The organism is Kitasatospora sp. NBC_00070, assembly GCF_045041205.1.
GTDB lineage: Bacteria > Actinomycetota > Actinomycetes > Streptomycetales > Streptomycetaceae > Kitasatospora.
Map to the genome: position 1 here is coordinate 6,091,370 of NZ_CP108247.1, position 224,980 is coordinate 6,316,349.

212 protein-coding genes, 2 pseudogenes and 1 riboswitch (1 of these 215 only partly in view) are annotated in these 224,980 nt (G+C 73.2%); of the genes and pseudogenes, 121 read left to right on the forward strand and 93 right to left on the reverse strand.

What is annotated here, in order from left to right; genetic code table 11:
- The 3 genes in view from paaC to paaE are tightly spaced (each overlapping or abutting the next) and all read left to right on the forward strand, a layout consistent with a single transcriptional unit that may run on beyond the window.
- Window positions 1-387 carry the 3' portion of a 1,2-phenylacetyl-CoA epoxidase subunit PaaC gene (gene paaC / locus OHV05_RS27700; protein ID WP_405020075.1) on the forward strand. 495 nt of this gene lie to the left of the window's left edge, so 387 of the gene's 882 nt are visible here — the last part of the coding sequence; its start codon lies off the left edge, out of view; its stop codon occupies window positions 385-387.
- Window positions 381-863, forward strand: coding sequence for a 1,2-phenylacetyl-CoA epoxidase subunit PaaD (gene paaD, locus OHV05_RS27705; RefSeq protein WP_405020076.1), 483 nt, complete (start codon window positions 381-383; stop codon window positions 861-863). The genes paaC and paaD overlap by 7 nt, the downstream gene beginning before the upstream one ends.
- Window positions 863-1,933 (forward strand): 1,2-phenylacetyl-CoA epoxidase subunit PaaE, encoded by a 1,071-nt coding sequence (gene paaE / locus OHV05_RS27710; RefSeq protein WP_405020077.1) that lies wholly within the window; start codon window positions 863-865, stop codon window positions 1,931-1,933. The genes paaD and paaE overlap by 1 nt, the downstream gene beginning before the upstream one ends.
- Here the strand turns inward: paaE and OHV05_RS27715 are convergent.
- Together OHV05_RS27715 and OHV05_RS27720 are read right to left on the reverse strand one after the other, a co-directional pair.
- Window positions 1,930-3,000: an FAD-dependent oxidoreductase gene (locus OHV05_RS27715; protein ID WP_405020078.1), complete on the reverse strand. Its 1,071-nt coding sequence runs from the start codon at window positions 2,998-3,000 to the stop codon at window positions 1,930-1,932. The two genes, paaE and OHV05_RS27715, sit on opposite strands and share 4 nt — an antisense overlap.
- Before the next feature lie 34 nt (window positions 3,001-3,034).
- Window positions 3,035-3,406 carry a YbjQ family protein gene (locus tag OHV05_RS27720; protein ID WP_405020079.1) on the reverse strand — a complete coding sequence of 124 codons (372 nt, stop codon included), beginning with the start codon at window positions 3,404-3,406 and terminating at the stop codon, window positions 3,035-3,037.
- Window positions 3,407-3,478: 72 nt separating this feature from the next.
- Here OHV05_RS27720 and OHV05_RS27725 point away from each other — a divergent pair, with 72 nt between their 5' ends.
- Both OHV05_RS27725 and OHV05_RS27730 read left to right on the forward strand, forming a co-directional pair.
- Entirely contained in the window at window positions 3,479-4,420 is a 942-nt protein-coding gene (locus tag OHV05_RS27725) for a hypothetical protein (protein ID WP_405020080.1), read from the forward strand.
- Between the two features lie 42 nt (window positions 4,421-4,462).
- Window positions 4,463-5,176, forward strand: coding sequence for an aminoacyl-tRNA hydrolase (locus OHV05_RS27730; RefSeq protein ID WP_405020081.1), 714 nt, complete (start codon window positions 4,463-4,465; stop codon window positions 5,174-5,176).
- Window positions 5,177-5,180: 4 nt separating this feature from the next.
- Here the strand turns inward: OHV05_RS27730 and OHV05_RS27735 are convergent, their stop codons facing one another.
- Window positions 5,181-6,299 carry a fatty acid desaturase family protein gene (locus OHV05_RS27735; RefSeq protein WP_405020082.1) on the reverse strand — a complete coding sequence of 373 codons (1,119 nt, stop codon included), beginning with the start codon at window positions 6,297-6,299 and terminating at the stop codon, window positions 5,181-5,183.
- Between the two features lie 7 nt (window positions 6,300-6,306).
- Complete coding sequence (locus tag OHV05_RS27740; RefSeq protein WP_405020083.1) at window positions 6,307-7,362, reverse strand: ferredoxin reductase; 1,056 nt, start codon at window positions 7,360-7,362, stop codon at window positions 6,307-6,309.
- Window positions 7,363-7,449: 87 nt separating this feature from the next.
- Between OHV05_RS27740 and OHV05_RS27745 the strand changes: the two genes are divergently transcribed.
- Window positions 7,450-8,589: a PucR family transcriptional regulator gene (locus OHV05_RS27745; protein ID WP_405020084.1), complete on the forward strand. Its 1,140-nt coding sequence runs from the start codon at window positions 7,450-7,452 to the stop codon at window positions 8,587-8,589.
- A gap of 25 nt (window positions 8,590-8,614) precedes the next feature.
- Here OHV05_RS27745 and OHV05_RS27750 read toward each other — a convergent pair whose 3' ends face one another.
- Window positions 8,615-9,349, reverse strand: coding sequence for an ABC transporter permease (locus OHV05_RS27750; protein ID WP_405020085.1), 735 nt, complete (start codon window positions 9,347-9,349; stop codon window positions 8,615-8,617).
- Complete coding sequence (locus tag OHV05_RS27755; RefSeq protein ID WP_405020086.1) at window positions 9,346-10,254, reverse strand: ABC transporter ATP-binding protein; 909 nt, start codon at window positions 10,252-10,254, stop codon at window positions 9,346-9,348. Before OHV05_RS27755 ends, OHV05_RS27750 begins: the two co-directional genes overlap by 4 nt.
- A 134-nt stretch (window positions 10,255-10,388) precedes the next feature.
- Between OHV05_RS27755 and OHV05_RS27760 the strand changes: the two genes are divergently transcribed.
- The 3 genes from OHV05_RS27760 to OHV05_RS27770 are packed head-to-tail and all read left to right on the forward strand — an operon-like array spanning window position 10,389 to window position 13,336.
- A complete protein-coding gene (locus OHV05_RS27760) occupies window positions 10,389-11,597 on the forward strand; it encodes a sensor histidine kinase (protein ID WP_405020087.1) in 1,209 nt (402 codons plus the stop codon).
- Window positions 11,594-12,238 (forward strand): response regulator, encoded by a 645-nt coding sequence (locus OHV05_RS27765; RefSeq protein WP_405020088.1) that lies wholly within the window; start codon window positions 11,594-11,596, stop codon window positions 12,236-12,238. The genes OHV05_RS27760 and OHV05_RS27765 overlap by 4 nt, the downstream gene beginning before the upstream one ends.
- A 51-nt stretch (window positions 12,239-12,289) precedes the next feature.
- Window positions 12,290-13,336, forward strand: a complete 1,047-nt coding sequence (locus tag OHV05_RS27770) for a hypothetical protein (protein ID WP_405020089.1) — start codon at window positions 12,290-12,292, stop codon at window positions 13,334-13,336.
- Window positions 13,337-13,343: 7 nt separating this feature from the next.
- On the opposite strand, the gene OHV05_RS27775 is transcribed toward OHV05_RS27770, so the two are convergent.
- The 3 genes from OHV05_RS27775 to modA form a co-directional block, all read right to left on the reverse strand.
- A complete protein-coding gene (locus tag OHV05_RS27775; protein WP_405020090.1) occupies window positions 13,344-14,423 on the reverse strand; it encodes an ABC transporter ATP-binding protein in 1,080 nt (359 codons plus the stop codon).
- Window positions 14,424-14,490: 67 nt separating this feature from the next.
- Complete coding sequence (locus tag OHV05_RS27780) at window positions 14,491-15,291, reverse strand: ABC transporter permease (RefSeq protein ID WP_405020091.1); 801 nt, start codon at window positions 15,289-15,291, stop codon at window positions 14,491-14,493.
- A complete protein-coding gene (gene modA / locus OHV05_RS27785) occupies window positions 15,288-16,088 on the reverse strand; it encodes a molybdate ABC transporter substrate-binding protein (RefSeq protein WP_405020092.1) in 801 nt (266 codons plus the stop codon). The genes OHV05_RS27780 and modA overlap by 4 nt, the downstream gene beginning before the upstream one ends.
- A 373-nt stretch (window positions 16,089-16,461) precedes the next feature.
- Here modA and OHV05_RS27790 point away from each other — a divergent pair, with 373 nt between their 5' ends.
- The 7 genes from OHV05_RS27790 to OHV05_RS27820 all read left to right on the forward strand — a co-directional run bounded on the left by OHV05_RS27790 (window position 16,462) and on the right by OHV05_RS27820 (window position 23,821).
- Window positions 16,462-17,817: a cytochrome P450 gene (locus tag OHV05_RS27790; protein WP_405020093.1), complete on the forward strand. Its 1,356-nt coding sequence runs from the start codon at window positions 16,462-16,464 to the stop codon at window positions 17,815-17,817.
- Between the two features lie 242 nt (window positions 17,818-18,059).
- Window positions 18,060-18,842 carry an MHYT domain-containing protein gene (locus OHV05_RS27795; protein WP_403032647.1) on the forward strand — a complete coding sequence of 261 codons (783 nt, stop codon included), beginning with the start codon at window positions 18,060-18,062 and terminating at the stop codon, window positions 18,840-18,842.
- A gap of 56 nt (window positions 18,843-18,898) precedes the next feature.
- Window positions 18,899-21,349, forward strand: coding sequence for a nitrate- and nitrite sensing domain-containing protein (locus OHV05_RS27800; protein WP_405020094.1), 2,451 nt, complete (start codon window positions 18,899-18,901; stop codon window positions 21,347-21,349).
- On the forward strand, window positions 21,346-21,756 hold the full coding sequence (locus OHV05_RS27805) for a roadblock/LC7 domain-containing protein (RefSeq protein WP_403032642.1): 411 nt from the start codon (window positions 21,346-21,348) through the stop codon (window positions 21,754-21,756). Before OHV05_RS27800 ends, OHV05_RS27805 begins: the two co-directional genes overlap by 4 nt.
- A gap of 5 nt (window positions 21,757-21,761) precedes the next feature.
- Entirely contained in the window at window positions 21,762-22,190 is a 429-nt protein-coding gene (locus OHV05_RS27810) for a DUF742 domain-containing protein (protein ID WP_403032639.1), read from the forward strand.
- Window positions 22,171-22,776, forward strand: coding sequence for a GTP-binding protein (locus tag OHV05_RS27815; protein ID WP_403032636.1), 606 nt, complete (start codon window positions 22,171-22,173; stop codon window positions 22,774-22,776). Before OHV05_RS27810 ends, OHV05_RS27815 begins: the two co-directional genes overlap by 20 nt.
- A 76-nt stretch (window positions 22,777-22,852) precedes the next feature.
- A complete protein-coding gene (locus OHV05_RS27820) occupies window positions 22,853-23,821 on the forward strand; it encodes a hypothetical protein (protein WP_405020095.1) in 969 nt (322 codons plus the stop codon).
- Between the two features lie 83 nt (window positions 23,822-23,904).
- On the opposite strand, the gene OHV05_RS27825 is transcribed toward OHV05_RS27820, so the two are convergent.
- A complete protein-coding gene (locus tag OHV05_RS27825; RefSeq protein ID WP_405020096.1) occupies window positions 23,905-25,263 on the reverse strand; it encodes a cation:dicarboxylate symporter family transporter in 1,359 nt (452 codons plus the stop codon).
- Window positions 25,264-25,435: 172 nt separating this feature from the next.
- Here OHV05_RS27825 and OHV05_RS27830 point away from each other — a divergent pair, with 172 nt between their 5' ends.
- Complete coding sequence (locus OHV05_RS27830; RefSeq protein WP_403032627.1) at window positions 25,436-27,049, forward strand: ATP-binding protein; 1,614 nt, start codon at window positions 25,436-25,438, stop codon at window positions 27,047-27,049.
- Complete coding sequence (locus OHV05_RS27835; RefSeq protein WP_405020097.1) at window positions 27,046-27,741, forward strand: response regulator; 696 nt, start codon at window positions 27,046-27,048, stop codon at window positions 27,739-27,741. Before OHV05_RS27830 ends, OHV05_RS27835 begins: the two co-directional genes overlap by 4 nt.
- A 3-nt stretch (window positions 27,742-27,744) precedes the next feature.
- Here OHV05_RS27835 and OHV05_RS27840 read toward each other — a convergent pair whose 3' ends face one another.
- The 3 genes from OHV05_RS27840 to OHV05_RS27850 are packed head-to-tail and all read right to left on the reverse strand — an operon-like array spanning window position 27,745 to window position 29,056.
- Complete coding sequence (locus tag OHV05_RS27840; RefSeq protein WP_405020098.1) at window positions 27,745-28,122, reverse strand: DNA-binding protein; 378 nt, start codon at window positions 28,120-28,122, stop codon at window positions 27,745-27,747.
- Window positions 28,123-28,136: 14 nt separating this feature from the next.
- Complete coding sequence (locus OHV05_RS27845; RefSeq protein ID WP_405020099.1) at window positions 28,137-28,424, reverse strand: hypothetical protein; 288 nt, start codon at window positions 28,422-28,424, stop codon at window positions 28,137-28,139.
- Between the two features lie 32 nt (window positions 28,425-28,456).
- A complete protein-coding gene (locus tag OHV05_RS27850; RefSeq protein ID WP_405020100.1) occupies window positions 28,457-29,056 on the reverse strand; it encodes a class I SAM-dependent methyltransferase in 600 nt (199 codons plus the stop codon).
- A 183-nt stretch (window positions 29,057-29,239) separates the two neighbouring features.
- Here OHV05_RS27850 and OHV05_RS27855 point away from each other — a divergent pair, with 183 nt between their 5' ends.
- The 5 genes from OHV05_RS27855 to OHV05_RS27875 all read left to right on the forward strand — a co-directional run bounded on the left by OHV05_RS27855 (window position 29,240) and on the right by OHV05_RS27875 (window position 34,926).
- Window positions 29,240-30,583, forward strand: coding sequence for a diaminobutyrate--2-oxoglutarate transaminase family protein (locus OHV05_RS27855; protein ID WP_403032618.1), 1,344 nt, complete (start codon window positions 29,240-29,242; stop codon window positions 30,581-30,583).
- A complete protein-coding gene (locus OHV05_RS27860; protein ID WP_405020101.1) occupies window positions 30,580-32,064 on the forward strand; it encodes a pyridoxal phosphate-dependent decarboxylase family protein in 1,485 nt (494 codons plus the stop codon). Before OHV05_RS27855 ends, OHV05_RS27860 begins: the two co-directional genes overlap by 4 nt.
- Before the next feature lie 50 nt (window positions 32,065-32,114).
- Complete coding sequence (locus tag OHV05_RS27865) at window positions 32,115-32,573, forward strand: peptidylprolyl isomerase (protein ID WP_405020102.1); 459 nt, start codon at window positions 32,115-32,117, stop codon at window positions 32,571-32,573.
- Between the two features lie 394 nt (window positions 32,574-32,967).
- On the forward strand, window positions 32,968-33,699 hold the full coding sequence (locus OHV05_RS27870; protein WP_405020103.1) for a tRNA-dependent cyclodipeptide synthase: 732 nt from the start codon (window positions 32,968-32,970) through the stop codon (window positions 33,697-33,699).
- Window positions 33,700-33,729: 30 nt separating this feature from the next.
- Window positions 33,730-34,926 carry a cytochrome P450 gene (locus tag OHV05_RS27875; RefSeq protein ID WP_405020104.1) on the forward strand — a complete coding sequence of 399 codons (1,197 nt, stop codon included), beginning with the start codon at window positions 33,730-33,732 and terminating at the stop codon, window positions 34,924-34,926.
- Between the two features lie 19 nt (window positions 34,927-34,945).
- Here OHV05_RS27875 and OHV05_RS27880 read toward each other — a convergent pair whose 3' ends face one another.
- The 10 genes from OHV05_RS27880 to OHV05_RS27925 all read right to left on the reverse strand — a co-directional run bounded on the left by OHV05_RS27880 (window position 34,946) and on the right by OHV05_RS27925 (window position 46,877).
- Window positions 34,946-35,743, reverse strand: coding sequence for an inositol monophosphatase family protein (locus OHV05_RS27880; RefSeq protein WP_405021561.1), 798 nt, complete (start codon window positions 35,741-35,743; stop codon window positions 34,946-34,948).
- A 119-nt stretch (window positions 35,744-35,862) separates the two neighbouring features.
- A complete protein-coding gene (locus OHV05_RS27885; RefSeq protein ID WP_405020105.1) occupies window positions 35,863-37,035 on the reverse strand; it encodes a type III PLP-dependent enzyme in 1,173 nt (390 codons plus the stop codon).
- Complete coding sequence (locus tag OHV05_RS27890) at window positions 37,035-38,744, reverse strand: IucA/IucC family protein (RefSeq protein WP_405020106.1); 1,710 nt, start codon at window positions 38,742-38,744, stop codon at window positions 37,035-37,037. The genes OHV05_RS27885 and OHV05_RS27890 overlap by 1 nt, the downstream gene beginning before the upstream one ends.
- Window positions 38,744-39,934, reverse strand: coding sequence for an MFS transporter (locus OHV05_RS27895; RefSeq protein ID WP_405020107.1), 1,191 nt, complete (start codon window positions 39,932-39,934; stop codon window positions 38,744-38,746). The genes OHV05_RS27890 and OHV05_RS27895 overlap by 1 nt, the downstream gene beginning before the upstream one ends.
- The gene (locus OHV05_RS27900) at window positions 39,934-41,622 is read right to left on the reverse strand and encodes an IucA/IucC family protein (protein ID WP_405020108.1); all 1,689 of its coding nucleotides are present in this window, start codon (window positions 41,620-41,622) and stop codon (window positions 39,934-39,936) included. The genes OHV05_RS27895 and OHV05_RS27900 overlap by 1 nt, the downstream gene beginning before the upstream one ends.
- The gene (locus OHV05_RS27905; RefSeq protein WP_405020109.1) at window positions 41,619-42,815 is read right to left on the reverse strand and encodes an acetyl-CoA carboxylase biotin carboxylase subunit family protein; all 1,197 of its coding nucleotides are present in this window, start codon (window positions 42,813-42,815) and stop codon (window positions 41,619-41,621) included. Before OHV05_RS27905 ends, OHV05_RS27900 begins: the two co-directional genes overlap by 4 nt.
- A 70-nt stretch (window positions 42,816-42,885) precedes the next feature.
- Complete coding sequence (locus tag OHV05_RS27910; RefSeq protein ID WP_405020110.1) at window positions 42,886-43,890, reverse strand: ABC transporter substrate-binding protein; 1,005 nt, start codon at window positions 43,888-43,890, stop codon at window positions 42,886-42,888.
- 133 nt (window positions 43,891-44,023) lie between these two features.
- Window positions 44,024-44,863, reverse strand: a complete 840-nt coding sequence (locus OHV05_RS27915) for an ABC transporter ATP-binding protein (protein WP_405020111.1) — start codon at window positions 44,861-44,863, stop codon at window positions 44,024-44,026.
- Window positions 44,860-45,915, reverse strand: coding sequence for a FecCD family ABC transporter permease (locus tag OHV05_RS27920; RefSeq protein WP_405020112.1), 1,056 nt, complete (start codon window positions 45,913-45,915; stop codon window positions 44,860-44,862). The genes OHV05_RS27915 and OHV05_RS27920 overlap by 4 nt, the downstream gene beginning before the upstream one ends.
- Window positions 45,912-46,877 carry a FecCD family ABC transporter permease gene (locus OHV05_RS27925; protein ID WP_405021562.1) on the reverse strand — a complete coding sequence of 322 codons (966 nt, stop codon included), beginning with the start codon at window positions 46,875-46,877 and terminating at the stop codon, window positions 45,912-45,914. Before OHV05_RS27925 ends, OHV05_RS27920 begins: the two co-directional genes overlap by 4 nt.
- A gap of 188 nt (window positions 46,878-47,065) precedes the next feature.
- On the opposite strand from OHV05_RS27925, the gene OHV05_RS27930 reads away from it, so the two are divergent.
- On the forward strand, window positions 47,066-47,824 hold the full coding sequence (locus OHV05_RS27930) for a (2Fe-2S)-binding protein (protein WP_405020113.1): 759 nt from the start codon (window positions 47,066-47,068) through the stop codon (window positions 47,822-47,824).
- A gap of 7 nt (window positions 47,825-47,831) precedes the next feature.
- On the opposite strand, the gene OHV05_RS27935 is transcribed toward OHV05_RS27930, so the two are convergent.
- Window positions 47,832-49,058, reverse strand: coding sequence for an MFS transporter (locus OHV05_RS27935; RefSeq protein WP_405020114.1), 1,227 nt, complete (start codon window positions 49,056-49,058; stop codon window positions 47,832-47,834).
- A 298-nt stretch (window positions 49,059-49,356) separates the two neighbouring features.
- Window positions 49,357-50,097 carry a MerR family transcriptional regulator gene (locus OHV05_RS27940; protein ID WP_405020115.1) on the reverse strand — a complete coding sequence of 247 codons (741 nt, stop codon included), beginning with the start codon at window positions 50,095-50,097 and terminating at the stop codon, window positions 49,357-49,359.
- Between the two features lie 158 nt (window positions 50,098-50,255).
- Between OHV05_RS27940 and OHV05_RS27945 the strand changes: the two genes are divergently transcribed.
- Genes OHV05_RS27945 through OHV05_RS27955 form a run of 3 tightly spaced genes read left to right on the forward strand, consistent with a single transcriptional unit; the run spans window position 50,256 to window position 53,589 of the window.
- A complete protein-coding gene (locus tag OHV05_RS27945) occupies window positions 50,256-51,788 on the forward strand; it encodes a flavin-containing monooxygenase (protein WP_405020116.1) in 1,533 nt (510 codons plus the stop codon).
- Window positions 51,785-52,708, forward strand: coding sequence for an alpha/beta fold hydrolase (locus tag OHV05_RS27950; RefSeq protein WP_405020117.1), 924 nt, complete (start codon window positions 51,785-51,787; stop codon window positions 52,706-52,708). The genes OHV05_RS27945 and OHV05_RS27950 overlap by 4 nt, the downstream gene beginning before the upstream one ends.
- A complete protein-coding gene (locus OHV05_RS27955; RefSeq protein ID WP_405020118.1) occupies window positions 52,705-53,589 on the forward strand; it encodes an SDR family oxidoreductase in 885 nt (294 codons plus the stop codon). Before OHV05_RS27950 ends, OHV05_RS27955 begins: the two co-directional genes overlap by 4 nt.
- A gap of 81 nt (window positions 53,590-53,670) precedes the next feature.
- Here OHV05_RS27955 and OHV05_RS27960 read toward each other — a convergent pair whose 3' ends face one another.
- The 6 genes from OHV05_RS27960 to OHV05_RS27985 form a co-directional block, all read right to left on the reverse strand.
- Window positions 53,671-55,890: an NADP-dependent isocitrate dehydrogenase gene (locus tag OHV05_RS27960; protein ID WP_405020119.1), complete on the reverse strand. Its 2,220-nt coding sequence runs from the start codon at window positions 55,888-55,890 to the stop codon at window positions 53,671-53,673.
- 35 nt (window positions 55,891-55,925) lie between these two features.
- Entirely contained in the window at window positions 55,926-56,876 is a 951-nt protein-coding gene (locus tag OHV05_RS27965; RefSeq protein WP_405020120.1) for a serine hydrolase domain-containing protein, read from the reverse strand.
- Window positions 56,873-57,805 carry a DUF6895 family protein gene (locus OHV05_RS27970; protein ID WP_405020121.1) on the reverse strand — a complete coding sequence of 311 codons (933 nt, stop codon included), beginning with the start codon at window positions 57,803-57,805 and terminating at the stop codon, window positions 56,873-56,875. Before OHV05_RS27970 ends, OHV05_RS27965 begins: the two co-directional genes overlap by 4 nt.
- Complete coding sequence (locus tag OHV05_RS27975; RefSeq protein ID WP_405020122.1) at window positions 57,802-58,473, reverse strand: hypothetical protein; 672 nt, start codon at window positions 58,471-58,473, stop codon at window positions 57,802-57,804. Before OHV05_RS27975 ends, OHV05_RS27970 begins: the two co-directional genes overlap by 4 nt.
- An 87-nt stretch (window positions 58,474-58,560) precedes the next feature.
- Window positions 58,561-58,749: a hypothetical protein gene (locus tag OHV05_RS27980; protein WP_405020123.1), complete on the reverse strand. Its 189-nt coding sequence runs from the start codon at window positions 58,747-58,749 to the stop codon at window positions 58,561-58,563.
- Window positions 58,750-58,763: 14 nt separating this feature from the next.
- Window positions 58,764-58,949, reverse strand: a complete 186-nt coding sequence (locus OHV05_RS27985) for a hypothetical protein (RefSeq protein ID WP_405020124.1) — start codon at window positions 58,947-58,949, stop codon at window positions 58,764-58,766.
- Between the two features lie 159 nt (window positions 58,950-59,108).
- On the opposite strand from OHV05_RS27985, the gene OHV05_RS27990 reads away from it, so the two are divergent.
- Both OHV05_RS27990 and OHV05_RS27995 read left to right on the forward strand, forming a co-directional pair.
- Window positions 59,109-59,876 (forward strand): SDR family NAD(P)-dependent oxidoreductase, encoded by a 768-nt coding sequence (locus OHV05_RS27990; protein ID WP_405020125.1) that lies wholly within the window; start codon window positions 59,109-59,111, stop codon window positions 59,874-59,876.
- A 120-nt stretch (window positions 59,877-59,996) separates the two neighbouring features.
- Window positions 59,997-61,853 (forward strand): ABC transporter ATP-binding protein, encoded by a 1,857-nt coding sequence (locus OHV05_RS27995; protein ID WP_405020126.1) that lies wholly within the window; start codon window positions 59,997-59,999, stop codon window positions 61,851-61,853.
- Here OHV05_RS27995 and OHV05_RS28000 read toward each other — a convergent pair.
- Window positions 61,826-62,494 (reverse strand): lysophospholipid acyltransferase family protein, encoded by a 669-nt coding sequence (locus OHV05_RS28000; protein WP_405020127.1) that lies wholly within the window; start codon window positions 62,492-62,494, stop codon window positions 61,826-61,828. The genes OHV05_RS27995 and OHV05_RS28000 overlap by 28 nt on opposite strands.
- A 443-nt stretch (window positions 62,495-62,937) precedes the next feature.
- Window positions 62,938-65,112, reverse strand: coding sequence for a CDP-glycerol glycerophosphotransferase family protein (locus tag OHV05_RS28005; RefSeq protein ID WP_405020128.1), 2,175 nt, complete (start codon window positions 65,110-65,112; stop codon window positions 62,938-62,940).
- A gap of 629 nt (window positions 65,113-65,741) precedes the next feature.
- Here OHV05_RS28005 and OHV05_RS28010 point away from each other — a divergent pair.
- The 3 genes from OHV05_RS28010 to OHV05_RS28020 all read left to right on the forward strand — a co-directional run bounded on the left by OHV05_RS28010 (window position 65,742) and on the right by OHV05_RS28020 (window position 66,775).
- Window positions 65,742-66,008 carry a hypothetical protein gene (locus OHV05_RS28010; protein ID WP_403032535.1) on the forward strand — a complete coding sequence of 89 codons (267 nt, stop codon included), beginning with the start codon at window positions 65,742-65,744 and terminating at the stop codon, window positions 66,006-66,008.
- Between the two features lie 103 nt (window positions 66,009-66,111).
- Entirely contained in the window at window positions 66,112-66,537 is a 426-nt protein-coding gene (locus OHV05_RS28015) for a YjbQ family protein (protein WP_403032532.1), read from the forward strand.
- A gap of 37 nt (window positions 66,538-66,574) precedes the next feature.
- On the forward strand, window positions 66,575-66,775 hold the full coding sequence (locus OHV05_RS28020; protein ID WP_405020129.1) for a hypothetical protein: 201 nt from the start codon (window positions 66,575-66,577) through the stop codon (window positions 66,773-66,775).
- 9 nt (window positions 66,776-66,784) lie between these two features.
- Here OHV05_RS28020 and OHV05_RS28025 read toward each other — a convergent pair whose 3' ends face one another.
- Together OHV05_RS28025 and OHV05_RS28030 are read right to left on the reverse strand one after the other, a co-directional pair.
- A complete protein-coding gene (locus OHV05_RS28025; protein ID WP_405020130.1) occupies window positions 66,785-69,796 on the reverse strand; it encodes an AAA family ATPase in 3,012 nt (1,003 codons plus the stop codon).
- Window positions 69,793-70,962: an exonuclease SbcCD subunit D gene (locus OHV05_RS28030; protein WP_405020131.1), complete on the reverse strand. Its 1,170-nt coding sequence runs from the start codon at window positions 70,960-70,962 to the stop codon at window positions 69,793-69,795. The genes OHV05_RS28025 and OHV05_RS28030 overlap by 4 nt, the downstream gene beginning before the upstream one ends.
- Before the next feature lie 172 nt (window positions 70,963-71,134).
- On the opposite strand from OHV05_RS28030, the gene OHV05_RS28035 reads away from it, so the two are divergent.
- From OHV05_RS28035 to OHV05_RS28045, 3 genes are all read left to right on the forward strand, one after another.
- Window positions 71,135-72,001: a hypothetical protein gene (locus OHV05_RS28035; protein WP_405020132.1), complete on the forward strand. Its 867-nt coding sequence runs from the start codon at window positions 71,135-71,137 to the stop codon at window positions 71,999-72,001.
- A gap of 172 nt (window positions 72,002-72,173) precedes the next feature.
- Complete coding sequence (locus OHV05_RS28040) at window positions 72,174-72,770, forward strand: hypothetical protein (protein WP_405020133.1); 597 nt, start codon at window positions 72,174-72,176, stop codon at window positions 72,768-72,770.
- A gap of 164 nt (window positions 72,771-72,934) precedes the next feature.
- Window positions 72,935-73,732, forward strand: a complete 798-nt coding sequence (locus OHV05_RS28045) for an SGNH/GDSL hydrolase family protein (RefSeq protein WP_405020134.1) — start codon at window positions 72,935-72,937, stop codon at window positions 73,730-73,732.
- Window positions 73,733-73,789: 57 nt separating this feature from the next.
- Here the strand turns inward: OHV05_RS28045 and OHV05_RS28050 are convergent, their stop codons facing one another.
- Together OHV05_RS28050 and OHV05_RS28055 are read right to left on the reverse strand one after the other, a co-directional pair.
- A complete protein-coding gene (locus tag OHV05_RS28050; RefSeq protein WP_405020135.1) occupies window positions 73,790-74,899 on the reverse strand; it encodes a polysaccharide deacetylase family protein in 1,110 nt (369 codons plus the stop codon).
- A 184-nt stretch (window positions 74,900-75,083) separates the two neighbouring features.
- Entirely contained in the window at window positions 75,084-76,895 is a 1,812-nt protein-coding gene (locus OHV05_RS28055) for an AMP-dependent synthetase/ligase (RefSeq protein WP_405020136.1), read from the reverse strand.
- A gap of 305 nt (window positions 76,896-77,200) precedes the next feature.
- Here OHV05_RS28055 and OHV05_RS28060 point away from each other — a divergent pair, with 305 nt between their 5' ends.
- From OHV05_RS28060 to OHV05_RS28085, 6 genes are all read left to right on the forward strand, one after another.
- Window positions 77,201-79,909 carry a nitrate- and nitrite sensing domain-containing protein gene (locus OHV05_RS28060; RefSeq protein WP_405020137.1) on the forward strand — a complete coding sequence of 903 codons (2,709 nt, stop codon included), beginning with the start codon at window positions 77,201-77,203 and terminating at the stop codon, window positions 79,907-79,909.
- A complete protein-coding gene (locus OHV05_RS28065) occupies window positions 79,906-80,325 on the forward strand; it encodes a roadblock/LC7 domain-containing protein (protein WP_403032505.1) in 420 nt (139 codons plus the stop codon). The genes OHV05_RS28060 and OHV05_RS28065 overlap by 4 nt, the downstream gene beginning before the upstream one ends.
- A 7-nt stretch (window positions 80,326-80,332) precedes the next feature.
- A complete protein-coding gene (locus OHV05_RS28070) occupies window positions 80,333-80,782 on the forward strand; it encodes a DUF742 domain-containing protein (RefSeq protein WP_405020138.1) in 450 nt (149 codons plus the stop codon).
- Window positions 80,763-81,362 carry a GTP-binding protein gene (locus tag OHV05_RS28075; RefSeq protein WP_405020139.1) on the forward strand — a complete coding sequence of 200 codons (600 nt, stop codon included), beginning with the start codon at window positions 80,763-80,765 and terminating at the stop codon, window positions 81,360-81,362. The genes OHV05_RS28070 and OHV05_RS28075 overlap by 20 nt, the downstream gene beginning before the upstream one ends.
- Before the next feature lie 114 nt (window positions 81,363-81,476).
- Window positions 81,477-81,599 carry a hypothetical protein gene (locus OHV05_RS28080; RefSeq protein ID WP_405020140.1) on the forward strand — a complete coding sequence of 41 codons (123 nt, stop codon included), beginning with the start codon at window positions 81,477-81,479 and terminating at the stop codon, window positions 81,597-81,599.
- Window positions 81,600-81,858: 259 nt separating this feature from the next.
- A complete protein-coding gene (locus OHV05_RS28085) occupies window positions 81,859-82,518 on the forward strand; it encodes a winged helix-turn-helix domain-containing protein (protein WP_405020141.1) in 660 nt (219 codons plus the stop codon).
- A 260-nt stretch (window positions 82,519-82,778) separates the two neighbouring features.
- Here OHV05_RS28085 and OHV05_RS28090 read toward each other — a convergent pair whose 3' ends face one another.
- Entirely contained in the window at window positions 82,779-83,768 is a 990-nt protein-coding gene (locus OHV05_RS28090) for an aldo/keto reductase (protein WP_405020142.1), read from the reverse strand.
- A 103-nt stretch (window positions 83,769-83,871) separates the two neighbouring features.
- On the opposite strand from OHV05_RS28090, the gene OHV05_RS28095 reads away from it, so the two are divergent.
- The 3 genes from OHV05_RS28095 (at window position 83,872) to OHV05_RS28105 (ending at window position 89,016) form a co-directional block, all read left to right on the forward strand.
- Window positions 83,872-84,303, forward strand: coding sequence for a group III truncated hemoglobin (locus tag OHV05_RS28095; protein ID WP_405020143.1), 432 nt, complete (start codon window positions 83,872-83,874; stop codon window positions 84,301-84,303).
- Window positions 84,304-84,428: 125 nt separating this feature from the next.
- Window positions 84,429-85,565 (forward strand): serine hydrolase domain-containing protein, encoded by a 1,137-nt coding sequence (locus OHV05_RS28100; protein WP_405021563.1) that lies wholly within the window; start codon window positions 84,429-84,431, stop codon window positions 85,563-85,565.
- 109 nt (window positions 85,566-85,674) lie between these two features.
- The gene (locus tag OHV05_RS28105; RefSeq protein WP_405020144.1) at window positions 85,675-89,016 is read left to right on the forward strand and encodes an AAA family ATPase; all 3,342 of its coding nucleotides are present in this window, start codon (window positions 85,675-85,677) and stop codon (window positions 89,014-89,016) included.
- A 162-nt stretch (window positions 89,017-89,178) separates the two neighbouring features.
- On the opposite strand, the gene OHV05_RS28110 is transcribed toward OHV05_RS28105, so the two are convergent.
- Together OHV05_RS28110 and OHV05_RS28115 are read right to left on the reverse strand one after the other, a co-directional pair.
- The gene (locus tag OHV05_RS28110; RefSeq protein WP_405020145.1) at window positions 89,179-89,802 is read right to left on the reverse strand and encodes a hypothetical protein; all 624 of its coding nucleotides are present in this window, start codon (window positions 89,800-89,802) and stop codon (window positions 89,179-89,181) included.
- 345 nt (window positions 89,803-90,147) lie between these two features.
- Window positions 90,148-90,930, reverse strand: a complete 783-nt coding sequence (locus tag OHV05_RS28115) for an IclR family transcriptional regulator (RefSeq protein ID WP_405020146.1) — start codon at window positions 90,928-90,930, stop codon at window positions 90,148-90,150.
- A gap of 319 nt (window positions 90,931-91,249) precedes the next feature.
- On the opposite strand from OHV05_RS28115, the gene OHV05_RS28120 reads away from it, so the two are divergent.
- The 10 genes from OHV05_RS28120 to OHV05_RS28165 all read left to right on the forward strand — a co-directional run bounded on the left by OHV05_RS28120 (window position 91,250) and on the right by OHV05_RS28165 (window position 103,783).
- Entirely contained in the window at window positions 91,250-92,239 is a 990-nt protein-coding gene (locus tag OHV05_RS28120; RefSeq protein ID WP_405020147.1) for an ABC transporter substrate-binding protein, read from the forward strand.
- 24 nt (window positions 92,240-92,263) lie between these two features.
- The gene (locus tag OHV05_RS28125; protein ID WP_405020148.1) at window positions 92,264-93,283 is read left to right on the forward strand and encodes an NrtA/SsuA/CpmA family ABC transporter substrate-binding protein; all 1,020 of its coding nucleotides are present in this window, start codon (window positions 92,264-92,266) and stop codon (window positions 93,281-93,283) included.
- Window positions 93,280-94,095, forward strand: a complete 816-nt coding sequence (locus OHV05_RS28130; protein ID WP_405020149.1) for an ABC transporter permease — start codon at window positions 93,280-93,282, stop codon at window positions 94,093-94,095. The genes OHV05_RS28125 and OHV05_RS28130 overlap by 4 nt, the downstream gene beginning before the upstream one ends.
- A complete protein-coding gene (locus tag OHV05_RS28135; RefSeq protein WP_405020150.1) occupies window positions 94,092-94,829 on the forward strand; it encodes an ABC transporter ATP-binding protein in 738 nt (245 codons plus the stop codon). Before OHV05_RS28130 ends, OHV05_RS28135 begins: the two co-directional genes overlap by 4 nt.
- Window positions 94,830-95,690: an ABC transporter substrate-binding protein gene (locus OHV05_RS28140; protein WP_405020151.1), complete on the forward strand. Its 861-nt coding sequence runs from the start codon at window positions 94,830-94,832 to the stop codon at window positions 95,688-95,690.
- Window positions 95,690-96,760: an LLM class flavin-dependent oxidoreductase gene (locus OHV05_RS28145; RefSeq protein WP_405020152.1), complete on the forward strand. Its 1,071-nt coding sequence runs from the start codon at window positions 95,690-95,692 to the stop codon at window positions 96,758-96,760. Before OHV05_RS28140 ends, OHV05_RS28145 begins: the two co-directional genes overlap by 1 nt.
- A 297-nt stretch (window positions 96,761-97,057) precedes the next feature.
- Window positions 97,058-99,184 (forward strand): MMPL family transporter, encoded by a 2,127-nt coding sequence (locus OHV05_RS28150; RefSeq protein ID WP_405020153.1) that lies wholly within the window; start codon window positions 97,058-97,060, stop codon window positions 99,182-99,184.
- Between the two features lie 275 nt (window positions 99,185-99,459).
- Complete coding sequence (gene aspT / locus OHV05_RS28155) at window positions 99,460-101,160, forward strand: aspartate-alanine antiporter (RefSeq protein ID WP_405020154.1); 1,701 nt, start codon at window positions 99,460-99,462, stop codon at window positions 101,158-101,160.
- 20 nt (window positions 101,161-101,180) lie between these two features.
- Window positions 101,181-102,830 (forward strand): bifunctional aspartate transaminase/aspartate 4-decarboxylase, encoded by a 1,650-nt coding sequence (locus tag OHV05_RS28160; protein ID WP_405020155.1) that lies wholly within the window; start codon window positions 101,181-101,183, stop codon window positions 102,828-102,830.
- 89 nt (window positions 102,831-102,919) lie between these two features.
- Window positions 102,920-103,783, forward strand: a complete 864-nt coding sequence (locus tag OHV05_RS28165) for a universal stress protein (protein ID WP_405020156.1) — start codon at window positions 102,920-102,922, stop codon at window positions 103,781-103,783.
- A gap of 18 nt (window positions 103,784-103,801) precedes the next feature.
- Here the strand turns inward: OHV05_RS28165 and OHV05_RS28170 are convergent, their stop codons facing one another.
- Window positions 103,802-104,419: a TetR family transcriptional regulator gene (locus OHV05_RS28170; protein WP_405020157.1), complete on the reverse strand. Its 618-nt coding sequence runs from the start codon at window positions 104,417-104,419 to the stop codon at window positions 103,802-103,804.
- A 105-nt stretch (window positions 104,420-104,524) separates the two neighbouring features.
- On the opposite strand from OHV05_RS28170, the gene OHV05_RS28175 reads away from it, so the two are divergent.
- The 4 genes from OHV05_RS28175 (at window position 104,525) to OHV05_RS28190 (ending at window position 108,549) form a co-directional block, all read left to right on the forward strand.
- Window positions 104,525-105,328 (forward strand): SDR family NAD(P)-dependent oxidoreductase, encoded by an 804-nt coding sequence (locus OHV05_RS28175; protein ID WP_405020158.1) that lies wholly within the window; start codon window positions 104,525-104,527, stop codon window positions 105,326-105,328.
- A 92-nt stretch (window positions 105,329-105,420) separates the two neighbouring features.
- Window positions 105,421-106,044, forward strand: coding sequence for a Pr6Pr family membrane protein (locus OHV05_RS28180; protein ID WP_405020159.1), 624 nt, complete (start codon window positions 105,421-105,423; stop codon window positions 106,042-106,044).
- Window positions 106,045-106,187: 143 nt separating this feature from the next.
- Window positions 106,188-107,822, forward strand: a complete 1,635-nt coding sequence (locus OHV05_RS28185; RefSeq protein ID WP_405020160.1) for an alpha/beta hydrolase — start codon at window positions 106,188-106,190, stop codon at window positions 107,820-107,822.
- 118 nt (window positions 107,823-107,940) lie between these two features.
- Window positions 107,941-108,549: a hypothetical protein gene (locus OHV05_RS28190; RefSeq protein WP_405020161.1), complete on the forward strand. Its 609-nt coding sequence runs from the start codon at window positions 107,941-107,943 to the stop codon at window positions 108,547-108,549.
- Here the strand turns inward: OHV05_RS28190 and OHV05_RS28195 are convergent.
- Window positions 108,530-109,636, reverse strand: a complete 1,107-nt coding sequence (locus tag OHV05_RS28195; RefSeq protein WP_405020162.1) for a PP2C family protein-serine/threonine phosphatase — start codon at window positions 109,634-109,636, stop codon at window positions 108,530-108,532. The genes OHV05_RS28190 and OHV05_RS28195 overlap by 20 nt on opposite strands.
- A 161-nt stretch (window positions 109,637-109,797) precedes the next feature.
- Here OHV05_RS28195 and OHV05_RS28200 point away from each other — a divergent pair, with 161 nt between their 5' ends.
- Window positions 109,798-110,922: a chemotaxis protein gene (locus tag OHV05_RS28200; protein WP_405020163.1), complete on the forward strand. Its 1,125-nt coding sequence runs from the start codon at window positions 109,798-109,800 to the stop codon at window positions 110,920-110,922.
- Window positions 110,923-111,054: 132 nt separating this feature from the next.
- On the forward strand, window positions 111,055-112,233 hold the full coding sequence (locus OHV05_RS28205; RefSeq protein ID WP_405020164.1) for an alpha/beta hydrolase: 1,179 nt from the start codon (window positions 111,055-111,057) through the stop codon (window positions 112,231-112,233).
- A gap of 57 nt (window positions 112,234-112,290) precedes the next feature.
- Here OHV05_RS28205 and OHV05_RS28210 read toward each other — a convergent pair whose 3' ends face one another.
- Genes OHV05_RS28210 through OHV05_RS28225 form a run of 4 tightly spaced genes read right to left on the reverse strand, consistent with a single transcriptional unit; the run spans window position 112,291 to window position 117,500 of the window.
- Window positions 112,291-114,399 (reverse strand): right-handed parallel beta-helix repeat-containing protein, encoded by a 2,109-nt coding sequence (locus OHV05_RS28210; RefSeq protein WP_405020165.1) that lies wholly within the window; start codon window positions 114,397-114,399, stop codon window positions 112,291-112,293.
- Between the two features lie 49 nt (window positions 114,400-114,448).
- Window positions 114,449-115,201, reverse strand: a complete 753-nt coding sequence (locus OHV05_RS28215; protein WP_405020166.1) for an SDR family NAD(P)-dependent oxidoreductase — start codon at window positions 115,199-115,201, stop codon at window positions 114,449-114,451.
- A complete protein-coding gene (locus tag OHV05_RS28220; RefSeq protein WP_405020167.1) occupies window positions 115,198-116,301 on the reverse strand; it encodes an enolase C-terminal domain-like protein in 1,104 nt (367 codons plus the stop codon). The genes OHV05_RS28215 and OHV05_RS28220 overlap by 4 nt, the downstream gene beginning before the upstream one ends.
- On the reverse strand, window positions 116,298-117,500 hold the full coding sequence (locus OHV05_RS28225; RefSeq protein WP_405020168.1) for an ROK family protein: 1,203 nt from the start codon (window positions 117,498-117,500) through the stop codon (window positions 116,298-116,300). The genes OHV05_RS28220 and OHV05_RS28225 overlap by 4 nt, the downstream gene beginning before the upstream one ends.
- Window positions 117,501-117,917: 417 nt before the next feature.
- Between OHV05_RS28225 and OHV05_RS28230 the strand changes: the two genes are divergently transcribed.
- Genes OHV05_RS28230 through OHV05_RS28250 form a run of 5 tightly spaced genes read left to right on the forward strand, consistent with a single transcriptional unit; the run spans window position 117,918 to window position 125,161 of the window.
- Window positions 117,918-119,477 (forward strand): ABC transporter substrate-binding protein, encoded by a 1,560-nt coding sequence (locus OHV05_RS28230; protein ID WP_405020169.1) that lies wholly within the window; start codon window positions 117,918-117,920, stop codon window positions 119,475-119,477.
- 3 nt (window positions 119,478-119,480) lie between these two features.
- Entirely contained in the window at window positions 119,481-120,425 is a 945-nt protein-coding gene (locus OHV05_RS28235; protein ID WP_405020170.1) for an ABC transporter permease, read from the forward strand.
- A 4-nt stretch (window positions 120,426-120,429) separates the two neighbouring features.
- The gene (locus OHV05_RS28240; protein ID WP_405020171.1) at window positions 120,430-121,269 is read left to right on the forward strand and encodes an ABC transporter permease; all 840 of its coding nucleotides are present in this window, start codon (window positions 120,430-120,432) and stop codon (window positions 121,267-121,269) included.
- On the forward strand, window positions 121,266-122,843 hold the full coding sequence (locus OHV05_RS28245; protein WP_405020172.1) for a dipeptide ABC transporter ATP-binding protein: 1,578 nt from the start codon (window positions 121,266-121,268) through the stop codon (window positions 122,841-122,843). Before OHV05_RS28240 ends, OHV05_RS28245 begins: the two co-directional genes overlap by 4 nt.
- Window positions 122,840-125,161: an arylsulfatase gene (locus tag OHV05_RS28250; protein ID WP_405020173.1), complete on the forward strand. Its 2,322-nt coding sequence runs from the start codon at window positions 122,840-122,842 to the stop codon at window positions 125,159-125,161. Before OHV05_RS28245 ends, OHV05_RS28250 begins: the two co-directional genes overlap by 4 nt.
- A 60-nt stretch (window positions 125,162-125,221) precedes the next feature.
- Here the strand turns inward: OHV05_RS28250 and OHV05_RS28255 are convergent, their stop codons facing one another.
- From OHV05_RS28255 to OHV05_RS28265, 3 genes are all read right to left on the reverse strand, one after another.
- The gene (locus tag OHV05_RS28255; RefSeq protein WP_405020174.1) at window positions 125,222-125,551 is read right to left on the reverse strand and encodes a MoaF-related domain-containing protein; all 330 of its coding nucleotides are present in this window, start codon (window positions 125,549-125,551) and stop codon (window positions 125,222-125,224) included.
- A 177-nt stretch (window positions 125,552-125,728) separates the two neighbouring features.
- Complete coding sequence (locus tag OHV05_RS28260; protein WP_405020175.1) at window positions 125,729-125,953, reverse strand: DUF397 domain-containing protein; 225 nt, start codon at window positions 125,951-125,953, stop codon at window positions 125,729-125,731.
- Window positions 125,950-126,783 (reverse strand): Scr1 family TA system antitoxin-like transcriptional regulator, encoded by an 834-nt coding sequence (locus tag OHV05_RS28265; protein WP_405020176.1) that lies wholly within the window; start codon window positions 126,781-126,783, stop codon window positions 125,950-125,952. The genes OHV05_RS28260 and OHV05_RS28265 overlap by 4 nt, the downstream gene beginning before the upstream one ends.
- Window positions 126,784-127,145: 362 nt before the next feature.
- Here OHV05_RS28265 and OHV05_RS28270 point away from each other — a divergent pair, with 362 nt between their 5' ends.
- Both OHV05_RS28270 and OHV05_RS28275 read left to right on the forward strand, forming a co-directional pair.
- The gene (locus tag OHV05_RS28270; RefSeq protein WP_405020177.1) at window positions 127,146-127,310 is read left to right on the forward strand and encodes a hypothetical protein; all 165 of its coding nucleotides are present in this window, start codon (window positions 127,146-127,148) and stop codon (window positions 127,308-127,310) included.
- A 290-nt stretch (window positions 127,311-127,600) separates the two neighbouring features.
- On the forward strand, window positions 127,601-128,785 hold the full coding sequence (locus OHV05_RS28275) for a methyltransferase domain-containing protein (RefSeq protein ID WP_405020178.1): 1,185 nt from the start codon (window positions 127,601-127,603) through the stop codon (window positions 128,783-128,785).
- 171 nt (window positions 128,786-128,956) lie between these two features.
- Here OHV05_RS28275 and OHV05_RS28280 read toward each other — a convergent pair whose 3' ends face one another.
- Window positions 128,957-129,304 carry a ribonuclease domain-containing protein gene (locus OHV05_RS28280; protein WP_405021564.1) on the reverse strand — a complete coding sequence of 116 codons (348 nt, stop codon included), beginning with the start codon at window positions 129,302-129,304 and terminating at the stop codon, window positions 128,957-128,959.
- 380 nt (window positions 129,305-129,684) lie between these two features.
- Window positions 129,685-129,852: riboswitch (cyclic di-AMP (ydaO/yuaA leader) on the forward strand.
- Window positions 129,853-129,854: 2 nt separating this feature from the next.
- Between OHV05_RS28280 and OHV05_RS28285 the strand changes: the two genes are divergently transcribed.
- Window positions 129,855-131,030: a hypothetical protein gene (locus OHV05_RS28285; protein ID WP_405020179.1), complete on the forward strand. Its 1,176-nt coding sequence runs from the start codon at window positions 129,855-129,857 to the stop codon at window positions 131,028-131,030.
- An 18-nt stretch (window positions 131,031-131,048) separates the two neighbouring features.
- Here the strand turns inward: OHV05_RS28285 and OHV05_RS28290 are convergent, their stop codons facing one another.
- Together OHV05_RS28290 and OHV05_RS28295 are read right to left on the reverse strand one after the other, a co-directional pair.
- Window positions 131,049-131,507, reverse strand: a complete 459-nt coding sequence (locus tag OHV05_RS28290) for a hypothetical protein (protein WP_405020180.1) — start codon at window positions 131,505-131,507, stop codon at window positions 131,049-131,051.
- 138 nt (window positions 131,508-131,645) lie between these two features.
- Complete coding sequence (locus OHV05_RS28295) at window positions 131,646-132,440, reverse strand: IclR family transcriptional regulator (protein ID WP_405020181.1); 795 nt, start codon at window positions 132,438-132,440, stop codon at window positions 131,646-131,648.
- A 188-nt stretch (window positions 132,441-132,628) separates the two neighbouring features.
- Here OHV05_RS28295 and aceB point away from each other — a divergent pair, with 188 nt between their 5' ends.
- Together aceB and OHV05_RS28305 are read left to right on the forward strand one after the other, a co-directional pair.
- The gene (aceB, locus tag OHV05_RS28300; RefSeq protein ID WP_405020182.1) at window positions 132,629-134,281 is read left to right on the forward strand and encodes a malate synthase A; all 1,653 of its coding nucleotides are present in this window, start codon (window positions 132,629-132,631) and stop codon (window positions 134,279-134,281) included.
- Between the two features lie 125 nt (window positions 134,282-134,406).
- A complete protein-coding gene (locus OHV05_RS28305; protein ID WP_405020183.1) occupies window positions 134,407-134,793 on the forward strand; it encodes a gamma-glutamylcyclotransferase in 387 nt (128 codons plus the stop codon).
- A 599-nt stretch (window positions 134,794-135,392) separates the two neighbouring features.
- Here the strand turns inward: OHV05_RS28305 and OHV05_RS28310 are convergent.
- Window positions 135,393-136,025, reverse strand: coding sequence for a methylglyoxal synthase (locus tag OHV05_RS28310; protein ID WP_405020184.1), 633 nt, complete (start codon window positions 136,023-136,025; stop codon window positions 135,393-135,395).
- A gap of 10 nt (window positions 136,026-136,035) precedes the next feature.
- On the opposite strand from OHV05_RS28310, the gene OHV05_RS28315 reads away from it, so the two are divergent.
- Window positions 136,036-136,239 carry a hypothetical protein gene (locus tag OHV05_RS28315; RefSeq protein WP_405020185.1) on the forward strand — a complete coding sequence of 68 codons (204 nt, stop codon included), beginning with the start codon at window positions 136,036-136,038 and terminating at the stop codon, window positions 136,237-136,239.
- On the opposite strand, the pseudogene OHV05_RS28320 reads toward OHV05_RS28315, so the two are convergent.
- The 8 genes and pseudogenes from OHV05_RS28320 to OHV05_RS28355 all read right to left on the reverse strand — a co-directional run.
- A pseudogene (locus OHV05_RS28320) lies at window positions 136,143-136,367 on the reverse strand (EF-hand domain-containing protein); the annotation flags it as partial. The gene OHV05_RS28315 and the pseudogene OHV05_RS28320 sit on opposite strands and share 97 nt — an antisense overlap.
- A gap of 214 nt (window positions 136,368-136,581) precedes the next feature.
- Window positions 136,582-137,964 carry an 8-oxoguanine deaminase gene (locus tag OHV05_RS28325; RefSeq protein ID WP_405020186.1) on the reverse strand — a complete coding sequence of 461 codons (1,383 nt, stop codon included), beginning with the start codon at window positions 137,962-137,964 and terminating at the stop codon, window positions 136,582-136,584.
- A gap of 62 nt (window positions 137,965-138,026) precedes the next feature.
- Window positions 138,027-139,490 carry a nucleobase:cation symporter-2 family protein gene (locus OHV05_RS28330; RefSeq protein WP_405020187.1) on the reverse strand — a complete coding sequence of 488 codons (1,464 nt, stop codon included), beginning with the start codon at window positions 139,488-139,490 and terminating at the stop codon, window positions 138,027-138,029.
- 251 nt (window positions 139,491-139,741) lie between these two features.
- Entirely contained in the window at window positions 139,742-140,656 is a 915-nt protein-coding gene (pucL, locus tag OHV05_RS28335; RefSeq protein ID WP_405020188.1) for a factor-independent urate hydroxylase, read from the reverse strand.
- 30 nt (window positions 140,657-140,686) lie between these two features.
- Window positions 140,687-141,022, reverse strand: coding sequence for a hydroxyisourate hydrolase (gene uraH / locus OHV05_RS28340; RefSeq protein ID WP_405020189.1), 336 nt, complete (start codon window positions 141,020-141,022; stop codon window positions 140,687-140,689).
- 48 nt (window positions 141,023-141,070) lie between these two features.
- On the reverse strand, window positions 141,071-141,574 hold the full coding sequence (gene uraD, locus OHV05_RS28345; RefSeq protein WP_405020190.1) for a 2-oxo-4-hydroxy-4-carboxy-5-ureidoimidazoline decarboxylase: 504 nt from the start codon (window positions 141,572-141,574) through the stop codon (window positions 141,071-141,073).
- Window positions 141,575-141,790: 216 nt separating this feature from the next.
- Window positions 141,791-142,171, reverse strand: coding sequence for a helix-turn-helix domain-containing protein (locus OHV05_RS28350; protein ID WP_403032361.1), 381 nt, complete (start codon window positions 142,169-142,171; stop codon window positions 141,791-141,793).
- Window positions 142,168-142,449: a thiamine-binding protein gene (locus OHV05_RS28355; protein WP_405020191.1), complete on the reverse strand. Its 282-nt coding sequence runs from the start codon at window positions 142,447-142,449 to the stop codon at window positions 142,168-142,170. The genes OHV05_RS28350 and OHV05_RS28355 overlap by 4 nt, the downstream gene beginning before the upstream one ends.
- A 159-nt stretch (window positions 142,450-142,608) precedes the next feature.
- On the opposite strand from OHV05_RS28355, the gene OHV05_RS28360 reads away from it, so the two are divergent.
- The 15 genes from OHV05_RS28360 to OHV05_RS28430 all read left to right on the forward strand — a co-directional run bounded on the left by OHV05_RS28360 (window position 142,609) and on the right by OHV05_RS28430 (window position 159,484).
- Entirely contained in the window at window positions 142,609-143,463 is an 855-nt protein-coding gene (locus OHV05_RS28360) for a TIM barrel protein (protein WP_405020192.1), read from the forward strand.
- Window positions 143,464-143,509: 46 nt separating this feature from the next.
- Window positions 143,510-144,403 carry a 2-hydroxy-3-oxopropionate reductase gene (locus tag OHV05_RS28365; RefSeq protein ID WP_405020193.1) on the forward strand — a complete coding sequence of 298 codons (894 nt, stop codon included), beginning with the start codon at window positions 143,510-143,512 and terminating at the stop codon, window positions 144,401-144,403.
- Window positions 144,404-144,928: 525 nt separating this feature from the next.
- Window positions 144,929-146,053 (forward strand): glycerate kinase, encoded by a 1,125-nt coding sequence (locus OHV05_RS28370; protein WP_405020194.1) that lies wholly within the window; start codon window positions 144,929-144,931, stop codon window positions 146,051-146,053.
- Window positions 146,054-146,197: 144 nt separating this feature from the next.
- The gene (gene allB / locus OHV05_RS28375; RefSeq protein ID WP_405020195.1) at window positions 146,198-147,562 is read left to right on the forward strand and encodes an allantoinase AllB; all 1,365 of its coding nucleotides are present in this window, start codon (window positions 146,198-146,200) and stop codon (window positions 147,560-147,562) included.
- Window positions 147,563-147,572: 10 nt separating this feature from the next.
- Window positions 147,573-148,838: an allantoicase gene (gene alc, locus OHV05_RS28380; RefSeq protein ID WP_405020196.1), complete on the forward strand. Its 1,266-nt coding sequence runs from the start codon at window positions 147,573-147,575 to the stop codon at window positions 148,836-148,838.
- A gap of 34 nt (window positions 148,839-148,872) precedes the next feature.
- Entirely contained in the window at window positions 148,873-150,333 is a 1,461-nt protein-coding gene (locus OHV05_RS28385) for a catalase (protein ID WP_403032341.1), read from the forward strand.
- Between the two features lie 194 nt (window positions 150,334-150,527).
- Window positions 150,528-151,292 (forward strand): IclR family transcriptional regulator, encoded by a 765-nt coding sequence (locus tag OHV05_RS28390; protein WP_405020197.1) that lies wholly within the window; start codon window positions 150,528-150,530, stop codon window positions 151,290-151,292.
- Between the two features lie 121 nt (window positions 151,293-151,413).
- Window positions 151,414-152,310, forward strand: coding sequence for a metal-dependent hydrolase (locus tag OHV05_RS28395; RefSeq protein ID WP_405020198.1), 897 nt, complete (start codon window positions 151,414-151,416; stop codon window positions 152,308-152,310).
- A gap of 165 nt (window positions 152,311-152,475) precedes the next feature.
- The gene (locus tag OHV05_RS28400; RefSeq protein WP_405020199.1) at window positions 152,476-153,549 is read left to right on the forward strand and encodes a PDR/VanB family oxidoreductase; all 1,074 of its coding nucleotides are present in this window, start codon (window positions 152,476-152,478) and stop codon (window positions 153,547-153,549) included.
- A 3-nt stretch (window positions 153,550-153,552) separates the two neighbouring features.
- A complete protein-coding gene (locus OHV05_RS28405) occupies window positions 153,553-154,386 on the forward strand; it encodes a M24 family metallopeptidase (RefSeq protein WP_405020200.1) in 834 nt (277 codons plus the stop codon).
- Window positions 154,383-156,092, forward strand: a complete 1,710-nt coding sequence (locus OHV05_RS28410) for an SDR family oxidoreductase (RefSeq protein WP_405020201.1) — start codon at window positions 154,383-154,385, stop codon at window positions 156,090-156,092. Before OHV05_RS28405 ends, OHV05_RS28410 begins: the two co-directional genes overlap by 4 nt.
- Window positions 156,093-156,174: 82 nt before the next feature.
- The gene (locus OHV05_RS28415) at window positions 156,175-156,384 is read left to right on the forward strand and encodes a cold-shock protein (RefSeq protein WP_405020202.1); all 210 of its coding nucleotides are present in this window, start codon (window positions 156,175-156,177) and stop codon (window positions 156,382-156,384) included.
- Window positions 156,385-156,390: 6 nt separating this feature from the next.
- On the forward strand, window positions 156,391-157,008 hold the full coding sequence (locus OHV05_RS28420; RefSeq protein ID WP_405020203.1) for a LysE family translocator: 618 nt from the start codon (window positions 156,391-156,393) through the stop codon (window positions 157,006-157,008).
- 56 nt (window positions 157,009-157,064) lie between these two features.
- A complete protein-coding gene (locus OHV05_RS28425) occupies window positions 157,065-157,538 on the forward strand; it encodes a DUF1203 domain-containing protein (RefSeq protein ID WP_405020204.1) in 474 nt (157 codons plus the stop codon).
- A 362-nt stretch (window positions 157,539-157,900) separates the two neighbouring features.
- The gene (locus OHV05_RS28430; RefSeq protein WP_405020205.1) at window positions 157,901-159,484 is read left to right on the forward strand and encodes a glycosyltransferase family 39 protein; all 1,584 of its coding nucleotides are present in this window, start codon (window positions 157,901-157,903) and stop codon (window positions 159,482-159,484) included.
- 87 nt (window positions 159,485-159,571) lie between these two features.
- On the opposite strand, the gene OHV05_RS28435 is transcribed toward OHV05_RS28430, so the two are convergent.
- The 6 genes from OHV05_RS28435 to OHV05_RS28460 all read right to left on the reverse strand — a co-directional run bounded on the left by OHV05_RS28435 (window position 159,572) and on the right by OHV05_RS28460 (window position 166,693).
- A complete protein-coding gene (locus OHV05_RS28435; RefSeq protein ID WP_405020206.1) occupies window positions 159,572-159,865 on the reverse strand; it encodes a hypothetical protein in 294 nt (97 codons plus the stop codon).
- Between the two features lie 110 nt (window positions 159,866-159,975).
- Window positions 159,976-161,148 (reverse strand): XdhC family protein, encoded by a 1,173-nt coding sequence (locus OHV05_RS28440; protein WP_405020207.1) that lies wholly within the window; start codon window positions 161,146-161,148, stop codon window positions 159,976-159,978.
- Window positions 161,149-161,232: 84 nt separating this feature from the next.
- Window positions 161,233-162,714, reverse strand: coding sequence for an NCS2 family permease (locus OHV05_RS28445; protein WP_405020208.1), 1,482 nt, complete (start codon window positions 162,712-162,714; stop codon window positions 161,233-161,235).
- A gap of 252 nt (window positions 162,715-162,966) precedes the next feature.
- The gene (gene pucD, locus OHV05_RS28450) at window positions 162,967-165,327 is read right to left on the reverse strand and encodes a xanthine dehydrogenase subunit D (RefSeq protein WP_405020209.1); all 2,361 of its coding nucleotides are present in this window, start codon (window positions 165,325-165,327) and stop codon (window positions 162,967-162,969) included.
- The gene (locus tag OHV05_RS28455) at window positions 165,324-165,809 is read right to left on the reverse strand and encodes a (2Fe-2S)-binding protein (protein WP_405020210.1); all 486 of its coding nucleotides are present in this window, start codon (window positions 165,807-165,809) and stop codon (window positions 165,324-165,326) included. Before OHV05_RS28455 ends, pucD begins: the two co-directional genes overlap by 4 nt.
- Window positions 165,806-166,693, reverse strand: a complete 888-nt coding sequence (locus OHV05_RS28460) for an FAD binding domain-containing protein (RefSeq protein WP_403032303.1) — start codon at window positions 166,691-166,693, stop codon at window positions 165,806-165,808. Before OHV05_RS28460 ends, OHV05_RS28455 begins: the two co-directional genes overlap by 4 nt.
- A gap of 400 nt (window positions 166,694-167,093) precedes the next feature.
- On the opposite strand from OHV05_RS28460, the gene OHV05_RS28465 reads away from it, so the two are divergent.
- Window positions 167,094-168,686, forward strand: coding sequence for a PucR family transcriptional regulator (locus OHV05_RS28465; protein ID WP_405020211.1), 1,593 nt, complete (start codon window positions 167,094-167,096; stop codon window positions 168,684-168,686).
- A gap of 89 nt (window positions 168,687-168,775) precedes the next feature.
- On the opposite strand, the gene OHV05_RS28470 is transcribed toward OHV05_RS28465, so the two are convergent.
- Window positions 168,776-169,852 (reverse strand): alpha/beta hydrolase, encoded by a 1,077-nt coding sequence (locus tag OHV05_RS28470; RefSeq protein WP_405020212.1) that lies wholly within the window; start codon window positions 169,850-169,852, stop codon window positions 168,776-168,778.
- Window positions 169,853-170,157: 305 nt separating this feature from the next.
- Between OHV05_RS28470 and OHV05_RS28475 the strand changes: the two genes are divergently transcribed.
- The 5 genes from OHV05_RS28475 to OHV05_RS28495 all read left to right on the forward strand — a co-directional run bounded on the left by OHV05_RS28475 (window position 170,158) and on the right by OHV05_RS28495 (window position 174,630).
- The gene (locus tag OHV05_RS28475; protein ID WP_405020213.1) at window positions 170,158-171,168 is read left to right on the forward strand and encodes a substrate-binding domain-containing protein; all 1,011 of its coding nucleotides are present in this window, start codon (window positions 170,158-170,160) and stop codon (window positions 171,166-171,168) included.
- Complete coding sequence (locus tag OHV05_RS28480) at window positions 171,165-172,184, forward strand: ABC transporter permease (RefSeq protein WP_405020214.1); 1,020 nt, start codon at window positions 171,165-171,167, stop codon at window positions 172,182-172,184. The genes OHV05_RS28475 and OHV05_RS28480 overlap by 4 nt, the downstream gene beginning before the upstream one ends.
- Window positions 172,151-172,987 carry an ATP-binding cassette domain-containing protein gene (locus OHV05_RS28485; RefSeq protein ID WP_405021565.1) on the forward strand — a complete coding sequence of 279 codons (837 nt, stop codon included), beginning with the start codon at window positions 172,151-172,153 and terminating at the stop codon, window positions 172,985-172,987. Before OHV05_RS28480 ends, OHV05_RS28485 begins: the two co-directional genes overlap by 34 nt.
- A gap of 37 nt (window positions 172,988-173,024) precedes the next feature.
- Window positions 173,025-174,125 carry an ROK family glucokinase gene (locus tag OHV05_RS28490; RefSeq protein ID WP_403032291.1) on the forward strand — a complete coding sequence of 367 codons (1,101 nt, stop codon included), beginning with the start codon at window positions 173,025-173,027 and terminating at the stop codon, window positions 174,123-174,125.
- A gap of 76 nt (window positions 174,126-174,201) precedes the next feature.
- The gene (locus OHV05_RS28495) at window positions 174,202-174,630 is read left to right on the forward strand and encodes a hypothetical protein (RefSeq protein WP_405020215.1); all 429 of its coding nucleotides are present in this window, start codon (window positions 174,202-174,204) and stop codon (window positions 174,628-174,630) included.
- 7 nt (window positions 174,631-174,637) lie between these two features.
- Here the strand turns inward: OHV05_RS28495 and OHV05_RS28500 are convergent, their stop codons facing one another.
- Together OHV05_RS28500 and OHV05_RS28505 are read right to left on the reverse strand one after the other, a co-directional pair.
- Window positions 174,638-174,916 (reverse strand): DUF2087 domain-containing protein, encoded by a 279-nt coding sequence (locus tag OHV05_RS28500; protein ID WP_405020216.1) that lies wholly within the window; start codon window positions 174,914-174,916, stop codon window positions 174,638-174,640.
- Window positions 174,917-175,013: 97 nt separating this feature from the next.
- Complete coding sequence (locus OHV05_RS28505; protein WP_405020217.1) at window positions 175,014-175,403, reverse strand: winged helix-turn-helix transcriptional regulator; 390 nt, start codon at window positions 175,401-175,403, stop codon at window positions 175,014-175,016.
- 24 nt (window positions 175,404-175,427) lie between these two features.
- Here OHV05_RS28505 and OHV05_RS28510 point away from each other — a divergent pair, with 24 nt between their 5' ends.
- The 4 genes from OHV05_RS28510 (at window position 175,428) to OHV05_RS28525 (ending at window position 179,323) form a co-directional block, all read left to right on the forward strand.
- Window positions 175,428-175,835 (forward strand): YybH family protein, encoded by a 408-nt coding sequence (locus OHV05_RS28510; RefSeq protein ID WP_405020218.1) that lies wholly within the window; start codon window positions 175,428-175,430, stop codon window positions 175,833-175,835.
- Between the two features lie 137 nt (window positions 175,836-175,972).
- Window positions 175,973-177,757 carry a gamma-glutamyltransferase gene (gene ggt / locus OHV05_RS28515; RefSeq protein ID WP_405020219.1) on the forward strand — a complete coding sequence of 595 codons (1,785 nt, stop codon included), beginning with the start codon at window positions 175,973-175,975 and terminating at the stop codon, window positions 177,755-177,757.
- Between the two features lie 96 nt (window positions 177,758-177,853).
- Window positions 177,854-178,657, forward strand: a complete 804-nt coding sequence (locus OHV05_RS28520) for an exodeoxyribonuclease III (protein ID WP_405020220.1) — start codon at window positions 177,854-177,856, stop codon at window positions 178,655-178,657.
- 135 nt (window positions 178,658-178,792) lie between these two features.
- Window positions 178,793-179,323, forward strand: a complete 531-nt coding sequence (locus OHV05_RS28525; RefSeq protein WP_405020221.1) for a hypothetical protein — start codon at window positions 178,793-178,795, stop codon at window positions 179,321-179,323.
- 24 nt (window positions 179,324-179,347) lie between these two features.
- On the opposite strand, the gene OHV05_RS28530 is transcribed toward OHV05_RS28525, so the two are convergent.
- Window positions 179,348-180,040 carry a lysoplasmalogenase gene (locus OHV05_RS28530; protein WP_405020222.1) on the reverse strand — a complete coding sequence of 231 codons (693 nt, stop codon included), beginning with the start codon at window positions 180,038-180,040 and terminating at the stop codon, window positions 179,348-179,350.
- Window positions 180,037-180,897: a sterol desaturase family protein gene (locus tag OHV05_RS28535; RefSeq protein WP_405020223.1), complete on the reverse strand. Its 861-nt coding sequence runs from the start codon at window positions 180,895-180,897 to the stop codon at window positions 180,037-180,039. Before OHV05_RS28535 ends, OHV05_RS28530 begins: the two co-directional genes overlap by 4 nt.
- Window positions 180,898-181,036: 139 nt before the next feature.
- Here OHV05_RS28535 and OHV05_RS28540 point away from each other — a divergent pair, with 139 nt between their 5' ends.
- Window positions 181,037-182,455 carry a DUF2398 family protein gene (locus OHV05_RS28540; protein WP_405020224.1) on the forward strand — a complete coding sequence of 473 codons (1,419 nt, stop codon included), beginning with the start codon at window positions 181,037-181,039 and terminating at the stop codon, window positions 182,453-182,455.
- 9 nt (window positions 182,456-182,464) lie between these two features.
- On the opposite strand, the gene OHV05_RS28545 is transcribed toward OHV05_RS28540, so the two are convergent.
- Together OHV05_RS28545 and OHV05_RS28550 are read right to left on the reverse strand one after the other, a co-directional pair.
- The gene (locus OHV05_RS28545) at window positions 182,465-182,818 is read right to left on the reverse strand and encodes a hypothetical protein (protein ID WP_405020225.1); all 354 of its coding nucleotides are present in this window, start codon (window positions 182,816-182,818) and stop codon (window positions 182,465-182,467) included.
- Entirely contained in the window at window positions 182,818-183,333 is a 516-nt protein-coding gene (locus tag OHV05_RS28550) for a TetR/AcrR family transcriptional regulator (RefSeq protein ID WP_405020226.1), read from the reverse strand. The genes OHV05_RS28545 and OHV05_RS28550 overlap by 1 nt, the downstream gene beginning before the upstream one ends.
- A gap of 91 nt (window positions 183,334-183,424) precedes the next feature.
- Here OHV05_RS28550 and OHV05_RS28555 point away from each other — a divergent pair, with 91 nt between their 5' ends.
- The 4 genes from OHV05_RS28555 to OHV05_RS28570 all read left to right on the forward strand — a co-directional run bounded on the left by OHV05_RS28555 (window position 183,425) and on the right by OHV05_RS28570 (window position 187,086).
- The gene (locus OHV05_RS28555) at window positions 183,425-184,321 is read left to right on the forward strand and encodes an acyl-CoA thioesterase (protein ID WP_405021566.1); all 897 of its coding nucleotides are present in this window, start codon (window positions 183,425-183,427) and stop codon (window positions 184,319-184,321) included.
- A gap of 65 nt (window positions 184,322-184,386) precedes the next feature.
- Window positions 184,387-185,004, forward strand: coding sequence for a TetR/AcrR family transcriptional regulator (locus tag OHV05_RS28560; protein WP_403032263.1), 618 nt, complete (start codon window positions 184,387-184,389; stop codon window positions 185,002-185,004).
- Between the two features lie 114 nt (window positions 185,005-185,118).
- Window positions 185,119-186,747, forward strand: a complete 1,629-nt coding sequence (locus tag OHV05_RS28565; protein ID WP_405020227.1) for a BCCT family transporter — start codon at window positions 185,119-185,121, stop codon at window positions 186,745-186,747.
- 156 nt (window positions 186,748-186,903) lie between these two features.
- A complete protein-coding gene (locus OHV05_RS28570; RefSeq protein ID WP_405020228.1) occupies window positions 186,904-187,086 on the forward strand; it encodes a hypothetical protein in 183 nt (60 codons plus the stop codon).
- A gap of 56 nt (window positions 187,087-187,142) precedes the next feature.
- Here the strand turns inward: OHV05_RS28570 and OHV05_RS28575 are convergent, their stop codons facing one another.
- From OHV05_RS28575 to OHV05_RS28585, 3 genes are all read right to left on the reverse strand, one after another.
- Window positions 187,143-188,297 carry an MBL fold metallo-hydrolase gene (locus OHV05_RS28575; RefSeq protein WP_405021567.1) on the reverse strand — a complete coding sequence of 385 codons (1,155 nt, stop codon included), beginning with the start codon at window positions 188,295-188,297 and terminating at the stop codon, window positions 187,143-187,145.
- A 178-nt stretch (window positions 188,298-188,475) separates the two neighbouring features.
- Entirely contained in the window at window positions 188,476-188,931 is a 456-nt protein-coding gene (locus tag OHV05_RS28580) for a MaoC family dehydratase (RefSeq protein WP_184912158.1), read from the reverse strand.
- A 90-nt stretch (window positions 188,932-189,021) separates the two neighbouring features.
- Window positions 189,022-189,456, reverse strand: coding sequence for a pyridoxamine 5'-phosphate oxidase family protein (locus OHV05_RS28585; RefSeq protein ID WP_403032252.1), 435 nt, complete (start codon window positions 189,454-189,456; stop codon window positions 189,022-189,024).
- 150 nt (window positions 189,457-189,606) lie between these two features.
- Here OHV05_RS28585 and OHV05_RS28590 point away from each other — a divergent pair, with 150 nt between their 5' ends.
- The 13 genes from OHV05_RS28590 (at window position 189,607) to OHV05_RS28650 (ending at window position 202,756) form a co-directional block, all read left to right on the forward strand.
- Window positions 189,607-190,449: a hypothetical protein gene (locus OHV05_RS28590; protein WP_405020229.1), complete on the forward strand. Its 843-nt coding sequence runs from the start codon at window positions 189,607-189,609 to the stop codon at window positions 190,447-190,449.
- Between the two features lie 136 nt (window positions 190,450-190,585).
- Window positions 190,586-191,200 (forward strand): hypothetical protein, encoded by a 615-nt coding sequence (locus OHV05_RS28595; RefSeq protein ID WP_405020230.1) that lies wholly within the window; start codon window positions 190,586-190,588, stop codon window positions 191,198-191,200.
- Window positions 191,201-191,235: 35 nt separating this feature from the next.
- Window positions 191,236-192,117 carry a hypothetical protein gene (locus OHV05_RS28600; RefSeq protein WP_405020231.1) on the forward strand — a complete coding sequence of 294 codons (882 nt, stop codon included), beginning with the start codon at window positions 191,236-191,238 and terminating at the stop codon, window positions 192,115-192,117.
- A gap of 114 nt (window positions 192,118-192,231) precedes the next feature.
- On the forward strand, window positions 192,232-193,008 hold the full coding sequence (locus OHV05_RS28605) for an SAF domain-containing protein (protein ID WP_405020232.1): 777 nt from the start codon (window positions 192,232-192,234) through the stop codon (window positions 193,006-193,008).
- Complete coding sequence (locus OHV05_RS28610) at window positions 193,008-194,156, forward strand: hypothetical protein (protein WP_405020233.1); 1,149 nt, start codon at window positions 193,008-193,010, stop codon at window positions 194,154-194,156. The genes OHV05_RS28605 and OHV05_RS28610 overlap by 1 nt, the downstream gene beginning before the upstream one ends.
- Window positions 194,146-195,717, forward strand: coding sequence for a CpaF family protein (locus OHV05_RS28615; protein WP_405020234.1), 1,572 nt, complete (start codon window positions 194,146-194,148; stop codon window positions 195,715-195,717). The genes OHV05_RS28610 and OHV05_RS28615 overlap by 11 nt, the downstream gene beginning before the upstream one ends.
- Window positions 195,717-196,661, forward strand: a complete 945-nt coding sequence (locus OHV05_RS28620) for a type II secretion system F family protein (protein WP_405020235.1) — start codon at window positions 195,717-195,719, stop codon at window positions 196,659-196,661. The genes OHV05_RS28615 and OHV05_RS28620 overlap by 1 nt, the downstream gene beginning before the upstream one ends.
- Window positions 196,658-197,542: a hypothetical protein gene (locus OHV05_RS28625; RefSeq protein ID WP_405020236.1), complete on the forward strand. Its 885-nt coding sequence runs from the start codon at window positions 196,658-196,660 to the stop codon at window positions 197,540-197,542. The genes OHV05_RS28620 and OHV05_RS28625 overlap by 4 nt, the downstream gene beginning before the upstream one ends.
- Before the next feature lie 37 nt (window positions 197,543-197,579).
- Window positions 197,580-197,834 (forward strand): hypothetical protein, encoded by a 255-nt coding sequence (locus tag OHV05_RS28630; RefSeq protein ID WP_403032228.1) that lies wholly within the window; start codon window positions 197,580-197,582, stop codon window positions 197,832-197,834.
- Window positions 197,831-198,244: a TadE/TadG family type IV pilus assembly protein gene (locus tag OHV05_RS28635; protein WP_405020237.1), complete on the forward strand. Its 414-nt coding sequence runs from the start codon at window positions 197,831-197,833 to the stop codon at window positions 198,242-198,244. Before OHV05_RS28630 ends, OHV05_RS28635 begins: the two co-directional genes overlap by 4 nt.
- The gene (locus OHV05_RS28640; RefSeq protein WP_405020238.1) at window positions 198,241-198,711 is read left to right on the forward strand and encodes a TadE/TadG family type IV pilus assembly protein; all 471 of its coding nucleotides are present in this window, start codon (window positions 198,241-198,243) and stop codon (window positions 198,709-198,711) included. The genes OHV05_RS28635 and OHV05_RS28640 overlap by 4 nt, the downstream gene beginning before the upstream one ends.
- A complete protein-coding gene (locus OHV05_RS28645; RefSeq protein WP_405020239.1) occupies window positions 198,708-199,148 on the forward strand; it encodes a hypothetical protein in 441 nt (146 codons plus the stop codon). Before OHV05_RS28640 ends, OHV05_RS28645 begins: the two co-directional genes overlap by 4 nt.
- A gap of 83 nt (window positions 199,149-199,231) precedes the next feature.
- Window positions 199,232-202,756, forward strand: coding sequence for a LysM peptidoglycan-binding domain-containing protein (locus tag OHV05_RS28650; RefSeq protein WP_405020240.1), 3,525 nt, complete (start codon window positions 199,232-199,234; stop codon window positions 202,754-202,756).
- Between the two features lie 26 nt (window positions 202,757-202,782).
- Here the strand turns inward: OHV05_RS28650 and OHV05_RS28655 are convergent, their stop codons facing one another.
- Window positions 202,783-203,475: an aspartate/glutamate racemase family protein gene (locus OHV05_RS28655; protein WP_405020241.1), complete on the reverse strand. Its 693-nt coding sequence runs from the start codon at window positions 203,473-203,475 to the stop codon at window positions 202,783-202,785.
- Between the two features lie 82 nt (window positions 203,476-203,557).
- On the opposite strand from OHV05_RS28655, the gene OHV05_RS28660 reads away from it, so the two are divergent.
- The 3 genes from OHV05_RS28660 to OHV05_RS28670 all read left to right on the forward strand — a co-directional run bounded on the left by OHV05_RS28660 (window position 203,558) and on the right by OHV05_RS28670 (window position 206,754).
- Window positions 203,558-204,091, forward strand: coding sequence for a GNAT family N-acetyltransferase (locus OHV05_RS28660; RefSeq protein WP_405020242.1), 534 nt, complete (start codon window positions 203,558-203,560; stop codon window positions 204,089-204,091).
- A 3-nt stretch (window positions 204,092-204,094) separates the two neighbouring features.
- Window positions 204,095-204,883, forward strand: coding sequence for an MBL fold metallo-hydrolase (locus OHV05_RS28665; protein ID WP_405020243.1), 789 nt, complete (start codon window positions 204,095-204,097; stop codon window positions 204,881-204,883).
- Window positions 204,884-205,173: 290 nt separating this feature from the next.
- A complete protein-coding gene (locus OHV05_RS28670; protein WP_405020244.1) occupies window positions 205,174-206,754 on the forward strand; it encodes a hypothetical protein in 1,581 nt (526 codons plus the stop codon).
- A 14-nt stretch (window positions 206,755-206,768) separates the two neighbouring features.
- On the opposite strand, the gene fabG is transcribed toward OHV05_RS28670, so the two are convergent.
- From fabG to OHV05_RS28685, 3 genes are read right to left on the reverse strand one after another with little or no spacing between them, the layout of a single operon-like run.
- On the reverse strand, window positions 206,769-207,527 hold the full coding sequence (fabG, locus tag OHV05_RS28675; protein ID WP_405020245.1) for a 3-oxoacyl-ACP reductase FabG: 759 nt from the start codon (window positions 207,525-207,527) through the stop codon (window positions 206,769-206,771).
- Window positions 207,528-207,536: 9 nt separating this feature from the next.
- Window positions 207,537-208,724 (reverse strand): thiolase family protein, encoded by a 1,188-nt coding sequence (locus OHV05_RS28680; protein ID WP_405020246.1) that lies wholly within the window; start codon window positions 208,722-208,724, stop codon window positions 207,537-207,539.
- 28 nt (window positions 208,725-208,752) lie between these two features.
- Entirely contained in the window at window positions 208,753-209,916 is a 1,164-nt protein-coding gene (locus tag OHV05_RS28685; protein WP_405020247.1) for an acyl-CoA dehydrogenase family protein, read from the reverse strand.
- 136 nt (window positions 209,917-210,052) lie between these two features.
- Here OHV05_RS28685 and OHV05_RS28690 point away from each other — a divergent pair, with 136 nt between their 5' ends.
- Complete coding sequence (locus OHV05_RS28690) at window positions 210,053-210,706, forward strand: TetR/AcrR family transcriptional regulator (RefSeq protein ID WP_405020248.1); 654 nt, start codon at window positions 210,053-210,055, stop codon at window positions 210,704-210,706.
- Window positions 210,703-210,972 carry a glutaredoxin domain-containing protein gene (locus tag OHV05_RS28695; RefSeq protein ID WP_405020249.1) on the forward strand — a complete coding sequence of 90 codons (270 nt, stop codon included), beginning with the start codon at window positions 210,703-210,705 and terminating at the stop codon, window positions 210,970-210,972. The genes OHV05_RS28690 and OHV05_RS28695 overlap by 4 nt, the downstream gene beginning before the upstream one ends.
- A 5-nt stretch (window positions 210,973-210,977) precedes the next feature.
- Here OHV05_RS28695 and OHV05_RS28700 read toward each other — a convergent pair whose 3' ends face one another.
- The 10 genes from OHV05_RS28700 to egtA form a co-directional block, all read right to left on the reverse strand.
- Window positions 210,978-212,135 carry a phosphotransferase gene (locus tag OHV05_RS28700; RefSeq protein ID WP_405020250.1) on the reverse strand — a complete coding sequence of 386 codons (1,158 nt, stop codon included), beginning with the start codon at window positions 212,133-212,135 and terminating at the stop codon, window positions 210,978-210,980.
- Window positions 212,136-212,187: 52 nt separating this feature from the next.
- Complete coding sequence (locus OHV05_RS28705) at window positions 212,188-213,255, reverse strand: RNA ligase (ATP) (RefSeq protein WP_405020251.1); 1,068 nt, start codon at window positions 213,253-213,255, stop codon at window positions 212,188-212,190.
- A 116-nt stretch (window positions 213,256-213,371) separates the two neighbouring features.
- A complete protein-coding gene (locus tag OHV05_RS28710; protein ID WP_405020252.1) occupies window positions 213,372-214,712 on the reverse strand; it encodes a sugar ABC transporter permease in 1,341 nt (446 codons plus the stop codon).
- Window positions 214,709-215,488, reverse strand: coding sequence for an ATP-binding cassette domain-containing protein (locus OHV05_RS28715; RefSeq protein WP_403032180.1), 780 nt, complete (start codon window positions 215,486-215,488; stop codon window positions 214,709-214,711). Before OHV05_RS28715 ends, OHV05_RS28710 begins: the two co-directional genes overlap by 4 nt.
- Window positions 215,489-215,540: 52 nt before the next feature.
- The gene (locus OHV05_RS28720; protein WP_403032177.1) at window positions 215,541-216,644 is read right to left on the reverse strand and encodes a sugar ABC transporter substrate-binding protein; all 1,104 of its coding nucleotides are present in this window, start codon (window positions 216,642-216,644) and stop codon (window positions 215,541-215,543) included.
- A gap of 147 nt (window positions 216,645-216,791) precedes the next feature.
- On the reverse strand, window positions 216,792-217,979 hold the full coding sequence (locus OHV05_RS28725) for a nitric oxide synthase oxygenase (protein ID WP_405021568.1): 1,188 nt from the start codon (window positions 217,977-217,979) through the stop codon (window positions 216,792-216,794).
- A 146-nt stretch (window positions 217,980-218,125) separates the two neighbouring features.
- The gene (gene egtD / locus OHV05_RS28730; protein ID WP_403032174.1) at window positions 218,126-219,094 is read right to left on the reverse strand and encodes an L-histidine N(alpha)-methyltransferase; all 969 of its coding nucleotides are present in this window, start codon (window positions 219,092-219,094) and stop codon (window positions 218,126-218,128) included.
- Between the two features lie 24 nt (window positions 219,095-219,118).
- On the reverse strand, window positions 219,119-219,856 hold the full coding sequence (gene egtC, locus OHV05_RS28735; RefSeq protein WP_405020253.1) for an ergothioneine biosynthesis protein EgtC: 738 nt from the start codon (window positions 219,854-219,856) through the stop codon (window positions 219,119-219,121).
- Complete coding sequence (egtB, locus tag OHV05_RS28740) at window positions 219,856-221,178, reverse strand: ergothioneine biosynthesis protein EgtB (RefSeq protein ID WP_405020254.1); 1,323 nt, start codon at window positions 221,176-221,178, stop codon at window positions 219,856-219,858. The genes egtC and egtB overlap by 1 nt, the downstream gene beginning before the upstream one ends.
- Complete coding sequence (gene egtA / locus OHV05_RS28745) at window positions 221,172-222,551, reverse strand: ergothioneine biosynthesis glutamate--cysteine ligase EgtA (RefSeq protein WP_405020255.1); 1,380 nt, start codon at window positions 222,549-222,551, stop codon at window positions 221,172-221,174. Before egtA ends, egtB begins: the two co-directional genes overlap by 7 nt.
- 316 nt (window positions 222,552-222,867) lie before the next feature.
- On the opposite strand from egtA, the gene OHV05_RS28750 reads away from it, so the two are divergent.
- Entirely contained in the window at window positions 222,868-223,425 is a 558-nt protein-coding gene (locus tag OHV05_RS28750) for an antibiotic biosynthesis monooxygenase (RefSeq protein WP_405020256.1), read from the forward strand.
- 110 nt (window positions 223,426-223,535) lie between these two features.
- A complete protein-coding gene (locus OHV05_RS28755) occupies window positions 223,536-224,006 on the forward strand; it encodes a hypothetical protein (protein WP_405020257.1) in 471 nt (156 codons plus the stop codon).
- Window positions 224,007-224,033: 27 nt separating this feature from the next.
- Here the strand turns inward: OHV05_RS28755 and OHV05_RS28760 are convergent, their stop codons facing one another.
- A complete protein-coding gene (locus OHV05_RS28760; RefSeq protein WP_405021569.1) occupies window positions 224,034-224,474 on the reverse strand; it encodes a GNAT family N-acetyltransferase in 441 nt (146 codons plus the stop codon).
- Between the two features lie 51 nt (window positions 224,475-224,525).
- Window positions 224,526-224,933: pseudogene (locus OHV05_RS28765) on the reverse strand (GNAT family N-acetyltransferase); the annotation flags it as partial.
- Window positions 224,934-224,980 lie beyond the last annotated feature (47 nt).

Here is a 224,980-nt window from a genome sequence, read left to right on the forward strand (position 1 = left end):
GCGGCGGTCGCGGCCCGGGGCGTCAAGGAGCTGGCCTACCACCGCGAGTACGCCGCCGCCTGGACACTGCGGCTCGGTGACGGCACGGCGTACTCCGCCGGGCGGATGCAGGCCGGGCTCGACGCGGTCTGGCCGCTGCTGGACGAGCTGTTCACGGCCGATCCGGTCGAGCTGCGGCTCGGCGTCGACCCGGCTGGGCTGCGCGAACCGGTGCTGGCCGAGCTGGCCGAGGTGGTCACCGGGGCCGGGCTGACGGTGCCGACCGCGGCCCCGATGGCCCGGGTCGGCGGCCGGGCCGGCCGGCAAGGCGTGCACACCGAGGCGCTCGGCCTGCTGCTGGCCGAGCTCCAGGTGGTGGCCAGGGCGCACCCGGGGGCGTCGTGGTGACCACCGCGCCGTCCGCCTGGGAGGTGGCCGCGGCCGTCCCCGACCCCGAGCTGCCGATGCTCACGCTGGCCGAGCTCGGGGTGCTGGCCGAGGTGGCGGAGGACGGCCCGGCCGTCACCGCCTGGCTCACCCCGACCTACTCCGGCTGCCCGGCGGTGGCCGAGATGGCCGCCGACGTGGCGGGCCGGCTGCGGGCGGCCGGCTGGGCCCAGGTGGAGATCCGGCTCCGGCTGGACCCGCCGTGGAGCACCGACCTGATCACCGAGACGGGCCGGGCCAAGCTGGCGGCGGCGGGGATCGCCCCGCCGGTGCACACCGGCCTGCTGACGCTGGGTCGGACGCGGCTCGCGGTGCCCTGCCCGCAGTGCGGCAGCCAGGACACCGAGGAGCTGTCCCGGTTCGGCTCCACCTCCTGCAAGGCGCTCTGGCGCTGCCGCGACTGCCGGGAGCCCTTCGAACGGATCAAGGAGATCTAGTGACCACCACGACCTCCCGTCGGCTCTCCTTCCAGGAGCTGCGGATCGCCGCGCTGGAGCCGCTCTGCGAGGACGCCGTCGCGGTCACCTTCGAGGTGCCGGCCGAGCACGCCGACGCGTACGGCTTCCGGCCCGGGCAGACCCTGACGCTGCGTCGGATCGTCGACGGCGTGGACGAGCGCCGCTCGTACTCGATCTGCGCGCCGGCCGGCGGGCCGCTCCGGATCGCGGTCCGGGAGGTGCCGGGCGGGCTGTTCTCCCGGTGGCTGGTCCGGGAGGCCCGGGTCGGCGACACCATGGAGGTCATGCCGCCGGTCGGGCTGTTCACCCCGGATCTGACGGTGCCCGGCACGCACGTGCTGCTGGCGGCCGGGTCCGGGATCACGCCGATGCTCTCGATCGCCGCCTCGGTGCTGGCCGACGGCGAGTCGGAGGTGGTGCTGGTGTACGGGAACCGGAGCAGCGACACGGTGATGTTCGCCGACGAGCTGGCCGACCTGAAGGACACCCACCTCGACCGCTTCCAGCTGTTGCACGTGCTCTCCCGGGAGAGCAGGGACGCCGAGCTGCTCAGCGGCCGGCTGGACGCCGACCGGGTGCGCGCGCTGTTCGGCGCGCTGCTGGACGTGCCCGAGGTGGACCACTGGTGGCTGTGCGGCCCGTACGGCATGGTGCTCGGGGCCAAGGAGCTGCTGGCCGAGCTGGGCGTGCCCGCCGACCGGGTGCACCAGGAGCTGTTCCACGCCGAGGACGAGCCGGTGGCCGAGCGCGCGCCCGAGCAGGTGGACGGCGAGCGCTCCGAGGTCACGGTGGTGCTGGACGGCCGCTCCGGCACCCTCGCCCTGCCGCGCGACCGGTCGATCCTGGACGGCGCCCAGCGCGCCCGCCCCGACCTGCCGTTCGCCTGCAAGGGCGGGGTCTGCGGCACCTGCCGGGCGCTGGTCACCGAGGGCGAGGTGAGCATGCGGCGGAACTTCGCCCTGGAGGAGAAGGAGCTCGCCGCGGGCTATGTGCTGACCTGTCAGGCGCGGCCGGTCTCGGACCAGGTCACCGTCGACTACGACCGTTAGACCGGCACCGGGGCGCCGAGCAGCTTGACGATCCCGTTGGCGGCGGAGCGCCCCGCCCGGTTGGCGCCGATGGTGGAGGCGGACGGGCCGTAGCCGACCAGGTGGACGCGCGGGTCGTCGACGGCGCGGGTGCCGTCGAGGCGGATGCCGCCGCCGTTGGTACGCAGGCCGAGCGGGGCCAGGTGGCCGACCTCGGGGCGGAAGCCGGTGGCCCAGACGATCGCGTCCACCGCCAGCTCGGTGTCGCCCCAGGCGACGCCGTGCTCCGTCAGCCGGTCGAACATCGGCCGGCGGTGCAGCGCGCCGAGCTGCTCGGCCCGGCGGTAGGCGACCGAGGGGCCGAGGCCGGTGACGCTGACCACGCTGCGCACCGGCAGCCCCTCGCGGACCCGCTGCTCGACCATGGCGACCGCCGCCCGGCCGGACTCCTCGGTGAACGGACCGTCCCGGTAGACGGGTTCACGCCGGGTCACCCAGACCGTCTCGGCCACCGCCGCGACCTCGGACAGCACCTGGATCGCCGAGGCGCCGCCGCCGACCACCAGCACCCGCTGCCCGGCGAACTCCGCCGGCCCCCGGTAGTCCGCGTAGTGCAGCTGACGGCCCGTGAACCGGCCCGGGTAGTACGGCAGGAACGGCCTGGTCCAGGTGCCGGTCGCGTTGACCAGCGCCCGGGCCGACCAGTCGCCCGCGTCGGTGGCGACCAGCAGCCGCCCGTCGGGGCGGGAGCTGACGGACCGTACCCGGACCGGCCGGACCACGGGCAGCGCGTGCTTCGCCTCGTACGCGGCGAAGTACCCGGGCACCACCTCGCGGGCCGGGGCGGCCGGGTCGGGCGGCGGGAGCTCGAAGTCGGGCAGGTCGTGGAAGCCGTGCACGGTGGCCATCCGGAGCGAGGGCGAGCGGTGCGCCCAGGCCCCGCCGGGGGCGTCGTCGGCGTCCAGCACCACGAAGCCGGTGTACGGCGCGAGACCGCGTCGCCGCAGGTGGTAGGCGGCGGACAGACCCGCCTGTCCGGCGCCGATCACCACGACGTCCACGTCGGTCGTTGCATCGTAAACAGTCACGCCGATGAAACATCGGCCGTGACGGCCGTGTTCCCTACGAGGTGGGGGAGATCACCACGGCCGTGCCGTAGGCGCAGATCTCGGTGCCCAGGTCCGCCGCCTCGGTCACGTCGAAGCGCATCATCAGCACCGCGTTGCCGCCGCGCGCCTTGGTCTGCTCGACCAGCCGCTCCATCGCCTGGTTCCGCGACTCGACCAGGGTCTTGGTGAGCCCCTTGAGCTCACCGCCCAGCATCGACTTGAAGGAGGCGCCGATCTGGGTGCCCAGGTGGCGGCTGCGCACGGTGAGTCCGAAGACCTCGCCGATCACCCGGTCCACCCGGTACCCGGGCACGTCGTTGGTGGTGACCACCAGCACATCGGCACTCGGGCCCTGCCCGCCGCCGTACTCGTCAAGGTTGCTCATGCGTTCATCCTGCCGCTCGAAGGCTTGCCAAGCCGGTGGACTCGCTCGCGAACAGTCTGTAAACCTTGACGCATGGGCGAGCGAAGCGATCATCCACAGGGGCCGGGCGCGGCGGCGGAATCCGGTGACACCGGCGCGCAGGAGATCGAGGCGACGGTGGTGCTCGGTATCCGGATCACGGACTGGGACGCGTTGCGGGCCGCCGCGCGCGCCGCGGTGGCGGAGCTGGACTTCGCCGGGGTGGACCCGGCCGGGCAGCGTGAGGCGCTGCTGCGCGAGGTGTCCGAGGACCCGAACGCGGCGCTCGGCGCACTGCTGCACCCGGACCGGCTGGTGGCCGCGATCCCCGGGGTGGAGGCACTCGGCGGCACGTTGGAGATCGCGCTGACCGACGACTTCGCCCCGGACTTCGCCGAGCTGTTCCCGCTCGACCTGGACGAGGAGGAGGGCGGCGGCACCGGGGACTGGACCCTGACGCCGCGCACCGCCTGCCTGCTGCACACCCAGCTGATCACGCTGGCCGACGCGGCGTACGACGACCTGGACGAGCACGAGGGCGACCCGGTCACCGACGAGGAGGAGGCGGACTGGGCCGTGCTGGCCCGGCTGCCCCGCCGGACCTGGAACCTGCACCGGAGCTGGCGCCGCTCGATCGCCCGCACCTTCGACGACCTGGCCGACGACCTGGCGCTCGGCGAGTGGCCGCTGCCGCGCTGCCTGGCCGAGGAACTGGCGCTCCGGCTGGCCCTGGTGGACGCCCGGGAGCTGCTCGGGGCCCAGCCGCAGGCGGTCGCCGACATGATGGGCGACCTGCCGGTCGACCTGTACGACTACGACTGGGACGGCTGCGCCGACGAGCTGTTCGGCGTCTACGGTCCGGAGGAGCAGGGCGACCCCGAGCTGGACACGGCCGACCGGACCGACCAACTGCTGGCCGCCACCCACCCGGAGGGCTGGTTCCTCACCTACGAGGACGCCGAGGAACGCGAGGCGGGCCGGGGCTACCGTCGCTGACCTGCGCGGAGGGCGCGGCCGGGCGGCTGGCATGCTGGTGGGGTGACGACGTCTCCTTTCACCGCTCCCAGCACCCCGGCCGCCTCCGACCCGCGGGACGACCAGCCGCAGTACGTGCTGCCGCTGGTGGTCCGGCTGGAGAAGGCCGAACCTCCGGCCCGTACCGACGCGCTGGAGACCTCGGCGCGGGCGGTGCTGACGTTTCTCGCCGACTCCCGGGTCACCGCCGAGGACGGCGAGTGGGCCGAGCGGGCGCACGCGTGGGAGGACGCCCGGATCCGTAAGGTGGTCCGGCGGGCCAGGGGCGGGGAGTGGCGGAAGGCGACCGAGCTGCCCGGGATCACGGTGACCGGCGAGGCCGCCGAGGTGCGGGTGTACCCGCCGGTGCCGCTGGACGGGTGGCCGAAGGAGCTGGCCAAGCTCCAGGTCTCCGGCACCGACCTGGACGACCCCGCCGAGCCGGGCCCGGTCGAGCCCGGGGTGCCGGTGCTCTGGCTCAATCCCGAGCTGGAGATGAGCGCGGGCAAGACCATGGCGCAGACCGGCCACGCCGCCCAGCTCGCCTGGTGGCGGCTGGACGACGCGCAGCGCAAGGAGTGGGCCGAAGCCGGCTTCCGGCTCGCGGTCCGGACCGCCGCCAAGGAGGACTGGGCCGAACTGACGGCGGGTCACCTGCCGGTGGTCCGCGACGCGGGCTTCACCGAGATCGCCCCCGGCAGCTGCACCGTCGTCGCGGACCACCCGGCGCTGCACTGAGCCCTCAGGCCGCGACGAGCTCCTGCTCGCGGGCCGGTGTCCTGCTCTTGGGCTTCCGGTTCGGCAGGGAGAGCCGGAAGACCTTGTGCCACGCGGAGAACACCTGCTTGGGCAGCGGCCCGGTGACGTACTCCAGCTCGTACTTCTCGAACAGCGCGCGCACCTTCACCGCGACTTCGGCGTACCGGTTGCTCGGCAGGTCCGGGAACAGGTGGTGCTCGATCTGGTGGGACAGGTTGCCCGTCATGAAGTGCATGGCCCTGCTGCCGCTGATGTTCGCCGAGCCCATCATCTGGCGCAGGTACCACTGGCCGCGCGTCTCGCCCCGGACCGACCGGCGCTCGAAGACCTGTACGCCCTCGGGGAAGTGCCCGCACATGATCACCGAGTGGGTCCAGATGTTGCGGACCAGGTTCGCGGTGAACGTGGCGGCGAGGGTGGTGAGGAACGACGGGCCCGACAGCAGCGGGTGGATCACGTAGTCCTTGAGCACCTGCTTGCGGATCTTGCGGCCCACGGCCTTGGCCCGGGCGCGGAACTCCGGGCTCCTGCGGCGGTGCTTCTGCAGGTTCTTGCCGAGCTCCAGGTCGTACGCCGCGATGCCGTACTCGAAGAAGCAGGCGTTGAGGAAGTTCCACAGCGGCTGGCCGAGGTGGAACGGGTGCCACCTCTGGTCCTCGTCGACGCGCATGATGCCGTAGCCGAGGTCGTTGTCCTTGCCGATCACGTTGGTGTACGTGTGGTGCAGCTCGTTGTGCGAGTGCTTCCACTGCTCGGCCGGCGAGACGTGGTCCCACTCCCAGGTGGTGGAGTGGATCTTCGGGTCCCGCATCCAGTCCCACTGGCCGTGCAGGACGTTGTGGCCGATCTCCATGTTGTCCATGATCTTCGCCACGGACAGGCCGGCGGTGCCGAGCAGCCACGCGGGCGGGAAGATCGAGAACAGCAGCACGCCCCTGCTGGCCAGCTCGAGCTTGCGCTGCGCCGAGATGACCTTGCGGATGTAGGCGGCGTCCTGCTCGCCGCGGTCGGCGATCACCTCGTCGCGGATCGCGTCCAGCTCGCGGCCGAGCTCCTCGATCTGCTCTGCGGTCAGGTGGGCGGTGGGGTCGATGGCGGTCAAGGTACCTCTACCGTTCGATGTCACAGGGGCCCGCCGCGGCGGACACGCAGGTCTGGATGAGGACGCCCGGCTCGGCCTCGGTGATCTCGCCGGTGCGCAGGTCGCGGACGGCGCCCGCCTTGAGCGGCGTGACGCAGCCGAAGCAGATGCCCATGCGGCACCCGGAGGGCATGAGCACGCCGGCCTCCTCGCCGATGTCCAGCAACGGCGTGGCGCCGTCCGCGTCGACGGTCCTGCCGGTGGCGCTGAAGGTGACCTCGCCGCCGTCGCCGGTGACGACGACGCGGGGGCGGAACCGTTCGGTGTGCAGGCGCTCCCGGACGCCGTGCTCGGTCCAGTGCCGCTCCGCGGCGTCGAGCAGGCCCTCGGGCCCGCAGGCCCAGGTCTCGCGTTCGGCCCAGTCGGGCACGAGTTCGCCGAGACGGGCGATGTCGAGCCTGCCGTCCGTGGTGGTGTGCACCTCGGTGAGGCGCAGCTTCTCGTCCGCGACCAGGCCGTGCAGTTCCCTGCGGAAGATCACGTCCTGCGGCTGCGGCGCGCAGTGGACCATGACCACGTCGTCGAGCCCGGTGTCGCGCAGCATGCCCATCACGGGCGTGATGCCGCTGCCGGCCGTCAGGTAGAGCACCTTGGCGGGCTTGGCCGGCGGCAGCACGAAGTCACCGGCCGACTGGTCGAGTCGGACCAGTGTGCCCGGTGTCGTCCGGTGGACGAGGTGGTTGCTGACCTTGCCGTCCGGGATCGCCTTCACGGTGATCGTGATGCGGCCGTCCTGACGGTCCGTCGGTGAGGTGAGGGAGTAGGAACGCCACAGCCGCCTGCCGTCGACGTCGACCCCGATCCGCACGTACTGACCGGCCGTGTGGCCGCGCCAGCCCCGTCCCGGCCTGATCACCACGGTCGCGGCGTCACCCGTCTCGGGGTGCACGGCCTCGATGCGCCCACGCAGGTCGGCGCCCGCACGCAGCGGGCTGACCAGGTCGAGGTAGTCCGACGGCAGCAGCGGCGTCGTGACCATCTCCAGCAGTTTCCACGCCCTGCTGCGGAGGGCTGCACTCGTCATGACTCCAGCTTGCTGCGCCTCGGGGCGTAAAGTCCTGACCACAGGACGTGAATCTGATCGGCAGAATTGTTCGTAGGGAACAAGAACGTGAGCAATGCAGTCCGGAGGGCCGGCGAACCGGTCCTGGACGAGACGACGGTCACCGCGCTTCGGGCCGCGCTGACGGCCACCGCCGACGAGGTCGTGCAGGCGATCATCAGCGAGGTTCCTTCCTACGCCAACGCCCTTTCGGGCCGCATGGGCGGCACCATCCGCCGAGCCGTCCGGACCGCCCTGGGGCACTACCTGGACCTCGCGAGCGGGAACGCCACGGGTGGCGACGCCGGTGACGCGGCCTACGAGCTGGGCCGCGGCGAGGTGCGCGACGGCCGTTCGATGGACGCCCTGCTCAGCGCCTACCGGGTCGGCGCCCGGGTGGCCTGGCGATGCCTGGCCGCGGGTGCCGTACCCGCGGGTCTGCCCGCCGCCGAGGTCGCCAGGTTCGCCGAGCTGACCTTCGCCTACATCGACGAGCTCTCCGCCGCGAGCGCCGCGGGCCATGCCGACGAACTGGCGGCCCGGGGCAGGGCCCACGAGCGCCACCTGGAACACCTGGCCCGCGACCTCCTCGCCGACGCGGGCCCGGACGTGCTGCTGTCCTCCGCCCAACGGGCCGGGTGGCAGCCCCCGGTTTCGCTGACCGTGGTCCTGCTGCCCGCCGCCCAGGCCCGGCCCGCCTACCGCGTGCTCGACCCGGGCACTCTCGTCCTCGACGACCTGCCGGACGCCACCGGTGTGCTGCTCGTCCCCGATGCCGACCGACCGCACCTCCTGCGGCAGCTGACCGACCGCGCCGCCGTGGTCGGTCCGGCCCGGCCGTGGACTCGTGCGTCCGCCTCGTACGCCCGGGCCGTACGGGCGCGCTCGCTCTCCGCCGAGATTCGCGACACCGAGGACCACCTGCCCGAGCTGGTGCTGAGCGCCGACATGGACGCGTTCGCAGACCTGCGCACCCGAGCCCTCGCGCCGTTGCGGACTCTGCCTGCCGCGACCGCACGGCGCCTGGAGGAGACCTTGCGGGCGTGGCTGCTGCACCAGGGCAGGCGGGACGAGGTGGCGGCGGCACTGTTCGTCCATCCTCAGACGGTCCGGTACCGGATGGCGCAGCTGCGGGAGCTGTTTCCGGATCTCGCTTCGCCGGACCGGGTCCTTGAGCTGACCTTGGCGGTGGGTCCTCGGGGCAGCTGACGCGTACTTCGACCGGACACGACTGCTAGACGTCCTTGCGGCTGACGGACCGCCAGCCGCCCCAGACCGCCAGGGCTGCCCAGGCCGCCATGATCAGCAGGCCGGTCCAGTGGCCGTACCAGACGTTCGGGTCGGGCTGCTGCCGGAAGGCGTACTGCCCGGCCCGGTCCGGCAGGAACTGGGCGACATCGCGGATGCCCGGGATCGCGCTGAGCATGATGGTGCCCAGGAAGACGGTCGGGGTGAGCAGGCCCATGGCGGCGGTCAGGTTGCGCAGCATCGTGGTGACGCCCAGGCAGATCAGCACCAGCAGCGGGCAGTAGAGCACGCCCGCGGTGAGGCTGCGGACGGTGCCTGGCGCGGTGAGGTCCACGCCCAGCGTCGAGTCGACCGCGAGCAGACTGCCCCCGGTGATCAGCAGGCCGGCCAGCAGGCCGACCCCGGAGCCGACCAGCAGCTTGCCGCCGTAGAGCAGCCCGCGCCGGGGGACGGCGGTGAGCGAGGCCCGGATGGTGCCGGAGTTGTACTCCTGGCCCATCAGCAGGATGCCGAAGCAGGCGAGCGCGACCTGGCCGAAGTTGAAGCCGTAGAACAGACCGACGCTCGGGTCCTCGGTCAGTGAGGTGTCCTGACGGTAGGCCAGGTTGACCGCCAGCGTGATGCCGACACTGATCAGCACGGCCAGCAGTGGGGTGAACCACTGCGAGCGCAGGGTGGTGAGCTTGGTCCACTCGGAGCGGAGCACGGTCGTGGTGGTCATGCCGCCACCGCCCGGTACTCGACGCTGTCCGCCGTCATCCGCATGAAAGCCTCCTCCAGGGAATCCTGTTGAGCCGCGATTTCGTACAGCACCACCCGGTGCTCGGCCGCGAGGCGGGCGATCTCCTCGCCGGTCACCCCGCTGACGTCCCAGGCCCCGCCCTCGGCCGGTTCGGCGGTGAGCGCTGAACTCCGGAGCAGATCGGCCAGCTTGACCGGATCGACGGCCCGGACCCGGAGCCGGGGGCGGCCGTGCTCGGTGATGAAGTCCGCGGTGCTCGCGTCCGCCAGCAGGCGGCCCCGGCCGATCACCACCAGGTGATCGGCCGTCAGCGCCATCTCCGACATCAGGTGCGAGGAGACCAGCACCGCCCGTCCCTCGGCGGCCAGGCCGCGCAGCAGGGTCCGGATCCACCGGATGCCCTCCGGGTCGAGGCCGTTCACCGGCTCGTCCAGCAGCAGCACCGGCGGGTCACCGAGCAGAGCCGCCGCCACCCCGAGCCGCTGGCGCATCCCGAGCGAGAAGCCCTTGACCCGCTTGCGGGCCACCTCGGCCAGGCCGACCTGGGACAGCACCTCGGCCACCCGGCGGTCCGGGATGCCGTTGCTACGGGCCAGGCAGAGCAGGTGCCCCCGGGCGGTCCGGCCGCCGTGCACGGCGTGCGGGTCCAGCAGCGCGCCCACCCGCCGCAGCGGGTCGGTCAGTTCGGCGTACGGTGTGCCGTCGATCAGCGCCCGCCCGGCGGTCGGCCGGTCCAGCCCGAGGATCATCCGCAGGGTGGTGGTCTTGCCCGCGCCGTTGGGGCCGAGGAAGCCGGTCACGCTGCCGGGCCGCACTTCGAAGCCGAGCCCGTCCACGGCCCGGGTCTCCCCGTAGTTCTTGCTGAGGTCCTGTACTCGGATCACGGCTTCCTCCCCTGGTCGTTGCTGACGTGATCCATTCCAGCGGAGCCGGCCGGCCCGGGGATCCCGCCGGGGAGGGGACCGGCTCCCTCCTGAGAGGGAGCCGGTGCGGGGCGGTGAGCTGGCACGATGGCGGGATGCCCAGGATCTTCGCGCCCCTGTTCGCCGCAGCCACCTATGCCAGGTGGCTGCACCTGCTGATCGGCGTGGTCTTCGTCGGGGTGGTGCTGCTGGTCTATCCGGGGACCGAAGGGGTCGGCATGACCCGGGTCCTGACGGTCAGTGTGCTGCTGGACAGTGCGCTGCTCACGCTGGCCGCACTGGTGCCCGCCACCCGCCGGGCCGAGGGGGTGCAGGCCCGGCTGCTGCTGATGCCGGCGCGGGAGGAGCTGATCGGTGTCAGCTCCTCGGCCGGCTGGAACGACCGTCGGCGGACGGCGGGTTGGCTGATCGGCCGGGTCGCGCTGGGCACGGTGGTCGGCTTCGGTACGGTGCACGCCCTGGCCGGGGTCTGGTCGCTCTCCACCCAGCCGTTCCGGCAGCGGACCCCCGCCGTCTTCGGGTGGCAACTCCCGGCCGACGGGCCCCTGGTGCTCTACCCGCTGCTCGCTCCGGTGCTGCTGTTCGCGCTCGGCTGGTGCGCGGTGCTCGCCGGTCGGCTGCAACTGGCGATGGCGGTACGGCTGTTGGGCGCCTCGCCGAGCGAGCGGCTGGCCGAGGCGGAGCTGCGCGCCGAACGGCTGCTGGAGCGCAACCGGCTGGCCAGGGAGCTGCACGACTCGATCGGCCACGCGCTCACGGTCACCGTGCTGCAGGCCGGCGCGGCCCGGGAGGTGGCCGATCCGGCCTTCGTGGCCAAGGCGTTGGAGGTGATCGAGGAGACCGGCCGACGGGCGATGGACGACCTGGAACGGACCCTGGTGCTGCTCCGGGACAGCCCCGAGGGGACGGCCGTGGAACAGCCGGGCGTGGAGCAGCTGCCGGGCCTGTTCGAGACCGCCCGGGCGGCGGGCCACCCGGTCGAGGCCACGGTGGAGATCCCGGCCGGCACACTGCCCGGCGTGCTGTCCCGGGAGGCGTACCGGATCGTCCAGGAGGCGGTGACCAATGCGCTCAAGCACGCGCCGGGCGCGCCGATCGTGACCCGGATCGCCGTCCGGGACGGGCAGTTGGAACTGCGGTGTGCCAACGGCCGGGGAGCGGAGGGCGGTTCGCGCCGGGGCGGCGGCAAGGGAGTGCGTGGTATCCGGGAGCGGGCCACCCTGCTGGGCGGCGACGCCACTGCCGGGTGGCAGGGGGCGGAGTGGGTGCTGACGGTCCGGCTGCCACTACGGTTGGGCTCATGATCGACATCCTGCTGGTGGACGACGAGGAGCTGGTCCGGGCCGGGCTGCGGGCGGTGCTGGAGGCACAGGGCGACCTGCGGGTGGTCGGCGAGGCGGTGGACGGCGCGGAGGCGATGGCGCTGGCCCGCTCGCTGAAGCCGGACGTGGTGCTGATGGACGTCCGGATGCCGGAGGTGGACGGGCTGACCGCGACCAGGGCGATCCTGGCGGGCAGCGCCGACCCGCCGAAGATCCTGGTGGTCACCACCTTCGAGAACGACGACTACGTCTACGAGGCGCTGCGCGCCGGTGCCGACGGCTTCCTGCTCAAGCGCGCCCGCCCGGCCGAGATCGCGCACGCGGTGCGGCTGGTCGCGGCGGGGGAGTCGCTGCTCTTCCCGGCCGCCATCCGCCGACTGGCCGCCGAGCGTGCCAACCGGCCGGCCGAACAGGCGATGGCCCGGGCCGGGCTGACGGAGCGGGAGGCGGAGGTGCTGCGGCTGGTGGCCCGGGGGCTCTCCAACGGCGAGATCGCCGAGCAGCTCTTCCTCGGCGTGCAGACCGTGAAGACGCACGTCAGCAGCGTGCTCGGGAAGCTCGGTGCCCGGGACCGGACGCAGGCGGTGATCATGGCGTACGAATCCGGGTTCGTACCGCGTTGACGCGCGCGGGCTGCCGGGTTTCGGGGTGATCAGCTGTTAGTAGTTGTTCGTATGAGACGTCATGCCGTAGTGCTGAGCTGTGCGGCCGTACTGTCGGCCGGACTCGGTTCGCTCGCGCTGACCGGTCCGCCGGCCGCCGTCGCGCCCGACGCGCTGGCCAGCTCCCAGCTGGTGCAGCTGCGGAACCAGTCGGTGCCCGCGATCGGTCTCGACGCTTTCACCGGCACGTACGGGGAGGCCGACAGCACCGCGATCGGCGACACGGACGACGGTGACTTCAGCGACCCCGACGGGGTGCTGAACCTGATCACCATCGCGACCCAGGTGGCGCGGACCGACGCGGCGGACTCCAAGTACTACGGGCAGGCCCAGCTCACCGCGCTGGTGGTGCACTTCCGGAGCAAGGACCTGGTCGCGATCAGGTCGACCGGCGGCAGCGGGGTGGCCGCCCTCGACTCGTACGCCGAGTGCGTGCCACCGCCGATCGGCCCGTTCGCGCTGGCGTACAACCGGACCAACGGCGGCCAGATCACCGTGCTCGGGCAGGTGGTGCCGGTCGGTACCACGACGCTGAACATCACCGGCGCGGACCTGGACGTGCCGACGATCGGGGCCAGCACGCTCACGGTGGTGGTGACACCACATCAGGACCCGGCGGCCCAGAGCCGGCAGGCGACGGCGGAGGCGTGGCTCGACATCCGGGTCTCCGGCACACTCAACGACACCGGCGGGGCCCGGGTCTACCAGGGTGAGATCTCCTCGATGCGGCTGGGCGAGGTGCACGCCCGCTGCGACGCGGCTCCGCCGACGCCCACACCCACGCCCACCCCGACGCCCACTCCCACGCCCACCCCGACTCCCACACCTACCCCGACTCCCACGCCGACACCGACTCCCACGCCGAGCCCGACTCCCACCCCGGTGCCGAGCCCGTCCCCGAGCAGCGCCTCGCCCACCCCCGTGCCGCCGCCGGACGGTGGTGGCGACGGGGAGCTGCCGGACACCGGCGGACCGGGCTGGGGCCCGCCGCTGGCGGCGGTCCTGCTGGCCGGTGCGGGCACCGCACTGGTGCTGGCCGGACGCCGGCTGCGCCGCTGACGGTGGGTCAGGCCGGGTAGGCGTGGGTCTGGGTGGCCTTGACGGCGGCCCAGACCAGGCTGCCCGGCGCCAGGTCGAGTTCGGCCACGGCGGTGGGGGTCAGATCGGCGGCCATCGGCAGCGCGCCGGTCAGGTCGACCCTGACCTGGTCGCCGTGCAGGTCGAGCCCGGCCACCTCCAGCTGCCAGACGTTGCGCGCGCTGGAGTCGGGCCGGCTCCGGTGCAGCGTGACGGCGGCGGGCGGGAACGCGACGAAGGCGGGCCCGGTCAGCTCCTCGGTGGTGGCCAGCACCGGGCCGCCGTCCGGGAGGGTGACGGTGTGTCCGGCGGCGGTGCCCTGGTAGAGGTTGAGGCCGACCAGCCGGGCGATGTAGTCGGTGCGCGGGTGCCGGGCGATCTCGGCCGGGGTGCCGGACTGGACCTCGCGGCCGTCCTCGATCACCACCAGCCGGTCGGCGAGCACCATGGCGTCCAGCGGGTCGTGGGTGACCAGCACCGCGACCGCCTCGAACTCGCGGAGGTGCCGCCGGAGCTGGGAGCGGACGTCCAGCCGGGTCCGGGCGTCCAGCGCGGCGAGCGGCTCGTCCAGCAGCAGCAGCCTGGGGCGGACGGCGAGCGCCCGGGCCAGCGCGACCCGCTGGGCCTGCCCGCCGGAGAGCGCGCCCGGCCTGGCCTGGGCGTGCTCGGCCAGGCCCATCCGCTCCAGCCAGGGCAGCGCGGCCTCCCGGGAGGCGCGTCGGCCCAGGCCCCGGCAGCGCGGCCCGAAGGCGACGTTGTCCAGGGCGGACAGGTGCGGGAAGAGCAGGTAGTCCTGGAACACCACGCCGACCGGACGTCGCTCGGCGGGCGTGTGCACCCCCGTGTCCGGCTCCTCCAGGGTGCTGCCGTCGAGCCGCAGGTGACCGTCCGTCAGCGGGAGCAGCCCGGCCAGCGCCCGGAGCGCGGTGGACTTTCCCGCGCCGTTCGGGCCGAGCAGGGCGATCACCTCGCCGGGCCCGGCCCGCAGCCCGAGGTCGAGCCGGAAGCCCGAGCGGGTGGCGTGGCCGGGGCGTTCGACCACCAGGCGGGCGTCCAGCGAGATGTTCATCGGCCTCTCCGGGGCGGGACGGAAGACGGGCAGGAGGTCTCCCCTCCGGAACTCCTGCCCGTCATGGTCATGAGCCGGACATCCACCGGCCGCGCAGGCCCGCCAGCACGGTGATGGAGACCGCCAGCAGCACCAGGCTGAGCGCGATCGCCGCCTCCGGTTCGGACTCCATCGCCAGGTAGACCGCCAGCGGCATGGTCTGGGTCTGGCCGGGGAAGTTGCCGGCGAAGGTGATGGTGGCGCCGAACTCGCCGAGCGCGCGGGCCCAGGCGAGCACCGAACCGGCCGCGATGCCCGGGGCGATCAGCGGCAGGGTGACCCGGCGGAACGCGGTCAGCCGGGAGGCGCCCAGGGTGGCGGCGGCCTCCTCGTACCGGGGGTCGGCGGCCCGCAGCGCGCCCTCGACGCTGATCACCAGGAACGGCATCGCGACGAACGCCTCGGCCAACACCACGCCGGAGGTGTGGAACGGCAGGGTGATCCCGAAGGCCGAGTCCAGCCAGCGCCCGGCGATGCCGTTGCGGCCGAGCACCAGCAGCAGGGCCACCCCGCCGACCACCGGCGGCAGCACCAGCGGCAGGGTGACCAGCGCCCGGACGAACCGCCGCCCGGGGAACTCCGTCCTGGCCAGCAGCCAGGCCAGCGGCACCCCGAGCAGCAGGGACAGCGCGGTCGCCGCCGTCGCGCAGATCAGCGAGAGTCGCAGCGCCTCCCAGACCTCGGGGCTGGTGAGCTGCCTGGGCAGGTCACTCCACGGGGCCCGGATCAGCAGCCCGACCAGCGGCAGCACCAGGAAGGCGAGGCCGAGCAGGGCGGGCAGCAGGAGCGCGAACGGCGCTCGCCGGAACGCGGGTCGTGCGGGTGTCACGGTGCCTGGAAGCCCGCCGCGGTGAGCACCCGTCGGGCGTCGGCGGACTGGATGTAGGCGGCGAACGCGGCGGCGCCGTCGGCGTTGGGGGCCTTGGTCAGCGCGGCGATCGGGTAGTCGTTGACGGCCTTGGCGGCCTCGGGGAAGTCCACGCCGTCGATCTTCGCAGCATCGGCGATCACATCGGTCTTGTACACGAGCGAAGCGTCCACCTCGCCGAGCTCGACCTTGGTCAGGGCGCCCTTGACGTCCTGCTCCAGGGTGACCGGGGTGAGGTTGACCTCGCCCGCCTTGAGGGCGGTCACGGCGGCGGCGCCGCACGGCACCTCCTTCGCGCAGAGCGCGACCTTGAGCCCGGCGCCGGCCAGGTCCTTCAGCGCGGCGATGTGCTTGGGGTTGCCCTTGGGGACCGCGATGGCGAGCGTGTTGCGGACGAAGACCTTGGAGTCGGCCGCCGCCTTGGCGTCGGTGACGGTCTTCATGGTGGCCGGGCTGGCCGCCGCGAACACGTCGGCGGGCGCGCCCGAGACGATGCTCTGGGCCAGCGCGGAGCTGCCGCCGAAGTTGAACTTCACGGTGACGCCCGGGTAGGCGGTCTCGAACTTCTTGCCCAGCTCGGTGAAGCTCTCCTTCAGCGAGGCGGCCGCGAAGACGGTGACCGTGCCGGAGAGCTTGGGGCCACCGGAGGCCGAGGCGGACGCCGAGGGGGTGTCGGAGCTGCTGCTGCACGCGGTCAGCCCGGCGGCCAGCGCGAGTGCGGTGACGGCCAAGGCGGTGCGGCGGACGGTGATGGACATGCGGGTGGTCCCCTCTTACTTCCGGTGAGGCGATCATAGTGCCGCAAGATCGGTCCAAAAATCCCCTGTCTCATCGCACGGGCCAGGTGGAAGACCGGAACGGGCCAGCATGTGCGAAGCGACTAGTGCCGTGCCCGGCATGGACTGCCGCGTCGCGCCGCCCGGCACGCACTCTCGCCGTACCGGTCAAAGGCCCAAGTAGCTCCGCTACGAGTGGCCTTCGTCCGGCACGCCGAGAGCACCCACCGAACGACGTGACGAGGCAGTCCATGCCGGGCACGGCACTAGCAGCACATTCCGGCCCTTCTGTGCTGACAGGGGGTCAGCTAACTTGGTGGGACACGTACAAGTGTTCAGTGACCAGGGGGTTCTCTTGCCGACCACTCAGATCCCGGGCCCGACCGGGGTGCCGCTGCTGGGCTCGATGTTCGACCTGAAACGCGATCCGCTCGGTACCTACCTGGGCGCCCAGCGGGAGTACGGCGACGTGGTGCGGTTCACCGCCGGGCCGCCCGGGCTGCGGGCGGAGTTCTACGGGATCTACTCGCCGGAGGGGGCCCAGCAGGTGCTGGCCGGCCAGGCGGCCAACTTCCGCAAGGAGAACACCTTCTACGAGGAGATCCGGCAGAGCTTCGGCAACGGCCTGCTGACCTCGCAGGACGCCGACTACCAGCGCCAGCGCCGGCTGATCCAGCCGCTCTTCACCCGCCGCCGGGTGGACGGCTACGCCGAGGCGATCGCGGTGGAGACCGAGCTGATGGTCGAGCGCTGGGCCGCCGAGCCGAGCGGCACGGTGGACGCGGTGGACGAGATGTCCCGGTACGCCCTGCGGACGGTGGCCCGGATCCTGTTCGGTGCCGACCTGGAGGCCGCGCTGGACTCGGTCCGGGTGAACTTCCCGGTGATCAACCACTACGTCACCGCCCGGGCCTTCCAGCCCCGGCGCATCCCGCGCAGCTGGCCGACGCCGACCAACAGGCAGGCGGCGGCCGCCGAGCAGGCCCTGTTCGCGGTCTGCGACACCATCATCGCGGCGCGCGGGGCCTCCGCCGCCGAGGCCCAGGACCTGCTCGGCCTGCTGGCCGCGGCCCGGGACGAGGACGGCGCACGGCTGGATGTGACCGAGCTGCGCGAGCAGGTCCTGATCTTCCTGCTGGCCGGCCACGAGACCACCGCCACCTCGCTGACCTTCGCCCTGCACCTGCTCGGCCACCACCCCGAGGTGCAGCGCCGGGTCCGCACCGAGCTGGACGCGGTGTTCGCCGACGGGCACCGACCGACCGCCGCCGACTACAACGACCTGCCGTACCTGACCATGGTGCTCAAGGAGGCGATGCGGCTCTACCCGGCCGCGCCGGTGATCGGCCGGCTCGCGGTCGCGGAGTGCGTGATCGGCGACACCGTGATCCCGGCCGGGGCCAACGTGATGGTCGCCCCGTACGTGGTGCACCGGCACGCCGGGCACTGGAAGGACCCGGAGGGCTTCGACCCCGAGCGGTTCACCCCGGAGGCGGAGGCCGGCCGGCACCGGTACGCCTGGTTCCCGTTCGGCGGCGGGCCGCGCGCCTGCATCGGCCAGCACTTCTCGATGCTGGAGTCGGTGCTCGGCCTGGCCGGCGTGCTGCGGACCTTCGAGGTGGAGGCGCTGGACGCCCGCGAGGTGCCGCTGAGCCACGGCATCACGCTGGAGGCGGCCGGGCCGGTGCGGATCAGGCTGACCCGGCGGTAGGCCCGGAGTGCGGGGTGCCGTCCCGACGGTCGTGGTCGGGGCGGCGCACGGGGCGGGTGTGACGGTTGGTCAGTCGTGCGCCCGGCGCACAACACCCGCTCCAGTGCAGCACATTCGAGCTCCGGCGTGGGCTGTTTTTCACATCTTCGCGTAACCGCCTGTGATCGATCGGTAGCGTCCGGCGCATCCGAATTCGACATCGCACAGGCGACCGGCACCCGGCCGAGTCGTCCGGAGGCCCGATGGGACACCTGGACCACTTCAGCTTCGGCTGGCCGACCCCGGCCATCTCCTACGCGATGGCCTGCGTCGGCGCCGCGCTGGGCCTGCGCTGCACCCTGCGGGCGCTCTCCGCCACCGGCGCCTCCCGGCGGAACTGGCTGATCACCGCCGCCGCCGCGATCGGTTCGGGCATCTGGACCATGCACTTCATCGCGATGTTCGGCTTCACGGTGGACGGTACCGAGCTGCGCTACAACGTGCCGCTCACCGTGCTGAGCCTGCTGGTCGCCGTCCTGGTGGTCGGGCTCGGCGTCTTCGCCGTCGCGTACGGGCGGCACCGGGGCCGGTCGCTGCTGCTCGGCGGGCTGATCACGGGGGTCGGGGTGGCGGCCATGCACTACCTCGGGATGGCGGCCGTCCGGCTGCACGGCACGGTCGACTACGACCTCGGCACGGTCGCGCTCTCGGTGCTGATCGCGATCGGGGCGGCGACCGCCGCGCTCTGGGCCGCCGTCACCATCCGCAACGTGTACGCGGCCGGGGCCGCCGCGCTGGTGATGGGCATCGCGGTGAGCTGTATGCACTACACCGGCATGGCCGCCGTGCAGGTCGAACTGCACCCGTCCCGGGCCGAGTTGGGCGGGGCGACGCCGATGCAGTTCATCTTCCCGCTGGCGGTCGGGCTCGGCTCCTTCCTGTTCCTGACCTCCGCCTTCGTCGCGCTCTCGCCGACCGCGCAGGAACGTGCCGCCTACCGGGAGGCCGGCCGGCTGGCGAGCGAGGAGCTCGACCGGGCGGCGTGAGCCCGCCACCCCGGCCACGACCGTCGACCACTCACCACCGAAAGGGCCCTGAGCACATGGGAACCCACGCGGGCCCGCCCGCCCGGGAGGCCGCCGCCGTCCCCCGACCCGCCGCGCACGCGCTGCTGCGGCGGCTGCGCCCCCGCACCGTACGCGCCAGGATCGTCGCCCTGCTGATGGTCCCGGTGGTCTCCGTGATGGCCCTCTGGTCCTTCGCCACCGTGACCACCGCGCAGCAGGTCTGGGACCTGCTGCGGCTCCAGCAGGTGAACGGCGAACTGCTCGACCCGGTGAACGCCACCGTGACCGGCCTGCAGGCTGAACGGGTCTCCGCCGGGCTGCAGTTGGCCGCGCCTGGGGCCGGTCGCGAGGCGGCACTCCGGGAGGCCGCCGAGACCACCGACCGGGCGGTCGCCCCGCTCGGGATCGGCGTCGGCTACAACCGGGCCGACGCCCGGGGCCTCGGCGCCGAGGCGGCCGACCGGGTGGACGCGCTGGGCGCGGCCGTCAGCGGTCTGACCGAGCTGCGCCGCCGGGTGACCGAACGTTCCGTCAGCTGGGCCGAGACCTATGCCGCGTACACCGCCGCGATCGACCGCGCCTTCGAGGTGACCGGTGCCACCACCTCGCTCCAGGACCACCGGGTGGCCTCGGACGGCCGGGTGCTGCTGGAGTTCGCCCGCTCCCGCGAACTCCTGGCCAGGGAGGACGCGTTGCTCCGCACCGGCCTGCGGACCGGCCTGCTGCTCGAGTCCCAGCGGGCCGAGTTCGCCGCCGCCGTCTACGCCCGCCGGCTGTTCGAGCAGACCGCCGCCCCAGACCTGCGCCCGGCGGACCGGGCCGCGCTGCTCGCGGTCCTGAACGGCACCGACCACCGCGGGCTGGTCCGGTACGAGGATGCCGTCCGCTCCGCCGTGGACGGCCGGGCCGCGGTCGACGCGGTGAGCGCCGAGCAGTGGTCGGTGGCCGCCGACAACGTGGCCCGCACCCTGCGCGCGGTGGAGACCAACGCCGGTACGGCCGCTGCCGCGCAGGCCCACCCGTACGGGCTCGGGCTGTTCAGCGCCTCCGGTGCCGCCGTACTGCTCGGCCTGCTCGCGGTGATCGCCTCGCTGCTGATCTCGGTGCAGATCGGCCGTGGTCTGGTCACCGAGCTGATCGGGCTGCGGAACTCCGCGCTGGAGCTGGCCGGTCGCAAACTCCCGGGCACCATGCGGCGGTTGCGCGCGGGCGAGGAGATCGACGTGGAGACCGAGGCGCCGCTGCGCCGGCACGGCGCGGACGAGATCGGGCAGGTGCACGGTGCGCTCGGCTCGGTCCAGCGGGCGGCGGTGACGGCGGCGGTCGAGCGGGCCGAGGTGCTCTCCGGCGTCTCCGGGGTCTTCGTCAACCTGGCCCGGCGCAGCCAGGTCCTGGTGCACCGTCAGCTCACCCTGCTGGACACCATGGAGCGGCGTACCGAGGACCCGGCCGAGTTGGAGGACCTGTTCCGGCTTGACCACCTCACCACCCGGATGCGGCGGCACGCCGAGGGCCTGATCATCCTCTCCGGGGCGGCCCCGGGCCGGGGTTGGCGCAATCCGGTGCCGCTGATGGACGTGGTGCGGGCGGCGGTCTCCGAGGTCGAGGAGTACGCCCGGGTCGAGGTGCACCGCCTCCCGTACGCGGCGGTGGCCGGGCAGGCGGTCGCCGACCTGACCCACCTGGTGGCCGAACTGGTGGAGAACGCCACCGGGTTCTCGCCCCCGCACACCAAGGTGCACGTCCGGGGCGAGCAGGTCGGCAACGGCTACGCGCTGGAGATCGAGGACCGGGGCCTCGGGATGGGTCCGGAGGCGCTGGCCGACGCCAACCGGCGGATCGAGGCGGCCCAGCAGGTCGACCTGTTCGACAGCGACCGGCTCGGCCTGTTCGTGGTCAGCCGGCTGGCCCGCCGCCAGGACGTCCGGGTCTCGCTGCGGACCTCCGCGTACGGCGGCACCACGGCGGTCGTGCTGCTGCCCAACGCCCTGCTGGAGAACCCCCGTCCGGAGCGCGAGGCGATCGGGGCCGGGCCGGCCGGGGCCGCTCCGCCGGTGCCTTCGGCGGCGGTGCCCGCGGTCTCCGCGCCGCCGGGCCGGGACGCCTTCGGTGCCGGGTTGCTGCGGCCGACCCCGTTCCCGGCCGTCGCGGCGGCGGTGCCACCGCCGCCGAGCGCGCCGCCCTCGCTGCGCGCCGTACCGGACCCGGCGCCGCGCCCCCGGCCGGGCCGGCCTGCGGTCGCCGAGCCGGAGTCGGAGTCGGAGCCGGAGTCGGAGGACCTGCCGCGCCGGGTCCGGCAGGCCAGCATGGCGCCGCAGCTGCGGGAGGCCCCGGAGCGCCCGCAGATCCGGCCCCGCCCGGACGGCCCGCCCCGGCTGGGCCGCAACCCCGAGGAGGCCCGCGCCGCGATGTCCGCCTACCAGCGCGGCTGGGCCCGGGGGAAGAACCAACGGACCGTCGACAGCACCGAGGGAGAGACCCGATGACCAACGCCGCGGCCCGACCGGGTGAGTTCAACTGGCTGCTCGACGAGCTGGTCTCCCGGGTGGCCCAGATCAGATTCGCCGTGATGCTCTCGGCCGACGGCCTGGCGGTCGGCACCTCGGCCGGGATCGGACGGGAGGACGGCGAGCACCTGGCCGCCGTCGCCTCCGGCTTCCACAGTCTGGCCAAGGGGGCCGCGCGGCACTTCGAGGCGGGTGAAGTCCGGCAGACCATGGTGGAGTTGGAGCACGGCTTCCTGTTCGTCGCGGCGGCCGGCGAGGGCAGCTGCCTGGCCGTGTTCGCGCAGGCCGACGCCGACCTGGGGCTGATCGCCTACGAGATGGCCCGGCTGGTCCGCCGGGTCGGGGAGCACCTGTACACGCCGCCGCGCGCCGGTCGGGGGCGGTGAGCCCGATGCCCTACCCGCAACGCCGCCACCTGCCCGACTCCCCGTTCGGCTTCCCGGCCCCGGCCGAGCCGCACACCCACTGGTACGACGGCGCGGCCGGTCCGATGGTCCGCCCGTACGCGCTGACCAAGGGCCGGACCAGGCCCACCGGGCGGGAGTTCGACCTGATCGCCCTGGTGGTCAGCGACGTCCCGGACAGCCCGGAGCTGCCGATCGGCCCCGAGCACGGCGCGATCCTCGACCTCTGCCGGGACAACGCGCTCTCGGTGGCCGAGATCGCCGCCGAGACCGACCTGCCGCTCGGGGTGGTCCGGGTGCTGCTCGGTGACCTGCTGGACGCCGAGTTCATCCGGGTCAGCCGCCCCGTACCGCCCGCCATGCTCCCCGACGAGCACATCCTCCGTGAGGTCATCAATGGACTCCGCGCGCTCTGAACGCCCCGACGACAGCCCGGCGCTGACCCTGAAGATCCTGGTCGCCGGGGGGTTCGGGGTCGGCAAGACCACCATGGTCGGCTCGGTCAGCGAGATCCGGCCGCTGCGCACCGAGGAGCAGCTCAGCCTCGCCGGGGCCGGGGTGGACGACCTCGGCGGGGTGGAGCAGAAGACCACCACCACGGTGGCGATGGACTTCGGCCGGATCACCATCCGGGACGGGCTCTCGCTCTACCTGTTCGGCACCCCGGGACAGGACCGGTTCTGGTTCCTCTGGGACGAGCTGGCCACCGGTGCGCTGGGCGCGGTGGTGCTGGCCGACACCCGGCGGCTGACCGACTGCTTCCCGGCCGTCGACTTCTTCGAGCACCGGGGCATCCCGTTCGTGGTCGCGGTGAACCGCTTCGCGGGCACCCGGGAGTTCCACCCCGAGGAGGTGTCCCGGGCGCTCGACCTGGACGCCGAGACACCCGTGGTGATCTGCGACGCCCGGCGGCGGGAGTCCGGCAAGGAGGTGCTGATCAACCTGGTCGAGCACGCCGGCCGGGTGCACGCGGCCAGGCTGCTCGCCGAGGTCGGCGGCTGAGCGTTCCCGACCGGGGCGCGCCGAGCCCGCTCGTGGCGTTCCGCTGACGGAGCGTCACGGGTCGTACGCTGAAAATGTGATCACCTACGAGTGCCGCAGACTGCGCACCCTGGCCGACGAGGAACGCTGGCCCGAGCTGCTCGGGCTCTACCGCGAGTCGCGGGCGGTCGGTGTCGCGCTGCGCGGCGAGGCCCAGGGCGCGGCCGAGACCGGGCCGCTCGGCCACCTGATCGCGTACGGGGCGCCGCCGGAGCTGGCGGCCCGGCTGTTCGACCCGGACGGCGGCCCCGGCTCCGCCGCCACGGTGGCCGACCACGACGCCGGGCCGCTCTGGGAGGTGCTGGCGACCCGTCACTCCTGGCGACGGCTGGCCCCGTTGCTCGGTCCCGCGCGGGTCCGGCGGCTGGTCCAGCACACCCGGGTGCTGCTCGGCGAGGAGCTCGACCACGGTGCCGAACCGGACCGGGACGGCGTTCCGCTGACCCTGGAACCCTGGGAGCTGGCGGGCTGGGAGCCGGGCGCCCGGGTCCGCGAGTACCTTCGCACCGGTGGGGCCAGGCGCTCGCTGCTCACCCTGCCGGCCGGCCGGGAGGGGCTCGGCCCGGTCGAACTGCCGGAGCCCGGCACGCTGGTCCGCGAACTGGCGGCGACCAGGCTGCTGGCCGCCGCGGTGCCCTGGGCCACCGCCCGCTGTGTCCGCGGCTCCGGCCCGGCCGCCGCCGCCCGACTCGCCACGTCCGGTCAGGTGACCGGCGGTTACCTCCCGTTCGGGGCGGTCTACCCCGCCCTGCTGCAGGCCGCCTCGGACGGCCCGGCCCGGGGCAGCGCCCAGGGCCGGATCGCGGTCTGGCGGCTGCTCGCCGCGATGACGGGCGAGTCGGCGGTCGGTGAGGTGGAGACCCTGGTGTCCCGTCTGCGCTGCTTCACCTGGCACGAGCCGACGGACGAACTCCGCTTCGTCCACCTGGCCCTGGAGGACCCGGCCACCGGTCTGGCCTGGGCGCTCAGCGGCGCGGTGCACGAGGGGGTCCGCGCCGGACGGTGACGGTGCCGGGTCGGTGCGGGCATGGAGCAGGCCCCGCTCGACCGGGGGCTACCGGGCGGGGGCCTGCCGTTCGAGGGGGTGGGTCAGTGCGTCTTCTCCAGCGCGGGGGCGTCCGGCTGGGCGGGGACGGCGGAGGTGTGACTGTCCACCAGGGTGGTCTCGTCGAAGGGGAGCCGGCCACCGAGGACCTGGTCGAGGCGCTCGCGGTCGAGCTCCTTGGTCCAGTGGCCGATCAGCACGGTGGCGACGGCGTTGCCGGCGAAGTTGGTGAGCGCGCGGGCCTCGGACATGAAGCGGTCGATGCCGACGATCAGGCCGACGCCGTCGACCAGTTCGGGGCGGTGCGACTGCAGGCCGCCGGCCAGGGTGGCGAGGCCGGCGCCGGTGACGCCGGCGGCGCCCTTGCTGGCGATGATCATGAAGAGCAGCAGGCCGAGCTGCTGGCCCAGCGACATCGGCTTGTCGAGCGCCTCGGAGATGAAGATCGAGGCCATCGTCAGGTAGATCGCGGTGCCGTCGAGGTTGAAGCTGTAGCCGGTGGGGACGGTGATGCCGACCACCGGGCGGCTGACGCCGAGGTGCTCCATCTTGGCGATCAGGCGGGGCAGGGCGCTCTCGGAGGAGGAGGTGGAGAGGATCAGCAGGAACTCGCGGCCGAGGTAGCGCAGCAGGGCGAAGATGTTGACGCCGGCCACCAGCCGGAGCAGCAGGCCGAGCACCACGACGACGAAGAGCGCGCAGGTGACGTAGAAGCCGATCATGATGACGGCGAGGCTCTTCAGGGCGGCGGTGCCGGTGGCGCCGACCACTGCGGCGATCGCGCCGAACGCGCCGACCGGCGCCAGCCACATGATCATCGACATGATCCGGAAGACCAGGCGCTGCAGGTGCTCCACCCCGCGCAGCACCGGAGTGCCGACCGGCCCCATCGCCTGCAGGGCGAAGCCGGCCAGCAGGGCGACCAGCAGGGTCTGCAGCACCTTGCCCTCGGTGAGGGCGGAGAAGACCGTGGTGGGGATGATGCCGAGCAGGAAGTCGGTGGTGTCCTGGGCGTGGCCGGCGGTGGCCTGGGCGTGCCCGGCCTTGGCGAGCGCCTGGGTGAGGTGCAGGCCGGAGCCGGGCTCCAGCAGGTTGCCGACCAGCAGGCCGATGCCGAGCGCGACGGTGGACATCAGCAGGAAGTAGCCGAGGGCGAGGCCGCCGACCCGGCCGACCTTGGCGGCCTTGGTGACGGAGCCGATGCCGAGCACGATGGTGCAGAAGATCACCGGGCTGATCATCATCTTGATCAGGTTCACGAAGCCGGTGCCGACCGGCTTCAGGTCCACCGCGAAGTCCGGCGCGGCCAGGCCGACCGCGATACCGGCCAGCACCGCCACGATCACCGCGAGGTAGAGGTAGTGCGTCCGGTCCCGTCTCGGGGCTGCTGTGCTGGTCGTCATGGTGCGGCTCCTTCGCCTGCGGGTGCTGCGGCCCCGGGTGGTTGGGCCGATCCGACTATGGGCTCCGGAGTGACCGGGGTCACGTTTGAGTTCATAGAGTTCACGTCACCCGGGCCGGATCTCCGGCCACTGGCAGGACCGGTCCCCGGCCCGGCAGGGCACACTGGCTGGCATGGACGCGCACCCCGACCTCCCGCCGCCCCGGCGCGCACGCAGCCTGGCGGGCCAGCTCTTCGTGCTCCAGGTGGTCATCGTGGCCGCCGTGGTGGCCGGCGGCGCGGTGCTCGCCTACCTGTTCACCACCGGCCGGGCCGAGGACGCCGCCCGCCGCCAGGTCACCGCGGTGGCCCGCTCGGTGGCCGACACCCCGAGCGTCCGGGACGCCGCGCTCGGTCCCGACCCGTCCGCCGAGCTCCAGCCGTACGCGGAGCGGGTCCGCCAGGACACCGGGGTCGACTTCGTCACGGTGATGGGCACCGACGGCATCCGGTGGACCCACCGCGACCCGGCCCAGATCGGCCGCCCCTACCTCGGGCACACCGAACAGGCGCTGGCGGGGCGGGTGTTCACCGAGACGTACACCGGCACGCTCGGCCCCTCGGTCCGGGTGGTGGCCCCGGTGCTGGACGGCGGCCGGGTGGTCGGGCTGGTCAGCGCGGGCATCACGGTGCAGTCGATCAGCGCCCAGCTGCGCGGCCCGCTGACCGCGCTGGGCGGGGTCGCGCTCGGCGCGCTGCTGCTCGGCGGGGCGGCCACCTACCTCGCCAACGCCCGGCTGCGGCGGCACACCCACGGCATGGGCGCGGCCCAGCTGAGCCACCTGTACGACTACCACCAGGCCACCCTGCACTCCGTCCGGGAGGGCCTGGTGCTGCTGGACGGCGCCGGGCGGGTGGTGCTCTGCAACGACGCGGCCCGCGAACTGCTGGGCCTGTCAGGGCACTTGGACGGCGTACCGGTCCGCTCGCTCGGCCTGCCGCCCTCGCTGGTCCGGGCGCTCGGCTCGGCCGAGCCGGTCCGGGACGAGCTGCACCTGACCGCCGAGCGGGTGGTGGTGCTGAACACCTCGGCGGTCGGCCCCGGCCTCGGCACCGTGGTGACCCTCCGGGACCACACCGAACTCCAGGGCCTGGTCGGTGAGTTGGACTCGGTGCGGGGCTTCGCCGAGGCACTCGGCGCGCAGGCGCACGAGGCCGCCAACCGGCTGCACACGGTGGTCTCGCTGATCGAACTCGGCCGGCACCGCGAGGCGGTGGAGTTCGCCACCGCCGAACTCGAACTCGCCCAGCAGCTCACCGACCGGGTGGTGGCGGCGGTCGCCGAGCCGGTGCTGGCCGCCCTGCTGCTCGGCAAGACCGCCCAGGCCGCCGAGCGCGGCGTCGAGTTGACGCTGACCGAGGACAGCCGGATCGACGACGGTGTGCTGCCGCCCGGCCTGACCCCGCGTGACCTGGTCACCGTGCTGGGCAACCTGGTGGACAACGCGGTGGACGCCGCGATCGAGAACGCCGCCGCCCGGGCCCCCGAGGTCAGCGTCACCGCCCGGGTGGACGGCGCCGAACTGCTGCTCCGGGTGGCCGACTCCGGGGCCGGCATCGAACCGGACGCCGCCGCCGAGGTGTTCGGCCGGGGCTGGACCACCAAGGCGGCCGTCGGCGGCCGGGGGCTCGGCCTGGCGCTGGTCCAGCAGACCGCCCGGCGCAACGGCGGCACGGTGCAGATCGGCCGCTCGGACGGCGCGGTGCTCACCGTCCGGCTGCCGCTCCAGCGGGAGGCCGCGCGATGATCTCGGTCCTGGTGGTCGAGGACGACCCGGTGGCCGCCGCCGCCCACGCGCTCTACGTCGGCCGCACGCCCGGTTTCCTGGCCGACGGCACCGCGCACAGCTGCGCGGAGGCGCTCCGGCTGCTGGAGCGGGCCCGGGCGGCCGACCGCCCGGTCGACCTGATCCTGCTCGACCTGCACCTGCCCGACGGCCACGGCCTCCGGCTCTGCCGCACCCTGCGCGCCGCCGGGCACACCGCCGACGTCATCGCGGTCACCTCGGCCCGCGAACTGGCCACCGTCCGGCAGGCGGTCTCCGCCGGGGTGGTCCAGTACCTGCTGAAGCCGTTCGGCGCGGCCGCCCTGCACGACCGGCTGGACCGCTACGCCCGCTACCGCTCCACCCTCGGCCGGACCGGCGAGGCGACCGGCCAGGACGAGGTCGACCAGGCCTTCGCCGCCCTCCGCACCCCCGACCGCACCGCCCTCCCCAAGGGCCTCAGCGCCGCGACCCTGGACACCCTGGCCACCGTCCTGCGCACCACCCCCGACGGCCTGTCCGCCGGCGCGGCCGCCACCGCGACCGGCGTCTCTCGGATCACCGCCCGCCGCTACCTCGAACACCTGGTCGCCACCGGCCTGGCCGACCGCGAGCCCCGGTACGGCCAGGTCGGCCGCCCGGAGCTGCACTACCGCTGGCGGACCGGACGGTAGGGATCAGACGGCGACCAGCAGAACCCGCTGGTCGCAGAGCTTCGCCATGTCGTCGACGTCGCTGGTGAGCAGGCGGACCGGGCCAGGCTGTGCCATCGCGGTCGCAGCGACGACGGCGTCGATCGCGTACTTGTGGCCGTGCAGCCCTGCTGCCCTGAGCAGGGACACGGCGTGCTGTGTGTGGTGGTGAGTGACCTCCTCGACGTTGAGTCGAGAGATCACGAAGTCCCATCGAGGCCGGGACCGTTGGGGATTCATCGCCTCGATCAAGGTGAGGGTGCTGACCACGGCGCGGGCACCGTGCGTCTGGGCGTGCTCGAGCCGGGCCATGACCAGCGGATCGTCGTCGACTGCCAGCGACAAGCCCTGGCAGTCGAGCACGAGTGCTCCGGGCGTCAGCTCGCCAGGGCGTCGTCCTGCGGCTGTTCGGCGAGCCATTGGGCGTACCTCCGCTCGGCTTCCTCGGCCTCCGCCGCAGCCTGCGCGCGGGCTGCATCGGGGATCTCGCCGTGTTGGCGGATGTGTTCCTCCACCAGTTCGGCCAAACGCTCCCGCTCTATCCGCTGCTCGACCGCAGCGGTCACGTAGGCGCTGAACGCTCCCTTGCCGACCCGGGTGCGGACGTCCTCCGCAACGGCTTCCGGCATCGAGACGCTGTACTTCTTGAAGGGCGACTCAGACATGCCGTCAGGCTACCACCGGTGGTGGCAGTCACTCAAAGTGCCTGCTCCGCCACGGCCAGGAAGCGGTCGTCGGTGTCCGTGTACGAGGTGAGCCGCCAGCCGTTGGCGGCCAGCAGGGGGCGGAGGTTGGGCTCGGCGCGGCGGTCGTCCGGGGTCAGTTCGCGGCCGTGGCGGGCGGCCAGGACGGCGCGGCCGATCGGGTGGAAGAGCGCCAGCGTGCCGCCCGGTCGGCTGACCCGGGCCAGTTCGCGCAGGCCCAGGCCGGGGTCGGGGAGGTGGTTGACCAGGCCGGCCGCGAAGACCAGGTCGACGGTGCCGTCGGGCAGCGGGAGGTGGGCGCAGTCGGCCAGGGCGACGGCGGCCACGGCGGCGTGGGCCTGGGCCCGGGCCACCATCTCGGGGGTCACATCCACCCCGAGCACCGTCCCGGTGGGGCCGACCGCCGTCCGCAGCAGTGGCAGCGCCCGGCCGGTGCCGCAGCCCGCGTCGAGCACGAACGCGCCCTCCGCCAGGCCGAGTTCGGCGATCGCGGCGGCGTAGCGCGGGCTGTCGTCCGGGTACTTGGAGTCCCAGGTGGCGGCGCGGGCGGCGAAGAACTCACGGGTGGCGGCCAGTTCGGCTTCGTGCGACATACGGGCAGCCTACGACCCGGGGGCCGGCCGGTGCGTTCACCTTCGCGCGGCCCGTTTCCCCGGCGGCCGACGCTCGTTGATGGGGTGTCGGGTTCACTCGGACGGGTGGAAAGCCGGCCCGATGCGGAGCGTGGGATTCCAGACCGGTAAAGTTAGGCTTACCTAACTAAAAGGGAGTCTGCCTTGGCCCTCACCGCCGCCCCCTCGGCCGGCGACGCGATCCTGCGCCGTCAGCGCATCCGCGAGTCGGCTGCCCGCACCTACGCCCGTTCCTTCCCGATCGTGCCGGTCCGGGCCCACGGGATGACGGTGGAGGGCGCGGACGGCCGCCGCTATCTGGACTGCCTGTCCGGCGCCGGGACGCTGGCGCTCGGCCACAACCACCCGACGGTGCTCACCGCGATCCGCCGCACCCTGGACAGCGGCGCCCCGCTGCACCTGCTCGACCTGGCCACCGCGGAGAAGGACGACTTCACCACCGCGCTGTTCGACAGCCTGCCGCCCGGCTTCGGCGACCGCTCCCGGGTGCACTTCTGCGGGCCGGCCGGCACCGACGCGGTGGAGGCGGCGCTCAAGCTGATGCAGACCGCCACCGGCCGCCGGGGTGCGCTCGCCTTCACCGGCGCGTACCACGGCATGACCGCCGGCGCGCTGGCCGTCACGGGCGCCGTCGAGGTGAAGTCCCCGCTGCCCAGCGGGGGAGAGGTGACCCGGCTGCCCTACCCGTACGCCTACCGCTGCCCGTTCGGCGAGGGCGCGCGCGGGGCCGAGCTGTCCGCGACGTACGTGGAGCGGCTGCTCGACGACCCGTCAGGGGGCGTGCTGCCACCGGCCGCGATGATCCTGGAGGTGGTCCAGGGCGAGGGCGGGGTGGTCCCCGCGCCGGACGGCTGGCTGCGCGAGATGCGGCGGATCACCGCCGAGCGCGGCATCCCGCTGATCGTGGACGAGGTGCAGACCGGGGTCGGCCGGACCGGCGCGATGTGGGCGGTCGAGCACAGCGGGATCGTGCCGGACGCGCTGGTGCTGTCCAAGGCGATCGGCGGCAGCCTGCCGCTCGCGGTGGTGGTCTACCGGGAGGAGTACGACGGCTGGCTGCCCGGCGCGCACACCGGCACCTTCCGGGGCAACACGCTGGCGATGGCGGCGGGCGCGGCCACCCTGCGGTACGTCGCCGAACACGGCCTGGTCGAGCGGGCCGAGCTGCTCGGGGCCCGGCTGACGAGCCGTCTGGACGCGCTCAAGGGGCGGCTGCCGGTGATCGGCGACGTCCGGGGCCGGGGCCTGATGATCGGCGTCGAGCTGGTCGACCCGAGCGGCGAGCCGGACCGCTGCGGCGCCCACCCGGCCGACCCGGAGCTGGCCCGCCGGGTCCGGGCGGCCTGCCTGCAGCGCGGCCTGATCGTCGAACTCGGCGGCCGCCACGACGCGGTGCTCCGGCTGCTGCCCCCGCTCACCGTCACCGACGAACAGGTCGAGGCGGTGCTGGAGCGGCTGGCCGACGCCATCGAGGCCGCCTCCCGATGACCGGCGGCCCGGCGGAGCCGGCCCGGCCGGCGGCGCTCGCCCGCCCGGCGGTGCTGCGCCCGCTGCTCGACCTGGTGCTCACCGCGATCGAGGCAGGCACCGCGCACCGGGGCGGGCCGCTGCCGCCCGGCGGCCCGGGTCCGATCGCCGATCGGACCCGGCTCGCGCTCTCGGTCCGGGACGACCCGGACGCCCTGCTCCGGCTCACCGAGTTCCTCGCCTACGGCACCGCCGACCCGGCCGACCCGGCCTGCGCGGCGCACCTGCACTGCCCGCCGCTGGCCCTCGCGGTCGCCGCCGACCTGGCGGTCAGCGCCCTCAACCCCTCGCTCGACTCCTGGGACCAGGCCCCGGCGGCCACCGGCCTGGAGACCGCCCTGATCGCCGAACTGGCCGAGCTGGTCGGCTTCGACCCGGCACCCGCCGCCGGGGTGTTGACCACCGGCGGCACCGAGTCCAACCTGATGGGCCTGCTGCTGGCACGGGACCGGGTGCTGGGCGGCGAGGTCGGACTGGACGGCCTGCCGCCGGGCGTCCGCCCGGTGATCCTGGCCTCCGAGGCCGCGCACTTCTCGGTCCAGCGCGCCGCCGCCCTGCTCGGCCTGGGCGAGCGGGCGGTCCGTACCGTCCGGGCCGACCGCGAGCTGCGGATGGACCCGGACGCGCTGGCGGCGGAGCTGCGCGCCGCCGTCCGGGCCGGGCAGCGGCCGATCGCCGTGGTGGCCACGGCCGGCACCACCGACACCGGCGCCGTCGACCCGCTGCACCCGGCCGCCGAGCTGGCCGCCGAGTACGGCGCCTGGCTGCACGTGGACGCCGCGTACGGCGGTGGGGCCCTGCTCAGCGACCGGCTGGCCCCGCTGCTGGACGGCATCGCCCGGGCCGACTCGGTCTCACTGGACTGGCACAAGTTCGGCTGGCAGCCCGCCGCCGCCGGGGTGTTCCTGGTCCGCCGGGCCGAGTCGTACGGGTCGCTGGCCCGCCGGGCGGCCTACCTCAACCCGGCCGACGACGAGCGGGCCGGGTACCCGAGCCTGCTCGGCCGCTCGCTGCGCACCACCCGCCGGGCGGACGCGTTCAAGCTGCTGGTCACGCTGCGCACGCTGGGCCGGGCCGGTCTGGGCGTGCTGGTGGACGCCTGCCACGAGCTCGCGCTGGCCACCGCCGAGTCGGTCCGGCAGGCGGACGAGCTGGAGCTGCACTGCCCACCGGTGCTCAGCACGGTGGTGTTCCGCTACCGCCCGGCCGGGGCCGGGCCGGAGGAGCTGGACCGGCTGAACGCCGGGCTGCGCCGCGCGCTGCTCCGGTCCGGCCGCGCGGTGGTCGGCCGGACCGAACTGCCGGGCCGCGGACCCGGCCGGATCCGGCTCAAGCTCACCCTGCTCAACCCGCACAGCACCCCGGCCGACACCCGGGCCCTGCTGGCCGCGGTGCTGGCGGCCGGACAGCGCGTCAGAGACCGGGGCGGCGAAGAACAGTGACGTAGGGTGAAAAATCAGGACAACCCTCCAGTGAGGACAGGCGGTCAACAGTGGCAAACCGAACCGTGGTGATCGAGACCACCAAGGGCGCGATCACGGTCGAGCTGTACGAGGACAAGGCTCCGATCACGGCCGGGAACTTCGCCGACCTGGTCGAGCGGGGCTTCTACGACGGGCTGAAGTTCCACCGCTACGAACCCGGCTTCGTGATCCAGGGCGGCGATCCGCTGGGCAACGGGACGGGTGGATTCATCGACCCGGACACCAAGCGCGAGCGGACCATCAAGCTGGAGGTCACGCCCGAACTCAAGCACGGCGAGGCGGGCGCCCTTTCGATGGCGCGCAGTCAGAACCCGAACAGCGCCTCCAGCCAGTTCTACATCACGCTCGGCCCGGCGGACTTCCTGGACATGAACTACGCGGTCTTCGGCCGGGTCACCCGGGGTCTGGACGTGGTCCAGCAGCTCAGGGCCGGTGACCAGGTGACCAGCGCCAAGTTCGCTGCCTGAAAAGTGATTTGGCGAATCTGACAGCCGGATTCCCGGTCCGGCTGTCAGAATTCGTAGGAAAGCGCGAGCGAAGCGCGCCCCGTGGTGATTTCCGGGGCCGTTCCGGGAAGCCTCCGTGGACATACCGTCCCGGTGCTGTCCAGTCGTTTTCGGCCGCTGTACGGCGCGATCTCGCCAACCACCCGGCCATGGTTGCGGATCGGACGAAGCGCGGCGGTAACTTCTAGTAGCCGCCGCCACACCAGGAGCACACGGCTCCTCGGGACTCGCGGCGCGAGGGAGTAGTGAACCCGCCGTCATCCGGCGTGGCCTCTCCTGTCGCCTCTGTGGCACGAACTCCTTTGGTATCGACACCACTTCCCTGTACTCAGTCCTGCGACGCGGAGGCCGCGGCATGACCGAAACACTTCTGAGCTCCACCTTCAGCACCTTCCAGGCGCTGCCGTTCTCCGACCGCTGCCACCTGGTCTGGCAGCGCGGCGACCATCTGCTGATCGGGGTCAGCCCGGGCAACAGCTACTTCAGCCATCTCCGGATCGCCCAACTCGTGCGCTGGGGGCGCCAGTTCTTCGACTCGGTGGACGTGGTCCACGCCGATCTGCACGTGGACACCCAGTTCGCCGCCTTCGGCTACCCGGCCGACCAGGCCCGGCGGCGGGCGGCCAAGGAGACCAAGACCACCCGGCGGCGGATCGAGCGCGGCGTCGAGCTGGCCGGCCGGTCCGGGGTCGGGGTGCACGCGCTGTCCGACTTCGCGGACACCCCCGCCTACCGGCGGCTGTCCGCCGAGGTGGCCGACGCGCTGGCCGAGGACGAGGACTTCCGACTGGCCACGGAGGGGATGGCGGCCGGCTTCCTGGCGGCCCGGCTGCCGGCGGGCCAGGCCCCCTCGGCGGAGCAACTGGCCGCCGGGGTGGCCTACATAGCCGCCGAGCTGCCGTTCTTCCTGGACACCCCCAGCCTGCTGGAGGTGCCGACCTCGGTCTCCTGCTACCACGTCGAACTGCCGCTCACCCCGGTGCTGTTCGGCCGCGACCGGGGTCTGCGGGCAGCGCCCGGACAGGGCTACGCGGTGGTCCGGCCGAGGGACGTACCGCAGCTGCCCCGGGTCGCCACCGCCGCCTGACCCCTTCCACCCTCACGAGGAGCGAGCCCGATGACCACGAGTGCACAGCGCGAGTTCACCTTCCCCCTGTCCCGGCGCGGCGACGTGCTGCCCGAGGAGGCCACCCTGCTGCGCGAGCAGCAGCCGGTCGCCAGGGTCCGCACGCTGACCGGTGACCCGGCCTGGCTGGTGAGCAGCTACCAGCTGGCCAAGCAGGTGCTGGAGGACGAGCGGTTCAGCCTCAAGGACACCGCCAACCCGGGCGTGCCGCGCCAGTACGCGTTGACCATCCCGCCCGAGGTGGTCAACAACATGGGCAACATCAACAGCGCCGGGCTGCGGGACGCCGTGATGAAGACCCTCTCCCCGCGCGCCGACAAGGAGCTGGCCGGCTGGCTGGAGGCCGAGGCGCACCGGCTGCTGGACGAGCTGGAGCGGCAGGGGCAGCCGGCCGAGCTGCGGGACGGCTTCACCGAGCCGTACTCGGCCGCGCTGCACTGCCGGCTGCTGGGCATCCCGACCGACGACTGGCGCCGGCTGATGGGCGGCATCGACGTCGCCTTCCAGACCAGCCCGGTGCCGTTCGAGGGCTCGACCCCCAACTGGTACAAGGACCTCGGCTACCTGCTGGACCGGCTGAACGCCGACCCGGCGCCGACCGAGGGCCTGCTCGGCCGGTTCGTCCGGCTGCGCGCCGAGCGGGCCGAGCTGGAGGACGACGAGCTGCTGGCCACCGTCGCGCTCTCGCTGTTCGGGGCCGGGGCGGTCTCCACCTCCTCGTTCCTGCTGCACGCCATCATCGCGCTGGCGCAGCGGCCGGAGCTGGCCGAGCGGCTGCGCAAGGAGCCCGAGCTGATCGGCCGGGCGGTGGACGAGCTGCTCCGGTACAACCTGTCGATCGGCGACGCGCTGCCCAGGATCGCGCTGGCGGACGTCCAGGTCGGCGAGGTGCTGGTCCGTCAGGGTGAACTGGTGCTGGTGCTGATCGAGGGCGCCAACTACGACCCGGCGGTCTTCCCCGACCCGGAGCGGATCGACTTCGACCGGGCGGAGAACCCGCACCTGGCCTTCGGCGCCGGGCGGCACTTCTGCCCGGCCTCCGCGCTCGGCCGCACCCACGCCGAGATCGCGCTCCAGGTACTGGTCGAGCGGCTGCCCGGGCTGCGGCTGGCCTTCCCGGCCGAGCAGCTGGCCTGGCGGCCCGGCTTCATCAAGCGGCTGCCGGAGCGGCTGCCGGTGGTCTGGTGAAGCGGGGCCGACACCGGACTCAACCGCCCAGCAGCACCGCTCTGACCTGCTCCCAGACCGCCGGATCGGCCGCCACCAGCAGCCCGTCCGGACCACCGGGCGGCTCCGGCCGGTAACCGGTGCCGTCGAGGCGGGCGGCGACCCCGCCCGCCTCGGTGACCAGCAGCGAGCCGGGGGAGTGGTCCCACGGCAGGGTGCGCCAGTAGAGGATGAACTCGCTCTCCCCGTCGGCGATCTGCGGGTACTCCATGCCCGCCGAGCGCAGGCCGTCGCCGGTCTTGCCGAAGACCCGGACGGCGGTCTGCATCCGGTGGTGCTCGGCCGGGGCGAGGTAGCGGCTCTTCACCGAACCGCGCCACTTCTCGGGCGCGTCGGTGACGGCCGGCCGGGTCAGCCGGTGCCCGTCCCGCCAGGCGCCGGAGCCCAGCTCGGCGGCGTACGCGGTGCCGGTGACGGGCTGCCAGATCCAGGCGGCGACGGTCTGTCCGGCCCGCACCAGCGAGGCCATCACGGCGAAGTCGGGGCGGCCCGCGACGAAGTTCGAGGTCCCGTCCACCGGGTCCACCAGCCAGACGGCCGGTTCGGTTCGGAGTGCCTCGGCCAGCGCCGGGTCGGCGGCCACCGCCTCCTCGCCCACCACCGGGACGGGCAGCAGCTCGCGCAGCCGGCGGGAGATGATCACCTCGGCCTCCCGGTCGGCGATCGTGACGATCTCCCCGGGGGCCTTCTCGATCACCTCTCCGGCGGCCAGTGCCCGGAAGCGCGGCTCGACCACCTCTGCCGACGTCTCGGCGAGGATCTCGGCCACCTTCTCCATCAGCACGTGCGCGCTCCCTTCGCTGGGTACCACTCTCGCACGTCCCTCCGGCCCCGACCTGCGGCGCCCCACCGACCGGGGTGGGCTGCGGCAGGTCGGGGGCGGCCCGGTGCCCGGGGTCAGCCGAGGAAGCGGAAGCCCGGCCGAGGGTGCATCAGGAACTCGTGGTGCGAGATGTTCCAGGCGTAGGCCCCGGCCATCGCGAACACCACCCGGTCGCCCGCCCGCAGCTCCGCGACCGGGACGCCCGCCGCCAGCACGTCCTTGGGCGTGCAGAGCTGCCCGGCCACGGTCACCCGCCCGGTGGTCACGGCGGGCCGTTCCCAGGGGTGCGGCCAGTCGGCCACCGGGAGCACGGTGAACGGCTGGTCGTGACCCCGGGTGGCGGGGGTGCGCAGGTGGTGGGTGCCGCCCCGGACGATCGCGAAGTCCTCGCCGTGGCTCTGCTTCACGTCCAGCACCTCGGTCGCGTAGTGGCCGCAGTACGAGGTGAGCGCCCGGCCCGGCTCGATCCGCAGGGTCAGCCCGGGGTGCCGGTCCAGCAGCTTCGCCAGCCCGGCGCCGAAGGCCGTCCAGTCGAAGCGGGCCGCCGGGTCGGCGTAGTCCACGGCCATCCCGCCGCCGACGTTGACCTCCGTCAGGGTGATCCCGTGCCGTTCGGCCAGCGCCACCGACCACGCCACCACCTGCTCGGCGACCGCCAGTTGGGCCTCGGCGGCCAGGCCGCTGGCCAGGTGGGCGTGCACACCCACCAGCCGCAGCCGCTCGAAACCGGGCTCCGCCAGCAGTTGTACGCAGCGCGAGACCAGCACCGGGTCCAGCCCGAACGAGGTCGGTCGGCCGCCCATCGCCAGCGGCACCGTGTCCAGCGAGCCGTCCGTCACCGGCAGGTTGGCCCGCAGCAGCACGTCCACCGGGCCGTCGGCGAGCGCGGCCAGCAGGCGCAGTTCGTGCTCGCTCTCCACGTGCCAGCGCCGTACCCCGAGCCGCAGCGCGGCGGCGATCTCGGCCGGGGTCTTGCCCGGCCCGCCGAAGGCCAGCGGGTGGTCCGGCACGGCCGCCCGGACGTGCGCCAACTCGCCTCCGGAGGAGACCTCGTAGCCGTCCACGGCGGGGCCGAGGGCGGCCAGGATCTCCGGCTCGGGGTTGGCCTTGGCGGCGTAGTACAGCTCGACCCGCTCCGGCAGCGCGGCCCGGACGGCGGCGGCGTGTGTGCGCAGCGCGGCCAGGTCGTAGACGTAGACCGGGAACTGCTCCGGCGTCAGCGAGGCGATCAGGGCGGTGATGGACATCAGGCACTCCAGCTCAGGGCCAGCACGGATTCGCCGAGCGGTGAGGGCAGCGGGACGTATCCCGCCTCCCGGTCGGCCTTGCGCTCCCAGCGGGTGAGCAGGTTGGCCTTGGCGGGCAGCGGGACGCCCGCGAGCAGCGCGGCCAGCCGGGGCGGGCAGCCGTTCGCGTCGCCGAACTCGCCGAGCACGGTGCGCAGTTCGTCCCAGAGCGCGGCCTCCAGGTCCGGGTGCTGGTCGGCCAGGGCGGAGACCAGCTCGGACAGGTGGTTGACCACCAGGCAGTACACCACCCGGTCCCAGCCGCGCTGGGCGTCGTAGCTCATCGGCCCGGCCACCTCCGGCGGCAGACCGGCCAGCAGCTCGGCGTTCCGCTCCGGCAGCAGCTTGGTGCCCTCGAGGTCGCGGAACAGCACCTGGGCCGGGCGGCCCCGGTCGTCCACGCCGAGCACCACGTTCTGCAGGTGCGGCTCCAGCACCACGCCGTGCTCGAAGTAGGCGGCCAGCACCGGCGGCACCACCAGCCGCAGGTACGCGCCCCACCAGTCGAGCGCCCCGGCCGGGCCCGAGTCGCCCAGCAGCTCCGCCAGTTGGGCCGAACTGGTCGGGTACTCGTCGGCCACCGCCGCCGCCAGCAGCGCGGTGACGCCGGGCCGGAGCTTCTGCTCCAGCCCCTCCCGGACGATCAGGCCGAAGCCCTCGAAGAGCGAGTTGTCCGGCACGCCGTCCGGGCCCGGCAGTGCCAGGGTGCGGAAGGCCGGCTCGCGCAGCACGGCCGCGTCGGGGTACTGCTCGGCCAGCTTGGCGAACGGCTCGGCCAGCAGCCTGGTCATCGAGACCGCGCCGGTCAGCTCGTAGGCGGAGTTCTTGCGCAGGCAGTTGGTGATCCGGACGTTCAGGCTGAACTTCAGGAAGGCGCCGGCACCGTGCAGGGTGCGCACCGAGGCGGTGGCGGTGAACGGCACGCCCCGCTCGCCGAGGTCGAGCACGTCGCCGCGCTCCAGCGCGGCGGTCAACCCCGGGTGGTCGCAGAGCAGTTCGTACTGCCAGGGGTGGGCGGGCAGCAGGGTGTAGCCGGCCGGCACCTCGCCGAGCGAGTCCAGCAGGGCCAGCGCGTACGGGTCGGTGGTGTCCTGCGCGACGTACTCGGAGCGCACCGCGAGGTGGCGCAGCCGGAACGCGGCGCGGGCCTCGGGGGCGTAGTCGTCCCAGGAGCCGCGCTCGGCGTAGCGGGACTTGGGGGCCGGGTGGAAGCGGTGGCCGAACAGCAGGGCCTGCTCGGACTCCAGGTAGCGGTCCGGCCCCGGGGCGGTCCGGCGGTCCAGTCCGTGCGACACCCCGGCGTGACTGGAGGTCAGCTGGGTGAGGAACTCCTCGTTCCGCACCCCGGTGCGCAGCGTCAGCTCGGCCTGGACGTGCTCGGCCAGCTCCCGCCAGCCCAGCTCCCGCCAGCCGTCCGGGCCCTCCTCGAAGACCGGGCCGGTGAAGCGGTGCGCGCCGGTGAGCGAGGTGCGGCGCAGCGTGATCCGCAGTGCGACGCCCCGGCGGGGCAGCTGCAGGTGCAGCCGGCCGTCGGCGATCGCGGTCTGGTGCTCGGGTCCGGATACCTCGCGGAGCAGGCAGTTGAGCAGGGTGTGGGTGACGGCGTGGTCCGCCGTGGGCAGCGTGACGGGCCCGGCGTCGGCCGGGGCGATGTCGATCGGTGAGGGCATCAGTTGCTCCTGCGGGAGAGGAGGACGAGGGAGGCGGCGGCGAGTGCGATGACGGTGCCCGCCAGCACGGGGGCGGTCGGCCCGAAGGCGCTGTTGACCAGCGCGGCGACCACCCCGGCGGCGACCGCGCCGCCCTTGGAGACGAATTCGAGCGAGCCGAACATCCGGCCCGGGGCCCGCCCGCGGCACGCGTCGGCGGCGAGTACCGAGAGGCAGACCAGACCGAGGGTCAGGCCGATGCCCAGCAGCAGCCGGGCGAGGGTGAAGGTGAGCAGCGAGGAGGCGGGGCCGTGCGCGGCCAGACCGAGCGCGACGAAGCCGAAGCCGATCGCCAGGCCGGTGCGCGGCCGCTCCAGGAAGCGGGTGTGCACCCGTCCGGCGGCTGCCAGGTAGCACAGGTGCGGCAGCGCGAAGAGCAGGCCGGTGACCGTGCCGGAGACGCCGGGCAGCTTCTGCTCCACCAGTGCGACCAGGTACGGGAAGGAGATCACGGTGGAGAAGACGAAGGCGAACTCGACGGTGTAGAGCAGCTTGAGCGACCCGGGCACGACGTCGGCGGGCTCGGCCTCCGTACTCGGCCGGACCGGCCGGGACGGTTCGGGCAGCAGGGCGAGCAGCCCGGCGGCGAGCAGCGGGAGGACGGCCATCACCAGATACTGCCGGTGCGGGGATATCCAGGGCGAGAGGGCGCCCACCAGGATCGGCGCGGCCACCAGCGAGGCCCGGGCGCTGCCCTGCATCAGGGTGAGCGCCCTGGACAGCCGGGGTCCCTCCAGTGCGGCGGCCAGGTAGCCGTTGGTGGCGGCGAAGGTGCCGCCGAGGAAGCCCTGCAGCACCAGCGCGACCGTGAAGGCAGGCAGGCTCTCGGCCCAGCCGGCGATCAGGAACGAGACGGTGAGCCCGAGTTGGGCCCGGAGCAGCAGCCGCTTGCGGCCGAACCGGTCGGCCAGCCGGCCCCAGAGCGGGGCGCCGAGGCCGCTGAACACGGTCGGCACGATGTAGAGCACCCCGGCCCAACTGCCGTCCTGGTCACCCAGTCCGGGCAGGATCCGGGTCAGGAACGGCGGCAGGCCGAGCGCCGCGAACGAGGCGACGAAGTAACAGGCGGCGATCGCGTGCACCTGGCGGCGGTCCAGCCCGGCCGGAGCCGGGGCGGCGGTCACCGTGCGCTCGGCTGCTGCGGTGCTCATCAGACCTCCAGGCGAAGGTAGTTCGGGCCGCTGGTGTAGTGCTTGTTGATGTCGGTGGCGCCGGAGCGTTCCTTGCTGAGCAGCGAGCCGGCGGTGACCATCGCCTTCACCGGCAGCCGCTCGGCGTCCAGCAGGGCGGCCCGCAGCGGGTCGCCGGCCGGGCCGAGCCGCCCGATCGAGCGCTCCAGCTCGGCCCGCAGCAGGCCGAGCAGCTCGGCCAGCGGAGCCCGGCCGTGCGCGGCCAGACCGAAGGCGAGCGAGGCGGTGCACAGGTGACCGGTGATCGTGGTGAACAGGTCGGTGAGTGCCAGGTCGCCCGACGAGAAGACCCGGGCGTCATCGAACTCGCCGACGAAGGAGCCGAGTTCACCGATCCGCTCGGTGTTCACCCGGGGGCCGTCGTTGTCCTTGTAGAGCAGCCGCAGCCGGGTCGCGCCGTCCACCCGGTCGAGCACCAGCGAGGTGTTCTGCTGGTGCGACTCCAGGGCGACGCCGTACCCGAACAGGGTGGTCTGCCAGTCCAGCAGCAGCGCCAGCAGCTCCCGGTAGAGGGCGGTCACCGAGCCGTCGTAGAACCGGTCGGCCAGCAGGTCGACGACCAGCCCGCCGGGCGCCGGGGCGAGCAGCGCGGCCAGCGGCACCGTCAGGGCCCGCTCCAGGCCGGCCGGGTAGCGTCGGACCAGGACCGCCAGCAACTCGTGGCCGGTGTGCGCGTAGCCCTGCTCGTCGGCGTGCAGGATCCGCCCGGCCAGTCGCGGTTCGCGGGCCAGGACGGCTTCGCACAGCCGCTGCCCGGCCGCGCCGTCCTCCAGGGTGCCCGGCTTGATGGTGCGCCGGTTGCGCAGGCCCAGGGTGGCGGTGGTCAGCGGCAGCTTGAGGTGCCACTCGGGGTGCTCGGCCAGCGCGACGGTGCGCATCGACAGGGTCGGCACCACCGTCAGGTACGTGACCTCGGCGAGCACCGCGCCCGGCACCGCGAGGAGTGCCTCGCGCGCGCTCAACGGGTGCACCGGGAACAGGACATGACTGTCCGTCAGCTCGGCCAGCCCCAGCTGTGCCGGGCTCGGCCACCAGTCCGGGCGGGGCCCGATGGTGTCGACGGCCGGTGACCCGGCCGGTACGGCCAGCCAGTTCAGTTCGAAGCTCGGGTGGAACTCCGGCGCGTAGACGCGCAGTTCGTCCTGGCTCAGACCGGACCGGCCACGCGCGGTCGGGTACACCGGGTGGTCCAGGAAGGCGGCCAGGGTGTCGAAGCCGAGCGAGCCGCCCAGGCCGGTCCAGTCGGCGGGGTGCCCGCCGTACCGGAGCGCCAGCAGGTCGTGCACCCGGTCGCGGATCTCCGCGTGCAGCTCCATGGTGGCCAGGGTCTGCCGGCACTCCTCGGCGAAGGCGAGGTAGCCGTCCCGGTCCTGCGGATCGGCCAGCCCGGTGAGGTGGGCCAGGATCTCCGGGAGCCCGTCGAGCGGCTTGCCGTCCACCGTCAGGAGCGGGAGCCGGGCGGTCAGTTCGCTCTGGAAGCCGTCGGCCTCGACCGGCAGCGCGAGCGTCCCGGCCAGCAGCCAGCGGCCGTCCGTCCGGTCCTCCACGGTGCTCGCGGTGCGCAGGCCGAGCACGTCCTCGCGGAGCAGGGCGCCGAGCACCCGCAGGGTCAGTTGCCCGGCCTGGGCGGAGCGGGGGTCGACGCTCATGCGGAGATCTCCCAGCGGTTGGCCGCGATGAACCCGGCGACCGCGCGGTCCACCGCGTCCTGGTCGGTGCCGACCGCCCAGATCACGCCCAGGTAGTCGCGGTTGGTGCCGTAGTGGTCGTGCCGCTCGCCGATCGAGCGGAACGGGCGGTAGCTGAGCCGGACGCCGTCCCGGTCCTGGTCGAAGGCCTCGGGAGCGGCGCTGAGCACCCCGGCCCGGTCGGCGCAGACCGCCTCGTTACGGGCCCGGCCGTCGGTCCGGGCGCCGAGGTCGGCGGGCAGCGGCACCCCGAGGTGGGCGCGGAGCACGTGCTCGAAGAACGGGATCTCCAGCAGCTCGGCCAGCATCAGGTCGCACTGGTCCCCGATGGCCCGGTAGTTGATCTCGATGATCCGGGCCCGGCCGTCGGCCTGCAGCACGAACTCGGTGTGGCAGGCGCCGAGCCCGACGCCGACCGCGTCCAGCTGGGCGAGCACCTGCTCGGTCACCTCCGGCGGGTGCGCGGGGACGAACTCCAGCATTTCCTCGATGAAGTTCGGCGGCGGCGAGAGCCGGGTCCGGAAGCCGCCGAGCACGTGCCGGACGGTGCCGTCGCCGAGCGTCTCCAGGGTGTGCAGCTCACCGGCCAGGAACTCCTCGACCACCAGCGCCGTACCGGCCCGGCGGGCCCGGATCGCGGCCACCCGCTCGGCGAGTTCGGCCGCGTCGGCGACCAGGGCGACGTCCTCGCTGGCCACGCCCTCGCGGGGCTTGACCACGCAGGGGAACGGCGGGTCGAGCTCGGCCGGGTCCTGACCGGGCGCCAGCTCGCCGGACCAGACCGCGTCCAGCCCGGCGGCGGCCAGGTGCCGGCGGAACTGGGCCTTGTTCTTGGCCCGCAGGGTGGCCTTCCAGTCCTTGCCGGGCAGCCCGAAGTACTCGGCGGCCAGCGCGGTCTGGGTCTGCAGATGGTCGCTGTTGCTGAACACCGCGTCCGGGGCCTGGAGTTGCGAGATCAGGCCGATCACCTCGCGATGGTCGTGCACCGCGCACTCCACCACCTCGGGCACGAAGTCCCGTCCGGCGTACGCCTTCCGGTGCGCCTCGGGGGAGTCGGTGAGCACGGTCACCGACAGGCCGAGCCGCCCGGCGGCGGGCAGGAAGCCGTCGGTGACGGAGTCGGTGGGGTTGAGCGCGAGCAGGTACATCCGCATGGCGAGGTGTCCTCTGTGTGATGCAGGAGGGTCGAGCGGGCCGGGGCGCCGTGCGCCCCGGCCCTGGGGACTACTTGGGCGCGTCGACGCCGGCGGCCTTGGCGATGTCGCCGAGCATCTGCTCGGCGGCCTGCACGCCGATGCCGGACATCCAGGTCTCGTCCGGCACGTTGAAGACCTTGGCGTTCTTGACCGCGGTCAGGCCCTGCCAGACCGGGGTGGCCTGGACCTCGGCCTGCTTGGTCTTGGTCGGGTCGGTGGCGACGGTGACGAACACCAGGTCGGCGTCGGCCTGGTTGATCAGCTCCGGGCCGACCTCCAGCATCGCCTTGTCGACGTCCTGCGGCGTCGGGCGGGCCAGTCCGGCGTCCTTCAGCACCACGCCGCTGAACGAGGCCTTGGCGTACAGCCGGGTCGGACCGGCCACGAAGCGGACCACCGAGACGGTCGGCACCTTGCCCGCGTTCTTCTCGGCCACGGCCTTGCCGAGTTTGGCGGCCTTCGCCTCGTAGTCGGCCAGCGCCTTCTTGGCCTCGGCCTCCTTGCCGAGCGCCTGGGCGTGCAGGGCCAGGTTCTCCTTCCACGGGAAGCCCGTGGTCTCCGACATCACGGTCGGCGCGATCGCGTTGAGCTTGTCGTAGACCTTCTCGTGCCGGACCTTGGAGGTGAGGATCAGGTCGGGCTTGAGCGAGGCGATCAGCTCCAGGTTGGGCTCGGCGCTCGGGCCGACGTCCTTGGTGCCGGTCACCTTGCCGTCGAGGTAGGCCGGGAAGCCGCCCTCGGTCTTCAGGTGCGGGGCCACCGCGCCGACCGGGGTGATGCCCAGCAGGGTGACGTCGTCCAGCTCGCCGCTGTCCAGCACCACGACCTTCTTGGGCTGGGCCTTGATCTCGGCGGTGCCCATCGCGTGCTTGACGCTGCGCGGGAAGACGGCGGCGTCGGCGGCCTTCGAGCCCTCGGCCGGCTTGGCGTCCGAGGAGCTGCCGCCGCTGCCGCAGGCGGCGAGCGAGACGGTCAGCGCGGCGGCCAGCAGGACGGCGGGGATTCTGCGCAGGTGGGTGGTGGGCTGGGACATGGTCGGGTCCTTGCTGTGGGAGGTGCGGGCAGGGTGGGGCGACCGGCGCCGCAGTGCGGTCCTCGGGACGGTCCGCCGGGTCGGCGGTCGGTGCTCGGGGCGGAGGGGCCGGAAGTCGGGGGGTGAGAGGGCGTCAGACGCGCGCCGGGCGGCGGCTCCTGGCCCGTGGGACGACCAGCGGGGTGCCGGTCTCCGGGTCGGGGATCACCTGACAGCGGACCTGGAAGACGGCCTCCACCAGCTCCGCGGTGAGCACCTCGGCGGGCGGCCCGGCGGCGGCCAGCCGGCCGCCGTCGAGCACCACCAGGTGGTCCGCGTACCGGGCGGCCTGGCCCAGGTCGTGCAGCACCATCACCACGGTGCGCCCGGCCTGGTCGTGCAGGTCCGCGACCAGGTCGAGCACCTCCAGCTGGTGCCGCAGGTCGAGGAAGGTGGTCGGCTCGTCCAGCAGCAGCAGCTCGGTGTCCTGGGCCAGCGCCAGTGCTATCCAGGCGCGTTGGCGCTGGCCGCCGGAGAGCTGGTCCACCGGGCGGTCGCGCAGTTCGGCGGTGCCGGTGCGGGTCAGCGCGTCCTCCACCGCGGCCTGGTCGGCGGCCGACCAGGGGCTGAGCATCCGCTGGTGCGGGAAGCGGCCGAGCCGGACCAGCGACTCGACGGTGATCGCCTCCGGGGTGACCGGCTGCTGCGGCAGCAGGCCGAGCCGCTTGGCCAGCGCCCGGGCGGTCATCCGGTGGATGTCGGAGCCGTCCAGCGTGACGGTGCCGGCGGCCGGGGCGAGCAGCCGGGTCAGGCCGCGCAGCAGGGTGGACTTGCCGCAGGCGTTCGGGCCGACGATCGCGGTCACCGAGCCGCCCGGCAGGGTCAGGTCGAGCCCGGCCACGATGGTCCGGTCGCCGTAGCGCAGGTCCAGTCCGGTGGCGGTGAGCTGATTGCCGGTCGGTTCGGCGGTGGCGGTCAGCTGGTCGGCGGTCACGACTCACTCCTCTGGGGCGGCCGCCCCTGGCGGATCATCAGGACGAGCAGCCAGGGCGCTCCGAGGGTGGCGGTGACGGCGCCCACCGGAAGGCCGTGGATCGGCAGCAGGTTCAGTACGGCGTAGTCGGAGCCGAGCAGCAGCAGGGCGCCGGTGAGCGCGGTCAGCGCCAGGGTGCCCGGGGTCGGCGGTCCGGCCAGCAGCCGGACCAGGTGCGGAACGGCCAGGGCGACGAAGGCGACCGGGCCGCACAGCGCGGCGGCCATCGAGGCCAGCACCACGGCGAGCAGCAGCAGGCCGAGCCTGGCCCGGTTCGGGTCGAGGCCGAGGCCGCCCGCCGAGTCGTCGCCGAGGTCGAGCACCGCGACCCGGCGGTACAGCGCGAAGACCGCGAGCACGGTCAGCACGATGGCGGCGCCGCCGATCCTGACCTCGGTCCAGTTCCGGCCGTAGAGCGAGCCGGTGGTCCACTGGAGCGCGGAGGAGGCGAGTTCGGCCGGGAACCGGACGATCATCAGGTTGACCGCCGCGGCCAGCCCGGACTGGACGGCCAGGCCGACCAGCACCAGCCGGTTGACGGCCATCCGGGAGCGCCAGGCGAAGGCGCCGAGCAGCAGCGCGGCCAGCACCCCGCCGCCGAGTGCGGCCAGCGGGATGAACGCCTGGCTCGCGCCGAGCGCCAGCATCAGCACCGCGCCGAACGAGGCGCCGCCGGTCACCCCGACCACGTCGGGGGAGGCCAGCGGATTGCGGAAGAGCCGCTGCAGCAGGGTGCCGGCGACCGCGAGCCCGGCCCCGGCGATCAGTGCCGAGACCACCCGGGGCGCCCGGAACTCCTGCACCACCAGGACGTTGCCGGGGTCGCCGAGGCCGATCAGGGCGCGCAGCGCGTCGAGCAGCGGGAGCGCCAGCTGACCCGTGCTCAGCGCCAGCCCGGTGAGCAGCCCCAGAGCGAGCGTCAGGCCGAGGCCGAGCAGCAGCGAACGGCGCCGCCGCCGGGCGATCGCGCCGGTCCTGGTCCGGAGGCCGGTGACCGGCAGGACGGCGGTCACCGGGCGGCCTTCCGGGCCAGCAGGGCGAGCATCGGGGCGCCCAGGAAGGCGGTGACGATGCCGACCTCGATCTCGGACGGCCGGACCACCAGCCGGCCGAGCACGTCGGCGGCCAGCAGCAGCACCGCGCCGCCGAGCAGGCAGCCGGGGATCAGCCAGCGGTGGTCGTTGCCGAGCAGCGGCCGGACCAGGTGCGGCGCGGCCAGCCCGACGAAGGCGATCGGCCCGGCCACCGCGACCGCGCCGGCGGCCAGCAGCACCACCGCGAGCCCGCCGAACACCCGGATCCTGGCCACCGGAACGCCGAGCGCCTGGGCGGCCTCGTCGCCGAGCGCCAGCGCGTTCAGGGCGGGCGAGACCAGCAGCGCGAGCAGCAGGCCGGTCAGGATCAACGGCAGGACGGGAGTGAGCACTTCGAGGCTGCGGGTGCCGATCGAGCCGGCCAGCCAGAACCTGGCCTCGTCCAGCGTGCGGTGGCTGGCCAGCATCACCGCGGAGGTCCAGGAGGTCAGCACGGCGGTCAGCACGGTGCCGCCGAGGGCGAGCCGGACCGGGTCGAGGTCACCCGAGCGGCGGGCCATCGCGTACGCCAGCACGGCGGCGGCGGCGGCACCGACGACGGCGAACCAGACGTACTGCAGCGGGTGGGTGAGCCCCAGCGCGAAGATCGCCACCACCACCGCGAGACTGGCGCCGGCGTTGATGCCGAGGGTGGTCGGCGCGGCCAGCGGGTTGCGGGTGACGCCCTGGGCGACCGCTCCGGCCACGCCCAGCGCGGCCCCGACGGTCACCCCGATGATCGTGCGCGGCACCCGAAGGCCCGTCACGACATCGGCGTCCCCGCCGGTCAGTCGCCCCGAGAGGGCGTCAAGAACGGTTCCCAGCGGGATCGGACGCGATCCCAGGGCCAGGCTGAGCGCCACGCACAGCGCGAGCGCCGCGAGCCCGGCGAGCAGCAGCAGGGGCTGTCTGTAGGTCGCCGTGGTCCGCCGCGCCGGGGCTGTGGACTCCGGCTGTTCGGTGGTAAGCACGAGGTGAAAGCTTAGGTTAGGTTGCCCTAAGTTTTCAAGCCGCCCCTGGAGTGGGCAACTTCCCCGGCTCACTATAAGGTGAGCCTCACCTTATTCGATCTAGAGAGTGGGTGTCCCGGATGACGGCCGTGCTGGTCTCGCCGGACGAGCGGTTGGCCGAAACCTATCGGTCGGTGATCAGTGCCTGCGGCACGCTCCGCGTCGCCCTGCAGCACGGTCCGACGCCGGGTCAGGGCTGGCTGCGGCTCAGCGAGCTGGGCTCGGGCCTGGACGCGCTGGTGGCCGCCGAGGCGGCCCGGATCGAGGCCGCGCACGGCACCGCCCCGCGCGCCCATGTGGCGGGTTCCCGGCTGCTGCACCACTACCTGTGGTCGGCCGGGCTGCTGTTCAGCGGCCCCTGGTACCTGACCGGCGAGCTGCCGGTGCTCCGGCCCGAGGACGTCTGGATCGAGATCGCCACCGGTGACCTGCTGGTCCGTCCGAGCGGCTCGGCCCCGGCCGACGAGGCCGGCCTGCGGGCCGCCGTGGCGGCGCACGTCGAGCCGGTGCTGACGGCGTTTCAGCCAATCGTGAAGCGCGGACCCCGGGCGCTCTGGGGCATGGTGACGGACGATCTGGTCTCCGGGATCTGGTACCTCGGCCGGATGCTGGGCGAGGAGGCGTACGCCGTCCGGGTGGCCGAAGCCGTCCTTCCGGGTGACACCGTGCCGTTCCCGGGCGCCGCCGACTTCCGCCGGCTGGCCGGCACCGAGGGCCGCAGCCACCTGACCAGGACCAGGCTCGGCTGCTGCCTCTACTACGCGGTCCAGCCGCCGGACGCCTGCGTGACCTGCCCGCGCACCTGCGACGCCGACCGGGTGCGCCGGCTGGAGGCCTGACGGCCGGTCAGGCGACGGTGACCGGCTCGGCCGCCGGTACGCCCGTCGGAACGCGCCGGTAGCGCCGTCCGGTGGCGGTGCCGGCGGCCAGTGCGCAGGCGGCCAGCGCGGCCGCGCAGGTGATCCAGAACGGCGCGGTGGTGCCGTGCCGCTCGGCCAGCAGACCGGCCAGCAGCGTGCCGCCCGCCTGGGCCAGCGTGATGCTGGAGACCAGCGCGGCCATCGCCTCGCCCAACCGGGCGGCCGGGACGGTCCGTTCGACCAGGCCGAACATCGTGATCATCTGCGGTGCGACCGCCAGCCCGAGGCCCCCGATGGCCAGTGCCAGGCCGCCGACGCTGCCGACCGCGAGCAGCGGCAACGAGACCGCGAGCAGCAGCGCGGTGCCGACCCGCAGCCGCAGCGGCAGGTCCCAGCGGGTCGGCAGGGCGACGGTGGCCAGCCCGGCCAGCGCGCTGGTGCCGCCCATCAGCCCGTAGATCAGCCCGGCCGCGCCCGGCTGCCCGAGCGCCCCGGTGGTCGCGGTGACCCCGACCTGGACCGAGCCGAAGCAGGTGCCGAGCAGCGCCATCCCGGCCAGCAGCAGCACGTACGGCGTGGTCAGCAGCCGTCCGGCGGCGCGCTGTTGGGCCGGGTTCCCGGGGGCGGCGGTCGGGTGCAGGGCGAACAGGGTGGCGCAGACCGCGACCAGGGCGGCACCCACCAGCAGTCCGGCCGCCGGGTCGACCAGGGTGGCCAGCAGGCCGATCATGGCCGGTCCCGCGGTGAACGAGATCTCGTCCACGGTGCCGTCCAGCGAGAGCGTGGCGGAGGTCAACTCGGCGTCGCCGTCCGCGAGTCGGATCCAGCGGCTGCGGGACAGCGGCCCGACCGCCGGGACCGACAGGCCGATCAGGGCGGCGGCGACCAGCTGTTCGGGCAGCGGGCGCCCGGTCTCCGAGGCGCCCACCAGGGTCAGGATGGCCAGCGTGTTGACGACGGCGGTGGCCAGGCCGATCCGGCGCTGCCCGTGCCGGTCGGCGAGCCGCCCGACCAGCGGGCCGCCGACCGCCTGGCCGATCGCCAGCAGTCCGGTGGCGGCCGAACCGCGCCAGACACTGCCGGAGTTGTGGGTGACCAGCAGCAGCACCCCGATCGGGCCCATCGCGTTCGGCAGCCGCCCGAGCGCGGACCAGAGCAGCACCCGCCCGCCGGTCAGTCCGGCGGCGGTCCGGAACGCGGTGAACACGGCCATGCTGGCTCTCCCGTACGGGCCGGGCTCGGGGCGCCCGCCTCCCGTCCGCCGGCCCTGACAGGTGATCGTCCCGCGGGTGGGTCTCGACCGTACGGTGCGCGCGGCGCGGCCCGGAAGGGTGGCTTCGCCCAGGGTGGCGGTGCGGTCACGGTGTGGCACCTGTAGGACCACCCAATGCGCCGCGCCCTCCTGATGGACCGTCATCAGGAGGGCGCGGTGGGTGTGCGGCGCCGAGGCGAGACCCCTCACGCTTCGACTTAGGTAACCCTAACTTGAAGCACGGGAGGGGTGCAAGGGGTCAGAGGTGCTGTTCCAGCACGGCCCGGTACTCCGTGGTCACCCGCCGGTCCATCGCCAGCGTGAACTGCGCGTCGGCCACCGTCCGGGCCAGCGGCCTTACCCGCTGCACCTGTTCGGTCAGCCGGGCGGCCTCGTCGGGGGTGAGTTCCCCGGCCCGCTCCAGTGCGCCGAGCAGCTGCTCGCGGATCAGCGAGGTGAACACCTCGGCGACCGCGTCGGCGTACTCCTGCGCCTGGCGGCTGGCCGCCAGCACCGCGCCGAGCGGGATGCCCTCGGCCACCAGGGCGGTGGTGGCGTCCATCAGCCGGCGGCTGACGTGGGTGATGCCGTCCTCCTCGACCGTGATGTAGCCCTGGTCGATCGACTCGGCGGTGTTGCGCTCGGTGAGTTGGTCGCCGAACGCCCGCTCCAGCTCGGCCCAGCTCAGGTGCACCGGGGTCTCGTCCGACCAGGGGGCGGTGATGGCGGCCTTCAGGCCGATCAGCCCGGCCACGTCCTGGCCGTTCTCGCCCGCGCCGATCAACTCGGTGATGCCGCCCAGGGTGTGGCCGCGCTCCAGCAGTTCGCCGATCATCCGCAGCCGGGTCAGGTGCCGCTCGCCGTACCAGGCGATCCGGCCCTCCCGGCGGGGCGGCTGGAGCAGCTTGCGCTCGCGGTAGAAGCGCAGCGTCCGGGTGCTGATCCCGGCCGCCTCGGCCAGCTCCTCTGCCCGGTACTCCCGGTGCTCCTCGATCTCCACGGCGCCCAGCATAGGACCGACCGGCCGCAGGGGGGCCGGGAGAACCGACCCGGTCGGGCTTCTTCCACTCGGTGTCAGCAAGGACTACCCTGCCAATCGCGCCAGCAATTACTGGCGCGGTTCTAATGGACAGGACCCAGCCCCCAGGAGGCCGACGCATGGCAGCCAGCCCCAAGCGCACCAAGCAGCGCCCGACCGAGGGGACCCCGCACGTCCGGGTCGCCGTGGTCGGTTCCGGATTCGGCGGCATCGGCGCCGGGGTCCGGCTGCGCCGGGCCGGGATCACCGACTTCGTGATCCTCGAGCGGGCCGACGCGGTCGGCGGGACCTGGCGGGACAACAGCTACCCCGGCTGCGCCTGCGACGTCCCCTCGCACCTCTACTCGTTCTCCTTCGCGCCCAACCCCGACTGGCCGCGCAGCTTCTCCGGCCAGCCGGACATCCGGGCCTACCTGGAGCGGGTCACCGACACCTTCGGGCTCCGGCCGCACCTGCGGTTCAACGCCGAGGTGACCGAGCTGCGCTGGGAGCAGGAGCACACCCGCTGGCGGATCACCACCGCCGCCGGGGTGTGGACCGCCGACGCGGTGGTCTCCGCCTCCGGGCCGCTGGCCGACCCGCAGATCCCCGAGCTGCCCGGCCTGGCCGAGTTCCCCGGCAAGGTGTTCCACTCCTCCCGCTGGGACCACGACTACGACCTGACCGGCAAGCGGGTCGCGATGGTGGGCACCGGCGCCTCGGCGGCCCAGATCATCCCGCAGATCCAGCCGAAGGTGGGCAGGCTGACGGTCTTCCAGCGCACCCCCGCCTGGGTCCTGCCGCGCCGTGACCGGGAGATCTCGGCGACCGAGAAGTGGCTGCACGCCAAGCTGCCGCTGACCGGCACGCTCCGTCGGGCGGCCCTGTTCGCGCTCCGCGAGCTCCAGGTGGACGCCTTCGTCCGGCGCCCCGGCACCCTCAGGCTGGTCGAGCAGCTCGCCGTCCACAACATCCACAAGGGCGTCGCCGACCCGGAGTTGCGGGCCCGGCTGACCCCGGACTACCGGATCGGCTGCAAGCGCATCCTGCTCAGCAACACCTACTACCCGGCGCTGGCCGCGGCCAACACCGAGGTGGTCTCCGCCGGTCTCACCGAGCTGCGCGGCTCCACCCTGGTGGCCGCCGACGGCAGCGAGCACGAGGTGGACGCGATCGTCTTCGGCACCGGCTTCCACGTCACCGACATGCCGATCGCGCACCGGGTGTTCGGCATCGACGGGGTCAGTCTGGCCACCGAGTGGAAGGACGGCATGGAGGCGCTGCGCGGCTCGACGGTGCGCGGCTTCCCCAACCTGTTCTTCGTGATCGGGCCGAACACCGGGCTCGGCAACAGCTCGATGATCCTGATGATCGAGTCCCAACTGAACTACCTGGTCGACGCGTTGACCACGCTCGCGGCGCTCGGCGGCGGCGCGCTGCAGCCCACCGCCCGGGCCCAGCGGCAGTGGAACCTCGAGCTCCAGCACCGGATGAGCCGCACGGTCTGGTCCACCGGCGGCTGCCGGAGCTGGTACCAGGACGAGGGCGGCAAGAACACCGTGCTCTGGCCCGCCTCCACCAGCAGCTTCCGCCGGGCCACCCGCCGGCTCGACCTGGCCGAGTACGAGGTGGTCCGGCAGACCGCCCCCGTCGCCGAGGAGGCGCTCGCATGACCACCCTGCCCGCCGACTGCCTGCTGCCCGCCGCCGCCGAGGAGTACCGGATCCGCTCGGCCGACGGCCACTGGATCCATGCCGCCGCGTACGGCCCCGAGGACGCCCCGCTGGTGGTGCTGGCCCACGGCTGGACCTGCTCCACCCGGTTCTGGGCCCCGGTGATCCACCAACTGCTGCCCGACCACCGGGTGGTGGCGTACGACCAGCGCGGCCACGGCCGCAGCGACCGGCCGGTCACCCCGGCCGGGTACACCACGGTGAAGCTGGCCGACGACCTGGCAGCCGTGCTCGGCCGGGTCGTCCCGGCCGGCCGCCGGGCCGTGCTGGCCGGGCACAGCATGGGCGGAATGACCATCATGGCCGCCGCCGACCGGGCCGAGGTGGCCGACCGGACCGCCGCCGTCGCCTTGGTCAGCACCGGCGCGGGGGACCTGCTGGCCGAGCTGAAGGTGGTGCCGGACGCCGTCCGGGGCGGCCTGCGCCGGTTCCTGGGGCGGCAGTTGCTGCACTCCCGACTGCCGCTCGGCCCGGTCACCCCGCTCAGCCGGGCCGCCCTGAAGTACGCCACCATGGGCCCGGCCACCCCCGCCGACCGGGCCGAGGTGAACGCCCGGATCGTGCACGCCTGCCCCGCCGGGGTCCGCCACCGGTGGTCCCTGGTGCTCGGCGGCCTCGACCTGTACGCCCAGCTCGGCAAGCTGGCCGCCCCCACCGCAGTGGTGGTCGGCACCCACGACCGGCTCACCCCGCCGGTGCACTCGCACCGGATCCTCGCCGCACTGCCCGCGCCCGAGGGCCTGCTCGAACTCCCCGGGGTCGGCCACATGTCCCCGGTCGAACGCCCCGCCGAGGTGGCCGGCGAGATCCGCCGCCTGGTCCGCTCGCACCTGAACACCGCCCGGAAGGTGGCCGAATGAGCCCGCAGCTGACCGGTCAGGTCATCGTCGTCACCGGAGCCGCCCGGGGCGTCGGTGCCCTGACGGCCCGTAAGCTCGCCCAGCGCGGCGCCAGGCTCGCGCTGGTCGGCCTGGAGCCCGAGGAGCTCAAGGCGGTCGCCGCCCAGTGCGGTCCGGAGGCCGGCCACTGGGTGGCCGACGTCACCGACCTGGCGGCGCTGCGCAGCACCGCGCAGGCGATCGAGGAGCGGTACGGCCGGATCGACACCGTGGTCGCCAACGCCGGGATCGCCCTCGGCGGGCCGCTGGTGGACAGCGACCCCGACGCCTTCGACCGGGTGATCGAGGTCAACCTGCTCGGCAGCGTGGCCACCGCCCGGGCCTTCCTGCCCGCGCTCACCAGGAGCCGGGGCTACCTGCTGCAGATCGCCTCGCTGGCCGCGATCACCCCCGCCCCGCTGATGTCCGCGTACTGCGCGAGCAAGGCCGGGGTGGAGGCGTTCGCCCACTCGCTCCGCGCCGAGGTCGCCCACCAAGGTGTCAAGGTCGGCGTGGGGTACCTGAGTTGGACCGACACCGACATGGTGCGCGGCGCCGACCAGGACGAGGTGCTGCGGCGGATGCGGGCCGGGCTGCCCTGGCCCGCCAACAAGACCTACCCGCTGCCGCCGGCCGTCGACCGGCTGGTCGCGGGCATCGCCCGGCGCTCCGCGCACGTCTACGCCCAGCCCTGGCTGCGCGGCATGCAGCCGGTCCGCTGGCTGCTGCCGAGCCTGATCGCGGCCGTCGGCTCGCGCGACGTGGCCAAGCTGGCCCCGCAGTTGAAGGCCACCGCGGCCTCCCGGCTGCGTCCGGTCGGTGCGGGCGGCGAGGCCGACTCGGCGGCCCGCAGCACACCCTGACCGGGCCGGAACGCGCCGAAGCCCCGACCGCAGAGCACAGGCTCTGCGGTCGGGGCTTCGGCGTCAGCGGGTGACGGACCGTCAGCCGAGGGTGGCCAGCGCCTCGTTGAAGGTCGCCGAGGGCCGCATGATCGCGGCGGCCTTGGCGGCGTCGGGCTGGTAGTAGCCACCGATGTCGGCGGGCGAACCCTGCACGGCGATCAGCTCGGCCACGATGGTCTGCTCCTGCGCGGCCAGCGTCTTGGCCAGACCCGCGAACGCCTCGGCCAGCTCGGCGTCGACGGTCTGACCGGCCAGCTCCTGGGCCCAGTACAGCGCCAGGTAGAAGTGGCTGCCACGGTTGTCGATGCCACCGAGGCGGCGGCTCGGTGACTTGTCCTCGTTGAGGAAGGTGCCGGTGGCCCGGTCCAGGGTGTCGGCGAGCACCTGGGCGCTCGCGTTGCCGGTGGTCTGCGCCAGGTGCTCGAAGCTCGCGGCCAGCGCGAAGAACTCGCCCAGGCTGTCCCAGCGCAGGTAGTTCTCCTTGACCAGCTGCTGGACGTGCTTCGGGGCGGAGCCGCCCGCGCCGGTCTCGAACAGACCGCCGCCGTTCATCAGCGGCACGACCGACAGCATCTTGGCGCTGGTGCCCAGCTCCAGGATCGGGAACAGGTCGGTCAGGTAGTCGCGCAGCACGTTGCCGGTCACCGAGATGGTGTCCTCGCCGCGGCGGATCCGCTCCAGCGAGAAGGCGGTGGCCTCGACCGGGGAGAGGATCTCGATCTGCAGACCGGTGGTGTCGTGCTCCGGGAGGTACTGCTTGACCTTCTCGATCAGCACGGCGTCGTGCGCGCGGGTCGCGTCCAGCCAGAACACGGCCGGGTTGCCGGTGGCGCGGGCCCGGGTGACGGCCAGCTTGACCCAGTCCTGGATCGGCAGGTCCTTGGTCTGGCAGGCGCGGAAGATGTCGCCGGCCTCGACGGCCTGCTCCAGCACGACCGCGCCGGTGGCGTCGACCAGGCGGACGGTGCCGGCGGCGGCGACCTCGAAGGTCTTGTCGTGGCTGCCGTACTCCTCGGCCGCCTGCGCCATCAGACCGACGTTCGGGACCGAGCCCATGGTCGACGGGTCGAAGGCGCCGTGGGCGCGGCAGTCGTCGATGACGACCTGGTAGACACCGGCGTAGCTGCTGTCCGGCAGCACGGCCAGGGTGTCGGCCTCGGCGCCGTCCGGGCCCCACATGTGGCCGGAGGTGCGGATCATGGCCGGCATCGAGGCGTCGACGATCACGTCGCTCGGCACGTGCAGGTTGGTGATGCCCTTGTCCGAGTCGACCATCGCGAGCGCGGGGCCCTCGGCCAGCTCGGCGTCGAACGAGGCCTTGATCTCGGCGCCCTGGGGCAGTGCGGCGAGGCCGTCGAGGATGCCGCCGAGGCCGTTGTTCGGGCTCAGGCCGGCCGCGGCCAGCACCTCGCCGTAGGCGGCGAAGGTCTTCGGGAAGAAGGCGCGGACCACGTGGCCGAAGACGATCGGGTCGGAGACCTTCATCATGGTGGCCTTGAGGTGCACCGAGAACAGCACGCCCTCGGCCTTGGCCCGGGCCACCTGCGCGGCCAGGAAATCGTTCAGCGCGGCGGCGCGCATGACCGAGGCGTCCACGACCTCGCCCGCGAGCACCGGCACCGACTCGCGCAGCACGGTGGTGGCGCCGTCGGCGGCGACGTGCTCGATCCGGAGCGCGCCGGCCTCGGCGACCACGGCCGACTTCTCGGTGGAACGGAAGTCGTCGGTGCCCATGGTGGCGACGTTGGTCTTGGAGTCGGCCGACCAGGCGCCCATCCGGTGCGGGTGGGTCTTGGCGTAGTTCTTCACCGAGGCGGGGGCGCGGCGGTCGGAGTTGCCCTCGCGGAGCACCGGGTTGACGGCGCTGCCCTTGATCTTGTCGTACCGGGCGCGGACGTCGCGGTCCTGCTCGGTCTTCGGGTCGTCCGGGTAGTCCGGCAGCGCGTAGCCCTGCGCCTGGAGCTCGGCCACGGCAGCCTTGAGCTGCGGGATCGAGGCCGAGACGTTCGGCAGCTTGATGATGTTGGCGCCCGGCGTCTTGGCGAGCTCGCCGAGCTCGGCCAGCGCGTCGGCGATCCGCTGCTCCGCCGCGAGGAACTCGGGGAAGCTCGCGATGATGCGCCCGGCCAGGGAGATGTCGCGAGTCTCCACACTGACGCCCGCTGTCGAGGCGTAGGCCTGGATGACCGGCAGGAGCGAGTACGTCGCCAGGGCCGGGGCCTCGTCAGTGTGCGTATAGATGATGGTCGAGTCAGTCACCGGTGCTCCGCTCCATGTCTACTAACGTCTTGATATCAAGATATCTCGTCTTCGGCCGTTCCCGACACCAACCCCCTCTCCGAAGGGAGGGCGAGCAGCGCGTCGTACGCCGTCTGGACGAAACGGCCGCCGAGCGAGGGGCCGGCGTTGGCCAGCGCGGCCAGCGCGGTGCCGCGCTCGGGGTCGAATCCGACGAAGCCGGTGCAGCCCCGGGTGCCGCCGGAGTGGAAGTAGGTGCTCCGCCGCAGGCTCCAGGCCAGCGGCAGCCGGACGGCCCGCAGGGCGGGGGCGAGCGGCCCGGCCGGGGCGAGGTGGGCGGTCAGGTAGCCGAGCAGGTCCCGGCCGGTGGAGCGGAGCGCACCGGCGGCCGGCAGCCCGGGGATCCGCCAGGGCGGCAGCGGGCGGCCCCGCCGGTGGCCGAGCGCCCGGCCCGGGGCCAGCTCGGCACAGTCGGTGGCGGTCAGCCCGAGCGGTCCGCAGACCAGCCCGGCCAGCAGCTCCGGGTACGGCGTCCCGGTGCGTTCGGCCAGTGCGCGGCCGAGCAGGGCCATCCCGAAGTTGGAGTAGCGGACCCGGCCGGGCGACCGGGGCCTGATCGGGGCGGCCAGCAGCCGGTCGTCGCCGAAGGCCGCGTACGGGTTGCGGTACCACTGCGGCAGGGCGGAGCGGAGCAGGCCGGGCGGCAGCCGGGGCAGCCCGGCGGTGTGGGTGGCCAGGGCGCGCAGGGTGCAGCGGGCGGCGACCGGCAGGTGGGCGGAGAGCGGGTCGTCCAGGGTGACCTCGCCCTGGGTGGCCAGCTCGGCCAGCAGCAGCCCGGTGAAGGTCTTGGTGACCGAGCCGAGTTCGTAGCCGGTGTCCGCGGTCACCTTCGGACCGCCCGCGAACTCCGTTCCATGGCAGTGCACTTCACCGCGCCCGCCGGAGAAGGTGACCAGTGTCACAGCGGTCGCCCCGGGGGCGGCGGCGACCAGGGCGGCCAGCGTCACACCGCCACCGGCGAGCCGCCGAGGGCGCGGGCCAGCGTCACCGTCCCGGCGATCGCCGCGACCACCGCCGTGTGCTCGTGGTCCTTGAAGGCCCGGGCCGGGTCCTGGTCGACCGGTTCGGTGTCCCGGGGGGTCAGGCCGTCGGGGTGCTGGGCGCCGGCCAGCCGCTCCCAGGGGTCGAGGCCGCAGACCGGCTCCCCGGTGCAGGAGTCCACGATCAGCAGCTCGCCGACCAGGTCCCACTGGCCGACCTCCAGCCAGATGTCGACCCAGACCGGCAGCCAGTCCCGCAGGTACGAGCGGAGCGGCGCGGGCAGGTCGTCCGGGCGGGCACCCCAGTCGGTCAGGTGGAAGACGGTGTGGGTGAGGTCGTAGCCGGTGCTCCAGTCGATCGCCCAGGGCTCGGGGGTGGCACCCAGCCAGGTGGCGTCGGCCAGCGCGGCCCAGTCCGGCCGGTGGTCCAGGCCGACCACCCGGCGGGCGTTGGCGACCGCGAGCCGCCGGTTGGGCACCAGCTCGGCGGCGTGGGTGGCGCGGAGCCGGGTGAGCGAGCCGAGCAGTTCGTCCAACGGCCGGTGCCGGAAGCCGGACCGGGCGAAGTGGGCGTACGTCTCCAGCGGGTCGGACAGGTTGGGGAAGCGCAACTGCCGTTCGTAGAGCAGGTTCCCGCTCTGCAGCTGGTGCCAGCAGAACTCGATCAGCTCGCCCGCCGCCGCCAGGTCGCGGGCCCCGGCCACGCCGTCCCGCAGGATCAGCGAGGCGGCCAGCGCGGACTCCCCGATCGGCTTGTAGGCGGTGTCGGGGTCGGAGAGGTCGATGGTGGTGTCCGGCGGGAGGGTGCCGTGGCCGTCCTGGTGGGCCCGGTGCAGCCAGTGCAGGGCGTTCGAGCCGAGCTGTTGGGCGGTGCTCAGCAGCCGGGACTCCGTCATCGTCGACCCTCCGTCAACAGGCGTTCGGTGATGGTGAGTTCGAGCGCGGTCCGGCGGGAGTCGTCGCCGACCAGCCGGAGCCGGTCCAGCAGCGGCGGCAGTTCCAGCGGGGCCGGGGCGTCGAGCCAGGCCAGCCAGCGGGTCAGCCGGAGCGCCGTCCGGTGGTCCCGGCGGAGCATCGCCCGGGTGGCGCCGCGGGCCAGCGCGAGCGGCTGCTGCCGGGCCGCCCGGTGCACCGGGCCGTCGAGTCCGGGCAGTGCCAGCGGGGCGAGTTGGGCCATCCGTACCGACCAGCGCGGCCAGTGCTCAGGATCGGGGACCTCGCCGGGCTGCGGGACGGCCCGGCCGGCCAGGAAGCCCGCCACGTGGTCCAGCCAGGCCACCACCAGGTCGTCCTGGCCGACCGGGGCGGCCGGGCCGGGCGGGAAGGCCAGCAGGGCGGCGGCCAGCGAGGCGGTGGTGACGCTCGCCAGCGGTGCCCGGGCGAGGAGCTGGGCGGCGAACAGGTCGGGGCCGAGCACCCGGAGCGCGGCGAGCTCGGCGGTGCTGGTGGGGTCGGTGAGCGTGACCGCGCCCCCGGCGCCGGTGACGGCGTCGAGGGCGCGGCCCGCCACCTGCTCGACCGCGGCGGCGTACGCGTCGCGCAGCGAGGTGTCGGTGACCGGCATGGTGGTGAAGTCTCCTGTGGTGGCGGACCGTTCGGCGGGACCGGCCGGTCCGGACCGGGCCGGGTGACCCGGTCCGGACCGGCGTGGTCAGCCGCCGGTGTGCCTCGGACCCCTCGGCTCCCTGGGGGACAGCGGGAGCAGTGGGGCGAGGGCGGTGGCCGGGCAGTGCAGCGGGGCGCCGCTGACCGGTGCCTCGGCCTCGGTGGGCAGGGCGGTCACGACCGCCCGTCGGTGCGGTGCGGTGGCCGGGCGGACGATGCCGGGGGACGCGGACATCGGACCGCCTCGGCTCAGCTCCGGTCCTTCGGGGGCTTGGGCGAGAGCAGCAGGAGCAACAGCAGCAGTCCGGCGGCCTCGGGCCGGTGGACCGGTGCCGCGCTGACGGTGGCCTCGCCCTCGGTCAGCAGCCCGGCCAGTGCGGTGCGTTCGGCCGCCGTGGCCTGCGGCCGTACCGGGGTGTGGATCTGAGTGGGCATCAGATACCTCCTTGTCGTCCAGGAGCGACGTCGGCTCGACGCCGCACGGCAAAGCTACGAGCACGAATCGTCCGGATCGGCGAGGGCTCGCCGAACGAGCCGTCAGATCAGCTGCGACGCGCCGGTGCACGGGTGATTACCTGCGAGTACGGTCGGCACATGACGACTGCTCTCATCACCGGCGCGACCGCCGGAATCGGCGCCGCCTTCGCCCGCCGCCTCGCCAAGGACGGGCGGGACCTGGTCCTGGTCGCCCGCGACGCCGGACGGTTGGCCGACACGGCGGCCGAGTTGACGAAGACGTACGGAGTCGAGGTCGAGGTGCTCCCCGCCGACCTGGCCACCGACGCGGGGATCGGCGCGGTCGAGGAGCGACTGAGGGACACCGTCCGACCGGTCGACATCCTGATCAACAACGCCGGCTTCGGCAACCAGGGCGCCTACCTGACCGCCCCGCTGGAGCAGGAGCTCGACATGCTCAAGGTGCACGTCGAGGCGATCCTGCGGACCACCTCGGCCGCGCTGCCGGGCATGCGCGAGCGCGGCTTCGGCGACATCGTGAACGTCGCCTCGGTGGCGGCCTTCCTGCCGCGCGGCACGTACGGCGCCAGCAAGGCCTGGGTGGTCAGCTTCACCCAGGGGGCGGCCCGCGACCTCGGCGGCACCGGGGTCCGGCTGATGGCGCTGGCCCCGGGCTTCACACGGACGGAGTTCCACCAGCGGGCCGGGATGGGCACCTCGGGCATCCCCGCCTGGGGCTGGCTCTCGGCGGAGCGGGTGGTGGACGAGGCGCTGCGCGACCTGGCCAAGGGGCGCTCGCTGTCCGTCCCCGGCCGGCGGTACAAGGCGGTCGTGGCGATTGCCAGGCTGCTGCCCGCCGGGAAGCTGGGCGGGATCTCCAGCAAGGCGGCGCGGACGTACAAGTGAGACGCTGTGGTCCAGGGTTCGAGACCTCGGCTCATTATTAGCCCGTCTAACTATGAGCTATGCTCGGTATGTGAGCAGGGGGACTCCTGCTCACGTACCGACACCACGGGGAGGTCGCCTGTGCGCGACGAGATCAACTGGACACCGCCGCCACGGGCCAAGGGCGAACCGCGCCCGCCGGCCGAGTGGCGCCGCATCCTCGCCCTGTTCCGCCCCTACCGGGCCAGGCTCGCCGTGGTCGGCCTGCTGGTGGCGGCCTCCGCCGTGGTCGGCGTGGTCACCCCGTTCCTGCTCCGCGCGGTGCTGGACACCGCGATCCCGCAGGGCCGCACCGGGCTGCTCAGCCTGCTCGCGCTCGGGATGATCGCGGCCGCCGTGGTGAACAGCATCTTCGGGGTGCTGCAGACCCTGATCTCCACCACGGTCGGCCAGCGCGTCATGCACGACCTGCGGACCGCGGTCTACCGCCACCTGCAGCGGATGTCGCTGGCCTTCTTCACCCGGACCCGCACCGGCGAGGTGCAGTCCCGGATCGCCAACGACATCGGCGGCATGCAGTCCACCGTCACCTCCACCGCCACCTCGCTGGTCTCCAACCTGACCGGCGTGATCGCCACCGTGGTCGCCATGGTCGCGCTGGACTGGCGGCTCACCGTGGTCTCGCTGCTGCTGCTCCCGCTGTTCGTCTGGATCAGCCGCCGGGTCGGCAACGAGCGCAAGAAGATCACCACCGAGCGGCAGAAGCAGCTGGCCGCGATGAGCTCCGCCGTCCAGGAGTCGCTGTCCGTCAGCGGCATCCTGCTCGGCCGCACGATGGGCCGCTCCGGCTCGCTCTCGCACGAGTTCGACCGGCAGTCGGACGAATTGGCCGAGTTGGAGGTCCGCTCCAGCATGGCCGGGCGCTGGCGGATGGCCACCATCGGGATCGTGATGGCCGCGATGCCCGCCGTCATCTACTGGGCCGCCGGGCTGGCGATGGCGGGCGGCGCCCCGATCGTCTCGGTCGGCACCTTGGTCGCCTTCGTCTCGCTCCAGCAGGGCCTGTTCCGACCCACCGTCAGCCTGCTCTCCACCGGCGTGCAGGTGCAGACCTCGCTCGCACTGTTCCAGCGGATCTTCGAGTACCTCGACCTCCCGGTCGAGATCGCCGAACCCGCCGATCCGGTCCGGCTGTCCGTCATCCGCGGGGACGTCACCTTCGAGAACGTCGACTTCCGCTACAACGCCGACCAGGACCGCCCGACCCTGACCGGGATCGACCTCAAGCTCCCGGCCGGCGGCTCGCTCGCCGTGGTCGGCGAGACCGGCTCGGGCAAGACCACCCTCAGCTACCTGGTGCCCCGGCTCTACGACGTGACCGGCGGCCGGGTCCTGATCGACGGCACCGACGTCCGCGAACTCGGCTTCGACACCCTGGCCGACGCGATCGGCGTGGTCTCCCAGGAGACCTACCTGTTCCATGCCTCGGTCGCCGACAACCTGCGGTTCGCCAAGCCCGACGCCACCGACGCCCAACTGGTCGAGGCCGCCCGGGCGGCCCAGATCCACGAGCTGATCGCCGGGCTCCCCGAGGGCTACGACACCGTGGTCGGCGAGCGCGGCTACCGGTTCTCCGGCGGCGAGAAGCAGCGCCTGGCGATCGCCAGGACGGTGCTCCGCAACCCGCCGATCCTGATCCTGGACGAGGCCACCAGCGCACTCGACAACCAGACCGAACGAGCCGTCCAGCAGGCCATCGACGCCCTGTCCGCGGGCCGCACCACGATCACCATCGCGCACCGGCTCTCCACCGTGCGGCGGGCCGACCAGATCGCCGTGCTGGACGCGGGCGAGATCGCCGAACTCGGCACCCACGAGGAACTGCTCGCGCGGAACGGGCGGTACGCCGCACTGCTGCGCCGTGAGCTGCCGTCAGGCGGGCCCGCCGACGGGCCCTTGGGCGACGACGGTCAGGCCGCCATCGGACGCTCGTTGTAGACCTCGGCCAGCTCCTGGCCGGACAGCTGGTGGATCGCCGCCATCACCTGGTCGGTGACCTCGCGACGGGCCCGGGCCGAACGCGCCTGGCCGTGCAGCTCGTCGAAGTGCAGCGGCTCCCCGAAGCGCACGGTCACCTTGCGCAGCCGGGGGATCCGCTTGCCGACCGGCAGGATGTCCGCCGGCCCCTCCAGCGCCACCGGAACGACCGGCACCCCGGCGGTCAGCGCCAGCCACGCCACCCCGGTCTTGCCCCGGTACAGCCGCCCGTCCAGCGAACGGGTGCCCTCCGGGTAGATGCCGAACGCCTTGCCCTCCCGGAGGATCTCCAGCGCCGAGTCCAGCGCGGCCTGGGCGGTCTTGATCTCGCCACGCTCCACCGGGACGGCGTTGAGCGCCTTGAAGAGCGCCCTGGAGAGCGCACCCTTGAGGCCGGTGCCGGTGAAGTACTCGGCCTTGGCGAGGAAGTACACGCGGCGCGGCGCGGTCAGCGGGATCACCACGCTGTCGATGAACGACAGGTGATTGCTCGCCAGGATCACTCCGCCATCACGCGGCACGTTCTCCAGCCCCTCGATGACGGGGCGGTAGACCGCCTTCGCCACGGGCTTGAGCACGAGCTTGGTGATGAGGTTGATCATCTAGTCTCCCTGGCCGCCTCCACCCCCACCCCGGAACACCGCGGCGAGGCCAGACCGCAGATTACGTCATCCACCCCGCCCGCCGTCCACCACTCCGCTCACCGGACGAGTGCGATCCTCGTCACGACGCCGACCTTTGGCACGAGGCGCACCACCAGGGGCTCGGGGCTCTGCTGCTGTGTGGCTCCGCCGCGTGGGCGACGCCGACCTTTTGGCAGGTGCTCAGCCCGCTACGGAGTCAGGGGCTCGGGGAACTGCGACGCCAGCCTCGGAACTGGTCACCGTTGCGTAGGTGGTCAGGGACTTTCGCAGTGACCCGCACGCCAGATCTCCTCGCAGTTCCCCGAGCCCCTGGGTAGTAGACGGCTGAGCGCCTGCCCACAGCGCAGCCCCGAGCCCCTGGGTAGTAGACGGCTGAGCGCCTGCAATGAGCTGAGCCCCGTTCAGGCGACCGGGAAGATCCGGCGGACCACGCGCTCGGCCGCCCCGCCGTCGTCCCAGGGGCAGAACCGCTCGCGGAAGGCCGCCCGGGCGTCCGGCGCGGGGTCGCCGGCCAGCAGGGCCTGGCACAGGGCGTCGGGGTCGGTGGCGACCGCGCCGGGCGGCGAGGCGAGCAGGTCGAAGTAGACGCCGCGGGTCCGGCGGTACTGCTCCCAGTCGGGGGCGTAGATGACGACCGGTCGGTCCAGCACCGCGTAGTCGAACATCATCGAGGAGTAGTCCGTGACCAGGACGTCCGCCGCCAGGTAGAGGTCCTCGACCACGGGGTGGGCGGAGACGTCGACCACCTCGGCCGCGCCCGGGCCGGTGGCGAGCTCGCCGGGGCCGTCGGCGTCGAAGTAGTGGGTGCGGACCAGCAGGGTGTACCCGGGGCCGAGCTTCTCGGCCAGCTCCCGCAGGTCGAGCAGCGGGACGTACCCGCCCTGCCCCTCCCGGTGGGTCGGGGCGTACAGCACCGTGCGCCGCCCGGGCGTCAGCCCGAGCCTGGCCCGGACGTCGGCGACCTCCGCGGGGCCGGCCAGGGCGAGCCGGTCGTTGCGCGGGTAGCCGGTCTCCAGCAGTTCGTAGTGGCCGGGGAAGGCCCGGCTGAAGTGCTCGCTGGTGTGCGGGTTGGGGGAGACCAGGAAGTCCCAGCGGTCCACCGCCTCGCGCAGCCGGTCGAAGTCCATGCCGTCGGCGGCGGCCGGGTAGTCCACCAGGTCCAGGCCCATGGTCTTCACCGGCGTGCCGTGCTGGGTCTGCACGTGCACCGTGCCGGGCCGCTTGACCATGGTGTGCGGGAAGTTGACGTTGTTGACGAAGTACTTGGCGGTCGCCATCAGCCGCAGGTACGCCGGGGTGTTCACCAGCACGTACGGCACCCCGTCGGGCAGCGTGGCGGCCTGCGCCCGGGTCTCCACCACCCACACCCCGCGCACCTGGGGCGCCAGTTCGAGCGCCTTCCGGTAGATCGCGGCCGGGTTGCAGGCGTAGCCCCGGTGCCAGTACGCCGCGTAGACCGCGAGCCGGTCGTCCAGCGGGAGCCGCCGGAAGGTGTTGTACGCGGTGTACCTGGCCCCGCCGCGGACCCCCTTGCGCAGGGCAGGGGCGACCGCGCCGACCCCGCGCTTGAGGGTGCGCGGCAGCTGACCGCCCCGGCGCAGCTCGCCGTACGCGATCCGGGCGCCCCGGGCGGCCAGCCGGTACTGGACGCCGCGCAGCCCGCCCGGGAAGCGGTAGTCGGCCGGGCGGTGGCGGGCGAAGTGGTCGGCGATCCGGGTGAAGAAGTCCGCCCGCAGGTCGGTCGGCACCAGGCCGGGCGTGTCGTAGACGGTGAGCGCCTGCCGGACCGTCCGGTCGAAGACCAGGCGGCGCAGGGCCGGGCCCGGGTCGGCCGAAGGGCGGTCGAGCACCCGGAAGATCGCGTCGTACTGGGCGAAGGCGTCCGCGTGCTTGGGGGAGGCGGTGGCGGTGATCGCGCCGGGGCGCCCGCGCCGGTAGTTGTAGCAGGAGCGGTCGAGATAGCGGAGCCGGCCGGTGAGCAGGGCCGGGTAGGTGACCGAGATGTCCTCGTAGTAGCCGCGGCCGAAGGCGACGTCCAGGTCGAGCAGGAACTGTCGGCGGAAGACCTTGTTCCACACCGACAGCACGCTCTGGAACAGCGCCGGATGGTCGGCGGCCCGGCAGCCGGCCACCAGCGGGGAGTCGCGCAGCACGTGCCGCCAGGGGTTGGGCTCGGTGCTGTCGTCGGGGTAGACGTGGGTGAAGTCGGTCAGCAGCACGTCCACCGGCGCCTCGGCGGCCTGCTCGGCGCGGAGCTCGGCCAGCAGGGCGTCCAGGGTGCCGTCGGGCAGCCAGTCGTCGCTGTCGACGAACCAGACGTACGTCCCGGTGGCCTGGGCCAGGCCGACCTCGCGGGCGCCGCCGAGGCCCTGGTTCTCCGTCAGGTGCAGCACCCGCAGGCGGGGGTCGCGGGTGGCGTGCTCGTCGAGGATCGCGCCGCAGCCGTCGGGGGAGAGGTCGTCCACCGCGATCAGCTCGACCGAGCCGTCCGGCGGGCCGGCCAGCGAGTCGAGGCAGCGCGGCAGGTAGCGCTCAACGCCGTGGACCGGCAGCACGATGCTGAGGAGGGGGCTCACGCTGGTTCACTCCGCTGGGGATGCCGGGGCGAGGGGCGGCCGCCCGGTTCTGGCGCCACTCTACTGGGCCCGGCGGGACGGGCGGTGGCAAGGCACCCCAGGTCGGCCCGGGTGGGCGGGTCGCGCGGGGCCGGTCGCGGAAAGACGACCGCCGGTGCCGCGCTGTGCGAGCGCGGGCACCGGCAGTCCGGGGTTGGCGGTCCGACCGACCCTCAGCGGTCGACCACCGGTCCGTCCACCAGTTCGAAGCCGGGCCGCCGCAGCGTCGAGACGGCCGGACAGTGGCTCACCTGGGGTCGGAAGCAGTTTTCCCTTCATCTGTCGAACGTATTCGACCGACTCCGGGCCGCCTTTCGGCGTCGATACCGATAGTGCTTGTAGGTTTCGGTTGCGTCAATCCCCTGGATGTGTTCACTTCCTGAATTTCACCAGGTGAGACTCGGCGGTTCGCCGGCCGATCGGACCGACCCGGCCGATGCGCAGTCGTGACCGGGGTCGCCGAGATCTGGTGGGGCGTCAGTTCACTTCGCACGATACGGTGGCAGAACACCAGGACGGTTGCGCGAAGCCCGCCACTCACGGATAGTCTTCGCCTCACGGCCCTGGCGCCTCGTAGGGGTGGGAAACTGATGGAACACATGCAAGTGCGGTCCCGGCCCCGAGTGCCGGCGATCCAGTGCGGCGTCGGCTCGACCGGCCGCCGGCTCGACCGCCATCTCTCGGTGCTCGGTGCGCCGGCCCTCTCGGCCGTCGACACCGCCGAAGCGCTCGGCCTGATAAGGGAGCTGACGCCCCGTGGGGTGAGCACCCCGGCCGCGCCGCGTCGGACGGCTCGGGTGATGCTGCTGGCGCCGCTCCGGCGGCTCAAGCGCAGCCTGTTCGGCAGTCGGGGCTGAGGCTGGTCCGACCAGCCCTGCCGCCCCGCCTCCGGGCGACCCGATGGACCTGCCGGTCCGTCGGGTTTTCCGCGTACCCGCCGCGGGGTGCGAGGATGATCCCATGGCGGACACCTCCTTCCACTCCCACACCGTCGACCTCACCACCGGCAGTGGTGAGGTCGCCCTGGACATCACCCGGCACTGCACGGACTTCCTGGCGAACGTGGCCCCGGGCCGGGACGGTCTGCTGAACGTCTTCGTCCCGCACGCCACCGCCGGGATCGCGGTGATCGAGGTCGGGGCGGGCAGCGACCACGACCTGCTGGCCATCCTGCGCGAGCTGCTCCCGGCCGACGACCGCTGGCGGCACCGGCACGGCAGCCCGGGCCACGGCCGGGACCACGTGCTCCCCGGTCTGGTCGCCCCGCACGCCACCCTGCCGGTGATCGGCGGCCAACTGGCGCTCGGGGTCTGGCAGTCGGTGGTGCTGGTGGACACCAACGGGGACAACCCCCGGCGCACCGTCCGGCTCTCCTTCCTGGGCTGAGCCCCGGTACCGGAGCCGGCCGCCGTAGGGTGGCGGTATGAGCGACGAGACCCAGCAGTGCGACCTGGCACCCGCCGTCGACGCCGTGGCGGCGCTGACCCCGGCGGTGGGGGACGGCCCCCGGGCCGACTGCGTGCTGTGCGGTGAGCCGACCGAGTTCCCGGCCGACCGGCCGGGCACCACCCTGTGCCCGGTCTGCGCCTGGCAGGAGGCCCAGCGGATCGCCTGCTCCGGCTGAGCCGCCGGGTCAGTGCTCCTCGCGGTCGGCCAGCCGCAGGGTGGAGCCGTGCCGCCCCTTGTGGACCAGCAGTTGGGCCGGGATGCGCGAGCGCAGGTCGGCGACGTGGCTGACGATGCCGACCGCGCGGTCCCGCTCCCGGAGGCCGTCCAGGACGTCGAGCACCTCCTCGAGGGCCTGCTCGTCCAGGCTGCCGAAGCCCTCGTCGATGAAGAGGGTGTCCAGCGGCATCCCGCCCGACTCGTCGGTGACCACGTCGGCCAGGCCGAGGGCGAGCGCGAGCGAGGCGAAGAAGCTCTCGCCGCCGGAGAGGGTGGCGGTGTCGCGGTCCAGCCCCGTCCAGGCGTCCACCACCCGCAGGGCCAGGCCGGAGCGCCGGTTCCCCGCCGCGCGGCCGTCGCTGTGCACCAGGGTGTAGCGGCCGCTGGACATCCGGACCAGCCGGCCGCTGGCCGCCGCCGCGACCTGCTCCAGCCGGGCGGCCAGTACGTACGACTCCAGCCGCATCCGCAGCGCGTTCTCGCTGGACGTGCCGGCGGCCAGCTCGGCCAGCCGCTTGATCCGCTCGTACTGCTCCAGGGCCGGGCCCAGCGCGACGGCCAGCTCGGCGAGTTGCCGCCCCAGCCGGGCCAGCGCGGCCACCTGCTGGCGGGCCGCGCTGTCGGTGGCGGACGCCTCCCGGAGCCGGTCGGTGGCCTGCTGGTACGCCAGCCGGACGCCGGCCGGGTCGGCGGCGGGCAGGGCGGCGGCCGCGACCAACTCGGGCTCGGCCAGTCGGCGTTCGACCGCCTCGCGGTCGGCCCGGTCGCGTTCCAGCCGGTCCCGCAGGGCCCGGGACTCGGCGGCGGGCAGCAGGGCGGCCGCCGCCTCGGTCGGGGAGTCGAACCCGGCCCCCGCGCTCACCTCGGCCAACTCCCGCTCGGCCTCGGCGAGCCGGCCGGCGGCCTCGGCCCGGGCCCGGGTGGCGGCCAGGGCGGCGGCGACCGTGTCGGCCAGCGCGGTCAGGGTGGCGGACCGGGCGGCGACCGACGGGGCGTCGCCGAGCACCGCGCCGAGCCGGGCGGACAGCTCCTGCCGGTCGGCGGCCAGCGAGCCGAGCCGGGTGGTCAGCGCGGCGGCGCGCACCCTGGCCTGCTGCTGCCGGGCCTGCCGGTCGGTCTGTTCCTGGGTCAACTTGTCGAGCTGCCGGTCGAGTTGGCCCAGCGAGTCGGCGCTGCCGAGCGCCTCGCGGTGCTGCCGGTCGGCCTCGGCGAGGGCCGTCCGGAGCTGGTCGGCCGGCTGGTCGCCCGCCGCGCCGACGGCCTTGGCCTCGGCCACCCGGAGGGTGAGCAGGGCCTGCTCGGCACTGTCCCGCTGCTGCTCGGCGCGCTGCTGGGCGGCGGTGGCCCGCTGCTCGTCCTCGGCCCGGACCAGGCCCTCGGCGGGGCGGGCCGGGGCCGGGTGCTCGGCCGAGCCACAGACCCGGCAGGGGTCGCCGCCGACGAGTTGGCCGGCCAGCTCGGCGGCCATTCCGGCGAGCCGGCGTTCGCGCAGGTCCAGGCTGCGCTCGCGGGCGTCGTTGGCGGCGGCCCTGAGGGTGTCCAACTCCCGCTCGGCGGTGGTGATCCCGGCCCGGAGGCGGTCCCGCTCGGCGGCGGCGGCCAGCCGGTCGCGGAGCTCGGAGCGCCGGGCGTCGAGCTGTTCGACCCTGGCCTCGGCGGCCCGGGCCTCGGTCTGCTGCTCCTGGAGGCGCTTGAACCGGCCGTCGAAGTCGGTCAGCCAGTCCGCCGCCTCGTCCGCCAACTCCTCCGTCCGGAGCAGCTCGTGGCCCAGCTGCTCGCGCTCGCGGACGGCCTCGGCGAGCCGCCGCTCGTCCGCCCGGGCGGCGTCAAGCCGGCCGAGCTCGCCGCGCAGCTCCCGTTCGTACCCGGCGAGTTGCCCGGCATCGGCGTCGGCGTCGGCGGTGGCGGCGGCCAGCGCGGCCCGGCGGTGCTGCTCGGCCCGGACGGCGGTGGTGTGGGCGTCGGCCGCGGCGGCGTGGTGGCGGAGCACCGGCTCGACGGTGGCGGCCTGCTGGGCGGTGCCGAGCCGCTCCCGGTCCTGCCGGTACCGGTCGGCGCTGCGGGCCAGCTCGGTGGCGGCCAGCACGGCCTGCCGGTGGCGCTGCTGACGGTCCGCCAGCTCGGTGGCGCGCTGGAGCGCCTGCTGGGCCGCGCCGTGACCCCGCTCGGCCGCCGTCAGCGCGAGCGCCGCGACGGCGGCCCGCTCGGCCGCGTCGGTGCGCAGCACCGCCGCCCAGCCGAGGAACTCCTCGGCCCCGGCGCTCTCCGGGACCAGCTCGGCCAGCGGGACGGCGCCGGCCCCGGCCGCCTCCTCGGCCCGGGTGGCCAGCGAGTGCAGCCGCTGCCTGCCCTCCCGGACGGTGGCCTCGTGCCTGGTCCGCTGCTCGGTGAGCCAGCGCTCCACCTGGTCGAACCGGCCGGTGTCGAAGAGCTGCCGGAGCAGCTTGGCCCGCTCGTTGGTGTCGGCCCGCAGGAAACGTGCGAAGTCGCCCTGCGGCAGCAGCACCACCTGGCAGAACTGCTCCCGGCTCATCCCGACCAGCCGGTGGATCTGCTCGCCGGCCTCCTGGTGCGACTTGCTGAGGGCCCGCCAGCCGGGCTCGCCCTCGCCGGTGTCGGTGACCCACTCGCTGAGCAGGGTCTCCGGCTTCATGGTGGTCAGCCCGCTGCCGCGGAGCTTCGGCCGGAGCTGCTCGGGGCTGCGGACGATCCGCAGCCGCTGCCCGCCGAGGGTGAGCTCCAGCTCGACCTGGGTCGGCAGGTCGGCGGCCGCGTGGTCGCTGCGCAGCGGGTTGCCCTTGCGGGCGCCCGGCACCTCGCCGTAGAGGGCGAAGCAGACCGCGTCCAGCACGCTGCTCTTGCCCGCGCCGGTGGCGCCCCGGAGCAGGAACAGGCCGGCGGCGGCCAACTCGTCGAAGTCGACCCGCTCGCTGCCCGCGAACGGGCCGAACGCGGTGACGGTCAGCTGGTGGAGCCTCATCGCGGCAGCTCCGCCTTCCGGTCGCCCTGCTCGCGGACGGTCTCGAAGGCCGACCGCAGCCAGCCCTGCTCGGTCTCGTCCGGCTCGGTGCCGGGGCGGACGTGCCGGACGAAGCCCTCGGCGATCTCCAGGTCCGTCCGGCCGCTGACCCGGGCGGCGTACGACTCCTGCCGGTCGCCGGGCACCGGGTCGGGATCGAACAGCAGCTGCAGGGTGTGCGGGAAGCGCTTGCGGAGCTGCTCCATCGGGTCAGCCGGGCGGGCCGGGTCGGTCAGGGTGGCCTGCACCCAGGCGTCCGCGTGCCGCGCGTACTTCTCCTCGGTCAGCAGCTCCTCCAGCCGGCCGCGCAGCGGGGCCAGCGGGCGGGGCACCGGGCAGTCGATCCGCTCGGCCGCCACCGAGCCGTCGGCGGCCAGGTCGACCAGCCACATGGTCTTGCGGTGGTCCGCCTCGGAGAACGAGTAGGCGATCGGGGAGCCGCTGTAGCGCAGGTGCGGGGCGATCGTCTGGCTCCCGTGCAGGTGGCCGAGGGCGGCGTAGTGCACCCCGTCGAAGACGGCGGACGGCACGCTCGCCACCCCGCCGACGGTGATGTCCCGCTCGCTGTCGCTGACCTCGCCGCCGGTCACGAAGGCGTGCGCCAGCACCACCGCCCTGGTCCCCGCCGGACGGGTCGTCAGATCGGCCCTGACCTGGTCCATCGCCGCACCGAGCACCTGCTCGTGGCCGCCCTTGGCCAGCCCGAACCGCTCCCGGGTCAGCGCGGGCTCCAGGTACGGCAGGCCGTAGACCGCGACCGGACCGTGCTCGTCCGCCAGCAGCACCGGGGCGGCGACCGCACCGGGATCCGTCCGCAGGTGGATGCCGGCCCGGCCGATCAGACCGGCCGCGACCCCGAGCCGGCGGGCCGAGTCGTGGTTGCCGCTGATGAAGACGGTGGGCACGCCGAGCTCGGCGAGCCGGTGCAGCACGTCGTCGAAGAGCTCGACCGCGTCCAGCCCGGGCAGTGCCCGGTCGTAGACGTCGCCGGCGACCAGCACCGCCTCGACCCCCTGCTCCCGGACCACCGCCACCAGGTGGTCGAGGAAGGCGCGCTGCGCCCCGATCAGGTTCTCCCGGTGGAACGACCGGCCCAGGTGCCAGTCCGAGGTGTGCAGCAGCCGCACGTACCCAACCCCCACACGCTCGTACCCACCAGGACCGTTCCCGAGTATCACAGCTCGCACGGACAAACCCCGAAGGCGGTAGCTGAGCGTGGTTGTCAGTGACGCTGTGTACGTTTCCCGGCATCGGGGGTCGGGCGTGGTCCGGCCGTCGGATTCCACTTCGGGAGGGTGCATGACCAGTAGGAACAAGGGCGCTCGGCGGCGGTGCGGGGAGCGGGGCCGGGTGCGGCAGACGGTGGCGCTGGCGGTGGCGGCCGACGAGGCGGCGTACGTGCGGTTGCGGGGGTGCGGCCTGTTCGGGGCGGCGGACTACGGGGCGTACCTGCGGTGCACCGAGCAGCGGCTGCGGGCGCTGCACGGGCACGGGGTGGCGGTGCACCTGAGGGTGCTGGAGCCGGCGGACTTCGAGGACTTCTGCGCGGAGCACCTGCTGGACCCGGCCGACCCGGTGGCCGAGGTGGCGTACGCGGCCGATCCGGAGCTGGCCGGTGAGCCGTTCGCCTACACCGGGCAGCGGCTGGCCGAGCTGCTGCCGGCGCTGACGGAGGATCACCTGGCCCGGGTGCGGATCTCGATCGGCTGCGCCGCGCTGCTGGCGGCGGTCGGCTGCGAGCGGCAGCCGGAGGAGCGGGTCACGGCGGTGCTCCAGTACGTCTCCGAGGTCTGCCTGGCGCTGGCGGCGGGCGCGGGGGACGGGCGGCACCGGCTGACGCTGCGCTCGCTCGGCCTGCTGGACGGGGAGGAGCTGACGGCGGCGGCCGAGCTGCTGGTGGCGGCGGGGCGGCCGGTCGAGCTGGGGCGGGAGGCGGAGGCGTTCTGCGTCACGCTGGCCGCGGCGGTGGCCGGGTACGGGTCGGGTGAGCTGCTGCTGCACCGGGCCGGCGGCGGGGTCTCCGGCTGGGTGCTGGTGGACGGCTGGCTGCGGCCGATGTCCGCGTTGGAGACCCAGGCGGTGCTGGGGGCGGAGGCCGGGGGGCCGCCCGGGGGGGTCGGCCGGGCCGGTTTCCCGCTGCCCCCGCCGGAGGTGACCGAGGGCTGAACGGCGGGCGGCGGGCCGTGCCCCGGGCGGCGGCCAGGACTGTTCATCGACCGGATGTTCGGGGAAGATCAACAGGCGGGGCGTGCTGTGATGGGACGGCCTGCCCGCGCGCACCACCAGGGGTGCGCCACGCACCGCACGCCTACCGGCGCCCGAGACCGAAGGGGGACGCATGAGCCGGATCGAGTACAGCGCGGAGATCGCCGAGCTGCTCGGCCGGGTCCGGCGCCGTCCGACGGCGGGGTGGCCGTGGCGGCCGGGGGAGCAGGTGCCGGCGGGGCTGCCGGTCAAGCAGTCCTGGGGCTGGCTGTTCGTGCCGGACGGCCGGGTGCTGACCCTGGTGAACCCCCGGGACGGCGTGGTCAGCCTGCCCGGCGGCTCGCTGGAGCCGGAGGACGCGGGCGATCCCGGTGCGGCACTGGCCCGGGAGGCGGGGGAGGAGGCGCAGGCGGCGATCGGCCCGGCGCACTACCTCGGCTACCTCTACGACCGGGTCGGCTCGGCCAACGGCGGTCACGAGTGCGCCCGGGTCCGGATGGCCGCCGCGCTGCGGTCGGTCGGCCCGACCGCGCCCGACCCGGCCTCCGGGCGGCACTACCGCCGGCTGCTGGTGGCGCCCGGCCTCGCGGTCGAGCTGCTCGGCTGGGGCGAGCCCGGTCTGCGGCAGGCCCGGGCGGCGGTGGACCTGGCGGTCCGGCTGCTCGGCGTGCCGTCCGCCGCCGAGGAGGCCATCGAGGAACTGCCGCCCCCGGGGCTGGCCTTCCGCTGACCTACGGCGCCTGCACCCCGGCCCGACGTCCCACGCCTGACACCCCGTCGAACTGACGGTGCCACATGGGCGAACCCTCGCAACAGTTTTGGCATGGCCACTGTTGCTCGAAGCTACTCCCTGGTACACAAAATGTGACCCGCGTCACTCCAGTGGAGGTATCCGTGCGCTCTGCCCGTGCCGTGTCCGTCGCCACCACGGCGATCCTGCTCACCCTGACCACCCTCTTCGTGGCCCCCTCGGCCAGCGCCGCCTCGGCCCGCTACGTCGCGCTGGGCGACTCCTACTCCTCCGGAGTGGGCGCGGGCAGCTACACCAGCGAGAGCGGCAACTGCAAGCGCAGCACCAACGCCTATCCGTACCTGTGGAAGAACGCCAACTCACCCGCCTCCTTCGCGTTCACCGCCTGCTCGGGGGCGCGGACCGGCGACGTGCTGAACAGCCAGCTCGGCCCGCTGGACGCCTCGACCACCCTGGTCAGCCTCAGCGTCGGCGGCAACGACGCGGGCTTCGCCAGCACCATGCAGACCTGTGTCCTGAACAGCGAGAGCTCCTGTCTGACGGCGGTCGCCAACGCCAAGGCGTACGCGACCAACACCCTGCCCGGCCTGCTCGACAACCTCTACACGACGATCCACCAGAAGGCCCCCAACGCCCATGTGGTGGTGCTGGGTTACCCGCACCTCTACAAGGTCGGCGGAAGCTGCGTGTTCGGCATCGGCGACACCAAGCGGGCCGCCATCAACAGCGCGGCCGACGTGCTGGACGACGTGATCGCCAAGCGGGTGGCGAACGCCGGCTTCAGCTACCAGGACGTCAGAGGCCGGTTCACCGGCCACGAGATCTGCGCCAGCGGCACGCAGTGGCTGAACAGCACCGTGCTGCCGGTGGACGAGAGCTACCACCCCAAGGCGGCCGGCCAGTCGGGCGGCTACCTGCCGGCCTTCACCGCCGGCGTCTGATCCACCGACGGTCGTGCCCGCTGCCCAACGCGGGCGGCAGCGGGCACGACCGTTCGCTCAGCCGGTGTAGGTGTGCAGCCCGGCCACCGTCAGTCCGGCGGCGGTGGCGTCGGTGAGGGCCCGCTGGAGGTCCCCGGCCAGGGTGTCGGCGAAGTGGAAGATGATCACGTCACCGGCCTGCAGGCCGCCCCGGTAGCTGGTGGAGGCGCCCCAGCTGTAGTCCGCGGTCGCGGTCAGCACGGTGCGCAGCCCGCAGTTGGCGGCCGCCTGCAGGGTGTCGGCGTTGAACGCGAAGTACGGCGGACGGAAGATCGTCGGGACCGTGCCGTACCGGGCCGCCGCCGCGTCCCTGGAGTCGCAGATCTCGGCCTGCTGCTCGGCGGCGGAGAGCGTGGTGAGGTCGCGGTGCGAGACGCTGTGCGCCTCGACCGAGGAGCCGGGAGCGGCGGTGACCCGCTTGAAGTAGTCCGGCTCGAAGCCGGACGGCATCGGCAGCGGGAAGGCCGTCACCGGCAGCCTGTTGGTCTCGATGAACCGCGCCGCGTCGGCGGACCGCGCCCAGCCGTCGTCGATGGTGAAGAAGACCACCTTGTCCTGGGTCGGCATGTTCCAGGTGGCCCAGGCCGGGTCCGGCGCAGGGCCGCTCAGCTCGACGTCGTCGGCGGAGAAGGCGCCCTGCTCGTACCAGCCGTGCAGGTAGAGCCGGACGGAGGTGTTGGTCGGTCCGGTGGTGAAACTGGTGCTGAGCCTGCGCCAGTTCCCGCCGGTGGACTGCACCCAGGACGGGGCGACGTCGTTGCCGGTGCCGGTGGCGCCGAGGAAGACGTAGTCGCCGCGCACCCAGGCCGAATAGGTGTAGGTGGTGTTGGGCCGGACCGCGAGGGTCTGGGCGCACTCGCCGGTGCTGTGGTCGCCGGCCGGGGTCACCGTGAGGGCCGAACCGCCGCCGTGCGCGGCGGTGTCGAGCACGGCCTCACCGGTGCCGCAGCGCCAGCCGGGGATCGAACCCCAGTCCGCCAGCGGCAGGGTGGGGATCTCGAAGCCGGGGTTGGTGGCGAGGTTGACGGCCGGGGCGGTCCCGGCGTGCGCGGCGGGAACCGCGGCGCTCAGGACCGTGAGCGCCGTGCCGGCCGCGCAGGCGGCGAGACGGCGCAGAGTGGTGGACACGAGTGATCTCCTGTGGGGGAAGAACGCTGCACTCCCCTGAGGGCGGGGACGAATCGGCCCGTCGCACACGGGCCGGGCCCGGTTCGCCGCTTGTCGCCGCTTCCGGACCGGGCCACACATTGGACTGGACCAGACGGCCCGTCAAGAGGATTCGCAGATAGCCGAAACCCTCTCGGACGTCGGGTCAGCCGCCGTAGAGTTCCTCGATGTCGTCGGCGTAGTGCTGGACGATGGCGCCGCGCCGGAGCTTGAGCGAGGGGGTCAGCAGGCCCTGCTCCGGGCCGAACTCGCGGGGCAGCAGGCGGAAGGCACGGATCGACTCGGCGCGCGAGACGGTGGTGTTGGCGGCGGCGACGCCGCGCTGGATCTCGGCGTGCAGCGCCTCGTCCGCGAGCGCGGCCCAGGAGTCCAGCTGCTCCCGCCCGTTGGCCTTCAGCCAGTGCGCCAGCGCCTGCGGGTCGAGGGTGATCAGGGCGGCCACGTAGGGGCGGTTGTCGCCGACCACCAGGCACTGGGAGACCAGGGGATGGGCCCGGACCCGCTCCTCCAGCACGGTCGGGGCGAGGTTCTTGCCGCTGCTGGTGACGATCAGCTCCTTCTTCCGCCCGGTGATGGTGAGGTAGCCGTCCTCGTCCAGCTCGCCGAGGTCGCCGGTGGCCAACCAGCCCTCGTGGAACCCGTCCTGGAGCTGGTTCAGGTAGCCCGCGAAGACCGCCGGGCCCCGGACCCACACCTCGCCGTCCGCCCCGATCGCCACCTCGGACCCCGGCAGCGCCCGGCCGACCGTGCCCGCCTTGGCCCGGCCCGGCGGGTTGGCGGTGACGGCGGCCGAGGTCTCGGTCAGCCCGTAGCCCTCGTACACGGCCATGCCGGCCCCGGTGAAGAACAGGCTGAGCTCCCGGCCGAGCATCGAGCCGCCGCACATCACCGACCTGGTCCGGCCGCCCAGCACCGCGCGCAGCCGCTGGTACACCAGCCGGTCGTACGCCGCGTGCCGCAGCCGCAGCGAGGCGCTCGGCCCCGGGCCGCGCCCGAACGCGCGCTGCTCCCGGGCGGCCGCCCATTCGATCGCCACCTCGGCCGCCTGGCCGAAGAGTTCGGCCTTGCCGGCCTCCTCGGCGGCCTCCCTGGCGCGCTGGTACACCTTCTCCAGTACGTACGGCACCAGGTGCAGGAAGGTCGGCCGGAAGGTGGCCAGCGCGGGCAGCAGCGAGTCGGTGGTCAACTCGCCGTGGTGGCCGAGCCGGATGCCGCCGCGGATCGCCGCGATCTGCACCACCCGGCCGTACACGTGCGCCAGCGGCAGCAGCACCAGGCTGGCGGGCTGCCCGCCGCCGGTGTCCCGGACCACCTCGGCCCAGCCGGAGAGCAGGGTGTCCGCCTCGGCCGCCAGGTTGCCGTGGGTGAGCAGGCAGCCCTTGGGGCGCCCGGTGGTGCCCGAGGTGTAGATGACGGTGGCCACCGAGTCGGGGGAGACGCCGAGCCGCTGACGGTGCACCAGCGAGTCCGGCAGGCCCCGGCCGTCCTCGGTCAGCATGGTCACGCAGTCCTGGTCCAGCTGCCAGATCGAGGTCAGCGCGGTGAGCGCGTCGCACACCGCGCCGACCGTCATGGCGTGGTCCTCGTGCTCCACGACGCAGGCCACCGCCTGGGTCTCGGCCAGGATCCAGCGCACCTGCTCGGCCGCCGAGGTGGGGTAGACCGGGACCGGGATGGCGCCGATCGACCAGAGCGCGTAGTCGAACAGGGTCCACTCGTACCGGGTGCCGGACATCACCGCGACCCGGTCGCCGTACCGGATGCCGTGGCTCAGCAGCCCCTTGGCGAGGCCGAGCACCTCGTCCCGGAACCGGAGCGCCGTCACGTGCCGCCAGCCGTCCTGCTCCCAGCGGTCCAACTGGACCAGGGCCGGGAGACGTTCGGCGGTGTCGTACACCGAGTCGGCCAGCCCGCCGACGGCCGGGGCCGGCGCGGCCGGGCCGCTGTACTGCCGCACCCGTGGCCCCCGTTCCCGTCTGCCCGAGCGGATGCCAGCGAAGCTACCCGATCGCAGCAGCGCTGCCCAGGGGTGGTGCGCCGGATCGCCGGATCGGCATGTGCCGGTCAGCCGGGACGGTCGGACAGAACTCCCTTTGCGGGCGATACCGGGAGGATCGTGACGGCTTCCGTCTGACTGTGCATTCGACCCTTCGAACGAGTGGTCATGGAGTAGTAAGCTCACGCAGATCTCGGGCAGAGACGTGTCCCGAAACGCACCCGTCGCACCCCCTTGTCCGTGCTCTTCCCCGCACCGAGGACCCCATGCGTCTGCGCAGCAGCTCGATCCGCGCGAAGATGATCGCGCTGCTCATGGTGCCCATCGTCGCGCTCACCGGACTGTGGGTGTACGCGACCTTGGTGACCACCGGTGACGTGTGGACCCAACTGGACGTCAGCTCGGCCTACCGCGCCTTCGGCGCGCCGATCGACCAGTACGCCCGGGACCTCCAGAACGAGCGCAAGTTCGCTGTGGTCCGGCTGGCCGACCCGGAGGACAAGGACGCCCAGGAGAAGTACCAGCAGAGCAAGGCGGTCACCGACCGCTCGCTGCAACTGCTGCGCTACCAGGCGAACTCCTCCGAGGAGAGCAAGCTGGACGGCGCCCAGCGGCTCCGGCTGGAGGAGGTGCTGGCGGCCGGCGAGGGGATCGCCACCATCCGCGGCGAGGTGGACCAGCAGGTGAAGAGCTGGGACAAGGTGATCGACCGTTACGCCGACCTGGTGCAGCCGGTGTTCGCGTTCCGGACCGCCTTCGTCAGCCGGCAGAGCGGCCAGCTGCCCCGGCAGGGGATGGTGCTGACCGAGCTGGTCCGGGCCCGCGAGTACCTCTCGCAGGAGGACGCGGCGCTCCGCGGCCTGCGGTTGACCCTGGACGCGGCCAACCGCCCGGGCTCCCGGAGCCCCAAGCCGGACAACGTGATGTACCAGACCGCGCTGGACGCGCTGCACAGCCAGCAGACGCTGTTCAAGGTCTACGTGGCGGAGCTGGAACCGCAGGACCAGGCCGACTACCGGACGGCCCGGACCAGCGACAGCATGTCCACGGTGGCCTGGGCCGAGGTGCAGTTCGAGAGCTTCCAGAACCCGGCCGAGCGGGAGGCCGCACTGCTCCGGATCCCGCTGTCGAACTGGAACAACGGGGCCGACCTGGCGCTGGGCGAACTCTCCACCCTGAACACCCGGCTGGCCGGCCAGATCGGCGCGCTGGCGAAGTCCTACGCGGTCAACCAGCTGGTGCGCGGCGGCATCGCGGGCCTGCTCGGCCTGATCGCGGTGGTCGCCTCGGTGATGATCTCGTACCGGATCGGCCGCGGCCTGGCCCGCGAGCTGATCAACCTGCGGAACGCGGCGCTGGACCTCTCCGGTGCCCGGCTGCCCGCCCTGATGCTGCGGCTGCGCCGGGGCGAGCCCGTCGACATCGCCGCCGAGTCCCCCGAGCTGGAGTTCGGCCCCGCCGAGATCGGCGAGGTCGGCCGGGCCTTCAACCAGGTGCAGCGGGTGGCGGTCGAGGCGGCGGTCGAGCAGGCCGAGCTGCGCCGGGGCGTCTCGGCGGTCTTCGTCAACCTGGCCCGGCGCAGCCAGGTGCTGCTGCACCGTCAGCTCACCCTGCTGGACACCATGGAGCGGCGTACCGAGGACCCGGCCGAGCTGGAGGACCTGTTCAAGCTCGACCACCTGACCACCCGGATGCGGCGGCACGCCGAGGGCCTGATCATCCTGTCCGGCGGTTCGCCGGGCCGGGCCTGGCGCAAGCCGGTCCGGATGGTCGACGTGGTGCGCGCCGCCGTCGGTGAGGTGGAGGACTACGCCCGGGTGATAGTCCGCCCGTTCCCCGGCACCGGTCTGCTCGGCAGCGCGGTCGCCGACGTCACCCACCTGATCGCCGAACTGGTGGAGAACGCCGCGGTCTACTCGCCGCCGCAGGCCCAGGTCACCGTGCAGGGCGAGGTGGTCGCGCACGGCTTCTCGCTGGAGATCGACGACCGTGGCCTCGGGCTGAGCGAGCAGGCGCTCGCCGACATCAACCAACGCCTCGCGGTGGAGCAGGAGTTCGACCTCGCGGACACCGACCGGCTGGGCCTGTTCGTGGTCAGCCGGCTGGCCCGGCGGCACGGCATCCGGGTCCATCTGCGGCCGTCCCCGTACGGCGGCACGGCGGCCATCGTGCTGATCCCGCGCGAGCTGCTGGCCGAGGCCCCCGACCTGCTGGAGGCACCGGCCGGAGCCCGGCCGGCCGTGGTCCCGCCGACCGGGACCGGTCGGGCCGACCTGGTGGCCGTCCCGGCGCTCGGCAAGGACGAGGCGGAGGGCCGGACCGGCGACGGTGGCACCGGCGGGCACCGACGTGGCGAGAGCGCGCCGGTGGGCGCCGACGAGCCGGTCCGGGCCGCCGGACGCCCGGTCGGCGGCCCGCGCCCCTCGGCCGCCGAACCCGCCCGTACGCCGGGCGGCCTGCCGCGCCGCCGGTCCGTCGGCGGGCCGCCCCTGGTGCCCGCCGGGAACTCCGGGACGGGACGGCACCGCCGGGCGGACAGCCCGCCGGAGGAGGGGCCGGTCCCGGCCCCGGTCACCGCGCCGGGCGGCGGGCTGCTGCCGCGCCGGGTCCGGCAGGCCAACCTGGCCCCGCAGTTGAGGAGCGCCGAGCCGGCCGACACCGGCTCCGAGGGCAGCCGGGACCGGTCGCCGGAGGAGGCCAGGTCGGCCTTCTCCTCCTTCCAGCGTGGCTTCCAGCGCGGCCGGGGGGACCGGATCCAGCCCGCCTCGCTCACCGTGGTCCCGGACCAGCCGGCGCCCGCCGTCCCCGCCCCGGCCCCGCCGGTGCCCCGCCGCCGGGCCGCGCTCCCAGCGGCACCCCGGCCGCAGGCCCTGTCGGCCGGGCCGGCCCGACCCGTGACACCCGCTCAACCCATGACACCCGCACGACCCGTGACACCTGCTCAGCCTGCACCAACGGAAGGAACCGAATCATGACCGCAACGGCACAGCCGTCAGGAGACCTCAACTGGCTGCTGGACGATCTGGTGGGACGGGTCGCGGCGCTGCGGCACGCGGTCATCCTCTCCAGTGACGGTCTGGCCACCGGTGCCTCGCAGGGCCTGGAGCGCGAGGACGCCGAGCACCTGGCCGCCGTCGCGGCCGGTTTCCACAGCCTGGCCAAGGGGGCCGGCCGGCACTTCCAGGTCGGCGGAGTCCGGCAGACCATGGTCGAGCTGGACGACGCGTTCCTGTTCATTACCGCCGCGGGCGACGGCAGTTGCCTGGCGGTGCTGAGCGAGGCCGAGTCCGACGTCGGCCAGATCGCCTACGAGATGGCCCTGCTGGTCAAGCGGGTGGGCGAGCACCTGTCCGCCGAGCCGCGTACCGAGTCCGTTCCGCCGGGGAGATGACCGAACGATGACCGTCGAGAACGCCGCACCGGAGTCGAGCAGGACCGAGGAACCGCCGCAGCCGGCCTTTCCCGCCCGCCCGCCCGTCGAGGACCAGTGGTTCGACGACGACGCGGGGCCGATGGTGCGGCTGTTCTCGATGACCAGGGGCCGGACCAGGCCGGTCGAGGAGGGCATGTTCGACCTGATCTCGCTGGTCACCGCCGTGCACCCGGACGAGACCGAGGAACCCGACCTCGACCTGGAGCACCGCTCCATCCTCGCCCTCTGTCGTCACGAGCCGCTCAGCGTCGCCGAGTTGGGCTCGTACACCGATCTGCCGGTGAGCGTGGTGCGGGTGCTGCTCGGCGACCTGCTGCACGCGGAACTGATTGCCGTCACCCGACCCGTTCCGCTCGCCCAACTACCGGACGAGCGCCTGCTGCGAGACGTGATCAATGGCCTTCGCGCACTCTGACACCCGACCCGGCCAGGCTTCGCCCTGGAGTGCGGTGGCCCTCAAGATCCTGGTCGCCGGCGGCTTCGGCGCGGGCAAGACCACCCTGGTGGGCGCGGTCAGCGAGATCCGGCCGCTGCGCACCGAGGAGCAACTCACCTCGGCGGGGCAGGAGGTGGACGACACCTCCGGGGTGGAGGCCAAGCGGACCACCACGGTGGCGATGGACTTCGGCCGGATCGACCTGCGCCCGGGCCTGGCGCTCTATCTGTTCGGCACCCCGGGGCAGGACCGGTTCTGGTTCGCCTGGGACGAGCTGGCGGCGGGCGCGCTCGGCGCGGTGGTGCTGGCGGACACCCGCCGACTCGCCGACTGCTTCCCCTCGGTGGACTTCTTCGAGCGGCGCGGCATCCCGTTCGTGGTGGCGGTGAACTGCTTCGAGGGCACCGAGGTCTACGCCCCCGGCGACGTCCGCGACGCGCTCGACCTCGACCCCGGGGTGCCGGTGCTGCTGTGTGACGCACGCCGCAGGGAGGACGGCAAGGAGCTGCTGATCAGGCTCGCCGAACACGCGCTGGAGCGGCAGGGTTTCACGATCTGAGACACCGTCTCGCTCTGTGGACGGTTTTCGTGCATCCGGCTTGCCGCCGGGGCCCAGGTCGTGGAACGCTCATGCCGACAGTTCATCGCAGCGTCCGGGGGGAGGTACCACAGCATGACCGCAGCAGCAGCCCGTCCGAGGCTCCGCCCGACGGTCCGGTCCGCCCCGGTGACACCGGTCCTGACCATGCGCCGGTACATCGACCAGGCGCTCTGCTCCAGCGCCTGCTGTCGCTGACCCCGGGTCCGACCCGCACTCCTGCCGTCTTCGGTGACGCGACGGTTCCGCTGCCTCCGGCCACTTTCTTTCGCCGGGCAACGAACCACCGGACGTGGACTCTTCCCACGCCCCGCCCGTCGCACCGACCGCAGCAGCCGTGCCCCGGCCCGCCCGGCGCGTCCCGCCCCACCGGCTGACCTCCCGTCAGCACCGGTGCCCGGCCCAGGTCGACGCGCAGACGACACCCACCATCCGTCACGCGCGAAAGAGCGGCATCATGTCTTCCTCCTCCACCGCCACCCTGTCCCTCCCCTCCGCCACCCCGCACCTGCGAGCGGTCCGGTCGGTCACCGCCCCCACCGAGCGCCGGCACCTCGGCGCCGCCCCCGTCGTCGCCCCCACCGTCCCGGTCGCCCCGCAGGCGCTGTTCGGGACGCTCCCCGAGGGCGCCACGGTGGTCGCCGCACTGCCCCAGTCCGCCATCCCGCAGGGCCTGTTGGCGCAGTACGGCGCACAGTTCGGCAGCACTGAGGCGGGCAGCGGCCCGCTGGTCGGCTACCTGGTCCTGGTCCCCGCCACCGAGGTCCCGGCCGCGGCACCGGTCCCCCCCGCCGTCGCGGCGGTCCGGACGCCGGGGAAGCCGTCGGCCCGCGGCATCAGCGTCGACACCGAGCGCCGCAGCGCCCACGTCGACGGCAAGCCGCTCGACCTCACCTACCTCGAGTTCGAGCTGCTCGCCCACCTCACCGAGCACCCCCAGCGCGTCCACACCCGCGACCACCTGGTCTCCGCCGTCTGGGGCTACGGCCACGTCGGCGACGGCCGCACGGTCGACGTCCACGTCGCCCGGCTCCGCCGCAAGCTCGGCGCGGCCTACCGCGACAGCATCGTCACGGTCCGCCGCGTCGGCTACAAGTACACCCCGGTCAACTCGTAAGCCCTTGGCACACGTTGCACCGCCAGGGGCTCGGGGCCCTGCGTTCCGGGCATCAGCCATCAGGGGCTCGGGGAACTGCGACGCCGGCCCTTGCAAGGTGATCGTCGCGTGGGTGGTTAGGGACTTTCGCAGTGACCCGCACACCAGATCTCCTCGCAGTTCCCCGAGCCCCTGGACCGTAGATGCCCGGGCGCCTGCCTGAAGCGCAGCCCCGAGCCCCTGGGTAGTAGACGGCTGAGCACCTGCCAAAGGCGGAGCCCCTAGCGGGTGAGCGCGTCGATCTCGCTGAGCTCCTCGGCCGTGAGCGGGCCTGCCGCGAGGGCGTCGAGGTTCTGGTCCAGCTGGGCCACGCTGCTGGCGCCGATGATGACCGAGACCACCCGGTCGTCGCGGAGCACCCAGCTCAGGGCCAGCTGGGCCAGGCTCTGGCCACGGCGCTCGGCGACCTTGGCGAGGGCCCGCAGCTGGTCCAGCTTGGCCCCGGTGAGCGCCTCCTCCTTGAGGAAGTGGCCGACCGACATCCGGGAGCCGACCGGCACGTCGCCGGAGAGGTAACGGTCGGTCAGCAGGCCCTGGGCCAGCGGGGAGTACGCGATCAGGCTGGTCCGGGTGTCGCCCACCGCGTCCAGCACGGCGTCCTCGACGCCCCGGTCCAGGATCGAGTAGCGGGACTGGTTGAGCAGCACCGGCGTGCCCAGCTCGCGCAGGATCGCCACCGCCTCGCGGTGCTGCTCCGCCGGGTAGTTGGAGATCGCCGCGTACAGCGCCCGGCCCGACTTCACGGCCGTGTCGAGCGCCCCCATGGTCTCCTCCAGGGGAGTCTCGGGGTCGTAGCGGTGCGAGTAGAAGACGTCGACGTAGTCCAGGCCCATCCGGTCGAGCGACTGGTCCAGGCTGGCGAGCAGGTACTTCCGGCTGCCGCCGTCGCCGTACGGGCCCGGCCACATGTCGTACCCGGCCTTGGAGGCGATGAACAGCTCGTCCCGGTACGGGCGGAAGTCCTGCGCGTACAGCGTGCCGAAGTTCTTCTCGGCGCTGCCGTACGGCGGACCGTAGTTGTTGGCCAGGTCGAAGTGGGTGACGCCGCGGTCGAAGGCCCGGCGCAGCACTGCGCGCTGCACCTCCAACGGCTGGGTGTCACCGAAGTTGTGCCAGAGACCGAGCGAGACGGCGGGCAGCAGCACTCCGCTGCGGCCGGCCTTCCGGTAGGTCATGGTGGAGTAACGGTCATCGGCGGCGAGGTACGTCATGGCAGCATCCTGCCAGTTTCCCGCCCCGTGGGGACCAACGACCCTGCTCTCCCGGTGCGCCGCACCTTAGGCTGGCGACCGACCCAGGGAGAGGAGCCCCCGGATGTCCGTCCGACCCGACATCGCCGACCGGGCCGACCTCGAGGTGCTGCTGCGCCGGTTCTACGGTGCGGCCTTCGCCGACCCGGTGATCGGCCCGTTCTTCGCCGGCACCGAGCTGGATCGGCACCTGCCGCACATCGCGGACTTCTGGGGGCGGGCGCTGCTGCGGTCCGCCGAGTACCGGCGCGACCTGTTCGCCCCGCACGCCGCCCTGCACGCCCGACAGCCGCTCACCGCCCGGCACTTCGGCCGCTGGCTGCAGCTCTGGACGGCCACCGTGGACGGCCTGCACAGCGGCCCGCTGGCCGAGCGGGCCAAGAGCCAGGGCGAACGGATCTCGCTGGCCATGCTCCGCCGGCTGACCGGCGGCGCGACCGGTGGCGGCACCGGCGGCTTTGTCCCGCTCTCGGCCGTCCTGCTGCGCAGCGGCTGACCCCGACGGCTCCCCCGGTCGGGGGAGGTCATCGGCGAGCCACCCGACGAAACTGGCCGCATCGCGACCGGGGAGCGTCCCCGGTCACCCGGTGGTTTCCCAGGAGTTGACTCGTGCGCGAGCAGATGTGGCAGCGAATTCCTTCCGGTCGGCGAGCGGCGTGGTCGGCCGTGGCGGCGGCGCTGGTCGCCGGACTGCTGACGGTGGGCGCCGCCCCGGCGCCGTCCGCCGCGGCCGGGCCGGACGGTGTCCAGCAGGGGTTGAACGCGCTGGTGCGCCCCGGTGGTGTGCCCGCCGCCCTGGCGAGCGTCCAGGACCGGACGGGCCGTAGCCGCACCTACACGGCCGGGGTCGGTGACCTGTCCACCGGTGGGAAGGTGCCGAACGACGGCCAGGTGCGGATCGGCAGCAACACCAAGACCTTCACCGCCGTGGTGGTGCTGCAGCTGGTCGGGGAGGGGAAGGTCGCCCTGGACGAGCCGATCGAGACCTATCTGCCGGGTCTGGTCCGCGGGGACGGGATCGACGGGAACCGGATCAAGGTCCGTCAGCTCCTCCAGCACACCAGCGGGATCCCGGACTACGAGGGCCTGATCGAGGAGACCGTCCTGCGGGACCGGTACTTCGAGCCCCGTGAGCTGCTCGACCTGGCGCTCCGGCACAAGGCCGAATTCGCCCCGGGGAAGGGCTTCCGCTACAGCAACACGAACTACGTGCTGGCCGGCCTGCTCGTCCAGCGGGTCACCGGCCGCCCGCTCCCCGAGGAGATCGACCGCCGCATCCTCAAGCCGCTCGGACTGCGCCACACCTCCTTCCCGGCCGCCGGGGACCGGACCATCCGGGAGGCCCACCCCAAGGGCTACCGCAGGGATGCCGCGGACGGGCAGCTGCGCGACTTCACCGAGCTGGACCCCTCCGCGGGCTGGGCGGCGGGGCAGATGATCTCCACCAACACCGAGGTCAACCGGTTCTTCACCGCCCTGCTGGCCGGTCGTCTGCTGCCGGCGGCCCAACTCGCCGAGATGCGCACCACCGTGCCGATCGGGGACACCGGTGCCGGCTACGGGCTGGGGATCATCAGCAGGCCGCTGCCCTGCGGCGGGGTCTACTGGGGCCACGGCGGTGACATCCCGGGCTTCGAGAGCCGGGGCGGCGTCACCGAGGACGGCCGTGCCGCCAACGTCACGGTGACCACCGTCCCGGCCGACGACGCGGGCACCAGGCAGGTCGAGAGCGTGGTCGAAGCGGCCCTCTGCCGCTGAGGCCCGGCCGAGCCCGCACTTGGAGTCCGGTTGGAGTCCGCTTGGAGCTCCCGGGAGCGGATCGCATAGGCTCGGCGGTCAGAGCCGGGGTGGGTCCGGGGGAGGGCTGGTGCAGGGCGTGGGCACGGTCCGGATCAGAGTGCTCGGGGCGTTGGCGGCCGAGGTGGACGGGGTGCGGGTGAACCTCGGCGGGCCGAGACAGCGCGGGGTGCTCGGACAACTGCTGGTCGCCGGGGGAGCCGTGGTGGCCGCCGAACGGTTGGTGGACGGACTGTGGGGCGGACGGCCGCCGGCCAAGGCGGCGGCCTCCCTGCAGGCGTACATCTCCAACCTGCGCCGGGTGTTGGAGCCCACCCGGGGCCCCCGCGAGCCCGCCAGGGTGCTGGTCAGCGAGGCCCCCGGGTACGCCCTGCGGCTGCCGGACGACGGGGCACTGGACGCCGGGGACTTCGAGCGGCTGGTGGCCCGGGCCCGGGAACTGCGGCGACCAGGACCGGCCCGGGAGGCGCTGGAGCTCTGGGACGGCGAGGCGTACGCGGAGTTCGCGGACCGGCCCTGGGCACTCCGCGAGGTCGCCCGGCTGAACGAACTGCGGCTCACCGCGCGTGAGTTGGCCATCGCGCTGGCGGTCGAGCAGGGCGACTGCGGTGCCGCCGTGCCCGAGGCCCTGGCGCTCACCGAGGAGCACCCGTTCCGCGAGGAGGGGTGGCGGCTGCTCGCGCTGGCACTGTGGTCGGCGAACCGACAGGCCGAGGCGCTGGACGCGCTGCGCCGGGCCCGCACCCTGCTGGCCACCGACCTGGGCCTCGATCTCGGGCCCGCGCTGGCCGAGTTGGAGTCGGCGATCCTCAACCAGCGGACCGAGCTGATCGGTGCGCCCACCCTGGTAGCCGTACCGGTGCCGCAGCCGGAGCTGTTCGTCGGCCGGGCGGACGAGCTCCGGGCGGTGCGGGAGGCGGCGGCCGAGGCGGTCGGCGGGGCCCGGGCGGTGGTGCTGGTCAGCGGCGAGGCCGGGGCGGGCAAGAGTGCACTGCTGCGCCGGCTGCGGTCCGAACTGTCCACCGGTGGCTGGCTGGTGGCCTCCGGCCGGTGCCCGGAGACCGAGGGTGCGCCGCCCGCCTGGGCCTGGACCGAGGCGCTCCGCGAGCTGGCCGGACAGGTCGGCCCCGGGCCCGGCGAGGCCGAGGTGCTGGCCCCGCTGCTGGAGGCCGAGGAGTACGCCGCGCGGCGGGGGAGCGACCCGCTGGCGGGCCGGTTCCGGCTGCACCGGGCGGTGGCCGACTGGCTCCGCCGGGCGGCCGCCGACCGCCCGGTGGCCGTGGTGCTGGACGATCTGCACGCCGCCGACCAGGAGACCCGGGCACTGCTCGCCGAGCTCAGCACCGGTCCGGCCGTCCCCGGCCTGCTGCTGATCGTCGCCCATCGCCCGGGCGAGGGCGATCTCACCGACACGCTGGCCCAGTTGGCCCGGCTCTCGCCCCGCCGGCTGCCGCTGTCCGGTCTGGCCGAGGCCGAGGCGGGCCGGCTGATCGCGGCCGTCTGCCCGACGCCGGTGGACCGCGAGACGGTGGCCGCGCTGGCCGAACGGACCGGTGGCAACCCGTTCTACCTCCGGGAGAGCGCCCGGCTGCTGGCCGGTGAAGGCGCCCTGGTGGCGGTCACCGAGGTGCCGCAGGGCGTCGGCGACGTGCTGCGCCGCCGGTTCGGGGTGCTGCCCACCGGGACGGTCGAGGTGCTCCGGCTGGCCGCCGTGGTCGGTCGGGAGGCCGAGGTCGACCTGCTGCTGGCGGCCACCGAGCGGACCGAGGACCAGGTGCTGGCCGCCCTGGAGACCGCGCTGGCCGGCGGGCTGCTCACCGAACCGGGCCCCGGTGTGGTCCGGTTCACCCACGCCCTGGTCCGGGACACCCTGTACACCGACCTGAGCGGGCTGCGCCGGGCCCGGCTGCACGGCCGGGTCGGCGCGGCGCTGGCCGAGTTGCGCCCGGGTCAACTCTCGGCGCTGGCCCACCACTTCACCCGGGCCGCGGCCGCCGCCACCGCGGAGGAGGCGGTCCGGCACTGCGTCCGGGCCGCCGAGGCGGCCGAGCGGCGCTACGCCCACGAGACCTGTGCGGCGCTGCTGCGGCAGGCGCTCGCCAACCTCGACCTGGTCCCGGCCGGTGACGACGACCGCCCGGCCCGCCGGATCGAGCTGCTCGGCGCCCTGCTCCGGGCCCAGGTCAGGGCCGGTGCCATCACTGCGGCGCTGGCGACCCGGCACACCGCCGTCGCCCTGGCCCGGGAGACCGGCAGGACCGACCTGGCGATCGCCGCCTGGACCGCCTGGACGGTGCCCACCCCCTGGGTCGCGCACGCCTACGGCACCATCGACCAGAGCGCGGTGGACACCCTGACGGGCCTGCTCGCGCTGCCCGGCCTGGCCCCCGCCACCCGGTGCAACCTGCTCGACGCGCTCACCTACGAACTCGACTGCTCGGGCAGCCCGCAGGGCTGGGCGGCGGCCGAGGAGGCGGTGGCGATCGCCCGGGCGGAGCGCGATCCGGTGCTGCTGGCCCATGCGCTCGCCGCCCAGGCGCGGGTGCACGACTACGAGTTGGAGATCGACCTGCGGGTCGAGATCGCCGCCGAACTGGCCGCGGTGGCCACCGAGCACGACCTGCCGGCCTACCGCTGGCAGGCCGAGCACCTGTTCAGCACCGCCGCCGCCGTCCGGGGCGACCCGGTGGCGCTGCGCGAGCACATCAGGGCCGGGCTGGTGATCGCCGAGACGTACCACCTGCCGGAGCTGGTCGACGTCGGCCGCTGCCAGCTGGGCATGCTGGCCCTGATCGAGAACCGGCCGGCCGAGGCGGACGCCCACTACCAGCAGGCGCTGGACGGCCTGGTGGCCCGGGAGTCGCTGCACGCGGCCGGCTTCGGGGCGCTGCACCGGATCACCATGGCGATCCAACGGGGCACGCTGGGCGCCGAGTTGCCCCTGATCGAGCAGACCGGTTCGGCGTACGGGGCGATCGTCGAGGACGTCCGCGCGCTGGCCCTGGTCGAGCTGGGCCGACCGGCCGAGGCCCGGGCCGTCCGCCGTACCGGGCGGGCCGTTCCGCCGGACTACTACCGGTCGTTCTTCCTGACGATCCGGGCGATGGCCGTCATCGCGCTGGACGAACGGGCCGAGGCGGAGGAGGTCTTCACCGAGCTGCTCCCGCTCCGGCACATGATCGCCGGAGCGGCCAGCACCTCGATCGCCCTGCGCCCGGTGGCCCTGACCCTCGGCGACCTGGCCACCTACCTCGGCCACCCCGACGCCGCCGAGCACTACCGGCACGCGGCGGACGTGGCCCACCGCTGGAGCGCTCCGCACTGGGCGGCCGAAGCAGGTCGCTCGGCAGCGGCTCAGGTCGCCGACCACCAGGCAGGTGCTCCGGAAGGTCAGGGTTCGGGGCTCCGCTGATGTGCGGTTCCGCCGAGTGGGCGGCGACGGCTTTCCGGCAGGTGATCCGGGAGTCCGTCGGGTGCCCGGCCGACGGACTGGTTCACCATCTGGGACTTCGTGAAGGGCGAACCGAAGGCGGCCGCCCGGGCGATCACGGGAGGTGAGGCCATCAGGGAGGACCTAGTCCAATGTGCTGCCGTGAACGGGCGTGCCGGTGTAGTCCGCGGTGCGGACTGCTGACGGAGCGATTGCCTGGACCGCAGTGACGACGTCCACGGCATGGACGTCGTAGCAGGAATCATCGAAGGCGAGTCCCTGCGAGCCAGGGAGGCCCCTGTTCACAACGAGCAGGCGCTGGTAGCTGCGGCCGGGGCGGCCGGCTGCCTGTCGGCGGGTAACCGGAATCTCAAGCACCAGCAGCTGCGAGGCCACTGCACTTCGTACGGTCAGAGCATCGACCCCGCTGATAGCACGCCAGCTCAGAAACCGGCTGGGCAGGAGCGGAGTGCGTACCTCGATGCCGTCGGGGCGAAGCGTGAGCCGGGCGGGCCGGACCGTGTCCGCGAGTCCGACCACAGCGGCGGCACCCGCAGGAGCCAGCCAGAGCATGAGGAGGAAGCAACGGAAAAGGATGTCTTCGAGGTGGTAGACGGGTGGGTGACTGCCGATGGTCGGCCACACCAGCCACAGGTATGAGGGCGTGCCCAGAAGCAGGCACATCGCTGCCAGGATCGGCTTGGCCCGATGACGACGGTTCAGCCGCAGGACGAACCGGCGCTCCGACCGATCGACGCTGTTCGCCACAACTTCCTCCCTCATCGGCACGAACACCGATGATGGCGAAGGCCGCTTGAAGAAACCTTGCAGGCGAGGGGCAGCGCCATGCCCGGTGTGCCGTTCGCGGGGCCTGGCGCCAAGGCAGTTGGGCGTCGGGCAGCCGGCCCTGGGACCCAGCTCACGGACCGCCCGGGCGAGGGCGCTGACCAGAATCCGTTGCGCTCCTCCGGGGCGCGCATGCGGAATCCGCGGCAGCGGAGGCTGGAGTCCGGCCCGCCCATGCGGCGGAGCCGCACATCGGCAGGCACCGAGCCCCTGGCTGCCGAAGCGTGTGCCACGAGGTGTTCATCGGGCGTTGACAGTCGGGGTGGGTCAGTCCAGGGTGCGGGCCCGGCGTTCGTTCGGGGCGAGGAGGAGGACTTCGAGGGCTTCGGCGCAGGCTCTGGCCCGGGACAGGAACCAGGGCAGCCGCGCATCGGTGAGGACGTCGGGGGTGGAGCGGACCGCGAGGGCGGAGTGTGCGTGGCCCGCCGCGTCCAGCACCGGTACGCCCAAGGTCCGTACCCCGTAAGCGGATTCGCCGTCGTTCAGGGCGTAGCCGGCCGCCCGGACCAGGGTGAGTTCGGCGGCCAGGGCGACCGGGTCGACGATGGTGCGGTCGGTCTGGGCGGCCAGGGGCGGCAACGCGGTGAGGTCGTCCTCGCCGGGGCGGGCCCAGGCCAGCAGGACCTTGCCGAGGGCGGTGGAGTGCAGGGGGCGGCGCAGGCCCAGGCCGGTGCTCGGCTGGACGGAGCCGCCGACCAGGATGACCGCGTGGCCGCCACTGCGGATGGCCAGGTCGGCGGTGGCGGCGGTGGCGGCCGAGAGGGCGGCCAGCTCGGGTGCGGCCCGGTGCAACCCGCGTTGGTGCAGCGAGAGTTGGCCGAGTTCGGCGACGGACGGGCCGAGCCGGTAGCGGGCGGTGCGGCGGTCCTGTTCGAGGAATCCGGCGGCGACCAGGGTGCGGGCCAGCCGGTGCGAGGTGGAGACGGACAGCTCCATCCGACGGGCCAGGTCGGAGGCGCTCAGCTCGCCCGCGTTGTCGCGGAAACAGTGCAGCAGTCCGAGGGCCCGGGTGACTGCCTGGGCCCCGGCGGGGGCGTCCGTCGTCGTCATGTCCCAAGCATGCGAACAGTGCCACAATCTGGCAAGTATTGCCGGAATGTGAACCTCCGTTACACCGTCTGACGGCTCGGCCAACAGATGGCTCCCACCATGTGGAAAGCCTTGCCGTGACGCCCCGGACCGTGGAAACCTCCAGTCACCAGGCCACCGGGACCGGAAGGGAGCAGCACGATGACCACACCTCGTACGCTGTGCCCGACCCCGGTCCGGTGTTGTCGCCCCCGCTGACCCCGTTCCGCTTCCCTGCCTTGCCGCGTGGTGAGAGCCCCCGTGCGACAGAGCGTCACCCCACCTCCGGGAGTCCCCCGTCATGGACCAACTCTGGTTCACCCGTTGCCCGGTGCCCACCGCGACCGGAATCGCCGCCGACCGAGGCTGGCTGGCCGAGGAGTTCGCGCCCGACGGCATCACCGTCCGTTCGCTCCAGGACGTCCCCGCCGCCGTGGCCGCCGACCACCACTACACCCACGCCCTGGACGGGCTGTTCCGCGAGGGCGGCAACGTGCCCGCACTGTGGGCCCGTTCACGGGGTGAGCGGACCCGGCTGGTCGGGCTCACCTGGATCGAGGAGCGCCAGTCGATCCTGGTCCGGGCGGACAGCCCGGTGCGTGAGCCGGCCCAGCTGCGCGGGCTCCGGCTGGCCGTGCCGGTGCACGCGATCGGCATCGACTTCTGGCGGGCGATGGCCCTGCACGGCTTCGCCGGTGCGCTGTCGCAGGCCGGACTCACCCTGGCGGACGCCGAGTTGACCGAGGTGGCCGGTTCGCCGCACGGTCAGTGGCAGGGCGAACTGGCCGCTCTGCGGGACGGCCGGGTGGACGCCGTGTACGTCAAGGGCGCGCTGGCCGTCGAGGCCGCCGCACGCTACGGCGCGGTGGTGGCGGTCGACCTGGACGCGCTGGCCGACCGCCGGGCCCGGGTCAACAACGGCACCCCGCGCCCGATCACCGTCCACCAGCGCCTGCTGGACCGGCGCCCCGACCTGGTCGCGCGCTTCCTCGCGGTGCTGATCGAGGCCGCCGACTGGGCCCGTGACCAACCCGCCGAACTGGCCCGGATCCTGAGCGCCGAGACCGGCGCCGGGGTGCACGGGGTGGCCGGCGCGTACCGCCCGGACACCGGGCACTCGCTGCAACTCGACCTCTCGGACGAACGCCTCGACCTGTTGGCCCGGCAGGAGCGCTTCCTGCACGCGCAGGGCTTCCTGCCCGATCCGGTCGAAGTCCGGGCCTGGGCCGACCCCGCGCCACTGGAGCAGGCCCGTGCCCTGCTCGCCTCCCGCCACCGCACCGGCGTCTGACGCCTCCGCAGAAAGCGACACACCATGAACCCCCGCCTGCTCCCGTCCGCCGCGCTCCTCGCCGCCGCCCTGCTCGGCCTGGCCGCCTGCGGCTCCTCGACCGGTGGCGGCGACTCGGCCGCCGGTGACCGGGCCGGACAGATCGAGGTCCGGATCCCCGAGGACGGCAACTCCGGCCTGCTGGCACTCGGCAAGAAGGACGGCTCACTGGCCAAGGCGCTGGCCAGGGTCAACGCCAAGGTCGCCTGGACCGGCACCGCCGGGGCGTTCGCCCCCGCCGCCCAGCAACTCGACGCCGACGCACTGGACTTCGCCCAGGGCTCGATCACCTCCGCGACCGCCGCGCTGGCCCAGTCCCCGGGCTTCAAGCTGTTCGCCGCGGTCGCGCCCGACCAGCTCGGCGAGGGCATCCTGGTCAAGAACGACTCCGGGATCAAGAGCGTCCAGGACCTGGTCGGCAAGAAGGTCGCGGTCTGGCACGGCGGCACCAGCGAGTACCTGCTGCTCAAGGCGCTCCAGCAGAACAACGTCCCGGTCGACCAGGTCAGCCGGGTCTACCTGCAGCCCAACCAGGCCGCCCCGGTCTTCAACTCCGGCCAGGTGGACGCCTGGTCCACCTGGGGCACCTACTCGGTGCCGCAACTCGCCGACCGGAACGCGCACTTCCTGGTGACCGGCGGCCAGGTCGGCTCGGAGAACTACGCGGTCTGGACGGTGCGCACCAAGTTCGCCGACGCGCACCCCGCCGTGGTCAAGGCGCTCTACGAGTACCTGCACGAGTCCGGGCTCAAGCAGCAGCAGGACCCGGGCGCCTACCTCAACGTGCAGACCACCGCCGGGCCCGAGGCGGTCAGCGACGCCCAGCGGGCGGTCCAGATCCCGATCGACAAGGCCAGGGGCACCGCGCAGCCGATCACCGAGGCGGACCTGACCCGGTTCCACACGGTGGCCCGGTTCTTCGCCGACCAGCAGATCACCAAGGGCTTCTTCGACGTCAAGCCGTACGTCCTGGACGCCACCACGCTGCCCGGGAGCACCGGATGAGCACCACCCACCTGGTCGCCCCGAAGCCCCGCACCACCCGCCCGCGCCGGCCCGGCCTCGCCCTCGGCCTGCGGACGCTCGGCCCGGTCGTGGTGCTGATCGCCTGGTACGCCGCCTCCGCCACCGGCGTACTGACCGACGACCTGCTGGCCTCGCCCGGCGCGGTGCTGCAGGCCCTCGGCGAGCTGTGGAGCAGCGGGCAGCTCGGCGACGCGCTCGCCGTCTCGCTGACCCGGGCCGGCTCCGGTCTGCTGATCGGCGCGAGCATCGGCCTCACCCTCGGTGTACTGACCGGCTTCTCCCGGCTCGGCGAGGAACTGCTCGACTCCTCCGTGCAGTTGCTGCGCACCATCCCGTTCCTGTCGCTGGTGCCGCTGTTCATGGTCTGGTTCGGCATCGGCGAGACCGCCCGGGTGGTGCTGATCGCGGTGGCCACCAGCTTCCCGATGTACGTCTCCGCCGCCGGCGGGGTGCGCAACACCGACCGCAAGCTGGTGGAGGCGATGCGCAGCTTCGGCGTCGGCCGACTGGCCCTGGTGCGCGAGGTGGTGCTGCCAGGGGCGCTGCCCGCCCTGCTCTCCGGCCTGCGGCTGTCGATGACGCTCAGCGTGATCGCGCTGATCGCCGCCGAGGAGATCAACTCGACGGCCGGGATCGGCTATCTGATGTCCACCGCGCAGGAGTACTCCCGGACCGACATCCTGACCGTCTGCATCCTGGTCTACGCCCTGGTCGGGCTGCTCGCGGACGGTGTGGTCCGGCTGCTGGAACGGCTGTTGATGCCATGGCGCACCCAGGGGGCTGCCCGATGAACACCTCGGTACCCGAGAACGCCGCCGTGCACCTGCGCGGCCTGCGCCGGACCTTCGGCACCCGGCACGTGCTGGACGGCCTGGACCTGGACCTCGCCCGGGGCGAGTTCCTGGCCCTGCTCGGCGCCAGCGGCACCGGCAAGACCACGCTGCTGCGCATCCTCGGCGCGCTCGACCACCACGACGCCGGGACGGTGCTGGTGCCCGAGGTCCGCACCATCGTCTTCCAGGAGCCCCGGCTGGTGCCCTCGAAGCGGGTGCTGGCCAACGTCACGGTCGGCCTGCCGCGCGGTGCGGCGAGCCGGGAGACCGGCCTGCGGGCGCTGACCGAGGTGGGCCTGGAACAGCACGCCGACGCCTGGCCCGCCACCCTGTCCGGCGGCGAGGCACAGCGGGTGGCGCTCGCCAGGGCGCTGGTCCGGGAGCCCGAACTGCTGCTGCTGGACGAGCCGTTCGCCGCCCTGGACGCCCTCACCCGGCTGCGGATGCAGGACCTGGTCGGCGAGCTCTGCCGGGCCCACCGGCCGGCCGTGCTGCTGGTCACCCACGACGTGGAGGAGGCCGTCCGGCTGGCCGACCGGGTCGCCGTCCTGCGCGACGGCAAGCTGGTCACCGACGAACGGATCCCGTTCGACCACCCCCGCGACCCGGCCGACCCCGCCTTCGCCGAGCTGCGCCGCCGGCTGCTCGCCGACCTCGGCGTGCACACCCCGATCCCCACTGGAGTGAACTGAATGTCCGTCAACATCGGTGTGCACAACGCCAACCCCTCGCTCTACCACCTCTCCCGGCTCGGCATCCTGGAGGCCGCCCTGGCCCCGCTCGGCGAGACGGTGACCTGGCACCAGGTCGGCGGTCTGGCCACCGCGGACGCGCTGGCCGACGGCACCATCGACTTCGGCGGCACCGGCTCCACCCCGCCGCTGACCGCCCAGGCCGCCGGGCTCGACCTGGTGTACGCCGCCGTCTCGTCCCCCCGGCCCGGTCACGGCGCGCTGCTGGTCACCGCCGACAGCGAGATCCGTACCGTCGCCGAACTCCGGGGCCGGAGGGTCGCGTTGGCGATCGGATCGTGGCAGACCCACTTCACCGCGAAGGCGCTGGCGGGTGCCGGGCTGTCGTACGGCACCGACATCACCGCGCTGCGGTCCGGTCCGGCCGCGTACGGGCAGCTGCTCGCCGGGGAGGTCGACGCCTGGGTGGCGCAGGGCGCGGAGCTCTCCGCCGCCCGGCGGGCCGGCACCGTCCGGACCCTGGTCGAGGCCGGTGACGTGATCACCGACCGGTCCGTCTTCTTCACCCGCCGGGACTTCGCGGCCGGGCGCCCCGAGCTGGTCGAGCTGATCGTGGCCGCGCTGGCGGAGGCCGACGCCTGGGCCGCCGGGCACCTGGACGAGGCCGCCGCGATCGCCGCCGAGGACCAGGGCGGCGAGCCCGCCGACTGGCGGCAGGCGCTCCAGGACCTGCCCTGGAAGCTGGAGCCGGTCTCCGCCGCCTTCCTGGCCGAACAGCAGGAGGCCGCCGACCTGCTCACCGCCGCCGGCTTCCTCCCCACCCGAATCACCGTCACCGACGCCGTCCACGGAGCCCGCTGATGCCCACCCCCGAGATCCTCTGGTACGTCATCCCGCGCGAGGGCGGCTTCCCCTGGGAGCCCGAGGGCCGCCGCCCGGTCGACCTGGCCTACCTCCAGCAGCTCGGCGTCGCGGCCGACCGGCTCGGCTACGACGGCGCGCTGTTCGCCACCGACCTGTACGACGTCTGGCCGCTGGCGAGCGCGCTGGCCGCGGTCACCCGGCCGAGCTTCAAGCCGCTGCTGGCCGTGCACCCCGGGCTGATCTCGCCGACCCTGCTGGCCAAGATGGCGCTGACCTTCAGTCAGCTGTTCGGCCCGGACCGGCTGCGGTTCAACGTGGTGAACGGCTCCACCGAGCAGCTGCGGCAGTCCGGTCTGCACCTGGAGCACGACGAGCGCTACCAACTCAGCGCCGAGTACTGGTCGATCGTCAAGCGGCTGACGGCCGGTGAGGTCTTCGACCACAAGGGCCGGTTCTACGACCTGCCGAACGCCGGGGCCGCACTGCGGGAGCTGGCGCCGGTCCAGGGCGGGGCGCACACCCCGTTGTGGTTCGGCGGCTCCTCGGCGCCGGGGATCGAGCTGGCCGCGGAACACGTGGACGTCTACCTGACCTGGGGCGAACCGCTGGACCAGCTCCGGCAGAAGCTCGACCAGGTCCGCGCGCGGGCCGCCGCGCACGGGCGCACCCTGCGGCTGGGCCTGCGGCTGCACCTGATCGTCCGGGACACCGAGGAGCAGGCGTGGGCCGCCGCCGACCGGCTGCTCGACGTCACCAGTCAGGCCACCTATGCGCGGATGCTGGGGGACGGCGCGGAGGACGGCGTCGGCTGGCAGCGGCAGTTCCGCCAGCACGGCGGGCGGGTGCCGGCCCGCGCCCGCGAACTGGAGACCCACCCCAACCTGTGGCCGGGCATGAGCCTGTTCCGCCCCGGCCCCGGCACCGCCGTGGTCGGCAGCACCCAACAGGTGATCGAACGCCTCCAGGAGTACCAGTCCCTCGGCGTGGACACCTTCATCCTCTCCGGCAACCCCCTCCTCGAAGAGGCCTACCGAGTCGCCGAGACCGTCCTCCCCGCCCTCCGCTAGCCACTGCCGGGTGCTCGGGGCAGGGCACTCACCGCCTACGGCGCCAGGGGCTCGGGGAACTGCGAGGCGGGCCCTTGCAAGGTGATCGTCGCGCAGGTGGTCAGACACTTTCGTCCGTGACCCCGGCGCCAGATCTCCTCGCCCACGCGGCGGAGCCGCACATCAGCAGAGCCCCGAGCCCCTGGCTGCCGCAGCGTGTGCCTGACGCAGAGCCCCTGGAGCACTTGCAAGTGGGTTCCAAGTGGGCGTGTGCAGGGTGGAGGAGTCTCAACGGATTCCGCCGGAAGGCCTCTGCACATGTCCTCGTTCCTCGGTCGTCTGGGTGGCGCTGCCGCCGCCAGACCGTGGCGTACCCTGCTCGCCTGGCTCCTGATCCTGGTCGCGGCCTTCGGCCTGGCCGCCGCCGTCGGTGGTGAGCCGCGTGACAACTACCGGGTCCCCGGGACCCGTTCGACCGCCGGGGGTGATCTGCTGGCCGAGCGGTTCCCGGAGATGTCCGGCGCCGGTGCCCGGGTGGTGGTGCACGACCGGGCGGGCGCCCGCCTGCCGGTGGCGGCGCTGGCCGAGCTGCGGCAACGGCTGACCGAGCTGCCGAAGGTGGCGACCGTCGGGGAACCGGTGCTCTCCGGGCGGGGTGACACCGCGCTGTACCAGGTCGGTTACCGGGTGCCGGTCACCGACTTCAAGGGCTCGGAGGGGCTGGACGCGCTCCGGGCGGCCGGGAAGCCGGCCGAGGCGGCCGGGTTGCAGGTGGAGTTCGGCGGTCAGCTGCCGGAGAACTTCTCCGCCCCGGACGGCACCGCCGAGCTGGTCGGTGTGGTGGCCGCGCTGGTGATCCTGGTGCTCGCGCTCGGCACGCTGGTCTCGGCCGGGCTGCCGCTGCTGGTGGCGCTGGCCGGGCTCGGGCTGGGGACGGCGCTGACCACGCTGCTGGCCGCCGTCACCGAGATCAGTGCGACCGCCCCGACCGTGGCCACCATGGTGGGCCTGGGGGTGGGCATCGACTACGCGCTGCTGCTGGTGAGCCGTCACGTCGAGGGGCTGCGCAAGGGGCTGACCGAGCAGCAGGCCGCCGCCGAGGCGACCGCGACGGCCGGGTCCTCGGTGGTGGTCGCGGGGGCCACGGTGCTGGTCTCGCTGCTCGGGCTGCGGCTGGCCGGGCTCTCCACCTACTCCTCGTTCGGCTATGCGACCTTCGCGGTGGTCGGCGCGGTGATGCTGGCCTCGCTGACCCTGGTGCCCGCGCTGTGCTCGCTGGCCGGGCCGCGCCTGCTGCGCCGCGCCGAGCGGGCCGACCCGGCCGCACCGGTGGCGGCGGGGCCGACCAGGACCGAGCGGTGGGCCCGGCTGATCGGGCGGCGTCCGGTGGCCGCCGGGCTGGCCTCGCTGGTGGTGCTGCTCGCGCTGGCCGCGCCGATGCTCGGGATGCGGACCTGGCCGCAGGACGCGGGCAGCCAGGCGGCGGGCAACACCACCCGCAAGGCGTACGACCTGGTGGCCGAGGCGTACGGCCCGGGGGCGAACGGCCCGCTGCTGATAGCGGTCGACCTGCGCACCCTGCCCGCCGGCGAACTTCCTTCCCTGGAAGCCCGGTTGAAGGCCGACCCGGGCGTCGCGGCGGTCGCTCCCGCAGTGCAGAACCGGGCCGGTGACGCGGCGGTGGTCTCGGTCACCCCGAGCACCGGACCGCAGGACGAGCGGACCACCGAGCTGCTGGACCGGCTGCGCGGCGGGGTGCTGCCGGCCGGTGCGGAGGCCACCGGGGTGGTCGCGGTGTTCGCGGACATCTCCCAGCGGCTGAGCGAGCGGCTCTGGATCGTGGTCCCGTTCGTGGTGGCGCTCTCGCTGATCCTGCTGACCGTGCTGTTCCGGGCGCCGGTGCTGGCGGTCAAGGCGGCCGCGATGAACCTGCTCTCGGTGGCCGCCGCGTACGGGGTGACCACGGCGGTGTTCCAGTCCGAGACCGGGGCGAAGCTGCTCGGGCTGCCGCACGCGGTGCCGGTCTCCAGCTGGGTGCCGATCCTGATGTTCACCGTGCTGTTCGGGCTGTCGATGGACTACGAGGTCTTCCTGCTGGCCCGGGTCCGGGAGGACTGGCTGGCCACCGGGGACGCCAGGGGCAGCGTGGTGCGCGGCTTGTCGGCGACCGGACGGGTGATCAGCAGTGCGGCGGCCATCATGGTCGCGGTCTTCGTCGGCTTCGCGCTGGACCCGGACGTCACGGTGAAGATGATGGGCGTCGGGATGGCGGCCGCCGTCCTGGTGGACGCCACCGTGGTCCGGCTGCTGCTGGTGCCGGCCACCATGACGCTGCTCGGCCGGGCCAACTGGTGGCTGCCGGCCTGGCTGGACCGGCTGCTGCCCGAGCTGCGGATCGAGCCGGGGGAGCCCACCGCGCCGGCCAAGGAGCTCGTCCCGGCCTGACGGCGGATCAAGGTCCGGAAGCCCACTCGGGCTTCCGGACCTTTCGCATGGGGTGAGAGATCTGGCCGCCACGGAGTGTCTGAAAAGGACATAAGCCTATATATGCGATGTAATCGCAGGCATGATCAGCCATCGGTCCGCTCCCGATCACAGTCCTGAAGCCCCGCCGGCCCGGCGGGGCGACGACCGGCTGACCATGTCCGGCTCCCCGCTCCCCTGACCGGCCCTGCGCTGGTCGGCACCACCGGCCTCCGACCCCCAGCTGAAGGACCACGATGGACTGGATCACCGATCACGTCTTCAAGCCCTATCCGGAACTACTGATCTTCCTCACCATCGCGATCGGCTTCCTGGTCGGGAAGATCCGCTACAAGGCCATCGGGCTCGGCGCGGTGACGGGCTGTCTGGTCGCCGGGTTGTTCACCGGCTGGGTGACCGACGTGAGCGTCAACGGCACGGTGAAGTCGGTGTTCTTCATCATGTTCCTGTTCGCCCTCGGCTACAAGGTCGGCCCGCAGTTCTTCCGCGGCCTGAAGAAGGACGGCCTGCCGCAGGTCACGGTCGCGGTGGTGGTCTGTGTCACCGGCCTGCTGGTCTGCTGGGGCTTCGCCGAGATGCTCGGCTACGGCCCCGGGCTCGGGGCCGGCCTGCTGGGCGGTGCGCTCACCCAGTCGGCCGTGATCGGTGTCGCGCAGGACGCGATCGGCAACATCCAGGGCCTGAGCCCGGATCAGATCACCGCCCAGCAGAACCTGGTGCCGGTCGCGTACGCGGTCACCTACCCGCTCGGCACCATCCTCTGCGCGGTGCTGCTGGCCAACGTCGCGCCCCGGCTGCTGAGGAGCAACCTGGCGGAGGACTCCAAGGCGCTGGCCGTCGAGCTGGACGCGCCGGAGGCCGACCCGGACCTCGCCGAGGGCTACTACGAGGTGGTGCTGCGCGCCTTCACGGTCGCGGGCAACGGCCTGGTCGGCCGGACCATCGACGACATCGAGGCCCAGCAGTACGAGCAGGGCCGCCGGATCTACCTCACCCGGGTCCGCCGGGACGGCGAGATCCTGGACCACACCCAGCAGACCGTGATCCAGCAGGGCGACGTGGTCGCGGTCAGTGCGCTCCGGCACGACCTGGTGGAGTTCGACGCGGTCCGGCAGATCGGTCCCGAGTCGGACGACGCCGGTCTGCTCAGCTACCAGACCGAGCACCTGCACGTGGTGGTCTCCAACAAGGAGCACCTGGGCAAGACGGTGGCCCAGGTCCGCCGCGAGCCGTTCATGGTCGGCGTCTTCATCGACAAGGTCTACCGCTCCGGCGCGGAGTTCCCCTACCGGCTCTCCACCGAGCTGGAGCGCGGCGACACCCTGGTGCTGACCGGCCCCAAGCGGCTGGTCGACCCGGCCACCGCGGCGCTCGGCAAGCCGGTGCCGACCAGCTTCGCCACCGACATGATCTGGGTCGGCCTGGGCATCTTCCTCGGCGGCTGCATCGGCATCCCGTCGCTGACCGCGGGCGGTGTGCCGATCTCGCTCTCCACCTCCGGCGGCGCGCTGATCATGGGTCTGGTCTTCGGCTGGATCCGCGGCAGGTACCCGACCTACGGCAACGTGCCGCCCGGTGCGCAGTGGTTCATGGACACCTTCGGGCTGTGCGCCTTCGTCGGCATCGTCGGCATCAACGCCGGCCCGAGCTTCAGCAGCGGTCTCTCCCAGGCGGGTTGGGGCCTGCTGGTGTGGGGCGCGGTGGCCACCGTGATCCCGCTGATCGTCGGTCTGCTGGTCGGTCACTTCGTCTTCAAGATCCGGACACCGATCCTGATGGGCGTGGTGGCCGGTTCGCAGACCACCACCGCCGCGATCGGTGCGATCAACGAAGAGGCCAAGAGCCAGATCCCGACGCTCGGTTACACCATCCCGTACGCGGCAGGCAACGTCCTGCTGACCATCTGGGGCGCCATCATCGTCGCCCTGCTCGGTTAGCCCCAAGGAGAGACACCGTCATGAGCAAGCCTTCGATCAGCCGCGAAGAGATCCGTCGCCTGGCCCAGCTCAGCCCGTTCGAACTCAAGGGCAGGTTCATCGAGTTGGCCCAGGCGTACCAGGCCGACGAGCCCGGGCAGAAGGGCAAGTCGAACGCGCACATGCTGAACGCCGGGCGCGGCAACCCGAACTGGATCGCCACCGGCCCGCGCGAGGCGTTCCTGGCGCTCGGTCACTTCTCGCTCTCCGAGAGCCGCCGGGTGTGGACCGCCGACAACCTGGGCGGCATGCCGGAGCAGCAGGGCATCGCCGAGCGCTACGACAAGTTCACCCGCTCGCACCCCGAGCTGCCCGGCATCGAGCTGCTGACCGCCTCGATCGACCTGGCCGTGGAGCGGTTCGGCTTCGACCGGGACGCCTGGATCCACGAGCTGGCCGACTCCACGGTGGGCGACAACTACCCGGTTCCGGACCGGATGCTGACGCACGGTGAGCAGGTGGTCCGGGGCTACCTGCGGGAGGAGCTGATGGACGCCAAGCCGCCGGCCGACCAGCTCGACCTGTTCGCCACCGAGGGCGGCACCGCCGCGATGTGCTACATCTTCGACTCGCTGATGAAGAACGGCATCCTGCACAAGGGCGACAAGATCGCCCTGATGGTGCCGGTGTTCACTCCCTACATCGAGATCGCCGAGCTGGACACCTTCGACTTCGAGGTGGTCAAGGTCGAGGCGTCCAACTTCACCGAGACCGGGGTGCGCGGCTGGCGCTACCCGACCGAGGAGGTGGCCAAGCTGGAGGACCCGGCGGTCAAGCTGGTCTGCCTGGTCAACCCCTCCAACCCGCCGTCGCTGGCGCTCTCCCAGCGGGTCGCCGACCAGATCAAGCAGATCGTGGCGACCAAGAACCCCAACCTGATCGTGGTCACCGACGACGTCTACGGCACCTTCGTGAACGGCTTCCGCACCCTCGCCGCCGAGCTGCCGAGGAACAGCCTGCTGGTGTACTCGTACTCCAAGCACTACGGCTGCACCGGCCACCGGCTGGGCGTGATCGGCCTGCACCACGACAACGTGCTGGACGCGATGCTGGCCGAGCTCCCGGCCGAGGAGAAGGCCCGGCTGAACAAGCGCTACGGCACCCTCACCCTGGAGCCGGAGAAGATCCGCTTCATCGACCGGCTGGTCGCCGACTCCCGGCAGGTGGCGCTCAACCACACCGCCGGGCTGAGCCTGCCGCAGCAGGTCCAGATGACGCTGTTCTCGTTGTTCGCGCTGCTCCCGGAGGGCAAGGCGTACAAGGCCAAGGTGCAGGAGATCGTCCACCAGCGGCTGGCGCTGCTGCTCGAGGGCTCCGAGATGAAGATCGCGGACGACCCGCAACGGGCCGGGTACTACATCGAGTTGGACCTGCTGGCGGAGGCCGAGCGGACCGCGGGGCCGGAGTTCGCGGAGTACCTGCAGAAGACCTACGAGCCGACCGAGCCGCTGTTCCGGCTGGCCGAGCAGACCGGTGTGGTGCTGCTCAACGGCGGTGGCTTCGACGGGCCCGAGTGGTCGGTCCGGGTCTCGCTGGCCAACCTGGACGACCTGGACTACCTGAAGATCGGCCACCACCTGCGGCAGATCTTCCTGGACTACCGCTCCGAGTGGGAGCAGTCCAAGGCCTGATCCCACACCGGAAGGGGCCCCTGCGGGGGCCCCTTTCCGCTGCCCCGGGGCGCATGCTGGAGAGAGGCATCGACGCTTCGGAGGCGGTCATGGACATCCGATCCCCCGCGGGTGTGGTGGTCGGGGTGGACGGTTCCCCCCATGCCACGGTGGCGGCCGACTGGGCCGCCCAGGAGGCCGAACGGCGCGGCTGCGGGCTGCACCTGGTGTACGCCGTCAACACCGGGACGGTCACCCTCTCGCCACGCTCCGGCGCCGCGGTGACGGACCTGATCCTGAAGAACGCGCAGGCCGTGCTGGACGAGGCGATCGACCTGGTCGGTGCCGCCCACCCGACCCTGCGCCCGACCGGTGACGTGGTGCCCCGGGACGCCGCCGCCGCGGTGCTGGCCGCCGCCGAGCACGCCGAGCTGGCGGTGGTCGGCACCCGCGGCCACGGCGGCTTCGCCGCGCTGCTGCTCGGCTCGGTCAGCCTGCGGGTCTGCGCGCACGCGAGCTGCCCGGTGGTGGTGGTCCGGGTCCCGCCGGAGCGGGGCGACTGCGTGCTGGTGGCGATCCGGGAGGAGCGGGACGCCGAGGCGCTGCGGTTCGGGGCCGGGCAGGCCCTGCGGGCCGGGCTGCCGCTGCGGGCGCTGCACACCTGGTCGCCGGTGGTCACGGACATCGCCCGCGGCGCGCCGCTGCTGGACGAGTCGGGGGAGGAGGCCAAGCTGCACGAGCAGCTGCTGAGCCGCACCGTCGACCCGGTCCGGGCGGAGTTCCCCGAGCTGGCGATCGAGGCCGAGGACCACAGCGGCCCGACCGCCGCCACCCTGGTCGAGGCGTCCAAGGGGGCGGCCCTGCTGGTGGTGGCACGGCACCGGCCCGCGCCGCACCTCGGCCTGCGGCTGGGCACCGCCGTGCACGCGGTGCTGCACCACGCGCACTGTCCGGTGGCGGTGATCCCGCTCTGAGCCCGTCCTGACGCCCGGTCAGGCCCAGAGCCGCAGACCGGCCGTCAGCTCCCGGATGCAGCGGGCGCCCAGCTCGGCGATCCGCTCCGGCGGGTCCGCGGTCTCCGCCCAGGTCTCCAGCGCCACCCGCATCGCGGTGTTGGCGGCGGCCGCCGCCAACCGTAGTTCCAGCGGGTCGGCACCGTCCCCGGCCAGCGTGCCGAGCACCGGGGCGAGGGCGAGCTCGGACTCGTGGTGCACCCGGTGCCAGACCGCGAGCAGGTCCGGCTCGGTGGGGGCGATCCGGAGCAGGCCGCGGACCCACTCGAAGGTGGCGGCCGGGTACGCGGCGGAGGGGCTGAGGGCGATCCGGGCGGAGTGTTCCAGCGCCTCCGGGACGGAGAGCTCGGGCGGGCTGAGCGCCAGCTCGGTGACCCAGTGCCTGACCCCGCCGGAGAGCAGCGGCGCGACCGCGTCCTCCTTGGTGCGGAAGTACCGGTAGAAGGTGCGCAGCGAGACGCCGGCCGCGCGGGCGATCGCCTCCGCGGTGCAGTCGGCCGCGCCGTGCTCGGCGAACAGCCGGGCGGCGGCCAGCGCGATCTCCTGCTGGGTGGTGGCCTTGCGGCGCTCGGTGAGGGAGGGGCGTTGGTCTGACACGGGACGAGTCTAGTGCCGGACGGGCACGAAGTGCGTTTGTGGCACAACGTGCCATCTAGGCGTAACGTGAAGGCGAATCACCGGATCATCCAGCAGGAGAGCACCATGAACCGCTTCGAGGGCCGCCGCGTACTGATCACCGGCGCGGGCTCCGGCATCGGCCAGGCCACCGTCCGCCGCGTCCTGGCCGAGGGCGGCCGGGTCGTCGGCGCCGACGTGGCCGAGACCGGCCTGGCCGCCACCCGCGAGCTGGCCGCCGCCGACGGCACCGCCGACCGGCTCACCACGCTCGTCGTCGACATCGGCGACGAGGGCTCGGTGGTGGCCGGGGTGGCCGCCGCGATCGACACCCTGGGCGGCCTGGACGCCCTGGTGAACGCGGCCGGCATCCTGCGCTCGGAGCACACCGACCGCACCGGCCTGGACCTGTGGAACACCGTCCTGCGGGTCAACCTGACCGGCACCTTCCTGATGACCCGTGAGGCGCTGCCCGAGCTGCTCGCCACCGGGCGCGGCGTGGTGGTCAACTTCAGCTCCACCTCGGCGAGTTTCGCCCACCCGTACATGGCGGCGTACGCGGCCAGCAAGGGTGGCGTGCAGTCCTTCACCCACACCCTGGCGGCCGAGTACGCCAAGCAGGGCCTGCGCGCGGTCTCGGTCGCGCCCGGCTCGATCAGCAGCGGGATGACCGACGCCTCCGGCGCCAGCGGCCAGAACCGCGGCCCCGGCATCCCGGCCGACGCCGACATGTCGCTGTTCGCCAAGCTCAGCCCGGCGCTGCAGTCGGGCAACGGGTACGGCTTCGCCGGGCCCGAGGCGGTGGCGGCCGTGGTCGCGATGCTGGCCTCGGACGACGGCGCGTTCGTCACCGGCACCGAGATCCGGATCGACGGCGGCACCCACGCCTGACCCGACACGCCGGGCCGGGGTCCAGTCGGGCCGGGCCACCCCTTCGCCGTCATGATGACCGCAACGGTCGGACGAGGTGAAGGCGGTGGCCCGTGCGGGACCGGGTGCTGAACGTGCTGCGGCTCTGCTCCGGCCTGCCGGCGGCCGTCGCGCTCGGGGTCCAGGCGCACCGGAGCGCCACGCTGGACCTGTCGATGGTGAGCTTCTTCAGCTACTTCACCAACCTGAGCAACATGGCCGGGGTGCTGGTGCTGCTGGCGGGTGGCACGCTCGGGCTGCTCGGCCGGGGCCGGGTGCCGGACCTGGTGCGCGGCGCGGTGGTGCTCTACCTGACCATCACCGGCCTGGTCTACCTGGTCGCCCTGTCCGGCCACGACCTCGGGCCGCTGCTGCCCTGGGTGAACACCGTGGTGCACCGGCTGATGCCGCTGGTGCTGCTGGCGGACTGGGCGGCCGACCCGCCGGGCCGCCCGATCAGCCGTCAGCGGGCGCTGTGCTGGCTGCTGTTCCCGCTGCTCTATCTGCCGTACACGCTGATCCGGGGCGCGGTGACCGACTGGTACCCGTACCCCTTCCTGGATCCCCGGCACCCCGGCGGCTACAGCCGGGTCGCGGTGGCCTGCACCCTGGTCACGCTGGCCTTCGTCGGGGTGGGTGAGCTGATCCGGTGGGCCGGCAACCGGCTGGGCGAGGGCCGGGAGCCACGCCCGAGTTGACGCCCTGTCGGCTCCGTTGAATCGGACATATCAGGCAAATGGTTGATACGCTCCCGAGGTGCCCGTCGCCGTCCTGATGCCACCGCCCCCGACCCACCAGGCCAGCCGTGCCGCCGTCGACTTCTGACGCCGGGTCGGCCCCGGTGTCGCGAGTGGTGCGCCGGCTGCCCTCCTGGGGAGCGTCGGCCGGTGCGGTGGTCTGCTACTGCCTGTCCTTCACGCCCTCGCTGATCCCCCGGGCCTGGTGGCTGCAGGCCGCCGCCGGGGCGATCACCGCCGCGTTCGGGTACGGCATCGGCGCCTTCCTGCAGTGGCTGCTGCGGCGCTGCGGGGTCACCGTCCCGACCGGGGTGCGCCGTTGGGCCCGGCTCGCGCCGGCGGCGGTCGGCACGGTGGCGGTGGTGTTCGTGACCGCCTGGAGCGTGCGCTGGCAGGGCGACCTGCGGCGCGCGGTCGGGATGGACCCGCGGATCAGCTGGTGGCAGTGGGTGCTGGTGCTGCCGGTGGCCCTGCTGCTGGCCGGGCTGCTGGTGCTGATCGCCCGGCTGGTCCGGCTGGGCACCCGGCTGATCGCCCGTCAGCTCGGCCGGGTGATCCCGCCCTGGGCGGCGGCCACCGGTGCGGTGCTGGTGGCCGCGGTGCTGGTGGTCGGGCTGGTGCAGGGCTTCCTGCTGCGCGGGCTGCTGAACGTCGCGGAGAGCGCCGCCGGGCTGACCGACCGGTCCACCTCGCCCGGCATCGTCCGGCCCGAGCTGGCCACCCTGTCCGGCAGCCCGGCTTCCCTGGAGGAGTGGGACAGCCTGGGTGCCAAGGGCCGGGACTTCATCGGCCAGGCCACCACCGCCGGGCAGATCACCGAGTTCTCCGGGCGGCCCGCCAAGGACCCGGTCCGGGTCTACGTGGGCCTGCGCTCCGCGGACACCCTGGAGCGGCGCGCCGCCCTGGCCGTCGCCGAACTCGACCGCACCGGCGGCTTCGCCCGCCAGGTGCTGGTGGTGATCAGCACCACCGGCAGCGGCTGGGTGAACGAGCAGATCGCCACCCCGCCGGAGTACCTGTACGGCGGCGACAGCGCCCTGGTGGCGATGCAGTACTCCTACCTGCCGAGCTGGATCTCGTTCCTGACGGAGGACCAGGCCTCGGACGCCGGGGCCGCGCTGATCGACGCGGTGTACGCCCACTGGTCCGCGCTGCCCGCCGACCACCGGCCCAAGCTGCTGGTGGCGGGGGAGAGCCTGGGCTCGTACGCCACCGAGCGGGCCTACCCGGACGGGGTGGCCGGGCTGGCGACCCGTACCGACGGCGCGCTGCTGGTCGGGCCGACCCCGGACAACCCGATCCGACGCGACGTCACCGACGGCCGGGACCGGGGCAGCCCGGTCTGGCGGCCGCAGTACCGGGACGGCCGGACGGTGCGGTTCGCCCAGACGCCGGCCGATCTCGACCTGCCGGACGGGCCGTGGGACCCGCCGCGCGTGGTCTACCTGCAGAACGGCAGCGACCCGGTCACCTGGTGGGAGCCCTCGCTGATCTGGCGCCGCCCGCCGTGGCTGGACCGGCCCCGGGCCGCCGACGTGTCGCCGACCATGCGCTGGTACCCGTTGGTCACCTTCTGGCAGGTCAGCTGCGACCTGGCGGCGGCCAACGACGTCCCGGCCGGGCACGGCCACCGGTTCGGCACGCTCCCGGTGTACGCCTGGGCGGCGATCGCGCCGCCACCGGGCTGGACGGTGGCCGACAGTGCCCGGCTGGACACCCGGCTGCGGGCCGGATCGTGAGCCAACTCCGTTGACGGCCAACCGGGTTGGCCGTCACCCGGATGGCGCACCTCTGGTCGCCGCAGCGGTCGGGCCTGCGAAGCATGAGGGGCGGAGCACCACCGACCAGGAGGCAGTCGTGACCGGAGCAGCAGGCGGGTACGGAACGGACCGGCGGCGCGGGATCGCCGCCCTGGCGGCGGTGGGCGCGGCGGCCGCGCTGCTGGCGGCCTGCGGCAGCAGCGGCTCGTCCGGCGGGACGCCGTCGGCCGCCAACAGTCTGTCGGTGGCGCCGAACCCGTCCTCCTTCTCCGGCTCGCCGCCGTCCGCGTTCGCCTCCGCCGCGGCCTCGATCTCGGCTGCGGCGTCCTCCGCCTCGGCCGCCGCCGCCTCCTTCGAGGCCTCGGTGTCGGCCTACGCGGCGCAGCACCAGGAGCGGGCGGTGGCCGCGCTCAAGGGGGTCGAGGGCAGCGGCAACGCGGTCTCCGACGTGACGCTGACCGGGGTGCCGCCGGCCAGCTCCGGCGGCATCCAGGCGGCCGTGGTGAACATCGTCAACCGGACGTCCGCGGCGGCCTCGTACGCCGTCCAGGTGGACTGGCGGGACGCCTCGGGCCAGGTCGCGGTGAGCACGGTGGTCGGTGCGGAGAACGTCGCAGCCGGCCAGCCGGCCAGCCCGGTCTCGTTCAGCCGCCGGCCAGCCGCCGACCAGCTGACGCCGGTGGTGGTCAAGGCGCAGCGGTACTGAGCCGCCCGGCGACCAGCACGGCGATGTCGTCCCCGGCTCCGGCGCCGGGGCCGTAGGCGAGCAGGTCGGCGTGCAGCTGCTCCAGCAGCCGGGCCGACCCGCTCCCCGTCCAGCCGCGCAGGCGCTCGGCGAGCGGGTAGAACTCCCCGGCCCGGTCCCGGGCCTCGCTGACCCCGTCCGTGAAGATCAGCAGCCGGTCGCCGTCCTCGAACGGGACGGTGTCGACCGGGTGCCGGTCGTTCAGCAGCGCACCGAGGTTCAGCGGCAGCGCGGGGGAGGACGGCTCCACCTCCAGCACCTCGGGGCCGCGCAGCAGCAGCGGCGCGGGGTGGCCGCAGTTGAGCACCCGGGCGGTCCGGCCCTCGGGCGGGAGCTCCACCAGCACGGCGGTGGCGAACCGCTCGGCGGCGTCCGAGCTGGGCACCTGCTCGCTGTAGCGGACCATGCCGGTCTCCAGTCGGGCGACCACGGCGGCCAGGTCCGGCGCCTCGTACGCCGCCTCGCGGAAGGTGCCGAGCAGCACCGAGGCCACCTCGACGGCAGGCAGGCCCTTGCCCTGGACGTCGCCGACGATCAGCCGGACGCCGAACGGGGTGCGCAGCGCCTCGTAGAAGTCACCGCCGATCCGGGCCTGGGCGGCCGCGCCGACGTACAGCAGGTTCAGCTCCACCCCGGCCAGCGCGGGCGGCAGCGGGCGGAGCAGGACGCTCTGGGCCACGTCCGCCACCGCCCGGACCTCGGCCAGGTCGCGTTCGCGGTTCTGCCGGACCCGGCTGGCGTAGCAGGCGGCCACCGTCACGGTCAGGATCACCACCACGGCGGTCACCGCGGCGGGGCCCACCGGTGAGCCCCGGTCGACCGAGAGCGCCAGCTCCGCCGCCACCGTGAGCAGCCCGATCCCGGCGGTGCCCCGGACGCTCCAGCTCGCGGCGGCCAGCGCCGGCGCGGCGGCCAGGAACCGGTCGTAGCGCTGCTGACCCGGCGTCAGCACGTCGAAGAGCGCGGCCAGGGCGATCAGCAGCAGCGGGGCCCAACGGACGATGGTGCGGGGAGCGCCCACCCGCGGGAGTTCAGGGAGTGTCCGCATGGCCCCAGGCTATCGACAGTTGACCGAAACACCCCCTTTTGTCCACGGCGGGCGCGGGTTCTCGTGCGACGGTGTGCACACGTGCCACTGCCTGACGGTGCCCCGGTCCGGCCCGCCCGGATCCGTGCCGCAGCGCTCGGAGGATCGAGGAGAAGAGGACGATGGAAGCCGACGACCTGACACCCGAGGCCCTGCGTGAACTCCGGGCGCCCCGGCCCTATCCGGCGGTCTCGCTCACGCTGCCGACCCACCGCAGGGAGCCGGACAACGCCCAGGACCCGGTCCGGCTGCGCAACGTGCTGGCCGAGGCCGAGCGCCGGATCGACGGCGACCCGGACATCGCCCGGCAGGCCAGGATCGACCTGAAGGCCCGGCTGGCCAAGGCCGCGGCGGAGGTGGACCTGCGGCATGCCGAGGAGGGCCTGGTGCTGTTCGCCACCACCACCGAGCACCAGGTCCGGACGGTGCCCCGCGAGGTGCCGGAGCGGGTCGTGCTCAGCGACACCTTCCTCACCCGCAACCTGGTCGCCGCCAAGGCCCAGTTCCGGCCGTACTGGGTGCTGGCGGTCGCGGCCGACCGCGCCACGCTCTGGAGCGGGGTGGGCGAGTCGCTGACCGAGCACCGGGCGGACGGCTTCCCGGCCGAGCCCGAGGCGCTGGAGTGGGACGTCCAGCACGAGGAGCGGGTCGGCGACCGTCCCAGCACCTTCCAGGACGAGGAGACCCGGCGCTTCCTGCGCACGGTCGACACCGCCCTCGGCGACCTGGTCGCCACCGACGCCCGTCCGCTGTTCCTGGTCGGCCTGCCGCAGGCGGTCGGCCTGCTGGAGGAGGTCGGCTCGGCCACCAAGGGGGCGGCCGGCCGGGTGCTCAGCGGCGGGCTGGTGAACGGCCCCGACCGGGTGCTCCGGGAGGAGCTGCGCCCGGCCCGGGCGGCGTACGCCGGGCAGGAGGCCGAGCGGGTGGCCGGGCTGCTGGACGAGGCGCGCGGCCGGAAGACCTTCGCGGCCGGCCTGGACGAGGTCTGGGAGGCGGTCCGGGAGGGCCGGGTCAGCCTGGTCGCGGTCGAGGAGCACTACCAGCAGACCGTCCGGCTGACCGAGGGTCACCTGGCGGCGGTGGGCGCCGAAGCGGTGGCCGAGCCGGGCAGTTGGGACCGGGGGGTGCGCGAGGACATCGTCGACGAACTGGTCGAAGCCGCGTTGGACCAGGGCGCCGAGGTGGTCTTCCTGGCCGACGAGGCGCTGGCCGACCACGACCGGATCGCGGCGGTGCTGCGCTACTGACCACCCGTCCGGCCCCGGTCACCGTGCGGCGTGGCCGGGGCCGTGGCGTGTGCCGGATGGGCATACTGGGACACCGGCCCCGGGGCGCCCACCGGACCGACGAACCCTCGGAACCCACGGGAGTCACCGGACATGGGGCTGACAAGCCACAAGGTGCTGGTCCTGGCGGCGGTCACGGCCCTGCTGCTGATGGCCGGCACGGTCTGGGCCTGGCCCCGGTTCGCCCGGCCGACCTGGCGGGCGGTGCTGGGCCGGATCGGCGCGCTGCTCGCCACCCAGCTCGCGGTGCTCTGCGCGCTCGGCCTGCTGGCCAACAACTACTTCTCGTTCTACAGCAGTTGGGACGACCTGCTGGGGACGGGCGAGCGCGGCGAGGTGAGCGTGACCGGCCAGCAGGGCGAGCCGGGCCCCGGGCCGAGCCCGGGGCCGAGTCCGAGCGGGTCGGCGGCCGCCGAGCCGCCGGCCCAGCCGGTGCAGCGGCTCGGCCGGGCCGAGGTGGACAGCGGCGGCCGGGGCCGGGAGCCGAGCCGGGTCGGCGAGATCCAGGAGATCCGGATCCCCGGACCGGCCAGCGGGCTGAGCACCGACGGCTACGTCTACCTGCCGCCGGAGTACTTCCAGGCCCAGCACGCCGAGCGACGCTTCCCCGCCGTGATCGTGCTGACCGGCTTCCCCGGCGACGCCAAGAACCTGATCACCCGGCTCAACTACCCCGGTGCGGCTCTGGGGTTGATGAGCAGCGGCCGGATGCAGCCGACCGTCCTGGTGCTGATGCGGCCGTCCCCGGCGCTGCCCGCCGACAGCGAGTGCGAGGACATCCCGGGCGGGGTGCGGTCGGAGACGTACTTCGCCCGGGACGTCCCCCGGGTGCTCGCCGCCTCCTACCGGATCTCCACCGGGCCGAGGGCCTGGGGGATGATGGGCAACTCGACCGGCGGGTACTGCGCGCTCAAGCTGACCATGCGGCACCCCGAGGTGTTCCCGGCCGGGGTCTCCGTCTCGGGCTACTACAAGGCCGCCGAGGACGTCTCCACCGGCGACCTGTTCAAGGGCAGCCAGCAGCGCCGGGACGAGGCCGACCTGATGTGGCGGCTGAGGTCGCTGCCCGGGCCGCCGGTCGCGGTGATGCTGGCGGGCAGCCGGGAGGGGGACGGTGACTACCAGCGGGAGACCGACGCGTTCGCGGCGGCCGTCCGCCCGCCGATGACCGTCGCCACCGCCTCGGTGCCCACCGGCGGTCACAACTTCGAGACCTGGAGCAGGCTGTTGCCGCCCGCGCTGGAGTTCCTGTCCCGGCACCTGGCGCCCTGACGGGGCGTCGGGCGCCCGGTGCCTCCCGCGCGGGGGCGGCGCGGGAGGCGGTACGGGTCAGCCGAGCGGCTGGATCAGCGGGTCGTCCACGGCGAACGTGGCGGCGGTGGCACCGGGTTGGACCCGGAGCCGGAGCCGGCTCGGCGCGCCCGCACCGGCGGTCAGCCGGGCGGTGGCCAGCCGCACGTCGTCCACCAGGACGTCGTAGGTGCCGGCGGCCGGGTGCAGCAGCAGGGCCACCCGCAGCCAACTACCCGGCGGGTAGCCGAACGGGGCGTCGGCCCAGCCACCGTTGTCGGTGAAGGCCGCGCTGCCGTTCGCCGCCAGACTGAACTGCGCCGCTGGAGCGCCGGTGGAGTCCAGCAGGTGCACGCCGAGCGGTGCGGTGGTCTGCCCGGCCCGGACCCGCAGGTCCACCCGGGTCTCGCCGCCGGCGGCGGCGAAGGAGCGGGTGGCGTTGACCTCGGCCGAGCCCTGCCGGGTCAGCAGCAGCGCCGAGCCGTGGCCGCCGGCCGGGTCGGCGCCGACCACGGCTCCGGCGGCCGGTCCGGTGACGGTCCAACCGGCCGGAGCCGTACCGGCGGTGGCGGTGTTGAAGGTGTCCGCCAGGCTCGGCGCGGTGACCGCGGGGCCCTGGTACGCCCCGATGTTGCCGCCACCGGCCGGGACGGGGTTGCCGAAGTAGTCCGGGCCGCCGTCGCCGGGCACCGCGATGCCGGTGCCGAGTGCGGAGGACCCGGCCGCGAGGCGGTAGCCCCAGGGGTCGGCCAGCTCCCGGCCGGAGAGCAGCGGGGCGCCGGTGACGGTGCCGGTCGCGCCGGCCGGGGTCGGCACGGCGTAGAACACATTGTGGTCGATCTTGAAGGCCGGGTCGCTGAGCGTCCAGCCGACGGTGCCCGAACTGCCGTGCTTGGCCACGATGTTGTCGGTGAACCGGACGTCCAGTGTCGCGGTGGTGCCCTCGGTGACGATCTGCTGGCTGATCCCGTCGGCCAGGTAGACGGTGTTGTGGTGGATCTGACCGTTCTTCAGCGCGCCGGGGCAGATCTGGAAGCCGCGGGCCCGGTCGTTGACCGAGACGTTGTACCGGATGGTGAAGTTGCTGGTCGGGGTGTTGTACGGGCAGAGCAGGAAGAAGCCGCCCTCGTTGTCGTGCGAGTAGTTGTACTGGAACAGCACGCCGTCGGTGGAGTGGTCCACGTCGTAGGCCATGCCGTCGCTGGTGGTGCGGCCGCCGGAGGTGTCGTTGTACTGGAACGTGACGTCGACCGAATTGGCCGTCCACATCCCGGCGTTGGGCGACCCGGAGCGCACGTTGAAGCCCTGCAGCAGATTCCGCTCGACCAGGGTGTGCTGCCCGGTCATCGGGGCGATGCCGTCCCCGCCGATGTCCCACAGCCGGTTGCCCCGGATCACCAGGTCGGTGGAGGGGGCCCAGGCCGCCGAGCAGAGGCTGTTCCAGAACGCGGCGAGCCGGGTGTTGCGGCACCAGTTGGACCAGGTGTAGATGCCCTGCCGGTCGACGGCGTGGATCCGGTTGTCCAGCACCCGCAGCCCGGCGAAGGCGGTCGGGGTGGTGGAGCCCTGGGCCTCGATCACGATGCCGCCGGAGGCGTCGGCGTACTTGCCGGTGCCCGCGCCGGCCCCGGTGACGGCGGGCAGCTTGCCGCGTACGTCGTGGATGTCCAGCCCCTGGAGCAGGATGCCGGGCAGGGTGCCCGCGTCGGTGGCCCGGACGTACACGCCGCGCCGGGAGGTGGTGTTGTCGCCCGGCGCGCTCAGGTCGAGGTTGCGCAGCTCGACGTACGCCTGGTCGGCGAGCAGCACGGCCTGGGCGGCGCCGTTGGCGTTCACCGCCGGGAGCGCCCCGGTGCCGTACGCGTCGATGGTGATCGGCGCGGTCGCGGTGCCGGAGCCGACCGGGGCCAGGGTGCCCAGGCAGGTGGTGCCGCGCTTCAGGCGGATCGCGCTGCCGGGCTCCAGCGCGAGGGAGTTGACGGTGGCGAGGGTGTTGTACGGGGCGGCCTGGCTGCCGGTCCCGTTGGCCGGGGCCGAGCAGTCGACATAGGCGGTGACGGGTGCCGCGGCCACCGGCGTGGCCAGGGCGAGCGGGATCGCGGCGGCGAGTGCGAGCGTGAGCAGCCGCACGGAGCGGGGCAGGGACATTCGCCCTCCTGGGTACCGGACACGGGGTGTTCTCCTTCGGTGGGGACCCTCAGCGCAGCAGCGCTTCGGGGAGCATGGCGGTCATGCCGCCGTCCACGGCCAGGCAGGCGCCGTTGACGAACGACGCCTCGTCACCGGCCAGGAAGGCCACGGCGCGGGCGACTTCGGCGGCGGTGCCGAACCGGCCGAGCGGGGCGGCCCGCAGCATCGACGCGCTCAGCTCCGGGTCGGTCCAGACCTGCCGGTTGCGTTCGACCGGGACGAAGCCGGGGGCCACCGCGTTGCACCGGACCCCGCGCCGCCCCCACTCGACCGCCGCCGCCCGGGTCAGCGCGAGCAGGCCCGCCTTGGCGGCGGCGTACGCGGCGAAGCCGGGGACCGCACCGAGGGCGTGCGGGGAGGCGAGGTGCACGATCGAGGCGGGGGTGCCGGCCGGCAGGGCGCGGACGAAGGCGGTGTCGAAGCGGCGGGCGGCGGTGAGCACGGTGCCGAGCATGGACTCCCAGGCGTCGTCGGCCAGTTCGTCGAGCGGGGCGGGGGTGCCCGCGAAGGCGCCCTGGACCAGGACGGTGGCCGGACCGCCGAGGACGTCGGCGGCGGCCAGCGCGGCCCGGACGGTGGCCGGGTCGGCCACGTCGCCGCGTACCGGGGTGATCCCGGCCGCCGCCGTCACGGGCGCCAGGTCGACCGCGACCACCCGGGCGCCCCGGTAGGCGAGTTCGGCGGCGACGGCGGCGCCGATGCCCTGGGCGGCGCCGGTGACGATCGCCACCCGGTCGGCGAGCGGGCGTGGCTGGTTCATCGGCTGCTCCGGTGCAGGTCCCGGCGGGCGGCGGGAGTCGGTGAGGTGACGGTCCAGTGGGCGGGGTCGAGGTCCAGGCCGAGCCCCGGGCCGTCGGGGGGCGTGATCCAGGGGCCGTCCGGGCTCTCGGCGGGGCTGACCGAGAGGCGGCGCCAGGCGGCCTCGCCGAAGGCGAACTCGGTCTCCACCGAGGGGCCGAGGGCGGCGGCCAGGTGCAGGCCGGCGGCGGTCGCCACCGGCCCGGAGGGGCTGTGCAGCGACACCCCGGCACCCGCCGCGAGCGCCTCCTCGGCGAGCCGGCGGGCGGCGGTCGGGCCGCCGGCGTGCTTGACGTCCGGGAGCAGCCAGGCCAGCCGGCCGCTGCGCAGTGCGGGCCCGACCTGCTCGGGGGCGGTGGCGAACTCCCCGCCCGCGAGCGGGGCGATGTCCGCCGCGTGCACGGCCGCCAGCCCGGCCGGGTCGTCCGGTGCCACGGCGTCCTCCAGCCAGCGCAGCCCGAGCCCGGCCAGCTCACCGGCGGCGGACAGCACCTGATCCAGCGTCAGCAGGCCGTGCACGTCCACCATCAGCTCCGCCCCGGGCGCCGCCCGCCGGACCGCCCGGGCCCGGTCCAGGCCGCCGCGCAGCCGCTCGTCCGGCGCCAGGCCGTCGAACGGCGCGCACTTCAGCGCGGTGTACCCGGTGGCCAGGGCGGCCGCCGCGACCTCGCCGAACTCCTCGGGCGTCCGGTGCCGGAGCGCCCGGTTGAGGTTGGCGTACCGCCGCACCGGCCGGGGAGCCCGGCCGCCGAGCCACCGCCAGAGCGGCTGCCCGGCCCGGCGGGCGGCCAGGTCGGTGGCGGCCTGCTCCAGACCGCCCCGGACGGTGAGCACGGTGAACCGGTCGGGGCCGGTCGCCAGTTGGTCCAACTCGGCCAGCACGGTGGCGACTTCCACCCCGTCGGCGAGCCGGGCCGCCAGGCCGGGCCAGAGCCGGGCGGCCCCGTCCCCGGCGTCGGAGTACTCGCCGAGGCCGACGGCCCCGTCCCGGTCCCGCAGGCGCAGCACGTCCCACCTGGTCCGTCCGGAGACCCGGGCGGTGGCCAACTCGACGGCGATCACGGGGTGGCACCGCGATCGGCATGGGCGAGCGGGTCCGAGAACCAGGAGTCCAGGAAGACCGCGGCGGCGGAGAGCACCAGGGCGTGCTCGCCCAGCCCGGACGGGACCAGCCGGTCGGCGGCGGCCGGGCCGAGAGCGCTGTGCCGCACCAACTCGGCCCGGACGTCGGGCAGGTACTCGGGGGTGAGCAGCGGTCCGCCCGCCAGCACCACCAGGTCGGGATTGACCAGATCCAGCAGCGCGGCCGCCGCCCGGCCGATCCAGCGCGCCCGGGTGCGGAGCAGCCGCCCCGCCTCCGCCCCGCCGTCCTGGGCCCGGCGTACCAGCTCCTCGTACGGGTCGGTGGGGCCCACCAGGCCCTCGGCCACGGCGAGTCGGAGCACCGAACCGTCGGCCAGCGCGGCCTGCAGGCAGTCCCGGTGGCCGCCGTCGCAGGGTGCGCCGCGCAGCCCGGGCAGCCGCAGGTGGGCGACGGTGCCGGCGGCGGAGCGCGGGCCGTGGTGGATCTGCCGGTCCACCGTGAAGGCGGCGCCGACCACGTTGCCGACGAACAGCTCCAGCAGGCTGCCGACCCGCTGCCCGGCCCCGTACCAGCCCTCGGCCAGCGCGAGCGCGCGGACCAGGCCGTCCAGCCGGACCGGTTGGTCCAGCCGGGCGGCCAGCCGGGCCGCCAGCGGTACGTCCCGCCAGCCGAGCGGGCCGTGCTCGGCCACCGTGCCCGCCTCGGTGTCCACCCAGCCGCCGGTGCTGACCCCGACGCCGAGCAGCCGGCGGGTGGGCTGCCCGGCCGTCAAGGTATCCAGGGCGTCGGCGAGTTCGGCCACCACCCGGTCCGGATCGGTCGAGCCGCGCGGGACCACCAGCCGGTCCAGCACCGCGCCGCGCAGGTCGACCAGCCCGAGTGTGGTGCGCAGCAGGCCGATGTGCACCCCGGCCACCGCGGTGGCGGCCAGCGGCAGGTCGAGCGGCACCCGGGGGCGGCCGGTGTCGGCCGGTCCGGGGACGGCGGGCAGTTCGACCAGCTGGCCGGCCCGGGCCAGCCGGGCGGTCAGGCGGGAGACGGTGCCGGCCGAGATCCCGGTGAGCTCGGCGATCCGCAGGCGGGGGAGCGGGCCGTGCGCGAGGACGGTCCGGAGCACGGCCGCGGCGTTGCGGTGGGCGGCCTCGGCGGGCACCGCGCGGCTGGACGAGGGCGTCATCGGGTGGCGCTCCGATCGGATGGGGCGGGCCCGGCGCCGGTGGCCGGGTCCGGTTAATTTCACGGTGAAAGTTAGTGGCCGGGCGAGGCCCGGGCAAGCCCCGGGCGGTGCATCGCCATCGGCCGCAACGTGCCGCAACACTCCGGCAACGCCCGCTCCCGGCAGGCGAGATGGTGTTTGACAGACCGGCTCCGGGTCACCACGATGTGCCGAGGACCTGCCCGCAGTCGACGATCCGAAGGAGGGGCGATGCCCGCCGTGTGCCGTGCCGTGTCCCCCTCCTGTCGCTGCCGCCGCTCCGCCTGACGCTCCGTCGTCCACTCCCTGACGTCGTGCCGGTCTCCCGCGCGGCCGCCGTCTCCCCTGGTTACTTTCGCTCCGAAACAAACCGAGCGCCTCCCCCTCGAAGGAAGCACCATGACCTCGCTCTCCCGCCGCTCCCTCCTGCGCGGCTCCGTCGCCGCGGCCGGCCTGATCGGCCTGGCGGCCTGCCGCTCGGCGGCCGGGAGCAGTACCGGTGCCGCCGCCTCGGCGAGCCCGCGCCGGGGCGGCACGCTCAGCCTGGCCACCACCATCGACTTCACCCCGAGCCTGCTGTTCGCGCAGAGTGCCAACACCCTGGTGCAGCGGCTCGTCTTCAACACCCTGACCAGGTACGACGACAAGCTCCAGCCGCAGCCGGAGCTGGCCACCTCCTGGCAGCTGGCCGCCGACGGCCGCAGCATCACCTTCAAGCTCCGCGACGACGTGCTGTTCCACGACGGCCGCAAGTTCACCGCGGACGACGTGATCTTCGCCGTGAAGAACCTCCAGAACCCGGTCCGTTCGGCCCAGTTGAGGTCGACCGCGGCCACCGTCACGGAGTTCAGGAAGAACGGCGACCACGAGCTGACGCTGGTGCTGGCGCACCCGGTCAGCAACCTGTTCGACCTCTTCGAGTTCATGATCATCACCGACTCGGCCAGCGTCGAGGACGCCGTCGCGGGCAAGCAGCTGATCGGCACCGGGCCGTTCCGCTGGGGCAAGCGCACCCCGGGCTCCTCGATCACCTTCACCCGGAACGAGAAGTACTGGAACCCCGGGCGCCCCTACCTGGACGGCGTGGAGATCCGGGTGATCCCGCAGGCCGACTCGCTGGTCTCCTCGCTGAAGACCGGTCAGAGCCACCTCTCCTACCACGTGCCCGGCAAGGACCTGGCCGGGCTGAAGGACGGCGGGCAGTTCCAGCTCCGCCCGTACGACACCGGCTCCGGCGCCTACTACATCGGCGTCAACGTCGGCGCCGAGCACGTCCAGGACAAGCGGGTCCGGCAGGCGATCTCCTGGGCGGTCGACCGGGAGCGGCTGGTGCAGCAGGCGCTCGGCGGCTACGGCCTGCCGTCGGCCGCGCCGTGGCCGAAGTCCTCGCCCGCCTACACCGACGCCAACGCCACCCACTACCGCCACGACCCGGACCGGGCCCGGGCGTTGCTCAAGGAGGCGGGCGTCACCGGGATCACCCTGCCGTTCGCGCACTCGAACACCCCGAACGACACCGCGATCGCGCAGATCCTCCAGCACGACCTGAAGCAGGTCGGGATCGAGACGGTGCTCCAGCCGACCGACTCGCCGACCATGCAGAAGCAGTTGATCTCGCAGACCATGCCCGCGCTCTGGACGCTCAGCCACGGTTTCGCCCAGCTGCACCCGGCCACCCTGGCGGTCAGCGCCTACCCCTTCAACGAGGCGAAGAACAGCTCGCACTTCTCCTCGCCCGCCTACACCGACATCGTCCAGCGCGCCTGGCAGCGCCCGGACAGCGACAGCCCCGAGGCCAAGGCGCTCTACCAGCAGGTCACCGACACCCTGCTGGACGAGGAGTTCGTGATCGACCTCGCGATCGGCGGCCAGATCGAGGTGGCCGGGGCCAAGGTGCACGGCGCGACCCTCAACAAGTTCAACTACCTCAACCTCGACGACGCCTACCTCGCGGCCTGACGGATGCGTACCTTCCTCCGCAGGCGGCTGCCCTCCGGGCTGTTGGTGCTGCTGGCCGCCTCCTTCCTGATCTTCCTGATCCTCCGGCTGATACCGGGTGACCCGGCCACCAGCCTGGCCGGCCCGGACGCCGGGCCCGAGACGGTCGAGGCGATCCGCGCCCGGCTCGGGCTGGACCAGCCGCTGCCGACCCAGTACCTGCGCTGGCTCGGCGACCTGGTGACCGGTCAGCTCGGCCCGAGCTACGCGATCGGCGGCGAGGTGTCCGACCTGATCGGCGACGGCCTCGGCGCCACCGTCGAACTCACCGTCGCCGCCCTGCTGCTGGTGATCCTGCTCGGCCTGCCGCTCGGCGTGCTCGGCGCCACCGTCCGGCGCGGCCCGGTGGCCGCCGCCGTCCGCGCCTTCACCACCTCGGTGCTGGCGATCCCGCCGTTCGTCACCGGTGTGGTGCTGGTGCTGGTCTTCGCGGTGACGCTCGGCGTGCTCCCGGCCGGCGGCCACGAGCCCTTCCTCGACCAGCCCGACCTGGCGGTGCAGTACCTGCTGCTGCCCGCCCTCTGCCTGGCGCTGCCCAGCGCTGCGATCGTGGCCCGCTACCTCAAGGACGGTCTGGAACGCGCGCTGGCCGAGGACTACGTCCGCACCGCCACCGCGCTCGGCGTCTCCCGGCGCCGGATCGTCTGGCGGCACGCGCTGCCGAACGCGCTGCCGCCCGCCGTCACCGTGCTCGGCCTCCAGGTCGGCCAACTCCTCGGCGGCGCCGTGCTGGTGGAGGCGATCTTCGCCTGGCCCGGCCTCGGTCAGCTGGCCGAACAGGGCGTGCTGCGCCGGGACTACCCGGTGGTGCAGGACCTGCTCCTGCTGCTCGTCGCCGTCTACGTCGCGGTCCAGCTGGTCACCGACCTGGTGTACACCTGGCTGGACCCCCGGATCAGGTGGGAGTGACCTGATGACCACCCTCTCCGTCGGCCTGCGCCGACGCCGTCTCCTCCCGGCCGGGCTGCACACCGTGCGCGGCACCGCCGGAGTGCTCCTGGTGGGCGCCGTGGTGCTGGCCGGGCTGCTCGCCCCGCTGCTCACCGACGTCGACCCGCTGGCGCAGAGCGGGCTGGCGCTGGCCGGGCCGAGCGGGGCCCACCCGTTCGGCACCGACGACCTCGGCCGGGACCTGTTCAGCCGGGTCCTGTACGGCATCCGCACCGATCTGCTGATCAGCGCCACGGCCGTGCCGGTGGGCGCGCTGCTCGGCTGCGCGCTGGCCCTGCTGGCCGCCACCTCGCGCGGGGCCGACGTGGCCGTGCAGCGGATCTTCGACCTGCTGCTGGCCTTCCCCGGGCTGATCCTGGCGCTGGCCGTCACGGCGGTGCTCGGCCCCGGCCGCTGGCCGGTGGTGATCGTCATCGCGCTGGCCGAGATCCCCGGCTTCGGACGGCAGTTGCGGGCCGGCATCCTGGTCCAGCGCGAGCGCGAGTACGCCCTGGCGGCCCGGGTCGGCGGCGCCTCCCGGGCCCGGGTGCTGCTGCGCCACGTGCTGCCCAACGCCGTCGACCCGCTGATCGTGCAGGGGGCGATCGCCTTCTCGCTGGCGGTCTTCATCGAGGGCGCGATGAGCTTCCTCGGGGTCGGTGTCCGCCCGCCGGAGCCCTCGCTCGGCGGCATCCTCAGCCAGTCGATGGCCTACCTCTCCAGCCACCCCGGCTTCGCCGCCGCCCCGCTGGTGGTGGTGACCGCCCTGGTGCTCGGCCTGACGCTGATCGCCGAGGCGCTGAACGAAGGGATCCGCCGATGAACGCGGTGCTCCGAGTCCGGGACCTGCGGGTCGAGTTCGACGGGACCGAGGCGGTGTCCGGGGTCGACTTCGAGCTGGCCGCCGGGGAGACGCTGGGCATCGTCGGCGAGTCCGGCTCCGGCAAGTCCACCACCGCGCTCGCCCTGCTGCGGATGCTGCCGGCCGGCAGCCGGATCTCCGGCGGCTCGGTCGAGCTGGACGGCCGGGACCTGGCCGCACTGCCGGAGCCGGCCCTGCGCGAGGTGCGCGGCCGGCGGATCGCGATGATCTTCCAGGACCCGATGTCCTCGCTCAACCCGGTGCTCACCGTCGGGCGCCAGCTGGACGAGGCGCTGCGCGCCCACGGCTCGGCCGCCAAGGCCGAACGAGCCGCCAAGGCCGTCGAGTTGCTCGACCTGGTGGGCATCCCCGACGCCGCCGGGCGGCTGCGCGACCACCCGCACCAGTTCTCCGGCGGTCAGCGTCAGCGCATCATGATCGCGCTGGCGCTGGCCGGGGACCCGGAGGTGCTGGTCGCCGACGAACCCACCACCGCGCTCGACCCGACCGTCCAGCAGCAGATCCTCCGGCTGCTGGAGCGGATCAACCGCGAGCGCGGCACCGCCCTGGTGCTGATCAGCCACGACCTGGGCGTGATCGCCCAAGCCTGCCGCCGGGTGCTGGTGATGCACCAGGGCAAGGTGGTCGAGCGCGGGCGCACCGAGGACGTCCTCGACCGGCCCGAAGAGCCTTACACCAAACGGCTGTTGGCCGCCGTACCGAGGCTCTCCGCACCCTCGGCCGCCGCCGTCAACTCCACCCCGGGGCCGGACCCGCTGCTCACCGTCACCGGCCTGGCCAAGACCTACGGCCCGCGCCGCCGCCCGGTCACCGCGCTGGCCGGCGTCGACCTGGTGCTGCACCCGGGGGAGACCCTCGGGCTGGTCGGCGAGTCGGGTTCCGGCAAGTCCACGCTGGCCCGGGCGCTGGTCCAGGCGCACGCCCCCTCGGCGGGCGAGATCCGCTACCGGGGCGAGCCCCTGACCGGGTCCAGGGCCGCCCGGCGGGAGATCCAACTGGTCTTCCAGGACCCGTACTCCTCGCTCAACCCGCGCATGACGGTGGGACAGATCCTGGCCGAACCGCTGATCGCGCACCGCCTCGGCGACGCCGCCGAACGGGCCGACCGGGTGGCCGAACTGCTCACCCAGGTCGGCCTGGAGCCGGCCGCCGCCGCCCGCCACCCGCGGGCCTTCTCCGGCGGCCAGCGCCAACGGATCGGTATCGCCCGGGCGTTGGCGCCCCGGCCGAGCGTGCTGATCTGCGACGAGCCGGTCTCGGCGCTGGACGTCTCGGTCCAGGCCCAGGTGCTCGGCCTGCTCTCCGGCCTGCAGCGGGAGCTCGGGCTGGCCGTCCTGTTCATCGCCCACGACCTGGCCGTGGTGCGCCAGGTCAGCCACCGGATCGCCGTCATGCACCGGGGCCGGATCGTCGAGACCGGTCCCGCCGACCAGGTGGTCACCGACCCGCAGGACCCCTACACGGCCGAACTGCTCGCCGCCGTACCGCAACTGACCCACCGGAGCCCCGTATGACCAGCACCCGCCGCGACCCCTACGCCGGCTTCCCCGGCACCGTCGGCCGGACCTTCGCCGACTCGGCGGCCGCCTGGCCCGCCCGTCGGCGGGCCAGGACCGGCGCGCCCAACGTCGTGGTGGTGCTGATCGACGACATGGGCTACAGCGACATCGGCCCGTTCGGCTCGGAGATCCCCACCCCGACCCTGGACCGGCTGGCCGGCAACGGTGTCCGGCTGGCCAACTACCACACCATGCCGCTCTGCTCGCCGGCCCGGGCCGCTCTCCTCACCGGTCTCAACCCGCACCGGGTGGGCTACTCCTTCGTCGCCAACGCCGACCCGGGCTTCCCCGGCTACGGCATGGAGGTGGCCGGGGACATCCCGACCCTGGCCGAGCTGCTGCACGACAGCGGCTACGCCACCTACGCCGTCGGCAAGTGGCACCTGACCCGGGACTCCGCCTCGAACGCCGCCGACAACCGGGCCAACTGGCCGCTGCAGAAGGGCTTCGACCAGTACTACGGCGTGCTGGAGGGGCTGACCAGCCTGTTCCACCCGCACCAACTGGTCCGGGACAACAGCCCGTTGGACATCGACGAGCTGCCCGACGACTACTACTACACCGACGACATCACCGACCAGGCGATCGCCATGGTCAAGTCGCTCCGCGCGCACGACGCGGAGAAGCCGTTCTTCCTCTACCTGGCCCACAACGCCGTGCACGGCCCGCTCCAGGCCAAGCCCGCGGACCTGGCCAGGCACCAGGGCCGCTACGACCGGGGCTGGGACGAGCTGCGCGCCGAACGCTTCGCCCGCCAGCTGGCCGCCGGGCACTTCCCGGCCGGCACCCGGCTGCCCGAGCGGAACGGCGAGGCCGGGTACGACGTCCGCCCCTGGGGCGAACTGACCGAGGTGGAGCGGAAGTTGTACGCCCGCTACATGGAGGTCTACGCGGCGATGGTGGACAACGTCGACCAGAACCTCGGGCGGCTCACCGACACCCTGGAGGCGCTCGGCGAGCTCGACAACACCATCATCCTGTTCACCTCCGACAACGGCGGCACCGGCGAGGGCGGCGCGGAGGGCACCCGCAGCTACTTCAGCCGGTTCGTCCACCACCCCGGGCTCCCGGCCGACTGGAATCCGGACGTCGAGCGCGAGATCGAGCTGATCGGCGGCCCGCAGAGCCTGGTGCACTACCCGCGCGGCTGGGGCATGGCCTCGAACACCCCGTTCCGGCTCTACAAGGGCCAGACCCACGCGGGCGGCGTCCGGGTCCCGTTCGTGCTCTCCTGGCCGGCCGGCCTGCCGCGCGCCGAGGGCGACACCGGGGTGCGCGAGCAGTACCAGTACGTCACCGACATTCTGCCCACCCTGCTCGAACTGGCGGGCCTGGAACGGCCGGTGGAGCGCGCCCGGCAGCCGGTCCAGGAGCTGGACGGGATCAGCTTCGCCCCCGTGCTGCGTGCGCCGGAGGCCGAGTCCACGCACACCGAGCAGTACTGCGAGATGACCGGCAACCGCAGCTACTACCGCAACGGCTGGAAGCTGGTCACCCTGCACCGCCCCGGCGCCCCCTACGACGACGGCGAGTGGGCGCTGTACGACCTGCGCACCGACCCGACCGAGATCGACGACGTCTCGGCCGAATTCCCGGAGGTGGTCAAGGAGTTGGCCGACGCCTGGGAGGACGCGGCCTGGCGGAACGGGGTCTTCCCGCTGACCGACCGGTCCGGTGCGCTGGCGCTGCGGCACCCCGAGGACGCCCGGCTGCGCGAGCCGCTCACCCTGCTCGCCGGGACGCCGGAGCTGGAGCGCTACCGCTCCTCCCGGCTGATCTCGTTCCGCTCCTTCGACATCCTGGTGGACCTCGCCCGGCACGGTGCGGCCGACCAGGGCGTGCTGGTCTCGCACGGTGACCAGGGCGGCGGTTACAGCCTCTACGTCGAGGACAGCCGGCTCCGGTTCGCCTACAACCAGTACGGCGAGCTGTTCGAGGCGGACGGCGGCCCGCTGGCGCCGGGCGCCCGGGAGGTCGGCCTGCGGGCCACCGCAGTGGCCGACCTGAAGTGGGAGTTCGAGCTGCTGGTCGACGGCGTGTCCACCGGGCGGCTCGGCCCGGTGCACCAACTCATCGGCATGGCACCGTTCCAGGGCATCAGCGTCGGGGTGGACCGCAAGTCCCCGGTCTCCTGGCCGGTCCACCGGCGGCACCGCAGCTTCCGGTACACCGGTGACCTGCGCGCGGTGACCTACCTGCCGGGCGAGCCCGCCCCGTACGACCCGGAGACGGTGGCGACGGCGCTGCGGGAGGCGGCGGCCGCGTTCGAGTGAGCGGACCGGGCCCGCCGCCTGATCGGGCGGCGGGCCCGGTCCGGGCCGAGGCGGGGTCGGTCAGACCTCGGCCTGCAGCGTGCCGGTGTGCAGCTCGCCGACCCGGCCGCCCTCGCCCTCGTACGTCCAGAAGGCGCGGACGGTCATCGCGGCCAAGTCCATCACGTGGCTGACGGTGATGCCGCTCTTCTCCGTCCAGCTGACGAAGTAGATGTGCGGGGCGACCTGGGCCACGTGCAGCGGGACGTCCTCCCACTGCCCGGCCGACTCGCCGAGACCGTCCCAGCGCAGCCGGAGGCCGTCCGCCGAGTAGGTGTTGCGGAAGGCCGCGCCGTTGTCGACCTGGAACAGGTAGGTGTGGCCGGCGAAGGCTGGCAGGGGCGCGGTCATCTCGGGCAGTCCTCGTCTGGGCGGAGCGACAGGTGGGTGCGGTCGCGTGACCGCACCCACCAACCTATCGGACCGCCTGTCCGTTCACCGGCTTACGCCGGGTCTGTGCCGTCCGCGCCGACCACTGAGAAGTCACCGGCCGCCAGGTACAGCCCTCGGGGCTTCTGGCGGGGAGGCTCAGACCTCGAAGCCGGCCGACCAGGTGGCGAAAGCCGACCATGCGCCGGCCGGGAAGACCAGCACGGGGCCCTCGGGGTCCTTGGAGTCCCGCACACCCACGGCGTCGTGAGTCTGGGCGAGGTTGAGCGCGGGCTCAATGCAGTTGCCGTTGCTGCCGCCCGAGTGGCTGGACTTCCGGTACGCGAACAGGGAGAGAAGCTCGGACTGAGTAGCAGTGGTCATGGTGCTCGGTACTCCTCGATCGTTGCGTTGATCAGGTCCAGCGAAGCCATCGGTGTAAGCGCCAACGACCTCGCAAGGTCCATGGTCCGGCGCATCTTGGAGACGACTACTGGGTCCTCCACCAGTTGTCCGGTATGAGGGCTCTCAACGTAGGCCACCGCCGACCCGTCGGCCAAGGTCATAAGAGTCATCGCCCCTTCCAATGCCGCATGCTCACCGATCCTGCTCGGAATCACCTGAACCTGAGCGGTTCGCGACCGGCATAGATCGACCACGTGGGAGAGCTGAGCCACCATGACCTCGGGGCCACCCACCGGCCGGCGAAGTACGGCTTCGTCAACCAGCAACCACAACACTGGCTTTGTTGGGGTCGAAAGACGGGACTGCCGTGCAAGCCTGTTGGCGACCTTCTCCCCGATCTCCTCGTCCGAGGCGAACGGGTCCGCCGACCGGTACAGCGCCCACATGTATCCCTCTACCTGGTACATGCCCGGGAAGATCAGCGCAGCGAAGTCCGAGACCTCCGGAGCCTCTTCCTCGTATGCCGCGAACTTCTTGAAGTAGTCGGCGAAGCGGCTCGTTCCACTGACGTGGTGCCAGAGAGTCTGGAAGTACTCGGACGTGTCGAACGCACTGTCGAGGCGCTGGGCAAACTCCAAGCGCGGCTGCCGTCGGCCCGTTTCGATCTGCCCGATCAGAGAGCCCGTGTAGCCGACCGCCTCGCCAAGTGCCTCCTGGCTGAGCTTCGCCTCCGTCCGGCGGTTGCGTAGCTCTGACCCGAACAGAGCCGAGATCGACTCGGTTGGGTCGAGTTCCTTCTCTCGCGGCACTGTTGGTCCCCCGACCCTGTCTGTCGATCTGTTGTGGTCTGTGATCTACCGATCGTAGCTACCAGTGCTGATGCTGTTACCCAGAACGAACAGTCCGGTTCGCCCTCTACCGGCCAGCCATCCCCTCTCGGAGGCCCCACCATGACCAGCGCCACTCTGCCCCGGCCCATAGCGCTTGCGGTTCCGATCGTCTTCCGGGGGCCGGTACCCGAGGCCGGTCAGCTGTCGTGGCGGCCGGCCGTGGGGGTCCTGGTGTCGGACCTGCGGGGTCCCACGCCCGACCGGACGCCGCTGCAGGTGCCGTACGGATACGGCGACCGGGAGCTGTTCGGCTACCCGGTCGAGGATGTCAGGGAGTTGACGTGAGCAAGGCTGTCGTGTCGATCCGGGTGTACAAGGTCACCCCGGACGGCAAGAAGACCGAGACCAGGCCCCGCGAGACGTACAGGACCGGCGTCAGCTGGGGCGGTCTCGCCGACTACGAGCCGTGCCGGTGCCCGATCCACCGGGCCGCGGAATCCTCCTGACCGCAGCAGTCCGTCTCATGTCCCCACTGGGTTGCTCCGGTGACGCCGCCGGAGCAACCCTCACAGTCTCCGCCCTCCGCCGGGAGGGAAGCCAAGTCCGGTCGGCTGAGGGCGGGTTCCACTCCTTCAGGCAGACGCCTGTAGGCCCGAGCCGCATGGAGAGGATTCCCCATGATCTTGGAGAACGACGGAGGACACGGGGGCAACCCCGCGCCGATCCAGCCGCCTGCACCGCCGCCGCCCCCGTCCCCCGACAGTGGGCCCCCGCCCGGCGATGGAGGTCACCGCAAGTGACCGCCCCCCTCGCTGAGGGAACGGACCGCCCCGGCTTCGAGCTGGGGCGGTTCCTCCTCGACAACGGCTCCATGTCTCCTGATTGGGAGACATCGTTCGACTCGGTGCCTCGCTCCCTGTTCATCCCCGATCTGATGTGGGCCTGGACCGAGGCTTCCCGGTCCACCGTGGCCATCGACCGGCGCACCGACCCGGACGCCTGGCGCCGTGCCGTGGACTCCAACATCCCGATCGTCACGCAATGGGATGACGGAGCGCACGAAGGCACCGCGGCCGGGCAGCTCTCCACCAGCAGCAACAGCCAGCCCAACGTGGTCATGTCGATGCTGCGGGACCTGGACGTGGCGCCTGGTGTGAAAGTGCTCGAGGCGGGTGCCGGAACGGGCTGGACCTCCGGTCTGCTAGCTCACCGGCTCGGCCCCGGACGGGTTGTCAGCGTGGAGATTGACGCTGCCGTTGCGGAGAGTGCCCGTACCGCGCATCGGCGTGCCGGACTCGCTCCCGAGGTGGTCACCGGGGACGGGCAGCTCGGCTGGCCGGCGGGCGCACCCTACGACCGGCTCATTGCCACGTACGGTGTGCAGGAGATCCCTCCCGGGTGGCTCCGGCAGGTGAAGCCCGGGGGCCTGATCCTGGCTCCGTGGGGCACCCGGTACTCCTTCCGCGATGCTGTGGTGAAGCTGACCGTCGGAGACGACCTGACCGCTTCGGGCCACTTCACCGAGCAGGTCGGCTTCATGAAGGACCGGGGATCGCGCTCGGAGTTCCCGTCCCACTCGGCATACGTCCCGGACTTCCCCGGTGACGCGGACACCGAGTACCGGACGACACTCACGGCGGATGATCTCGGCGGAGTGTGGGGCGTGCAGACGTTCGTCATCGGCCTGGCGGTGCCGGACGTGACACACGTGATCCACGAACAGGACGACGGCACGACAACCGCCTGGTTCTACGGGCTCGGTGACAGGTCATGGGCAGCGGTTGTGTGGCGTAAGGGCCAGTCGGAGACCACCGTGTACCAGGCCGGCCCCCGTCGGTTGTGGCAGGCCGTCGAACGTGCTGTTCGGTGGTGGCAGGCCGAAGGCCGGCCGGGAGTCGAACGCTTCGGCCTGACCGTGGCGGCCGGTCACCAGGTCCCGTGGCTCGACCAGCCGGACAGCCAGGTCCCGCAGCACAGGTGATTCGGACTCCCGGTTCCCGTTCGCCTCAACGTGAGGGCGCAGGGTTCAACAACCAGTGGCCGGGCCCCGCTTTCCGGCCGTACGTCGCGTGGCAGGACCTGACGTCAGGTCAGTGCAACGACGGGGCCGCCCGTCCCCGGGGAGTGGGGGCGGGCGGCCGTGGGGGAGCGGTCAGCAGCCGAAGTTGACCTTGTAGAAGGTCGCGTAGTGGTCGGAGGTGTAGTAGTCCTCGTGGAAGACCTTGCCGGTGACGATCCGTCGGGCGCCCCGGGTCGACGACCCCGGCGTCTTGACGGTGTACTCGTGGTAGTAGCCGGTGGACTGGCTCGGCAGCACGCCCTCCCGGTTCTGGAAGACGATGCCGTCCTGGCTGTACGGGAACGGGCCGCCCGCGTCGATCAGCCGGATGGTGTCCCGACCCTGGCTCGGCAGCGCCGTCAGGCAGACGCTCCCGCTGACCTTGGCGGAGGCGTCGGTGGCGAACACGGCGGTGGGGGCCAGGGCGACCAGGCCGACCATCGCGACGGAAGCGGCACGGGTCTGCAACGCGCGTAGAGTGATTCGCATGGCTGTCATTGTGAGGGCATGTCAGAACGCTGCGGAAGGGCTGCGGAAACACTTCACCCGCGCGTAACTACCGTGGAACTCCTGCGACTTGTCGTGTACCGCGAGCGATCGAAGTGTCGAACAAGGGTGCCGGGCGAGGGTGGGGCCGACCCGGGGCCCGGCGGTCGCGGTCGGCCGGGTGCAGTCGGCCCGCACCGGTCGGGGGCCCGCCAAACCTGATGTGAGGCAACTCTCGTTGTCGATGGACAGGCGATCTGCCTAGCCTGCATGGAGTCGTCCGCACCTACGCGGACCTCGTCGCCGGGACGCCGAGTCCTGTCCACCCGGTGCCGGGTACCCGATCACCGAAACATGGGCAGGAGCGGGGGAACCAGGTCAGTCTGCGCTCTCCCCTGCTCCGGTACGGGGGTCGCTCGGGGTGAAGCCGCACCCACTGCGGCCGGGCGATTCCTCTCGCCCGAACCCGACAGCTCACCTCGCAGGCGTCGCAGAGGACCTGCCCATGCGCATCGCCCTTACCCCCGCACGCCTCGGTGCGGCCGCCCTGGTGGCGGTACCCCTGGTCGCCACCGGCCTGGCCGGTCAGGCACAGGCGGCCACCGCCGTCACGCAGGACCGGCTCACCCTCAGCTCGACGGCCGCGAACACCGCGACCAAGGCGGGTCTGACCGTGCACTCCAGCGCCTGCTTCACCGCGAAGACGCTCGGCGTCGGCGTCCGGGACGCGGCCGGCCGGAACCTCGACTTCCCCGGCAACGCCAGCAACGTGCAGATCTGCCCGGGCGGCGTGAACTTCACCAGCGGGGCCCGGACGCTGCCCGCCGGGACGTACACCCAGTTCGGCTTCTGGCAGGACCAGGGCGGGAGTTGGCACAACCTGCCGTCGCAGAAGCTGACCGTCGGCGGCACGGTCGCCCCCACGCCGACCCCGACGCCGACGCCGACTCCCACCCCGACGCCGACTCCCACCCCGACGGTGGGCGGCTCGCCGATCCCCGGCAAGGCGCTGACCTGGTCGGAGGAGTTCGACAGCTCGATCGCCTGGGGCTCCAAGTGGGTCGGTGACCGCAGCAGCGCGTACCGCTACGGCAACCACAACCCGGACGACAACAAGCTCGACTGGCTGAACCCCGGCGGCGTCTCGGTCTCCGGCGGCGTGGCCACCTTCACCGCGAAGCCGTCCACGCACACCCTGGAGAGCGGCAAGCAGGCCTGGGACACCGGGCTGCTCACCACCGAGTACTCCTCCCAGGGCTTCCAGGTGAAGACCGGCGACTACGCCGAGACCCGGGTCAAGCTGCCGGCCGGCTCCGGAGCCTGGCCCGCGCTGTGGACCTGGAAGGACGGCAACGGGGAGATCGACAGCTTCGAGTACCACCCCGACAACGCGGCGCTGCTGGAGCTGACCAACCACGTCAAGTCCGGCCTGAAGTACCACACCGACGCGAACGCGGTCGGCCCCGACAAGTGGGTCACCATCGGGACCTACTACGGGGCCAACTCCGTCGACTGGTACGTGAACGGGACCAAGGTCTTCTCCGACGGCACCGGTGTCGGGGCGAACTGGTCGGCCTACCTGATCCTCAACCTCTCGGTGGGCGCCGGGCAGTACCACCCGGGGCCCAGCGGCAGCGCGCCGATCAGCTTCGCCTCGGACTACGTCCGGGTCTACCGCTGACCGTGAGCTGAGCTCGGGTCAGCCGACGGTCAGCGTGAACGGCGTGCTGTTGTTCGCGGGGTTGTGATCGTCCACGCTGACCACCCTGACGTGCCCCTCGGCCACCGTGCCGGGGGGCACGTCGGCGTCCGCCCGGACCGGTACCAGCGCGGTCGCGGTCTCCAGCGGGGGCAGCCCGCCGCCGAAGGTGCACTGCACGACCTGGTCGGACAGGGCCCGGCAGCCGGCCGGGAAGTACGGCCCCTCGGCGGTGAACCCGGCCGGCAGGTCGACCAGCACGGTGAACGGCGAGGCCGTCCGCTGCGGGCCGACGTTGGCGACGAAGCCGTGCACGGTGGTGGTCCCGCCCGGCGCGACCGCGTCCGGGTCCAGCCGGACCACCATGAGGTCGGAGCCGGAGGGCGCCGCGCCCGCCGTCGTGGCGCCGAGCATCAGCGCCGCCGAGGCGGCCAGGCCCGCCATCACCCATCTGGTCACTGTCATCACCTGTCTGCCGAATGCGGTCGTCCCGCTACGCACTGTAGCGGCGCGACGCGGATTCGTACGGAGGCGGGGACGGTGTGCCGGGCGGGTTTCGGGCGACCGCCCCGGCGTCTTCGGGTGACCGCCCCGGTGTCAGGGGGCCAGCACCTGACCGAGTCGACCGGCGATCTGCCGCATCACCGGGACCAGTGAGGTGTTGCCTGCCTGGGCCTCCAGCGCCCGGATCCGGGCCTCGGGGCCGGAGACCGAGAGGGCGGTGGGGGCCGGCGCGCCGGGGACGGCGACCGCGATGCAGCGGACCCCGATCTCCTGCTCCTGGTCGTCCACCACGTAGCCGCGCTCCCGGGCCTGGGCCAGCTGGGCGAACAGCTCGGCCGGATCGGTGACGGTGTACGGGGTGTGCGACTGGAGCGGCTGGGTGCCCAGCACGCCGCGCGCCTCGGCCTCGTCCAGCTGGGCCAGCAGGGCCTTGCCGACGCCGGTGCAGTGCGGTTGCACCCGGCGGCCCACCTCGGTGAACATCCGCATCGAGCGGCGCGACTGGACCTGCCCGACGTAGACCACCTCGCCGCCCTCCAGGACGGCCAGGTTGGCGGTCTCGCCGGTGGCCTCCATCAGCTCGGCCAGGTACGGGCGGGCCCAGCTGCCGAGCAGTCGGCCCGCGGTCTCGCCGAGCCGGATCAGCCGGGGGCCCAGGGTGTAGCGACGGGCGGTGTCCTGGCGGACATAGCCCTGCTGCACGAGGGTACGAACCAGGCGGTGGATGGTCGGCATCGGCAGGCCCGAGGTGGCGGAGAGCTCGCTCAGGGTGGCCACCCCGCCGGAGTCGGCCAGGGCTTCGAGGAGTTGGAAGGCGCGCTCGACGGACTGCACGCCGCCGGTGGCACGGTCGGCCCCTGTGGGTGCTGCGGCGGAGGTGCTGGCCACCGGCGTTCCCTTCACTGTCGGAGGAGGAGTAGAGTCCCAGCGATCTACCTCAACAAAGCGTTGAAATTCTGTATCGCGGAAACTAGTCTCCACCTTACAGAACCGAACCCGCCAGTAGGCGGGTCGGTATCGAGGAAGTTCCCACCGGAATTTCCCTGTTGGCTCAACTGTCCAAGGAGTGTTCTGCCATGGCTGCAGATCAGGGACCCGTCGGCGCTTCCCCCGCCGCTCCGGTCGTCACTGTCGCCGGACCGCGCGTCCCCCGCAGCGAGGAGGTGCTCACTCCCGAGGCGGTCGCCTTCGTGGTCGGTCTGCACCGTGCGTTCGAAGGCCGCCGGCAGGAGCTCCTGGCCCGACGGAAAACCCGCCGGGACGAGATCGCGGCGGCCGGCACCCTCGACTTCCTCCCCGAGACCGCCGCGATCCGCGCCGGGGACTGGAAGGTCGCCCCGGCGCCGCGCGCACTGCAGGACCGCCGGGTGGAGATCACCGGCCCGACCGACCGCAAGATGGTGATCAACGCCCTCAACTCCGGTGCGAAGATCTGGCTCGCCGACTTCGAGGACGCCACCGCCCCCACCTGGGAGAACGTGGTCAGCGGCCAGGTCAACCTGATCGACGCCTTCGAGGGCCGGATCGACTTCGCCACCGACGCGGGCAAGTCCTACACCCTCAAGCCCGCCGCCGAGCTGGCCACCGTGGTGGTCCGCCCCCGGGGCTGGCACCTGGACGAGAGCCACCTGATGGTCGACGGCACCCCGGTCTCCGGCGGGCTGTTCGACTTCGGCCTCTACTTCTTCCACAACGCCGCCCGGCTGCTCGCGCGCGGCGCCGAGGACCCGAACTCCGGCCCGTACTTCTACCTCCCGAAGACCGAGAGCCACCTGGAAGCCCGGCTCTGGAACGACGTCTTCACCCACGCGCAGGCCGCGCTCGGCATCGAGCACGGCACGATCCGCGCCACCGTGCTGATCGAGACCATCACCGCCGCGTTCGAGATGGACGAGATCCTCTACGAACTCCGGGACCACGCCGCCGGGTTGAACGCCGGCCGGTGGGACTACCTGTTCTCGATCGTGAAGAACTTCCGGGACGCCGGTGCGCACTACATCCTCCCGGACCGCAACACGGTCGGGATGACCTCGCCGTTCATGGCCGCCTACGCCCGGCTGCTGGTGCAGACCTGCCACAAGCGCGGGGCGCACGCGATCGGCGGGATGGCCGCCTTCATCCCGTCCCGCCGCGACCCCGAGGTCAACGCCGCCGCGCTGGAGAAGGTCAAGGCGGACAAGGACCGCGAGGCCGGCAACGGCTTCGACGGCTCCTGGGTCGCCCACCCCGACCTGGTCCCGGTGGCCCGCGCCTGCTTCGACGCGGTGCTCGGCGACCGGCCGAACCAGAAGGACAACCCCGGCTCCGCCGAGCCGGTGACGCCCGCTCAGCTGCTCGACATCGCGGGCGCGGGCGGCAGTTGCACCGAGGCCGGTCTGCACAACGCCGTCCAGGTCGGCGTCCGCTACATCGAGGCCTGGCTGCGCGGTCTGGGTGCGGTCGGCATCTTCAACATGATGGAGGACGCGGCCACCGCCGAGATCTCCCGCTCGCAGATCTGGCAGTGGATCCACAACGACGTGGTGCTCGCCGACACCGGCGAGAAGGCCACCGCCGAGCTGGTCCGTCGGCTCGTGACCGAGGAACTCGCCGCCCTGCGCACCGAGTTGGGCGACGCCGCCTACGCCGGTGGGCGCTGGAACGAGGCCGCCAAGCTGTTCGAGCAGGTCTCGCTGGCCGAGGAGTTCGTCGACTTCCTCACCCTGCCCGCGCTCCCGCTGCTCGACTGACCACCAATCTAGTCAGCCGCAACCGGTCTGCCGCCTGCCGCGCTGTAGAACTGGCGGCGCCGATTTCTACGATCCGTACGGCCACCCCGAGCTGGGTGGCCGTACGGCTTCCCGAGGAGCACCCGATGGCACGCATCTTCTTCAACGGCCAGGCCATGGTCGGCGGTCCGTTCCACGCCTCGGTGGCGGACGTCCTGATCGGCCCGGTCACCACCGCCCCCGGCTACCGTTTCTTCTCGATCGGTGACGTCTGCCCGGGCCTGCACCCCGACCCCGCGGTGGACACCGCCATCGAGGGCGAACTCTACGACGTCGACCTGGACCACCTGCGGGACGTCGTCCTGCCCGGCGAACCGCGCGAGCTGGAGCTCGGCGTCATCAAGCTGGCCGACGGCTCGGCCTGCCTGTCGATGCTGCTCGCCCGGGGCGAGGCCGAGCGTGAAGTCCACCGCGAGATCACCGAGTTCGGCGGCTGGCGGGCCTACCTCGCCACCCTGGGCCGGACCGCCTGACGAGTCGCCTTCTGTTCCAAGGCCCTTGGCTCGACCTGGAGTTGGCGGCCGGGGGGTGGACGTGACGAACACGGCTCGGCGAGTGGTGCGACGGAATGTCCTGCTGTCCAGGCTGCTCACGGCGTCGGCGGTGCCGGCACTGGTGATCCTGATCTACGGGATCGTCCGGGACAATCTGCCGCCCAGGGTGCTGAGCGGCTGTTCGTCGAGCCGGCCGGGAGCCGGAGCGCGTGGGTGGAGATGCAACGGGCGGTCGAGCTGATCGAGCACTGCGGGCCGGCCGCCGGGCGCGAACCGGCTGCCGGAGCACCCCGCCCCGGAGCGCTGACGGCCGGTGGGCGCCTTCCGGTACCTCGCCGAGTCGATGCCGTGTCAACGCTCAGACCCTGGACGACCACCCGCCGTCGAGCCCGGGCCCGGTGGGGCGGCGCCCGGGCTCAGAGCTCACCCAGCCGTCGGGCCTCGTCCTCCAGAGGACCAGAGCGCGGTGGCCCACGGGCTCGACGTCAGCCCGCTCCAGGACCCCGTCCCGCTCCCCCGAAGCAGGGCAAGGGAGTCGTCAACGGGTTCGGTGCCCTCGGAGCGGCGGCGTCAGCTGATCAGGCGCCCGCGCCGACCAGCACGTGGGCCGGCGCCGGGGCGAGCGCGGCCACCATCGCGGTCGCGCTGGTCGGGCTGAGCGCGAGCGCCACGTCGGCGAGTACCGCCAGCCGGATCAGGGCGCGGACGTCGTCGCCGTGCGGGTGCGAGCTGAGCGGGTCGACGAAGAACACCAGCAGGTTGATCTCGCCCTGGGTGATCAGGGCCCCGATCTGCTGGTCGCCGCCGAGCGGGCCACTGCGCAGTGGAACCACCGGCAGGTCGAGCTGACGGTTGATCAGGGTGCCGGTGGTGTCGTAGAGCCGGTGCGGGGTCAGCGCCTCGCGCTGCTGGTCGACCCAGGCGAGCAGGTCCGACTTGCGGGAGTCGTGCGCGACCAGCGCGATGCCGCGCGGCCCGCGCTCCGGCACTGCTCCGGTGAGCCAGCCGGCGTCGGCCAGCGGGTACAGGTGCAGCGCCACGGCGCGCAGTTCGTCCCGGCTGATCCGGCCGCTGCCGTCGACGTCCACGGTGTCGAAGTCCAGCTCGGAGCGGCTGCTGTCGAGGCCGGTGGCGCCGAAGATCCGGGCGTACTCGTCCCGGTCGATCTCGCCGTCGCCGTCCCGGTCCAGCGCCTCGGCCGGTGCGTCCACGGCGCGCAGGGTGGAGGACCGGAAGTGCGGGTCGCCGTCGAAGGCACCGCGTGCGGTGGCGGCGATGAACTCCTGCTCGCCGATCCGGCCGCTGCGGTCGGTGTCGGAGACGGCGGCCGGCTGGGTCCACAGCTCCAGGTACGCGTCGAACAGCCCGGCCCGGCGGGTGGTGTCGGTCGGCGGGAGCAGCTCGGCGGCCGGCCGGGCGGCGTAGCTGATCAGGTCGTCCCGGCTCAGCCGGCCGTCGTTGTCGATGTCGTACAGACGGAAGACGGAGGTGATGCGCGGGTCCAGCTCTCGGACATGACTGCCTCTCGGGGAACTCGGGGGGTCGAGTTCGATCCTTGGGCAGCGGGTCGGGAACGAGCCGGATTCGGGCGGATGACGACCCGAAGGGGGAGTTCCGGCGGGGGAAGTGGACGCGCCGGGCTGACGGGGAAGGACACGGGTGACAGCCCCGGACTCTCGCCGTGAGTCCGGGGCTGCTCTCCGGCCCCCGAGGGGGCGGAGTCCGGTGACCGCACCGTCCCGGGTGCGGACCGGAGCTGAGGGGTGATCAGAGGCGGGCGGCCAGCTCCTTGGCGGCGCGGGCGCAGTCCTGGGCGATCTTGTCCTCGTTGACGGTGGTCAGGTTGCCCTTCTCCACCACGGGGTTGCCGTTGACCAGCAGCAGGGCCAGCGGCGGGAGCGCACCGAGGGTCAGCGCGGCGATCGGGTCGGCGATCGAGGAGTGCATGATGCCGTCGATCTTCCAGAGCGCCAGGTCGGCCAGCTTGCCGACCTCGATCGAGCCGATCTCGTTCTGCCGGCCGAGCACCCGGGCGCCGCCCATGGTGCCCAGGCGGAGCGAGCTGCGGGCGGTGAGCGCCTTCGGGCTGCCGTGCAGCCGGTTGATCAGCAGCGCGTTGCGCAGCTCGGTGCCCAGCTCGCCGGACTCGTTGGAGGCGGTGCCGTCCACGCCGAGGCCGACCGGCACGCCGGCGGTGAGCATGTCCGGGACCCGGGCGATGCCGGCCGCCAGGCGGGCGTTGGAGGACGGGCAGTGCGCGACACCGGTGCCGGTCTCGGCGAACTTGGCGATGTCCGAGTCGTTCATGTGGACGCAGTGCGCCATCCAGACGTCCTCGCCCAGCCAGCCGGTGGACTCGAAGTAGTCGGTCGGGCCCATCCCGAACAGCTCCTTGCAGAACTGCTCCTCCTCGGCCGTCTCCGAGCCGTGGGTGTGCAGCCGGACGCCCTTGCGGCGGGCCAGCACGGCGGCCTCGCGCATGAGTTCGGTGGAGACCGAGAACGGCGAGCAGGGCGCGATGGCGATCTGCAGCATCGAGTCGAAGGAGGCGTCGTGGTACTTGTCGACGGCCGCCTCGGAGGCGATCAGGATGTCCTCGGTCTTCTCCACCGCGTGGTCCGGCGGCAGGCCGCCGTCCTTCTTGCTGCGGTCCATCGAGCCGCGCAGCGCGGTGAAGCGCATGCCGAGCTCCTGGACGGCCTCGATCTCGGCGCCGAGGATGTCGCCGCCGTCCTTCGGGAACACGTAGTGGTGGTCCGAGGCGGTGGTACAGCCGGACTTGAGCAGCGCGGCGGCCGAGCCCTGGGCGGCGGCGTGCACCAGGCGGTCGTCGATCCGGGCCCAGGTCGGGTAGAGCGCGACCAGCCAGTCGAACAGGATGTTGTCCTGGGCCAGGCCCCGGGTGATCCACTGGTAGAAGTGGTGGTGGGTGTTGACCAGGCCCGGGGTGATCAGGTGGCCCTCGCCGTTGATCCGGCGCACCACGTTGTCCAGCCACTGCGGGGCGGGTCCGTTGCCGACCGACTCGATCTTGTTGCCGAGGACGACGACGTGGCCGCGGGCGTACTCGGTGTCGTTGGCGTCGACCGTGGCGATGGCCACGTTCTCGATCACGATCCGCTGGTCGGCGCGCGGGGGCTGGACTGCCATGGTGTTTCTCCTATGGGGGGAGGGTGAGGGGCGCGCGGTGAGCGGTGCGCGCCCCTCACCGGTCAGGACGGCGTCGCCGTTGACACCGTCGCACCGGTGGCACCGCCGGATGGGGCTTGGCGGTTGGCACCGACGTGGTGGAAGAGCAGGTTGAGCAGGACGGCCAGCACACAGCCGGCCGAGATGCCGGAGTGCATCAGCGTGCGGACGGCCTCCGGGAAGGCGTCGTAGAAGGTCGGGGCCGCGATCGGGATGATGCCGACCCCGAGCGAGACCGAGACCAGGATGGTGTTCGCGCTGGAGTTCATCCCCGCCTCGGCCAGGGTCCGGATGCCGCTCGCCGCGACCGTGCCGAAGAGCACGATCCCGGCGCCGCCCAGGACGGGCGAGGGCACCAGCGAGACCAGCGAGCCGAGCACCGGGAAGAGCCCGAGCAGGATCAGGATGCCGCCGCCGGCCGCGACCACGAACCGGCTGCGGATGTTGGTCAGCGCCACCAGCCCGATGTTCTGGGCGAAGGCGCTGGCCGCGAAGCCGTTGAAGACCGGGCTGATAGCGGTGGCCAGACCGTCCGCCCGCAGGCCGGCGGCGAGGGTCTGCTCGTCGGCCTCGCGGTCGACGATCCGGCCCAGGGCCAGCATGTCGGCGGTGGACTCGGTCATCGACACGATCATCACGATGCAGATCGAGACGATCGCGGTGAGCTCGAAGACCGGAGCCCCGAAGTGGAACGGGGAGGGCAGGGCGAAGACCTCGGCCTGGGAGACCGGACCGAAGTCGGCCAGCCCGAGCGGGAAGGCCAGCGCGGTGCCGACGGCCAGCCCGACGAGCAGCGAGAGCTGCTGCCAGAAGCCCCGGAGCAGTTTGTTGCAGAGCACCACCGCGGTGAGGGTGAACGCGGCGAGGCCGATGGCCTTGACGGAGCCGTAACCGGGGGCGGTGGGTGAACCACCGCGCGCCCAGTTGACCGCGACCGGCAGCAGGGACACCCCGATGAGGGTGATCACGGTGCCCTGGACGACCGGCGGGAAGAACCTGATCAGCTTGCAGAAGTACGGTGCCGCGAGGAAGCACAGGAGCCCCGCGACGATCACCGCGCCGAATATCACCGGCAGGGCCCGGTCCGGGCCGTGCTCCTTGGCGATCGCCAGCATCGGTGCGACTCCGGCGAACGAGACGCCGTTCACGAACGGCAGCCGGGCGCCGATCTTCCAGACCCCCAGGGTCTGGAGCAGGGTGGCCAGCCCCGCGGTGAACAGGCTGGCCGAGATGAGCAGGGCGAGCTCGGTGGGGGAGAGGCCCACACCGGCGCCGACGATGAGCGGGGGCGCGACCACGCCCGCGTACATCGCGGCGACGTGCTGGAGTCCGGTGGTGAAGAGCTTCACCGTCGGCAGCAACTCGTCCACCGGGTGGACCGCACGGCCGTCCGGTGTGTCGGGGAGGTTGGTTGACACACCGTCCGGCCGTGTCGGCCTGTCCGGGGTGGAACCGCCGTCTGTGGTTCGGGTTGAGCTGGTTGCCATGTCGAGCCCCTCTTGTGCTCGTGGCTCCCGGCGCGCCCGCGGCGCTGGAGACGTCCCGGAGGCGGGACGGCGGTGCAAGGGTCCTCCGGGATGCTTCTCCAGCTCCCCGGGCCGGCCGCCGTGAGGCGAGCACGATCTCCGGTTGGTGGGGGTGGAGAAACAAGTGGTGCCGGTACTGCGGCCCGTCCGGCACCGTCCGGCCGTCTCCGGCCGGTGGGTGCAGCGGTGCTGGACGGTGTTCATGGGGTGGGTCAGGCGACCGGGATGACCGGGACGACGCCCTCGCGGTGCACGGTGCCCTCGATCAGGCCGTACATCCGGTCGGCGGCGTAGTAGACCTCGTTCTCGTTCTTGAGACCGAAGGGCGACAGGTCGACCAGGAAGTGGTGCTTGTTGGGGAGTTCGAGCCGGACCTCGTCCACCTCGGCCCGGTTGTTCAGCACCCGGGTCCCCATCGAGTGCAGGGTCTGCTGCAGCGAGTACGAGTAGGTCTCGGCGAACGCCTCCAGCAGGTGCCGGCGGATGTGCTGGTAGGAGCGGTTCCAGTTCGGCTGGGCCTCGCCCTCGGCGCCGCTGAAGCCGTACTTCCAACGGGCCGTCACCTGGGTGGCCAGGATGCGGTCGTACGCCTCCTGCAGGGTGGTGTACTTGTCCTTGATGTAGCCCCAGAACTCCGAGTTGGTGGAGTTCAGCACGGTCAGGTCCTTGAGACCGGAGATGACCTGGACGGTGGTGCCGTCGTAGGTGATCTCGCTGGTCCGTACCTCGCCGCCGTTGCGGGTGAAGGAGTGGCCGACCTCCTCGGAACCGATGAAGCGCGCCGAGCTGTCCGGCGTCTTGATCCGGTCCCAGGTGTACTCCTCGATCCGGATCCGGGCCCGGTGGATCGGCTCGTTGTTGTCGACGAAGTGCTTCGCCAGCGTGATGCCGAAGGCCTCCGCCGACTCGATGCCGTACTCCTTGGCGAAGGCGTACACCGTGTTCTTGGTGGTGTCGGTGGGCAGGCAGTTTGCGTTCGAGCCGGTGAGGTGGACGTCGTCGAGGTCACCGGAGAGGGCGACCGAGACGTTCAGGTCCTTGATCTCGTGGCGGGTCGAGTCACGGTAGACCCGGACGATGCGGTTCTCCGCCTTGCCGTACTGGTTCTGGCCGAGCACGTGGGCCATGACATGGCTCCTAAGGGTTCCAGCGGCCTACTAGCTTCCGCGGTAGACCGAGTATCCGAACGGGTTGAGCAGCAACGGCACGTGGTAGTGGTGCTGCGCGGGCGCGACCGTGAAGACGATCGAGACCTCGGGGAAGAACGGCGGCTCGTCGGACGTCTTCGCGTAGTACGAAGCGGTGTCGAAGAGCAGCCGGACGACCGAGCCCGCCTCCACGGCCGGCAGGTCCTTGGCCCGGCCGTCGGAGTCCGTGGCGGAGGTGCCGAGCACCTGCCAGCCACCCTCGGTGTGCAGTGCGAGCTCGACCGGGACGCCCTCGGCCGGGCGGCCGAGGCTGGTGTCGAGCACGTGCGTGGAGATGCCAGTCATGGGTTGAATGACCTTACTGATGGCAGGAGTTGACCGGTCGACAGCGGATCAGGCCGGGTCGAACAGCCGGTTGACACGGATTTCGTTGATCTTGCGCAGCTCGCCCCGGACGATCTCCGCCTCGGTGGCGGCGTCGTGCGGGAAGCGCTCGCGCAGCGCGGCGAGCATGGTGCCGGCGGTGCGGCCGGTGGCGCAGATCAGGAACACGTGGCCGAACTTCGCCTCGTAGGCGGCGTTCGCCTCGTGCAGCTCGTCCAGGAGCGCGGAGTCGACTCCCTGGATGCCGGCCTGCTCGCGCTCGGAGGTGGCATCGCCCGTCTTGGGCTTGCCGATCCGGGCGTGGCCGGCCATCGCGTCGGCGAGGTCCTGGACCGTCAGCTTCGCCATCGCCGCCTCGTTGGCGGCCAACAGCTCGGCCCGGTCGGACCAGGGCCGGGTCTCCGCGACGGCGGCGGCCCAGCTGGGGCTGGAGCAGATCTCCAGCAGTGTCTCCGTCAGCTCGGCGGCGGGGATCGCCGAGAGAGCGTCAGGAGTGGTGGGAAGGTTGGTCACGGGTGGACCTCCTGAAGAGTGGTGCCACCCGCAAAAGCTAGATCCGCCACCACCGGCCGTCAACACTTTGTTGAACTGTTGGTGGTTACGTTTTGAGACCAGGCCCCTGACCGGCCGTTTTGGTGTGCGATTCGCCAATCGTGCCCGACGGTGGGGGTCGGACAGACTGGGGCACATCGCTCGGCCGCACCGGTGAACGGTGCGGGCCCGGCCGGGTCAGCCGGTCTTCGTGCCGTCCTGCCGGTTGAGGTAGTTGTACACCGTGAACCGGCTGACGCCGAGCGCCGAGGCCACCGTCTCCACCCCGTGGCGGACGGTGAACGCGCCGCGCTCCTCCAGGAGGGCGACCACGCGCTGCTTCTCCCAGCGGTCCAGCTCGGCCAGCGGACGGCCGTCGAACTGACGGGCCATCTCGGCCAGCAGCCGGTCCAGGGCACTGCTCAGGTGCGGGAGCCGGACGGCGACCGCCGCCTGGCCGTCCCACTCCAGCAGCACGTCGTCGGCTCGGGCCTCGTCGATCGAGACCTGGGTCGCGCCGACGGCCTCCAGCAGCGGCTTTATCGCTGCGGCGAGCGGGTGTTCCAGGGCGTCGCTCACGGGTTACCCACTCCTTCCGGGGTGTTGTCGTCCGTCTTGTCCTGGTCGAGCAGGGTCACCTGCAGGGAGATCTGGGTCGCACCTGCGGCCAGGCTCTCCCGCAGCAGCCTGGTCACCGCGGCGAGCACCTGCTCGCCCAGGCCCTCGGCCTCGGTCCCGAACGGCCCGACCGCGACGGTCAGGCCGGCCTCGTCGACCGCCTGCCGGGCGGCCACCGCGTGGTCCGGGAACGTGTCCAGCTCGAACGGCTCTGTCGTGAACTCCACCTTCAATCGCACCTGCTCACTGTAGCGATCAGGGGTTGCGGGGGAAGGGGTCGGTCTTCAACAAATTGTTGCGGCGGTCTTGACGGTCCCTCGGATCGCGAGGCATGCTTCCACCAAGCAGAATCCCTCTTCCGGATTGTGGAAGTTGGATGGTTCGGAAGAGAGTGAAAGGTGATTGACGTGACTGCCGCTTCCCAGCACGCGTTCCTGAACGGACGCGTCACGGTCAACCTGTCGATCCTGTTCGGCGAGCTCCCGCTCCTGGAGCGCCCCGCCGCCGCCGCGGCCGCCGGCTTCACCGCCGCCGAGCTGTGGTGGCCGTTCGGCGAGGACCACGCCCCGTCGGACGCCGAGCAGGACGCGCTCCGCAAGGCCTTCACCGACGCGGGCGTCCGGCTCACCGGCCTCAACTTCCTGGACGACCTGACCAAGGGCGCCCGGGGCACCCTCTCCGTACCGGCCGAGAGCGAGCGGTTCCGGGAGAACATCCCGGTGGCCGTCGCGCTCGCCGAGTCGCTCGGCACCGGGGCGCTCAACGCGCTCTACGGCAACCGGGTGGAGGGCGTCCCCGCCGCCGAGCAGGACGAGCTCGCGCTGGAGAACCTCGTCCTCGCCGCGCAGGCCGCCCACGCGATCGGCGCCGTGCTGCTGATCGAGACCCTCAACAAGGCCGAGTCCCCGGACTACGCGCTGGTCACCGCCGAGGCCGCGATCGCGGTCGTCGACCGGGTGAACGCGGCCACCGGCCTGGGCAACGCCAAGTTCCTCTGCGACCTCTACCACCTGGCCCGCAACGGTGAGGACCTGGCGGCCGTGATCGCCACCCACGCCGACAAGATCGGCCACGTGCAGATCGCCGACACCCCGGCCCGCAACGAGCCCGGCACCGGCGAGCTGGACTTCGAGGACCTCTTCGCCCGCCTCGCCGCCGCCGGCTACACCGGCCGGGTCGGCCTCGAGTACCGCCCGGCGAACGGCGTCAGCGCCGACAGCTTCGAGTGGCTCCCGCGCGAGTACCGCGCCTAGTTCCTCGAGCCACCCCCACCCCTCCCAGTACGAAGGAACGCGACGCATGAGCGCCTCCCGCAAGATCGCCTTCATCGGCCTCGGCATCATGGGCAGCCCGATGGCCGCCAACCTGGTGAAGGCCGGCCACACCGTCACCGGTTTCAACCTCCAGCAGCCCGCGATCGACGCCCTGGTGGCGGCCGGTGGCAAGGGCGCGACCTCGATCGCCGACGCGGTGAAGGACGCCGAGATCGTGATCACCATGGTCCCGGCCGACCCGCAGGTCGAGCAGGTCGTCCTCGGTGCGGACGGCGTGCTGGCGAACGTGGCCGAGGGCACCCTGGTCATCGACATGTCCAGCATCACCCCGCAGACCTCGATCAAGGTCGAGGCCGCCGCCAAGCCCAAGGGCATCCGCACCCTGGACGCCCCGGTCTCCGGTGGCGAGGCCGGTGCGATCGAGGCCGTGCTCTCCATCATGGTCGGTGGCGACGCGGCCGACTTCGCCGAGGCGAAGCCGATCCTGGACGCGCTCGGCACCACGGTCATCCACGTCGGCCCGGCCGGTGCCGGCCAGACCGTGAAGGCCGCCAACCAGCTGATCGTGGCCGTCAACATCCAGGTGCTGGCCGAGGCCGTGGTCTTCCTGGAGAACGCGGGCGTCGACCTCCCCGCCGCGCTCGACGTGCTCGGTGGCGGTCTGGCCGGTTCGACCGTGCTGAACCGCAAGAAGGCCAACATGATCGACCGTCAGTTCGCGCCGGGCTTCCGGATCGACCTGCACCACAAGGACATGGGCATCGTCACCGACGCCGCCCGTGCCGTCGGTGCGGCCCTCCCGGTCGGCGCGGTGGTGGCCCAGTTGGTCGCCTCCGCCCGCGCCAACGGTGACGGTTCGCTGGACCACTCGGCCCTGCTCCGGGGCGTCGAGCGCCTCTCGGGCCGCGAGGTCAAGTAACAGGCTCCTCCTGGTGGCGTGTACCTGTCCGGTCGTGCCCGCGCCACCAGGAGGTCAAGTCCGGTCGGCAGGAGGGCCGGGGCTCATACCGCCCCCTGTCGACCGTCCCAAACCGGTGACCCACGCAACTACCCTCCCGGGTGCACTTCGGTCGTGCTCGCGCGGGTCACCCGGCCCCCTCCCTCGCCGAGGGGAGCCTCTCGTACGTCGGAAGCGGGACGAGAGGAACGGCGGGGAGGGGGCGCACCCCCCTTTGCTTATCTGCGCACGGTGCACCACCAGGGGCTCGGGGAACGGCGACGCCGACCTCGGACCAGGTGATCCGTCCGTGAATGGTCAGGCACTTTCGCAGTGACCCGAACGCCAGATCTCCTCGCCCACGCGGCGGAGCCGCACATCAGCAGAGCCCCGAGCCCCTGACCGTAGATGCCCGGGCGCCTGCCAAAAGTGCAGCCCCGAGCCCCTGGACAGTGCAACCAGGCGCCCTGCGAAAAGCTGAAGCACCACACGGAAAGAGGCCACCTCATGGGTCACGTCGTTGTCGCCCCCGACAAGTTCAAGGGGACGCTGGAGGGTGCCGAGGTCGCCGCCCGGATCGCGGCCGGCATCCGCCGGGTCGCCCCGGGCGTCGAGATCCGTGAGCTCCCGGTCGCCGACGGCGGCGAGGGCACCTTGGCCGCCGCGCTGGCCGCAGGCTTCAAGCGGGTCGCCGTGAAGGTGGCCGGTCCGACCGGCCTGCCGGTGGACGCCGCGATCGCGTTGCGCGGCGACACCGCCGTGGTCGAGCTGGCGCAGTCCTCCGGACTGGCCAGGCTCCCCGGCGGCCGGACGGCCCCGCTCGCGGCCGGCTCCTACGGCGTCGGCCAGCTGATCGGACGCGCCGTCGGCCTCGGTGCCAAGCGGATTGTGCTCGGTCTGGGCGGCAGCGCCTGCACCGACGGCGGTGCGGGCATGGTGCAGGCGCTCGGTGTCGGCCTGTACGACGGCGACGGCAGCGAGCTGGCGCCCGGTGGCGCCGCGCTGCGCAAGCTGGCCGGGATCGACCTCGGGTCGCTCGCCGACAGCCTGACCGGGGTCGAGGTGGTGGTGGCGTGCGACGTGGACAACCCGTTGCTCGGCACCCGTGGTGCGACCGCCGTCTACGGCCCGCAGAAGGGTGCGGACGGCGACGACCTGCTGATTCTCGAAGAGGGCCTGACCCGTTGGGCGGACGTGGTCCGCGACAGCACGGGCCGGGACTTCCGGAACGCCCCCGGCGCCGGGGCCGCAGGCGGGGTCGGCTTCGCCGCCCTCGCGCTGCTGGGCGCCACCATGCGGCCCGGCATCGAGCTCCTGCTCGAACTGCTGGGCTTCGACGAGGCCGTGCGTGGGGCACGCCTCGTCGTTACCGGCGAGGGTTGCCTGGACGCGCAGACGCTCCACGGCAAGGCCCCCGCCGGCGTCGCTGCGGCGGCCACCCGGGCGGGGGTTCGGGTGGCCGCCGTCGCCGGACGGCTGGAACTCTCGGAGGACCAGTGGCGGGCGGCGGGCTTCGTGGCGGCGTACGCGCTGACCGACCTGGCCGAGCAGCCGGGCGACAGCATGACCAAGGCGGGCGAGCTGGCCGAGGTGGCCGGCGAGCGGCTCGCGGCCGACCTGCTGCGGTCCTGACTCATCGTACTTTCCTACATTGACGTTTTGTTGAAGGCGGGCCTAGGCTCCGAGCAATCGCAGCTGACGATTCGGTGAACGGGCCCCAACTGCCCAGCGCGCCTTCGGCCTACCCCACTCGTACTCTCGGTTCGGAGGTCCCAGATGCCCCTCAGTGCGACGCCCGCGACCACGGCGGTGATCCGTTCCCGCCGGGTGGTCCTGCCGGACGGCGAGCGTCCCGCTGACGTGCTGATCCGGGACGGCAGGATCGAGCAGATCGCCGAGCACGGCGCTCTGCTGGTGGGGGACCGGCAGCTGACCGACCTCGGTGACACCGCGCTGCTGCCCGGTCTGGTCGACACCCACGTGCACGTCAACGAGCCCGGCCGGACCGAGTGGGAGGGCTTCGCCACCGCCACCCGGGCGGCCGCCGCCGGCGGGGTCACCACCGTCATCGACATGCCGCTGAACTCCGTCCCGCCCACCACCACGGTGGACGGCCTGACCGCCAAGCGGAAGGTCGCCGAGGGTCAGGCCTGGGTCGACCTCGGGTTCTGGGGCGGGGCGATCCCCGGCAACGTCGCGGACCTCGAACCGCTGCACCGGGAGGGCGTGTTCGGCTTCAAGAGCTTCCTCGCCCCGTCCGGGGTGGACGAGTTCCCGCACGTCGAGCAGGCCGACCTGGAGCTGGCGCTGGCCGAGCAGGCCAGGATCGGCGCGCTGGCGATCATCCACGCCGAGGACCCGGCCGTCCTGGCGGCCGCCCCGCAGCAACCCGGCGTGCACTACCGCGACTTCCTGGCCTCCCGCCCCGACGACGCCGAGGCGGCGGCGGTGGCCCGGCTGCTGGACACCGCCCGCCGGACCGGCGCCCGGGTGCACATCCTGCACGTCTCCTCGGCCGCCGTGCTGCCGCTGCTCCGGCAGGCCCGCGCGGACGGCGTCCGGGTGACCGCCGAGACCTGCCCGCACTACCTCACGCTGGCGGCGGAGGAGGTGCCGGACGGCGACACCGCGTTCAAGTGCTGCCCGCCGATCCGGGACGAGTCCAACCGGGACCAGCTCTGGGCGGCGCTCGCCGCCGGTGAGTTCGTCGCGGTGGTCTCCGACCACTCGCCCTCCACCCCGGACCTGAAGCTGCTGCAGAAGTACGGCGGCAGCGGCGACTTCGCCGCCGCCTGGGGCGGGATCGCCTCGCTCCAGATCGGTCTGCCGGCCATCTGGACCGAGGCCCGCAGGCGCGGCCACTCGCTGGGCGACGTGGTGCGCTGGATGAGCAGCGGCCCGGCCTCGCTGGTCGGCCTGACCGGCACCAAGGGTGCCATCGCGGTCGGCTGCGACGCCGACCTGGTGGCCTTCGACCCGGACGCCGACTTCGCCGTGCACGCGGAGGACCTGCACCACCGCAACCCCGTCACGCCGTACGCGGGGAAGACCCTCACCGGCTCCGTCCGGACCACCTGGCTGCGCGGCCGGGTGGTGGACGTCGACGCCGAGCCGTTCGGCCGTCAGATCACTCGAAACTGAGGAGACTCAATTGAGTACCGTTAAGACCCCGAGCGCTCCGTTCACCGAGCTGGTCGACCTGGCCTCCCGCCTGCTGGGCGCCGGTGTGGTCGCCACCAACGAGGACACCTTCGCCGACGCGGAGAACCTGCTGGTCGCCAAGCCCGCCGAGTTCCGCCCGCACACCTTCGGCCACAAGGGCCAGATCATGGACGGCTGGGAGTCCAAGCGCCGCCGTGGCGTCTCGGCCGAGCAGCCGCACCCGACCGACGACGACCACGACTGGGCGATCGTCCGGCTCGGCGTGGCCGGCGTGATCCGGGGCGTGGTGGTGGACACCGCGTACTTCACCGGCAACTACCCGGAGACCGGCTCGGTCCAGGGCGCCTCGGTCCCCGGCCACCCGTCGCCGGAGGAGCTGGACGCGGCGGAGTGGGTCGACCTGGTGCCGCGGACCGCCCTCCAGGGCAACACCGCGCACGAGTTCGAGGTCACCGACCCGACCCGGTACACCCACGTCCGGCTGAACATCTGGCCCGACGGCGGCGTGGCCCGGCTGCGGGTGCACGGCGAGGTGCTGCCCGATCCGCGCGAGCTGGACGGCCTCTCCTTCGACCTGGCCGCCCAGGAGTTCGGCGGCGTGGCCGAGGCCGCCTCGGACCGTTACTTCTCCTCCCCGCACAACCTGAACTCTCCGGGCCGCGCCTCCGTCATGGGCGACGGCTGGGAGACCCGGCGTCGGCGCGACAAGGCCAACGACTGGGTACAGATCGCCCTGGCCGGGGGTGGCGAGGTCCTGGCCGCCGAGGTGGACACGTCCTACTTCGTCGCCAACGCCCCTGGCTGGGCCGACCTGGTCGGCTATGACGCGACCGACGGTGGCAGCCCCGGCGAGGACGCCGACGGCTGGTTCGAGCTGCTGCCCCGGACCCGGCTCCAGCCGGACACCCGGCACCGCTTCCGGCTCGCCGCCGGACGGACCGTCACCCACGTACGGATCAACGTCTACCCGGACGGCGGCCTGGCCCGCCTGCGGCTGACCGGCAAGCTGACCGAGGCCGGCCGGGCCGCCCTCGCGCTGCGCTGGTTCAACGCCGTCCCGGCCACCGAGGCGGCCACCGCGCTGACCGAGGCCGGCCTCACCCCGGCGGAGGCCACCGAGCTGACCGCCGCCCGCCCGCTCGCGGACGCCGCCGCGACCACCGCCGCGGTCGCTGCCCTGCAGCCGACCGACGGCCCCGACGGCGAGCAGTCGTCCCGCCGCCGCTCGGCCATCTGGCGCCTGCTCGGCGTCTGACACCCTCCGCCCCGCGTACTACTGAAGGACCGTCATGTCGCAGATCCTGACCACCGAGTCCGGCGCCCCGATCGCCGACAACCAGAACTCCGCCTCGGCCGGCGAGTACGGCCCGCTGCTGATCCAGGACCAGCAGCTGCTGGAGAAGCTGGCCCGCTTCAACCGTGAGCGCATCCCGGAGCGCGTCGTGCACGCCCGCGGCTCCGGCGCCTACGGCTACTTCGAGGTCACCGACGAGGTCTCGCAGTACACCCACGCGGACTTCCTCGCCGAGGTCGGCAAGCGCACCGAGGTCTTCCTGCGGTTCTCCACGGTGGCGGGCAACCTCGGCTCCAGCGACGCGGTCCGCGACCCGCGCGGCTTCGCGCTGAAGTTCTACACCGCGCAGGGCAACTACGACCTGGTCGGCAACAACACCCCGGTGTTCTTCATCAAGGACCCGATCAAGTTCCCCGACTTCATCCACTCGCAGAAGCGCGACCCGTTCACCGGTGTCCAGGAAGCCGACAACGTCTGGGACTTCTGGGCCCACTCGCCGGCCTCCACCCACCAGATCACCTGGCTGTTCGGCGACCGCGGCATCCCGGCCTCGTACCGCCACATGAACGGCTACGGCTCGCACACCTACCAGTGGGTCAACGCCCAGGGCGAGGCGTTCTGGGTCAAGTACCACTTCAAGACCAACCAGGGCATCCGCTCGCTGGACGGCGGCCAGTCGGCCGAGGTGCTCGGCGCCGACGCCGACAGCCACCAGCGTGACCTGCACCAGGCGATCGAGCGGGGCGTGTTCCCGTCCTGGACCCTGTACGTGCAGCTGATGCCGGTCGCCGAGGCGGCGGACTACCGCTTCAACCCGTTCGACCTGACCAAGGTCTGGCCGCACGCCGACTACCCGCTGGTCAAGGTCGGCCGCCTGGTGCTGAACAAGAACCCGGAGAACGTCTTCGCGGACGTGGAGCAGTCGGCCTTCTCGCCGAACAACTTCGTCCCCGGCATCGGCCCCTCCCCGGACAAGATGCTCCAGGGCCGGCTGTTCGCCTACGCCGACGCCCAGCGCTACCGCCTCGGGGTCAACCACACCCTGCTCGCGGTGAACGCCCCGAAGGCCACCGTGGCCGCCAACTACGGCCGGGACGGCCTGTCGGCGGTCAACGCGGCCGGCCGTGGCAAGAACTACGAGCCCAACTCGTACGACGGCCCGGCGCAGACCGACCGCCCGCTGGCCGCCCCGGTCCGGCTGGACGGCCACACCGGGACGTACACCACCCCGGCGCACACCAAGGACGACGACTTCTTCCAGGCCGGTGAGCTCTACCGTCTGATGTCGGACGGCGAGAAGTCCCGTCTGATCGACAACATCGCGGGCTTCCTGGCCCAGGTCAGCCGCGACGACATCGTCGAGAAGAACCTCGCCCACTTCCACGCGGCCGACGAGGAGTACGGCGCCCGCCTGGCCGCCGCCGTCGCCAAGCTCCGCGCGGGCAACGACAACTGACCAGCAGTTCGACCAACCCTCACCGTCCGGCCGGGCCTCCACCCGGCCGGACGGCCGACGGGCCTCTCCCCCCAGGGCAGTGGGGGAGGGGCCCGTTCCGGCGTTCGGCGGCGGCCGGCTGCCGACTCGGGCCGGTGGAGCGGCGTCCGGGTGGCTACGCTGGACTGATTGGCAGGGACGGGGAAGGGGACGCCATGTCGGTACGGGGACAGGGGGCTTCGGTCTCGGCCGGGCCGTTCGGGGTGATGCGGCGGGCGCTGCGGGTGCTGGAGACGGTGGACCGCCACCCGGGCGGGGTGCCGGAGCCGGTGCTGGCCCGCGAGTTGGGGCTGCCCCGGGTGGTGGTCCGGGAGCTGGCCGAGTCGCTGGAGCAGGAGGGGTACCTCGCGCTGGAGGACGGCCTCTGGGTGCTGGGCGGCGCGTTCGCGGTGCTCGGGCAGCAGAGCCGGGAGCAGCTGGTCCGGGCCCGGATGGAGCACCGGCTGGCCGAGCTGCGGGACGAGCTGGGCGCGGCGGTGTACTTCAGCCGGTACCACGACGGGGAGTTGACGGTCGAGGCGGTCTCGGCGGCGGAGCACGCCCCGGCGGTCCGCGAGTGGGTCGACTTCCGGGCCACCGCGCACGCCAGCGCGATCGGCAAGTGCCTGCTCAGCCAGCTCGACCACGACGGCCGCCGGGACCACCTCTCCCGGCACCCGGTGGCCCGGCTGACCGCCCGCACCATCACCGACCAGCAGCAGCTGATGCACCGGCTGGAGTGCCAGCCCGCGACGGTGCCGGTGCTGGACATCCAGGAGTACGCGCTCGGCACGGTCTGCGCGGCCGTCCCGGTGACGGCCGGCAGCACGGTGGGCTGCTTGGCCACCTCGCTGCCGGTCGGTCAGGTGCACCGGCTGCGGGCGGCGGCCGAGCTGCTGGCCGAGCGGGCGGCGCCGCTGATGCTGGCGATGGCGGTCTGAGCTCCGGCGCGCTCTATTAGACACGATGTCGATAAGAACGGTCGAACCTCTTGTGGGCGCTCGTACCCGCGAGTAGGTTGCCTGGAGTCGAGCCGCCCACCCCTCGGCCAGGAGGTCCGCCATGCCGCCCCGCCCCGTTGTGCCCCCCGCCGTCCACGACAGCCTGGTGCTGGAGCCCCGCGACGTCCGCTTCGACTGGTCGCGGCTGCCGCTGCACTGGATCCCGGACGAGCCGATGGCCACCCACACGGTCAACGTCCTGCACCTGCTGCTGCCCGAGGGCGAGCGCTGGTTCGTCGAGGTCTTCAAGGACGCGCTGCCGCTGATCACCGACGACCAGCTCCGCGAGGAGGTGCTCGGCTTCATCGGCCAGGAGGCGATCCACGCCGAGGCGCACCAGGAGGTGCTGGACCACCTGCTCGGCCAGGGCCTCGACCCCCGCCCGTACGTCCGGCAGGTCACCTGGCTGTTCCGCCGGGTGCTCGGCAAGCGGTCGGGTCTGACGCCCGCCCAGCAGCGGGAGAACCTGATCGAGCGGGTCGCCTTCGTGGCGGCGATCGAGCACTTCACCGCCTTCCTCGGCAACTGGGCGCTCAACTCGCCCGGCCTGGACCGGGCCGAGGCCGACCCGACCATGCTCGACCTGCTGCGCTGGCACGGTGCGGAGGAGGTCGAGCACCGCAGCGTCGCCTTCGACCTGATGGTCCATCTGGACCCGGGCTACCTGCGGCGGCTGCGCGGCATGCTGGTCTCCGGGCCCACCCTGATCCACCTCTGGATCCGTGGCGTCCGCTTCCTGCTGGCCGCCGACCCCAGCCTGGACGGCTCGGTGAAGCCCACCTGGCGCGAGGCCCAGCGGATCGCCCGCCGGGGCCTGCTCCCCGAACCCTCCCGGATGGCCCGCTCGGCGCTCCGCTACTTCCGCCCGGGCTACCACCCCACCCAGGAGGGCTCCTCCAGCCAGGCCCTCAGCTACCTGGCCGGCTCCCCGGCCGCCCGGGCTGCAGCATCTCGCTGAACGGCAACCACTTACGGACCCAGGGGCTCGGGGAACTGCGAGGAGATCTGGCGCCGGGGTCACTGCGAAAGTGCCTGACCCTGTACATACGTTGAACGCTCCTGAGGTGGGCGTCGCCGTTCCCCGAGCCCCTGTCTTCCGCACGTCACTTTTGGAGCTGCCCGGATGGACCTCGAAGCGTTGCCGCCGGATCTGTACGGCCGCCCCAAGCCGGACGGCTTCCTGCGGCGGATGACCGCCTTCGCCGAATGGTACGACCCGAAGATGGGGCGGCCCGGGCTGCGGCGGAGCCCGCGCCGGCCGAGCCCGCGGCCGACGCCGCCGCTGCAGCTGGTGGTCACCGTGCACCGCCCGGTGGCCGAGGGCGTGGTGGAGCTGCGGCTCGGCGACCCCGGGGGAAGCCCGCTGCCGGTCTGGCAGCCGGGGGCGCGGATCGAGCTGACGCTGCCGTCCGGCCTGGTGCGGCACTACTCGCTGTGCGGCGACCCCGCCGACCGGGGCAGCTACCGGATCGCGGTCCGGCTGCTGCCGGAGGGTGGCGGCGGTTCGGTCGAGATCCACCAGCGGCTGCACCCAGGGGTCCGGCTGACCGCCCGCCGGCCCCGGAACGGCTTCGCGTTCTGCGCCGAGCCGGCCGTGCTGCTGCTGGCCGGCGGGATCGGCGTCACCCCGCTGCTGCCGATGGCCCGGCAGGCCCAACACCTGGGCCTGAACTGGCGGTTGGTGCACGTCGGACGCAGCGCCGAGTCGATGCCCTTCACCGAGGAGCTGCGGGCGCTGGACCCGTCCCGGGTCGAGTTCCGGACCGAACTCACCCCGGCCGCGGAGCTGTTGGCCCGCGCCCCGCGCGGTGCGGCGGTGTACTGCTGCGGCCCGGCCCCGATGCTGGCGGCCGTCCAGCAGGCGTACGACCCGGCCGTGGCCCGGGCGCTGCACTTCGAGCGGTTCGGTGCCGCGCCGATCCTGGACGGGGAGCAGTTCACCGTCCGACTCGGTTCCGACGGGCCGCAGTTGACCGTACCGGCGGACCGGTCCGCGCTGGACGTGCTGCGCGAGGTCCGCCCCGAGCTGCCGTACTCCTGCCACCAGGGCTTCTGCGGCACCTGCAAGGTGCGGCTCACCGGCGGGACGCCCGCCCACCGCGACCGCCGGCTCACCGAGGAGGACCGGGCCGCCGGGGCGTTCCTGCCCTGCGTCTCCCGGGCCGCCGAGGGCGAGACCCTGGTACTGGAGGTCTGACCCATGACGTTCCCCTTCACCGAGCACGACCTGACCCGGTTCCGGGAGACCCAGCAGCTCGCGTACCACTGCGCCGAGCAGGTGGCGGCCTGGATCGAGCCCGGGGTGACGGAGCGCCAGGCCACCGGCAAGCTGCGCAAGTGCCTGGTCGCGGCCGGGGTGCAGGACTTCTTCCACGTGCCGTTCGCCTGGTTCGGCGACCGGACGGCGTTCCGGCACTTCCACACCCCGCTGCAGTTCTTCGCGGGCAGCCGGCGGCTGGAGGAGGGGATGCCGTACGTGCTGGACTGCGCCCCCGTGGTGGACGGCTACACCGCCGACATCGGCTACGGTGGCAAGGTCGGCGAGAACCCGATCTGGGACAAGCTGGCCGGCGACCTCAAGGTCTACCGGGAGCTGATCCTGCGCGAGGTGCGGGCCCGGAAGCCGCTGGACGAGATCTACACCGCCGTGGACGCCCAGATCGCCGCGCACGGCTACGACAACCGGCACCGGGTCTACCCCGGCCGGGTGATCGGCCATCAGGTGACCCGGATGACCGCCCGCGGCCCGGCCGGGGTGAACCTGTTCGGCTTCGGGGTGCGGACCATCCAGACACTCGGCCGGGAGCTGATCAGCGAGCGGCTGCACGGCCGGTCGCCGCTCTGGGCCGACGGCCGGTCCTCCCGGCACGCGCCGACGCCGGGGATCTGGGCGGTCGAGCCGCACATCGGCTTCCGCGAGGTCGGCATCAAGTTCGAGGAACTGCTGGTCGTGACGGACGACGACGCCTACTGGCTCGACGACGACCTGCCGCACGTCCGACGCTGGACCACCACCGAGGGAGCTGCCCGATGATCAGCCGCCGCACCGTCGACTCCGGCGGCCTGCCGCTCGCCGTCTTCGAGCAGGGCGACCCCGCCCATCCCACCGTGATCCTGGTGCACGGGTACCCCGACACCCACGTGGTCTGGGACGACGTCGCCGCGGACCTGGCCGTCGACCACCACGTGGTCCGCTACGACGTGCGCGGCGCGGGGGAGTCCGGCGTCCCGGCGAACCGGGACGGCTACCGGCTGCCGCTGCTCGGCGCCGACCTGTTCGCGGTCGCCGACGCGGTCAGCCCCGACGCGCCGGTGCACGTGGTCGCGCACGACTGGGGCTCGGTGCAGTCCTGGGAGGCCGTCACCGAGCCGGGCGCCGAGCAGCGGCTCGCCTCGTACACCACGATGTCCGGCCCCTGCCTGGACCACCTGGGCTTCTGGATGCGCAAGCGGTTCCGCCGTCCGACGCCCCGTCACCTGCGGCAGCTGCTGGTGCAGGGCGCGCACTCCTGGTACATCACCGCCTTCCACCTGCCGCTGCTGGCGCCCGCCACCTGGAAGCTCTGGCTGGCCAAGTCCTGGCCCCGGGTGCTGCACGACCTGGAGGCGGTCAACCCCCGCCCCGGGCACCCGCAGGCCACCCTGAAGCAGGACGCCGTGCGTGGGATCGAGCTGTACCGGGCCAACATGCGGCCGGTGATCCGCAACCCGCGCGAGCGCTACACCGAGGTCCCCGTCCAGCTGCTCACGCTGAGCCGGGACCACTACGTCAACGAGTTCCTCTCCGAGGGCCTGGAGCACTGGGTGCCCCGGCTGACCCGGCGGACCGTCAACGGCACCCACTGGTCCGCCCTGCTGGAGCACGGCCCGGTGGTGGCGGAGCACGTCCGCAGCTTCACCGCCGCCGTCTCGGCGGGCGCCGAGCCCGAGGCGACCGGCGAGCTGGTGGTCATCACCGGCGCGGGCAGCGGGATCGGCCGGGCCACCGCACTGGCCTTCGCCGCCGAGGGGGCCCGGGTGGTGGTCTGCGACCTGGACCTGGAATCCGCCGTCCGCACCGCCGAGCTGTGCACCCTGAGCGGCGGCACCGGCCACGCGTACCAGCTGGACGTCAGCGACGGCGCGGCCTTCGACGCCTTCGCCCAGCAGATCGCCGCCGAGCACGGCGTCCCCGACGTGCTGGTCAACAACGCCGGCATCGGCCACTCCGGCACCTTCCTGCAGACCACCGAGAAGGAGTGGCAGCGGGTCCTGGACGTCAACCTCTGGGGCGTCATCCACGGCTGCCGGGCCTTCGGCACCCTGATGGCCGAGCGCGGCCACGGCGGACACATCGTCAACCTCGCCTCGGCCGCCGCCTACCTGCCCTCCAAGGCACTGGCCGCGTACGCCACCAGCAAGGCCGCCGTCCGGATGCTCTCCGACTGCCTGCGCGCCGAGCTGGCCTCCTCGGGCATCGGCGTCTCGGCGATCTGCCCCGGCCTGGTCAACACCAACATCACCCGCACCTCCACCTTCTCGGCCACCACGGCCGACGAGCAGGCCGCCAAGCAGGCCAGGGCCTCGAAGCTGTACGCCCGGCGGAACTTCCCGCCGGAGAAGGTCGCCACCGAGATCCTGAAGGCCGTCCGCACCGGCAAGGCCGTGGTCCCGGTGACGGCGGAGGCCAAGGGCGCCTACTTCCTGAGCCGGTTCGCCCCCGGCCTGCTCCGCCTGGCCGCCCGGCTGAACGTCACCTGAGGGCGTGTCAGAACGCTCCCGGGGACGGGGCGTTTGGTACTCCTGGTCAGGTACCGAACGCCCCACCCCGAGGAGTCGTCAGATGGCCACCGGCACCGTGCAGACCTTCCACGCCGACCACGGCTACGGGACGATCGTCCCCGACGGGGGCGGGCCCGAACTGACCTTCTACTACGACTCGATCCTGGTCGAGGGCGCCGACCGGGCGCTGCCCGACGGGCAGAAGGTCTCGTACGAGGAGACCGTGCAGGAGGACCGTCCGGTCGCGGAGCAGGTCCGCCCGCTAGGGTGACCCGGCATGGGGATATCCACGGCAGTCTGGTCCTTCGCCCTGGTGGTCGGCCTGCTCACACTGACGCCCGGCCTGGACACCGCGCTGATCCTGCGGACCGCCGCGCTCGGTGAGCGGGCCCGGGCCTGGGGCGTGGTGCTCGGCATCGGCACCGGCACGATGGTCTGGGGCACCCTCAGCTCACTCGGCGTCAGCGCCCTGCTCACCGCCTCCCACCTGGCGTACGAGACGCTGCGCTGGGCCGGGGTGGCGTACCTGCTCTGGATGGGCCTCCAGCTGCTGCGCGGCAGCGGACCGGCCGGTCCCGAACCGGAGGCCGGCAGCGGTGGCTTCCTGGCCGGCTGGCGCCGGGGCGCGCTCACCAACCTGCTCAACCCGAAGGTCGGTGTCTTCTACGTCGCCGTCCTGCCGCAGTTCATCCCGGCCGGGGCGCCGCACCTGCCGATGGGGATCCTGCTGACCTCGATCCATGTCGCGGAGGGACTGCTCTGGTCCGCCGTGCTGGTCGCGTTCGCCCGCGCGGTACGGGGCTGGCTGCGGCGGCCGGCCGCCCGCAAGGTGCTGGACCGGCTGACCGGGCTGGTGGTGGTCGGCTTCGGCCTGCGGCTGGCCGCCACCGACTGAACGCGACGTCGTGATTCCGCCGGTGCCCGTGGGCCGGCGGCGGCAGGCTGGCGGCCATGAAGCTGCTGATCAACCCCATCGACCCCGCCACCTGCGCCCGGCTGCGCGAGCTGGACGACGCGGGCCGCCCGCCGGTCGAGTCGGTCGACGTCACCGGCGGCGCCCCGCTGCGCTGCTGCCTCACCCGGGCCTGCCCCGGCGACCGGATCGCCCTGGTCTCGTACGCCCCGCTCACCCGCTGGGCCGCCGAGACCGGCGCCGACCCCGGCCCCTACGACGAGCGCGGCCCGGTCTTCCTCCACGCCACCCCCTGCCCCGGCCCCGCCGACGGCTGGCCCGCCACGATGCACACCGGCCCCCGGGTGCTGCGCGCCTACGACTCGGCCGGCCACATCCTCGGCGGCCGCCTGGTCCAGCCCACCGAGGCCGCCGCCGGGGCGGCCGAACTGCTCGCCGATCCCGAGGTGGCCGTGCTGCACGTCCGGGCCGTCGAGTTCGGCTGCTTCATGCACGAGGTCCGCCGGGGCTGAGTGGCCGTCAGTGGAGTTTCAGGTCTCGGTCGCCGCCCACCGTAGGTGCCAGGACCGCAGTCCGACGGACAGTCATTGGACTGTGAAGAATTCACTGCGCGGGTCACGTACGTCGCTGGCCGGCCACCCGGGCGCGGGCGCCGTCCGGCACCGGGCGGAGTTCGAGCGGCGGTGGGGGTTCCGGCTGCGGCGGAGTCGGCCGGGGACGAGTACCCACGAGTCGAGGGCTGTCAACCCAGCGTCCGATTCCTCCGACGCAGGACACCTGACCTCGAACGGGAGCCGCGCGAGCCTAGATTCAATACCCGGCGCCTCTCGGTAGGCTGCTCTTCCGTCCTTCTCCTCCCACCTCAGGGCATGCGATGAAGAATGCAGCCGCAACGCCGCCGGGCAGCTCTCCAGTGCGGGCGAGTGCCGAGTCCGGCCGACGGGAGGCCAGGAGGCGGGCCGGCTGGGGCCGCTTCTTCTACGGGTCGGCGGGCGCCGTCGCGCTGTGGCCGGCGCTGCTGGCACTCGCCGTGTGCCTGTACCGCGTCGCCACTCCGGAGATGGCACAGGACGAGCTGGCCACCTGGTCCGCCGCCTCGCGGACGGGCGCCCAGCTGATCGGCATGCTGCACAACGTGGACGCCGTCCACGGCACGTACTACCTCTTCCTCCACGAGTGGATGAGGGTCTTCGGGGACTCCCTGACGAGTCTGCGGATGCCCGGCGTGCTCGCGATGACCGGGGCTGCCGCGCTGACGGCCCTGGTCGGCCGCCGGCTGTTCGACGGCCGGACCGGACTGATCGCGGGCCTGGTCTTCGCCGCACTCCCGTCGGTCAGCCGATACGCCCAGGAAGTACGTTCCTATGCGCTGGTCACCTGTGCCGTGACCGCCGCCACCTGGCTGCTGCTGCGGGCGTTGGACCGTCCGGTCTGGTACCGGTGGCTGATCTACTCATGCCTCGTCACGGTCTCCGGCGCGCTGCACCTCGCGTCCCTGACCCTCCTGGGCGGGCACGGTGCTCTGGTGGTGCTTCGTTGGTGGCGAGGGCGGGACCGGCGGCCGCTGGTGTGGTTCGCGTCGGCGGCTCTCGTCGCGGTCCTGCCGCTGCTGCCACTGGTCTCCCTGGGGAAGCGCCAGGTGGGGCGACAGCTGGGCTGGACGGCCGCGCCCACGTTCCAGAGCACAGCTGAGCTCTGGCCCCAGCTGTTCCTCTCCGCCGCCGCGAGCATTGTGGTGCTGACGCTCGTAGTTCTTCCACTGGTGCTGCCCAGGACGCGGCGTGGCGCGGCGGAGACCTGGCTGCTGGCCGCTGTCCCTACAGTCGCGATCTGGGCGCTGTCCTGTGGCTCGACCTCCTACTGGCTGGCGCGCTACCTGCTGTTCACGGTGCCCGTCTGGGCCGTGCTGGCGGGTGCGGCCCTCGCCGCCATCCGTCCCCGCACGTTCTCAGTGATCCTGTACGCGGTCCTGGTCGTGCTCGCCCTGCCCGATCAGCGGGCACTGCGGGGATACACGTTCCACGACTGGTACACCTACCCGACGATGCCACCGTTCAACGGGTCGATCTCGACCGTCGACTACACCTCTGCCGCGAGGACGGTCGCCGCTGGCCACCAGCCAGGCGACGGCGTGGTCTACATCCGCGGCGCCGCCTACTTCTGGCGCGGCGTGGACGCCGGAATGCGCCACTCGATGCCCCGGTCGGTCCGGATGCGGGACATCTTCGTCGACAGGAGTGCCGTCGAGCGGAACGACCTCTGGGCGCAGGAGTGCGTCCCCGCGGCCAAGTGCGTCGGCGACGAGCGGCGGATCTGGGTCGTCACCATCGGCATCGAGCCCGGCAACCCGTACCCCAACCTCGGCGCCGAGCAGATCCAGGCACTGAACGCGAGCTACTCGGTCACGCGTACCACGACCACGGACGGCATCACCATCTCACTGCTGGAGCGCAGGTAGCGGCGGCGCCGTGCGGCGGGGTGGGCGGTGCTGAAAACCTCGATCTTCAGCACACCGCTATCGTGCCGGCTCCCAGCTGTCGGGGATTCAGCTGCCGTTGAGGGTGCGCAGGCCCTGGGCCAGGTCGTCGGCGTTCATGCAGGGGGTGATGGTGACCTCGGCGTTGAGTTCCCAGAGCGGTTCCAGGTAGGGGACCAGGGAGGACTCGGCGGGGAGGTCGGCGAAGAGGTAGGCGCAGCGGCGGCCGGCCGTGGGGGCGAAGTAGGCGGCCTCGGGCTTGAGGGTGGCCATCACGCCTTCGAGGGCCTTGGGCATGGTGCCGTCGGTGATCAGCCGGTTGGCGGTCGCGGTGTCGAACTCGACCTGGATGAGGGTGCGCATGGTCCTGGCACCTTTCGTCACCTGGAGGTGGTGACGGGTCGGCGGGTGACGTCGGCTCGTCCTTGCACACCAGCGTCTCGCGTGCCATCGGGCGGCGCCATCCGGGTGAGTCAGGCGGCGGTGGCCTCGGTCTTCTCGGCGGCGCGGGCCAGGTCGTGGTGGATCGGTCCGTCGCCGGCCGAGAGCGGGAGGCAGGAGCCGCCGCGGCGGTGCGCGACGATCTCGGCGGCGACCGAGACGGCGGTCTCCTCGGGGGTGCGGGCACCGAGGTCGAGGCCGATCGGGGAGCGAAGGCGGCCGATCTCGGCGTCGGTCAGGCCGACCTCGCGGAGCCGGGCGTTGCGGTCGCGGTGGGTCTTCCGGGAGCCCATCGCGCCGACGAAGGCGAGCGGCAGCCGCAGGGCGCGCTCCAGCAGCGGGATGTCGAACTTGGCGTCGTGGGTCAGCACGCAGAGCACGGTCCGGCCGTCGACGGCGGCGAGCTGCGACTCCAGGTAGCGGTGCGGCCAGTCGACCACCACCTCGTCCGCCTCGGGGAAGCGCCGGGCGGTGGCGAAGACCGGGCGGGCGTCGCAGACGGTGACCCGGTAGCCGAGGAACTTGCCGATCCGCACCACCGCCGCCGCGAAGTCGATCGCGCCGAAGACGATCATCCGGGGCGCGGGCACGTACGACTCGATGAAGAAGGTGACGGTGCCCTGGTCGGCGTCGTCGCAGGGGCGGCCGTCCAGGCCGAGCACCAGCTGTCCGGTGCGGCCCGCGTCCAGCATGGCCCGCGCCTCGGCGACGGCGGCCCGTTCCAGGGCGAAGGTCGTCGAGGGGGCCGGGGTGAGCGAGCCGTGGTGGGTGTCGGCGGTGACCGCGACGGTGGCGCCGAGCAGGGCGGCCGGTCCTGCCACGATCCGGGCCAGGGCGACCGGGGTGCCGGAGGCGATGTAGGTGATGCCCGCGTCGAGCGCGGGGTCGGCGCCGGGGACGACCGGCTGGACGAAGACGTCCAGGAGGCCGCCGCAGGTGAGGCCGACCGCGAAGGCGTCCTCGTCGCTGTAGCCGAAGCGTTCGAGCACCGGGGTGCCGGAGGCGATCGCCTCCCGGCAGAGCTCGTACACCGCGCCCTCGACGCAGCCGCCGGAGACCGAGCCGATCGCCTCGCCGGCCGCGTCCACCGCGAGCGCCGCCCCCGGGTCGCGCGGCGCGCTGCCGGAGACGCCGACCACGGTGGCCACGGCGAAGGAGCGCCCGGAGGAGTGCCAGGCCAGCAACTGCTCGGCGATGTCCTGCATTTCGGGGGCTCCCAACGGAAGAAGAGGGGGTGGAACGGGGCAGCCGCTGTGCGAGGGCTGACCCCCCGCACAGCGGCTCTGGTACTAGTGAACTCCCAGCCACGCCTTGATCGGGGTCAGGGCGAAGTAGATCAGGAAGACACCGGTGAGGATCCACATCAGCGGACCGGGCTCGCGCCACTTGCCGCGACCCGCCTTGATCACGCAGTAGGTGATCACACCGGCCGCGACACCCGCGGTGATGCTGTAGGTGAACGGCATCAGGACGCAGGTGAGGAAGGCCGGGATGGCCACCTCGCGGTCGGACCAGTCGATGTGCCGGGCCTGACTCATCATCATGGAGCCGATCACCACCAGGGCGGCCGAGGCCACCTGGACCGGCACCATGCCCGCGAGCGGGGTGAAGAACAGCATCAGGGTGAAGACACCACCGGTGACCACCGAGGCCAGGCCGGTCCTGGCACCCTCGCCGACGCCGGTCGCGGACTCGACGAAGACGGTCTGCCCGGAGGCACCCGCCACCCCGCCGATGGCGCCGCCGGCGCCGTCCACGAAGAGCGCCTTGCTCAGACCGGGCATCCGGCCCTGCTTGTCGGCCAGACCGGCCTCGGTGCCGACGCCGATGATGGTGGCCATCGCGTCGAAGAAGCCGGCCAGCACCAGGGTGAAGACGGCGACCGAGGCGGAGATGGCGCCCATGCCCTGGCTGCCGAAGGCACCGAACAGGTCGACGTGGCCGAACAGGCCGAAGTCGGGGGCGTCCACCGGGCTGCCGGGCCACTTGGGCACCTGCAGACCCCAGACCTTGTCGTCCAGGCCGGCCGCCGCGTTCACGATGAAGGCGATCGCGGTGCCGGTGGCGAGGCCGATCAGGATCGCGCCCCGGGTGTTGCGGACCAGCAGCACGAAGATGGTCAGCAGGGTGATCGAGAAGATCAGCACGGGCCAGCCGGACAGCTCACCGGTGGGGCCGAGCGAGAGCAGCGGGCCCTTGCCCTGGTAGACGAAGCCCGCCTTGGCCAGACCGATCAGGGCGATGAACAGGCCGATGCCTATGGTGATCGCGTGCTTGATCGGCAGCGGGATGCCGTTCATGATCTTCTCGCGCAGACCGGAGACCACCAGCAGCACGATGGCCAGACCGTAGATCACGCAGAGGCCGAACGCCTGTTCCCAGGTGGTGTGCGGGACGACGATCGCGGAGATCGCGCCGGAGACCGAGAGTCCGGCCGCCGCGGCCAGCGGGACGTTGCCGACCACGCCGAGCAGGATCGTCGTCACGGCGGCCGCGAGCGCGGTGGCCGTGGTGAGCTGCGCGTGGTCCAGGTGCACCCCGTTCTTGTCGGCGCCGCCGAGCAGGATCGGGTTGAGCAGCAGGATGTAGGCCATCGCCATGAAGGTGGTGAGGCCACCGCGGAGCTCGTTGCCGAAGGTGGAGCCGCGCGCCGAGATCTTGAAGTAGGCGTCCAGCGCGTTCTTCGGCGGGTTTGCCTCGGACGGCGTGAGGGAGTCGTCCGTGGCGGGTCTGTCGTCAGTGGTGCCGGGCTCCGTGGAGATCCGGGTCATGTCCACTCCCAAGGTTCAAAGGGGGTTGGGGTGGGCGAGCCGACCTGATTTGCCGGTTGGAGGAGGCACAGGGGGACTGTTCGACTCACGAGGTACGCACTCAAGCGGTGCGGGGGTGGTACGCACTGCTGCAGAACCCCGGCGTGGGAGAGGCGGCAGCGATGGTGCTTGATGATGCGTCAATGCGGTGTTCTCTTGTGGTGCGCCCCGGGGCGGCGGGGAAGACGGTCGCCGCCCCGGGGAGGTTTGGGGCTAGAGCGTCCCGGTGAGGTGCTCCGGCCGGACCGGGATCCGGGTCAGGGCGATCCCGGTGGCGGCCCTGATCGCGGCGACGATCGAGGGCGTGGCCGAGACGGTGGGGGCCTCGCCGACGCCGCGCAGTCCGTACGGGGCGTTCGGGTCGGGGAGTTCGAGGATCTCGACCGGAATCGGCGGGGTGTCCAGGATGGTGGGGATCAGGTAGTCGGTGAAGGAGGCGTTGCGCACCTTCCCGTCCTTGACCACGATCTCCTCCATCACGGCCAGGCCGAGCGCCTGGGTGCAGCCACCCTGGATCTGGCCGACCACCGAGAGCGGGTTGAGCGCCTTGCCGACGTCCTGGACGGCGGTCAGCTCGACCACCTTGATCAGGCCCAGCTCGACGTCCACGTCGACCACCGCGCGGTTGGCGCAGAAGGTGTACTGGACGTGGCCGAAGCCCTGCCCGGTCTCCTTGTCGAACGGGACGGTCGGGCGGTGGTGGTGCTCGCGGGTGAGGTCGATGGCCTCCTCGCCGAGCAGGTCCACCATCGGCACCAGCACGCCGGCCGACTCGGAGACCACCTTGCCACCGACCAGGTCGATGTCGTCGTGGATCCAGCCGTAGCGCCGGCGGCCCTTGCTGATCAGCGCCTGCTTGACCGCCTCGGCGGCCAGCTTCACCGCACCACCGGTCATGTAGGTCTGCCGCGAGGCGGAGGTCGAACCGGCCGACCCCACCTCGGTGTTGGCCGGGTGGATGGTGACCTGCTCGACACCGAGCTCGGTGCGGGCGATCTGGGCGTGCACGGTGACGCCGCCCTGGCCGACCTCGGCCATCGCGGTGTGCACCATGGCGACCGGCTCGCCGCCGATGACCTCCAGGCGGACCCGGGCGGTGGAGTAGTCGTCGAAGCCCTCGGAGAAGCCGACGTTCTTGATGCCGACCGAGTAGCCGACGCCGCGCACGATGCCCTCGCCGTGCGAGGTGTTCGACAGCGCGCCCGGGACCTGGCGGATGTCCAGGTTGTCCAGGTCGAGCGGCGGCGGCAGCGGCATGTCCTTGACCCGCTGGAGCAGCTCGGCGACCGGGGCCGGCGAGTCGATCAGCTGGCCGGTGGGCATGTGGTCGCCCTCGGACATCGCGTTCAGCTGCCGCAGCTCGACCGGGTCCATGCCCAGCTCGGCCGCCAGCTTGTCCATCTGGGTCTCGTAGCCGAAGGCCGCCTGGACCGCGCCGAAGCCGCGCATCGCGCCGCAGGACGGGTTGTTGCTGTAGAGCGCGATGGCGTGCATCCGGACGTTCGGGATCACGTACGGGCCGTGGCCCAGCGAGGCGGCGTTGCCGACCACGGCGGGGGAGGCGGAGGCGTACGCGCCGCCGTCCAGCACCAGCCGGGCGTCGGCGTAGACCAGCCTGCCGTCGCGGGTGGCGCCGTGCTCGTAGTACATCTTGGCCGGGTGGCGGTGCACGTGGCCGAAGAAGGACTCGTCCCGGGCGTAGACGATCTTGACCGGCTTGCCGGTGTGCATCGCCAGCAGCGAGGCGTGGATCTGCATCGAGAGGTCCTCGCGGCCGCCGAAGGCACCGCCGACACCCGCCAGGGTGAGCCGGACCTTCTCCTCCGGCAGGCCCAGCACGGGGGCCATCTGCTGCCGGTCCACGTGCAGCCACTGGGTGGCCACGTAGAGGTCGATGCCGCCGTCCTCGGAGGGGACCGCGAGACCGGACTCCGGGCCGAGGAACGCCTGGTCCTGCATGCCGACCTCGTAGTGGCCGCTGACCACCACGTCGGCCAGCGCGCGGACCTCGTCGGTCACGCCGAGGCCGGAGACCAGCTTCTGCTCGTGGCAGATGTTGTCGTACCCGTGCGACTTGTACTCGTGCGGCTCGTGCACGTAGCCGTAGGTCCCCGGGTCGAGGCACTGCTCCTCGGTGACGATCGGGGCGAGCACCTCGTACTCGACCTTGATCTTCTTCACCGCGCGGCGGGCCGTCTCCGGGTGGTCGGCCGCGACCAGCGCGATCGCCTCACCGTGGTAGCGGACCTTGTCGATCGCCAGCGCGGGCTGGTCCTGGATCTCCAGGCCGTAGAACTTCGAGCCCGGGATGTCCTTGTGGGTCAGCACCGCGTAGACGCCGGGCACCTTGAGCGCCTCGGAGATGTCGACGCCGATCAGGTTGGCCCGGGGGTGCGGCGAGCGGAGCGCCATGCCCCAGAGCATGTCCTCGTGCCACATGTCCGAGGAGTAGGCGAACTCGCCCTTGACCTTGAGGTTGCCGTCCGGGCGCAGCGGCGAGCCGCCGATGCCGTCCGGGCTGGAGGTCCGGATGTCCTGCAGGTTCTTCTGGCCGTGGATGGTGCGAGTGCTCATTCGGAGGCCGCCTTCGCGCACTTGCGGGCGGAAGCCAGCCGCACCGCGTCCATGATCTTCTCGTAACCGGTGCAGCGGCACAGGTTGCCCGACAGCGCCTCGCGGATGTCGTTGTCGCTCGGCTGCGGCTCGTTGTCGAGCAGCGCGTCGGTCTGCACCAGCAGGCCGGGGGTGCAGAAGCCGCACTGCACGGCGCCGGCGTCGATGAACGCCTGCTGGACCAGGCCCAGCTCGCCGTTCTCCTCGGCCAGGCCCTCGACCGTGCGGACCTCGCGGTCCTGCACCTGGCCGGCCGCGACCAGACAGGAACAGACCGGGGTGCCGTCCAGGTAGACCGTGCAGGAACCGCACTCGCCCTGCTCGCAGGCGTTCTTGGAGCCCGGCAGGCCGACCCGCTCGCGCAGGACGTAGAGCAGGCTCTCGCCCTCCCACACGTCGTCCGCCTCGACCGGCTTGCCGTTGGCGGTGAATGTGACCCTCATGCCGCGCTCCTGATCTGCTTGCTGTAGTCGTTCCAGGTCCAGGTCAGCGTGCGGCGGGCCATCACGGCCAGCGAGTGCCGGCGGTAGTCGGCGGTGCCCCGGACGTCGTCGATCGGCGAGGCGGCGGCCTTCACCAGCTCACCGAACCGCTGGATCACCTCGGCGCCCAGCAGGTCGCCCGACTCCCACAGGCCGCGCTCGGCGAGCACGCCCTGCAGGTACTCCTCGGCCTCCACGGCGCGGCGCGGCGTGGGGGCAGCCGAGCCGATCCCGGTACCGACCGTGCCGTTCTTCGGGTGCAGCGCGAAACCGAACGCGCAGACCGCGATGACCATCGCGTTCCGGGTGCCGATCTTCGAGAACTGCTGTGGGCCGTCCGCCACCGGGATGTGGACGGCGCGGATCAGCTCGTCCTGCTCCAGGCTGTTGCGCTTGACGCCGACGTAGAACTCGTCGATCGGGATCATCCGGGTGCCGCGGACCGAGGCGGCCTCGACGAAGACGTCCCGTCCGGCGGCGAGCAGCGCGGGGTGCGCGTCACCGGCGGGCGAGGCGCCACCGAGGTTGCCGCCGACGCCGCCGCGGTTGCGGATCTGCGGCGAGCCCACGGTGTGCGAGGCGAGCGCGAGACCGGGGAGGGGCCCGGACAGCTCGTCGATGATCCGGGTGTAGGGGACCGAGGCGCCGAGCCTGACGACGTCGCCGTCGTTCGACCACTCGGTCAGCTCGGTGATGCGGTTCAGGTCGAGAATCGCGGATGGCCGGTGCACGTCGAAGTTCATCTCGACCATGACGTCCGTACCGCCCGAGATCGGCAGCGCGGTCGGGTACTCAGCCTTCGCCGCGAGCGCCTCGTCCCAGGTAGCGGGCCGAAGGAACTCCATGCGGGTCTCTCCTCAAGTCGGTGCCGGCCGGACAAGTGGGCACAGTGCCCGGTATTCGGTGTATCGGACCTTGCTACCGCCTCGTTGCCTCGGCGTTGAGTCCTGGTCACCGGGGTGTGTCCGGCGGCGTGTTGCCAGTGAACCGCCGACCGCTCACCCGGAGGCAGTCACCGATGGCATGAAGCCCTTGCCTCGCTGTCGCCCGGCATCCTGTACGTTCCTCTAAGGCGGACAATTGCCCTGTACAGCGAAGTGCGCGCCACTACTTACGACCGTAATCCGGCCGTGATTCGGATGCTACGGCCCCGTGACCCGGCGCCCGGTTGATACGTAACACCGACGCCCCCGACTCGGGCACACTGTCCCCCCGAACCACCAGAACAGACGAAGGAGTCCGCGGATGCGCGTCCGAGACCTGCTCGCCCCCGGGGCCCCACGACTGCGCCTGCTCGCCGCCGAGGACGAGCTCGACCGGCAGGTCAGCGGCGTGATGACGACCGACCTGCACGACCCCGGCCGCTACCTGCACGGCGGTGAGCTGGTGCTCACCGGCATGCTCTGGCGGACCGGCCCGGAAGACTCCGAGCGCTTCGTGCGCACCATCGTGGCGGGCGGCGCGGTGGCCCTGGCGGCCGGTGAGGCCGAGGTCGGCCCGGTCCCCGAGGACCTGGTGGACGCCTGCCGCCGGCACCGGATGCCGCTGCTCGCGGTGCCCGACGACATCGCCTTCGGCACCGTCACCGAGTTCATCGGCCGGCAGGTCTCGGCCGACCGGGCCGCCGACCTGGCGGCGCTGGTGGACCGGCACCGGCTGCTGGTCTCCGCCGCCGGCGGCGGCGGTCTGGACGCCGTGCTGGAGCTGCTCGGCGGCGACATCGACCTGGACTGCTGGGTGCTCGCCCCCACCGGCCGGGTGATCGCCGGGCCCGCCGACCGGCTCTCCGCCGAGGACCGCGACCAGCTGGTCCGGGCCCACCTGGCCGCCCAGCGCCAGCGCCGCCGCCCGCCGCACCGGGCCCGGCTGGCCAGCGGCTCGTACTCGCTGATCCCCGCCCCCGCCTCCACCGAGGCGGACGCCTCGCTCGCCGACTGGGTGCTCGCGGTCGCCGGGGACGTCACCGAGTGGACCGGCAAGCGCCAGCAGCTGGCCGACAACCTGGCCCGGCTGGCCGCCGCCGAACGCACCCGCCGGGACGAGGGCCGCCGACTGCGCCGCCGGCTCGCCGACGAGGTGCTGACGCTGCTTCAGCGCGACGCCGACCCGGCCGAGATCAGCCGCACGCTGTACGCCTCCTCGGCGATGGCCGCCCGGTACGAGGGTGCGGCCGTGGGGCCCACGGTGGCCGAGGGATCCTGGTTGGTGCTGAGCGCGGAAGGGACGGGACTGCCGGAAGGGGCGGTGCGGTCGATCCTGGAGGAAGCTCTCACCGACGCCTCCGACCGCGCCCTGGTGGCCGGCGCCGGTACCGGCGCCGTGGTGGTGCTGCCGGCCCCCGACACCACCGTGCCCGCCGACGCGCTGCGCGAGCTGCTCGCCCCGCTGGAGGCCGGGCTCGGCTCGGAGGGCCGGATCACCCTGGGCGTCTCCGCCCCGGCCGCCGAGGCGGGCGGCCTGCGCGGCGCGCTGGAGGAGGCCCGGCACGCCCGCCGGATCGCCGCCGCCCGGGTCGGCCGGATCTGCGTGGCCGGACCCGAGGAGCTCGCCTCGCACGTGCTGCTGCTCGCGGCGGTGCCGGACGAGGTCCGCCGCGCCTTCCGCAGCCGGCTGCTGGACAAGGTGATCGCGTACGACATCGAGCACCAGGCCGACCTGGTCCGCACCCTGGAGGCGTTCCTCCGCTCGGACGGCTCCTGGACCCGCTGCGCCGCCCAGCTGCACGTGCACGTCAACACGCTGCGCTACCGGATCGGCCGGATCGAGGAGCTGACGGGCCGTGACCTGTCCCGGCTGGAGGACCGGGTGGACTTCTACCTGGCGCTCGAACTGGCCTGACGCCGCCCACCATCTGCCGGTCGGTCTGAGCCCCGGAACGTCGAAGGGCCCACCGGGTGAACCGGTGGGCCCTTCGTGCCGCCGCTGCGTCAGTGGTTGGCCGGGATGATCGTGGTGAGCCACTTGAAGACGTCGGGGACCATCGGCTTCCAGACGTCGCTGGAGTGGGAGCCGGTGCTCTCCACCGGGGTGACGGTGGTCGGGGCCTTGGCGGCCGCCTTGAGGGCGAGCGCGGCCTCGTAGCCGTCGCCCTTGTTGCCACTGAGGTAGAAGGCGACCTTCGGCGGGTGGGCGGAGTTCCGCAGGATGTTGACCGGGTTGGACTTCTCCCGCAGCGCAGGGTCCTTCGCGGTGAGCGAGTCGGGCTCCTGGGCCGGGTCGTTGTAGCCGGAGAGGCTGATGCTGGCGCGGTAGCGGTTGGGGTGCTCGGCGCCGAGCTTGGTGGCGCAGTGGGCGCCGGCCGAGTACCCGGCGACCGCCCAGCGGTCGGGGGAGGGGTCGGCGCGGAAGTTGTCCAGCACCATCTGCGGGACGTCCCGGGACAGCCAGGTGTCGGCGTTGACCTTGCCGGGGATGTCGGCGCAGCCGGTGTCCTGGCCCTTGCCGAGCAGCAGGGTGCGCGGCGAGACCAGGATGAACGGCGCCACCTGGCCGCTCTCCATCAGCGGCTTGAGCTGCTCGGAGACCCGCAGGGTGCCGTACCAGGTGGAGGAGGAGCCGGGGTAGCCGGGGAGCAGCTCGACCACCGGGAACTTCTTGTCCTTGAACTCGGGCTTGTCGTACTGCGGCGGCGTCCAGACCAGCACCTCGCCGTCCACCCCGGAGACCCGGCCCTTGAGGTCGGTGCGCTTCACGTCACCGGGCACCTTGGGGTCGTCCACGGTGCTGAAGGACTGGATCACCTTGGGCTCGGGGGACTTGCCGGACTTGCCGTCGCCGGCCGCGTCGTCGCCCACGCTCGGGACGGCCCGGACGTGGTTGCCGGTGCCGAGCAGGTCGGACCAGCTGCCGTAGATCAGGTTGGCGTTGTTGACCATCACGAACACCATCACCACGGCCGTCACCTGACAGGCCAGGATCATCACCAGTCTCGCCAGCACCCGGGCCGGCTGCGGCCCGCGCACCCGCCCCCAGAGCAGCAGCGCCGCCGCGATGGAGACCGGCACGAGGATGATCGTGCAGATGAGGAAAGGGGTGCCAGTGAGTTGCATCAAGTTCTCGTATCCGGATCGTCCGCCGCCCCGGACCCGCATCGCCCCGGAAGCACTTCGATGGGATCAGACGTTTTCGAACGGTGGATCAGTTTCGCTCGAACCTTGGTGAAAGCTGAGAGAAACGTCACGTTTTCCGTGAGAACTGTCTGAACGGCCTGGACCAGTGTGCCACTCACTTGGGCGTACACGTCGAACGGGTACAGCCGACTCCCAGCGAGTCGGCCGGATCGAACAGCCCGGTACTGGAAACTGTCGGGGTGTCAGTCCGCCGGTTCCGCCCCGCCCTCCTGCCGCTCGCGGCGCTCCTGCTGGTCACCGTGACGTCGGCCGGGTGCAGCAGCACCGGCGGGCGCCGCGCCGAACAGGCCCGCGACCGGGCCGCGACCGCGGGCGGCGCGGTCGACACCCCGCGCTGGACGGTCGCCATGGTGACCCACGCGGGCGCGGGCGACGCGTTCTGGGACACCGTCCGCAAGGGCGCCGAACAGGCCGCCGCGAAGGACAACATCACCTTTCTGTACTCCAACGACGCACAGACCCAGAACCAGGTGCAGCTGATCCAGGCCGCGATCGACCAGCGGGTGGACGGGCTGCTGGTCTCGCTGGCCAAGGGCGAGGCGCTGACCGACGTGCTGGGCAAGGCGAAGGCGGCCGGCATCCCGGTGATCAGCATCAACTCGGGCCAGGAGTTCTCGGCCCGGTTCGGCGCGCTCACCCACATCGGGCAGGACGAGGGCACCGCGGGGAAGGCGGCCGGCACCGAGCTGGGCGCCCGCGGGCGCAAGTCGGTGCTCTGCGTGATCCACGAACAGGGCAACATCGGCCAGGAGCAGCGCTGCGGCGGCGCCAAGGGCGCCTTCGACGGCACCCTGCAGACCCTGTACGTGGACGGGGTCAACCTGCCCGACGCCCGGGCCGCGATCGCCGCCAAGCTGCAGGCCGACCCGGCGGTGGACACCGTGCTCACGCTCAGCGCCCCGCTGGCCGCGACCGGCCTGCAGTCCGTCCAGGACGCCCGCCGCCCGGTCGAGCTGGACACCTTCGACCTCGGCACCCAGGTGGTGGCCGGGCTGCAGGCGGGCACGGTCGGCTTCGCGGTGGACCAGCAGCCGTACCTCCAGGGCTACCAGGGCGTGGACCTGCTCTGGCTCCACCGCTACAACCTGGACGTGCTGGGCGGCGGCGGTCCGGTGCTGACCGGCCCGCAGATCCTCACCAAGGACGACGCGGCCGCGCTGGCCACGTACGTGGCCCGGGGGACCCGATGAGCACCGACCTGCTGGTCTCCCGGCCGCCCGGCAGGCACCGGCGGGCCCGCCCGGAGCTGGGGGCGGCGCTGGCGGCGGTGGCGGTGCTGGTGTTCTTCTCGGTGGTGGCCGACAGCTTCCTGCGGGCCTCCTCGATCGGCACCGTGCTGTACGCCGCCTCGACCATCGGCATCATGGCGGTGCCGGTCTCGCTGCTGATGATCGGCGGCGAGTTCGACCTCTCGGCGGGCGTGCTGGTGACCAGCGCCGCGCTCACCTCCTCGATGGTCAGCTACCAGCTGACCGCCGTGACCTGGGTCGGGGTGCTGGTCTCGCTGCTGGTGACGCTGGCGGTCAGCGGGTTCAACGGCTGGATGCTCGGGCGCACCCGGCTGCCCAGCTTCATCGTGACGCTGGGCACCTTCCTGATGCTGACCGGCGCCAACCTGGGCCTCACCAAACTGGTCTCCGGCACCGTCACCACCAAGCCGATCGGCGACATGCAGGGCTTCGGCTCCTGCCGCTGGCTGTTCGCCTCGGAGCTGACGGTGGGCGGGCTGACCGTGCGGGCCACCGTCTGGTGGTGGCTCGCCCTGGTGGCGGTCGCCTCCTGGGTGCTGCTGCGCACCAGGTACGGCAACTGGGTGTTCGCGGTCGGCGGCGACGCCGGGGCGGCCCGCGCGGTCGGCGTCCCGGTCGGCCGGACCAAGACCGGCCTGTACCTCGGCGTCGGCTTCTGTGCCTGGGTGCTCGGCCAGCACCTGCTGTTCTCCTTCGACACCGTGCAGTCCGGCGAGGGGGTCGGCAACGAGCTGATCTACATCGTGGCGGCGGTGATCGGCGGCTGTCTGATCACCGGCGGCTACGGCTCGGTGGTCGGCGGCGCGCTGGGCGCGCTGATCTTCGGCATGGTCAGCAAGGGCATCGTGTACGCGCAGTGGAACCCGGACTGGTTCAAGTTCTTCCTGGGCGCGATGCTGCTGCTGGCCGCGCTGCTCAACTCCTGGGTCAAGCAACGGGCGGAGCGCGGTCGGTGAACCTGCTGACACTGGAGGACGTGGGCAAGACCTACGGCAGCGTCCGGGCGCTGGAGGGCGTCTCGCTGACGGTGCGCCAGGGGGAGATCTCCTGCGTGCTGGGCGACAACGGGGCCGGCAAGTCCACCCTGATCAAGATCATCGCCGGGCTGCACCGGCACGACGAGGGCCGCTATCTGATCGGTGATCAGGAGGTCAGGCTGAGCTCGCCCCGGCAGGCCATCGACCGGGGCATCGCGACGGTCTACCAGGACCTCGCGGTGGTCCCACTGATGCCGGTCTGGCGGAACTTCTTCCTCGGCGCCGAGCTCGGCGGCCGGTTCAGGATGGACCGCGCCCGGATGCGGCGGATCACCCGGGAGGCGCTGGCCCGGATGGGCATCGAGCTGGCCGACGTGGACCAGCCGATCGGCACCCTCTCCGGCGGCCAGCGGCAGTGCGTGGCGATCGCCCGGGCGGTGCACTTCGGCGCCCGCGCCCTGGTGCTGGACGAGCCGACCGCCGCGCTCGGCGTCAAGCAGTCCGGGGTGGTGCTCAAGTACGTGGCGGCGGCCCGGGCGGAGGGCCTGGGCGTGGTGCTGATCACCCACAACCCGCACCACGCCTACCTGGTCGGCGACCACTTCACCCTGCTCAAGCGGGGCCGGATGGCGGGCAGGCACCCGCGCGACGGGATCACCCTGGAGCGGCTCACCACCGAGATGGCGGGCGGCTCCGAGCTGGCCGAGCTCTCGCACGAGCTGGGCGGCGCGGCCGGCCGGCCGGGCCCGGAGGCGGACCACCGACCCGGCGCGGGAGGATGAGCCCCCGTACGTTCCCGACCCGGTTGAAGGAGCACCTGTGAGCACCCCGCAGCGCCCCGCCGTCCTGCCCACCCTGCTCGGCATCGGCCCCCGGGCCGAGCGGCGGCGGCGGTCGCTGCCCGCGAGCATCCTGCGGCTGCCCACGGTCGGGGTGGACATCGGCGGTACCAAGGTGGTGGCCGGAGTGGTGGACGGCGAGGGCAAAGTGCTGGAGCGGCTGCGCACCGACACCCCCGACAAGAGCAAGAGCCCCCGGGTGGTCGAGGACGTGATCGTCGACCTGGTGCTCCAGCTGGCGGACCGGCACGACGTGCACGCGGTCGGCGTCGGCGCGGCCGGCTGGGTGGACGCGGAGCGCTCCCGGGTGCTGTTCGCCCCGCACCTGAACTGGCGGAACGAGCCGCTGCGGGAGGCGCTGAGCGCCCGGCTGCGGTTCCCGGTGGTGGTGGAGAACGACGCCAACGCGGCCGCCTGGGCCGAGTGGCGGTTCGGCGCCGGGCGGGGCGAGGAGCACATGGTGATGCTCACCCTGGGCACCGGCATCGGCGGCGCCCAGGTCAGGGACGGCTACGTGGACCGGGGCAAGTACGGGCTGGCCGGGGAGTTCGGGCACATGCAGGTGGTGCCCGGCGGGCACCGCTGCCCGTGCGGCAACCGGGGCTGCTGGGAGCAGTACTCCTCCGGCAACGCGCTGGTCCGGGACGCCCGGGAGCTGGTGGCCGAGGAGTCGCCGGTGGTGCAGCCGCTGCTCGCGCTGGCGGGCGGCACGGCGGCCGGGCTGACCGGCCCGCTGATCACCGAGGCGGCCCGGGGCGGCGACCCGGTCGCCACCGAGCTGCTCTACGAGGTGGGCACCTGGCTGGGCGTCGGCATCGCCAACCTGGCGGCGGCGCTGGACCCCGGACGGTTCGTGATCGGCGGCGGGGTCTCCGAGTCGGGGGAGCTGCTGCTCGCACCGGCCCGGAACGCCTTCCGGCGCACGCTGACCGGGCGCGGCTTCCGGCCCGAGGCCGAGATCGTGCACGCGGCGCTGGGCAACGACGCCGGACTGGTCGGCGCGGCCGACCTGGCCCGGCAGGTGGCCCGGCGGTTCCGGACCATCAAGCGGCACCGGGTGGAGCGCGCGGTCACCGGGTGACCCCGGCCCGCAGAGTTCCCCAATAGTTACGCCTACAGATCTTCTGCGCCGGGGAAAGCCCGGCTAGCATCCGCCTGTGGCAGCGATATCGAAGCTCCGGTACGGCATTCCCCGGGTGAGCACCGGGCGGTGGGCAGGTCTGCTGCTCTGTGCCGCCTTCGCCCTGGCCGACGGGCTGCTGCTCGGTGAGCGGGCCCCGGTCGGTGCGGTCGCCCTGCTCCTGCTCCCCGCGCTGGCGGCCCTGCCGCTCGCGGTCGGGATCACGGCCGAGTCCACCTTGCGGGTGCTCCCGGTGCTGTCCGGTGTGCTGACCTTCGGCCTGCTCGGCCTGCTGCTCGGGGCCGGCAGCCCGGTCCGGTACGCGGGCCTGGCCGCCGCCGTCCTGCTGACCGTGCTGTCCGCCGTCTCCGGCCGCCGCGACCGCCGCCGGGGCCCGGCCGAGGCGCTCTCCGCCGCCGACCGCGAGGACCTGCGCGACGCCTACCCGGCGACCGCCACCGTCTGACCCGGCGTCAGCCGGCCCGGCGGTAGCTGCCGCCGTCCCTGGTCCGCTCCAGCAGTCCGGCGATCACCAGGTACCGGCGCAGTGCGGAGAAGTCCTCGTGCACCGTCAGCAGCGCCTCGTTGACCTCCCGCTCGCCGTACTCCCGCCCGGGCTCGAACAGCGTGTGCGCGAGATGGGTGAGCAACTGCTCCCGCCGGGCGGGCTTGCGCGGGATCGCGGTCAGCCGCCCCTGGGCGGTGAAGAGCGCGGACACCCCGCGCGACGTGCTGGTACCGGTATCGGACATGGGCGGCAGCCTCTCCCGGCCGGGCGGTCCCGGGCAAGCCGTTTTGTCCCGCCGGCACCCCGGCACCCCGGCACCCCGACACCCGGCGGGCACGGCACTAGCCGGCCGCGCCGATCGCGGTGCCCGTCCGGTACAGCTCCACCAGCAGCGGCCGCAGCGCCCGCCCGGCGGCCGTCAGCTCGTACCGGGTGCGGACCGGGAAGCCGCGCAGCCGCTGACGGACCACCAGCCGGCGTTCCTCCAGCACCCGCAGGCGCTCCGTCAGCACCTTCGGGCTGATCTCCGGCAGCCGGTCCCGGAGGTCGCCGAAGGCGTGCGGCCCGTGCATCAGCTCCCGCAGCACCAGGGTGGTCCACCGGCCGGAGACCGCGGCCAGCGCCAGCTCCACCGGGCAGCCGGCCTCCGGCCGGCCGGTGCGGCCGCGTTCGTCCGGCACCAACTCGGCGTCCCAGCCCCGCTCCGCGTGGGTTTCCCTTTGGTGAGCCACGCCGCCGCCGGGTTCACTGCCGCCATGACCACTTCCGCTCATGCCCCCACTCTCGCCCTCACCACCGACGCCGGGCAACACCCGGCCGTGTTCGCCGCCGCGTTCAACTCCGGTGACCCCGCGCTGGTCCGGCAGGTCTACGCGCCCGGCGCGGTCTTCGTCCCCGAGCCCGGCCACCCGGTCACCGGCGACGGGATCCACTCCGCCACCGTGCGGTTCCTCGCCCTCGGTCTCCCGATCACCGTCCACCCCCGGCACGTCTACACCGTCGAGGACATCGCCCTGCTGGTCGTCGACTGGACCATCGCCGGCCTCGACCCCGAGGGCAACCCCGTCGACCTCACCGGCACCGCCACCGACGTCGCCCGCCGGGGCCCCGACGGCTTCTGGCGCTACCTGATCGACAACCCGTTCGGCACCGCGACCCGGTAGGGCGCCCCGCCCCGCCGCAATCCGGCGGGGCTGTCCGGAAGCCAGTGCGACTCGGCCGCCGTGGCGCGAAGCCGCTGTTGTGGGGAGGGCGTCGACTGTGAAAGAACCATGAGTTGACGGCCTATCAGGAGGATTCCATGAGACTTTCCGGACTGGCCCCGCTGACCCTTGCGGGTGCGCTGATCTGTGCCCTGGCCACTCCCGCGCAGGCCCAGAGCGGCCCGCCGCCCAAGGTGCCCGAGGCCGTCGGCTGGGGCGGCGCGGTGGCCAGCGTGGACGCCGACGCCACCGCCGCCGGCCTGGAGGTGCTGCGGCGCGGCGGCAACGCGGTGGACGCCGCCGTGGCCACCGCCGCCGCGCTCGGGGTCGCCGAGCCGTACTCGGCGGGCATCGGCGGGGGCGGCTACTTCGTCCACTACGACGCCCGCACCGGGCGGGTGGAGACCCTGGACGGCCGCGAGGTGGCCGGGCGGACGGCGGGGGAGACGCTGTTCCAGGAGAACGGCGCGCCACTGGCCTTCGCCGACGCCGTGACCAGCGGCCTGAGCGTCGGGGTGCCCGGCGCACCGGCCACCTGGGCGCAGGCACTGGAGCTGTGGGGGAGCCGGGACCTGGACGAGGTCCTCAAGCCGGCCGTCAAGCTGGCGGACCGCGGGTTCACCGTCGACCAGACCTTCGTGGACCAGACCGCGCTGAACGAGACCAGGTTCCGGGCCTTCCCCGACACCAGCAAGCTGTTCCTGCCCGGCGGCAAGCTCCCGGTGCTCGGCTCGACCTTCCGCAACCCCGAACTCGCCGCCACCTACCGGGAGCTGGGCCGCAAGGGGGTGCAGACGCTGTACCGGGGCGCGCTGGCCGACGACATCGTGCGCACCCTCCAGCACCCGCCGGTCGACCCGGCCTCCGGCTGGAACGCCCGGCCCGGCAGGGTCGACCGCAAGGACCTGGCCGACTACCGGGTGATCCGCCGTCAGCCCACCCACGTCGACTACCGGGGCTACGACGTCTACGGGATGGCGCCGTCCTCCTCCGGCGGGACCACCGTCGGCGAGGCGCTCGGCATCCTGGAGCACAGCGACCTCGGCGCGGTGAGCGCCACCCAGTACCTGCACCGGTACCTGGACTCCAGCCGGATCGCGTTCGCCGACCGGGGCCGCTGGGTCGGCGACCCGGCGTTCTCCCAGGTGCCGACCCGGCAACTGCTGAGCGACGAGTTCACCGCCGCCCGGGCCTGCCTGATCGACCCGGCCAAGGCGCTGACCAGCCCGCTCGCCCCCGGCGACCCGTACCACCCGGCGGCCTGCGCGACCGGTGGCCAGGCGGTGCCGGAGACCCACGAGGGCCCGAGCACCACCCACCTGACGGTGGCCGACCGTTGGGGCAACGTGGTCGCGTACACGCTGACCCTGGAGCAGACCGGCGGCAGCGGCCTGACCGTGCCGGGCCGGGGCTTCCTGCTCAACAACGAGCTGACCGACTTCTCCTTCGCGCCCGCCACCGCCGGGGTGCCCGACCCCAACCTGCCCGGGCCCGGCAAGCGGCCGCGCTCCTCGATCTCGCCGACCATGGTGCTGAAGAACGGCAAGCCGGTGGTCGCGGTCGGCACGCCCGGCGGTTCGACCATCATCACCACCGTGCTGCAGGTGCTGCTCGGCCGCCTGGACCGGGGCCTGACGCTGGAACAGGCGATCGCCGCCCCCCGCGCCAGCCAGCGCAACACCGCCGCCAGCCAGGCCGAACCGGCCTTCCTGGCGAGCCCGGAGCGGGTCGGCCTGGAGGCGCTCGGCCACAGCTTCGTGCTCAATCCGGAGATCGGTGCCGCGACCGGGGTCGAGCGCCTGCCCGACGGCCGCTGGATCGCGGCCGCCGAGCCCACCCGCCGCGGCGGCGGCTCGGCCGCCGTCGTGCACCCGACGCGCTAGACCCTGCCCTGTCGGTGTCTGGCGGTATGTTCGGAGGTGGGCACCCCTGCGGGTGCCCACCCTCGTCCGAAGCACCCATCGGGAAGGCCGCCAGCCGTGACCGTCCGCATCGCCACCTGGAACATCAACTCCGTCACCGCACGGCTGCCCAAGCTGCTGGAGTGGCTGGAGTCGGCCAAGCCCGACGTGCTCTGCCTCCAGGAGCTCAAGTGCGCTTCGGACGCCTTCCCGTACGAGGCGGTCAAGGAGCTCGGCTACGAGACCGCCGCCCACGGCACCGGCCGGTGGAACGGCGTCGCGATCGTCTCCAGGATCGGTCTGGAGGACGTCGTCCGCGACCTGCCCGAGCAGCCCGGCTTCCTGGCCGACGGCGCGCTGATCCCGGACACCGAGCCCCGGGCGATCGCCGCCACCTGCGGTCCGGTCCGGGTCTGGTCGGTCTACGTGCCGAACGGCCGCGAGGTGGACCACGCGCACTACCAGTACAAGCTGGAGTGGTTCGAGGCACTCCGGAAGGCGGTGCTGGAGGACGCGGCCGGCGAGCGCCCGTTCGCGGTGCTCGGCGACTTCAACGTGGCCCCCACCGACGAGGACGTCCACGACCCGGCCGTGTTCGCCGGGCTGACCCACGTCACCCCCGCCGAGCGGGCCGCGCTGGCCGCCCTGCGCGAGGCCGGCCTGGCGGACGTCATGCCGCGCGCGCTCAAGTACGACCGCCCGTACACCTTCTGGGACTACCGGGGGCTCGGCTTCCCGAAGAACCTCGGCATGCGGATCGACCTCACCTACGCCAACAAGCCGTTCGCCGACGCGGTGACGGACAGCTATGTGGACCGGGAGGCGCGCAAGGGCAAGGGCACCTCCGACCACGCGCCGGTGGTGGTGGACCTCGACCTCTGAGTGCGCCCCCCGGATGGGCCCGATGGGTGGCCGTCCGGGGTGGGTCTGCCTAGCGTCACAGGTGACGGGGTGTAGCTGTTCGAATACGTGGACGACGGGGTCCCCGTGCTGCACCCGAGAACCTGGAGGTACGGCATGCGCGCTTCGCGTACGGCCACCACAGTGCTGGGCGCCGCCGCCCTGCTGGCGATCGCGGCCGGGCCGGCCTCGGCCAAGAGCGTCGAGCCGGCCTGGGTGCACCCCGCCGAGGCGGGGCCCGGCCAGAGCGTGACGGTGAGCGTCACCTGCGAGACCAGCTCGGTGAAGACCATCACCGCCAACTCGCAGGCGTTCTCCACCGGCAGCGCGACCCTCACGGTCGGCCCGGACGGCAAGTACAGCGGGAAGGCGCTGCTCGCCTCGAAGGAGGAGTTCGCCGGCAAGACGCCCAAGGGCTCCAGCTGGGGCATCGACGGCAGCTGCCCGAACGGCGACACCTTCACCGGCGCGGTCGAGGTCCAGACCGCCGCCGCCCACGAGGGCGGCGGCAAGCTGCCGACCGGCCCGGTGAAGACCGGCCTGGGCGGGTCGGTCCGGACCAGCCCGGCCGAACTGGTCACCGGTGGTGCCCTGGTCAGCGCCGGGGTCGGCGGTTTCTGGCTGCTCCGGCGCCGGACCGCCCTCTGATCCGGCGTCAGCGCAGCACCGCCGTCAGCGCCCCGCCGTCGCCAGCGGGGCGCTGAGCGGTACGTTCTCCGGCCGGGTGGCCCGGACGGTGCCCTCGGCCAGCAGGTACTGGGCCGCGAGGTAGGTCGCCATGACCCAGACGCCGTGCCCGGGCAGCGCCTTCCACTCGGCCAGCTCGGTGGCGATCAGGGTGTCCGAGAGCAGGAACAGCGCCCCGCCCAGGCCGGTCCGCCAGCCCAGGCCGGCCGAGCTGACCGCGGTCGAGGAGAGCAGCAGGCTGTAGACCGCGACCGGGATCTTCAGGTCGCCGAGCCCGGGCCAGAGCTGACTGATCATCACGCCCCAGGCCGCCGCGTACGCCAGCGCGACGAGCACCGTGCGCCGGCGGTCCTCCAGCGCCCCGAGCTTCACGAACATCGTCACGTAGCAGAGGTGCGCCGCCGCGAAGGAGCCCATTCCGGCCAGGAACGCGGCCTCCCCGCCGACCTGGAGCAGCACGTCCCCGCCGGTGCTGAACGCCAGCGCCGGCACCAAGAGCTTCGGCGCGTGCTCCGCCCGGGCCGCCACCCACCCCGCCAGCAGCGGCATCAGCGCGGGCTTGGTGGCGTGCTGGACCGCGCTCGCGCCGGTGGCGATCGCCCCCAGGTGGACGGCGGAGGTGGCCGCGAAGGTGGAGAGCAGGCCGCGGGCGGTGCGGAGTCGGCCGGTGATGGTCATGCGGTGGTGCCCTCCGGGCGGTCGGTGGGGCCCGGCTGCCAGCCGGGGCCGTTGACGAGGTGGCGGAACCGGTCGCGCCAGCTGGTGGCGGCGGCCAGGTCACGGGCGATCGAGGCGTACTCGTGGGTGGCCACCCGCAGCGGGTTGTGGGTGCTCAGGTTCTTGGTGAGCCCGTAGACCGGCTTGGTGGTCTCGGGCGTGAACGAGCCGAACAGCCGGTCGAAGACGATCAGGATGCCGCCGAAGTTGCGGTCCAGGTAGCCGCCCTGCGAGGCGTGGTGCACCCGGTGGTGCGAGGGCGTGTTGAAGACGAACTCGACCGGGCGGGGCAGCCGGTCGATCCGCTCGGTGTGGATCCAGAACTGGTAGACCAGGTTGGCCGAGGAGCAGAACGCCAGCGCGGCGGGGTGCACCCCGGCCAGGATCATCGGGACGTAGAACACCCAGGTGGTCGCGCTGGTCCAGGGCTGCCGCAGCGCGGTGGAGAGGTTGTAGTGCTTGCTGGAGTGGTGCACCACGTGGCAGGCCCAGAGGATCCGGATCACGTGGTGGCCCCGGTGCGACCAGTAGTAGAAGAAGTCCTGCGCCAGCAGCATCAGCGGCACCGTCCACCAGAGCACGGGTATCCGGAGCGGCGTCAGCTCGTACAGCCCGGAGTAGATCGCCACGATCGGGATCTTCCAGGCGGCGTCGAAGGCCAGACTGCCCAGGCCCATGGTCAGGCTGGTCGCGGTGTCCTTGGCGGTGTACCCCTGCTCCTCCTCGTCGGGGTGGAAGCGGTAGGAGACCACCTCCAGGACGGTGAGCAGCACGAAGGCGGGTATCGACCACAGCACGACGTTGGGCAGGTTCGGCATGCCCAGGACGATAGGTGACACCTGGCGGCCTGCGGAAGGGGTTGTTACCGACGCGTAGGTGAGAGTACGGCGGGAATCGGCCGGAACGTGGGTCGGGTGCCCCAGGTGGGCTTGGGCACCGTCTACTCTGGTGGGCGACATGGAGCGGTACGAGGACACGGTCGGGGCCGGGGAGGCACCGACGGTGGCGACGGGCGGACGCGCGACGGGGGCGGGGCGGCTCACCGCCGACGCGATCGCCGGAGTGCCCGCGCAGGGCAGCGGCCGGGGTGCGGCCGAGCTGTTGGCCGGCCGGCTGGCGGCCGCCGGGCCGCAGGAGGCCGACGAGCTGTTCACCGCCGCGTTCGGTCTGTACGGCGCCCGGCACCTGGGCGGTGCGTTGCCGGAGGGGTCGAAGGCCGGGGCCGAGCTGAGCTGGTGGCACGGTCCGACGGTGCATCACCCGGCGGGCCTGCGGCCCCGGGAGGGCGCCCGGCGCGGTGCGCTGCCGGCCCGGCGCGGCGCCCCCGCCGCCGACGGGCGGCGCGGCCGGCACCGCAAGCCCGAGCACGCCCCGGGCGGCACCCCGGAGGAGATCGCGGTCGAGCGCCGGACCGCCGCCCGGCTGCTCGCCGCCCAGCCGCTGGTCACCGCAGACGGCCCGCACGGCGCGGGCTTCCCGCTGATCGTCCGTCACGCTGGCTGGCTGACCGAGCGGTTCGCCACCGTGCTCGGCTACCCGCTGACCGTCGGCGCCCGGTACGCCCGCCTGCACAAGGCACCGCTGCCCGGCCGCGCGCCCGCCCTGGTCGCCGGGGCCGCCTGGACCCCGGAGTCGTACGCCGCCCTGGTGCTCGCGCTGGCGGCGCTGGCCGAGCACCGGCCGGCCGGGCTCGAGCTGCCGGGGGTCCGTCAGCAGCTGGTCGAGTGGCAGGTGCTGACGGCCACCGGGCAGCCGGACCCGGAGCTGGCCAGGGCACTCGCCCCGCTGCCGGCACCGGCGCCGGTCGGCCCGGCGCTGGCGGTCCGGCGGCGGCTGGCCGAGACACCGGTGGTGCTGCTGGACGAGCTGACGCCGGAGCAGCGGCAGTGGCTGCAGGGGCGGCTGGAGCCGGAGGCCGAGCTGTTCGCCGACTTCCTCGGCCTGGAGGCGGAGGTCCGGGCCGAGGGCGTCGCCCTGCTGGACCCGGCCGACGAGCTGACCGACCTGGCGCTGCCCGGCACCGGGACCCTGGCGCAGGCGGCGCTGCTGCTGGCCGTCCGGCTGGTGGAGGAGCTGCGCCCGCTGTCCGGCGAGGCCGCGCCGCCGGCCGTGCTGATCCCGGACGCCCTGATAGACGGCGCGCTCGGCGACGTCACCGACGAGTACGGCCTGCGGGCCGGCTGGCGGCGGGACTACCTGGCCGACCTGACGGCCTTTCGGCGGGACGCGCTGGACCTGCTGCACCGGATGCAGCTGATCGCCCCGGCGGGGCGGGCCTGGCTGCTCCGGGCACCGGCCGCCCGCTACGCGCCGGAGGCGGAGCTCCCGCAGCCGCCGGGCTCGGGGCGGCACTCCCGGCCGCTGGTGGTCGGCTGACCCGGCGGGTCAGCCGCGCAGGGCCTGCTCGATCAGGGCGACGGTGGCGCGCGGGTCGGCGACCTCCACCACCAGGCGGGTGTACTTCTCGTCGGAGAGCTCGATCACCACGGCCAGGTTCGGGTTCCTGACGTCCCAGAACACCTTCTCGCCCTGGCGGTGGAAGGTGCCCGCGACGATCACGCCAGGGAGGTGGGTGCCGGGTGCCCGCACGCCCTTGGGCTCCCGGACGATGCCGGGGTCGGCGGTGGCGCCCCGGACGTTGGACAGCGGGATCTCGATCCGGCTCTTCACGGCCCAGAGCCTGTCCAGCCCCTCGACCTCGACGGTGAGGGTGTCGCCGGTCACCGAAACACGTGCCATCAGTTCTGCTCCTTCAGCTGGTCGGTGAGTGCCAGGGCGGCGTCCGCCCCGTCGCCGCCGCCCGCCCGGGCGCGCAGCCGCAGGCCGAGTACGGCCGCCACCAGGGCGGGGGCCAGCGGCGGATCGCCGAGCGCCCGCTCCAGGGCGGTCAGCCCCTCGGCCACCAGGGCGGCGACCTCGGGGTCGTGCGGGGCCCGCTCGGCCGCCGCGAGCAGCAGCAGGCCGGCCGCCGGGCCGCCGTCGAACGCGGCGACCGCCCGGTGCAGCGCGGTGCCGGGGTGGCCGACCGCCGCCAGGGCGGTGGTCAGCGGCAGGATCTCGTGGTCCAGGTGCTGCCGGAGGGCGGCCAGGTAGAGGCCGCGCTTGCTGCCGAACACCTTGTAGAGGCTGCCCCGGTGGACGCCGAGCCCCTGCACCAGGTCGTCGACCGACGTCCCGTCGAAGCCCCGGTCGGCGAACAGCCGGGCGGCGGCCCGGACGGTCTCGTCCTCGTCGAAAGCGCGTGGTCTTCCCATGCCGGTCAGCCTAGGAGTTGAGGAACGATCGGTCAAGAACGAACATTCCTGAAACCTGTTCCACTACCCATGGCGTACGCTGTGCGGCGTGATGGACGCCAGCGGAGTGCCCGAGGCCGGAGAGACGGCCGGTTCCTTCGTCGACCTGCTCCGGATCGAGCAGCTGGACGAGAACCTGTTCCGTGGCCGCTGCCACGCCGGAGCGCCGATGCGCGCGTTCGGCGGGCAGGTGGCCGCCCAGGCGCTGACCGCCGCCGGGCGGACGGTGGAGGCCGAGCGGCAGGTGCACTCGCTGCACGGCTACTTCCTCCGCCCGGGCGACCCCCGGCACCCGATCGACTACCAGGTGGACCGGGCCAGGGACGGTTTCTCGTACGCCACCCGGCGGGTGACGGCGGTTCAGCACGACGAGGTGATCTTCACGCTCTCCGCCTCGTTCAAGTTCCCGGAGCCGACCCCGGGGGCCAGGCAGTCCGCGATGCCCCTGGTGCCCGGCCCCGAGGAGCTGCCGGACCCGTTCCAGGCCTGGGCCGAGGCGGCGCCGAAGGACTACCGGGAGAGTGCCTTCCGCACCCTGGACCTGCGCTTCGTGCCGACCGGCACACCCGGTCTGCCACCCGAACTCCCCGGCGCCCCACAGCAGTTCGTCTGGCTGCGGACCGGCAGCCCGCTGCCCGAGGGCGACCCGCTGCTGCACGTGTGCGCGCTGACCTACCTGTCCGACCTGACGCTGGCCTCCACCACCGTGCTGACCGTGCAGCCGCACCGGATCCAGCGCACCGCCCCGGCCCGGATCATGCTCGCCTCGCTGGACCACGCGATGTGGTTCCACCGCCCGTTCCGGGCCGACGAGTGGCTGCTGTTCGCCCAGCGCAGCCCGTCCGCCTCGGACGGTCGGGGGCTGGCGCACGGCGAGTTCTACGACCGGCAGGGGAACCTGGTGGCCTCCGCCGTCCAGGAGGCCCTGCTCCGCGAGCGCCGGACCTAGTACCGTGCCCCGGGCCTGTTCAGGCCCCGTTCGCCCGAGCGATCCCGGCCCGTATCATGGTGCGGGTGACCAAGGTTGACCTGTCACCAAGGCCGGTGGAGGCGATGTCGCCCCGTCAGCTCGAACGCCGCAACAGCCTGATCTCGGCCGCCCTCGCGCTGGTGAACGAGGCCGGGGTGGAGCGACTCCAGATGAAACACGTCTGCGAGCGCTCGGGAGTGGCCCTCGGCACCGCCTACCGGTACTTCTCCTCCAAGGACCACCTGCTCGCCGCCGCGATCGCGGACTGGCACCGCCTGCTGCTCGCCGACCTGGTCGCCGAGCAGCGCGGCGCCCGGCACGGGCCGGCCGAGACCGACCGTGTGGTGCGGTTCGTCCGCAACGGCATGCGGGCCTACCAGCGGCAGCCCCAACTGGCCCGGCTCCGGGTCGCGGTGGCCGCCTCGACCGACCCGTTCGCCAGCGAGACGCTGCAGTCGCTGGCCCGGGCCGACCGGGCGGCGCTGGACGCGGTCGGCCCCCGGCTGCCCCCGGCCGCCGGTGAGCTGGTGCGGCACATCGTCGGCCACTCCTGGCAGGGCGAGCTGACCGCCTGGGTGACCGGCCGGACCACCCTGGACGACGCCCGCCGCCGGCTGGAGGACGTGGTCCGGCTGGTCCTGACGCCCTACGAGGCGGCCTGACCGCTCGTCAGCGGGGGCGGGCCGCCCGGCGCGTCCTGCCTGCTCCGGCACGGTTCGGCGGACATAGTACGAAATGTAGCTATTGTCCGACCGCAGCCCTGCCGGAGTCAGTTGATGAGCAGTCAGCCCGAGGAGCCCAGAGCCACCCTGCCCACCGACAAGGTGGTGTTCGGGGTGAGCGCCGTCGCGGTGCTCGGGGTGGTCGCCTGGGGCGTCTTCGCGGCGGACTCGCTCGGCCGGACCTCGGGCAGCGCGCTCGGCTGGGTGCTGCACAACTTCGGCTGGCTGTTCGTGGTGGCCGCCGACGTCTTCCTGGTGCTCACCGTGCTGCTGGCGTTCAGCCGGTTCGGCCGGATCAGGCTCGGCCGGGACGACGAGGAGCCGGAGTTCGACACGCTGGCCTGGATCGCGATGATGTTCAGCGCGGGCATGGGCATCGGCCTGATGTTCTACGGCGTCGGCGAGCCGCTCCAGCTGTACGCCGCACCGCAGCCCGGCTCCGGGATCGAGCCGAGGACGCCGGCCGCCGCGCAGTCGGCGCTGGAGTTCTCGCTGTTCCACTGGACCCTGCACCCGTGGGCGATCTACGCGGTCGGCGGCCTGGCCCTGGCGTACACGACCTTCCGCAAGGGCCGGGGCAACCGGATCAGCGCCGCCTTCGTCCCGCTGATCGGCACCAAGGGCGCGGACGGCTGGCCCGGCCGGGCGATCGACCTGCTGGCGGTCTTCGCCACCGTCTTCGGCTCCGCCACCAGCCTGGGCCTCGGCGCGCTCCAGGTGGCCGACGGCCTCGGCTACATCACCTCGGTCAAGTCCAGCGAGAACGTCCAACTGATCATCATCGGCTCGCTGACCGCCGCCTTCGTGCTGTCCGCCTTCTCCGGCGTGCACAAGGGCGTCAAGTGGCTCTCCACCGCCAACGTGGTGCTGGCCTGTCTGATCATGCTGTTCGTCTTCGTGTTCGGCCCCTCGGTCTACGTGCTGGACGCGATCCCCTCCACGGTCGGCGGTTACCTCGCCGACCTGACCGGGATGGCCACCCAGACCGGCGCCTTCACCGACGAGACCTGGCTCGGCTCCTGGACCATCTTCTACTGGGCCTGGTGGCTCTCCTGGGCCCCGTTCGTCGGCACCTTCATCGCGCGCATCTCGCGCGGCCGGACGATCCGTCAGTTCCTGCTCGGTGTGCTCCTGGTGCCCAGCGGCGCCACCGTGCTCTGGTTCTGCGTGATGGGCGGCACCGCGATCCGGCTGGACTCCACCGGCGCCGCCGACCTGGTCGGCACCATCCCGCAGGGGGCCGAGGCCTCGCTGTTCGAGATGCTCAGGTCGCTGCCGCTGGGCGGGGTCACCAGCGTGATCGCGGTGCTGCTGGTGATGACCTTCTTCATCACCAGCGCCGACTCCGCCTCGCTGGTGCTGGGCTCGCTCTCCAGCCGGGGTTCGCTGCACCCGAAGACCTGGCTGGTGGTGGTCTGGGGCGTGCTGATGGGCGGCGTGGCCGCCGCCCTGCTGCTGGCCGGCGGCCTGACCGCGCTGCAGAACGCCACCATCCTGGTCGCGCTGCCGTTCGTGGTGGTGATGCTGCTGCTCTGTCTGGCGCTGGTCCGCGAGCTCCGGGAGGACCCGGCGGCCGGGCCGTCCCGGCTGCACGCGGCGCACGGGCTGCGGGACGCGGTCCGGGTCGCGGTCGGCGAGGCGATGGCCGACCACCGGGCCGGGAAGCGTCCCCCGTCCGAGTGAACTGGGCCGCCCGGGGGTGACCGTTCGCCGTCGGAGCGGTCACCCGGTGCCATCCTGGGCTGCCGTCCTCCGTACCGATATCCGGACGCCCAGCCCCCGTCCAGACTTCACTCTGGCGTCGTCACTCTTTAACACCGCCCTGGAATGCTGACCATCATGAACGCTCAATCCGCCCCGGCCGCCCTGGCCCTTGAAGTGCCGCGCTTCCCGCTCCCCAAGCGGCACCGCCGCCTGATCGCCTGCGCCGCCGTGGCCGCCTCCATCGCCCTCGGATCCCTCGGCGTCGCCGCCACGGTCGAGACCGTCCAACAGGGCACCGTGGCCACGGCCAGCCGCTGACCTCTCGGCACGAGCCCCTGGGCCGTAGCCCCGGAGCGCCTGCCAGAAGCGCAGCCTCAGACCGTGATCTCGTCGTCGGTGTGGGTGGAGAACCCCTCCGGGACGAGGAGTTCGGCGCCGCGGGGCATGGCCGCGACCGCCCGCCACCAGAGCTTGAGCGCAGGCGGATCCAGCGGCTCGAACGGCTTCCCGGGCCGGGGCGCCACCAGCCGGGCGCCGAGTGCGCGGGCTGCGGCGACGGTCCGTTCGGCCGGCTCCTCCCAGGGGTGGGGGGCCAGGTTGAAGGTGCACCAGTGGATCGGGAGCAACAGGTCGCCCCCCAGGTCGAGATGGGCCCGGACGCCCTCCTCGGGGGTCATGTGCACCTCGGGCCAGAGGTCGCTGTACGCGCCGATCTGCATCATCGTCACGTCGAACGGGCCGAACCTGCGGCCGATCTCGGTGAAGCCGGGGAAGTAGCCGGTGTCGCCGCTGTGGAAGAGGCGGTGCGAGTCGCTCGCCACCACCCAGGAGGCCCACAGGACCAGCGGGTTGGCCCGGGGGCCGCGGTTGCAGTAGTGGCGGGCGGGGGTGGCGGTCAGGGTCAGCCCGGCCACCTCGGCCGACTCCCACCAGTCCAACTCGGTGATCCGTTCGGCCGGGACGCCCCAGTGCTCCAGGTGCGCGCCGATCCCGAGCGGGACGGCGAAGGCGGCGCCGGAGGCGGCCAGTGCGCGCACGGTGGGCAGGTCCAGGTGGTCGTAGTGGTCGTGCGAGATCACCACCACGTCCACCGGCCCGAGCTCGGTCAGCGGGATCGGCATCGGGTGCAGCCGCTTGGGGCCGGTCCAGCCGAACGGCGAGCAGCGCTCGCCCCAGACCGGGTCGAACAGCACCCGGCGGCCGTCCAGTTCGGCCAGCACGGTGGCGTGCCCGAGCCAGGTCAGCCGGAGCCCGTCGGCGGGCGGTTCGGCCAGCTCGATCGGCACCAGCCGGTGCAGCGGGACGGCGGCGGCGGGCTGCCGGCGGTGCCGGTTGGCGGCGAACTGCTGGCGGGTCAGCTCCAGCCGGGACCGGCCGCGGGCCAGCCGCCGGGTCGGGACCGGGTTCTGGAAGCTGCCGTCGGCGAAGTGCGGGGAGGACAGGATCCGCGCCAGCCGGGCGCCGGTCGGTTCGGTCCCGAAGGACTCGGTCCGGACCTGGCGCCAGGCGGCGCGGGGCAGTTCACCGATCGGCGGGGTGCCGGTGGTGAGGGCGGCGACCCGGGACGTCCAGGCAGCGGAGCTGGGCACGGCGCCTCCATGAGCGGGGTTGGTCCGTCCCATCGGACATTACCGGCGATATGCCGCACCGACCCGGTGGAGCGGAGGCAGGCGCTCCGTTCGGCGTAACCACCCTGCTGAGCGGCCGTCAGACCGGGTAGAACCGGGTGATCGTCTCGGCCACGCAGTGCGGCTTCGGGCTGCCCTCGCTGGTGATGGTGTACCGGACCACGGCCTGCACACCCCCGCTGACCTGCTCGGCGGAGACCAGCTCGGCGGTGGCCCGGATCGCGGTGCCGACCGGGACGGGGGCGGGGAAGCGGACCTTCTCGGAGCCGTAGTTGAGGGCCATCCTGATCCCCTCGACCGCGTAGCACTCCTTGGCCAGCACCGGGATCAGCGAGAGCGTCAGATAGCCGTGCGCGATGGTGCCCCCGAACGGGCTCTCCTTGGCGCGGACCGGATCGACGTGGATCCACTGGTGGTCACCGGTCGCCTCGGCGAACAGGTCCACCCGGGCCTGGTCGATGGTGTGCCACTCGCTGGTGCCGAGCTCGGTGCCGACCGCGGCGGTCAGGTCGGCTAGGGAGGCGTACGTCGTCACGGCTGCTCCTGGTGGGGGTGCTGACGGGGCACCGGAGAGTATGCCTACTCGCCGGTCACTTGTCAGCGCCCCTTCGAGCGGGCGGGGCGGTCAGTACGACCGGTGCAGCGACTGCCCGGCCGCCAGCAGTCGACGCCCGCTCACCAGTTCGGGGGTGATCCGGACGAACATCCGCTGCTGCCCGCCGATCCACGGGCGCGGGCCGGTGCGCAGCAGCCGCTGGTACTCGGCCTCGTCCCGGACCACCTCGGCGCGGCCGTGCACCAGGACGCTCCAGCCGCTCCGGCCGACCGGGTCGAGCAGGTCGGCCTGGAACGCGGCCACCGTCCCGTCCAGGGCCCGGCTCAGCGAACTGCCCGCGCGCAGGCCGAGGATCAGCCGGTCGTCCGGGGCCACTTCGAAGGCCACCGGGAGGACGGCCGGGAGCGCGTGTTCGGTGTACACCACGCGCCCGATGGGCACGGTGCGGAGCAGGTGCAGGCACTCGGCCTCGCTCAGGGTCTCCACGCGGTCGTCTCGGTCCATACCTCGATGGTGCCCCTCCGGCGGTGCGGTCACTAGGGCCCATGGTCCCTGAATGGCACCTGACCTGCGTCAATCCGGGTGAAAGGCCGCGCCGCCGGAGACGGACCGATAGCTTGTCGGCGGGAGCGGGCGAGTGAGGGGTGGGGACCGGTGAGCGGCGGCATCGAGCTGGTGGTGATCGGCGCGGACGGCGGGCCGGAGCGGGCCCACGCGGGATCGGCCCGGGCGGCCGACGGGGCCCGGCTGCTGGCCGCCGGGCTGCCCGGGCGCTGCTTCGATGCGGGCACCCGGGGGAGCCGGGTGACCCTGGTGCCGCCGGAGGCGGACGCCAACGCGATGCTGACCGCGCTGCGCGCGGCCGCCCAGCGCCCGGCCCGCTGGCTGGTGGTCTGCCTGCTCGGCCAGCTCGCGGTCGATCCGCGCGGCCGGCGGCTGGCCCTGGTCACCGCCGGGGCCACCCCGGACAACGCGTACCGGCGGGGGCTGGCCTGGGACTGGGTGGTGAGCACCATGGTGCACGGCGGCCAGGAGGAGACCCTGCTGCTGGTGGACGCGGTCGCGGACAAGGACGCGTGGGCCGCGCTGGAGCGGGGCGAGGATGGCGCGGGCGAGCTGCTCAGCCACTCCCGGGTGCCGCTCTGGGGCCGGGTGGCCAGGTACGCCGGTCCGCGCCGGGGCCGGGAGGCCGTCCTGCCGGGTGGCGAGGGCTCGTTCAGCTGGGCGCTGGACCGGGTGCTGGAGCACGGGCTGCCCGGTGCGCCCGCGGCGGTCGCCCCGGTGGATCTCCAGCCCGCGCTGGAGCAGGAGCTGGCCTGGGCCGAGTCGGGGTACGGGCCGGGCCAGGTACGGCTGTTGACACCGGGGGAGCAGGGGAGGCTGCTGTTGCGCAATCGGGCTGCCGTGCGGGGCGCATTGGCCGGATTGTCGCTTTCTGAGGAACTGTTGGCAGTTCTGTGGCGCGAAAGTGCCCCAACCGATCCGCCTTCCGCGTAAGGTCAGGGGGCCCGAGGTGTTGCCGGGGCGAGGCGAGTTGGCGAAGAATCAATGCCTCGTGAGCGGTGGTTCGGGACGGCGGAAATCTGCTGCGGTCGGCGCTCCGTTCGGAGCCGGCCGCGATGAGGTGGGGCGAATGCGGCAGCGCGTCATTACAGTGCGCCCTGGGGCGGTTGGGGTCGGTGGGCTGACACTGCTGCTGCTCACTTCCTGCGGCGCGGCGGACGGCGGGAGTTCCACCGATCGGCTGCCGGATGTCACGGCCGCCCCAACTGTCCCCGGTGTCACGCCGAGTGGCTCCGCGGAGATCGGGAACGCGCCCACCGAGGGAGCCGACGGCGCCGTCGGGCGGGTGGTCCTGAGGGCCTATCAGGGCTGGTGGGAGGCGCGGGTCACGGCTTTCGGCCAACCCGAGCAGGACCCGGCGGCCGTTCGCGGCTTCGCCGCCGACCAGGCCCTGAGCGACACCCTGATCACCCGTCAGCAGCTCCGCGACTCCAAGCTGGTGATGATCGGAGCACCGCGCAACTCACCTTTGGTGAAGTCGATTCGGCTCACCGATAATCCGCCGTCCGCGACCGTCGAGGACTGCCTCGACGTGACCGACTGGCACCAGGCGGATGCCGGCACCAAGGCGGTGCGCGATCCCGCATCGCGCCTGACCCGGTACGTCGCCACAGCCACGCTCCGGAAAGCGGACTCGCGCTGGCTGATCGTGGACTTCAAACGCGAGGAGGCCCGGTCGTGTTGAGAACTTCGCCAGGAATCTTGGTTCGTGTCCTGCTGATGATCGGAATGCTGGCGGCGACGATCACCCCGGCCGCCGCCGATGAGCCCGGCGGCACGGTGAATCCGTGCGCCACCAGGGATATCTGCATCATCGTGCACGAGCCGGGCAGCACCACCAGCGGAACCCCGGGCGGCGGCGGCTCCGAGACGGTCGCCGACAAGTGCTACTGGGACCACGCGGAGATCGCCTGCTGGGACGACCAGCTCGGCTGGTTCAGCAACGCGACCGGGTGCTACTACAAGTTGGAGAAGCCCAAGCCGCCGGCCGACAACCGGGCCTGGGGCGGTCGCGACCCCGCGACCGGTGAGATCTACCAGGTCAGTTGCCGGGACAGCTCGACCAGCGTGCGGGGGCCGCAGTTCTTCGACAAGGCACCGGCCGGCCCGCCGCCGGTCGACGACGTGGTGCAACTGCGCCGGGAGGCGCTGGAGAAGCTGCACCTGGTGCCGCCGGCCATGCACGCCGCTCCGGCGGGCAGCGCGGTGACCGGGGCCCCGCTCTGGCTCTGGTACGACCGCAGCCCGGCCAGCGTCGGTCCGCTGACCGGGACGGCCAAGGGGAACGTGATCAGCGTGACCGCCACCGCCGAGGTGCGCGAGGTGATCTGGGACATGGACGACGGACACACCGTCAGCTGCCCCGGGGCCGGCACGCCGTACCAGGCCGACCAGGGCCGGACGGAGTCGCCGGACTGCAAGTACGTCTACCGGAGCAGCTCGGCGCATCGCGCGGACGGGAAGCTCTACCTGGTCGCCACCGCGATCTGGCGGATCTCGGCCACCCGGAGCGACAGCAAGTCCTCGCTCGTCTTCGACTACCCCGTCCCGGCCGCCGCCCCGCTGCCGCTCCGGGTGGCCGAGGTCCAGCTGCTCAACTGACCGGCTCCCGACCGCCGGACGCAGCACGGCAGCACCCGTCCGGCTCACGCCGGCCCCACACCGGAACCGCACTGCACCGCACCGCACCGCCCCCGTACGAAAGGCCGAAGCCCGGTGGAGCACCGAACCTTCCCCTCGCCGAGCCCCGGCGCCGCGACCGCGAGCCCCGGCCCGGTCACCGAGCCGGGCCGGGGTGCCCCCGGCGGCCCGCCGCGCACCCCGCCGCGCACGCTGCGGGCCCGGCGCCGGCGCCCCGCGGTGCTGGCGATGGCGGTGGCGATGGTCGCGGCCGGCGGCCTGGGCGGTGCGGTGCTCTACAACAGCACCGGACAGCGGATCGCCGTGCTGGCGCTGGCCCGTGACGTACCGAAGGGTCAGGCGATCGGCGCCGAGGACCTGGTGGTGGCCCGGATCGCCTCCGACCCGGTGCTCCGGCCGCTGGGCGCCGGGGAGCGGACCAAGGCGGTCGGGTTGCGGGCCACCGGCGACCTGCGCCGGGGAGCGCTGCTGGTGAAGGCCGACCTGACCGACGACCCGCTGGTCGAGCCCGGCCAGAGCGTGGTCGGGGTCGCCACCAAGCGGAACCAACTCCCGGCCACCAAGCTGCAACCGGGGGACCGGGTGCTGGTGGTCTCCACCCCGGATGCGGGCCAGAACGGCACCACCGTGCGCACCCCCGAGACGCTCGCGGTCCGGGTGGTGACGGTCGGCAAGCCGGACACCGACGGCAGCGTGGTGATCGACGTGGCGGCGGCGCCCGCGGACGGCACCCGGCTGGCCGCCTGGGTGGCGACCGGCAAGGTGCAGATCATCCTGGCGCCGCGGACCGGCTCTGCCGCCCCGACCCCGACCCCGACCCCGGCCCCGTCGCCGAGCGGGAGCGCGGCCTGATGGCCGTGATCGCGGTGGTCGGCGGCCCGGGTGCGCCCGGCGCCACCACCGGCGCGCTCGCCCTGCTGCTGGCCTGGCCGCTGCCGCCGGGCCGCCGGGTCCTGCTGGTGGAGTGCGACCCGGACGGCGGCGCGGTGCTGGCCGGTGCGCTGGAGGGCCGGGTGGAGGCGGTCTTCGGGCTCCGTAACCTGGCCGTCGCGGACCGCCGGGGCCTGCTCGCCCAGACCCTCTGGGACCAGCTGATCGACCTCTCCCCGGGCGGCACCGGTGACCGCCTGCTGCTGCCGGGCCTGACCGACCCGGCCCAGGCGCCGGGTCTCGCGTACACCTGGGAGCCGCTGCTGGAGGCGCTGCACGCGCTCGAACCGCAGGGCTACGACGTGATCCTCGACCTCGGCCGCTCCGGTGCGCACGGGCCCGGCGCGGTGCTGACCCGGCGGGCCGACGTGGTGGCGGTCGCGCTGCGCAGCACGCTGCGCGGCCTGAGCGCGACCAGGCCCCGGCTGGCCGCGCTGCGCGAGGACCTGGAGCACGCGGGCACCGGCGCGGACGGCCTCGCCCTGCTGCTGGTCGCCGAGGGGCCCTACCCGGCGGCCGAGGTCTCCCGGCAGTTCGGGGTGCCGGTGCTCGGGGTGCTGCCGTACGTGCCGCGCACCGCCCGGCTGCTCTCGGACGGCGGGGACACCACCGACCGGCGGTTCATCCGCTCCGAGCTGATGCGCACCGCCCGGAGCACCGCCGACCAGATCCAGCTGCTGGTCCGGCGCCGCCGCGAGCGGCTGGCACCGGCGGTCGCCCCGGGCGCCGCACCCCTCCTCGCACCGCCGCCGCCGGCGGCCCAACCCCCGTCGGAGTCGCACCCGTTGGCCTACCCGCAGCAGCCGTACCCGCAGCAGTCCGCCGGGCCGGAGCCGTACGGGCAGCAGCCCTACGGGCACCAGCCGTACGGCCAGCAGCCCTACCCCCAGCACGCCTATCCGGCGCCGCCCGCACCGCAGCAGCCGTACCCGGTGCCGCCCGCACCGCAGCAGCCGTACCCGGTGCCGCCGGTGCCGCAGCCGGCGGCGCCCGCGCCGTTCCCCGGTCAGGGCGAGTCGCGGCCGCAGGACCAGCCCCCGGTCTACGGGCAGGTGCTCCGTGCGCGGTAGCCCGCTCCACGACCCGCTGCACAAGCCCGCGAGCGCCGATCCGGCCGGGCTGCCCTGGACGGCGGCCCCGCCGGTGATACCGAGCGCGAGCCCGGTCGGCCAGTTCACCACCGGACCGGTCAACGCCGGTGCGGCGGCGGCCGGTTCGGTCCCGATGATCCAGCCGGTCGCGGTCAAGCCGATGGTCGACCAGCAGGTGGCCAGGGAGCTCAAGCGCCAGGTCGCGGCCGAGCTGCACCAGCAGCTCAGCCGGCTGGCGGACAGCTCCGGGGTCGAGGCGGACCGGGCCACCCGGCGGCAGCGCGGCCGGGCGCTGATCGACGAGGCGGTGGCCCGCTGGTCGGACGCGTACGCGCAGACCCACGGCATCCCGCCGACCCGGGAGCAGGACCGGGCGCTCGCCGAGACCGTCTACGACCTGCTGTTCCGGGCCGGGCGGCTGCAGCCCTACCTGGACGACCCGGACATCGAGAACATCCTGATCAACGGCTGCGACGACGTGTGGATCTCCAAGGTGCACCAACCGCTGCGCCAGGTCCCGCCGGTGGCCGAGAGCGACGAGGAACTGGTCGAGCTGCTCCAGGACCTGGCCCGGCAGCACGGCGGCGGCGAGCGCAGCCTCTCCACCGCCAGCCCGACCCTGGCGCTGCGGCTGGAGGGCGGGATGCGCCTGCAGGCGCTGACCGAGGTGACGCCCCGTCCGTACGTGGCGATCCGCCGGCACCGGGTGGCCTCGGCCACCCTCGCCGACCTGGTCCAACTCGGCACCGTGGACGCCACCCTGGCGTCCTTCCTGGCCTCGGCGATCCGGGCCAGGAAGAACGTGATGATCACCGGCACCCAGGGGGTCGGCAAGACCAGCCTGCTGCGTGCGATGGCCGCCGAGATCCCGCCGGACGAACGGGTCGGCACGCTGGAGTCGGAGTTCGAACTCTGGCTGCACACCCTGGGCCACCTGCGCCAGGTGGTCCCGATGGAGGCCCGGGAGGGCAACGGCGAGCGGGTGGACGGCCGCATGGCCGGTGAGCTGACGATCGGTGAACTGATCCCGGCGGCCCTGCGGATGACGCTGTCCCGGATCATCGTCGGCGAGGTCCGCTCGGGCGAGGTGGTCCCGATGCTGCGGGTGATGACCAACGGCGAGGGCGGCTCGATGTGTACCCTGCACGCGCGCGGCCCGCACATGGTGGTCGACCGGATCGCCGAACTCTGCCTGGAGTACGGCTCGCACATGACCGACAGCCTGGCCTACCGGCTGACCGCCAACGCGGTCGACCTGATCGTGCACGTGGCGATGGTGGACGAGACGGCCGTCGGCGGCGCCCGGCACCGCTTCGTCTCGCACGTGCTGGAGGTCACCGGCCTCGGTGAGAGCGGCCGCCCGGCCACCAACACGGTGTTCGGCCCGCGCCCCGACCTGGGCGAGCCCCGGGCCGTGCCGCACACCCCGCCGAACTGCCTGGACGACCTGCGCCGGGCGGGTTTCGACGCCGGGCTGCTGCAGTCCGCGTACGGGAGTTGGGGCGCCCCGTTGAACCTGCGGATCGGAGGGATGCGCTGATGCTGCTCTTCGTCCTGTGCGGACTGTCGGTGGCGGGCGGCCTGGTCGCCCTGGTGGCCGGGGTGTACGGGAAGGAGCCGGTGGCGGCCGAGCCCGGTGCCTGGTCGGACCGGCTCACCCCGTCGGCCCGCCGTCGGCTGTCGGTGCAGGCCGCGCTGGCGGTGCTGGGCAGCTGCTGGTTGATCCTGAGCGGCCGGCCGCCGGTGTCGATCGGGTTGCTCGCCCTGCTGGTCTTCGGCCTGCCCTGGGTGATCGGTGCCACCCGGGCCGACATGCACCGGATCGACCGCCTGGAGGCGCTCGCCGAGTGGACCCAACGGTTGGGTGACGTCCTGCTGTTGGGGGTCGGCCTGAACCAGGCGATCGTGACCAGCCGCCGGACCGCGCCGCCCGCGCTGGAGGCCGAGATCGCCGAGCTGAGCGCCCGGCTGCAGTCCCGCTGGCGGCCGGAGGAGGCGCTCCGGGCGTTCGCCGACACACTGGGCGACGCCACCTCCGACAAGGTGCTGGCCGCGCTGGTGCTGCGGGCCGGTGACACCGGCCCCGGCCTGGCCCGGACGCTGGCCGACCTGGCCACCTCGGTCCGTGAGGAGGTGCGGCAGCGCCGGGTGATCGAGGCGGACCGGGCGAAGCACCGCACCACCATCCGCTGGCTGCTGATGATCATCATGCTGGTGCTGGTGGTCGGCTTCTTCAACGAACGGTACTCCCAGCCCTACGCCACTCTGGTGGGCCAACTGGTGCTCGGGGTAGTGCTGTTGCTGTTCGTGCTGGTGATCGCCTGGATGCGCAAGCTGGCCACCTCGCGTCCGCTGCCGCGGCTGCTGGAGCCGGATCGGCGGAGCAAGGCCCGCCCGGTCCCCACCGCTGCGGCCGAGGACGCGGCGCCGGGGACCGGTCGGAACGCGCCGTCGGTCGGCCCGTTCGTCAAGGAGGGCACGTGATTTCGGTCTGGGCCGTACTGGCCGGCGCCCTGCTGCTCGGCGGCGTGGCCGCGATCGCCTCCGAACTCCGGCCCGCTCCACCGGACCTGGGCCAGGCGTTGGACCGGCTGCACCGCACCCCGGCCGACTACGCCGAGCGGACCGACCCGGACGTCAGCTGGGTGGACCGGATCGGTCACCGGTCGCTCCGGCTGGCAGGCGCCCGGATTCCGCACCGGCAGTTGTCGATGATCGGCCGGAGCCCGGCGCGGTTCGTGGCGCACAAGCTGCTGTTCGCGCTGATCGGGCTGATGACGCCCGGCTACCTGGTGCTGGTCTCCGTCCTGGTGGATTGGCAGCTCCCCTGGATGGTGCCAGTGCTGGTCGGTCCGGCACTGGCCCTGCTGGGCTGGCTGCTGCCGGACGGCATCGTCGCGGGCGAGGCCAAGGAGGCCCGGACGGAGTACCTGCACGGGATCGCCGCCTACCTCGAACTGGTCGCGCTGGAGCGGGCTGCCGACTGCGGGCCCGCCGAGGCGCTGCGCCGGGCGGCAGTGGTCGGCCGGTCCACCGTGTTCCGCCGGATCAGGGACGCGCTGGAGCGGGCCGCCACCGACCGGCTGCCGCCCTGGGACGGACTGGACGCGCTGGCCACCGAACTCGGTCTGACGCCGCTTCAGGACGTCGCCGACATCATGCGGCTGTCCGGCAGCGACGGTGCCGCCGTGTACGACACCCTGCGGGCCCGCTCCAAGAGCCTGCGCGACGAACTCCTGGCCGAGGACCTGGCCAGGGCAAACGCCGACAGCGAGCGGATGGTCGCGCCTGGTGCGGCGCTCACCCTGCTCATGACGGTGCTCATCGCATTCCCCGCGCTGTACCAGATGCTCAACGTGATCTAGCCGCTCCTCCTTCCTCCGTCGACCTGGAGACCACACCATGGTTGCTCTGCGAAATCTGCTCACGGCGCTGTTCCTGCCCGTGAAACTCTGCCTGTTCGTCTTCCACCACCGGGTCGGCCGGGTCCGCGCGGCCCGGGCGGCCGGCGACCGTGGGGCCATCAGCATCGAACTCGCCCTGGCGGTCATCGTGCTGGTGGGCATCGCGGTCGCCGTCCTGGCCGTCGTGATGCGCCTGGCCAACACCGTGAAGGGCAAGGTCCCGACGGACCCGGTCGTCACCGCGGCACCGTGAACCGACGCCCGACGAGTCGTCCCCGCCGGGGGGAGCGGGGCGCGCTGACCCTCAGCCTCGCCCTGGTCTTCCCGGTGGTGCTCTTCCTGGTCTTCCTCGTGGTCCAGGCCGCGCTGTACTGGTATGCGGGCCAGGCCGCGTTGACGGCTGCCCGCGAGGGGGCCGACGCGGGCCGGGTCCAGGGCGGGACGCCGGAGGCGGGGGAGCAGCGGGCCAGGGATTTCCTGACCCGGGTCGGCCGGCTGGCCGAGCCGGTCACGGTGGACCCCGACGGGGGGGACCTCACCACCTTCAAGATCGTGGTGACCGTCCGGCCGCTTGCGGTGCTGCCGGGCTTCGACCAGTACTCCGTCACCCGTCAGGTGACGGCCCCCCGGGAGAAGTTCGTGCCTCAGGTGGCCCAGCCGTGAGGCGGCTCAAGGCGGCGGGGGGCAGCGGAGACCGGGGCAGCGCAGCGCTGGAGGCCGCCATCATCGCGCCGGTGCTGGTCGTGTTCGTGCTGATCGTGGTGGCGGCCGGGCGTATTCAGAGCACCGGCGGGGTAGTTGATGCGGCAGCCCGTTCCGGCGCCCGGGCGGCCTCGTTGGCCCGTACGCCGGAGGGGGCTCAGCAGGCGGCGGGGGACGCGGTGCTGGAGGTGCTCAGGGGGCAGGGGGTGCCGTGCCCGCAGCCGGTGAACCCGCCGATCGAGTACGGGACCCTGGAGACCCCGGCCGGTCCGGTCACCACCGTGACGGTGCAGGTGAGTTGTACCGTCCGGCTGAGCGACCTGCTGATCGACATCACGCCCGGCAGCAAGACCATGACCGCCAGCTTCACCTCGGTGCTGGACCACTACCGGGGGACCGAAGCGGGAACGAAGGAGAGGAAGCCGTGAGAGCACGGCGGTGCGGCGGTGCGGACGACGGCTCGATCGCGCTGTTCGTCGCCATCTGCGCCGCGGGGCTGGTGATGATGGTCGGGATCGTGCTGGAGGCGGGGGGCCGGCTGCGGGCGATCGAGACCGCCGACGCCCAGGCCCAGGAAGTGGCCCGGGTGGTCGGGCAACAACTCGACGAGCGCGCGCTGTTGCGCGGTGGGGGTTACCTGCTCACCCAGGACGTGGCCGCCGCCCAGGTGGCCGCCGAGGCCTACCTGCGGCCGTACGGTCTGCACGCCGAGATCGCGTTCCGGGACGGTCGCACGGTGCTGGTGGACATCCGGGCCCAGTACCGGACCACCCTGCTCGGCGCGCTCGCGGTGCAGTCGCTGGAGGTGCGCGGGCACGGCTCCGCCACTCTGGTGCACGGCGTCAAGGAAGCGGAGACTGCCTGAATGGGTGCGGGCCGGACTCTTGATGGGCGTCGACGCGGCACGGCCGCTGCGGCGCACGGTGTGACGGAAGCGGAGAAGGACTGATGGCCGGGCGACGAGCCAAGGAACAGCACCGGGCAGGTACGGGGACGAACCCGCCGGCCGGACGGCGGCCGGTGCCGCTGCGGCCGAACCGCCGCCGGACGGCCGGGTCGGTGTTCGCCGCCCTCGGCGCGCTGGTGCTGCTGGCGCTCCTGCTGGTCGGCGTGCCCGCACTGCTGCTGTACGGGACGACCGCGGTGGCGGGCATGGGCGGCCAGAGCACCAGTGGGCCGGTCGAGTTGCTCACCACGCCCGACGACGGCCGGATCTTCCTCTGGGCGCTGGTCGCGATCGGCTGGGTGGGCTGGCTCTGCTTCGCCTTCTCGGTGCTCCTGGAGATCCCGGCCCAGCTGCGCGGCCGGGTGGCCCGCAGGCTGCCCGCCTTCGGCTGGAGCCAGCGGATCGCGGCCGGACTGGTCGGCTCGGTGCTGGCGCTGCTGCCGGTGGCCGGTTCGGCCTTCGCCGCCGTGCCCGACCGGCCGGCCGCGGTGGCCCCGGCCCAGGTGACGGCCGCGCCGCAGTACGCCGCGCTGCCCGCCGCCCCGGTGGCACCCGCGCTCACCCCGGCGGCCGACCCGGCGCCCGGCTACACCGTGCAGGACAGCCGCCCGGCGGACAGTCTCTGGTCGATCGCCGAACGCCAACTGGGTTCGGGCGAACGGTGGGTGGAGATCGCCAAGCTCAACAACGGCCGGGTGATGGACGATTCGGGCCGGACCTTCGACGCGGACCGCCCGATCCACCCGGGCTGGCAGCTCCTGATGCCCGGCGACGCCAAGGCCCAGGGCGGACCGGCACCGGCTCCCGCACCCGCCCCCCAGGCGCCCGCACCGCAGCACGGCTCGGTCACGGTCAGGGCGGGGGACACCCTGTCCGCCATCGCGGAACGGGAGTTGGGGGACGCTGAGGGGTGGCCGAAGCTGTTCGAGGCCAACAAGGGGGTGGCCGCGCCCGACGGCGAACGGCTGACCGACCCGGACGTGGTGGTGCCCGGCATGGTGCTCGCCATCCCCGGCGCTCCGGCGCCTGCGCCGGTGCCCGCCCCGGAACCCGCTCCCGTGCCCGTCCCCGACGTGCCGGTCACGCCCGACCCGGCGCCCGCCACCCCCGCGCCGGCCACGCCCGCGCCCGCCACCCAGGGGCCGGTGGTCCCGTCCCAGGCGCCCACCCCCGCCGCCCACACGCCCGCCGCCCACAACCCCGCCGAGGCGGCGGCGCCGAGCGACGACTACTCCGTGGCGCTGGCCGCCTCGACCGTCGGCGTGCTGCTCGCCGCCGTCCTGGTCGGTACGGTGGCCCGGCGGCGTGGCGCCCAGCAGCGGTCCCGCAAGCCCCGGCACCGGATCGCGCTGCCCGCCCCGGCCGCGCTCGCCTTCGAGTCCGAACTGAAGGTCCGTCAGGACGACGCCGGGCTGGCCCTGCTGGACCGGGCGCTGCGCACCATGGCCCGGAACACCGTCCGGGGCGGCAAGCGCCTGCCCGCCCTGATCGCGGCCCGGATCACCCCCGGCCGTACGGTCGAGCTGCACCTCGCCGCCCCGGCGGCGCCGATCGCGCCGTTCCGGGCCGCGCACGCGCCGAACGTCTGGTGGTGCCCGGACGACTCCTCCGAGCTGCTCGGCGCCTCGCAGGCGGCGAAGAACAACGCCCCGTACCCGGCACTGGTCACCCTCGGCAGCGCACCGGACGGCTCCGTGGTGCTGGCCGACCTGGAGACCGTCCGGCTGATGCACCTGTCCGGGCACCCGGACGACTCGCAGGACGTGCTGCGCACGCTGGCCGTGGAGTTGGCGCACAGCCCGCTCGCCGACCGGCTGAACCTGCACCTGGTCGGGCTCGCCGAGGATCTGCCGATCTCCGGTCCCGCGCTGGACCGGGTGCACCGGCACGACTCGCTGGAGGCGGCGATCGCCGCGCTCGGCCCGCGCACCGCCCGGGCCCGGGCCACCCTGGTGGCGGCCGAGGCGACCAGCCCCCGGGACGCCCGCAGCCGGGGCCAGGACGACGAGTCCTGGGTGCCGGAGATCGTGCTCTCCGCCCAGCCGCCCAGCGGCAGCCTGCCCACCGAGCTGGGCCGGCTGCTCGACGGCACCCCGCGCACCTGCCTGGCCGTCGTCACCCGGGCGCCGGAGCGCGGCAGCGGCCCGGTCGCCCGCTGGACCCTGCCCAGCACCGGGAACGCGGTCATCCCGGGTCTGCACCTCACGGTGCAACTGCAGCGGCTCAGCCCGGACCAGTACGCCCAGCTCGGCGACCTGCTCCGGTCCTCGGCCGACACCGCCCAACTGCCCGCCCCGGACTGGACGCTGGACGGTGTGGAGCTGGAGCCGTCCGAACTCCCGCTGCCGGTCCCGGTGCTGGCGGGGGTCGGGGCCTCCGGTCCGACCGCCGCCGAGGCGGCCGCGATCGAGGCGGTGTCCCGGGTGATCGGCACCGGCAGCAGTCCGTTCGCGGGTGTCAGCCCGGCCGCCACGCCCCGGCACTCGGCCAACTCGGTGGGCCTGCACGTCAAGTCCGCCGACCCGGTGCACCCTGTCGTGCCGGTGGCTCCGGCCGTCGCCGCCGTGGTGCCCGTGGTGGTCCCGGCGCCGGCCCCGGAACCCGACCCGGAGCCGGTCCCGACCCACGAGCCCGCCGCCCCGGTGGCCGACACCACCCCGGCGCGGCCCGTGCCGCCGCCGGTCACGGCGTCAACTCCAGCTCCCCGTACCGACAGTGACGACCTGCTGGCCATCCTCCGGTCGCCGGAGGCGCACTCGGTCCGGACCGCGCCCAGGATCCGCCTGCTCGGCCCGCCCGACGTGCTCGGCACCACCGGATCGGTCACCCCCGAGGGCCGGCCCCGGCTGACCGAGCTGGCCGCCCTGCTCGCGCTCCGCCCGGGCGCCGACCAGTCCACTCTGGACCGCGCCCTGCACCCCGGCGCCGCCCACCTCGACCCGCACCCGACCACCACCGAACACACCGTCACCCCGATGCCGGTCCGACTGGCCGAACTGGCCGGCTGGCTGGGCGAGTCCACCGAGGGCCGGGCCTTCCTCCCACTGGACGGCGGCGACGGCCACACCTTCGCCCCCACCGTCAGCTGCGACTGGGACGAGTTCCGCAGCCTCTACCGCCGGGGCATGCGCAGCACCAGCAGCACCGCCGACGCCGCCCTGGCGCACGCCCTCGCCCTGGTCCGCGGCGCCCCGTTCGCCGAGGCCCCGGGGTCGTCCTACGGCTGGGCCGAGCCCGAGCGCCAGGACATGATCGCCACCATCGTCGACACGGCGCACGAACTGGCCGCCCGCCGCCTCCAGTACGGCGACCACCGCACCGCCGAGGCCGCCATCTTCCGCGGCCTGGCCGTCGCCCCCGACATCGAACTCCTGCACCGCGACCTGTTCTACGCCTACGCCTCGGCCGGCGCCCGCGACCAACTCGTCCGCGCGGTCAACCGTCTGGACGCCCTCAGCCGCCGCACCGGCCGCGACCTCGACCCCGACACCGTCGCCCTGCTCCGGGACCTGCTCTCCGGCGCCTGACCTGGCCGGTGGCGGCCGTCCTCGACTCAGACCCCGAGGGCGGCCGCCACCGCGGCTTCGGCGTGCAGGCGGGTGGTGGCGAAGACCGGGACGGGGCTGTCGGCGGGGGAGATCAGCAGTTCGATCTCGGTGCAGCCGAGCACGATGCCCTCCGCGCCCCGGGCGACCAGGTCCGCGATGACGGACCGGTAGGCGGCGCGGGACTCCTCGCGGATGACGCCCAGACAGAGCTCCTGGTAGATCACCCGGTGCACCAGAGCCCGGCCCGGAGTGTCGGGGGTGAGGACGTCGAGGCCGTGCGAGGCCAGCCGGTCACGGTAGAAGGACTGCTCCATGGTGAAGGCGGTGCCCAGCAGACCGACCCGGGTCAGGCCCGCCGAGCGGACGGCGAGCGCGGTGGTGTCGGCCAGGTGCAGCAGCGGGACGTCGACGGCGGCGGCCACCTGGTCGGCCACCTTGTGCATGGTGTTGGTGCAGATCAGCAGCAGCTCGGCCCCGGCGGCCTGCAACGCCCGGGCGGCGTCCGCCAGTACGGCCCCGGCCCGGTCCCAGTCACCGGCCGCCTGGAGGCGTTCGATCTCGGCGAAGTCCACCGACCAGAGCACGCAGCGGGCCGAGTGCAGCCCGCCGAGCCGCTCCCTGGTCAGCTCGTTCAGCAGCCGGTAGTACTCGGCGCTGGACTCCCAGCTCATCCCGCCGATCAGTCCGATGACCTTCATCGCGCACCTCCTGTCGGCGCATCATCGCACCGGATCGGTAATGCGGTTGCCGTGGCCTGTCCGATTCCCGTAGACCCGTCCCATGTTGCATGGAGAGCGAATCGGCCTGCGGGCCCGCCTGGAGTCGGATGTACCGGTACTGCACGAGGAGTTGTACGAAGATGTGCTGACCCGCTCGCGGGCGGACACCCGGCCCTGGCAGCCGACCCCGGTCGGCTTCTCGCCGTACGCGGTGGGGGAGGCCAGTGACGGCCACGCGGCCTTCACCGTGGTGGAGTTGACGACCGGTGAGGTGGTCGGGGAGGCGATCGTCTGGGGCATCGACGGCCACAACCGGCTGGCCCACCTCGGGCTGGCGGTGCGGCCCGGCTTCCGCGGGCGCGGGTACGGGGCCGAGGCGGTCCGGGTGATGTGCCGGTACGTCTTCACGGTGCGCGGCTTCCAGCGGGCCCAGTTGGAGACACTGGCCGACAACGAGCCGATGATCCGGGCCGCCGAGCGCGCCGGGTTCGTCCGGGAGGGGCTGCTGCGGCGGTCCGCCTGGGTGTACGGGGAGTTCCTGGACGAGGTGATCCTCGGGCTGCTGGCCGAGGACTGGGCGAAGACGGAGGGGTAGCGGATGCCGCACCCGGGGCTGGTGAGCGCGGGCGTCGAGGTGACCCCGCTGTGCGACGCGGTCGGACCGATGGGCGAGCAGATCGCCCGTCCGCTGCGCGAGCTGTTCGGCGGCCCGGACCACCCGGTCTGGGCCCGGGCGGACGCCACCGAGCCCTGGGTGCTGCACTTCCACTGCTACCTGCTGCGCACGCCGGCCGGCCGGACCGTCCTGGTGGACACCGGTCTCGGCGGGCCGGACTCACCCGCCGCGAGCTGGGCCCCGGTGCCGGGCGGGCTGACCGCCGAGCTGGCGGCGGCCGGGGTCCGGCCCGAGCAGGTGGACACCGTCGTGCTGACCCACCTGCACAGCGACCACGCGAGCGGCAGCCTGGCGGCGGACGGCCGCACCCCGGCGTTCCCGAACGCCCGCTACCTGGTCCAGCGCACCGAGCTGGACTGGCTGACGGCCACCGGCTCACCGCTGCTGGACGCCGTGGTGCGGCCGCTGCGCGCGGCGGGCTGCCTGGACGCCCGGGCGGGCGAGGTGGCGCTCACCCCGGAGGTCAGGGTCTTCGCCACCCCCGGCCACACCCCGGGGCACCAGAGCGTGGCGATCGGCGGACGGCAGCTGGTGGTCGCCGGGGACGTGGTGCTGCACCCCGTCCAGCTCACCGACCCGACGGTCGGATACCTGTACGACGACGACCAGCCGGCCGCGACCGGCACCAGGCAGCGGCTGTTGGCGGAGCTGACGGCCGGGCACGGCATCCTGGCCACCGCGCACTTCGCCGAGCCGTTCACCCGGCTCTGAGCGGGCGCCCGGCCCGCGCCGACCAGCGTGCGGCCGGCCGCCGGGCGCCGGTCGGGTACGCCCCCGGTCCTCGAAGCCGACCTCAGGCGTACAGCGGGCGGATCCGGGTGGACGGCCCGGCCCGGCGGATCACCGTCGGGTCCTGAGTCGGTGCCCGGCCGGTAACGGGTGGCGGGTGATCACCACCCGCTCTGGCTCCGTCGGCTGAGCGCGTCGTAAGGTGGCGAGATCGTGGTGGCGGGCACCGCGGCGGACGTCGCGCTGGCGACGGGGTGGGGCGGTGACCTGCGGTGGCTGACGTGACGGCGGGCGGCATCTGGCCGGGCGCGATGGCCGACCAGACCGCCCCGCGCGAGGTCTCGACCGGCTGGACCGGCAGCATCCCGGCGGTCCAACTGCCCAAACCCGCCGCACCGCAGGTGGTCGGCGGCGGGGCCCGGGGCCGGATCCTGGTGATCGAGGGCGGCTACGGGGCCGGCGGGCGCAGGCCCTGGGGGCGTGGTGCGGGCTCGCAGGCCCAGGTGCTCTCCGCGATGCTGGCCGGTGTCGCACCGGGGACGCTGCTGGCCGCCGAGTCGGTCGACGCCGTGCACCTGCCGGGCGCCACCGACCCGCAGAGCGTGCTGGCCCACCTGCGCGCCGCCGCGCTGCACCCGGGCCCGCTGCTGCTCCACCTCGGCGGCCACCTGGTCACCGACCGGCGCGGCGAGCACCTCTACCTGACGCTGCGTGACTCCAAGCCCGCCACCGTCCGGCAGGACGGCCTGCCCTGGCAGGCGCTGGCCGCCGAACTCCAGCACCGGGGCGACCTGCCCACCCTGGTGATCGCCGACCTGAGTGCCGACCAGGCCGCCTGGCCGCTGGTGCAGAGCGCGATCTCCCCGCTGGCGGACGGCATCCCGCTGTGGGCCGTGGTCAGCCCCGACCCCGAGCAGATCGGCACCTTCTCCCGCGCGCTGATCGAGGTGCTGCACCGGGGCCGCCCCGGTGGTCCGGCCCTGCTCGCGCCCGAGCTGCTCCGCGACCAGGTGCACTCGGTGGTCCGGAACGACTCGATCATCCTGCACTCGCACCCCACCGAGCGGCCGTTCTTCCGCAACACCTCGCGGCAGGTCAACGAGGCGCTGCCGGGCGCCGCGTCCGGGCCGCGCCCGGCGGCCGTCCAGGTACCGCCGAAGGGGCAGCAGCCCCGGCCGCCCAAGCCCCGCCCGGGCACCCCCGACCTCCCGTCGGCCAAGCCGGCCGGGGTCTCGCTGCGCAAGCCCGGGGTGCCGCCCACGCCCCGCCGGGTCGGGCCGCCGGTCTCGCTGCTGAAGGCGGGTCAGCACCCCGCCCCCGCCGCGCCGCTGGTCAGCCTGGACAAGCGGCCGGCCCCGGTCTCCTTCGACAAGCCGACCCCGACCCCGGCGCCCACCCCGGCCGCCGACCCGGCTCCGGTCGACTACCGGGAGGCGATCGGCCGGATCGTCCGCTGCGCGGAGGCGGGCGAGCACGACACCGCCGCCGAACTCGCGCTCGAGCTGGAGCGGTCCGCCGTCGCCGCGCACGGCCCGGTGGCCGTCGAGGTGCTCCAGGTCCGCCAGGTCCGCGCCCACATCGCCCGGCTGGCCGGCCGGCTGGCCCAGGCGGCCGAGGTCTACCGCGAGGTGGCCTTCAGCCTGCTCCGTTCCCGGGGCGCCGACGACCCCGAGACCCAGCAGGCCGCCACCAACGCGGAAGCCTGCTGGCGCGCCGTCCCCGACCGCACCGAGGCGATCCGGATGGCTCCCGAGATCATCGAGCTCCGCGCCCACCTCCCCGGCCCCGACGGCCGCAAACTCCGGGCCGCCGAACGTCACCTGAAGCAACTCGCCTCTGCCGTACAGCAGTAGTGCCGTGAGCAGCGTCAGCGGGCGCCGCCGTTGACGTAGAGGGTCTGGCCGCTGACGTAGGAGGCGTCGTCGCTGACCAGGAAGGCGACCACGGAGGCGATCTCCTCGGGCCGGCCGACCCGGCGGAGCGGGGTGCGTTCGGCGACCTGGGCCTGGTGGTCCTCGGCGGTGGCGCCGACGCGTTCGGCGGTGGCGGCGGTCATCGAGGTGGCGATGTAGCCGGGGGCGACCGCGTTGACGTTGACGTTGTACGGGCCGAGCTCGATCGCCAGGGTGGCGGTCAGGCCCTGGATGCCGGCCTTGGCGGCGGCGTAGTTGGCCTGGCCCCGGTTGCCGAGGGCGGAGCGCGAGCTGAGCGAGACGATCTTGCCGTACTTCTGCTTCACCAGGTACTTCTGCGCCACGTGGCTGCAGTTGTAGGCACTGGTCAGATTGACCGTCAGGACGGCGTCCCAGTCACTCTTGGGCATCTTGAAGAACAGGTTGTCCCGGGTGATCCCGGCGTTGTTCACCAGGATGTGCAGCGCGCCCAACTCCTCGACCACCGTGGCGAACACCACCTCCACCGCGTCGTAGTCGGCCACGTCGCAGCCGTACGCCCGCGCACTGCCGCCCTTGGCGGTGATCGCGTCCACGGTGCCCTGCGCGCGCTCGGCGGTCAGGTCCACCACCGCGACGGTGGCGCCCTCCTCGGCGAGCCGCAGCGCGGTGGCCGCGCCGATGCCCTGCGCCGCACCGGTGACGACGGCGACCTTGCCTGCGAAACGAGTCACGACAGCTCCCTAGACGTTCTCGACGAGTACCGCGGTGCCCTGGCCGACACCGACACACATGGTGGCCAGCCCGCGCCGGGCGCCGGTACGGCGCATCCGGTGCAGCAAGGTGGTGAGGATCCGGGCGCCCGAGCCGCCCAGCGGGTGGCCGAGGGCGATCGCGCCCCCGGACGGGTTGACCAGCTCCGGGTCGAAGCCCAACTCCCGGACGCAGGCGAGTGCCTGGGCCGCGAACGCCTCGTTGAACTCGGCCTCCTCGACGTCCTCGACCGACCAGCCGGTGCGGGCCAGCACCTTCCGGGTGGCGGGCACCGGGCCGATGCCCATCACGTCCGGGTGCACGCCGGCCGAGGCGCCGGCCACGTAGCGGCCGAGCGGCTCCAGGCCCAGTTCGTGCAGGACCTCCTCGCTCACCAGCAGCAGCCCGGCCGCGCCGTCGTTCATCGGCGAGGCGTTGCCCGCCGTCACGGTGCCGCCGGCCCGGAAGACCGGCTTGAGGGCGGCCAGGCGCTCCAGCGTGCTGTCCTCCCGGATGCCCTCGTCCTGATCGACCGTCACACCGTCGGCGCGCAGCACCGGGAGCAGTTCGGCGTCGAAGTGCCCGTTCTTCCGGGCGGCGGCGGCCCGTTGGTGGCTGCGCAGCGCGAACTCGTCCTGGTCCGCGCGGCCCACCCCGTACCGGGCGGCCACCTCCTCGGCCGTCTCGCCCATGCTCAGCACGCCGTGCAGCTCGCGCATCCGGGGGTTGGTGAGCCGCCAGCCGAGCCGGGTGTCGAAGGTCTCCAGCTTGTGCGGCAGCGCCTCGTCGGGGCGCGGCAGCACGAACGGGGCGCGGCTCATCGCCTCGCAGCCGCCCGCCAGCACGATCTCCGCCTCGCCGGAGCCGATCGCCCGGGCGGCGGTGGTGACGGCCTCCAGGCCGGAGGCGCACAGCCGGTTCACGGTGGCGCCGGGGACGGTCTCCGGCAGACCGGCCAGCAGCACGGCCATCCGGGCCGCGTTCCGGTTGTCCTCACCGGCCTGGTTGGCGGCGCCCCAGTAGACGTCGTCGATCCGGGCCGGGTCCAACTGCGGTACGGAGTCGAGCAGTCCGCGCAGCACGGCGGCCGACAGGTCGTCCGGGCGGACGGTCGAGAGGGCGCCGCGCAGCCGCCCGATCGGGGTGCGGCGGGCGGCGGCGAAGTAGACAGGGCGCACGTCGTTGGGCTCCTCAACCACTGGGGGACTAGAAGGCGTTGACGCCGGTCAGCGCACGCCCGACGAGCAGTTTGTGGATCTGGCTGGTGCCTTCGTACAGGGTCATCACCCGGGCGTCGCGCAGGTACTTGCCGACCGGGTACTCGTCGATGAAGCCGTACCCGCCGAAGACCTGGAGCGCGTTGTTGGCGGCCCGGACGGCGGCCTCGCTGGCGAACAGCTTGGCCACCGAGGACTCGGTGGCGAACGGCAGGCCGCGCTCGATGTGGTCGGCCACCCGCCAGGTGAGCAGCCGGGCGGCGTCCAGCTCGACCGAGATGTCGGAGATCAGCTCCTGCACCAACTGGTAGGAGGCGATCGGCTTCCCGAACTGCTCGCGCTCCTTGGCGTAGCCGACGGCGGCGTCCAGGCAGGCCTGGGCGATGCCGACGCAGCCGGCCGCGACCGACATCCGGCCCTTGGCCAGGGCGGCCATCGCGACCATGAAGCCCTTGCCCTCGGCGCCGAGCCTGGCGCTGTCCGGCACCCGGACGGCGTCGAAGGTCAGCTCGGCGGTGGCCTGGCCGCGCAGGCCCAACTTGCCGTGGATCTCCCGGCGTTCGAGGCCGGGGGTGGCGGTCGGGACCAGGAAGGCGGTGATCCCCCGATGGCCCTGCCGCTCCGGATCGCTGCCGCCGGTGCGGGCGAAGACCAGCGCGACCTCGGCCCAGGTGCCGTTGGTGATGAACGTCTTGGCGCCGGTGATCAGCCAGTCGTCGCCGTCCCGGACCGCCCGGGTGGTCAGGTTGGCGGCGTCCGAACCGGTGCCTGGCTCGGTCAGCGCGAAGCAGCCGAGCGCCTCGCCGGAGGTCAGCCGGGGCAGCCAGTGCCGCTTCTGCTGCTCGGTGCCGTAGCTGTTGACCGACTTGGCCACCAGGCCGAGCGAGACCGAGACGATCCCGCGCACCGAGGAGTCGCCCCGGCCGAGCTCCTCCAGCACCAGGCAGTACGCCAGGTGGTCGCCGCCGCTGCCGCCGTACTCCTCCGGGATGGTCAGGCCGAGGAAGCCGACCTCGCCGAGCCTGCCGATGATCGCCCGGTCCACCGACTCGGCGCGGTCCCAGTCGGCGGCGAACGGCACGATCTCACGGTCGGTGAAGTCGGCGGCGAGCTGCCGGACCGCGACCTGCTCCTCGGAGAGCTCCAGGTTCATGGCGTCCTCGGTGGGTAGGCTGGCACCGGCTAAAACTAGCGGTGCAAGTTTTGTCCGACTCTAGCCCGCCGTCGCAGGGCTGGGAAGAGCCGCCTGCGAGAATGCCCGGAACCCCACCCGACCGGAGGAAGCGACCATGGCCCGTCCGCGCACCCCGCTGCTCAGCCGCGAGCGGATCGTCGCGGCCGCCCTCGCCCTGGTGGACGCGGAGGGGCTGGCCGCGCTCTCCACCCGCCGGCTGGCCACCGAGCTCTCGGTCAGCGGCCCCTCGCTGTACAACCACTTCGCCACCAAGGACGAGCTGCTCGACGCCGTGGTGGACAGCGTGATGGGGGAGGTCGACCTGTCGATGTTCCGGCCGCCGGCGCCCTGGCGTACCGCGCTGCGCGACTGGGCCCGCTCCTACCGGGCGGCGCTGGCCGCCCACCCCGCGATCGTCCCGGTGCTGGCCCAGGGCCCGGGCCGGCGGCCGAACGCGCTGCGGCTGGCCGACGCGGTCTTCGGCTGCCTGGTCGCGGCGGGCTGGCCACGCGGCCAGGCCACCCGGATCGGTGCCCTGATGCGGTACTTCGTCACCGGCTCGGCCCTCGGCTCGTTCGCGGCCGGCTTCCCCGAGGACGCCGCGCTGTACACCGAGGAGTACCCGCACCTCGGCGAGGCGCACAAGCTGGCCGAGCACCGGCGGCGGATCGACGAGGGCGCGTTCGAGACCGGCCTGGAGGCGCTGCTCGACGGTCTGGAACTACGCTACGGACGGACCGTCAACTCGACCCGGGGGAGCGAACAGTGACCGATGACCAGGATGGCGTGGTCGTCTACTGGCGGCCGATGTGCACCTTCTGCCTGAAGCTGCTCACCCAGCTGCGGTTCACCGACCTGCCCTACCGCAAGGTCAACATCTGGCGCGACCCCGAGGCCGCCGCCTTCGTCCGCTCGGTCGCCGACGGCAACGAGACCGTCCCGACGGTGACGGTGGCCGGGCACCCGATGGTCAACCCCTCGCGGAAGGAACTGCTGGCGGCGGTCCGGGAGCACGCCCCGCACCTGCTGGCCTGACCCGCTCAGCGGCAGGCCAGCGCGGCCCGGATCTCCGACTCCGGGTCGCCCTGGTGGTAGACCCGCTCGGTGGCCTCGATGCCGTCCAGGAACTCCTGGTAGCGGACGGCGTAGCCGAGGTGCATCAGCGGCTCCGCCAGCTCCAGCGCCCTGGCCGGGTCGGAGTCGGGGGCCTGCTCGCGCCAGGCGTCGATCCAGAGCCGGCGGACGGTCGCCCAGCGCTCCTCGTCGAGGAAGTCCTGCGGGCGCAGGCCGTCGACGGCGGGGTGACCGTAGTAGCTGTCGGAGAAGTCGACGATCACGTTGCGGGTGCCGTCGAACCGCCAGTTGCCCGGGTGGAAGTCACCGTGCACCAGCGTCTCGGGCAGCCCGCAGGACGCCAACTCCTCGATCAGCGCCGGAAGGTCGGCGAGCAGCCGGTCGGCGGCAGCCCGCTCCTCGGCGGTCAGCACGACCCGGGGGAGCAGCGCCGCGAAGCGCTCGGGCAGAGTGCCGGGAGTACGGTCCGGGAGCCCGTCGCGCTGCCCGGCCAGCGCGGCCTGGGCGGCCACCAGCCGGGGTACCGCGGCCAGCATGGCGTCCTCGGGCAGGCCCCAGCAGTCCACCCCGGGCAGGTGGCCGAGCAGCACCCGGCCCTCGGCTTCAGCCAGCACCGGCGGTACCAACTCCGGGTCCACGGCGGCCAGTCGGGCGATCACCTCGGCCTCGGGGACGGCGAAGGCGGGCGTGGTCTTCAGCCAGACCGGGCCGTCGGCGGTCGGCAGCCGGTACAAGCCGGAGAGGTTCCAGCTCTTCACCTGCTCGGCCGGGCCGACCGCCCGCACCGTCCCGGCCGCCCAGGCCAGCGCGGACCGCAGCCCGGCCGGGGTGGCCCACGGCGCCCGCAGCGGGTCCTCGCCCACCGTCAGGGCCGAGTCGGCGAGTTCGACCTCCGGGAACCGCAGCGCCTCGGCGTGGTAGGCGACCGAGCCGCCGTACCCGGTGTCGGCACTGTCGTGCGTCAGCAGGCGCAGCACGTGCACCGGGACGCCCAGTCGCCGCGTCAACTCCTCGGCCACCGGGGCGATGTCGTGCCAACGCGGCGTCCCGACCGGGAACGGCCCGATCTCGCCGAGCTGTTCACCCTGGTACGTCACCAACACCGTCACGCTTCGCTCTGTCACCCGCGCAGTCTCGGGCCCGCCGGTCGTCCGGGCAACCGAATTTAACGATCACTCACTCGTACTCGGTGCCGCCCTTGCGGGTCAGGTACGCGCCGCTGACCACCTTGGCGATCGCCCGGCCACCGGTCACCGGGCTGTACCGCTCGACCACCGGCCGGACCACGACGCCCTCGCGGATGTGCAACTCCCGCCCGGAGAAGGTCTCCCGGCCGTCGGCCAGCGCCAGCACGGTGTCCGGGTCGAACGGGCCGCTCCACAGCTGCGGCACCAACGGCAGCTTCCCGGCCAGCAGTTCGGTGGCGTCCAGCCAGTGCAGCTCACCGTCGATCACGGCCGAGACGTCGAACGCCGCGTACCCGGGCAGCTCGGTGCGCCCGGACTCCCCGTAGCCGAGGTCCTGCACCCCGACGCCGAACACCTCGCCGAAGATGCCGATCCGGCTGGCACCGAGCCGCTCCGCCAGCTCGGCGGCCACCGCCGGGATGCCGTGCGCGCGGACGCTGCGCCAGTACAGGTTGCGGTCGTCCTCGCGGAGCGCCAGCCGCTGCGCGCCGATCCCCTTCGAGGAGACCTGGACGGTGCCGGAGTCGGCGTGGAACGTGACCAGGCAGCAACTGCCGTGCAGCTTCTCGGAGACCACCACCGGCTCGCCAGGTTCGAAGACGTCCGGGAAGCGCTTGAGGTTCTCGATGTCCACCCAGGGCAGCAGCCCGGGCGCCGACTCGACCTCACCGCTCATGCCGACCGGGATCGGCGGCACCCACTTGGTGATGCCGAGCAGCTCGGCGAAGTCCGCACCCTCGGCGACGGCCTCGGTGAGGTCGGTGCCGGCCAGCGCGGCGGGGCGGCAGACGATGCCCTGGGAGAGCTCACCGCGCAGCCGGACCGCCTTGACCCGGTCGTGGGCGCTGCCCGCGAGCTTCCCGGTCAGGCCCAGCTCCTCGATCAGCGCGGGCGGCAGCACCGCCTGCTCGGGGATGTAGACCGCCAGTTCCCCGGTCCGGTACGCGCCCTTGGCGACCACCGCACGGTAGAGGCCGACCTGGGCCAGCTCCAGTGCGTCGGCATTCGGGTGCGTCAGGATGGTCAGCCGTTCGGCCGTGACTCGCAATGTCGACATGGTGATTCCTCCCCGGATGGTGAACGGGGATCACTCTCGCCGCTGCGGACCGCCGCACGCGACAGGTTTTCGGGGGCCTGCGGATGCCGGCCCCCGAAAACTGACGACTGATCGGGTCAGGCGCGCCCGGCTGCCCGTTGGGTACGGCGGGACAGCGAGTCGATGACCACGGCGGCCAGCAGGACCGCACCGGTGATCATGAACTGGATGGCGTTGCTGAGGCCCTGGATGTTCATCCCGGACTGGATCGAGCCGATCACCAGCGCACCGAGCAGGGCCGACCAGGTGTTGCCGCGTCCGCCGAAGAGGCTGGTGCCACCGATGACGGCGGCCGCGATCGAGTTCATCAGCAGGTTGCCGCCACCGGAGGTCTGGCTGGCGGACTGGATCTGGGCCGACAGGAACAGCCCGCCGACCGCCGCCATGGTGGAGGCCACCATGAAGACCGAGATCCGGATCCAGGAGATGTTGATACCGGCCCGGCGGGCACCCTCGATGTTCCCGCCGAGGGCGAAGATCTGCCGCCCGTAGCCGGTCCGGCGGAGCACGAAGTCGAGCACCACGATGAAGAGCAGGAAGATCAGCAGCGCCAGCGGCAGGCCCTTGTACTGGTTCAGCGTGTACGCCACCAGGAAGGCGAGCACGGCCAGCACGCCGGTGCGGAGCGCGATGTCGCCCGGCGGCCGGTACGGCACCCCGGCCCGGCGCCGCCGCGCGGTGTCGGTCAGGGCGGCGGCGAGGAAGAGCAGCACGGCGGCCGCCGCCAGGCCGTACGCCGCGATGGCCTGGCCGTAGATGGTGGTGTAGAGCCGGGAGACGATGTCGTGGCCGGACAGGTTGACGGTGCCGTTGGCGCCGAGGATCTGCAGCATCAGGCCGTTCCAGGCCAGGTTGCCGGCCAGTGTGACCACGAACGCGGGGACGCCGATCTTGGCGAAGAAGAAGCCGTGCACCAGGCCGACCACCGTGCCGCCGACCACGGCGGCGAGCAGGGCCACCCACTCGTTGACGCCGTGCGTCACGTTCATCACGGCGAAGATCGCGGCGCACAGGCCGCTGACCGAACCGACCGACAGGTCGATCTCGCCGAGCAGCAGCACGAAGACCACGCCGATCGCGATCATGCCGGTGCCGACGATCTGCTGCGAGAGGTTGGAGAGGTTCTGCGCCGACAGGAAGCTGCTGTTCAGACTGCCGAAGACGGCCCAGATGACCACCAGGGCCAGCACCACAGGCAGCGAGCCCAGCTCGCCGCTGCTGATCCGGCGCCGGAACTCGCCCAGGTAGCCCTTCACGCCCTCCTGACGGACGATCAGGCGCGGGTCGACGGCCGGGATCGCCTGGGCCGCCACCGGGACGGGGGCGTTGACCCCGTCCTTGGACATCGCGTCCTCCGGCAGCGGATTCCGTCGGGAGCCGTTCCCCGGCTCGGGGGTGTTGGTGCCGTCCGCGCTCATTCCTCGCCCTCCGTGCCACGGGCCCGACGGCGGGTCACAGCATTGTCCGTGGCGCCGGTGATGGCCGAGATGATCTCTTCCTGACTGGTGCTCCGGCGGTCGAAGAAGCCGTTGTTCCGGCCCAGCCGGAGCACCGCGATCCGGTCCGCCACCGCCATCACGTCCGCCATGTTGTGGCTGATCAGGATGACGCCGAGGCCCTGGTCGCGGAGCCGCTCGACCAGGTCCAGGACCTGGGCGGTCTGTTCCACGCCCAGGGCGGCGGTGGGCTCGTCCAGGATGACGATCTTGGGCGAGCCGATCAGCGAGCGGGCGATCGCGACCACCTGGCGCTGGCCGCCGGAGAGCGAGGCGATCGGGATCCGCACGCTGGGGATCCGGATGGAGAGGGTGTCCAGCAGGGTCCTGGACCGCTGCTCCATCCGGACCTCGTCCAGCACGCCGAACCGCTTGAGCTCGCGGCCGAGGAACAGGTTGCCGACCACGTCCAGGTTGTCGCACAGCGCGAGGTCCTGGTAGACCGTGGCGACGCCCAACTGCTGGGCGTCCTGCGGGCGGTGGACGGCCACCGGCCTGCCCTCCCACTCGATGACGCCCTCGTCCGGCTGGTTGACCCCGGCCACCGCCTTGACCAGGGTCGACTTGCCGGCGCCGTTGTCGCCGACCAGGGCGACCACCTCGCCCGCGTTGACCTCCAACTCGATGTCGGTGAGCGCCTGGACGGCACCGAACCGCTTGGAGACCCCGCGCAGTGCGAGCACGGGCGAACCTGTCACAACAACCAACTCCCTTGCCCCGTACCGGATTCGACCTGAGTGACCGGTGCGGCTACTGGAGCCCGGCCGCGGTGCACGCGGCGGCGTAGTCGGGCGTGCAGATCTGGGCCACGGTGTAGAGGCCGTCGGCCACCACGGTGGTCTTGACGTTCTCCTTGGTCAGCACGACCGGCGTGATCAGGTTCGACGCCACCTCGGTGCCGCTGCCGTTGGTGGCCTTGGTCGGGGTGAGCGACGGCTCCAGGCTCTTGCCCTGGGCGAACTGGACGGCCATGGTGGCGGCCGCGTCCGTCTCCGGCTTGAACGGCTTGTAGATCGACATGGTCTGGGTGCCTGCCAGGATCCGCTGCACCGCGTCCAGTTGGGCGTCCTGCCCGGTCAGTGGGACGCTCAGACCGGCCGCCTTGAGGGCGGTGGCGATACCGGCGGCCATGCCGTCGTTGGCGGAGTAGACGCCGACCACGTTCGGGGCGCCGAGCGCGGTGATCGCGGCGGCGGCCTCCTGGTTGGCGTTGTTCGGGTCCCAGTTGGGGGTGTCGTACTCCTTGCCGATGGTCAGCTTCCCGTCCATCGCGCTGTGCGCGCCCGCCTTGAACTGGGCGGCGTTCGGGTCGGTCGGCGAGCCGTTGATCATGATGATCTTGCCGCTGGACGCCTTCGGGCCGACCGCCGCGACCAGCGCCTGGCCCTGGAGCTGGCCGACCTTGTTGTTGTCGAAGGACACGTACGCGTCCACCGGGCCCTGGGCCAGCCGGTCGTAGGCGATCACCTTGACGCCGGCGTCGTGCGCCTTCTGCACCGAGGACTGGATCGCCTTGGCGTCCACCGCGTCCAGGATGAGTACCTTGTCGCCCTTGGTCAGCGCCGTGTCCACCTGGGTCTGCTGGGTCGCCGCGTTCTCGTTCGCGTTGTAGTAGTCGATCTGGGCGTCCGGTGCCAGCGACTTGATCTTGGCTTCGATCAGGGGCCGGTCGAACTGCTCGTACCGGGTGGTCTTGGTCTCCGGCAGCAGCAGGCCGATCTTGACCGGCCCGGCCGCCGCCCCCGAGGAGCTCGTCGAGCCCGTGGACTGTTTGGCGCTGCCACAGGCGGCCAGGCCGAGGCCGAGGGACACTGCGGTGGCCGTGACCACGATGCGACGAAGGCCGAGTTTCATAGGAAATGCCTCTCCGTTCGAGCTCACCCCCGCCTCCGAGTCTGGGAAGCCGAGCCGCTCGCCGCGAACGGAACTGCGCCGTACGGGCAGCCGGACACCCCACTCGGCGGATGGTCCGCCAGGTGACCGGGTGTCAGGTCCCGCTGTTCAGCGCGGCAGGAAGGCCGGTCGGAGGTCCGGTTCCACCGGGTCGTAGTAGCGGTGGTAGACCGGGGTGAGGCCGCCGGAGACCGGCGGCACGATCCAGCTCCAGTCGGTCGGGGTGCGGCGGCCCAGCCGCTCCTCCTGGGCGATGTGCTTGAGGAAGCGCTCGGACTCGGTGTGGTGGTCGGCCATCGTCACGCCCGCCTCCTGGAACGAGTGCAGGACGGCGATGTTGAGCTCGACCAGGGCGCGGTCCCGCCACAGCGTGCGGTCCGAGGAGGTGTCGAGGCCCAGCCGGGCCGCCAGCACCGGGAGCTGGTCGTAGCGGTCGGCGTCGGCCAGGTTCCGGGCGCCGATCTCGGTGCCCATGTACCAGCCGTTGAACGGGGCGGACGGGTACCGGACGCCGCCGATCTCCAGCGCCATGTCGCTGATCGCGGGCACCGCGTACCAGCGCAGCCCGAGCTCCGCGAACCACGCGTGCTCGGGGTGCCGCAGCGGCACCTCCAGCACCGCGTCCTCCGGCACCTCGTACCACTGCGGCTCGTCCTGGTCCCGCCGACGGACCATCAGCGGCAGCACCTCGAACCGCTCCTCGCCGCCCTTCCAGCCCAGCTCCCGGGCCTGGGCGGCCAGCGCGGCCCCGGCCGGGTCACCGACGCCGGAGGGGTGGCCGGCGTAGCGGACCAGCTGCTGGTTGACGATCCGCGGGGCGGGCCGGTCCGGGCGGTCGGGGGCGAAGACGGTGATCACCGGGCGGATCCGGCCGCCGTTGGTGGCCGTGCGCAGGTGCTCGAAGCACTGCTCGGCGATCGCGTCGGGGGAGTCGAGGTGGCGCTGGTCGCGGACCACCAGGCTGCGCCAGTAGAGCCGGCCGATGCAGCGGGCGGAGTTCCGCCAGGCCACCCGGGCGCCGAAGACCAGCTCCTCGGCGGTGTGCTGGTAGCTGCCGGTGCGCTCGATCTCGTCGAGCACCTGACGGATCCTCGGCGCCGGATCGCCCGCGCCGGCCCGCTCCTGGTGGAACTGCCGGACGAAGGCGACCGCCTGCCCGGCCGGCGAGGCGTCGGACGGCGCGGACGGCGGCTCGGGCGCCGCCGGGGCGCCACCGTACGGGCAGCGCGGGGCGGCCGGCCCGGCCGAGGCGGTGACGAGCCGGGCGGACTTGCGGGTGCGGAGCCGACTGAAGATCAAGGACACATCCCTCCCACCGACATGGGTACCGGAGGTGATGTGCCGGGCGCGCGGAGTGCGGCAATCCCACCTCCTCCGGTGTGATCAGCCGCTAAGGTGCGCGCGGAGCCGGGCCCCGCGCCGGAGCGCGGGGCCCGGGAGCGCTACCGGGTCGCCAGCGAGAGCCCGAACCGGCCCGCCCGGTCCGTCCACCAGGCCGACAGCTCCAGCCCGGCCGCGCCCAGTTCGGCCGCCACCCGCTCGCGGCGGAACTTGGCCGAGATCTCGGTCCGCAGCTCCTCGCCGCGCTCGAAGTGCACCGGCAGGTCGAGGTCGTGGATCTTGACGGTCTGGGCCACCCGCGAGCGCAGCCGCATCTCGATCCACTCGTTCTCGGCGTCCCAGAGCGCCACGTGGTCGAAGAGCTCGGGGTCGAAGTCGCCGCCCAGCTCCCGGTTGAGCACGTCGAGCAGGTTCTTGTTGAAGGCCGCGGTCACCCCGGCCGCGTCGTCGTAGGCCGCCACCAGGGTGTCCGGGTCCTTCACCAGGTCGGTGCCGAGCAGCAGCGCGTCGCCGGGCTCCATCGCCTCCCGCAGCTCGCGCAGGAAGACCGCGCGCTCCTCGGGCAGCAGGTTGCCCAGCGTGCCGCCGAGGAAGACCACCAGGCGGGGGCCCTGGCCGGGCGGCAGGCCCAGCCGCTGGGTGAAGTCGGAGACCACCGCGTGCGTGGTGAGCGTCGGGTAGTCGGCGGTGAGCGCCTCGGCGGCGGCCGCCAGCGCGCTCTCGCTGACGTCCACCGGGACGTAGGTCCGCAGGGTGCCCAGGTCGCGCAGCGCGTCCAGCAGCAGCCGGGTCTTCTCCGAGGAGCCCGAGCCCAGTTCGACCAGGGTGCGGGCGCCGGTGGCGGCCGCGATCTCGGCGGCCCGGTCGGTCAGGATCTCCCGCTCGGCCCGGGTCGGGTAGTACTCCGGCAGCCGGGTGATCTCCTCGAACAGCTCGCTGCCCCGGGCGTCGTAGAACCACTTCGGCGGCAGCGACTTCGGACTCGCGGTCAGACCGCTGCGCACGTCGTGCCGTAGCGCGTGGCTGAAGTGGTCGGCGGCCAGCAGGCGGGTCAGCTCGTAGGTCTTCACAGCAGTGTTCCCTTGCTCGGTCGGTCAGTTGAGGGAGGAGACGGTGACGCCACGGAGATCGGCGAGCAGGACCGAGCGGTCCGGCAGGTGCTGCCAGTCCGGCAGGTCGTCCGAGGGCTCGGAGGCGACCAGCAGCGAGCCGGGCCCGGTGCGGTAGCAGAGGGTGTCGCCCCAGCTGGTGGCGGCGATCGAAGTGCCGTCGGTGAGCAGCAGGTTGAGCCGCCCCTCGGTGTGCTTGGCGGCCTCGTGCACGGTCGCGGTCAGCGCCTCGTCCGGCCCGGCGCCGTCCCGCAGGTGGTGCAGGGCCAGCGCCCAGAGCAGGGCGGAGTCGGTGCGCGCGGTGAGCCGCAGCAGCTCGGCGGGCGGCAGCAGGGCGGCCAGCCCGGCCAGCCCGTCCGGCCAGCCGGGCAGCGCGCCGTTGTGGCTGAACAGCCACCGGTCGGCGGCGAACGGCGCCGCCGCCGCCTCACCCGCCGCGCACCCGGCGGTGGCGGACCGGACGGCGGCCAGCACCGCCCCCGAACGCACCACCCTGGCCAGGTCGGTGAAGCCCTCGTCGGCCCAGATCGGCCCGGCCCGCCGGTACCGGGCCGGGACCGGGTCGCCCTCGGCGTACCAGCCGACGCCGAAGCCGTCCACGTTGACCGTGCCGTACTGCTGCAGCCGGGGCGCCCAGGACTGCCGGTAGAGCCCGGCCGGCGGGGCCACCAGCAGCTCGTTCAGCGTCACCGGGCTGCCCAGGTAGGCGAGATGACGGCACATCAGCCCGCCTCGGCGTCGCGCGCGGTCCGGAAGCCGGCGAAGATCTGCCGCCGGATCGGGTAGTCCCAGTTCCGGAAGGTGCCGCGGCTGGCGACCGGTGCGGCGGCGAAGCAGCCGCCGCGCAGCACCTTGTACTCCGGGCCGAAGAAGACCTCCGAGTACTCCTTGTACGGCCAGGCCCGGAAGCCCGGGTAGGGGGTGAAGTCGCTGGCGGTCCACTCCCACACGTCGCCCATCAACTGCCTTACACCGTAGGCGGACTCGCCCTCGGGGTAGCTGCCGACCGGTGCGGGCTGCAGGTGGTGCTGGCCCAGGTTGGCCAGCTCGGCGGTGGGCTCCCGGTCCCCCCAGGGGTAGCGCCGGGAGCGGTCGGCGGCCGGGTCGTGCCGGGCCGCCTTCTCCCACTCGGCCTCGGTCGGCAGCCGCCGCCCGGCCCAGCGGGCGTAGGCGTCCGCCTCGTACCAACCCACGTGCAGCACCGGCTCGTCCGCCGGGACCGGCTCCACCGTGCCGAACCGGCGGCGCAGCCACTCGCTCCCGTCCCGCTGCCAGTACAGCGGCGCGAACAGCCCGGCCTGCTGCCGGTGCGCCCAGCCCTCGGCCGTCCACCAACGCGGGTCGTCGTAGCCGCCGTCGGCGATGAAGCGCTGGTACGCGCCGTTGCTCACCGGGGTGGTGTCCAGGTGGAAGGCGGGCACCTCGACCCGGTGGGCCGGGCGCTCGTTGTCCAGCGACCACGGCTCGGTGTCGGTGCCCATGGTGAACGGCCCGGCCGGGACCAGCACCTCGGCGGGCAGCGGCCCGGCCGCGGTGACCGGTGGCGGCGGGGCGGTCAGCGCGCCCTGTCCCTTGCGGAGCTGATGGGTGATCAGCATGGTCTCGTCGTGCTGCTGCTCGTGCTGGACGATCATGCCGAAGGCGAACCCGTCCCGGAGCAGCGGCACCTCACCGTCCAGCGGGGTGGCGGCGAGCAGGTCGAGCACCCGGCCGCGCACCTCGTGGGCGTACGCCCGGGCCTCCGCCGGCGGCAGCAGCGGCAGCCTGGGGCGCTCGGCCCTGGGGTGCTCGAAGGCGTCGTAGAGCGGGTCGATCTCCGGCCGCATCGGCTCCCGGCCGCCGACGTTGCGGAGCAGCCAGAGCTCCTCCTGGTTGCCGATGTGGGCGAGGTCCCAGACCAGCGGGGACATCAGCGGGGAGTGCTGGGCGGTCAGGTCGTGGTCGTCCAGCGCGGTCAGCCCGGCGGTGCGCTCGCGGGCGGTGAGCAGCTCGCCGGCGATCCGCTCGCGCACGGCGTCGGTCTCGCGGTGGTCGGTGTTCAGCATGCTGCGGTCTCCAGGGCGTGGGGAAGGGCGCCGGTGCGCAGGGCGTCCAACTGGTCGTCGGCGGGGCAGCGGCCACGGGCCGGGTAGCGCTCGGCGAAGTCGGTCAGCACGGTCCGCAGCCGGGAGCGGCCGCCACGGGCCTGCTCCCGGCGGGCCAGCGCCTGGTCGGCGGCGCCGAAACAGGCCAGGGTGGCCCGGCGGAGCTGCGGGTCGTTCAGCGCCAGGGTGGCCGCCCGGTGCCACAGCTCGGTGCGCGGCGGGTGGCGGTCCCCGTGCGCCGGGGCGCCCAGCGGTTCGAGCGCCTCCTCGGTGGCGTCGGCCGCCACCGGGTCGTCCAGCAGCGCGCCGACCAGGGCCAGCGGCACCTGCCAGCCCTCGCCCGGCTGGGCGTCGATCATGCGCAGTTCGAGGTGCCCGCGCGGCCGTACGGGAGGGAACAGGGTGGTGCGGTGGTAGTCCAGGTCGGCCAGCGTGGGCGGGCGCTCGCCCGCACCGCGCAGCCAGCCGCGGAAGGTCAGCCCGGCCGGGGCGGTCCACGGCAGCCCGTCCGGGCGGCGGACGCACAGCACCTCGGCGTCCAGCACGTACTCGGCCCAGCGCTCGCGCGGGTCGCCGGTGAACCGGGGGGCCAGCGTGCGGCTCGGGTCCATCCGGGACCAGACCAGCTGGCGGGTGGACCGGTGGCCGGTGGGCCGGCCGTCCAGCAGCGGCGAGTTGGCGAAGGCGGCCACCAGGACCGGGCCGAGCCGGTGGGCCAGCTCCCAGCGCCGGGCGAACTCGTGCGTCCCGGTGCCGGTGCCCGCGTCCACGCAGACCTGGGCGGAGGCGGTGCCGGTCATCATCACCCGGCCCCAGGGGCCGACCCGGTCGAAGTGGTGCTCCATCGCCAGGTAGCGGGGGTGGTCGAGCCGCATCAGGCGCTCGCGGCCGAGCGGGTCGGTACCGCTGCCGGTGAGCCGGAGCCGGTGGGCGGCGAGGGCGGCTCGGAGGGTGGCCTGATCCCGCAGCATGGTGTCTGCACACTCTTCGGGGTCGGCGGCGGGCGGGGAGCTGAGCTCTACCTGTCCGCCCGGTTCGTAGGTGAGACCGGTGCCCGAGGGAAGCAGCGGGGCGGGGTCACCCGGGTCCTGATGGGTGGGGAGTGCGGAGAGTGCGTCGGCCAGACGCCGCGGGTCAACCGGTAACTCCGGACAGTCGCCGTCGTGGACGAACCACTCGGCTTCCACCCCGATCAACCGGGGAGGTCCGATCTTGAAACAGATGCCCGCCAGATGGCTCAGCGCGGCGGACTCGGTCAGCGGCAGCGGTGTCTCCACCGCCTGCTGTTGGGGCGCGGACTGCGCGGGCGCCGGGTTGGGACGTAGGGGTATCACCGGACTCACCATTCCTTGGTCAGTGATTCGAGGCCCGGGGTTCCTGCTCAGTCTGCAATGGAACAAACCTCGGTGCCGAACAGAACACGCCAAACCGGGGGTCGATCCGGTCAATCGCGGATCACCGGCCGATCGTGACGGAGCGTGTCAAGGCCGGAACCGGACGGCCGGGCCCGGCCGTCCGGCGGCTTGGCGGAACCGCCGACCGGGCGGGTGCCCGGCCGCTCCGGGGCTGTGTCAGTGGACGACCCGTCAGGGGTTCCACCCCGCGCCGCCTGCGCATAGGCTGCGGGCTGATCAAGGGGTCGAGGGAGCCATGGGCACGGACGAACGGAACGGCGAAGAGGTCACCCTCTTCGTGGCCCGCCGGGTCGACCCCGGGCACGAGGAACAGTTCGAGAGCTGGGCGGAGGCCATCCTGCGGGCCGCCGCCGACCACCCCGGCAACCTCGGCACCGGCCTGCTCCGCCCGGCCGGACCGGACGACCCGTGGCACCTGCTGCTGTCGTTCCAGGACGCCGACTCGTTCCGCTCCTGGCAGGAGTCACCCGCCCGGGCCGCCTGCTTCGCCAAGGTCGACGGCCACCACGTCGAGGTGGCCCGGCGCGAACTGCTCGGCATGGAGGGCTGGTTCGCCACCACCCCGGCCGGCGCCCGGCGCACCCCGGCCCCGCGCTGGAAGATGGCGATCGCCTCCACCCTGGCGATCGCCCCGCTCACCACCAGCGCCAACTTCTACCTCACCCCGCACCTGGCCACCCTCCCGGTGCTGGCCCGCTCGCTGATCCTGGCCCCGGTGATCAGTTCGCTGATGACCTACCTCGCCCTCCCGGTCGCCACCCGGGTGCTGCGCCGCTGGCTCTTCCCGGGCTGAGGGCCCGCCGGCGGCGGCCGCGCGGGTGGCGTCCGCCGCGGGCGGAATCCGGCTGCGGCGGACGGCCCGGCCTGGCACCATGGCGCGCATGACCACGTGTCGAAAGGCCGATGCCGCGTAGCCGGCCGGGCGCACTGCGCGCCCACCTCCCCGTCCACCCCGGCTGGGGACCGACCCCGCCGTTCCGGATTCACGGGCTCTCCACCCGGGCCAGCCGGGCCGTGCACCGGGCCGAGCTGCTGGGGAACAGCCACTGGCTGCACCCCGGTGCCACCGAATGGGCGCTGCGGCGCTACCGCGAGTTCCTCCACCCGCCGGGCAACCGGCCGCTGTACCCGCAGGCAGCGTTCTGCTCCTGCACCTGGTGCTCCTTCGACGACGTCAGGCATGCCCGCGACGTCCTGGAGGAGGCTCTGGCACAGCTGCCGGCCCGGGCCCGGGCCGAGCTGGGCCGGATCCTGAAGCCCCTGGACGCGGCGTTCCTGCGTCGCACCCTGCCGGACCCGTTCGCCCACCGGCTGCAGTGGCGTACGGAGTTCTGGTGGTACCGCCGCCTCTCCGAGAGCTCGGAGTGGGGGTGACCGGGCCCGGGTCGGTCCCCGTCGACCCTAGGACCTGCCGGGGAGGATCATCCACTTCTCCGGGTCCGCCAGCGGCTCGAAGCCGACCCGGGCGTAGACCTCGTGGGCGTCGCCGGTGGCGAGCAGGATGCGGCGCAGCCCGTACGGTGCGAGGTGGTCCCGGACGGCGCCGGCCAGGGCGGTGCCGAGCCCGCGGCCCCGGGCGGTGGGTGCGACGTAGACGTCGCAGAGCCAGGCGAAGGTGGCCAGGTCGGTGATCACCCGGGCGTAGCCGAGCTGGGCGCCGGTGGTGGAGTCGTACGCCCCGAAGTTGAGCGACCCGGCGATCGCGCGGTCCTGCTTCTCCCGGGTGCGGCCGAGCGCCCAGTAGGCGTCCTCGGACAGCCACCGGTGGATCAGGGCGGTGTCCAGCCGGGCCGGGTCGGTGGAGATCTCGAAGCCGTCCGGCCGCAGCGGGGCCCGGAGCAGCTCCAGCCGGCGCCCGGGGTCGCGGGGGTGCGGCTCGTGCTCGCCGGTGGGCCGGAACCCGGCGCGCAGGTAGAGGCTCCGGGCGGGGGCGTTGCCCTCACCCACCGTCAGCGAGACCGTCGCCGCCCCCTCGGACCTGGCCCGGTCGAGCACGGCGGCCACCAAGGCGTCGCCGACCCCGCGCCCGCGCTGCGCCGGGTCGACCCACATCGCATTGAGCCGGTGCCCGGCCGGGTCCGCCAGGGACGAGGCGAGGCCGACCGGGTGCGCGTCGTCCCAGGCGATGAACCAGCCACCGGACGCGATCCGCCGCTGCCAGAACTCCGTCGGCTGGTCCTGCTCGCGTTCGAGCGTCGAGCCGAACGCCTCCGGATCCTGCGCCAGCGCGCGCAGGCGCACCGTCCGCAGGGTCTGCCAGTCCTGGTCCGTCACCGTTCCCACTGTCACCATGCGCCCCATGCTGCCCGGTCGGCACCGTCCCGGACCAGCGGTATTTCCCGGGGAGC

Coding starts and splice junctions, on each gene's coding strand:
- OHV05_RS27720 (WP_405020079.1), bottom strand. CDS start 3,406: ATGAGCAACCTTGACGAGTACGGCGGCGGGCAGGGCCCGAGTGCCGAT.
- OHV05_RS27725 (WP_405020080.1), top strand. CDS start 3,479: ATGGGCGAGCGAAGCGATCATCCACAGGGGCCGGGCGCGGCGGCGGAA.
- OHV05_RS27740 (WP_405020083.1), bottom strand. CDS start 7,362: ATGACGAGTGCAGCCCTCCGCAGCAGGGCGTGGAAACTGCTGGAGATG.
- OHV05_RS27750 (WP_405020085.1), bottom strand. CDS start 9,349: ATGACCACCACGACCGTGCTCCGCTCCGAGTGGACCAAGCTCACCACC.
- OHV05_RS27760 (WP_405020087.1), top strand. CDS start 10,389: ATGCCCAGGATCTTCGCGCCCCTGTTCGCCGCAGCCACCTATGCCAGG.
- OHV05_RS27765 (WP_405020088.1), top strand. CDS start 11,594: ATGATCGACATCCTGCTGGTGGACGACGAGGAGCTGGTCCGGGCCGGG.
- OHV05_RS27770 (WP_405020089.1), top strand. CDS start 12,290: ATGAGACGTCATGCCGTAGTGCTGAGCTGTGCGGCCGTACTGTCGGCC.
- OHV05_RS27775 (WP_405020090.1), bottom strand. CDS start 14,423: ATGAACATCTCGCTGGACGCCCGCCTGGTGGTCGAACGCCCCGGCCAC.
- modA (WP_405020092.1), bottom strand. CDS start 16,088: ATGTCCATCACCGTCCGCCGCACCGCCTTGGCCGTCACCGCACTCGCG.
- OHV05_RS27795 (WP_403032647.1), top strand. CDS start 18,060: ATGGGACACCTGGACCACTTCAGCTTCGGCTGGCCGACCCCGGCCATC.
- OHV05_RS27800 (WP_405020094.1), top strand. CDS start 18,899: ATGGGAACCCACGCGGGCCCGCCCGCCCGGGAGGCCGCCGCCGTCCCC.
- OHV05_RS27805 (WP_403032642.1), top strand. CDS start 21,346: ATGACCAACGCCGCGGCCCGACCGGGTGAGTTCAACTGGCTGCTCGAC.
- OHV05_RS27810 (WP_403032639.1), top strand. CDS start 21,762: ATGCCCTACCCGCAACGCCGCCACCTGCCCGACTCCCCGTTCGGCTTC.
- OHV05_RS27815 (WP_403032636.1), top strand. CDS start 22,171: ATGGACTCCGCGCGCTCTGAACGCCCCGACGACAGCCCGGCGCTGACC.
- OHV05_RS27825 (WP_405020096.1), bottom strand. CDS start 25,263: ATGACGACCAGCACAGCAGCCCCGAGACGGGACCGGACGCACTACCTC.
- OHV05_RS27830 (WP_403032627.1), top strand. CDS start 25,436: ATGGACGCGCACCCCGACCTCCCGCCGCCCCGGCGCGCACGCAGCCTG.
- OHV05_RS27835 (WP_405020097.1), top strand. CDS start 27,046: ATGATCTCGGTCCTGGTGGTCGAGGACGACCCGGTGGCCGCCGCCGCC.
- OHV05_RS27845 (WP_405020099.1), bottom strand. CDS start 28,424: ATGTCTGAGTCGCCCTTCAAGAAGTACAGCGTCTCGATGCCGGAAGCC.
- OHV05_RS27850 (WP_405020100.1), bottom strand. CDS start 29,056: ATGTCGCACGAAGCCGAACTGGCCGCCACCCGTGAGTTCTTCGCCGCC.
- OHV05_RS27860 (WP_405020101.1), top strand. CDS start 30,580: ATGACCGGCGGCCCGGCGGAGCCGGCCCGGCCGGCGGCGCTCGCCCGC.
- OHV05_RS27870 (WP_405020103.1), top strand. CDS start 32,968: ATGACCGAAACACTTCTGAGCTCCACCTTCAGCACCTTCCAGGCGCTG.
- OHV05_RS27875 (WP_405020104.1), top strand. CDS start 33,730: ATGACCACGAGTGCACAGCGCGAGTTCACCTTCCCCCTGTCCCGGCGC.
- OHV05_RS27880 (WP_405021561.1), bottom strand. CDS start 35,743: ATGGAGAAGGTGGCCGAGATCCTCGCCGAGACGTCGGCAGAGGTGGTC.
- OHV05_RS27885 (WP_405020105.1), bottom strand. CDS start 37,035: ATGTCCATCACCGCCCTGATCGCCTCGCTGACGCCGGAGCAGTTCCCG.
- OHV05_RS27890 (WP_405020106.1), bottom strand. CDS start 38,744: ATGCCCTCACCGATCGACATCGCCCCGGCCGACGCCGGGCCCGTCACG.
- OHV05_RS27895 (WP_405020107.1), bottom strand. CDS start 39,934: ATGAGCACCGCAGCAGCCGAGCGCACGGTGACCGCCGCCCCGGCTCCG.
- OHV05_RS27900 (WP_405020108.1), bottom strand. CDS start 41,622: ATGAGCGTCGACCCCCGCTCCGCCCAGGCCGGGCAACTGACCCTGCGG.
- OHV05_RS27905 (WP_405020109.1), bottom strand. CDS start 42,815: ATGCGGATGTACCTGCTCGCGCTCAACCCCACCGACTCCGTCACCGAC.
- OHV05_RS27910 (WP_405020110.1), bottom strand. CDS start 43,890: ATGTCCCAGCCCACCACCCACCTGCGCAGAATCCCCGCCGTCCTGCTG.
- OHV05_RS27930 (WP_405020113.1), top strand. CDS start 47,066: ATGACGGCCGTGCTGGTCTCGCCGGACGAGCGGTTGGCCGAAACCTAT.
- OHV05_RS27935 (WP_405020114.1), bottom strand. CDS start 49,058: ATGGCCGTGTTCACCGCGTTCCGGACCGCCGCCGGACTGACCGGCGGG.
- OHV05_RS27945 (WP_405020116.1), top strand. CDS start 50,256: ATGGCAGCCAGCCCCAAGCGCACCAAGCAGCGCCCGACCGAGGGGACC.
- OHV05_RS27950 (WP_405020117.1), top strand. CDS start 51,785: ATGACCACCCTGCCCGCCGACTGCCTGCTGCCCGCCGCCGCCGAGGAG.
- OHV05_RS27955 (WP_405020118.1), top strand. CDS start 52,705: ATGAGCCCGCAGCTGACCGGTCAGGTCATCGTCGTCACCGGAGCCGCC.
- OHV05_RS27970 (WP_405020121.1), bottom strand. CDS start 57,805: ATGACGGAGTCCCGGCTGCTGAGCACCGCCCAACAGCTCGGCTCGAAC.
- OHV05_RS27975 (WP_405020122.1), bottom strand. CDS start 58,473: ATGCCGGTCACCGACACCTCGCTGCGCGACGCGTACGCCGCCGCGGTC.
- OHV05_RS27980 (WP_405020123.1), bottom strand. CDS start 58,749: ATGTCCGCGTCCCCCGGCATCGTCCGCCCGGCCACCGCACCGCACCGA.
- OHV05_RS27985 (WP_405020124.1), bottom strand. CDS start 58,949: ATGCCCACTCAGATCCACACCCCGGTACGGCCGCAGGCCACGGCGGCC.
- OHV05_RS27990 (WP_405020125.1), top strand. CDS start 59,109: ATGACGACTGCTCTCATCACCGGCGCGACCGCCGGAATCGGCGCCGCC.
- OHV05_RS28000 (WP_405020127.1), bottom strand. CDS start 62,494: ATGATCAACCTCATCACCAAGCTCGTGCTCAAGCCCGTGGCGAAGGCG.
- OHV05_RS28010 (WP_403032535.1), top strand. CDS start 65,742: ATGGAACACATGCAAGTGCGGTCCCGGCCCCGAGTGCCGGCGATCCAG.
- OHV05_RS28015 (WP_403032532.1), top strand. CDS start 66,112: ATGGCGGACACCTCCTTCCACTCCCACACCGTCGACCTCACCACCGGC.
- OHV05_RS28020 (WP_405020129.1), top strand. CDS start 66,575: ATGAGCGACGAGACCCAGCAGTGCGACCTGGCACCCGCCGTCGACGCC.
- OHV05_RS28025 (WP_405020130.1), bottom strand. CDS start 69,796: ATGAGGCTCCACCAGCTGACCGTCACCGCGTTCGGCCCGTTCGCGGGC.
- OHV05_RS28035 (WP_405020132.1), top strand. CDS start 71,135: ATGACCAGTAGGAACAAGGGCGCTCGGCGGCGGTGCGGGGAGCGGGGC.
- OHV05_RS28040 (WP_405020133.1), top strand. CDS start 72,174: ATGAGCCGGATCGAGTACAGCGCGGAGATCGCCGAGCTGCTCGGCCGG.
- OHV05_RS28060 (WP_405020137.1), top strand. CDS start 77,201: ATGCGTCTGCGCAGCAGCTCGATCCGCGCGAAGATGATCGCGCTGCTC.
- OHV05_RS28065 (WP_403032505.1), top strand. CDS start 79,906: ATGACCGCAACGGCACAGCCGTCAGGAGACCTCAACTGGCTGCTGGAC.
- OHV05_RS28070 (WP_405020138.1), top strand. CDS start 80,333: ATGACCGTCGAGAACGCCGCACCGGAGTCGAGCAGGACCGAGGAACCG.
- OHV05_RS28075 (WP_405020139.1), top strand. CDS start 80,763: ATGGCCTTCGCGCACTCTGACACCCGACCCGGCCAGGCTTCGCCCTGG.
- OHV05_RS28080 (WP_405020140.1), top strand. CDS start 81,477: ATGACCGCAGCAGCAGCCCGTCCGAGGCTCCGCCCGACGGTCCGGTCC.
- OHV05_RS28085 (WP_405020141.1), top strand. CDS start 81,859: ATGTCTTCCTCCTCCACCGCCACCCTGTCCCTCCCCTCCGCCACCCCG.
- OHV05_RS28090 (WP_405020142.1), bottom strand. CDS start 83,768: ATGACGTACCTCGCCGCCGATGACCGTTACTCCACCATGACCTACCGG.
- OHV05_RS28095 (WP_405020143.1), top strand. CDS start 83,872: ATGTCCGTCCGACCCGACATCGCCGACCGGGCCGACCTCGAGGTGCTG.
- OHV05_RS28100 (WP_405021563.1), top strand. CDS start 84,429: ATGTGGCAGCGAATTCCTTCCGGTCGGCGAGCGGCGTGGTCGGCCGTG.
- OHV05_RS28115 (WP_405020146.1), bottom strand. CDS start 90,930: ATGACGACGACGGACGCCCCCGCCGGGGCCCAGGCAGTCACCCGGGCC.
- OHV05_RS28120 (WP_405020147.1), top strand. CDS start 91,250: ATGGACCAACTCTGGTTCACCCGTTGCCCGGTGCCCACCGCGACCGGA.
- OHV05_RS28125 (WP_405020148.1), top strand. CDS start 92,264: ATGAACCCCCGCCTGCTCCCGTCCGCCGCGCTCCTCGCCGCCGCCCTG.
- OHV05_RS28130 (WP_405020149.1), top strand. CDS start 93,280: ATGAGCACCACCCACCTGGTCGCCCCGAAGCCCCGCACCACCCGCCCG.
- OHV05_RS28135 (WP_405020150.1), top strand. CDS start 94,092: ATGAACACCTCGGTACCCGAGAACGCCGCCGTGCACCTGCGCGGCCTG.
- OHV05_RS28140 (WP_405020151.1), top strand. CDS start 94,830: ATGTCCGTCAACATCGGTGTGCACAACGCCAACCCCTCGCTCTACCAC.
- OHV05_RS28145 (WP_405020152.1), top strand. CDS start 95,690: ATGCCCACCCCCGAGATCCTCTGGTACGTCATCCCGCGCGAGGGCGGC.
- OHV05_RS28150 (WP_405020153.1), top strand. CDS start 97,058: ATGTCCTCGTTCCTCGGTCGTCTGGGTGGCGCTGCCGCCGCCAGACCG.
- aspT (WP_405020154.1), top strand. CDS start 99,460: ATGGACTGGATCACCGATCACGTCTTCAAGCCCTATCCGGAACTACTG.
- OHV05_RS28160 (WP_405020155.1), top strand. CDS start 101,181: ATGAGCAAGCCTTCGATCAGCCGCGAAGAGATCCGTCGCCTGGCCCAG.
- OHV05_RS28165 (WP_405020156.1), top strand. CDS start 102,920: ATGGACATCCGATCCCCCGCGGGTGTGGTGGTCGGGGTGGACGGTTCC.
- OHV05_RS28175 (WP_405020158.1), top strand. CDS start 104,525: ATGAACCGCTTCGAGGGCCGCCGCGTACTGATCACCGGCGCGGGCTCC.
- OHV05_RS28195 (WP_405020162.1), bottom strand. CDS start 109,636: ATGCGGACACTCCCTGAACTCCCGCGGGTGGGCGCTCCCCGCACCATC.
- OHV05_RS28200 (WP_405020163.1), top strand. CDS start 109,798: ATGGAAGCCGACGACCTGACACCCGAGGCCCTGCGTGAACTCCGGGCG.
- OHV05_RS28205 (WP_405020164.1), top strand. CDS start 111,055: ATGGGGCTGACAAGCCACAAGGTGCTGGTCCTGGCGGCGGTCACGGCC.
- OHV05_RS28210 (WP_405020165.1), bottom strand. CDS start 114,399: ATGTCCCTGCCCCGCTCCGTGCGGCTGCTCACGCTCGCACTCGCCGCC.
- OHV05_RS28215 (WP_405020166.1), bottom strand. CDS start 115,201: ATGAACCAGCCACGCCCGCTCGCCGACCGGGTGGCGATCGTCACCGGC.
- OHV05_RS28225 (WP_405020168.1), bottom strand. CDS start 117,500: ATGACGCCCTCGTCCAGCCGCGCGGTGCCCGCCGAGGCCGCCCACCGC.
- OHV05_RS28230 (WP_405020169.1), top strand. CDS start 117,918: ATGACCTCGCTCTCCCGCCGCTCCCTCCTGCGCGGCTCCGTCGCCGCG.
- OHV05_RS28235 (WP_405020170.1), top strand. CDS start 119,481: ATGCGTACCTTCCTCCGCAGGCGGCTGCCCTCCGGGCTGTTGGTGCTG.
- OHV05_RS28240 (WP_405020171.1), top strand. CDS start 120,430: ATGACCACCCTCTCCGTCGGCCTGCGCCGACGCCGTCTCCTCCCGGCC.
- OHV05_RS28245 (WP_405020172.1), top strand. CDS start 121,266: ATGAACGCGGTGCTCCGAGTCCGGGACCTGCGGGTCGAGTTCGACGGG.
- OHV05_RS28250 (WP_405020173.1), top strand. CDS start 122,840: ATGACCAGCACCCGCCGCGACCCCTACGCCGGCTTCCCCGGCACCGTC.
- OHV05_RS28255 (WP_405020174.1), bottom strand. CDS start 125,551: ATGACCGCGCCCCTGCCAGCCTTCGCCGGCCACACCTACCTGTTCCAG.
- OHV05_RS28260 (WP_405020175.1), bottom strand. CDS start 125,953: ATGACCACTGCTACTCAGTCCGAGCTTCTCTCCCTGTTCGCGTACCGG.
- OHV05_RS28280 (WP_405021564.1), bottom strand. CDS start 129,304: ATGGTCGGCCTGGTCGCCCTGGCCCCCACCGCCGTGTTCGCCACCGAC.
- OHV05_RS28285 (WP_405020179.1), top strand. CDS start 129,855: ATGCGCATCGCCCTTACCCCCGCACGCCTCGGTGCGGCCGCCCTGGTG.
- aceB (WP_405020182.1), top strand. CDS start 132,629: ATGGCTGCAGATCAGGGACCCGTCGGCGCTTCCCCCGCCGCTCCGGTC.
- OHV05_RS28305 (WP_405020183.1), top strand. CDS start 134,407: ATGGCACGCATCTTCTTCAACGGCCAGGCCATGGTCGGCGGTCCGTTC.
- OHV05_RS28325 (WP_405020186.1), bottom strand. CDS start 137,964: ATGGCAGTCCAGCCCCCGCGCGCCGACCAGCGGATCGTGATCGAGAAC.
- OHV05_RS28330 (WP_405020187.1), bottom strand. CDS start 139,490: ATGGCAACCAGCTCAACCCGAACCACAGACGGCGGTTCCACCCCGGAC.
- pucL (WP_405020188.1), bottom strand. CDS start 140,656: ATGGCCCACGTGCTCGGCCAGAACCAGTACGGCAAGGCGGAGAACCGC.
- uraH (WP_405020189.1), bottom strand. CDS start 141,022: ATGACTGGCATCTCCACGCACGTGCTCGACACCAGCCTCGGCCGCCCG.
- OHV05_RS28365 (WP_405020193.1), top strand. CDS start 143,510: ATGAGCGCCTCCCGCAAGATCGCCTTCATCGGCCTCGGCATCATGGGC.
- OHV05_RS28370 (WP_405020194.1), top strand. CDS start 144,929: ATGGGTCACGTCGTTGTCGCCCCCGACAAGTTCAAGGGGACGCTGGAG.
- allB (WP_405020195.1), top strand. CDS start 146,198: ATGCCCCTCAGTGCGACGCCCGCGACCACGGCGGTGATCCGTTCCCGC.
- OHV05_RS28385 (WP_403032341.1), top strand. CDS start 148,873: ATGTCGCAGATCCTGACCACCGAGTCCGGCGCCCCGATCGCCGACAAC.
- OHV05_RS28390 (WP_405020197.1), top strand. CDS start 150,528: ATGTCGGTACGGGGACAGGGGGCTTCGGTCTCGGCCGGGCCGTTCGGG.
- OHV05_RS28395 (WP_405020198.1), top strand. CDS start 151,414: ATGCCGCCCCGCCCCGTTGTGCCCCCCGCCGTCCACGACAGCCTGGTG.
- OHV05_RS28400 (WP_405020199.1), top strand. CDS start 152,476: ATGGACCTCGAAGCGTTGCCGCCGGATCTGTACGGCCGCCCCAAGCCG.
- OHV05_RS28405 (WP_405020200.1), top strand. CDS start 153,553: ATGACGTTCCCCTTCACCGAGCACGACCTGACCCGGTTCCGGGAGACC.
- OHV05_RS28410 (WP_405020201.1), top strand. CDS start 154,383: ATGATCAGCCGCCGCACCGTCGACTCCGGCGGCCTGCCGCTCGCCGTC.
- OHV05_RS28415 (WP_405020202.1), top strand. CDS start 156,175: ATGGCCACCGGCACCGTGCAGACCTTCCACGCCGACCACGGCTACGGG.
- OHV05_RS28420 (WP_405020203.1), top strand. CDS start 156,391: ATGGGGATATCCACGGCAGTCTGGTCCTTCGCCCTGGTGGTCGGCCTG.
- OHV05_RS28425 (WP_405020204.1), top strand. CDS start 157,065: ATGAAGCTGCTGATCAACCCCATCGACCCCGCCACCTGCGCCCGGCTG.
- OHV05_RS28430 (WP_405020205.1), top strand. CDS start 157,901: ATGAAGAATGCAGCCGCAACGCCGCCGGGCAGCTCTCCAGTGCGGGCG.
- OHV05_RS28435 (WP_405020206.1), bottom strand. CDS start 159,865: ATGCGCACCCTCATCCAGGTCGAGTTCGACACCGCGACCGCCAACCGG.
- OHV05_RS28440 (WP_405020207.1), bottom strand. CDS start 161,148: ATGCAGGACATCGCCGAGCAGTTGCTGGCCTGGCACTCCTCCGGGCGC.
- OHV05_RS28445 (WP_405020208.1), bottom strand. CDS start 162,714: ATGACCCGGATCTCCACGGAGCCCGGCACCACTGACGACAGACCCGCC.
- pucD (WP_405020209.1), bottom strand. CDS start 165,327: ATGAGCACTCGCACCATCCACGGCCAGAAGAACCTGCAGGACATCCGG.
- OHV05_RS28455 (WP_405020210.1), bottom strand. CDS start 165,809: ATGAGGGTCACATTCACCGCCAACGGCAAGCCGGTCGAGGCGGACGAC.
- OHV05_RS28460 (WP_403032303.1), bottom strand. CDS start 166,693: ATGGAGTTCCTTCGGCCCGCTACCTGGGACGAGGCGCTCGCGGCGAAG.
- OHV05_RS28465 (WP_405020211.1), top strand. CDS start 167,094: ATGCGCGTCCGAGACCTGCTCGCCCCCGGGGCCCCACGACTGCGCCTG.
- OHV05_RS28480 (WP_405020214.1), top strand. CDS start 171,165: ATGAGCACCGACCTGCTGGTCTCCCGGCCGCCCGGCAGGCACCGGCGG.
- OHV05_RS28500 (WP_405020216.1), bottom strand. CDS start 174,916: ATGTCCGATACCGGTACCAGCACGTCGCGCGGGGTGTCCGCGCTCTTC.
- OHV05_RS28510 (WP_405020218.1), top strand. CDS start 175,428: ATGACCACTTCCGCTCATGCCCCCACTCTCGCCCTCACCACCGACGCC.
- ggt (WP_405020219.1), top strand. CDS start 175,973: ATGAGACTTTCCGGACTGGCCCCGCTGACCCTTGCGGGTGCGCTGATC.
- OHV05_RS28525 (WP_405020221.1), top strand. CDS start 178,793: ATGCGCGCTTCGCGTACGGCCACCACAGTGCTGGGCGCCGCCGCCCTG.
- OHV05_RS28530 (WP_405020222.1), bottom strand. CDS start 180,040: ATGACCATCACCGGCCGACTCCGCACCGCCCGCGGCCTGCTCTCCACC.
- OHV05_RS28535 (WP_405020223.1), bottom strand. CDS start 180,897: ATGCCGAACCTGCCCAACGTCGTGCTGTGGTCGATACCCGCCTTCGTG.
- OHV05_RS28540 (WP_405020224.1), top strand. CDS start 181,037: ATGGAGCGGTACGAGGACACGGTCGGGGCCGGGGAGGCACCGACGGTG.
- OHV05_RS28545 (WP_405020225.1), bottom strand. CDS start 182,818: ATGGCACGTGTTTCGGTGACCGGCGACACCCTCACCGTCGAGGTCGAG.
- OHV05_RS28550 (WP_405020226.1), bottom strand. CDS start 183,333: ATGGGAAGACCACGCGCTTTCGACGAGGACGAGACCGTCCGGGCCGCC.
- OHV05_RS28555 (WP_405021566.1), top strand. CDS start 183,425: ATGGACGCCAGCGGAGTGCCCGAGGCCGGAGAGACGGCCGGTTCCTTC.
- OHV05_RS28565 (WP_405020227.1), top strand. CDS start 185,119: ATGAGCAGTCAGCCCGAGGAGCCCAGAGCCACCCTGCCCACCGACAAG.
- OHV05_RS28570 (WP_405020228.1), top strand. CDS start 186,904: ATGAACGCTCAATCCGCCCCGGCCGCCCTGGCCCTTGAAGTGCCGCGC.
- OHV05_RS28585 (WP_403032252.1), bottom strand. CDS start 189,456: ATGGACCGAGACGACCGCGTGGAGACCCTGAGCGAGGCCGAGTGCCTG.
- OHV05_RS28595 (WP_405020230.1), top strand. CDS start 190,586: ATGCGGCAGCGCGTCATTACAGTGCGCCCTGGGGCGGTTGGGGTCGGT.
- OHV05_RS28600 (WP_405020231.1), top strand. CDS start 191,236: ATGATCGGAATGCTGGCGGCGACGATCACCCCGGCCGCCGCCGATGAG.
- OHV05_RS28610 (WP_405020233.1), top strand. CDS start 193,008: ATGGCCGTGATCGCGGTGGTCGGCGGCCCGGGTGCGCCCGGCGCCACC.
- OHV05_RS28620 (WP_405020235.1), top strand. CDS start 195,717: ATGCTGCTCTTCGTCCTGTGCGGACTGTCGGTGGCGGGCGGCCTGGTC.
- OHV05_RS28630 (WP_403032228.1), top strand. CDS start 197,580: ATGGTTGCTCTGCGAAATCTGCTCACGGCGCTGTTCCTGCCCGTGAAA.
- OHV05_RS28650 (WP_405020240.1), top strand. CDS start 199,232: ATGGCCGGGCGACGAGCCAAGGAACAGCACCGGGCAGGTACGGGGACG.
- OHV05_RS28655 (WP_405020241.1), bottom strand. CDS start 203,475: ATGAAGGTCATCGGACTGATCGGCGGGATGAGCTGGGAGTCCAGCGCC.
- OHV05_RS28660 (WP_405020242.1), top strand. CDS start 203,558: ATGTTGCATGGAGAGCGAATCGGCCTGCGGGCCCGCCTGGAGTCGGAT.
- OHV05_RS28665 (WP_405020243.1), top strand. CDS start 204,095: ATGCCGCACCCGGGGCTGGTGAGCGCGGGCGTCGAGGTGACCCCGCTG.
- OHV05_RS28685 (WP_405020247.1), bottom strand. CDS start 209,916: ATGAACCTGGAGCTCTCCGAGGAGCAGGTCGCGGTCCGGCAGCTCGCC.
- OHV05_RS28690 (WP_405020248.1), top strand. CDS start 210,053: ATGGCCCGTCCGCGCACCCCGCTGCTCAGCCGCGAGCGGATCGTCGCG.
- OHV05_RS28705 (WP_405020251.1), bottom strand. CDS start 213,255: ATGTCGACATTGCGAGTCACGGCCGAACGGCTGACCATCCTGACGCAC.
- OHV05_RS28710 (WP_405020252.1), bottom strand. CDS start 214,712: ATGAGCGCGGACGGCACCAACACCCCCGAGCCGGGGAACGGCTCCCGA.
- OHV05_RS28720 (WP_403032177.1), bottom strand. CDS start 216,644: ATGAAACTCGGCCTTCGTCGCATCGTGGTCACGGCCACCGCAGTGTCC.
- egtC (WP_405020253.1), bottom strand. CDS start 219,856: ATGTGCCGTCATCTCGCCTACCTGGGCAGCCCGGTGACGCTGAACGAG.
- egtB (WP_405020254.1), bottom strand. CDS start 221,178: ATGCTGAACACCGACCACCGCGAGACCGACGCCGTGCGCGAGCGGATC.
- OHV05_RS28750 (WP_405020256.1), top strand. CDS start 222,868: ATGGGCACGGACGAACGGAACGGCGAAGAGGTCACCCTCTTCGTGGCC.
- OHV05_RS28755 (WP_405020257.1), top strand. CDS start 223,536: ATGCCGCGTAGCCGGCCGGGCGCACTGCGCGCCCACCTCCCCGTCCAC.